We start from the raw sequence: 230,686 nt of genomic DNA, 5'->3' as shown, positions 1-230,686 counted from the left end.
GGAGACCTGGATAGCTACGGCTCCGAAGTGGAAGTGGCTTTGCGTGGCAAGGTAATCAATGAGGGCAACCTCACCGTTAATCCGTGCAGTGATGCCTACATAGGTGGAGTCATCGGGAGGGCCACCAATTATGGTAAAATCTTTATCAAAGAGAATGTCTGCGTCGAGAATAAAGGCGATTTGACCGTGCAGTGGAAGGCCGATGCCCAACCTGATCATAGCTACATCGGTGGTGTTGTCGGACTTTTCAAAACCAATGAAACTGATATAGAGCATCTCCATAATTGGGGAAACATCCGCTTGGACACACAGAATACATCTGCTACATTTAATATCGGAGGGGTATGTGGCGAACTGACACCTCACAACTACGAACGAATCTATCCGTTGGATCTGTACAATGCAGGCAACATCGAAATCAAGCATGACCTGCTGGCTGAATTTTCCGCCATCGGAGGAGTAATCGGCAGTTTCGGAGGTTCCTCTTTCCATCAGGTGGTGAATGAAGGCAAAATCATTGTGTCGGGAAAAGGATGCAAATACATCTCCGGATTGCTGGGTTCGGAAAGTTCGATACACGGGAACTGTTATCTGTATTCGTGCTGTGTAGATAAGGTCGGAGCTTATCCCGTCTGGAATATCTCTTATCATCCTGTCACCAAGCAGGTCCCCTGCAAGGAAAATCATCCAACAAATCAAAAATAACGGAACATGAAAGCATTACAGACCATACAAGCTGTCGGTCTTTCTTGCTTGCTGTCGATAGGAGCAGCAAGCTGTGGCAGTGAAGAAAGCAACCAGCCTTATACACCGCTTCAGGTGTATTTTGATCCGGTAAGAGTGGATATGAATGCGGAACATCTGATGCCTTATTTCGTAAACTATCCTACGGATTGGGCAAAGATGGGATTGCGCAACTATCCGAAGCTGGTCACCTACGAATACCACAATGCACAATGGGGTGTGACAAGCACCTCGCAATACGAGTTCTTGCCTAACGGCCGTTTGTCCGAACAGCGGCGCACTTCTTTCAATGTGGGTGCAACCGGATTTGATGTCATTTCGTATGAATATAACGGCAATTCCAATCTGACCCAAATCAAATCGGTAGATGACGGACGTTACAAACGCCGGAAAAAAGATGACGGCTTCACATACGACAGTGCAGGTCGGTTGATACGTCGCGACAAGAACGGGCGGGGACATTATGACACAACCACTTTTCTGTATGCCTATCACGGTAATGGGGTATTGCAATCCATCCTGCCCGAAAAAAAGAATGGCACGGTCAATGAATCGGGCGTGACGCTTCATGAGATGCAGTTTGACTCGCTCGCTCACTTGAAGTCTTTTGAAACACCGAAGACCACGAACATGTTCTTGAAAGACATCGACAGTTACAAGACAGGACAATCGGTGACAACCTATGTCTATACAGGCCATCTGTGCACACAAGCCGTAGAGAAGATTCCCGTTGAATTTGACGGGGGGAACGAAACACTGACTTGTACCAGCAGCTTTGCGTATAACTCACACGGAGACTTGGCTACTTGGACGTATAGCGGAGGTGTATATAAAAGTAAAGGCAACAACTGGCGGGTGGATGACATGACGTTTACCGTCTCCTACGATTATGTATATGATGAAAAAGGAAACTGGACACAAGCTACCGTTACATTCCCGGCTAACATCGATGAGATACCTGCATTGCGTACCTACTATAAGGCTTTCAGAGACGGATTTACATCGAATCGGGATCGTTCTTCTGCTGTCAAAGCGGGTGAGGCTCCCAGCCTGACAGTTGTCCGCAGCATTGATTACTGGGACGATGAAACGATTGCTTCCATGAAAGCTGCAAAAGAAAACGGTCAACCTGCCCTAATGGGTAGTTTACGCTACAAAGGAACGGATATTTATGGGTTGTCCGGTAAAGTCAAGTCGGTAAACGGCAATGAGGAATCACTCAAATTTGACCAGGCGGGCAATCTGATTGCCATGCAGAACAAGTTCGGAGACGAAGCGGCCTATCAATATGCCACAGCTACTTCCTATAAAGTGGAGGGATGGGGAGATTATGTGGTGAACATCGAATCAAAAGATGGTATGCGGACGGATATTTGTCCAGATGCTGATACCAACACGGAACTTGACCAGACCTATATGTTTGATAAGCGCAATCGTATCATCAGTCATCAGTTTACTTCGCACATGGCATACGTCACTTGGAAATACAGCTATGAAGGTGACAGCAAATACCCGGCCACGATGATACAGGAGCACCCGGAAGAAGGTAACACCACTTATCGCTATACCTATACCAAGTTCGACAAGCACAAGAATTGGATAGAGCGGAAGGTAAGCTACACCACCGAATACGATAAGTATGATGACAATGGGAACTATGTCGGCGATGAATATACTGCTCCAGAAGAATATACAGAGAAACGAACCATCGAGTATTGGTAAATTTGTAAAATATCTATTGATTTACTTTCTGACCCTTTCTCATTTGAAATTTGCTGATAAATAAACCAAGCCTTATTAGACAAGAGAATCTATTGCTACAATAATTGCTATGGATTCTCTTGTTTTTTTGTACTCATCTGTAAAGTGTACTCGAAGGATTTTTTCTGAAGAATACACTTAATTCTTGCATTTAAAAAGTACTGTAGTACAGAGCAAATCTGCCTTACTGTATAGCATATACTATATTTAGTATAATAGTAAATACTATAATACTAATATACTAAAATGATATATTGTAGTAAATTAGTATATACTAAATTTAGTAATTACTAAAAATAGTATTATCTTTGTATTGAATTTAAAGGCAATATGTTATGACAAAAATAATTGCGGTTCTAAACCATAAAGGCGGGGTCGGAAAGACGACCACCACCATCAATCTGGCTGCGGCCTTGCAGCAAAAGAAAAAGCGCGTGCTGGCTATCGACATGGATGGTCAGGCAAATCTCACGGAATCCTTCGGCCTCTCCATTGAGGAGGAACAGACCGTGTACGGGGCGATGAAAGGCAAATACCCCTTGCCGTTAGTTGAAACGGCAGGAGGTGTTACCGTCGTACCGTCTTGTCTCGATCTCTCGGCTGCCGAGGCCGAACTCATCAACGAGCCGGGACGGGAACTGATATTGAGCGGGCTGATAGCCAAATCGCTCGATCACCGGAAATTCGATTATATCCTTATCGACTGTCCGCCCTCGCTGGGATTGCTGACACTGAACGCCCTTACTGCGGCAGACTACCTGATTATCCCGGTACAGGCACAGTTCCTCGCTATGCGCGGCATGGCCAAGATCATGAACGTGATTACCACCGTCCAGGAACGCTTGAACCCGAAACTCGCCATTGGCGGTATCGTCATTACGCAGTTTGACAAACGTAAGACGCTGAACAAGAGCGTGGCCGAACTCGTCAAGGATTCATTCTGCGACAAGGTGTTCAAGACCGTTATACGGGACAATGTATCTTTGGCCGAAGCGCCTATAAAGGGCAAGAACATCTTCGAGTATAGCAAGAACAGCAACGGAGCTAAGGACTACATGGCTCTGGCACAAGAGGTACTGAAATTAAAATAACCCGATATGAGCAAGAGCGATTTACTGAAAGACAGCATGAAGGGCGGACTGGACGGGTTGCTGTCGCCCACGAAAAAATCTACCGGCGGGAAGCAGCCGGTAGCAGCCCCCACGGAAAAAGAAACGGCGGTCCATTGCAACTTTATCATCAACAAGAGCATCCATAACCGCATGAAATTCCTCGCCATCAAGAAGAACATGTCGCTGAAAGACATCGTGAACGAGGCGATGAAAGAGTACCTGGAAAAGAACGAACAGTAAAAAGATCATGGCTGCAGCGTCTCCCCACCAAGGAGACGGCAGCCATGCGTCCTTTTCTACCCGCCCGCTGTTTCCATAGGGCGCATTCCTCCTTTATAGTCTTACCGCCTATTCTTTTTTACCTGCCTGCAAGCGCAGGCATGCTGCCCGTTTTATTCCCTTTCTAACCCTAACAGGCATATTCCTTTTCTACCGATTCCTTTACCGCTTTCCCGGTCTCATTCTCTGCCGTCACCGTTGTGTTTTATCAGATGCAAAGGTCTGCTGTCGCGCTTGATACGGCGGCTTGAAGTGCATTTCCTGCAAATTCTTCCTTTCTGCGAAAGAGTAATTGGCAGGAAAAGCCGTCGTATGAAGCTGTACCGACAGCCGTGTACCGCATCCGTAAAACCTCAAGCGGTTCAGGCAGAGAAAGGAACCGAAAAGAGGGAAAGAAAAAAACAACTTAAAATTGACAGCGATATGGATAAAATCAAATTGGTAGTTTACAACGAGTACGCACTGGGTTATATCATGCCCGAACAACCCGACAAAGTTTGCACGTTGGCAGACAGGGTAACGCTTGGCGCACCGTCTCGGACAATGCTCGAACCCTATTTCATCGGGAAAAACGATACCGTCAGACTGGCAAGCAGGAAAGACTTCGACACGTTCCGGCTATCGTTCGAGGGGTACGACAATCCGCAGATGTACGAGTATGACACCGATAAAAACGGCATTAATTAATCAAACAATCAATTAATAACAATTTAAAATTTATGAATTATGGAAACAGCAAACATTCAATCTGTAGCAGAGAAAAACATCGTATCGGTAGCACTGGCAAACATTCAGCCGAGCAGTTATAACCCACGCAAGTACTTTGACGAGGTGAGCCTTGCCGAACTGGCCGAGAGCATTCGTCAGCAGGGAGTATTGCAACCTATCGGAGTGCGCCCCATTGATGAAAGCGGAAAGTTTGAGATTGTTTTCGGAGAACGCAGGTATCGTGCTTCCCTTTTGGCAGGATTGGAAGAAATTTCGGCTATCTTGCTGAACGTTTCGGACGAGACCGCCGCCGAAATGGCCGTAACGGAGAACCTGCAACGCAAGGACGTTACCCCCATAGAAGAAGCCAACGCTTACCAAAAACTTATAGAGAGTGGTCGCTATGATGTGCAGTCGTTGGCCGTGCAGTTCGGCAAGAACGAGAACTATATCCGTACCCGTTTGAAATTCGTCTCACTGATACCCGAAATAGCCGAACTTCTGGAAAAGGACGAAATCACAATCAGCGTGGCGAGCGAAATTTGCCGGTACGGTACGGATATTCAGAAAGAGGTGTACGACAAGCATTTGAAAGCCGATTCTTACAACAGTTGGCGAGGACTGAAAGCCGCCGAGGTAGCAAAGTTTATCGAACAGGATTTCACGACAGACCTTAGCCGTTACGCATTCGATAAGACCCTGTGCGCCTCATGCCCCCACAATACCAACAACATGATGTTGTTCTGCGAGGGTGGTTGCGGAAATTGCGCCAACCGGAGTTGTCTGGCCGAAATGAACGCCTCCTATCTCGTGGAGAAAGCCTTGCAGTTTGTGGAACAATACCCCTCCGTATCGTTGGGCTACCAAGATTTCAACAATAATGTGGTTGCAGTGGAACGCCTTACCGCTATGGGGTACGAGGTTGAGCATTTAAATACCTATGCCACGGCATACCCCGAAACGCCCGTAGCTCCCGAAAAGGAAGAATACGACACTATCGAGGAATACGAACAGGCATACAAGGAGTACGAGCAGGATTTCAGCAACTATATGGAAAAATGCAGGTCAATCCATGAACGAATCGACACGGGCGAACTTACGTTTTATATCTGCATCGGGCAGAAAGAAATTACACTGCGCTATAAGGCAAGTGCCACCGTCAATGCAAACGAAGCAACCGAAAAAACGCTCTCCCCGATGGAGAAACTGGAGAAGCAGGACGAGCGTAACAAGGAAATAGCCCGTGAGAAAACGGTAGAAGATACCAAGAAACAGATTTTGGATGTCGATATGTCCGAAAGCAAATTCACGCAGGACGAAGAAAAGATGATATATTTCTTCCTGCTGTCGTCTCTCCGCAAGGAACACTTCGAGATATTCGGTATCGAAGAGAAAGAAGTCTATCAACATCTTACGGACGAAGAAAAGATGGACATCATCGCCAACCTCACAGCCAAGCAGAAAGCCGTTATCCGTAGGGATTTCTTGATAGAGAGCTTCAAAGGCGCATACGGTAGTAACGCTGCCGCCACCCTCTTGCTCGATTTTGCCCGTAAGCACATGCCCGACACGCTCGCCGGAATTGAAAGTGAATACAATGAGGTGTATGAGAAACGCCATAAACGTATCGAGGAACGCAAAGCCGTGCTGTTGGTAAAGGAACAGCAGGAGAAGCAGACAGAAGCCGCCGAGACCGAAGAAACACAAGTCACGGCAGAAGCGCAACCCGAAGCACTGCCACAGCCTGAAGAAACGGCAGCTTGACCATAATTCAGAAGCAGGGCGGAGAAATCCGTTCTGCTGATTTGCATATTACCTACAAAAGGAGGTAACGATAACTGTGAGGACTGCATACGTGACATCGGTACGGCAATGCCCGAAGCCGGGCTGTGCCATGCAGTGCAGCCCGGCTGTCTTTTTTAGCACCTGCCACCGGCAGATCTCCCTTTTTACCCCTTCGTTTTCCTTTTGTATGGAAATCCCTTCGCCGACGGCTCTGCCCGTCGGGACATGCTTTTTCCGGTGCAAAGGTATTGCCTTGGAGGAACATTCAAGTACCGCTACGCTATTTGAACACAATTTTTCAGCAGCTTTCCCGATTTTCAATCGTCCATATTTCGCGGACGCTCAATACCGCAACTATAAAATTCTGTCCAAATTCCTTGCCTGTTTCTCCCTGAAAGGCAATCTTTGATGCACGTAAAAATCAAATCCCGACGGGAGAAGCCTGAAGGCTTCCGAAAGAAGGGAAAAAATAAAAACGATGTTTAATCAATTAATAGCGAAAAAAGTTTATGGAAATTCAATTTACAATCGTTCGTTCGGAAAACAAAGAGTATTTGTGTTACAAAGCAGGTGAAGCGTATGTAGATGCCAGTAACCCTATGATAGCCTTTGCCACAGGCGAAGATGAATTTGAAATCGTAGAGCCGGACAGTTCTTTCAGGCAGAAAGAATACGAGTTCAGAGGCGAACAGTATTACCTCGTACCAGAGTTTTACCGCAATGGTTGGTTAGCTCTCACCTTGGTAATGGTGGAAGATGAAGACGAATATATCGTGCTTTCCGTTAATTTGGAGGAAATGGACGCACTCGGTCTGCCGGACCGTACATTTATCGACGTCAATCATTACCCCGAAGCAATGGAGTTCTTGGTGAAAAACGGACTGGCAACCGATTCCGAGTATAAGCGCAGGAGCGGCTTCGTGGAATACCCTATGGCTATGTTGAACCTGCCGCTTCTTTATCAGCATAACCCGCAAATTTTTCAAAAAGCGAACATCGAGCCATTCGGAGAAGAATGTTTTTGAAAAAGGATTGTTCCACGAATAGAAAAGCATCGGGTTCCGAAATTTGAATGTACAAAATGGCGTACCGATAACACAGTCGGTGCGCTATCTCCTTTGTCTTTATCGCCCGTTTTCGTCCTTTTATAGTCAGCCTCCCAAATACCCCCCCCCACCACCCGTTTCCTCTTATAACTGCATTCTTTCCCTTTTATAGCGGCACGAGCCGCCTGTTTCTCCCGTCCGGCTTTCCCGTCCCTCACCGCACGGGTTTTATCCGATGCGAAAGTCGAACATCGCGCTTGATTCGCCGGCTTGAAGTGCACTTCTTGCAAATTCTTCCTTCCCAAGCGAAGCGTAATTGGCAAGAAGAGCCGTCGTATGAAGCTGTACCGATGACCGTGTACTGCATCAGTAAAACCCCGAAGCGGTTCCGAAGGAAAGGGATCGAAAAAAGGGAAATAAATAATCAATAACTTACAAGACAATGGGAAAATACGATTTTATCAAGACCGGGAATCTGCTTTACTGGCATGACCCGGACAACGGTTTGTCCGACGGGGCTTACCGAGTGATTTCTGCACCGGAAAACATGGAAGACGACAGCATTATTCTGATTTCATCCGGTACTTCGGAAGCGGAGGTTTTGCCTTCGGAATTATTGCCGATAAGCACGGGCAGAAGTCACAAAGAGGATTTTTTGCGCTGGAAAGCGGAACGTGAAGCCGAAGGCATGGAGTTTTACAATCGCCTTTCCGAAGTCATGGAAACGGAGGACGATTTGGCCGTAGGCGACATGGTAGCATTTACAAACGATTATGGAGTAGTATTCGGCCCCAAAGAGGTGTTGGCTTTCAGGAAGCCTTGGAACGGTGGCAGATGCGTGTATCTTGACAGCGACGCCTATTGGTTTCCCGACCGTCCCGACCAGTTGACCCTCCTAAGCAAGAAAGGGGCGGAATGACAATGACAAACCCACCTGCCACAAAAGCGGGTGGGTTCATTTTCCCTGCATGAAATCTCATGTTCTATTTTAATCGGCCCGTCCGGTTGTCGCTCACGCATTCCACTCGTGCGGTGATTTCCTTTTCTATCGTCTTTATCCATTCCTCTCCGACACCGGCCTCCCGGCCGTATTCCGGGTAACGCGAGACGATACCTATGGCCTTTTCTATGAACGGCTCTGCGGCCTTTATACCGTACCGGCGGGCTACTTCCATCAAATCCTCTGCTGCAATGCCCTCCGTTTTGTTGTTGACCGTCATGCTGTGGCGGTTTACATAATACGGCGCGTCCGGATCGACCGAGAACGTGTAGTCGTAGGCTGGAGCAACGTGCCAACCCCCGTCATTGCCCATCAGGAAGCTGAAATTCTTGTTATGGTCATCGACGTTCCCGCCCAGCACGTTCAGCACCATCGAGCGGAACAGTTGCCGGAGTTCCCCCGGCGGCACGCCGATACGGCAAGCTACCTCGAACAGTGCTTCGTAAGAATCCGCCGAGGGGTTCATGGCAGCCAATGTCTGGATATGCACCTTCTTGCCGTTCCGGCGGTCGAAACGCTCGGTCAGGAAGTGCGCTGTCTGCTCGCCTTCCAGCAGGCGGCTTGGCATCATCTGAAGCCCGGCATCCACGGCCATCAGGTAATAGCTGTATTCTATCCGTGTCGTCGGCATCTTCTGGTGTTCGTCGAACTTGACGATCATCGGCGTGTAGCCCGGATAAGGGGTCGCCACCTGTCCGGAGTAACATTGTCCCTCCTCGAAATTGACGTTGACCACCGCCTTGGGTCGTCGCCCTCCTGCGGACGTGCCCACCTTGAACAGGCTTTCGACCATCAGGTTGCCCGATACCGGGACGTTGAACCGTCCGGCTTCTTCGAAAGCCTGCCGGGCCAGTTGGTAGAGGTCGGCGATTTTGACCTTGAACGGTGTCTCCAGTTCCTCGGCAGTGGGCGGGACGAATTCCAATGCCCCCATGCCACGCCGTCCGATATAGGCAAGACGGTCGAGGGCGGACAAGTCCCTCATACGGATATGATGCACTTTGGCCCATTCGTTGAATACGGTGTTTCCCCAATGGTCGGGCAGTGAATCGGCTATGAACGACGGCAGGCCGCCGAAAAGCCGCTCTTCATCGGGATAGACCGGCAGGCCGCGCTGTGCGGCAACCCCTTTTACCGGCGCACGGAGCGGGGCGATGTCATAGCCGTCGCGGACATAATCGCTGTCGAAGTAGAAACAGGCTTTGCTGCGGTGTCCTTCCCGATTGGCGACAAGCGTGCCGACCTTTTTATCCCATAGGATTACATCGAGACTTTCTATCATTTCTTACCCCTCCTTACTCGTTTAGGTATCAGTTTCTCGATTTCCCGAAGCGCCATCGGCGGCATGGGAAGTTCCGGCAGAATCTCTGCGAGCCGCTCTTCCTGACCGAGCGCACGCAGCAGGGAGATGAAATTGGCCAAGGTCAGGTTACGGCTGACCCCTTGTTCAAAATGGCTGATTGTCGTCTGGCTCACGCCCGACTGTTCGGCCAGTTCCTTTTGGCTCATGCGGGCTGCCAGACGGTACTCCTTGACCCGCGACGCCAGAAGTGTCAGCATATCACTGTTTGTAGTATAGTTCGTTGCTTCCATAATATCAATATATCACTATTTATATACAAATATACGAACAATTATCCATATATAGATATATAATTTCTCTTTTTTAGCTTCCAGTCGTCCTTTTCTATTGCTTTCAGGTTTCCGTATTCTCTTCCGTCTGGCTTTCCTGTCCGTCACCGCATCGGTTTTTATCGGTGCAAATATGGGCTGTCGCGCCTGATTCCGTCGTTTTGAATTGCATTTCTTGCAAATTCTTCCTTCTGCGAAGCGTAATTGGCAAGAAAAAACGTCGGAAAGGGCTTTTTCGCCAGCCCCGGAAAGCACCATAAAACCCGAAGCGGCTCCGGTAACAAGGAAGCCGAGCAGAGGGAAAGAAAAACAAACGTTAAAAATTCAACAAATGAAGACATTAGAAGAATTATTGCAAGAACTGGGGTGTGAAGGTAACGCATTCGACAGCACCGGAGAATTTACAAAAGCGGGAGAAAAGGCGTATGACCGCTTGGAGCATTTGCTGTATGACATAGAAAGTCTTACAGGAAAAGAGGTGACACCCATAATTAGGGAACTTGACAGAATATGCAACGAGAACTATTAAAATTCAAGAATATGGACATTAAAGAAAGCAAAGAGTACCGCCTCGCCAAAGATTGGGAAATGGCGGTAAACAGTTTCAGTTTCAACCCCGAATGGTTCGCAGCGGCAATCCCCGACATGCACCCCACGCTTCAGCAAAGCCTCTACCGCCTGATTAAGGCGTGTATCAAGGTCATGGCGGACGACAACCGGCGTTATGACGAACGGAACCAAGCCTCGCACGAGGAAGCGAAGCGCATCATGGAATACCTCAATGAACACGGACGTAATATACCATTAAGATAAGGAGGATAATATGAGAACAAATGAAATTCAATTTGGCGGCAAGAGCTATGTATGCCGTATTGTGGAAGCCAACGATGGCGAAGAATTGCTGATTGCCCCGACCACCCTGCTGGATGCCCTGCAGCCCTGCAGTTTCGATGACGAAAACGAAGGTTTCGCCAGCAAAGAAGCTGAAAGTATCTACGACGAGGTTTTCTACTTCACCGACGAGAAAAGCATTCAGCTTCCCGAAAACGAACTGATTGCCGAACTCAAAGAGAGTAACCCCGACTGGTTCGAGTAAAAATCTTGGAACGATAATTTATAAACTTAGAGTTATGGAAAAAGAATATGTAATGCAGGTTGCACAGATCATTAAGGAACAGTTAGTAACATTAACCCCCATGACCGTCCTCATGTCGTGGAGTATCGAAGAATTTGCCGCCACCCTGTACAGGGAGTTGCCGGCACTCCGCATCAAGGTAAATGGACGACTGCACGCGGGATATGTCATCGTCGTGCTCAATGGCTCGGATTATTACGAGGTTTATCTTGTGAAGGGAATGGACGTGGAATGTGTGAACAGCGAGGTTTGTTTCGACGAACTGGGCGGTGTCATCGACCGGGCTATCGAAAGCGGTACGGACAAAGCCGAGTACGATAAATTCTGCGAACAGGAGCGACAGAATTTATATGTAACTGTTGTCACTGTCTGATTCCTCTTTTTGGGGGATGAAAGCCGTGCCTTGTCGGAAAACGAACAGGGTACGGCTTTTCTGTGCATGATACGATGGAAATGGATAAAAATCTGCCGTTCGTAAATGATTTCGGTCGTTCGTAAAACGGATTGTCTGTGGCTGCCTGTTCCCCTTATATTTGCGGTGCAGGTTCACAAAATAATAACGGGCGGAATCCGAAAAGCCCTTCAAAGAGTAGGAAATTAATCATATTTACATTATGACACATGAAATTAATATCAATGGAACGACAGATAAAAAGGCTGTGAGAATAGCATATGGCTATATTCAAAGAGACTATGGCTGTACTAATCTTAGTTTATCACCGAATCAATCAGGAGGATTAACGATGTCCGTCGATTCTAATTCGGCAAGAGAAGATATTGTAAATGCACTAAATGAACATTTGCCCAGCGGAGCTTATGCCGGTTGACAACAGTCCCTTATTTTCGTGATCTTCTATTTTATGTGACACAAAATTTGTCGTTCGTAAGCGATTTCGGTCGTTCGTAAAACAAACTTCACACTGGGATAGAGGTACTGTACTTTTATGATGTGAACCTGCAAACAGTTTTATATGAATTAAGTACATATCGATTTTTATTGATGTGTACTTAATTTGTATTTAAGAGAAATAGCTGTAAATACCCTGTATCTCCCACATTTTTTATACCTTTGCACTCTATTTTATACCGAAATTACATTTATGGAAATGATGATTGAGGATTTGAAACAACTACGCGAAAGCGAAGACCATATAGAATTTAAGGAAGCAAAGCGGAATTACCCGTTTGCAGGTGGAAAGCATGTTGATCCGAAAGAAAGGCGGCGGTGTGTGTTGGGGTATATTGTCGCTTTGGCGAATGAAAAAGGCGGGCGGCTGGTATTGGGTATGGCGGATAAAATGCCTCATACGGTTGTCGGCTCGGATTTTGCCCAAGACAAAGTGGGAGAACTCACGGATGAAATTTACGAAAGGTTGGGAATAAGGATAGAAGCGACCGAGCTTTACGAGGACGGTAAGCGTGTGCTTGTCCTCTCCGTACCCTCCCGGCCGATAGGCAGACTATTGAGGTTTGAGGGCGTACCTCTCATGCGTACCGGAGAAAGCCTGCGTGAAATGTCCGATGCCGAAATATTCAGGATATTGTCGGAACAGGAACCGGATTTCTCGGCCAAGATATGCGAGGGGCTTACCATAGGGGATCTGGATAAGGAAGCCATTGCGGAAATGAAGAGCCAGTATGCCCGTAAACAGGAAAATCCACTTTTCCGGACTTACCCCGACGAACAGGTGTTGTCGGATTTGGATTTGTTGAAAGACGGAAAGTTGAACTATGCGGCGCTTATCCTGCTCGGAAAGCCCGAAGCCATACGGAAATACCTGCCGCAGAACAACATTGTCGTGGAGTTCAGGATGTATCACTCGATGATACAATACACCGCACGCAAGGAATTTCAGCTGCCACTGTTTATAGCCATTGACAAGGTTTGGGATTACATTAACCAACCGGCAAGCAATCCGCTTCTGCATTACAATGACGGCCCATATATATTTGACATACCTTCATTCAACAAGGAGGCTATCAGGGAAGCAATCTTGAATGCCTGCTGCCACCGTTCGATGTTGATTCAGAGCGATGTGGTCATCAAGCAATATCCCGACAGCATAACCATTACCAATGCCGGTGGTTTCCCTTCAGGTGTGGATATAAATAACATCTTGACGGTAAACAGCGTTCCGCGTAGTAAACTGATGAGTGAGATATTGCAGAAGACAGGATTGGTGGAGCGTTCCGGCCAAGGGGTTGACAAGATGTTCTACAACTGTATCATGGAGGGAAAGGCACTGCCGGATTATTCGGGAACAGACCCCTATCAGGTAAGTCTCACGTTCAAGGCTCCCGTACTGGATAAGGATTTTGTCGTTTTCATCAGGAACGAGCAGAGCAAAAGGACACCTGCTGAACAACTGAATGTCTTTGAATTGCTGACTTTGTATAAAATCGCAATGAGGGATTACGAGGGACTTGAAGGGAATATCTTGAGAAAATTATCTGAAGAAGGTCTTGTAATAGACGAAAATGGAGCTTACCGCTTGTCGGAAGAGTACCGGAATGAAGCGGCTGAAAAACTGAAAGGATTGAATATGAACCATCTTAAGTCGGTATCGGATTGTTTCCGTAAAAATGGTTTTATCAACCGGGCTGCCCTCAAGGAAATATTCGCAGATATATTGTCCGAAAAACAGGTTCGGGCATTTATCTCCAAAATGGAAGATGCTGGTATTATACAAAAAGAGGGGGCTGGTAAATATACCCGTTATATAAAAACACCTGATTTCCCTTCTTTCGTGTAGGGCCGCAAGAAACCGATTTTGGGCCGCAAGATTATAACACATTGTTTATCAATGATTTTTTTAGGGACCGCAAGAAGCTGGTTTTGGACCACAGGATTTTCTACAATAGATAGGGAGCAAGAAACGCCTGCAATGGACACGAAATCATTGCAGGCGTTTTTTTTACTTTCCCTCATATCGGAATCCTATTTAGCCCCTCGTTTGTTCAGAACGTCCTTTATCATTTCTTTTACCTCCATTCCCACATTCACGAAATTCCGGTAAAGAATGCGTTCCCGTTCCTCCCTCGACTTGAACGTGTAGAACTTTGGTAACGGTACATACGCCGCTTCCTCCTTCTTGATTTCCTTCATGTCGAAATCCGTCTTGCAGAAGAACTTCGAGGTTTTGAACTCTTCCGCTTCCTGCACGTTCATCGAGCCGCCCATACCGGTTTTCGTCTTGATGAAATCTCGTGCTGTCTGTCCGCATATCCAGCCTGTCGGCATATCCGAGATTTTCGAAGCGGGCACGAGACTGTCCATATTCTCGTTCAGGTTGAAAGAGGTTTTGTCCCGGTCTATCGTAACGCCTTTCTTGATTTGCACCACCTTGCCGAAAATGTCGCCGGACAACCATTCCAGTGTCTCCTTGGCACGGGCTGAACCGCTCACCACATTGCCCACCGTCGTGATGATTTTTTGCATACCTACCTTTCCGTAATCCGCTTCAAGCTGCGGCAGCTCTTGGAAGCCGAGCGTCACGCTTACCTTGTTGCTTCGTGCCGTACCGATCAGGCGGTCTATCTTGTGGAAATACAGTGTCGGCAGCTCATCGACGATGATGCTCACGGGAATGTTCTTGCCCTGCCCAGTATTTACGCGGGTAACGAGACGGTTCAATATCAAGGCGTTCAAAGCGCCGATAATGCTTTCCATTTCCGGGTCATTCGCTATCAACAGGTAGCTCGGATGTTTCGGGTCGCTCACTTTCAGGTCGAAGTCGTCCCCGTCACGATGGAATATCCAGTAGCTCTCTTTGGTCGCCAAGCGCGAGGTATAGACACGTAACGTGCCTATCATACCCTCCAGCTGCTCCATTGCCTTGTTCTTGAAAGCCGTCTGGAACGGGCCGAGTAATGGTGCTACCTCGTTATCCGTTTCCAGTACCTCGAAGATGGTCTGGTAGCTCTCGTTTAGGAACGAAAGGATGTGCGGCATGTCCGAATACTTGCCTAACCAGTAGGCCGGATTCACGATCTCTCCGCCCTCTTTGTCCCGCACCACGCCTGTCGGTTTCCAGAACTTCGTTTCGGGGTCTTGCCGTTTCTCGGCGTACAACTTGTTCCCTTTGGCATCGTAAGGTTCGCGTTCATAGTTCACGAAAAAATAGATACAGGCAGCGAGGAAGTTCACAGCCGATGTCTGGAAGAATTGGTCGCTGCCGCCGCCTCCCTCTTTCTTGCCCTTTTGCAGGCTCTCCAACAGCGTCTCTGCCGTTTCGCTCGCCGCGGCGAGGTTGTTGATGTACTTCGCTTGGATAGGGTTTACTCGGCGACTGTATTCCACGTCCACGAAGTTAATCATGTTGAACTTGCACCCTTTAGGCACTTTGCCGAGCTTCTGATTCTTCTTGTAGTGGTAATAAAGTTTCGTGGCCAGCGTCGGGAACTTGTAGTCATAGACCACCATTGCGAATCCCTTGGCCGAATGTTGTCGGATAAACGGCTCGATAATGCTGAATGTCTTACCCGATCCCGGTGTTCCGACGACCCATGTTCCACGGAAACAGTTGGTTATATTGGTCCAGCCTTTGCGGAATTTGCCTTTGTAATAGTACCGCATGGGAATGTTCACGCTGTACGGGGTCTCTATCAGTTCCTCGCACTGCTCGAAGCTCTCGTTCTCGAAATTGAAACGGTCTTTCATCAGACCGTCCTTGGTGAACTTTGGTATGTTGTCCAGTGCAATGTGTACCAGTATCACACCCGCAAGGGAAGTCGCCATATAGAAAATGATGTTCAGCGGCAGGGTGTATAGTCGTATTTCCATCGGGTGGTTGAACAGCCATACCGACAGGGCGAGCAGCGACAGACCGCCTACAAGCGGGTACACGACCTGAGTGCGTGCATTGCACTCTAAATGCTTGTTATTCCGTGTTCCGAGACAGGTGATGCAGATAAGCAGTATCGTGGCTAACTTGCTGTACACGAGATTCCCGTCGTTGTATATCATCCATTGCTTAATACGTCCGTGAATATTGCAAAGGATGCCGTCCCAGTGGTCCAAGGTCGCCGGGTCGATGGCATATTCGAAGAACTCCATGAGGACGGAAACATACACCACCGCACGGAATATCTGGTAAAATCCCTGTAATTCCTTGCTCTCTTCCATTGCTATGTCAATTCTTTTTAATGCCCCAGAGGACATGGATATGAGGCCATTGTATACGGTTATCAGCAGTAAGCTGGCAGACATGGGAAACTGCATATAGAGGTTTAAGCCTTAAAGCGTCATATATTGCAGAAGCCCGTACTTCCGCTGTAAACTTCTCAAGGAAAATCCGGACAGCATCGTCAGAGCCACAAGTCATGAAATCAATGAAACCTTCAATCAATTCTTTATTGACATAGTAGAGCTGCCCTTGGAAAATATCATGGTAATGGCTGATACGACCGTTCCATTCCGTCCGGATTTCTTCCCTGCGGTTCTTTGCGGAAGGAAACCTCTCGTAGCAGTCTATTCCATCATCGAGGAATATGTAATTACCGGAAACGTCCTCTTGCTTAGGACATTTGCATCTCAACAGATACCCGAAAAATCCTTTGTCCGGATGTACTATATCCACATATTGTGGTGCATTGAAATCTTTAATTCCGTTCATAATCATAAATTCAGTTGTTGATGGTTATAATGGGACGCACTTTATGCGCCTGCGTCTTGGGCGTTTCCTGCATGGCTCCGCTGGCTGTCGAGTAGAGCCATGCTTTGACCGTCTGCTGTCCTTCCACCTCCGTCGATGTCCAGTACCAGCACTCGTTGGCCTCAGTCGGAAGCGGGTCTCCGCCGCATTTCTCGATGACCGGATTGATGATGCCACGTGCCGCGTACAGCAGACGCATCTGCGCCACTGAGGGCACATAGGCGCTCTGCCCGTATTTCCACAGGGCAAAAACGGATTCGGCCATCGGAGAAGTCGTTTCGTCCGTCCCGTGCAGTGCATTCGTGTTCGCATTCCCGTCGTATGCCGTGATGTCTGCCGACGTACCCTGCTCGACGCCGAGGCTGTCGGCGAAAGCCTTCGGTGCCATGTCCCACAGATAAACGGCATACCCGTTGCCTTCCGTTTCTCCGTCGGAATAGGTATGGAAGACGACGGCAATCGCCTGTTTCCCGGAATTTTCGTACTCGCTGTACGGCACGGCCTTGCCGTCCACACAGAGGACGTGCCCGGGACGTACTGCCGTGTCGGGTACTTCGATATGTGCGTCACAGGCGGCCAACACCCCGGACATAAAGACAGCCTGCAAAATCGGGCAAGCCTTTCTGATAATGTTCTGTTTCATATTTCCCTTATTTTATAGGTAGTTTAATACCAAGGGCGACCCCTGTACGCAGCACATCGGCCCCCTTTATCATCACGTCTCCCTTGACTTGCCAGTATAGCGTCCAGCCCGCCCGCAACACATAGTTGTGCTCGTAGCCGAAATGCAGCCCGACAAGGAACTTCCTCGTATCGCTTCCGCCCGAAGCCCCGATACGGAGGCTTCCGTAATGGTTGCGTCCCTTCGTGACGCAGGGTTTGTAAGCCACGCCGAAGCCGTAGGTACGGTAATTCTGCCAGAAAGATTTCGGGCATACATGCTTGCAGGATTCGCACTCTGCCCATTGCAGGTAGCCGTTGGCAAAGAACTCCCACGCATGGCGGTAGTTCATCTCGTGTTCGTAGGCCAGCGTCACGTCCAGCCCGTTCTTGTACAGCAGCCCCGCACTGAGCGAAAGGCGGCCGCTGCCCCGTTGTGCATTCGCACCGACGGCGAGGCACATGCAGGCAATCGTCAGGATAATCGTCTTTCTCATTGTCATTCCTCCTCCAGCAATGCCGTGCTGAACGAATCGGCCGACAGCACGTCCTCATAGTCGATATTCAGGCTGATGGCACGCCCGCTGATTTGTTTCTCCGTCATCTCGATGGTCAGTACCTTGTCGTTCGGGAACGTCATTTTCTTAACCACGACCACATTCCGGTAGCCGTGCCGGAACGTCTTGCCTGCCTCCAGCACCAGTTCCGGGACCAGTTCGATGACTTGCGCATTAGTCGCTTTGGTCAGTTTCTTGTCCGCCAGCTTCACCCGTATCTCGTCAATGTCGAAACGTATGTTCGTCCGGTTCTCTATCGAGAAGTCGATGAAGAAATACTCTCCCACGGCGTAGATGTTGTTCAACCGCATGGTCATGCGGTGTGCCTTGGTGGCGACGTTGCGGATCTTCGCGGGCGAGTTCCAGATACGCCGGGCGAAGCGTGTCATCTCCACGGTGGACATCGAGACCGCCGGGTTGTGGTAGGCGTTTCGTTCCTGCAACTGGATTTCCTTGTCTGTTACCGCCTCCCGCACCCGTGTGGTGTAGAGCAGTGCATACTGTGTGCGGTAGCGTTCCGTTACGATGGTCACTATGGCCAGCACCTCGCCGTCCTCGTGTCCGCCCTCTTTCGGTTTCAGGCGGACGATGTTATCTATCGGTTGGTCGCCGACAACCTTATCGGTGGAGATGTCCACGAAGCGTACCGGTTCCGAGGCCGTGATGACCGTTGTTACCTGTTCATTTACCGTAAGTTGTTCCATCTCCTCGTAGGTTCGTTGTGCCTGTACATTCGGCATTCCCAGTAGCCCTGCCGCCAGAAGAAATGCCGTTACGATTCCTTTTTTGTCCATGTCATTGATTTATTGATTTGTTTTTCTTCCCTTATCTCTTTTTCCTCTTGTGCCTTGTTCCTGCATTCCAGTTCCTCCTGAATCCGCCGCTCGGTAATCTCGCAGTACGCCTGTTCGATTTCAAATCCGATGTAGTGCCGTCCCGTGCGGATAGCGGCCACGGCGGTTGTGCCTGACCCGATACAGTTGTCCAGTACAACATCGCCTTCGTCGGTGTAGGTCCGTATCAGGTACTCCATCAACGCCACGGGCTTTTGTGTCGGGTGGTAGAACGCACCTTTCTTGTGTTCCTTCGGCATGAAGATGACCGAGGTCGGATATTTGTCATCGGCTATGCGTACCGGTGAGAGTTTCATCGTTCCGTAACAACGGTTGGTAAATCCCTCCGTTTTACGCCTCCCGTGATTTCTCCGTTCCGAAGGACACGGTGTCATCTGCGGATGATAGACCGGCTGTTTTTTATAGAATACCAGAATATCCTCGTGCTGCCGGAGCGGCATACGTTTGGCATTGAGATGTCCCGTCACCCGATCTTTCTGCCACACGAGGTTGTACCGCCATAGCCGGGGTTGCGACAGCATGAGCCATGCGGAGAAAAGCCCCTGCCCGAACAGGATAATGGGGCTGTCCGGCTTGGTAATCCGCCGGTATTGCTCCCACAAGGCTGTTAACGGTATCTGGCGGTCCCAGTTCGCCGACGGATTGCTGCGATTTAACACCCCGTAAGGTAGGTCGGCGATTATGGCGTCCACGCTACCATCCGCTATCTGTTTCATGCCCTCCATGCAGTCCATAAGGTAAATGCGATCCGTCTCTATCATATTGCGTCTGTTTTCGGTTCTACAATTTGCCGGGCGCTCATCCAGGTACAGCGTTCCGTCCGGGTTTTCCGGATTTCACACTCCCAGAGGGTATTCTTCTCCACATGTTTGAAATTGACCGCACCGTCTCTCGGCCCGTAAAAACCGGTATGCTTTTGGAAGGCGAATAAGGCAATCCTCCGCCCGTCTTCTGCCTGAAAGTTGCATATCAGGGCGAATCGTACCCCTTTGTGCCACCATTCGGTACTTACGAGCTTCCCGACGAATGTTTCGGGCTTATCGGGAGCGATGTAGTCCTCGTAATAGAAGCCGTCCGTTCCCTTATGAAGTTTTGATATATCTGATTCCATTGTCACTGCCCTTTTAGTTCCTGTTTTCCCGTCCGTTCACCAGATACACAAACGTCCCGTATTTCAGCTTCACCTTGTTTTTCTTGATAGCCTTGCTGATGGCATTACTCGTTTTCTGGTAGGCATTGTTCACCGCCTGCATACCCCATTGGGCGAGGCTGTTACCGTATCCGCTGGTATTCATGTTCATGCTGCCCGACATGGCACTGCTCGCCACGTCCTTGCTTGTCTCGCGGAACTGGCTGATGGGTACGTAAAGTCCTTCCAGCCCGTCCGTATCGTAGATTGACAAGCTGACCTTGACCAGTTCATCCTCCACCAATATGCTGTTGATGCTTCCTTTTACACGTCCGGAAGAGAAACCGCTCACTGTGGCATACAGGTAAGTACCACGCCTGACCACGCTCTCGTTGATTTCGATGTCGTCCAGCAGGCGCAGCCGCACACGCGAGCCGTCCACGGCCTTGATGTTCTCGTCGATGATCGCCTTGATGAGTTTCGGTTCCCGAGCGTCTTTCGCCAGTGTGTTGAAGTAGTCCGAAGTCGTCTTTACCTTCTTCACCACCTCGCTTGCCTTGTCCGTCTCCGCAGGAGCTTTGACCGAACGGCTTTCCTCGTCGATGGTTCCCTTGGCCTGCGTCATCGTGTCTGGCGGAGCCGCCGTTGCGGTGCTGTCCGTTTCGGACGGCATGACCTCCCGTTGTCCTCTCAACCTCGTTTCGGCGAGTGCTTTTTCCAGTTCTGCGAGAGCTTCCTGCTCCCGCCTCTTGGCATCGGCCGCTTCCGCTGCCAGATCTTTCTCCTTTTCCTGCCGGTCAAGCAGGGCGATGTCCTCTTCGGTGTACTGCGATTCATATTCCTCTTGGTTATTGTCCGGTTCGTCCCGCTCGATGTTGTCCACAGCGGAATAATCTTGTATCTTGCCCCATGATTTGGCCATGTTCTCATACTTGCTGCCGATACCGTCGCCGCCCTTGATTTGGGCGTCTGGCAATTCGGGATTCAGGAACTCGGTCGTCTGGAGTGTCTTGTCCTGTACCTCGGCCTTCTCGGTATGGAACAGGTCGAAAATGAAGTACGACGTGCCGAGAAGGGGGATATAGAGGATAGCCGGAAGCATATACTTCGGCTGCCTGAAATTGATTCTCTTGAAGATATTGTTCATTGTTTCCCTTTAATTGAGTTGCACATACTTGCTTATAGTTCTCTCAAACGGCATATTCATAAGCCTGCCGTTCTATTCCGGCCTTTCCGTACCGCTTTCCTTCGTATCGAATCTTCGTACATGCGGTACGGAAAGCATCTTATGCCGTTCCCGGAGCACGGAATCCTGCATTTCCGTGGCCGTTCGGCGGACTGGATGATGGCGGTACACCACCGTCAGGCGGTAAATATTCCATGTCAGCCCGCAGATGGCGAAGCCGAATACGATGACGAGAAACAGCGTCCGGTGGGCGTTGGCGAAACCCTGTACTTTGGCCACTGCCTTGTCGATACGTGTCGCTTTGGCGAAGCGTCGCCCGGCATCCACGTCGCGTTCGTAGCGCTCCTTGTATTTCGGGTCGTTCTTGTCCGGCATCTTCTCGCCGAACAGCATACGTCTGAATCCTTTGATATTCATAGGACTGGTAGAGTTAATAGTTGCTTTTTGTCTTTTGCTCGATGTCCTTGTTCAGCAGTGTGCGCCAGTTCACAATGAGCAGCCCGTGCGGGTTGTTCTCCGTCCGGGGTACACGCTTGAGCTGTCCCGCCGTAACCAGTTCGCGCATCAGGATATTGCTGCGCCGTTCGATACGCTGCCGCCCGTAGTAAGTGAACTCCATCTTCTCCTTGTTGAAGGTGATACTGTCGCAGAAAATCGAAAAGACGGCACTCGTTCCCAAGATGTTGGAATAGAAACCTTTCTCCTTGAGCGTATTGTACTGTGCCAAGCCCGTTTCGTCCACTAAGTACATCGCTTTCTCCATCGTGTAGCGGATGTACTTGTCGTCGGGAGCAAGGGTAAAGAAGTAGTGGTGGAACATTTCGACATGGCTCTTGGCTTCCACGTCGAGCGTTTCCTCCATTGTCGTGCGGCGTACCAGTATGGGCACGTTGCCGTCCAGCACATATACTTTCTTTTGAGCGTCCGTAACCATCGTGCGGGCCGTCCAGATACTCGACACGCTGATGATGACGCAGCCCACAAGAAAGGCGGTACAAATAATTCCGACCAGTTTGATTTTGTTCTCTAAATTCTTGATGACCATTTTGTTTGAATATTTATCGTTACTTTGTTATCTCATTACCGTACCCATTGCGCCTGTTGCCGTCATTTTGGCCTGCTGTGCCACGCCCTCGCCGAAGTTTCGGGTTGAGAACGCCGTGTCACCCTCCGGTATCATCCATGCCGCAAGGTCGGGGACGAGGTTCAGGCATTTTAGGGCCACGATGCTTGCCGCCATCAGATAGCCCGCCGAGAAGAAGGAGTTTTGCAGGTAAGCCGCCATCGTCTGCTCGCTTGCCGTTATCGCCGTTAGGTTCTCTACCTGTATGCAAAGTACGATGTCGAACAGCAGCAGCACGTAGAAGCCCACGAAGTAGAGCATCGCCCCATAGAAATGTACCGTCAGATACCTCGTGAGCCACTTCGCCCACGCACCTTCCCATTTGGGCAGGAGCGAGAACGCCCACTGGATAGGTCCGAAAATGGTGAGCATTCCCAAAAGAATTTGCTGGCAGTAAATCGTGGCCCACCAACCTATTCTGAATACCACAAGGGCTATCAGCATGATGATTTTGTCTATTCCCACGATGACCCCCGAAGTCAGCGACGTGAACCACAGCTTCGCTGCATCCTTCTCCATGTTAGTAACCTCGTCCACGCCAGTTTGTTCCATCGTCGCCTCAATGAGGTTTGGGTCCGACGTACCCGTATGGGCGACATCGGCCTGCGCCTGAAGGGCGGTGTACATCGTGTCGCGCACGTAAATCAATTCCTGCACTTCCTCGAACTTATCCGAGATTTGCGAGGCTTCGGCCTCATAGAGGTCGTGTGTGTACGAACCGATACAGTTCGGAATATAGGAGAGGAAGTCCAGAAAGCACCAGTTGCTCCCGCTGCCAGCCATGCCCGTATCTGCTGGAGGATACCACCAGCAGAGAATGAGCGACACGGCCAACGGCTTGAAAAGTTTCATCACGTCCAGCGGCTCGTGCTTGACCATCATCTTGTACGCCATACCTGCCGCCATGATGATGGCGAAGAGTGCGGCCAGCGCCATGCACATCTGCAATATCCACCAGAACGGTCCTTGTGACCCCGTAAAGGTCGCATCGGTCAGGAACTCGTTGGTCTGAAAAATCACGTCGTCGATCTCCTCTTCCAAGAGGTCGATACCGAAATCTGAAAGTATGTTTCCGTCTGCCATAGGTTATATGCTTTTAGTTCCCTCTGTTTACCGTCTCGTCTCCGTCTCCTGTATCCGTGCCACCGTCCGATTGTGACCCTCGCACTGTGAAACGCGATTCGTTCCACCGGCCCATTGCCTCTCGGACGATACCGCCTTTGTTCAGCCTCCGGTCGACAGTTGCGTTCAATAGCCCGTCCGTAACCGTAGCGTTCTGTCTTCGGGCAAGGAAACCGACCAGAATCTCGTTCTGTCGTACCACGTCCTCATAAATCCGCAGGTATTCCTTCTTCCGTTGCGCATTGGGCATATAGGCATCCTTGGTGGCGTTGATGGCGCACTGGTACACGTGGTAGTATTCCGTCCACCGTTCCTTGTCGTCCGTCGTGCCTCCGGCAAGGAGGATTCGGTCGATGTTACGCTGAAGCCGTTCCATTTGAGCGTTTATCTTATCGCCTTCGGCCAGCCACGCGAGGTCGATCTGCCGGTCGGCCACGTTCAGCGCCTCGATTTCGGCACGCTTGACCAGCGCTGAGTCGATGGCTTCCGCCTCGTCCGTCTGGTTGTACAGGTTCACACCCGCCAGCGTGCGGAACGACAGTTTGTTCTTACTCGCCGCCGACTTCTTGTATTTGTTGTGCAGCAGCGTGTAGTAGAGTTCGGGCGACAGAGCACCCGTGCCGGTTTCCATGACCGTAATCTGATTCTGTTTCGGCGAATCGTGGTTGTAAGTGACCGACTGCGCCTTGATGCCGCCAGTTGTGATTGTCACAACCGCCATGAGTAATAATGTTCGTTTCATTTTTCCCTTTCATCGTTCGTTAATAATCCAGCCGTCCCGCTTTGCGCCACCGTCCGAAAGCCCCGTCGATAATCTCCTTGACTTTGGGACGGTAAATCTTCTCTTTCCAATAGCCGATACGCACCTGTATGTACCGCCACGTCTCGATATATGCCCGGTTCAGATGTCGCTCGATGTCGTCCAGCGACGTGTTCACTGCCTCCAGCACCAGCAGTAGGTCGGAAGTAGAACAGGCCGCTGCTCCGGTGGCATACAATACAAGGTCGCTTACCGACTTGTAGAGCTGCTCCCCGTCATCGGCGATGTCCCGTATCGCTTTCTCGTTGATAGCCAGTATCACCACGTCGCCGGGGTCGATGCGTCCCCGTTTCACGATTCTCTCGTTGAAATCTTCCAGCAGTCTCTTGTAATCGCCGATACGGTCGCTGACCGCCGTATAAGTGCTTTTCACGTTCAGTACCGTCCGCAAGGACTGGTACATCACGTCGATGACGTCGAAGGCGCGGGTATAGCGGTCCAAGTCCACATTCAGTTCCTTGTACTCGCCGATCTCCTCGCGGCTGTATTCGTGCAGCAGCTTGTTGCTGTATTCCAGCGTACTGCGGGCCAGCAGCAGACTGCGCTGTTTTTTGTGGTCGTTGATGTAAGCTTCTACCGACACGATGTCGAAGGTCCATTGCGCCTTGGCGATGCCGGGCAGGAGAGCCAGCAGCACGACTGTCATCAGCAGGGCACGTTTCATGGCCGCACCTCCTTTCCGCTGTCTTTGCCGTTCCTGCCGTTTCCGTTCCGCAGGTTTCGCGCATTCTCCACCCAACGTTCGTGGCATTCCTCCACGAGCGTCAGCCTGCGTCCCTCGTCCATGTCCAGTTCGGGCAGCACGTCCTTCAGCACGTCGATGATACTCCGCTTATAGTGCATCATCTTTTCCAGCGACACGAGGTCTGCATATATTTTTGTAATCCGGGAATCCACTTCCCGTGCGATTTCGAGCCGGTCGCTCGACCACAGCAGATGGTACACCTCTCCGGTCGGAGTCTCTTCCAATGGCGGGGTACGGGCGTATTCCGTCGTGATTTTGCACGAAGGATGCTCCCGTGCAATCTCCGCAATACGGTCGTTCACCAGTTTCGTTTTCTCCGCGTCCGACAGGTTCGGGTCGAGCGTCAGCACGTCGGCCACATACGTGTCGGTATATTCCGTGGTCAGTTCCCAACTGATCTGCACGATGGCACGGTGTATCTTGATACCGAGGAAATATTTCGGTTTGCGGGCTATCGAGACCGTTGCCTTGAACGTGATGACCCCGTTGATATTCGGCATGGTCGCCTTACGGACATAGGTGTAGCCGTTCCACGCCCCGCCGTCCTGCCACGACAGGCTGTAAGCCGTCTTGCAGTCCTGCATGATGGCCGGTATGCGGTAATAGTCGTCCGTTGCCACATCGTTATCGCCCGCCGCCTCGGTTTTTGCGTCGGTATATTCCTGCTGTTTCTTCTGCCATTCGGACAGCTCGCTTTTCAGGCGGTCTATCTGTGTTTTGTTCGCATTGTACTGCTGTCGGTACACCGCCGCATCTTCCACGCTCGCCTCGGCGATTTTTTTCAGCAGGTCGGCATTCTCATTCTCCAACGCATTGATTTGCGACTGAAGGACGGCCACTTGCTTCTCCGCCTCCTGCAGCATGGCGTCCAACTCGGATAAGTCCAATTCGTTCTCCGTAACCGTGGTCTGCATGGCACACTCCTTTGAATGGGCGTTCAGGGATTTGCCGCACTTCCGGCATTTGTACTGTGTCGTGCCCTGACCGAGCGTAGCCCCGTCCGAGCAGGTTACACTGATGGTCACGCTCTCGCAGCCCTGTAACTTTGCGGCATCCGTTGCCTGATAATAGTTCCGTGCGTCGGAAGCTATATAATAGGTATAACCCTCCTCGTTGTCGTTGAACTCCGAGAGACGGGCATTGAGTTGCGCCTTGAACGTGTTTAGGTCCATCGAATAAGAATCGAACACCTCCTCGTAAATGATTTCCTCCCGGTTCCAGCTTTTCTTCACATGGATTTCGTAGGCATAGGCTTTCTTCGTCTGTTTGCCGCCCCGGCTGATGATGTAACCGTTCTGCCAGTAGTTAATATTATAGGTATAGCCGTCGTTTTGGTTGTTGAGTTGCTGTACCCGGCTTCTCGACCATCCGGCATACCGTTCCGAATTGGCGAGTGCCTGCTCCCGTTGTGATGCATTGGGATAGAAGCCGGGATCGGTCGTCTCGAAACGCGTCCACTCTCCACCGTTCAGTATGCTGTTATCGTCCGTCGGCGGGTAGTAATCGCACAGGGCGATACTCCCTTGCTCGCGTCGGCCGATATACCACCGTTGCGTGTAGTAGTTTCCCGCTGTCTCGTCCAGATAATCCGTTATCCACGAGGTCAGGTCGTAGTTGCTGAAATCGAACAGTCCCGCTACGTTATCCTCTCCACCCACCATGTCGATCAGCAGACCGCCGAGGTCATGTTCCGCCTGCTCGAAGAGCGCACCGTAATGATCGTACAGGTCGATAATCTTGCTGATCCTGCCGCCCATCAGCTCATGGAACGAACTGGTCTGCAGCAGGGCGTCACCGATATTTCCGATACCAGCCGAGGCGAGACCGACACCCATGTTGTAGAGGTTGTCGATGTCGTGTTGCAGGTTCTCCTTGGTAAAGTTACCCGGCACGCTGGCGAGATCGTCCAACATATGCTGCCAGTCGATGTCGCCCACTTCCGAGAGTTTCAGCAGAGGGGCGATGTTTCGGTTGATTTCCAGAAACACGATGTCCGAAAAGCCCAGAGTGCTGTTCGTCACTACACTCTCGAACTGCATACACAGACTTTTCGTCTCGTCGCAGATTTTCATCAGGTAGCTGCCCCAGTAGATAGCCGTTTGCGGCGAGCGCAGCATCAGTTTCGCCACCACCCATATCTTCGGCATGATTTTCTCAGAGACCATGCGGTAAATGCGGCGGTAGTAGTAATTCTCCGTACTGCTGTTCCAGATGCCGAGGTCGGAAAAGGCTTTATGTTCCAAGAACTTGGACGCAAAAATCCCTGCCGTGGCCACTTCCGCCGCATTGTAGTGCTTGAGAATGTCATCGACCTGCTCCCGGTAATAGCTTTCCGCCACGGCTTCCGTACCGAAAGCGGTAGCCATTGCCGCCACGGTACGCGCATCGTAGTTCACGCTGTAATACTGTGCGTGGACCTGCTGCACGACGACGAGCGACAGGAGTATGAGGATAAGTGACAGCCGTTTCATCATGGATTCTTTCCCAGTTAAAAACAGACGCCCGTCAGCGCGTCATGCCTCTTAGTGCACGTATCAGTCCGTCGGCCTCATATACGGCGGATTCTGCCACCAGACGGTGATGTATGAATACCTCCTTGGCGATCTCGTACCTGCGTTGTTCCCATTTCGCCTCTTCTTCCTCGTCCTGTACGGAATTTTCTATGCCGGCGTATTCGTCCAGTTCCTTACCGAGCATCCCCAACCGGAGATTGTATCTTTCCAGAACCTCCTCTATTTCCTCAATGCTTTTTCTACCCATGTCGCGTACCCTTACCAAGTCCTTTCCGGGCCATTGGCATAAATCCCGGATGGTCTTGATGTCGAACTCACGGAATATCCGCTGGATACGGGCTTCATATTTGCTCCCGAACTCAAGTGTCTTTACACTTTGGCTGATGTCTATCTTTTCCATTTTTGTAATTGATAATTTGATTGTTATTGTTTTACATGAAGATTCAATACCCGTCCGGCCTCGTTGACCTTTTGGGCGAACGGCAGGGACTTCCCGATACCGCTGGCGTTCCAGTCGCGGCAGTACGCCTCGATAGCTTCCTGATGACTGCACCGTAATTCCCGTTTATAGAGTTTAAGAGCTTCTTTCTCCGCCCGCTCCGTGGTGTAGGTCATGTAACATTCTCTTGGTTCTTCTACGCCGTACACGCCGCTGGTCGTTCCCCGGCGGATGAACACCTCGCGGAAGAAACTGCGCCCTTCCTTGTTTTCCAGCCGGTTGATGGTGAATATCTTCTTGCAGTCCACGTCGGTAAGGCCGAGAATAGCCTTGATTTCATCGAACCGCTCGCGGAACTTGCTCTGGTCGAGCAGCATCACCACGTCCGAGTTGTTGATGATGGCCTCCTTGACAATAGGGCTGCCGATAATGTCCTGTATTTCCTGCGTCACCACACCGACCGAAGCCCAGAATTTACGGGCCGTCTTGTACATAAACTTGATGTATTCGGCCATGAGCGGGCTGGCAATAGCTTTCCACGCTTCCTCGATGACCAGTACCTTACGGTTCTTCTTGATACGCATCTTTTGCAGAAACACGTCCATGATAATCAGTGTGACAAGAGGGAACAGGAGAGGATCATCTTTTATACTGTCGATTTCGAAGACGATAAACGTCTCATCGAACAGTGAACTGTCCATGTTCTCATTCAGCGTCTTTTCATGATTGCCGCCCCGGTAGAAGTCCTTCATCATGTAACGGTATGTCGAGATGTCGATGCCCGAAATGTGGTTCTCGGCACAGATGTCGGGGATGCGCTGCACGGAAAACTCATAAAACGAGTTGAACGACAGCTCTTCCACTTTTAGCTCCTTACGGCGGCGTTCCATCTCGTCGATCATGCGCTCGATACGCCCGGCCCGCTCTCCTTCGTCTTCGCCCTGCTTCTCGGCATGGTTACGGTCGTCGATGAGCAGCCCCTTACGCAAATCCTCCCGTTGCAGGGGCGTGAAGCCGTCGAACCCATTGAAATAGGTGTCGTAATACTCCGTGATAACCTGTTCTATCAGGCGATCCTCCGTCTTTGTGACCGTACCCTGCGAGCCTTTCCAGATGAGCAGTACGAGGTTTTTCAGGAAGCCCGTTTTCTCCACATTCATTTCCGCCCGGTTGATGCGGAATGGGTTCATGGTAATCGGTCTTTCCTCGGTATAGGAAATGTACTTGCCGCCCAGATACTCGCAAAGCCCCTCGTAGCTGTTACCCGTATCGACCATCACCACGTCCGTTCCCTGCTCGTACAACTGGCGCACGACAGAGTTCATGTGGAAGCTCTTGCCGCTGCCTGAAGGCCCTAAACAAAAGAAATTCGAGTTGTCTGTCAGTTTGTTTTTTCCTTCCTTTCCCGTGATGTCTATAGCCACCGGCACGCCTTGGCGGTCCGTGTAGTAAATTTTCAGAGGTGTTTCTTCGCTGTGCTGTATGTGCTCCTTATACATCAGGCACACCGCCGCGTCACCCAGCGTCAGGAAGCGGTCATAGTCCTCGTTCATGCCGTAGCAGTTACCCGGAAACGAGTTCACGAACAGTTCCAGCTGATTGTACGCCCTCTTGGAGATATGGATACCCATACGCCCGAAAGCGTTCTCCAAATGGTTCGTGCATTTTTGCAGGTCCGTACCAGTCGGTACGGCGACAATCAGGTTGAAATGGGTGTACACAAGCTGCTTGCTTTCCCGCGCGATGACCTCCTGTACCCGCTTGATGTCCTCCACGGCCATCTGGTTGCTCGGATTGGGAATACTGGCGTGCCGGTTCTTCTTTTTGTCCAGCAGGGCCAGTTCCCTTTTCTGATTGGGCAGGAAGACAATCTGGTTGTAGATGACAGCCTCCGCACTCGGAATGCTGTCGATGGCAGCCAGCAGGTCCACGGGCATATCCGTGTTATTGACCTCTATATTGGTATAAGGTCGTATCAGTGAAGGCAGTGCGGCGCAGTCCACATCGACAAGACTATATACCTTGCAGCGTTTGTCGCCCATCGAGACCGTCTCGTCGTCTGCTTTGAAGTTGGTCATCGACACGATCCGGTCCTTGAAGTTCATGGCAAAGTAGCGGTCCACGTATTCGCTTGCCTCGGCTTTGTTCAGGAACTTGGCCTGCACCCCGGCATCGTGCAACTGGTCATGCACTTTGCGGATTTTGACCAGAAAATCGCGCCACTTCTTGTTGTCGAACGAGAACAGTCGGCTCTTCTTCGCCTCCTGTGTGATGGTCAGGTAACACACGCTGTCCGTGTAGTTGCGCCCCTTGAAGTAGCGGAAGTAGGCCGACGAGAGGAACTCGTGTTTGTCGCCCGTCTCGTTCTCGAACTGTTTCCTGACGAAGATGTCCTGTTTGTGCAGGGCATATCCTTCGCCGAGCGTTTGTGCGAGGGCGGTGAAAAGGTGCGTGAACTCATAGTAGCTGTCGATGTTCGCGCAGTATTTTTGCACGGGGTTCTCTATTTTCAGGATAGCGGAATATTCGCCCGTCTTGGTATAGAGCACACCCACGCCGTTCGTCTCCTCCACGGAAAAATAGATGTCCTGAAAGATACGCTTGCGCTTGCCTCCGGTACCGAACGCATAGACCGACAGGGCCATGCCGGCACACAAGGCGATAAAAAGTAGAATGATGTACAAAGTCATCTCAAAATACGATAAAAAGGCCGGGCCGCCCGGATTTCAGGCGGCCGGCCCGCGTTCAACATTCAACAAGACCACACGTTGCCCGTGATGGTTTTTCTTTTCTTCTCACAGCTTCTTCGAGTGGGCATAGATATACACCCCGCGCCCGTCTTTCTTGGTATGCAGCCCTTTCCGCTGTTTGAGCATGATAAAGGCGATACCCGCCGAGACGACCGCAACCAGCACGACCAGTCCGACCACGAACCCTGCGAGACAGTAGGCGATTATAAAACCGACGATGGCTCCGCCGGCAACACCCGCCGCCCAGTAGATGTAGCGTCCCTGAATCCCCATGAACTCCAAAGGCCGTTGCAGACCCTTGAACAACGGGTAATCGGGATAACGTTCGTCCTTGCCTTTCATCGTGCGGGAGGTTTATGCGCCGAGACCGAAGAACATCGGAAGTGCTTGTGCGGCAGCGATTAGGAAAATGCAGGCTCCCACGACCATCATGATCTTCTTCTTTACGTCCTGCTCCTCGTTGTTCATGGCGATATATACCGAGATAGCGCCCACGATAGCCACCACGCCTGCGATGGCGTAACACAGTTTGACCATGATGGGGACATACTTGGCAATTTCCTCCGTCACGGTCGCCAGTGCAGTCGTACCGGCGGAATAATCGCCTGCGGAGTTCTGGGCCATGACGGCTGTTGTGCCGCACAGCAACATCAGCGTGAGCATCTGCATCTTTTTCGTAGAAAACATTCTTTTCATTTGTCTTTTAGTTTTTTGAAACATGATTATTTATTTTTTAGGGTAAGTATTGCAGTTCTTCCGAATCATCATCGCGGCAACACGCCGCCGGTTGCCGGTTTCTATATGCGATAGCCGAAAAAGGCAGGAAAGACGAGGAACGCACCGATCAGGAACAGACACGCGCCGACAAGCGTTATGATGGACTTGGTGATGCCGTCCTCGCCCGTGTTCATCTTTACGTAAATCTGGAATCCGGACACAATCACACAAATCCCGGCGATGGCACAGCATAGAGCTTGGACGTAAAACATCATCGTTACCACGTAGTCGTGCATCGTCGCCAGCGCATCCGCACCCCAACTGTAATTCACGCTGCCGCTTTTCGCCAGAGCTGAACAGGGGATGATGGAACAAAGCGCACATAGTATCTTTTTCGTTTTCGACATCTTACAGCTTATCTTTGACCGGTCTCCATTTCAGGCAGGGACGGTTGTCCAAGCGTCCTTTGGAAATCAACGCCTTATACATCTCTTCGTCGGTAAAGCCGTCGGACAGGTAGGGAGCGATCTCTTCCATCTGCGCCTCCGCCTTGGCCTTCAGCCTTTCAAGCCGCTCTTTCGCGGCTGCCTCCTTTTTCCCTGTATCGCCGTCTTGTACCGCAGGTGGGGCAGCTACGGCTTCCGTGTCGCATGTCTCATTTCCGATACTAAACCCGGTCTCGTTCTCCGAAACCTCGACACTCTCTTCCGTGGCATCCATCGGACCGAGGTCGAAAACTTCCTCGTCAGTCTTCTCCGTTCCCTTCTTTCCATACAGGTCACGGGTAATATTGACTGCGTAATAGACGATGTACAGCCCCGTCAGTACAAGGGCGAATATAAAGTATGAACTCATTTGTTTTTAAGTATGAAATTAAACTTTAATTGAACTTTGAAAGTACAAATGCAAAGAAATGTATTATATTCGATATAACGAAATCTCTTTATATCAAACAGTATTTTATTACATAGAAATAAGTACGAAACATATAAATTGAACTTTAATTTCATACTTTAAGGCGAATGTACCGGGAAAAACGGGCATAAAAAAAGCCCTCCCGGGAGGAGAGCTTTCAAGGGAGGGGTAACGATAATGCCTTACCGTTTCTTTCCACGCAGGTAATCGTTCAGGTCCTTGTACTCGTGATAACGGAGTGCTTCGTTGTGTACCCGCTTGCCGTACATGCCGGCGATGGTCTCTTCCGTTTTCTGTCCGGCGAGATCATTGTCGAGATAACAGTGTATTTCCTCGTACACCTGCAAGTGTTCCAAAGCCTTTTTCAGGTTGTTCACCGAGTTCATCACGAGGTAATCGCAAGGTGCGCCGATGCAGACCGTATCATCACCCGTCTGTTTCAGCGTCAGGTAAGAGAGAAAATCCATGAAGCCTTCGAACACGCAAACCCGGTTCTGTGCTTCACTATGAGAATGCCTGATGACAGAGATGTCCTTACACCGGATACAGCCCTTATAATAAGGATTGCGAATCTCGTACCCGCCCGCCACGTTACCGAAGGCAAGGGCGAAGTAGCGCCGTTGCCGCAATTCATAATGGACCTCCCGGCAGAACATGCGGCCGATGTCTCCGTCGATTCCACGGGAATGAAGGTACGAGAGCAGCGCATGGTGCTGCAACGGTACGATGAGCACGTCCTTCATGTCGGCTTCGACGGGTCGGGGCGTTGTCCCCGGAATCCGCACCCTTTGTATCGGGATAGCGTTCTCGTGCTTGCCTATATAGGCAAGCACTTCGCTCACGCTGTCCGTCCGGTAAAGGTGCTTGCCCAGTTCCACAAGGTCTCCGCCCGTCGCTGCGCCAAAGTCATACCATTCGTTGAGCCGGTCATTGACCTTGAACGACGGGGTACGCTCATTGCGTAGCGGCGACAAATACCAGTATTGTTTCGATGTTACACTCTGGGGGTGGTAGCCGAGGCTGGCAAGATAGTCCACGATACGCAGTTGTTTTGCTTCCGCTATGGTCATGTCATTTTCTTTTCACTTGTTTTCAAAAAACGGTTTACTTTGGTTTTTCTCCTATATATACCCGGACCAAAGTAAACTAAATTATTTTTCACCTTCCGCGTCCTCGCATTCTTCGTCGAAAAGCAAGGCTTCGGTCGGGGTCACATCGTAATAAAAGAGCTTGTCCCGTTTGACGATCAGCTTTAGGTTTTCCGTCAGGTACTGCAGCAGTTTTATCATGACGCTGCGTCCCCGTTTGAACCCGATAGCCTCATAGGAAGCCATGAGAGCCTGTAGTACGTTCTCGAAACCTTTGATGGGCCTGTCCCCGAAAGCGGCGGAAAGCGCCTCCCGGTGCTGCTCGATGGACAAATCCATGAAGCTGCTCCGGGCCTTCGGTCTCACGCTGCCATCAAACGAATAGTTATCCACCATGACCGGCAATCCTTCGTCATCAACGGAAAAAGCAAACGGTTTGAACTCCTTCTCGCGGATATGCAGCGCATGAACTTCACTGATAACGGGATTCTCCGCACTCTTGGTGATGACCAGCACCGTTTCCGCCTTATTGCTCATTTCCGTGCCGATATGCCCGCGCACATTGTTGTCGCCTTTATTCAGGTGCAGCACACAATGGATATGCAGGTCGTATTTCGACGACCACTCCATCATCTTGTTGATAACCTCCACCGATTCGCTGGTGCTGTTGATGTCGAGCATCAGGTCGCGGATGCCGTCAATGATGACCAGCCCGTACCCTTTGTTCTGTCGCAGAGCGTAGTCGATGACCTCAATACGCACGGCTGGCGTGTATTCCCGCAGGCAAATGAAATCGAGATTCTCGTTGTCGGTTGTGGTGGGCAGCCCCGCCAGGCGGAGAATACGTTCCAACACGTTATGGCAATGGAAACGGCTCTGTTCGGTGTCCACGTACAAGATCCTACGCTTGCCTTCGGGCAGATGCGCCCGGTAGTTCAAAACCTGCCGGCCCGCCAGTGACGCGGCGACAATAGCAGAGACATTAAACGTCTTTTTCGCCTTCGCCTTACCCGTCGAAGCGCTAAAATTGCCGAGCGTCGCTATGGTGGAGTTGTCGATCCATATAATCTGGGGCGGAGTCACGTAGGTGTCCGTGGCCTTTATCTGCGATGCCGTGAGAATATCCGACAGGCGATTCTCGTCCAGTTCCGCCCACGAGTTACGGTCAGTTCTTTTTTCGTTTTCCATAGCGCTTCTGGTTAAAGAACGGTTGGGTTGCGGATACTTCCGTCGCCATACGCATGGCATCGTCCACCGTAGGTTCGTAGTTTTGCAAGAGCCATGCGTCCAGCTCTTCCTTCGCGAAGTAAAGCATCTTGCCGCGAGGTTTGTAGTGCGGGATTTCCTTGTTCGATGTGAGTTTGTACAACATACTTTCGGACACGCCGATATACATGCACGCCTCTTGAAAAGTGAAGACTTTCTTGGTCGTGTAAATGGTATTTTCCAGCAAAGCCACACGCTCCAACAGACCTTCCACCGGTTCCAACTTCTTGAGAACCGCTTCTATGGCGGTCAGCCGTTCGCTTAACCGCTCCATGAATGTTGTTCTGTTTTGCATAAAATACATGTTAAAATTAGACAATGGAGAGTTACCTCCGTTATGCAGCGCGCTAACGGAGGTCAAAGTTATGTGATGTGAACCGGACAGCCGGAAATTCCGGCATGATACTATGCACGTATCACGGCAACTATCACTGTTTTATCTTTCACATACTTGGCTTTTTGGCACTTCGTGTCATATTTTCAGCCGACTGATGGCTTTTCGTATGCCGAGGTTTGCCGATGTAATGTTGTTCCTCGCCGCAGAGAGGGCAGACGAGAGGCTTGAAGCGGTAACATATCTTGTGCCGTCTTTGGACAACAGGAACCGCCCCTTGTCGAGAACCGACTGCCAGTGAGGCAGGATAAAGGTGTTTTCGAGCAACGCATCGAACAGAACCGCCACATGGCGGATATTGTTCACACGTATACAGAAATTCTCCTTGCAGGCAAAAAGCGCTTCCATGTCCTCGATGCGGAGAGTGGAAACGCAAAACAGATGATAAGCGTTGGCGCAAGCCACAATACCTGTCATCTGTTCACGGGAAAAATTGCAACCAAAGGAGAGAGGTGGAGCGTTTCTGGAATCTTCTGTACGTGAAGAGTCGAACCATACTCCGGCAATGTCGTACTTTTGTTTCAAGGCCATGCACTCCTCGAAAGAAAATGTTTCTGCGGTAAAGAGGCTTTTGACGAGACTTGTACAATCGAGCAACAGCCCTCTGATGATATGAATGTTCATTTCATGGCAATTCCTGCAAACCGCACTGTTGCAGTCGATGTACCGGTGGCTGTTTATAAAGTCATCCACGTAGCGGCCATATCGTTTGCCGTCTGCCATGACGTCTTGAAGATAAAGCTCCCTTGCTTCGGAGAGCAACTCGTAAAATTCTTCCGCTACATCCTGTTCCGTAGCGAAGTGGTGCAGATGTGGTCTCCCTTCAAAAAAAGAGAGGACCTGTTGTTTTGTCCTTTCATGTCGAATTGTTTTTTATGGGTTTATACTTATTATAATAGTGGCATTACTTCGACCATTTGAAATATCGGAGAAAAGCCGGAAATATTTACCTGTAAATTGAATTTGACATGTATGACTACATCAGTCGAATAGGCCGTTAACCAAATTGACTGCTTCGTCTTTTTTCTGGTTGATGATTTTGGCGTACACCTGTGTCATTCTCACGGAGGTATGGCCAAGCAGCTTCGATACGGTATAGAGATCCGCACCGAGCGTCAGCATCATGGTCGCGAATGTATGCCGGGCGGTGTGAAAAGTAAAACGCTTGGTGATTCCGGCCGCTTCGGCCCACGGTCTGAGATACTGATTGATATTTGAAGGCAGGTTGAACACAGGATCGTCCGCAGCCTTGTCCTCACGCTCCGGCATCCATTTCAACGCCTCGTTGGAGAGTGGCAGGTAAATCGGTTCTTTGGTCTTCTGCATAGCTACCGCCAGACGGTATTGGCCGTTATCGACAAAGACATTCTTCCATTTCAGGCCGACAATATCGCTGATACGCAGTCCGCAGAAGCAGGAGAACAGATAGGCATTTTTTACCCTCCCTTCCTGCATCGGAGTGGCAATCAATGCCCGTACCTCTTCGATGGTCATATAGGACCGCACGCTTTCCGGCATTTTGGGCTTCTCCGACTTTTCCATCTCGTTAAACGGATTTCTCAACAACCGTTTAGCCCGAACGGCAGCATTCAGGGCGCCATTGAATATCTGATAATAGGTGTTGCGTGTAGAAGCTGCTATCGGCTTTCCTTTAGGGCGGAAGGTTGTCAGCATGTAGTCGATATAGCCTTGGCAAAAAGCGAGGTCAACCCGATCCAATATAAATCTTTCCCCTGCATATTCTTTCAGGATATGGGTAACGGCTTTGATTTGACCGATACCCTTCTTGTCGCGTTTCTCTTGGTACTCCAGATAGGTTTGCATCCAGTCCAGCAGATAAATCTTATCCGTATGGTTCACGATACCGGCTTCACCACTGGTCAGTTCGATAATACGTTTCGACTTGATGGCATTTGCGGCAGCCATTGTTATTTCATTTTGCCGACGGGTATTGCTGTCCGTTCCCGGAATAAGATACAGCTTCAGGTACTCGTATGTCCGTTTGCCGTTGCGGTATATATCCAGATACAGACTTTTGCTGCCATCGGACAAATCCTTCATCCGAAGACGGATTGGTTCTTTTACTTTTTTAGGCTTCTTTATTCGTGGCATAATCGTATTCTTTCATTCGTTATTTTTCGTATGCAAATGTACGAATTAAAACTGAAATCAAGAAACAAACAAGGAACAAAAATGTACCCAAAAAGAACCGATTAACAGAAAATAATGAAAACAACTGAAAGAAAGAGCGTCTTTATAAAACACTGATATAAAGCTAATTTATCTATACTTGTTTGGATTTTCTTTTCATCTTTAATATACCTGTTTATTTATTGTCAATATCAACATGGCAAAATTAAAATCATTCATATTGTGTCTGCTTTTCCCTATCATGGTTTATGGAAAGGGAAGCATGAGGGATACCGTAAGGATTCAGGTTCATAAACAGACGTATGAACTTACCATGTCCGTGGATTCCGCTAAGAGCGGATGTGTCCCAAGGCCGGTTATCGTGTCCGTGAAACTTACCAAGGGAGGGAAGCCGGCAGGAGAAAGCGTCTTTCCGTTACCAGGCGACTGTCCTGATGAAGAAGAGATAAGCATTGAAGGCTCGGACAAGGGATTCACAATCAAATGTTCGTACTGCGAAGATTGCTCCCTTTATATTGGCTATGCCCAATTTGGATATTCAGAAAGGCTGGATGATTTTGTTTTGACAGGATATAAAGAAGAAATTATAGACAGGTGGTTTCCTGAATCGAAGAGTAAAATCGTGGAATACAAGTTCCGCCCTGAAAAGCCGTTTACTTTATGCGCTTTTTCAATCCAAGCTGTCAGGAAATTGATTCATCAGAACATAGCTCAGGAATACGAAATTACTCAAACCCGTACCGGTTTGTATCCGGTGTTCGCTTACTCTTCCAAGAAAGGCAAATTGTTGTGGGTAGAATGTCCGGTCGAGTTTATGATACATAACAGAGGTAAAAACAGGCTGTCAGTGCTTGATCATCCTTCCTATTACGGCTATGCCAATGAAGTTTATTATAAGCTTCTTGATAACAATCCTTCCAAGAGGTGGAATCGCGAACTCATTTATAGGAGTGAAGGCGACTCTATAGGAGATTATCTGGATTTTGCGGAATCCATTTTTCCAAACGAATCCAAACGCTTCATTATCATGCCACGGATTTTTGTTTATAAGAATCCGGATTTTCAGAAGCTGTTTGAGGATACGGTTGCGGTCATGGCACGTTCCCATAAGGAATCCCGTTGGCCTGTTGCCCCTTCTTCGCTATCCTCTGGTCAGCGGAAGTTTCTCAAGGAACTTATTTCCGGTGATTCCCTGAGAGTCCGGTTTTATTTAGATGCATTGGATCGTCATCATGCGGTAAATGTTCCTCTTGATACTGACAAGAGGCTTTCCTCTTTTTCTGATAAATGAAAAAACAGATATTTTATGCCCATCCGATTAAAACGACATAAAGGATTGGTAAAGACAATAGCCGTTATAGCTGCCCTTGTGCTGTCGGGGTGGCTATATCGTGAGCTTCATCCGACCATTATCTTCCATACTCCACAAGAGAGCAAGTATTTGGGAAAAATAGTTTGTACGGCAGATGGGGATTTGGAGGAACTGTATATCGAAAATCATACTGTCCGCTACAGGTTGCCCTACCTTTGGAGTTGGAAAGAGGAGGACGAGGTGGCTGTTTTCATAGATAACTACGGCGATGTCATCCGCAAAGAGGATTTGGACTTTTGGAAGTTGGATATTTATTTAGATGAAGATAATTGCTACAAGAGCCACAGCAAGACGGAATACTGTTGGGGCTTACGCCATATCTTACAATCAAAGACAGATAATTAGGATTGAATGACATGAAAATACTTATCTCTGTCATATTGAATATAATCTGCTGAGCGGCATGTTGCGTGTGCCTCAATTTATTCATTTTCGGGTATTTGACCAACCGGAATAGATAATTCGCAAAATTTTCCTGCCCTGCGGTCTGCCTTTCTGTTTTTTTTCCCGTATCTTTAGGCGGTGAGATTAGGATTGCCAACTCATTGGCTTAATAAAATAGGAACAGACATGAAAAGTATGAAGGTTATAATAATGGAAATGTTAGCCCTTGTTTTCGGGCTTTCAGGGTGCAGGAACACGGGTAAGCAGGCGCAGCAGGACTGGAGCGCTGTTCTTCCTGTGCCAAGTGCCGCACGCATCACGATGGACAAGCTCCCCGAAGTGTTGAGGAACGTGCAGGCAGGACGCACGGAGTTTGACTTCACGGGTATCTGTAGCAACGGTACGGACTGCATCTATTTCATGCAGGAAAACGGGAAGTTCTACATCGACTTTGAAGCCATGAGCAAGGAGCAGCTCCCTTATCTGGACTCGTTAAAACACTTTGCCGGGGAGCACGGCTATCCCGTTGTCGAAACGACCTATAACAATACCCCCGTTGATTACGACCATCTGGAATTTGCCCCCGTCCTCAGCCTGAAGGTCAATGCGGACATTGACAGCATCGTGAAAGTCGGGCGGCAGATTGAACAGGACATCTTCCGCAATGACAGCCGCACGGTTTATGAAATCGTGCCATAACCCGCCGTTGTCATAACCCGCCTACCGTTTTCCCTAAAAACACCCCCGTGACCGATACCGCGCCAAGCTCTTTCATCCTCCGGAACAGGTGCAGGAAGTTGGTCCCTGTCGTCAATACATCATCCAGCAGCACGATATGCTTCCCCCGGATGTACCGCCGCGTGAATTGCAGGTTCGAGAGTATCTCGCCGCCGCTCTTCTCCCGGCCTTTCAGTTGTTCCCGGTCTTCGGCTATCCATATCGCCTTATAGCCGTCTTCGATGCCGAGTTCCCTCGACAGGTAGTAGCAGGCTACCGGGAAACGCCTGCGCTGCCTCTCGCGCGTCGAGGCGGGGACGGGTATCAGCACCGTGTCTTTTCGCCCTTTCTCAAACCCGGCATGGAGCAGGGCAAACGCAAGGATCTGCGCCACCAGCTCCCCGCAATGCCCGCCTTCCTTGAAACGGAATATCAGGTTGCTCACCCGTTTCTGGTGTTCGTCCTTCTTCTCCATCCACGTGGGATGGTAGTCGTGCAGGTAATGGCACGTGCAGCCGTCAATCACGCATTGCCCCTTGAACGAGGTCTCGTAGGGGTAGAAGTCCTGCCGCTCGCTGCGCTCGAACGTATATTCCAGCAGTTCACGGTACACAGCGTTGCGCTCGCTTGAATGTCCCAGAGAGTACCACCCGGCGTGCCTTCCGGCCTCCATGATGCACATCCCGATTTCCAGCGTATCGCTGAACGGGTGATGCGACACGACATACCATCCATGCAGGCGGCACAGTTCCTGAAACTCCGGCAGGTCGGCGCATAGGAAATATAGGATACCCTCCTTGCGGATGACCAGCGTCAGTTCCGCTGCCGGCTTCTTCCGGCAGAACAGGCTCTCGCAGTACCCCACGCCGTGCCACACCGACTCCGCGCAGTCGCTGTCCTCAAACTGCACCTCCGCCTCTTCGAGCAATTCAAATTCTTCCACCATAGGCATAAATTTTAGGCCGGGCAACCTTCAGCAACCCGTGTTTTGACATTTGGATGCCCCTAATGTACAAAATTCCGGCAGTATTCACCTCCAATCCGCCCCCTTTTATGCTTTTTTTCCGATTTTCTCCGTTTCCATACCGTTGTCGTTCCTCCCGTAAGCCTTGACCATCGCATTTACTTCCCTTTATCCTACATTCCTCCGACCCGTCCATGTTCGTCCCCCCCCCGACACACCCATCATTCCATGTATGATTTTCTCTTTTCGCCTCCCGTATTTCGGATGCGTCCACCCATTTGCTGCCGGCGAACGGCGCCACAGGCTTCCACACCGAAGCCAAATGCTGCCACGCACGGCCCGGATGCACCATATCCCGCCGGAACCTGTTTACTTTGCGGCAGTATTCACAATTAAAGCAACAGATTTATGGAAACAGTAGTAGTTATCGAGAGAAAGACCTTCGAGGAAATCATGGCACGTTTTAACCGTCTCGTAAACCGGGTGGATGAAATCCGGCGCAAGTCGGAGGCAAAGCGTTTGGGCGAATGGCTGGACAGCTCGGAGGTGTGCCGCATCCTTCAGGTCAGTCCCCGTACCTTGCAGACCTTGCGCAGCAACGGCACGTTGGGCTATTCGCAAATCGTGCGCAAGGTGTATTACCGTGCGGAGGATGTGCAACGCATCATCCCCGTCGTCGAGGAGCGCCGCAGACGGGCGGCCCTGAAAGGGAAAAGCATCTGACCCCGCACCGAATGATTGTACCACTAAATCCATCGTAAGAGAATGAACGAACTGAATGAACTGATGACACGGGAAAGCGGGCCGGTGGTCCGTCTTCTCGAAAAGTTGGAGAGGACGCTGGCGGAGGTCGGGCGGCTGACGGAGAACTACCGCCCCGTGCTGGGCGGAGAACGCTATCTGACGGACAGGGAGGTGGCGCAACTGCTGAAGACCAGCCGGCGCACCTTGCAGGAACACCGGGATGCGGGACGCATGGCCTATATCCAGTTGGGAGGAAAAATCCTCTACCGCGAGTCGGACATTGAGCGGATGCTGCGTGAGGGCTACCGCGAGGCGTTCCATCACGGGGACTGACCGTCTTCCAATGACTGCTTTCGACCTGTTCCTTCGGATAGGAGGAGCGGAAGACAAGTGCGGCGCACAGGCAGGGACGATACTCCCGCCGTGCGCCGCGCTTGCTATATAGGGGTTGCCTTATCCTTTCATGCGTAACCCGTATGCCGGATGTTTGGCATGATGAGCAGTTGCATCCCTTTTCCTCCTTTGCCGTCGTCGCCGAATCTGCCGGTGACATATTCCCGCAGTCGCCGGGCCCCGTAGGTATCGAGGCGGAAAGCGAGGGCGAGAATCAGGGAGAGGCTGTACACCACCTGCCTGTTCCCGTCGGGCAGGCTTATGCGCCGTTCCGTTTCGTGGGGTGTTACGATGCCGCTTTTGTACACCGCCTTTACCGCCGCGCGGAGTGTGGGGGCAATCACCCCGAACAGTTCCACCAATTCCGGCTCGTCCATCCAGATGGAAGTGCCGGGAGCTTCCGGCACATGGAGCGTGCCGCGCTCATCCAATGTAATGATATGTCTTTCCATACATTTGTTGTTATTTTATTCAATTTCAATTCGTTTCCGCTTCTTTCCGGCTGTTGCGCCGTTCCATCAGTTGGTCCATATCCTTGGATATTTTCCCGTCCGTCACCTGCGCATAGACCTGTGTGCTGTTGATGTTGGCGTGTCCCATCATCTTTGCCGCGCTCTCTATCGAAATGCCTTCCGAGAGCAACAGGGTCCCGAAGGTATGACGTGCGCAGTGATGGGAGAGATTCTGCTCAATGCCCATCATGACGCCCAAGGCGTGTACCTCGAACCAGTGTATATCACGGATGGGCAGCGGGAACACCGGACGTGAATAGTCTTCCGTGTTGTAGAGCGACAATATCCGCTGCGCTACCGGATGCAGCGGGATGAACGCCTCCACATTCGTCTTCTCACGCTGCTTGCGGATATAGGGCCTTCCTTCCGCCGTCTTACCGATATGGCACGGATAGAGGTTGCGCAGGTCTGCGTAGGCCAGTCCCGTGAACGAGCTGAAGATGAACATGCGCCGGGCAAGCTCCACTTTTTCGTCCTCCATCGGCGTGTCCATGATGCGCCGCAGTTCGCCGCGGCTGATGTGCCGCATCTTGGGTGGGTCCTTCTTCTCGTAGGGCACATCCTCCAGCGGATTGCACCTCAGTACCCCTTCGTCCACCGCGATATAGATAAGGCGGTTCAGCCAGCACAGGCAATGGTTCACGTGCGTCGTCGCATAGCCCAGATCTTTTTTCAGGAAGAGCTTGAACGAGTGTCCGAACTCCTCCGTGATGTCGGCAAAGGCGATGTCCTCCATGCCTCTGGACTGGAGGAACTGTTGCAGGTTAAGCTGTGTGGTCTTCGACTGCCGGTAGGTGGAGGTGGAGTGTATTTCCTCCGAGCGTATTTTGAGACGTTCCCTTTCCGCCTCGCCGCCTTGGAGCAGGGTCTGCGGGATTCTCGCCACTCCCGTTACGGCGTTCTTCAGCAGTTCCGCGCTGACCGCTCCCTGCTCTTTGAGCAGGCGGTCGTAGGTCCGTTCCAGATTCTGGCGGAACTCCGCCAGCCGGTTGTTCTCACGTGCCGTGCGGATGCCTCCTTTCTTGCTGTCCCAATCCTCCGGGCGGCAGGTGATTCCCGTGGTGATAAGGATGTTCTTCCCGTCGATGGACACCCGGCAGAGGACGGCGCACGTGCCGTCCGGTTTGATTCTTTTCTTGTTGATGTAAGGCAATATCTTGAATGTGCTGCGCATAGAATTATTTTTTAGATGATACAAATGATAATGATGTTTTATGGAATGAGCGGCAAGGCCATTGAATGCCAATGCCTAAAATCCTGTTCGATGTATCCTTTGACGATGATAAATCCGTTCCTGTTCCGCTCATAGTGCCAGTTCCAGATCGCCGGTTGCTTCGATGAACCTGTCCATGTCCTCGAACAGCTTCTTCGGCGTGACACGGGCATAAATCTGTGTTGTCCGTATATTGCTATGTCCCAACATCTTACTAATAGTTTCAATGGGCACACCTTCTTCGAGCGTAACCAGCGAGGCGAACGAGTGCCGCCCCATGTGATACCAGAGGTCGGTCTCCAGTCCGGCGATGACACGCAGGATTTTCATGTTCGCCCGCAGCGTGCGGTAATGCTGCGGGGGCAGCAGCGTTTCCCGCGTGTCGTCCTTATACTTCTCTATCAGGGCGACGGCCTCCGGCAGCAGCTTTACGCGGGCTTTCAGTTCGTTCTTCTTGCGCCGGTATTTCAGCCACAGGCTGCCCTCGTCGTCCGTGAACAGGTTCTCCCGTGTCACCGACACGGTGTCCGCATAGGCTGTTCCCGTATAGCACGCGAACAGGAACAGGTCCCTCGTGATGACGACGGAACGTCTTTTCTCCGGTATCTCCACATCCCGCAGCTTCTCGAAGTCCTCCCGGCTCAACGCCTTCGGCGTGCTTTCTTTCTGCTTGGGCAGCTTGAAATGCACGAAGTGCCACACCTCCGACAAGCCCTCCTTGTAGGCTGTCCGGCAGAGCTTCTTCAGCAGGGCGAGGTAATGCCGTGTGGTCTGGTTGGAGTATCCCCGTTCCCCCTCCGTGTAAGCCTGGTATTCCCGGATGAACTGTTCGTTCAGAGCGCCAAAGGCGATGTCGTTCATCTTATACTTCTTCTTGACAAAATCGCCCAGTGTCAGCCGGGCGTAATGCCACGTGCTCATCGAGGTCGGGGACACGTCGATACCGATGCGGCTTTTCCGCTCCTCGATCATCCTGTCGAACAGGCGGAGCAGCGTCATTTGTGTCTCCATGCTGCCTTGCAGCAGTTCCTTCACCGCCTTGGCGTCGAAATCGCGTTTCCGTCCCTGCAACTCCTCGAATGCCGTGTTCACGGCGAGCAGCAGTTTCTCTATTTTCGCGTTTGTCTCCACCGCCTCGCGGCTCTTCCCGTCCAGACGGCTTTCCCGTGCGTTCCACAGCTTCGGGATGCAGGACAATTTCGTCCCGAACTGCGCCATTGTCCGGTTTACTGTAATTCTTCCCATGATGGGAGCTTTGCCCGACTTGTCGGGTTCGGTCTTCTTCAGGTAGAGCAAGACCTTGAATTTCTCAATTTTCATACGCCTACATTTTTTGTTTGCAAATTTACTATTGATGTAAGCGTTCATCGCTACGCAAAATGCTGTGTTTCACAGAAAAAGAAACCGTCGCCAAACTTTTTTCGACCCTCCGGTTAACACCGTCCCTTTTCGGTAACAACCTGTTAACGGTTTGGTAACTGAACCAATTCAGCATTTCTCCAAAATCCGTTTCTGCGACTTCTTCCAGATATTGAAAATCCGCTCATTATTAACCGCTTGCGTTTTTAACTCACCATTCTGTACCCACTTGCTTCGTCAATGATTTCCCATGTTGCCCGCCACACCTTCGCCACAATGTTGCTGACACTCGGTGCTGACCTTTATACCGTATGCAAGCTGCTCGGCCACTCGGATGTGAAGACCACCCAGATATACGCCAAAATCATCAACAAGAAAAAGGAAGATGCCATCAGCCTTATCGACATGGAGTTTGCCAATACCCGAACGGATATAATATAGAGTATGAGAAGATTGCCTGACGATTTCAATGTGAACATCCTGCTGCCGGGAGCAGTGTGGCTACTCATATCTGTCCTTGCCGGACGGGTAGCGGTCGCACGGCTTGAGACGGATGCTATTACCGTCGTCATGTTCGTGGTAATCTCGCTCGTTATCTTCATTGTTCCGATGGCTGTCTATATGGAGTATCGAAAGAAAATCGAGCAATTGTCGGAGCGCAAATCTAAAAAGGCTTCTTCACCGTCCGGTAGTGGTTCCTCTGGCAAGTCTCAATCGACCACAGAACCAGAGACAGCATGTCGGTTTTCCTTTCCACCGGATTTCCCGGATGCCTTGAAAGGAGACAGAACTATGATATTTATGGAAGCCTTGCGTCACGAAGGCTTTCTTGATGCAGAATACCGTCCGCATGATGGATGCAATGCCACACTGATGGCTTTCATCGCGGACAGCATAGCAGCAATCTGCAACATCAGCCGCCAGTGGAAAATTTTTGGCGACTATTGGCATCTGAACAATATGCGCCAGTTGTTGGATGTGAAGAACCGCAGGGGTTCCAAAGCCGACAAAGAGGATGTTATAATCTCCATTTTTAAGAAAGTGGCAGAAGCCGACGATAATATCCGCAATACCGATGCATATCGTAGTTGGGAGAGAAATATCAAAATTTAACCGCTTTATCGTTTCAGGCGACTCATCTCGCTTAACATCTGTTTTTTCTATTCCCTGTTTTCGTCTGTTTGCTGTTGTTTTACAGCCGTGCTTTTAAAAGTTTTCCACTTAGCTTTCCATCTGTTTTACAGTAGACTAACAGCCTTTGTCGTGTGATTTCCGATGGCTTACTTTGCACCGTCTTCCTTATCGGAACGACGGCTTTCACAGCCTAAGAAATCACATCAAAAACGACAGAAATATGGAACAGATGAACCAATTAATCTCGACGGCCGAGGCCGCGAAATTTCTCGGAATCAAAGTGAGTTATCTTCACAAGCTGATGATGCGACGCGTCATACCTTACTACAAGCCCAACGGCAAACTGTGCTTCTTTGACAAAGCCGAACTGGAGGCATGGATGAAGAATGTACGCGTGGCATCGCAGGCGGAACTCGACCAACAGGCACAGAAGTACATCATCAACCGTTCGAAGCGGTAAGTCATGGCGGGCATATACGACTACATTAACCAGTTTTGGACAGAAGCGGAGCGCAGCCCTTTCAACCCTACGGAGGTAGCACTTTATCATTACCTCCTGTATGAGGCAAACCGCCTACGCTGGAACATGCCGTTTGCCTGCCATACAGCCATCCTCTGCGTGCGGCTCTCGACCACCAAACAGAATATCAGCAAGGCACGGCAGCATCTCAAAGAACGTGGGCTGATAGATTGTCAGGTTGGTACAGGAATCCACACCCCTGCGCTATATTCCTTGACCATACAGCCGTCCCGGCAGTTGCCGCATCAGGTTACCCGACAGTTGACCCATGAGTTGACCGTACAGTTGCCCCATTCTAATATAAAAGATAAAGACGAAGATATTATCAACTCTCAACACGCGCGGGAAGATGGACATAAATCACTGGATGAGCTTGAGTCACTCCTGCTTGCCGATACGGTTTGGCAGGACAAGATTATCGAAGTGCTGGCGAAAAGAGAAAACTGGATTATTGACAGATACAGGCTACACGGGAATATCCGAGACTTCTTTGACGAGCAAAGAATCGGCGGAAACGCGCAGCGGAACGAGAGCGATTGCCGAAGCCATTTTTACCATTGGATTATCAAACATCTGAATACAACCCGATATGGAACAAAACGGAAATCCCCAACTTATAGAGACTCTGATGTCACGGCTGTGTCAGCCGAGGACTACGAAGGAGCGTTTTAGACTGCCTTTCGATGAAGAGACGGCTGCGAAACTGCTTAAATGTGCCATCGCAGGCGAAGTGAGCCGTTTCGGAGGCACATTTCTTTATCCTGACGCGGTAGACTCACAAGTCAGGAACCTTGCTGCGAGCCTTACCTCCGGCAGAAGGTGCGGGGTGATGCTGTGCGGCTTGTGCGGCAACGGCAAGACCACCGTGATGAGGGCGTTCCAGAACCTGCTCAATGTAATCAGGATACCGGACAACTACCACAGGACTGTGTATGGTATGCCGATCGTGAATGCCGTTCATATTGCCCATCTGTGTCGGAACAGCTATACCGAGTTCCTGCGGCTGTGTGATATGGAGATGCTCGGCATCGATGACATGGGCATAGAGCCTGTGGAGGTGCAGGAGTTCGGCAACATGCACAGGCCGCTGACTGACCTGCTTGCAAGAAGATACGAGAACCGTGGCTTCTCGTTCATAACCACCAACCTCGTACCGCAGCAGATACGCAAGTTGTACGGCGACAGGATTGCTGACAGGCTGAACGAGATGGTGGACAAGATTGTATTCGACAACCCTTCATTCAGAAAATAGAGGGAAGAATAAAAGCTGACAGAAACAGGATGCAAAAAACATTTTCCATTGTTCAATTATCCGGCACTCCACTGGCACCAGTCTGTTTTGGCTGTGGCAAGCGGACGGATGGATTGACATGGAGCGGTAGCGTTCAGTTGCGAGGTATGCCGAGGTATTACCGCCTACGGACAGTAATACCCCGACGCCCTCGCAACAGTCCGGCAGACTGTTGTCCTTGCCGCTCGCAGGCTCGCAGCTTCCCTCTTTTAGAAACCGTTTCACGACTTTTCAAAGACATCTGTTATATATGGAATACGAAGATACCTCCAGTCAGGAGCATGAGCAAAAGAAGCCCGTTATAAGGCGTGACAAGGTGGTTGTCACCAAGGTCACGGAACTGGAGCTTTCGCAAATCAAGAGCACCGCCGACCAATGTGGTATGACACGCAGCGACTTCATCCGGGCAAGGGTACTCGGCTACAAGCCACGGCAAAGGCTTTCCGACAGGGAACTTGACGGTTTACGGCAACTTGCGGCTTGCCGCACGGACATGGTGAACTTCGCCAATGCCCTGCACGGGTTGAACGATAACGAAAAGGTAAAGCTATTCCGCCATCAACCGACCATGCTTGAATGGTACGAGAAAGTGGCTCATGTCACGAACCATGTCGCCGACTTCCTGCAGTCCACGCAGACGGCGAACAGCTATCCGGCAGGGGCAACAAACCAAGAAGCTAAGGAGGACGGCGCATGATAGCCAACGCAAAGGCGGTAGCCCACGGCATAAGGGCGATGCTCTATGTATCGGGCGAATCGAGGAACAAGAAACATCCCGAAAAGATAACGCGCATCTGCGACAACTTCATGCCGCAGGGCATGGACGCTACGGGAATATGGACGGAAATGAAGTTCGCCACCATGAACCACGCAAACATCAAGAACAATGTCATCCGCATGGAGATAAGTCCGGCGATGGAGCATACCGAAGATTTCACCTTGGATGACTGGCGGCAACTGTGGTACGACTTCGCGGCGGCTTTCGACGAGCAGGAAATCCGGGACAAGGACGGCATGGTCGTTTCCCCACGCACCAACGTATCGGGCAGCAAGTCCTCCGTATGGCTGCACGAGGAATCCAAGAGCGGCATACCGCACCTACATGCCATCGTCTGCCGGGTGGACGAGGACGGGAACATCAACAACGACCACGCCATCCACCTCCGCGCACAACGGGCGGCAGAAAAGGTTGCAAGGCAAAGAGGCTGGACTACCGCCATGCGCATACACGAAGCCAACATCCCACAAGTCAGCGACGACTGCATGGAAGCCTTGCAAGAGCTTGACAAATGGTCATGGGACGGCTACCAAGAAAGGCTTGCCGCCAAAGGCTACGACTTGTATCTGCGCAAGGATAAGAAAGATGTCATTCGTGGTTATGTGCTTTGCAAGGGCAACACAAGGTTTAAGGCTTCCGAACTTGGTAAGGGGCGCAACCTGACCGCATCACGCATCAGGCAGACATGGGAGAAGCTGCATCCGGAACAGGACAAACAGAAAGCCAAACAAGCAAGCCCGACACCCAAACCGACCGCCACAGCAACACCGAAGCCATCCGTTCCTAATGAAGCCCGACAAAAGCCACAGCCATTGGTACTGCGAAACAACTCGGTTTACGAGGACTACACGGACTATAAGCCGAACCGCCAGCCCACGGAGTTTGAACATGACGGAAAAACCTACAAACGCTATCTGCCCGACAAGGTGCTTGACTTCTTCAACAACGAGTTCGACTACCAAGAACTTACCAACTGGCAGGACTTGCAGAACTTGGCGATGGCTTACTTCACCCTTATAGCGTCACCCTACGAGATGACATCCGGCGGCGGTGGAGGCGGCTCGCAGTCCGACCTCAAATGGGGACGCGACCCGGAGGAGGACGAGATAGAGTTTGCCCGCCGTTGTGCGCGTGAGGCTTCGCATAGGCTCGGCACACAGAAGAAATCAGGAATGAAACGCAAATGACAAACCCAATAAACAACAGAGGATATGAAACAACCCGATACCGCCGCCCTGCGTGAGCGGCTTGCCAATTATACACCCGAAGAGGAGTTGAAACAGGATATGCAGGAGCTTGACGGACTGCTTCAAGAAGTCAACTGTCAAATAGTTGGACTTCGCAATCTGCTGAATGAAATCCAAGCCTTGAAAGAAGAACTGCACGGCATACACGGTAGCCTAAAGCACACCGTCCAACGGGAACGGGCGGCTTTCAAGGCTCTGGAAGCAGCCAAGGAAAGTGCCGACAACATAGTGGACGGCATCAGCAATGCCATTGTCAAAGTGGAAAAGAATACCGTCATCCATGCTAAGGTTGATGACCGTGAACTGGCAAAGGTAAACCAATGTTCTGCCGACCACATCAAGGCAGAGAAAAAACTTTTGGAGGAACATAGTAAAAAGTTAGCCAAACACCTTCAAAAGAATGAAGGTATTTGGCTATCAAGTTTTTGGACGAAAATTATGATGTCCTTTTTTATATTTTACACTACTACTGGTGCGATAAAATCGCATTGATTTTAAATATCACCAAATAACGAGAGTTCTTTGACATTTTGGTTTGAAATGATTGATGAGTCTTGTTTTGTTATCAACGACCGCAGGTCTGTTCTTTCCAACGCGGATATTCTAATCAGGGTAGCCACCTCGGTGATTGAATATGGGCTGTTGCAGTCAACCTTTATTCTTGCCACTGTCAGATACGATATGATGGCAGCCCAAAGATGGATTTTGACAGCATTTTCCGAATATCCCCACAGAGTCTTTACGGTAATGTTCTGTTTAATCCACTTGAAGAATACCTCTATATCCCATCGATGGCGGTACAAGTTGGATATTTCTAAGGCACTGACTTCAAAATTGTTGGATATAAAGTCCACAATAGTGTCATTATCAGGGTCATAAACGCGGACAAATCTCATGTCTTCGGGATACAGCTTGCTTGAGTTATATCCTGTTACCCTTATACGGGAGTCTTCCAGTATGCCAGACTTGACATCGGCAATATCCATTTGCTCGACAGTATCGAATTTCATGTTCTCTTTTGGACGTGATACCCAAAATGACTGAGCCTGATGAAATCTAAAAAGTGCTTTAAAGTCAACATAAGCCTTATCCATCACGTAGAAAGCATAAGGCTCTGGTGTCAGTGCGTCAAGTTCGTTGCTGTCATGCCACTTGCCGTCCGTGATATGGATATTGGTAGGTATGTTGCCTCTCAAATCCAACAGGGTGTGCATCTTGATAGCTCCTTTGCTGTATTTCCCCAAAGCCCACGTTGCAAGCTTTATACTGGTCGATATGGTCGTGGAATCAAGTGCATATATCTCGTTATCAATGGTAATTTGAGACAGTTGGATATTTGAGTATATCGGTCTGAGCATGTCAATTAAATAAAGGCCCAACCCTTCAAAGATGCGGTAATCCCTGCTTTCGTTTGCACGAGACAATGAGGTATGGTTCACGGCCTTACGAAAGCCGAGATGATAAAGCATCTTGTTATGGGCTTCGAGGCATAGACAAATATCCCTCAGAGAATCACATCCCGTCAACTGTCCGAAAAGGAGATGAAGGAGGTGACTGTAACTGCTGAGATTTTTGGTATGCCAATCTCCTTGATATTGCTTTACGAGTTTATCAAACTGATATCGCGGTATATACTCGACAACTTGGGAAAATACAAACTTGCCCTGATTCATAATCCTGATATGTTGAAACTACAGGACTAATAAATCATTTTCAAATCAAAAAATCAATGAACGCTTATATTTGATTTAAAATTAATCGTTTAACTACAGTGATGTGGTTTTTATCGCACCACTAATAATTTTACACTATTCTACTTCTTATTTATGCTTACATAAAATAAAGTCCAAAGTATATATTGGATATTGTAAAATCCCTAAAAATAGGTATTGCCCGACAATTTCAAGCCTTGTACCTTTGCAGAAAAATTAAAAACAGACATTGTTCACTATAAATGCAAGTGCTGAAAGAAGACATACGAGGACGAATATTGACGGTTGCCAGACAGCAATTCGAGAAGAAAGGCTATTCCAAAACTTCCATGCGTGAAGTGGCGGAATTGGCTGGAGTTGGTGTCGGAAACATCTACAACTACTTCACGAACAAAGATGAATTATTCCATGAAGTGGTCCGTCCTGTTTTGTGCGCTTTGGAAGCCATGCTGCAAGAACACCACGGCATACGGGGCGAAGATATTATGATGATGCGGTCGGAAAAATACCTGAAATCCTGCATTGATGAATATGTTTCGCTTATAGACAAACACCGTTCGCTAATGGAAATACTGTTGTTCCGTGCGCAAGGTTCTTCATTGGAACGCTTCCGTGAGAATTATACCGACCGTTCCACGGAATTGGTTAAGGCGTGGTTCGCGTCCATGCAGCGGAAACATCCCGAAATCAATACGGCTGTGTCCGATTTTATCATTCATTTGCATACGGTATGGATGTTCACGATGTTCGAGGAGCTATTGATGCATTCCGTACCCCGGCAAGAGATGGAGGCTATTTTGCACGATTATATTCTGTTTGAAATCCAAGGTTGGAGAGCTATTATCAAGATATGAGATACAGACAACGTACATACGAACATTCAACCGCATCAGAACGGTTGGTAAGGAGGAAATCTTCACGGAGGTTTCCTCCTTTTTTTATGAACAATTCTGAATATCGTTCACTATTAAACACTCCAAAAATATGAGACAGAAATACGAGTTTAAGAGTATTGTAGCGGAAACATTGCTTATTCCGCTATACATGAGAGCCAAAGAAAGTCGCCGGAATAATCCCATTCTATATGACAAGGCTGCGGAATGGCTGGCGGACAGTTTGGAATACGATTATTCCCAGTTCGACGGGGCAAAGTTGAGCGAAGTGGGATGCGTGGTGCGTGGATGGTTTTTTGACTGCGCTGTGCGCCGATTTATTAAAGCACATTCGCATCCGGTCGTGGTCAATGTGGGATGTGGACTGGATACCCGTTTCCAGCGTATCGGAAGTCAGAAAGCAGTCTTTTATGATTTGGATTTGCCTGAGGTCATTGCTCTACGCCGGGAATTGATACCCGAACAGCCGGACAATGTCTATATTGAAGCGTCTTTGTTGGAGACCGACTGGATGGATGACCTGCGCCGGAAGCACCCAGAAGCAGAATTTATCTTCATCGTGGAGGGGGTACTGATGTACTTCTACGAGAAGCAAGTAAAATCCTTCCTGCATCACGTGGCAAACCGTTTCGGGGGAGGTGAATTGTGGTTTGACGTGTGCGGCACGATAATGAGCCGACATGGTGTGAAGCCCGATTCGCTCCGCAAACACGAGGCTCAAATCCGTTCCGGCATAAGCAACGGGTATGTGGTGGAACAATGGGAACCGTCTTTAAAGCTCATTGAACAGGCTAACTATATGAAGTTCTTCCGTTCACGCTGGGGATTCTTCTTCGGGCAGATATTGGGGCGCATCCCTTGGCTCTGCTACAAATTCAGTTCATTGCTCGGATATAAAATCACATCAAAATAGCGTAATAACAATGGAAAAATCAAAAAAGAAAAAAGGTTTGTCCCGTCTGTTCGAGATAGCGGGACAAAGGAAAGGTCTGCTTATATTAGCAGGTCTGCTGTCGGCTGGCAGCGCGGTGTGTATGCTTGTGCCTTATTGGGCAGTTTATGAAATTTTGAAAGAGTTGCTGTCGAATGGCTCCAATCTTTCCGCTTTGGACGGAACGGACATGATGCGTTGGGGATGGATTGCATTTGGAGGGCTTGTTGGCGGATTGATATTGCTCTATGCCGCCCTGATGTCCTCACATGTGGCTGCATTCCGTATCTTGTATGGGTTGCGTGTCCGTCTGTCTGAACATATCGGCAAACTGCCTTTGGGATATTTGAACAATACCTCTACGGGAGCCATCAAGAAAACAATGGACCAGAATATCGAGAAAATAGAGGGCTTCATCGCCCATACCATTCCGGATTTGGTCAATGTAATGGCAACGGTAGTGGTAATGCTGGTCATCTTTTTCTCGCTGGATGTGTGGCTGACAGTCGTGTGCATGGTCGTTGTGGTGCTTAGCTTATTCCTGCAATTTTCCAATTTCATGGGAAAAAGGGCAAGGGAGTTCATGGGTATCTACTACGATGCGCAGGAAAAGATGAGCGCGTCTGCCGTGCAGTATGTACGGGGAATGCCCGTAGTCAAGATTTTCGGGCAGAGCGTCCGTTCGTTCCGTCAGTTCAATGCCGAGATTCAGGCGTACAAGACATTCGCCTTGAAATGCTGTGACACCTACCAGAACGGGATGATTGCCTTTACCGTCTTGCTCAATTCGATGGTGACGTTTATTCTTCCTGTGGGCATCCTGCTGATGCAAGCCAGTCCGCAATCCTTGTCATTGGCGGTAGTATGGCTGTTCTTCATTATCATGGGGCCGGGTATGGCTTCTCCCGTTTATAAACTGACATTCTTGGGAGGCAACACGCGCGACATCGATGAAGGTGTAAACCGTATCGACCGCATACTTGAAAAGAAACCTGTGCCGGAGCCGGTACATCCGCAAGTGCCTGCCGCTTACGATGTGGAATTTCGCCATGTGTCATTCTCCTACGAGAACACAGAACAGGGAACACGGACGGAAGCCCTGCGTGATGTCAGCTTCATTGCACCACAAGGAAAGATAACCGCCCTTGTCGGTCCGTCAGGAAGCGGCAAATCAACGGTTGCCAACCTGATACCTCGGTTCTGGGATGTGGAGCAAGGGAAAATATGTATAGGCGGTGCAGATATACGCCAAATACCTACCGCAAAACTGATGGATATGGTTTCATTCGTCTTTCAAGACACTTTCCTTTTTTACGACACTCTTTATGAGAACATCGCCGTAGGCTCTCCTGATGCCACGAAAAAAAAGGTGATAGCCGCTGCGAAAGCTGCCCAATGCCACGATTTCATAGAGCGTTTGCCGCAAGGCTACGAAACAAGGATAGGCGATAAAGGTGTATTCCTGTCCGGCGGTGAAGCCCAACGGATATGTGTGGCTCGTGCCATATTGAAGAATGCTCCGATACTGGTGTTGGACGAAGCGACTGCTTTCGCTGACCCTGAAAACGAGCATAAAATGCAGATGGCTTTGCAGTCGCTGATAAAGGACAAGACGGTCATTGTGATTGCCCATCGCCTTTCTTCCATTATTTCTGCGCATCAGATTGTCATCATGAAAGAAGGAAGCATTGTGCAATGCGGAAGGCATGAACAATTATCCGTGACAGAGGGTGTATATAAAAACATGTGGGATGCCTATACGAGCGCATACCATTGGACGTTGAACAAAAACTAAAAGCAATATGAGAAAGAAGAATTTCTTAAACAAGGTCTTGCAAAACACAAGTTGTCCGCAAGGATTTTGGGGACGGATGATTTTGCGAGGAATGAATTGTTTTCATGCATCTTTAGCTAATCGTGGCATGAAGCAAGTGGAATGGCAGCCGGAATGGAATGTGCTTGATATAGGCTGCGGTGGCGGTGCGAATTTGAAACGTTTATTGAATTTATGTCCGAAAGGAAATATCTACGGCATAGACCTGTCAGAAGAAAGTGTTTCATTCGCCCAAAAGTACAACGAAAAAGACTTGAATAAAAGATGTTTCATACAACAAGGGAATGTTTGTTCATTACCTTATGAGGATGGATTCTTTAATGCAATCACGGCTTTTGAAACGGTCTATTTTTGGTCGCCTGTAAACATAGCGTTGTCTGAAGTGGCGCGTGTTCTCCGAGAAGGAGGTTGTTTCCTTATTAGTCTGGAAGCGAGCGACCCCGAACTTGGAAAAATGTGGACGGAACGGATAGACGGTATGGTTGTCTATACTCCGACAGAATTGGAAGAGCGGTTGCATGAAGCCGGATTTTCATCCATCAGAACAATCCGTAAAAAGGAAGAAATACATATTATAGCATATAAATAAAATAAGATATGAATGCAATAAAGAATATTACAATAGGTCACACGGAAAGACTTTACAAGCCGGTGGGTTACACCATGCTTGCCAACTTAGTCAATATCGTGCCGTTCTGTCTTTCCATAGAAGCGATACGTATCATTTTTAGTGCATTTGACGGGAGCGGACAACCGCTTGACACGACCCGCCTGTGGTGGATATTCGGCATTATGGCTGTTTATATGCTGGTCATGGCTTTGGCAGAACGGGCATCCTACCGAGCCAATTTTAGAGGAGCATACGAAATGAGTGCTTCCGGGCGTTTGTCGCTGGCGGAGCACTTGCGGAAACTATCGTTGGGCTTTTTGTCGAAACGTGATCCGGGTGATTTGTCGTCTATGCTTGTTACGGACTTCATGATGGCAGAAACCGGAATTTCGCACCACCTGCCCCAACTTATGGGTGCCATAGTCATGCCCGTACTGGCTTTTGCTTCGCTTGTATGGATAGATTGGAGGATGGCGGTCAGTATGTTTGCGGCCTTGCCGTTTGCCATGCTCGTCCTGTGGGCAAGCACAAAGGCACAGCGGAAGTTAAGCGGCAGGCAAATTCAAGCAAAAATAAATGCTGGAAATCGGTTGGAAGAATACTTACAGGGTATTCGGGTAATGAAAGCGTACAATCTGATAGGTGACCGCTTTGTCAGGTTACGCGATGCGTTTGCAGAACTTCGCCGTGCCTGCATCCGTCAGGAAGCCTTGTTAGGCCCGTTCGTCTTGTTGAGCATCACTTTGGTACGTGCTGGGCTGACAATGATGGTGCTATGTGGAACTTACCTTCTGTTGGGAGGGCAACTTTCAATCCTTGTATTCGTGCTATTCCTTGTAGTCGGTTCTCGTGTGTTCGACCCGCTGACTTCCGCACTGACAAACTTTACCGAGTTCCGCTATTTTTCCATTGCCGGTGGACGCATCCTTTCCTTGATGAACGAGCCGGAGATGAAAGGAGAACAGCAATCCCCGGCAGCGGGCGACATCCGGTTTGAACACGTATCGTTTGCCTATCAAGACAAGGAAGTGTTGCATGATATAAACATTACGCTCCCGAAAAACTCCTTGACGGCTCTTGTCGGACCTTCGGGAAGCGGGAAAAGTACGGTGATGAAGCTTTGCGCCCGTTTCTACGACCCACAGAAAGGATGTATCTTTTTCAATGGTGTTCCGATGAATGAGATAAATCCAGAAAGTCTGATGAGCCACATCTCTATGGTATTTCAGGATGTTTATCTGTTTCAGGACACCATACGCAATAATATCCGCTTTGGTAAAACTGACGCGACGGAAGAAGAAATTATAGCCGCAGCTAAAAAAGCCTGTTGCCATGACTTCATCATGCGGTTGCCCAAAGGATATGACACCTTGGTAGGCGAAGGGGGGTGTACCCTTTCGGGCGGAGAAAAGCAACGCGTATCCATAGCCCGTGCTATTCTAAAAGATGCGCCAATCATTCTGCTTGACGAAGCAACCGCCTCACTTGACCCCGAAAATGAAGTAGAAGTGCAAAAAGCAATCGATTCGTTAATCAAGGGACGTACCGTTATCGCCATTGCCCACAGGCTTAAAACCATCAAGGATGCCGACCAGATTATTGTCTTGGACAACGGACGGATAAAGGAAGAAGGCACACATGATGACCTTGTCCGAAATGAAGGGCTGTACGCTCATTTATGGAATATTCAAGAAAGCATTTCCGGCTGGAAACTGTAATTGTAAAATGGACTGAAAATGGAATTAATGTTTTAATACTTCCTTTTCAGTCCATCTTATATGTGAATGATTTACTCCTTTAATTGACATAATAAGAATTTTTCCAAACTTGTTTTATCTGCCAACTGAAGCATGTAAGTAGAAACAAACAGTTGGTTACTCATTCCGGCTATGGCAAACACTACCTGTTTATATGAAATAATAGATACATTGTTGACATATTGCGATAGATTTTCTAATTAACAAGATTCTGGTAAAAAATCGTATAGGTAATTAGTTGGAACCATATATTGCCAAGTTGTTACTATTCTGTTATTCAATTAGGTATTTGCCGTATTATATATCTGATAATAAAATATATTAAGTCACATACCTATCTTGAAGGGAAAAGAAAAAGTGGAAACTGGTCTACGACCATACCTTGCCTTTCCATTTTCCCTCATCTTGCTCCGACAGCATCTTGTGGAATGCCATTTTGTACCTATCCATTCCTTTGTTGCACCTTGAGTGGACAGCATTCGTCCGGTAATTTAACAGCGAATAGATTTGGTGCCATTTTGTTATCTACAACTCTCAAAAATGCATTTATATTATTGATAACTAATGATATATAATTACTAACTGATATAATAGCCTAATACCCCAACCGCCTTTCGGCGGCGGGATGCGTACCACTTGAAACAGCAAGCTGGGCGCATAACTTATCCGAGAAAAACTGAAAAGCATCCGGCAAATATGGAATGCCACTATATACTGAACCGTTACTTTATCTCATAAAAAATCATAGATAAAGTAGTAACTCGGTGTTATGTTGTATTGGTGAGTTTGTACTTTTACTCAAATATTTTATAAGATAAAGTACAAACTCACTCTTTGAAATTTGGCAGACACATATGGATTGAGTACCTTTGCGGAAACGGAAATATTATGCAGGACAAACTGGTTTCACGAGACAGGGAATGTGACGAACTGCAGCGGTGTCTGGAATCAGACCGCTCCGAATTTGTCATCATCAGCGGACGGAGGCGTATCGGTAAGACATATCTCATAGACAAGTTCTTCAACTATAAATATGATTTCACCTTTGTCGGCGAGCACAACACTCCGGCTTCGGTGCAGATACAGAATTTCATGAGGGCGATCAAGCGTCATTCGAAAAGAAGACAGCCGAAAGCCGGGACATGGTATGATGCCTTCAATGCGCTTGAAGATTATCTGGAGACATTGCCTTCAGACCGGAAAAAAGTCATATTCATTGATGAAATGCCTTGGATGGATACGCAGAGGTCGAATTTTGTCAATGCCCTGGAAACATTCTGGAACGGCTGGGGCAACAGGCGTACAGACATCATGCTCATCGCCACAGGATCGGCGACATCATGGATGGCGGACAAGATAGAAGCCAATCAGGGAGGATTGCACGCAAGAGTGACCTGCAACCTGCATCTTTCCCCGTTCAATCTGCATGAGACGGAAGAATATCTGAGGCAGCGCAACTGCAGATGGGACAGATACCAGATTCTGCAATGTTATATGATATTCGGCGGCGTTCCCTTTTACCTGAGCCTCCTGAATACCTCTGACAGTCTTGCACAGAACATTGACCGGCTCTTTTTTGCAGATGGTGCCCATCTCAAAGGGGAATTCGACGAACTGTACAATGCCCTGTTCAGCAATGCCGACACATATATATCAATAGTCAAGTTATTGTCGGAGAACAAGTCCGGACTGACAAGGGAGGACATAGCAAAAGCCACAGGTCTGGAAGGCTCTTTCTTAAGCAAGATACTGAAGAACCTTGAACGCTGCGATTTCGTAACCCGTCTGTCACATTTCGGGAGCAAGACCCGAGGAAGCATTTTCAGGCTTACGGACTTCTTTACATTGTTTTATTACAAGTTCATAGAATCCAACAATGCCAAGGATGAAAGGTGGTGGAGCAACAACATGGATTCCCGCAGCGTCTCTGCATGGATGGGACTCAGTTTCGAACTTGTGTGTCTGGCACATCACCGGCAGATAAAGGCGGCACTCGGAATAGCCGGTGTCGGAACGGCCATATCCTCATGGAGAAGCAAGGCAGATTCTGACAAAAACATGCCTGGCTTCCAGATTGATATGATTATCGAGCGAGCAGACCGTATCATCCATTTGTGCGAAATGAAGTTCAGCACTGACCGTTATGCCATCACTGATAATTACGAGATGAAACTCCGTGAACGGATGGGATTATTCCGTATGGCGACAAAGACCAGAAAGACATTGGTAATCACATTTGTCACCACATACGGAGTGGTGGACGGAAAACATAAAAGTATCGTCCACAGTGAAGTCACCATGGACGACCTTTTCAAATCATAGGAATATTATTGTTACGGAAGTCGGCCTATCATTGTCCTGATAGCATAAACGACAGATGTGGGACGGATTCTTGCCGCAGACAGGGCAGTTGACAGGCTCGAAGCGGTCACGAACCGTTTTCCATCCTTGGAAACCAGAAATCTACTTCTTTCAAGAATGGACTGCCAGTGTGCCTGTATGCACGACCTTCCGAGCAGAGTGTCGAAAAGCACGGCCACATGGCGGATGTTATTTACCTGAATACGGAAGCCCTCCTCGCAGGCAAAAAGAGTTTCCATATCCTCCATACGAACCGTAGGAACACAGAACAGATGGTAAGTATTGGCACAAGACACAATACCTGCCATCTGTTCCTTCGAAAAATTACACTCGAATGAAAGTGAAGCTGCGGTCGCCATTGGATCCGCATCATACGCAAATGCCGGACTATTTATTTCAGATGTGTCATACATCCTTTTCAGTTCCATGCAATCATCCAATGAGAATGATTCGGTAGCGAACTTTTCTCGCACACAATCCTGATAATCATGCAGAATACCTCGAACTATATGGATAATCATCTCATGGCAATTCCGGCAGACCACATTGTCACAGTCTATATACCGGTGACTGTTGATGAAGTCGTCCACGAAGCGGCGATAAAGTTTGCCGCTGTCAACGACATTCCGGAGATAGGCTTCTCTCGCTGAAGCGAGCAATGCAAAAAGTCCATTCCACACATCCTGCTCGGCAGTAATGCGCCGATGATGCAAATTTCTTCCAAAAAGAGAGAATACAGTTTTCTGATCTGTTCATATTCAATTTAAATTATAAGTATTTGAGTATAAATGAAATAACGTCGCTATAAATTATCTTGCTTCAACCGTTCTACAAAATGGTCAATCCGTTGCATCTCCTTCGGGATGTCGATGCCTTGCGGACAGTCGGGCGAACACTGGTTGCACCCGATACAGTGGCTGGCTTGGCGGAGCTTCGGCACGCTGCGGTCGTAACCGACAAGGAAAGCGCGGCGGGCACGGTGGTAGTCCTCCTGACCGCTGCGGGGCATATTCCCCTCGTTGATGCACTTGTTGTGATGCAGCAGGATGGCGGGTATGTCTATTCCGTAAGGGCAAGGCATACAATACTTGCAGTCGTTGCAAGGGATGGTCTGATACTGCATCATCAGGTCTGCCGTTTCTTGCAGGAAGGCAAACTCATCGTCCGACAGGGGATGCAGAGGCGAATAGGTGCGCAGGTTGTCTTGCAGATGCTCCATATAGGTCATACCGCTGAGGACAGTCAGCACACCGGGAAAACTTCCGGCAAAGCGGAACGCCCACGATGCCACGCTCTGCCCGGATTCGCGCTGTTTCAACTTGATGACGATGTGGTCGTGTACTTTGGAGAGCCGTCCGCCTAACAGCGGTTCCATAACGACGGCGGGGATGTTCCGCTTCGCCAGTTCGCCGTAGAGGTATTCGGCATTGACGTTGATGCCCGATGCGTGCCGCCAGTCAAGGTAGTTGAGCTGTATTTGCACAAAATCCCACGGTATGCCTGATTCCTGCAACATATAGTCGAACACCCGCACATCGCCGTGGAACGAAAAGCCCAGCTTGCGGATGCGCCCCGCCTCTTTCTCTTTGAGGATGAAGTCGGCAATGCCGCAATCGTACAGCCGCCCGCGCATTTCCTCCATTCCCGCGCCCGTGTCGAGGATGTGGAACAGGTAGTAATCGAAATAATCCGTCCGCAGGTGTTTGAACGAATCCTGATACATCTTCACACTGGCATCGTGCAACTCCTTGCCACGAAGCCCTGCCCCGTAGAGGCGGTGGTTGGACATCTTCGTGGCAATGTAATACGAGTCGCGCGGATGTCGGCTGAGGGCAATGCCCGTCGCTTCCTCCGACAGCCCCTGACAATAAGGCGGCGCGGTGTCGAAATAGTTCACGCCGTGCGCCAGCGCATAGTCCACCAGCCGGTTTACTTCTTCTTGGTCCACCACTTGCCCCTCGCCGTCGGGATTGGGCATCATCGGCCAGCGCATACAGCCGTAGCCGAGCAGCGACACACGGTCACCCGTCAGCGTCCGGTAGGTCATCTCTCCGCCGGGTTCGCCTGCATTGGTAGATGTTAATGAGCCTTGCCTATCACCACAAGCCGTCAGTCCTGCGGTCGCCATTCCAGCCGCTCCCGCTATCTTGAAGAAGTCGCGGCGGGAGATTGTCTTCTTATTTTCCATATTTGTTCGTATTATTTCCATTAGAGTTCTCTGTGCACCTCGTGCCCTTCCACATAAATTGCACTGAACGTGCGTGCCGGACAAAGATTCTCGCAAGCCCCGCAACCGACGCAACGCTCCACGTTGATGGCCGGAATCTTGGGCGAATCGGGATTAGCGGCATCCGAGGGTATCATCAGTATGGCTCCCGTCGGACAATGGCGGGCACAGTTGCCGCACTCCACGCCATCGGTCAGCGGCACACAATTCTCCTTGACCCATACGGCGTGTCCTATCTGCGTGGCGGATTTCTCCGCTGCGGTTATCGGGCGTATAGCTCCGGCAGGACAGACTTCGCTGCACTTCGTACATTCCGGTCGGCAGTAGCCACGCTCATAACCCATTTCTGGCTGCATCAGCTTCGTCAGGTCGGTGGACGGGCGAAGTACCCCGTTGGGGCATACCGACACGCAGAGCTGGCAGGCGGTGCAATGCCGGGCGAAGTCGCGTGCGCTCAATGCTCCCGGTGGCATTATCGGGGTCTTGCGGTCGGGGATTTTCTTGCTCTCGATAATCGCCAAGTCTCCGTCCACTTTCTTTTCCTGTGCCTTTAACGCGGCAGTTGTGGCAACCAAAGCCGTGGCGGTCAGAAACGAGCGGCGGGCATCGTTGATTTGCTCTGCTGAAATTTTAGATTCAACAGCTTTCGGTTGTGCGGCTTCCTTTGCCGGATGCTTGTAGCTGATGGCTCCCTTATGGCATTTTCCGATGCAATCCATACAAGCCACGCAACGGCTGTAATCAATCCGATGGTTGGCGATGTCGATACAAGCCGCCTTGCAATTCCGGGCACACAGTTTGCAGTTTACGCATTTGTCCTTGTCAATCACCGGCTTCAACCACGAGAAACGGGCAAGGAACCCCAGCACCGTACCTACCGGACAGATAGTATTGCAGTAAGTCCGTCCGTTCCGCCACGCCAACACTCCTATTATAATAAAGGAGAGCAAAGCGATAAAGAAGGTCGGCAGGCTTTTCAGCCACACCTCCGTTTCATAAAAAGCGTAACTGTCGGCTCGCTCCGCAAAATAAGCGAGCAGGTTGTTCCCCCAGCCGTATATCGGGGCGAACAGGTTGCCGGCTATCCGCCCGTATGAACTGTACGGCGCGAGCAATGCCACTAATGAGCCAATCCCGGCTATCATCGCAATGATGAAGACCGCCAGCACACTATACCGCAACCACGATTTGGCGGGAGAATAGCCGTAACGGTTCTTTTTCTGTTTCTTGCCCACCCAAGCGATGATGTCCTGCATCACGCCTAATGGACAAATGATTGAGCAGTACACCCGTCCGAAGGCAAGTGTCAGCAGCACGAGGAACACCACAACTCCCACATTCAACGCCAAGAGCGCAGGCAGGAACTGTATTTTGGCCGTCCAGCCCAACCAAGCGTGCAGCGTCCCCGTGAAGTCGAGGAACAACAGCGTGACGGCGGTGAAGAACAGGACGGCAAGCGTCAGTCTGATTTTGCGTAACATACTTCTCAACTGTTTTTATGGAATTTATATCGTAACCAAACCACCCCGTCCTCCATCTCTTTCACAGATAGCAGTTCAAGCGACTGCCCTTGCGAGGGATTTCCTTTGCCAATATAATGGAAGATGGATGTGGAGCCTGCTGAACCGTCGATGCCCGGATATATGACAAGGCTCAACTCGTCTATCAGTCCGGCTTGCAGGAACGCACCGTCTATGATGCCTCCGCCTTGCAGCGAGAGTGATTCCACGCCAAAGGTCTCCGCCAATGTATGCATCGCCGTGCGGAGGTCATCGCCTTTTGATCCGGCAAACAGATAGGAGATTCCTTTCTTCTGAAGATACTCCAAATAGAACGCAGGAGCCGTTTCAGGCAGGATGCAGACGATGCTGTCGCCCCTTACGGTAGCGGATTCATAGAGAATGTCCGCATCCGGGTCGGCTACCACAAAGAGACGGGTTGAAGTGCGCTCGGCAATAAACGGTGCAGGATGAGCTAACGGCGTGGTGTCCTGCGTATGAAATTTCTTTGGGAAATAGCCTTCACACAACGTGTTCTTGCCGAACATCCAAACGTCGGTATTTAGTTGGCGACCGATGGCGGCATAGATGCCCATCAGTTCGCCTTTGCTCTTCCCATTATATGGTTCCGTCCAGCGGTCAGTCAGCAGCCGACCATCCACGGAACCCATTACGTGACAAATAATTTGCGGGTACATATCGTTATCAATTTAGTTTATAATCCGGGGTCAATAGATAGTGCTCAGGTTGGCATCCGAATACCTGCCGATATAAAAGAGCCAACAGGCGTGGCTGATAGAAGCCGAACTCTCCGGCAACCTGTTCCAACGGACAGCCTTCCTTGTGGACACGCTTTTTGATGTACTCCATCATTCTGATGCGTATATATTCGGCAAGCGTTTTCCCGGTTTCTGCCCGTACAAAGTCGTTCAAGTACGCAGGTGAAAGGGAGGACAAAGCGGATTCTACCTTACTTATACCGCCTTCCACAGACTTTTGTCCGCATAATGAAAAATATTGGGAAAGCGTTTTGTCCAGCTTCTCCATATATTCCCCGTCAATGTCGGTGCGGCAGGCAAATTGCCGTTCATAGAAACGAACGCAGTAGTCCAACAGCAGTTCCAGCCCGGCAGATACAAGGCGTAGGCTGTGGCGGTCAATATCGCGCCGCAGTTCCTCGTGGAGATGTTCCAGACGGTCTTGCACGATGCGCTTCTCTTGCAAGGAAAGGTGCAAAGACTCGTTCTCCCGGTAATCGAAGAACGTATAGTCGGTTTTCTTGAACACAAGGCTTTTGGTGCTGAACAGCTCCGGGTGGAACAAAATACCGGATATGCTCCCGTCCACGGCATCCTCCCGGCAGACGCGCACGATTTCGCCCGGCTTCGTAAATACCAGCGTGCCATATTGGAAATCGGCGCACTTTCTGCCATAACGCGCTTCGCCGCATCGTGTCTGGACAAAGCGGATGGCGTAGAAGTTGCCCGTAAAGCATAATGTGCCGTCGTCCTCCAAGCGTGCCGGGTCGATGACGGCCACTTCCGGGTGCAACGTCGGCTGCTGCATCTGTTTGTTAAACTCGTCTATGGTAAATGTCCGTATATCGTTCATTACTATTTGTTTTATGTCTTGATACAAAAATACCGCTTCCGCTGTGGCGCGTCCATACACAGATTACGGATTGAAGCACCAATTTCGACGAAAGCGGCAAGAGAGCTTTACTAAAGGTCAGGCCTTTGGCTACCTCACCTCGGACTTGAGGGTATCTCATGTCCGACCTGAGCCTACCTCATGTCCGGGATGAGATAAGTTCATTCCAGATGTTTTCCAAAGAACTCCGTCAGCTTGCCCACAGCCTTGTCCACATACTCCGGCATCCAATATGTCTGGATGTGCCTTGCGCCGGGGATGAGATACAGTTCCTTGTTGTCCGTCCCCGTGGCTTTGCTGAAACATTGTTCGGTCATATAGAACGTGTCGGCAAGACTGCCCGCCATCATCAGGAGCGGCTGGTTGATGAGGTACATCCCTTCGCTGGCATCAAACGCCATCAAGTCCATCAGACTGCTTTTGGTATAGCGGAAGGTGGAGCCGGGATGCGCGTGTGTCTGGAGGTAATACTCATAGCCGTCGCGGTAGAGGTCAAAAGGGAGCTGCTTCGCCTGCTCCGGCGAGATGCCGCTCATATCGCCCACATATTCCGGTGCTTCGCCGTTTGCCTCCTTCTGACGGGCGGCACAGGCATCGGCGAGACGTTGCTGCACATCATTCATCTGCGAATCAAGGAAACCATTGCGCCGCACCAGTCCGGAGTTGAACATACTGAGCGTAGCGACCGCCTTGAAGCGTTTGTCCGTCTGCGCGGCTTTCAACGTATAGCCGCCACCGCCGCAGATGCCGAGGATGCCGATGCGGTTGGCATCCACTCCGGGATATTGCGTCAGGATGTCGGCGGCACGGTGTATGTCCTCGATGCGGTTGGCCGGCTTGTCCACGTTACGCGGCTCGCCCTCGCTTCCGCCCTGATAGGCTGCATCAAAGGCAAGGCAGATGTAGCCCTGCTCTGCCATCCGTTGGCTGTACAGACCTGCCACCTGCTCCTTACAGCCTCCGTTGGGATGCGCCACGACAAGAGCGGGATAGGTTTTCGCCGTATCATAACCGGCAGGGGTATAAACATTGGCAACCATCGTCAAACCGTTCAATTCGTAGGTGATGCGATGAATGTTCACCTTGCCCGGCTCGTTCTTCGTAATAGCCCCTTGATAAACAAGTCCGAAAGGATTGCTGTTGGGACTTAGGATAGTAGAAATGTCCACCGAAGCAAATGCTTGCTTAGTCTGTGCGACCGATGTGCCTGTCAGCATCAAAGCGGCGGCACCGCACAGCATTGTCTTGAATATATTTTTCATTATCATTACATTCTTAGAAGTTATTACATACACTCTTTCAACACCTCAAACAATTCATCCCGTGTGAACTGCTTGCAACATCCCGGCATCAGCAGGCAGGTGTCGGCAGCAGCACGAAGCACGCTCTCGTCTGTAATGCCCAACTCGCTCCAACGGGTAGGTAGGCCTATTTCCTTAATGAAGGCTTCGAGCGCATCGATGCCAAGGGCGGCGGTCTGTTCTACGATATCGCCTTTCACATTCCACACCCGTTCTGCCATACGCGCCAGCTTCTCCTTGCCTTCATTCAGCAAGTGACGGTAGAGCGAGGGATGGATGACTGCCAATGCCCGACCGTGGTTGCAGTCGGTGTAAGCACCCACGGCATGTTCCAGCATATGGCATTGGAAGTCGGTCTGCTTGCCCAACTTCAGCAGGCTGTTTTCGGCAAGGGCAGAGTCCCACATCAGTTCGCCACGGGCAAAGTCGTTGTCCGGGTCGGCTATCAGGGTACGGAGGTTCTTGATGACGTTGCGCATCACCGCCTCGTTGATTTCATCAGAGAGGTTGTCCGTCTGCGGCTTGCCCATATAGGTTTCCATACAGTGGCTCAATGTGTCGAATGCGCCGCTGATGACTTGTCCCATCGGAAGGGTTTTCGTCAAGTCGCTGTCCAAGACGGCGAAGTTGTGGTAAGCCCCAACCAGCGGCTGTTTCAGCTTCTTTTCGGTGTGGGTGATGACCGCCCCGTTGTTCTGCTGGCTCCGGGTCCAGATGCCGTGACGACAGCGCCCATCGGCACGAACTCCGTAGGATATTGATGCTTTGCGTACTGCATCTCCCAGATGTCCTCATTTAGTTTCGCTTGTGCAGACACTATCTTGCAGCAGTCGATGACCGACCCTCCGCCCACGGCAAGGATGAAGTCTATGCCCTGCTCGCGCACAATCCTTGCGCCTTCCTGTACTTTGGCGTATGTCGGATTGGGCATAATGCCTCCGAAGTCCGTCACATTCTTGCCGCATTCGTGCAGCCAATCCACCATCTTGTCATACAATCCCGTGCGTTTCAACGATCCGCCGCCGTATGCCAGTAGCACATTCCTGCCCACAAGTTTCATTTCTTCCTTGATTGCGTTCTCCGCACATCCTTTGCCAAAATGCTGGCGGACGGGATATTGATAGGTAAAACTGTTCATCTTTTCTATTTTTCTTTATTATGTCATTCATCATTTTTCGGGAAAAAGAACGGAAGCGCATTGTAGATGTATTCCATCGTCGGACGGTATTCGTGCCGTGCGCCTTCTTTTTCGTGGAAAGTCATATTGCCCGTATGGAACACTTCCGGCAGACGTGCCATCCCTTCAATTTGCAGCAAGGTCTCGCTGTATGCCGAATCACTTGTTCCGCTCGCCGCCCAAATATAGAAACCCGTTCCGGCGTATGCGGATTGCCGTACCTTGTCTGCCAGATAAGCCGCCGTTTCATCGGGGCGGTTCATTCCGGCAAACCTGCCCAACGACCAGCAGTCACCGCTAATGGGCATAAACCACTTGAACGCATCGAGTGTCTCGTCGAAGGCATACCAAGTCGTAACCGCACCCATTGAGAAACCGCCGATGGCACGATGTTCACGGGAAGCCTCGATGCCTTCCGCATCCGTGGTTTCAGCGTATGTACGGTATCGGCTTTCTACCACGGGAATCAGGTCGTTCACCAATTCCTGCGGCAAAGCACGGCAATACGGGTCGGCATCCGTATAATTGGCTGTGGGCTGGCCGTAGTTGTAGGTAGGTGTGACGACAATCATCGGGTCGATATCGCCGTGAGCAATCATCTGGTCAAGCAGTTTGCGGAGCATACCGTTTTCTGTCTCGAAATAGGTGGAAGCCGTGCCGTAATGCCCGTGTACGAGGTACATAATGTTGTACCGTTCCTGCCCGTCATAGCCGTAGGGCAGATAGACGTATGCCGTGTTCGTCCGTGCTGCGCCGCTGCCTTCCGCATAGTCGCGTGTGTTGTAGTCCACACGGACAATGCTGCCACGCTGTTCCGCTTCCTGTTCGTATCCGTCAGGGATGGGAGTCGTTTCACTGACAAGTTCCACTTCGGATGAAGGTGTACCGGAGTTGCCCGGAACGGACGAATTGCCCGTTTCCGGTAAGGTATCATCCGTACCACATCCGGCAAGAAACGCTACGAGAAAAAGCGGCAGTACCATATATAAACAGCACGTTTTCATTGTTCTGACATTCCTATCCGTCCGAGCCATTCACGTATGCCGTCTGCCGAACCTGCCACGCTGTTGCGCGAAATGCTGTAACCGTCCACCATCGTGGCGTTTGGCTCCATTCCGGCAATGTCGTCCACCGTGCCGCTCCATCCGCTTCCGCCGTGGGACGAGAAAGGGATGAGCGTCTTGCCCGTAAAGTCGTATTCATCAAAGAACGAATACATCGCCATCGGCATCTGATACCACCAGATGGGATAGCCCACGAAGATGACATCGTAATCATCGAAGTTCTCAATATCCGTGGCAAGAGCGGGGTGAATATCGTTCTGCCGCTCGTTATCGGCCTGTGATGCCAAATCATCAAAATTGCCCGGATAGGGTGTTGCTGTTTGTATCCGTACAATGTCAGCACCGGTGGTTTCGCTAATGACCGTTGCCATGTATTCCACGCTGCCGTACAAGTCGCCGTTTACAATCACACGGCTGGCGGAAGTGCTGGCATCCACACCGTCCGGCAAAGGCTCGGAGAAGTAGGCAACAAGTACATTGTGATTGGTTCCGGGCACTACTTCTTCGGTAGGGACATCTATGTCGTTATCTTCATTGTCACCACAAGAGGCGAATGCCAGCGTTGCGCAAAGCAAAGTGAAAGGAATAAAATACCGTATCATCTGCCAGTCCTTCTTCTATTTGATAACCTTAATCTCTTTCAGCCACTCCGTAATCCCGTCCGTGTTGCGGCTCACCGCTCCGAAACCTTTCAGATGCTTGGCGTCGGGCGTGAGTTCCACAATCTTGGCAAGGGTTTCGTCGCGATAGGTCGAGGCGTAGGTGCAGAACGGAATGACCGTCTTGCCCTTGAAGTCATAGCTCTCGGTAAAGGTGTTGATGATCATCGGGGCGGTCCACCACCATACGGGGCAGCCGATGAACACCGTGTCGTAACTGTCCCAATCTTCCACCTTGTTCTTGATAGCGGGGCGGGCGTTGTCTTCCTTTTCTTTCTTGGCTACCTCGGTGCAAGGGGTGTATTCCGTGGGGTAAGGCTTGACGGGTTCGATGCGGAAGAGCGTGCCGCCAGTCTGCTTGGCAATCTGTTCTGCTACATACTGTGTGTTGCCGCTCCAACTGAAATAAGCCACTAAGATTTTGTTGTTCTGTGCGTACAGGCTCATTCCGCCCATAACGAGCAGGGCGATGAGTGCGATAATCTTTGTTTTCATTCGTTCTTATTGTTTAGTATTATTATTCAATGATTCCAATCTCACGAAGCCAATTTTCCACATTCGATTCGTTGCTCAGGCTTCCGCTGGTCAATCCCAATCCGTCCAGATGCGCCTCGGCTCCTGAAGTCAGTTCTGCGATGCGTGCCAGTGTCTCGTCACGGTAGGTTGATGCATAGGTGCAGAACGGAACTACAGTCTTTCCTGCAAAATCATAACTCTCGGCGAAAGTGCAGATAATCATTGGTGTAGTGTGCCACCATACGGGACAACCGATAAAGATAGTGTCGTATGCCGCCCACGCTTCTTCATCGATGGTAGAACTTATGGCAGGACGGGCATCGCTGTCCCGTTCTTCCAATGCCACTTCGGTGCATTCGGTATAATCTTCGGGATAAGGCGTGACTGGCTCTATACGAAACAGGTCTGCTCCGGTATGAGCCACAATCTGTTGTGCCATCCGCTGTGTGGTTCCGCCCCAGCTGAAGTATGCCACAAGAATGTTGTTACTGTCGCCCGATGGTTCGTCGGGTGTATTCGGTTCATCCGGATTTTCTGTTCCTTCATTGTCATCTTGGTTTCCGGGCTGTTCTGTTCCCGGTTCTTCCGTCACGGGGTCATCGTCCCCGCAGGCGTTGAAAGTGAAGGCGGCAAGCGCCATCATCAGGTAAACAAAATACTTTTTCATCGTTCTTATAATTTATCGGTTATTACTCTCCTTATAACTATTGTATTCCTCGTCCGTTACCGGCTCCAGCCACGTCACGCCGCCTTTGTCCAGCTGTGTGCCGATGGCTATATGCGTAAATTCGCTGTCGGGAGCCGCTCCGTGCCAATGGATGACATCAGGGGCAATCTTCACCACATCGCCGGGCAGGAGCAGTTGGATGGGTTTGCCTTTCTCCTGATAATAACCTTTGCCGGAAGTGCAGAGCAAGAGCTGTCCTCCCTTGTGGCTATGCCAACTGTTGCGGCATCCGGGTGCGAAGGTCACGTTGGACACTGTGCAGCCGAAACCGTCCTGCGGAGTGACATAGCCTTGCAGCCAGGCCTTGCCCGTAAAATTCGGATTATCGGGCATCAGCGTACCGCGTGCGAACGGGTCGTCATCGTCCAGCCCATTCACTAAGGTTGTCATTTGCCTAAGCTGCCCCTCGGTAATGCCTTGACGCAGGCAGATGGCAGAATGTGACTTCAACATCGGTTCTACTCCCTCGCCCATTGCGGTAAGGATGGACACGGTGGCCAGTTCGCGCTCCTGCCACGTAAGCAAGTCACGCTCGAAGATGTCGCAGAACAAGTGTTCCTTCAGGTATTGCTCAATGATGGGGGCAAAGGCGGCATAACCAGTCTTGGGCGCATCGGCTGGTGTGCCACTCAACTTTTCAAGCAATTCCGCTCCACGGGTGTACTTCTCCCGTTTGTCGGTTATGGCTGATGCCTCGCGGCCTACGGTATCGGTAATGCCTTGTGCCTTGCGGCTGTCCAATACTTCCATAAAGGTTTGCAGGGCACGCAGGCTGCGGGGAAATCCGCAATAGGCGTAGGCGTGTACCAATACTTCCTTGATTTCATTTACTGTCATCCCATTGTCCAATCCACGGGAAAGGGATGTTTTCAGATTATTCAAGTCTCCCCGCGCCGTGGCCGAAGCGATGAGTACGATGTTCTGCTGGCGGATGTCCAGCGTGTCCGTTTGCTGTGCCTGTGCCGTCTGGCAGAGGGCAAGCAAAAGAAGTGTCAGGGATAAGATAGCTGTCTTCATAAATCATTCTGTTTTAATTATTATTCTGTGTGCAAAGTTACGCCGTAAGCCATCGCCCGTCCATACACAGATTACAGAAGGAAGCACCAATATCAACGAATGTATTTCGAGCATACCTCATACGGCGTATAAGGGTATCTCTAACGGCGTATGAGGTGGTCTCATACGCCGTATGTGCTCAAAAGAAAAAGCATCCCCGAAATTCTCATTCCGAAGATGCCCTACGTTTATATGTTATGAGACTAAGAAGAGTAGTTAGTCCAACCCTTTCTCTTTCAACCAAGCAGATAACAAGTCGGCAAGCTGTACGTTGTTCTTTTCCGCGAACAAGAAATGCGAGTTGCCTTTGATGCCTTGTTCGGGCAGATGCACCACCGTGGCATCGCCGCTGTGACGGTTGACGCAATCGGCAAACATCCGTGCCATTTGCAGGCGTACACGCCAACTGTCCATTGCCCAATTATCACTCGGCTCATCAGGAATGTAGTCACCGTAATAGATGATGATGGGGAAACGGGTCAGTTTCTCGAAGTCAGCCAAGGGAATGGATGTTGCCCCCAATGCCCCGAATGGACTGATGGTCTGCAAGGGTTCGGGTGTCTCGCCTTCGGGAAAGACGAAGCCGCTGCCCGGTTCGTAGGAAACAATGGCACGTACCTTGTCGTTCTTGATGGCGGTATGCCAGCCCGGTCCGCCGCCTTGTGAATGGGTGACGAGGATGCCGCCGCCAATCTTGTCCATCAGTGCTGCCACATCGGTAGCTATCAACTGTTCATCGTATGCCCCAGTATTGGGCGTGATTTGGCGGAAGAACTGCTCCAACGCTTCTGCCGACTGCGGGAACTGGCTGCCGTCATAATAATCCGGCCAAACGCCCATTCGGAAATTTTCAAACCAGAATTGGTCATCTGTCGTTGCCTTGATGGTTTCGTCCACCGTGCTGCGTCCGGCACGGCCCCGGCGCGGCTGGTCTATCAAGTAGGTGCTGAATCCCCGGCGCAGGAAAAGGGTGGAAAAACCTTCCCGTCCATCTGGCGTGGTTTCCCACGTCTTGGCGGATTGCCCGGCTCCGTGCAGAAATACAAACGGATTCTTGCGGGCTTTGACTGGTATTTGATAAGAAACATAGGCGTGGTCGCCGTGCAGGGTCTGGCCATCCGGTTTCAACGGCTGGTGCGTGTCGTAAGTGCCCGGTTGCGTTTTAATAGAACCGCCTATCAGGAAACTGCCTTGCTCACGAATAGCAAGGATGCTGTCGTTCATCATCCCCTCTTGAGCTTGGGTGGATTGCCCTCCACAACTTGCGCACAGGGCAAGCAGGGCGGACAGTATAAGATAATTCAATCGTTTCATAGGATTATGTTTTTATTTTGTTCCACCGAATACACGGTAAACCTAATACTGGTTTCGGATTTGCATTGAAATTATGTTTTTATTTTGTTCCACCGAATACGCCGGACATCGGCATCGCATCCAACGCTTGGTCTATCTGTTTCACTTCCTCTTCCGATAATGTAATGTCCGCAGCTCCAGCGTTCTCCTGCAACCGGTCGGGCTTGCGTGTGCCGGGAATGGGGACTATCCACGGCTTTTTGCAAAGCATCCACGCGAGGGAGATTTGTGCGGGCGTGGCATTTTTTTCACTTGCGATATAGCGGATGAGTTGCAGCAGTTCGCGGTTCTTATCGTAACTGTCCGGCTGGAACTGTGGCATTCCTGCCCGGTAGTCAGTCCCTGCGTCGAAGTGCGAAGCGGCGTTGTAGCGGTCGCTGAGCAGACCGTTGGCAAGCGGCGAGAAGGCTACCAAGCCGATGCCCAATTTCTCCAACATGGGGAACAAGGCTTCGTGCCAGCGTGCCATCATCGAGTAGCGGTCTTGCACGGCGGTGAGCGGACAGACTGCATTGGCACGGCGGATGTCTTCTTCCGACGCTTCCGACAAGCCCCAATAGAGTACCTTGCCCTCCTTTATCAAGTCCCTCACAGTTCCCGCCACGTCTTCTATTGGCACATTCGGGTCGGGGCGGTGCTGGTAATAGAGGTCGATATAGTTCGTCTGCAAGCGGCGGAGCGAACCTTCTACCGACCGGCGTATGCCCTCCGGTCGTGAGTCTGTTATCAGCGGATAAGGCACTTGCCCGCTTTCCATATCGAAGCGGAGGCCGAACTTTGTAGCGATGACCACCTTGTTGCGGCAGGCTTTCAGTGCATTGCCGAGCAGTTCCTCGTTGTCGTGCGGATTGTCCGGCGTGCCATATACTTCGGCGGTGTCGAAGAAGTCATAACCCATATCCACCGCCTTTGCCAGCAGTTCCGTCATTTCCCGATGGTCGGCGGGCGCACCGTAGGCGTGGCTCATTCCCATACAGCCCAAGCCGATGGCTGATACGCGGAGTCCTCTGTTTCCCAAGTTTCTGTAATTCATAATTTATCTGTTTTTCAATGTTTCGTATCACGTTTTTCTTTCCACCACAGTTGCCACGAGTTCACCACGTTCTGCCAGACGATGTAACAGCTTGGCGCCACGGAAATGACTGGCGTGAGGTAGGTGTAGGATACCCAGATGGCAAGTATCGTGTTCTTTTGGCCGAATCCCTGGCCACAACTGATATAATCGCCCAAGCGTCTGCCCACCAGCTTCCCGATACCGAATTGCCAGGCGCACGCGACCAATGCGGACAGGACCAGCAACCACATGACATGAGGGTCGAAATGGCTGTTCACCACCGAGCGGAGTGTAAGTCCGATGGCTATTATCAACGAAATGCCCCACAGATAAAACGCAAGGCTTCCGCACAGCCGCACGACCGCAGCGTGTACCTTCGGCAGAAATTCCCTCAATGCCCACGCTGCAAGGAACGGCGTAATGAGCAACGGAAACACACGCCGCAGGATAATCAGGAATTGATGTCCGAACGAGCCTGCGGACTGCATCTCCACCAATGGGAACACCGCCGGAATCATCACCGCCGCCACTAAGTTGCTGAGAATCGTGTAGGTGGTCAGTGTGGTCTCGTTGCCGCCAAGCCGTCCGGCAATCACCGCAGCAGCCGTCCCGGTGGGAACTATCAGGCAGACCAACGCCCCTTGCGCCACCACATTATAAGAGAAGTCCGGGAAAAAGTGAATGGGCAATGCCACTGCCAGACAGCAAACCAATTGCACCGTTATCATGATGATGTGCCATCTGCAGATTCTCATTTTGCGGGGATTAACCTTGCAGAAGGTGGTGAACAGCTGGATAAATACCATCAGCGGCAGGATATAATCATTAGCTCCCTTCGCCAGCACTTTCAGCGGACTGAGCCACGGGATGTAGTGGAACATCAGATAGACACCCACCCCTGCAAACATGCCGAGCGGAAGCGTCCACATCTTGAAGAAACGGATGATTTATTCTTTCATATCCAATCTGTTTTTGATTCATGCGCAAAGTTACGCCAAAGCCCCCTGTCCATACACAGATTACAGATTGTTCTCTCTTACCATCCGTCGAACGCCCTCTTCCGGCATAGTGAAGAACCGTTGCTCCTTGTTGAGCGAACGCATCTGCTGCATTTCCTCATCGGTGAGGGTGAAGTCGAATATCTGGATGTTCTCCTTGATATAGTCGGGATTGGTGGCTCCGGGGATTACAGAAAAACCTTCCTGAATGTGCCAGCGCAGGATGATTTGTGCCGGCGACTTGCCATGTGCTTCGGCTATCTTCCTGATGACGGGGTCTTTGAATAGTGCGCCATTGCTCATTGCGCCGCCCAAAGGGAACCAACATTCTACCTGTATGCCTTCCTTGGCGGCTTTCTTACGCATCTCCAGACGTTGGGCGTAGGGGTGGCATTCTATCTGGAGCACGGCAGGCTTGATGGTGGCGCTGTCCATAATGGTATTCCACACCTCGTCATTGGCATCGAAATTACTGATGCCGAGGGCGCGAACCTTGCCCATTTTTACAGCCTTCTCCATGTCTTTCCACGCTCCCACGAAGTCGCCGAAAGGCTGATGGACATAGAGAAGGTCTATATAATCCAGCTGGAGACGCTTCAACATATCGTCGATGGCTTTCAGGGTCTTGCCTTCGCCGTATTCGTTGGGCCAGAGCTTGCTGGTTATCCAGATTTCCTCGCGCGGGATGCCGCTTTCCTTCACTGCTTGTCCCACACCCTCCTCATCATTATAGGCATGTGCCGTGTCGATGTGTCGGTAACCGGCCTTCAGTGCCGTAAGACAAGACTGCCGACAGATTTCATTAGACCCTTGCAGGAAAGTGCCCAGCCCGAAGCGGGGCATCTCCACGCCGTTGTTCAATGTAACCAACGGCACGCCCGCCGTGGTGGTTTTCTCTTGTGCGTTCATTGCACATACGCCGCCGCAAACAAGCAAGGCGGACAGCAGGATTTTCTTGAATGTGTTCATACTTATTTGATTTTAGTTGTTTTATTGTCTGTTACTTTCTTTGATGCTCCACAACGATATGTGTTCGTTGCGGTAGCGGGCATTAGGGTTCACCTCGCCGCGTGCAAGCAACGGGTCGTCGGGCAAAGACCGGAACTGTATGGCTTTCTGCGGGCAGTTGTGGATGCAGGCGAAACAAAAGTCGCAATCGCCCTCGGTCTTTACTCCCGTGGAAGTCAGTTCGTAGTTGCCGCGCGGACAGACTTCGGTGCATACGCCACAGCCGATGCAGGCATCCGTCACTTGGAAATACTTCTCGCTCCGCATCAGGAAGCCAACCTCCGGGTCGAGGCGCGAAAAGGCGACAAAGCCGTCGTGGGCGCGGCGGGCTTCTTCGGTGGCAGGCTTCACCCACCGCATACGTTGCCCCAAGTCTGCCTTTATCTTTTCCAACTGTTCGGGAATGTGCTTGTCCATCTTCATCTGTTCCGCCATATCGAAATTGGGCAGCCAATTGTCCACCATCACGAGGGTGTTGATGTAGTCGAACTTCGTACCTGCCTGCTGTGAGATGCCGTCCCACAGCTCAGCGGCGTTGAAGTCAAGCATTCCATAGGTGAGGACGGCAAACTTATAACCTGCCTTGATGCGTGCCTGCTTGATGAAGTTCCGCACCATATTGGGCGGCATGTGTCCGTAGATGGGATAGACGATACCTATCTCGTCCGCCTCAAAGTCGTGGCGGCCCTGCTTTACTATCTGCGGGATGCTGAGCAGTTCGGTCTCTTCGTCTGCCAGTTGCCGGGCGATGTAGAGGCTGTTACCCGTAGCGGTGAAATAGAGGATGATACGTTTCTTCTTTTCGTTATCGCAAGAAGTCAATGCCGTGGGCATACTCAATGCGGCTGCTCCAGCCACGAACAATCCCATCCGTTTTAGTGCGTCACGGCGGGAGATGCCTTTGGGGTTGTCTTTATCTGTTTTCATAATCAATGCGACATTATCTGGGTTAGGAAACTGTCGAACCATGTAGTCCATTCTCCCTGTACGCCGAAGCCGTGCGGCCAACCGTCCAGTACGTGTTCTTCTACTTGCACACCGGCTTCACGGGCAGCGTTAGCATTGGCGATGAACTGGCGGTAGAAAGGATCTTCCGTACCGTAGGTATAGAATGTCGGGGGAATATTCCCGGCACGCAGGTCGTCCACGTTGTTATTTGATACGCTCAACCGTCCATAGAACGAGTAAATCATACCGATGGCGCATACATCAGCCGACACATCATCGAGCGCATCGGGGACATAGCTGTCATCCAATGCCGTGCCGTTCACCTGTCCATCAAAGTGCAAGGCTTCATCGCCACAGAGGATGCCGCCTGCGGAAAATCCCACCGACGCGATACGGTCAGGGTCGATGCCATACTGCCCGGCGTGGCTGCGGACATAGCGGATGGCACGTGCCAAGTCCAAACTGCCTTCTTCCATCGTATAGGGACGGACACGGTAGTTCACCACAAAGCTTTGCCAGCCCAGTTCCGCCAGACGCTCCGCCACAGGTGCGCCTTCGTTTCCACTACGGAACATAAACGCTCCGCCGGGGCATACCATTACGGCTCCCTTTACTTCCGTCCCGTCCGGCACGGGATACCAAACCATATTGGGACGGAAATCGGGGTCATCCTGATAATTGCCGTTATTGACGGTATAGTCCGTTATGGTTGGCATATTGCCTTCCGGCCACAGGTAGATGTGCTCTGCATCCGGGTCTTCCTCGGCTGGCGTTTCGCCTATCGGACCGAGGGGCGCGTCATTTTCCGTGTTGCTGCAAGCTGCCACACAGTTGGCGGCAAGCAGCAAACAGATGAGTTGAAATATCCTTTTCATCTTTATTTGCTCTTTCCATAATCACAAAGCCATTTCACCGTCTGCGGGTCGTAGTGCGAGAAGAATAGGCTATGACCCAAGTCCAATTGGCGGATGCGCTGCATATCCTCATCGGTCAGCGTGAAGTCGAACACATCGAAGTTCTGCTCCATACGCTCCTTGCGGACGGACTTCGGGATGACAATCACGCCGCGCTGGATGAGATAGCGCAGGGCGGTCTGTGCCGCACTCTTGTTATACTTGGCACCGACGGCTATCAGCGTTTCGTTACCGAAGAAGTTGTTGCGTCCCTCGGCAAACGGTCCCCACGCCATAATGTGTGTGCCGTATTGCTCCATAATCTGTTGCGCCTCTATCTGCTGGTTGAACACGTGGGTTTCCACCTGATTGACCATAGGCGGTATCTCGCTGAATTCCGCCAAGTCGATGAAGCGGTCAGGATAGAAGTTCGACACGCCGATGGCACGGAGCTTGCCCGCCTTATACGCTTCCTCCATCGCCCGCCACGTACCGTAATAGTCGTTGAAAGGCTGGTAAATGAGCAACAGGTCGATGTAGTCGGTCTGCAATTTGCGGAGCGACTCGTCGATGCTTGCCTTTGCCCGCTCGTATCTGGCATTGGAAATCCACACCTTCGTCACGATGAACAATTCTTCGCGGGGTACGCTGCAATTACGGATAGCGTTGCCCACGTTCTGCTCGTTGCCATACGCCTGCGCCGTGTCAATCAGACGATAGCCCACGCTGATGGCATCCCTCACGCACCGCTCGCACTCCGACGGCGATACCTGATAAACTCCATAACCCAAAATCGGCATTTCCACGCCGTTTCTCAATTTTACTGTATCCATATTCTTTTGTCTATTAATTGTTTTCTGATGCAAAATTACATCGGCAAGGCTTCTCCGTCCATACACAGATTACAGATAGAAGCACCCATTTCACCGAAACGCCGAAAATAGCTCGGACAAGGCTTGCGAAAGATTTTTAGCACAATCCGAGGGCTTCCACAGGGCTAAAACTGTAGAATAAAGGCTGTCCGAGCCTCCGACAGTGCTTATTTTCTTCGAGAACTGCTGTCCGACCCCTCGGATGATGCTTATCCTGCAGGATTGGTGCTATCCGAGCCTCGGACGGTGCTTATCCTGACGGATTGTCGTTGTCGGAGATATTGGCTGCAAATGTTAATAGACCTTAGTCCGGAACTGAGGCCACCTAAGTACGGAACTGAGGGTATCTAAGTCCGTAACTGAGATAGGCTCACTTCCGAGGTCATCTTTCATCGGTTTTCTTCCCAAAACCGGACAGCCCCGTCTATCCAGCCCTCGGCACTCGTACCGATGCCCAGCCCGAAGCCGTGCCGGAGGTTCGGATAGAGGTGGAACTCCGCCGGGATGCCGATGGCTTGCAGAGCTTCGGTGCGGCGGCGCATCGTGTTCGGATTGGCGATGCCGTCATTCGAGCCTACCACGGCATAGGTAGGCGGGTCTTGCCGGGTATATTCGCTATGCCCCGTGTAGGCCATCACCACCGTGCGCGGACGGGGAAGCTGTGCCGCGCCGAAAGCCTCCGTGCCGTAGGAGCCAATGTATGCCGCCATACGCGCCCCCGCCGAACTGCCCCACACGGAATAGCCTGCTGTATCGACCTGCAACTCCGTGGCGTGGCGGAAGATGTATTCGATGCCCACCGCCAAGTCCTCGCAAGCCGTCTGTGCGCTGCCCGTCTGATACTGAATGACAAACGTATTATACCCCATCCGGCTCAACGCCAAGGCGTGGGGAAATCCCTCGTGGATGGAGCCAACATACGAGAAGCCGCCTCCGGGACAGACAACCGCAAACGGTGCGCCCGGCCTGCCACGAAAGAAGAACAGTCCGGCATCCTTGCGACCCAAGTCGTAATAAATCCTGCGTCCGGCTGCCACCGAATCTATCATCTGATTGATATAACCCACGCACCGCTCCGCGTCAATATAATTATGGTAGGGAAGCAAACGCTCCACTTCGGAGAGCGGCATATCTTCGTCATATCCCCATTCCAAAGGCAAGATGTATTGGCTGAATCCCTCGAAAGCCGGATGAGCCAAGACATCGGCGATAGTGCTACGGGTGGTCAGATGTCCCGTTGTTGCAGGAATAGAATCATTCCCTTCCTGTGAGGGTATGTATGATGAAGCCGTATTCTCATCGCAACTGTTGAAAGATAAAATTGCCATAAGCAGACAGATATTGATAATCATTTTCATTTTGAACTTTGTTTTTGTCAGGTGCAAAATTACAGCAGCGTATGTCTTTCGTCCATACACAGATTACGGATTGAAGCACCAATATCAACGAATGGCATTCACCGCAAGTAGCGTCCAATCAACAGGATAACACAAATCACAGAATCTTGCACCCATTTTACAGAAATGTCTTCCCTCCTTGCTGAATGAGTAAAGAAAAGATTAATTTTGTGGCATCATACTTTACAATACTTCGGTAAATTTTTACCGATAAATAAAAATAAAACAATAGAATCGGTGTTAGCCGGTTCAAAATTACATTAAAGAGATCATTGAAATACTGTCAAGAATGAATCGTTAAGGAGTAAGAAAAGGGATGAAAATATATGCTAAACAGCTGAAGACAAAGAGGAAAGGTATTGCATAATTCACTGATTTTTAGTAAATTAGAAGTACTTCACCACTTTTAATTATGACTAAAGAATCACTCCTTATGCAATACCAATCCGAGTGCAGAAACGCTCTCGAATCAGCTGTAAATATAAGCAAATCTTTTCAGAAAGTATTCATGGATGCAATGAAATTATTCATGGCTATACCTGACCGCATCAATTTCCTGCAAATGGGACGATATGGATGTTTCTCGGAACAGACATACCGCAACAATTTTGAGAATGATGACTTTGACTGGTTTTCTTTCAATGAAGCCATCATCAGAGAACACCTTAAAGGCTGTCGCAAGGCAATAGCCATTGATCCGTCTTTCATTCCAAAATCAGGCAGCAAAACGCCGTGGATTGGCTATTTCTGGTCCGGTTGTGCCGGCGAATACAAACGCGGACTGGAGATAACCGGTATTGGAGTTATAGACGTTGACAACCATGAATGTATGACTTTGGCCTCTGTACAGACACCTGACAACACAACGCTGGAAAGCCGCGGGAAGAATCTTGTAGACTGGTACAGTTCTTACCTTATCAGCATACAGGAACATCTGAAACGGATTTCCGACACTGTCGTATGTGATGCGTTCTTTTCAAAGGCAACTTTCATCAAACCATTATGCGAGAACGGATTCCACGTTATAAGCCGTTTCAGAAATGATGCAGCGTTGTTTTATCCCACCTTAGAAAATGGGACAGGAAAACGCGGACGTCCAAAATTGTATGACGGAAAGATTGACTTTGAATATCTGGACATTACAAGATGTACCGAATACAAAGTAAACAAGGGTAAACTTTACGGACTGAAAGCATACTCCAAAGCACTCAAACGCTTTGTGAGCCTGGCTGTATGGTATCCCATGGATGGAAGAACGGACAAATGGCAGCTGTATTTCTCTACAAACGAAATACAGAACGCACAGGATGTACTGGACTTTTACAGGACACGTTTCCAACTCGAATTCTGCTTTCGGGATGCCAAGCAACATGCAGGAATAACAAACTGTCAGTCTACAGACTTCAGGAAACTGGCATTCCACTTTAATGCATCACTTGCAGCGATAAACCTCGCCAAGGCTGCCTGTAAGAAGATGGGAATAAAATATTCCATATCATCATGCAAGTCAGTCATACACAATGCTTACATGCTTGAACGATTTATTTGCGTGTCTGGGATTGAACCAAACACGCAATTAATTGACAAACTTTTCAAAGAACTCATTTTATTTACTGCCAGAGCCGCTTAGGCTAGGCTAATTTTTAACGAACTATTGACTTTAATAAATGGAGGAAACAAGATATGGGCGACATCATAAATATCAACAGCATCCACGATTACAATGAGTTTTTAGGGATTGAAACGCTCAATCCGTTGGTCACGTTCATCGACTTCAAGGACGTCAAGGTTTTGAAGCATAAAAAGAAACTTTACGGCTTCTACGGCATCTACCTGAAAGAGAAGATACACAGAAAGCTGACTTACGGGCGCAGCCAATACGACTATCAGGAAGGCACGTTGGTATTCGTGGCTCCCGGACAAGTGGCAGGTATTGACGACGGCGGTGAAACGCCCAATCCCGAAGGCTATTGTCTGCTGTTCCATCCCGACCTGCTGCGAGGCACGAGCCTTGCAAAGAAAATGAAGGAATATACATTCTTCTCCTACGAAGTGAACGAAGCCTTGCATATGTCCGAGCGCGAGCGGCAGACCATCTTCAACTGCTTCACCGAGATAGAGGAAGAACTGCACCACCGCATCGACAAGCATAGCCGCAGCATCATCACCTCCAACATCGAAGTCCTGCTCAACCATTGCCTCCGTTTCTACGACCGCCAGTTTGCCACCCGTGAGGCTATCAACCGCGATGTCCTCACTCGCTTCGAAGAACTGATGACCGGCTACTTCGATTCAGACAAGCCCGAGCAAATCGGTCTGCCCTCCGTGGCGTGGTGTGCCGACCAGCTCCACTTCTCCGCCAACTATTTCGGCGACCTTGTGAAGAAGGAAACCGGCAAGTCCGCCATCGAATACATCCACCTTACCGTTATCAACCGCGTCAAGGATTTGCTGGCAAGCACGAACAAGACCGTGAGCGAAATTGCTTACGAAGTCGGCTTCCAGTATCCGCATCATTTGAGCCGGATGTTCAAGAAAGTGGCTGGGTGTACGCCGAATGAATATAGAAGCGCAATTTAAAACGGCGCATTTACTTATAATAGCATTCAAATCCCGGTATTAGCATTGTAAATTCCGGGAACTTTGCGGTATCAAATTACAATGAATATTGAATGTATAATTTGATAATCAGAAAGATATAGAATATTATTCGGTTCAAGCGTGGAACTGCAATGCCCACGTCTAAAGTTGAGGTCCTGAGAAAACCTGTGAATACAGACAGATAAGGTAATAGCAGCCCACGCTATATGCGTGAGAACCACTATGCTATCCTTGTATTCACTTATGAAATTTCTCAGGTTTCAACTTTACAAGATAAGCATAACGCTTCTTAAAATTCTAATATGTATTGTGCAGAGTCGCTACTCTTGCACGGCAAAAATATAAAAAAAGAACTGCACTCCAAAGGTTTAATAAAAACTTTTGAAGTACAGTTCTTTCTTTTTTTTGAATTCCCCCTTCTTACTTACGCCTTTACCCTCCTACTTCATCCTTTACCAAACCGTATAAAAGCTGTTCCGATTCTTGGGAAGAATCCTTCATCCCCTCGACACGGCGACAAACCATAAAGGCATGTTCTTCGCTGTGCTGCATGAAGCGACGAATGGCGGCCATAGCGGCACTGCGTACCTGATACCCACCCGACAGAAAGGCACAAACTGCCTGATCGAGAAACTCATTGGCCACGCGGTCGGTCATGTCGCCCTTCTTCAACAACAGACGGGCAATGGTCAGGAAACCGCAGACCTGTGCAAGTTCGCGCTCGTCGGCAATCCATTGGAAAGCCTTGGCCGGAGCATACGGCAAATGCTGGAAAAGATTCATCGATGTAAGTTCGGCAATCTCGTTGTTGGGCATGGTGTCCACCCAGATATCAGCAATCTCGGGATAGAACGTGTCAACGGGCTGCAGCAAACCAGCCAGAATCTTGCACTCACGAATGTCTTCTTTCCACAAGGCCTGCGCCAGCGCATGGTCTTTCTCGTAAGCAGCAGCTATGCTTTTGATACGCGGCAGTTCCACACCAAAATTCAGTTTATAGACAAGACCTTTCTCGCGCATACTTTGCGACACGGCACCGTTCATCGAAAGGCGGAGCTGGGTCTTGATATCTTTCAGTTGTTCGTGTAAGTCCATCATTCAAATGCGGTATATAAAATCATTTTAGGCACGGATGACACGGATTTTCACGGATTATCTTTATTTTCATCCCCGTGTTTTCCGTGTAATCCGTGCCTGAATTATCCAAACAAAGCAACCTCAGACCTTATTCGTTGACATAAGGCAGAGTAGCATAATCCTTGCTATAGCGAAGCATCTGCTCGGCATAACCTTCGTCGTAGGTCACCTTTACATCGGTGATATTGCCATTGGCATCGGTTACAGCCTCGTACTTCGGATTGACAAAACCTTTGTAAGGAGCCAGGTTCAGCTTCTTGTAGCGATCGAGCACCTCGGCATGAAGTTCAGGATCGACCTTCACGGCATAGTTCTCGACCAGCTGACGGGCTGCCTCGAAATCGCCGGTCGACTTGATACGCTGTATCTCGGCCAACAGATCGCCGAACAGGGTACGCACTTTAGCGTAATCGTTCACTACCACGTAGGTCTTGCCGTCTTTCTTCTTCAGTTCGACCACCTTGTCGGTAGCACCCTTCTCGTACACCCAACGGGCTATCAGGGCACGGTTGCGCATGTGGGCTTCCTCAATCTGATTACCCGGCTCAATACGAACCAACTGCGTCATCAAGCCATTCATCAGATAAGTATAAAACTGCGCTTTGTAAGCATCGGCATCGGGCAGCAGGCCAAGCTCGACCAGTTTAGGATCGGCCACGTAATACAAACCGAACAGGTCGGCACGGGCTTCTTCGATGGTAGAGCCATAAGCCTTCAGTGCATCAGGATCGACACCCGGAAGCAACTTGCCGGAACCATGTCCCAGACACTCGTGCAAGTCGGTATGAAGTTCATCGGTCAGATCGGCATACTTGTTGATGTTGTCCAGCTCGGCTTGGCTATAAACGAATTCTTCATTGAAACCATTGCCATGAGCTGCTTTGTTGTAAGCATCGGTAATGTTCCCAATAGTGACCGACTTCGAACCATGCTGGCTACGGATCCAGTTGGCATTGGGCAGGTTGATACCGATAGCCGTAGACGGGTACAAATCGCCCGCCAGGATGGCTGCGGTAATAACCTTAGCCGATACGCCCTTCACTTGCTCTTTCTTGAACTGCTTATCAACAGGCGAATGATCTTCGAACCACTGTGCATTGCTACTGATGATCTCGGTACGGCGAGTAGCCTCAAGGTCTTTAAAATTAACCAGCGATTCCCAGCTTGCCTTCATGCCCAGCGGATCGCCATAGCTTTCGGTAAAGCCGTTCACAAAGTCGATACGTGAATTCAGGTCTTTCACCCAAAGGATGGCATAGTCATCGAATGTCTTCAAGTCGCCCGTCTCGTAATATTCTACCAGCTTGGCAATAACGGCCTTCTGTTCGGGCGTCTCGGCTACAGTTTCGGCTTTCTTCAGCCAATAGACAATCTTTTCAAGAGCTTGTCCGTAAAGACCGCCGACCTTCCATACTTTCTCCTGAATTTTTCCGTTTTCCTTCACCAGACGGCTGTTCAGTCCGTAAGAAACCGGAGTTTCATCTTTCGGATCCTTCAGAGCGTTATAAAAATCTTCAGCCTCTTTCTGCGTCACTCCTTCGTAATAGTTGCAGGCAGAAGTGAGCACCAGGTCTTCGCCATCGGCCTGATTGACACGCTTGGGCATCACAGCCGGATCGAAAATCACCGGAAATATCTCATCGCAGAACTGATCCAATGTCTGCCCTTCGGCCAAAGGAAGTTCGGAAGCATCTACACTGGCCAAAGCCTGCTTGAAAAATTCGGGAGTAAAGCCCGGCACAAACTTCTCGCATCCGTAATGATGGTGAATGCCGTTGGAGAACCATACCCGTTTCAGATACACTTCCATTGCCTTGAAATCGGCAGAATTCTTATCGCCTTTATAGCCGGTATAAACAGCTTCGAGTGCACGGCGAATACGAAGATTGTATTTACCATTCTGGTCGAACAGAATATCGCGACCCTGCAAAGCCGCTTCAGTCAGGTAGTAAACCAGTTCTTTCTGTTTCAGGGACAGGTCTTCAAACCCTGGCACCCGATAACGTAAAATCTGTAAATCAGCAAATTGTTCCACTGTATAATCAAATTTGTCTGCCTCGGCAGTTGTTGTTTTGGGATTTCCGCCACATGCAGCCAATAAAGCTACCCCAGCGGCCATCGATAATAATTGTTTCTTCATCATATTCAAAATAAGGACAAGATTCGCATTAAAATAAACTACTCAAAAAAAACAGTAGCTAATGATATCTGTATTTTTAAACGAGAAAAGGAAGTATTCCAAAACCCAGTTTCAGAATATTTCCTTTTTACGAGCTTTCCCACTTTCGCAAACTCAATTAACCATTCCCATGTTGTGTCATGAAATTAAATTTGCGAAACTCGGCCAAGCTTTATGCAAGCTTTTCACTTTTTATTTTTCTCGGCATGACGTTTACGGTAACCGTTTGGAGTCTCGCCCATATTCTTGTAGAACGCAGCATAGAACGACTGACGATTGGCGAAGCCTACCATCGTGCTGATTTCTTCTACATTTTTGTCGGCATAACGTTTATCGGTCAACAAATGCAATGCATCCTTGATTCTATATTCATTCAACAAACAAGAATAATTCATTCCAAAACGAGAATTAACCACAGCAGACAAATAACGTGTATTTGTTTGTAACTCCTTTGCCAAATCTTTGGCTGAATAATCGGGATCTCTGTACTTCTTCTGCACAACAATAATGTTCAATATTTTGTCGTACAACTCATCTGCCAATTCCGGACGGATCAAAGAACGGTAGGCAGCATTCTTTTCTTTCTTCTCGCGCAGGTTGTAAGGACGCTTCTTTGAAGTTTCTTCCTGCACTTTGTTTTCTAAATCACTCATTTTACTTAACTGGTTAGGGGTTTATTCATTTCAAGAAAATCTCAACAATTTCCTTTTAGACTTTACAAAAGTCTGACATTTTTTTTTTATATGCAACTTTTTCCGTACATATTTTTAGTGCATAAACATGCAAAATATGGATATAAAGCGTCTAAAGCAGGTCTAATAAGATTTTTTAACGTATAATTGCTTTCTACACTTGACAAATTAATAATAAACAAGCATTCAAAGAATTGCAGACATTCCTGATAAATAATGTAATTTTGCCCCCTGAAACCAAACATCATTTTATGCTACATACCCTCAAGACATATTTCGGTTACGACAGTTTCCGACCCCAGCAAGAAGAAATTATCCGTCACCTGCTACAGAAAAAAGATGCGCTGGTACTAATGCCTACCGGAGGGGGCAAATCCATTTGCTACCAGATACCTGCACTTCTTTGCGAAGGTACAGCCATCGTAATTTCTCCACTTATTTCCTTGATGAAAGATCAGGTAGAGAGTCTGTGTACCAACGGAATAGCTGCCGCTGCGCTGAACAGCAACAATGATGAAACCGAGAACATGCAGATCCGCCGTTCCTGCATGGAAGGCAAACTGAAACTGCTGTATATCTCGCCAGAAAAACTGTTGGCCGAAGCCAACTACCTGTTGCGCGACATACACATCTCGTTTTTTGCCATCGATGAAGCACATTGCATCTCGCAATGGGGACACGACTTCCGCCCCGAATATACCCAACTGGGTATTCTGCGGGAGATGTTTCCACGGATACCTATCATTGCCCTGACCGCCACCGCCGACAAACTGACCCGGCAGGACATCGTTAAACAGATGCGGCTACGAAAGCCGCGCATTTTTATATCATCATTCGACCGTCCCAACCTAAGTCTGACTGTGAAACGAGGGTATCAGCAAAAAGAGAAAAGCAAAGCGATTCTAGACTTTATAGAAAGACACCGGGGAGAAAGCGGAATCATCTACTGCATGAGCCGGAACAAAACGGAAACAGTGGCACAAATGCTACGGAAAAACGGAATACGGGCAGCCATCTATCATGCCGGGCTGGAGACAGAAAGACGAAATCAGGCACAGGAAGATTTCATCAACGACCGCGTACAGGTGGTATGCGCCACAGTCGCCTTTGGCATGGGTATCGACAAAAGCAACGTACGCTGGGTGATACACTATAACCTGCCCAAAAGCATTGAAAGCTTTTATCAGGAGATTGGACGTGCCGGACTGCCCAGTGACACCCTGCTATTCTACTCTATGGCCGACCTCATTCTGCTGACCAAGTTTGCTACCGAAAGCGGGCAGCGTGATATTAATCTGGAAAAGCTGCACCGCATGCAACAGTATGCCGAAGCCGACATCTGCCGGCGGCGTATTCTGCTGAACTACTTCGGCGAACAGCGAACGCACGATTGTGGTAATTGCGATGTATGCAAAAACCCGCCCGAGCGCTTCGACGGTACCATCATTGTACAAAAGGCTTTAAGCGCCATCGCACGTACCAACCAGCAGGTAGGCACACAAATGCTGATAGACATTCTGCGAGGCAACCTGAACGCAGAGCTGAAAGAGAAAGAATACCATCAGTTGAAAACATACGGAGCAGGACGAGACATTCCTGCCCGCGACTGGCAAGACTATCTGCTGCAAATGCTACAACTGGGATACTTCGAGATAGCCTATAACGAAAACAATCATTTAAAGATTACTCCTGCCGGCAGCGACGTACTCTTCGGCAGGGAAAAAGCAAGTCTGGTAGTCATCAGACGCGAAGAAACAAAAGATAAGAAACAAAACAAATACAGAAAGGTTGTCAGTACGCCCCAACTCCCCCTCGCCGGCATCGAAACCGGAGAAGAAGAACTGTTCGAAGCATTAAAAGCCTTACGCAAGCGTCTGGCCGACGAAGAAGTTCTGCCTGCCTACATTGTATTGTCCGACAAAGTATTGCACCTGTTGGTACAACAAAGGCCAACCACTATCGAAGCATTCGGAAACATCAGTGGCATAGGCGAATACAAGAAACGCAAATACGGACAGGCCTTCGTCGAGCTTATCAGACGATTTGTCTGAGGTGTAACGCTTTATTTGCTCTGGCGCATCAAGTCGCGGACTTCGCTTTGAGGAACTCCCAACGAAACTGCTTTTTCAAAATCTTGTTTAGCCTGAGCCTTCTTCTTCTGAAGCAGATAAATACGCCCACGCATCAGATAGGCTTCGGCCTGGCTGGGGTCGAGCTGAATAGCTTTCTCCAAATCAAGCATAGCCAGATCGCTTTTCAGCATATCCAGCTCCACACCGGCACGGGCCACATAGATAACAGCCAGTTCATGCAGTGTATAAGGTGTCGCCCCACCCTTATCGGCCAGCATTCCATCGAGCACCATCAAGGCTTCATCATACTTAGTGTCGCGCTGACAGAGTGTGGCCAATCCCAACCGACCACTGTAACTTTGCGGTTCCACCTTCAGTAAAGTATCGTAATCCTGACGGGCCAACTTATAGCTTCGCTGCTGCATGTAGATATATGCACGCATCAACAAAGCCTCACGATTGTGCGGATCAAACTCCAGAACCTGAGAATAATCGGCACGGGCTTTATCGTCTTGCCCCAGTTCCAAAGCAAGCGTAGCATGATTCATCAAAATAGGAATGGACATAGGTGCGATGTTCAATGCCATCCGATAAGACTCCAAAGCCAGTTCATACCGGTGTTGCCGGCGCTGAATAGTACCCAGATTGGAAAACAGCAAGGCATTATGCGGATTGGCAGGTTCGAGCTGCAATGCCTGACGGATGTATGACTCAGCCTGCTGAAGACTGTCCTGTTCGGTCGCTGCCACCGCACGCTCGCACAATTCGTTATAAGTCTGCGCCGCAGCCGGAAGAATAAAGAAAGCTGCCAGAAGAAAAGAAAACGTAATTTTTTTCATAAGTCAAAGAAGGAATAGTAGGGGAAAAAACAAATCAATACAGCCCTGATGACATATAGCGTTCGCCTGTATCGGGCAAAAGTACAACAATACATTTATCTTTCATCTCGGGCCGATTTGCCAAAACACTGGCGGCGTGAAGCGCAGCACCCGAAGAGATACCGGCAAGCAGTCCTTCGGTAGCAGCCAGCTCGCGGGATGCACGGAAAGCATCGTCATCGGCCACTGGAATAACCTCATCTATGACAGAAGCGTCGTAATTGCCCGGTATGAAATTAGCACCGATCCCTTGAAGGCGATGTGGGCCTGGCTTACCGCCTTCGAGTACAGGCGATGCAGCCGGTTCGACAGCTACTACACGAACCCGAGGATTATGTTTCTTCAACGCACGGGCTACTCCGCTGACTGTACCTCCCGTCCCGACTCCTGCCACGAAGACATCGACCTTTCCGTCCGTATCGGCCCACACTTCTTCGCCGGTCGTACATTCATGTACGGCAGCGTTCGACGGATTATCAAACTGTTGAAGAATAACGGCACCGGGCGTAGCATCGCGCAATGCCTCGGCTTTGGCAATGGAGCCCGCCATACCTTCGGCACCCGGTGTCAGCACAATTTCCGCTCCAAGTGCTTTCAGCAGGTTACGACGTTCCAGACTCATGGTTTCGGGCATGGTCAGCACCAGCCGATACCCTTTGATGGTAGCTACCATGGCAAGGCCAATACCGGTATTTCCGCTGGTAGGTTCAATCAGGGTTGCACCGGGTTTCAGCACACCCCGTTTCTCGGCATCTTCAATCATAGCCAATGCCGTACGTGCCTTGACACTGCCCGAAGGATTAAACATTTCAAGTTTTGCCACAAGCGGGCAAGACAAACCATGCAGACGGCTGTATGCTGACAATTCCATAAGCCGCGTATGTCCTACAAGGTCGATAAGGTTCTTTGCTATCTTCTGCATATCACAACTAATTATCTCATTTTATTTTAATATCAGTCTTCCTTTTCCAACCGCACAAAAGAGGTAAAACTGATAGTCTCCAATTGTTTAAAAGCCTCTTTTCGGTATTTGCACTCCAACGGACAGCAATCGCAACGCGAACGGTCAAAGATATTGCAAGGATCCAGATGGACAGTCAACTGAATGCGGTCAGCAAAACGCTCCTCAAGGGCAGCCTTCAGCCGGTCGCCCGATTTGTGTCCTTCTTCTATTGTATAGTACCAAGGTATGGTAAGGTCACAATCCATATACAGAAAACTTCCATACTTAATGACTTTGGTATTGTGAATATCTATCCATTCAGGACCACGCTTCTCGTTGAGAGTTTCGGCCAGCTGTTGCAACAATTCTTCATCGGCTTTATCAAGCAAGTTGGCAGTAGTCTTACGTAAAATAGATATGCCGGTAAAAATGATAATACATCCGAAAAGTAATGCCAGCGCACTATCTATCCACATGATGTGCGTGAAATGCAGCAGCAACAAACCAGCTACCAACCCAATAGTAGAATAGGTATCCGACTGCAAATGCTTGCCGCCTGCCACCAGTGCAACAGATGAATAACGCTTTCCTGTACGGATACTGTACCATCCCATCGCATAATTCAGCAAACCCGAAAGTGCTACAATGATAATACCAATATCGAGCCGCTGTACTTCTACCGGAAAGAACAGCCGTTTGATACCTTCGTAAATAATCATCAGCCCGGCCATACTGATCATGATGCCTTCTACCGAGGCCGAAAGTAACTCAACCTTTCCGTGACCAAAAGGATGACTCTTGTCTTTAGGACGAGCCGACCAATAGAGTGCATACAAGCTCATGGCACCCGCCGCAACATTAACAATACTTTCAAGAGCATCGGTCAGAATACCGACAGAATCTGTCAGCCAATAAGCAACGAACTTCCCTACAAGAATCAGAAAAGAGAGGAGCAGAATCTTCTGCTGCACTCTCTGTTTCAAAACTTCTTCTTTCATCGGACTTACATCAAGCCTTCTTCAAATAATCCACCAGCCAGGCACCTACTTCTTTTGTACCATACTTGGCACCACCTTCTACCTGAATTTCGGGGGTACGAACATTGGCATCGAGCGAAGCATCAACGGCACGACGGATAAGGGCGCCTTCTTCTTTCAAATCAAAATATTCGAAAAGCATAGCCACAGACAGTACCTGAGCCAGCGGATTGGCAATGTTCAATCCTTTGGCCTGTGGCCACGAACCATGGATGGGTTCGAATACCGGTGTGCTCTCTCCCGTTGAAGCGGAAGGCAACAAACCCATCGAACCACTGATCACAGAACCTTCATCGGTCAGGATGTCGCCAAAAGTATTCTCGGTCACCATCACATCGAAGAAACGTGGTTCCTGAATCATCTTCATGGCTGCATTGTCTACAAACATGTAGTCGGTCGTTACTTCGGGGTATTGCGGAGCCATCTCCTGAGCAATCTGACGCCAAAGGCGGGAAGAAGCCAGAACATTAGCCTTGTCGACCACAGTAAGATGCTTGCGACGCTTCATGGCATATTCGAAACCTACGCGAAGGATACGTTCAATCTCGGGACGAGTGTAATAGTTCGTATCCCATGCCTTGTCATTATCCTGATACTTCTCGCCGAAATACATACCGCCCGTCAGTTCACGGATGCAGAGGAAGTCAGCTCCTTCAACCAGCTCGGCACGCAGAGGCGACTTATGAAGCAAACATTTGAAAGTCTGTACGGGACGAATGTTGGCAAAGAGTCCCAGTTTCTTGCGCATGGCCAGCAGTCCTTGTTCTGGGCGCACTTTGGCCGTAGGATCATTATCGAACTTAGGATCGCCTACTGCCGAAAAAAGTACAGCATCGGCATTCTTACATATATTATAGGTATCTTCGGGGAAGGGATCGCCCACTTCGTCGATAGCATGTGCACCACAAATGGCATATTCATACGTCACCTTGTGACCAAACTTCTCGCAAACGGCGGTCATTACATCCACACCTACGGCGGATATTTCGGGGCCGATACCGTCACCGGCCAATACTGCTACTTTCAGTTCCATATTGTTTATTCGTTATTTTTCAGTAATTCTTTCACTTTATCTTTGTATTTTCTATTCTTACGGAGCCGACGGTCGCCTGCAATGAAACCGCACGTCAGCAAAGCTGACACCACAAGATTCACCAGCAAATTACCGTCTTTCCATTCCTTATCGGGACTGAGCCAACGTAAACCGACGTTGATACCCAGCACCAGAATGAATATCAGCACATAAAGTTGCCAAGGCTTCAATACAATCTTTCTCATCACTTCTTTCGATTTCTATTAGCTGCAAAACCTGTACAAAAGCCAAAGATACTAAAGTCCCGACAAGATAGAGTACTTCGCAACGCTAATTTTTGTTTTCGTATTCGTCTTCTATCATGTTCAGCATCTTCATCGTAGCCTTGATAGCAGCTTCCGTCTGATCGGCATCAAGACCGCGGGTACGGAAAACTTTGTCATCGAAGCTCCATGTGATGACTGTCTGCACGAAAGCGTCGGTACGTCCTCCGGGCGGAATGCTGACAGCATAATTGGTCAGCATGGGGAAACGCCGTCCCAACGTGCCTTTATATACTTTACGCAAGGCACGGACAAAAGCATCGTACTGACCGTCACCGCTACTGTTTTCCTCGTACTCCTGTCCGTTGATTTCCACCTTAATGGTAGCCATCGGTTTGAGACCATAAGCCAGATTGACGATGTAACTCTTCAGTTTGACACGCTCGGTACGGACATCGTGTTTCAGGACGTCGGAAACAATGTAGGGCAAGTCTTCTTGCGTGACAAGTTCTTTCTTATCGCCCAGTTCGATGATGCGTTCGGTAACCTTGCGCATGGATTCCTCGTCCAGTTGCAGTCCCAGATCTTCCAGATTCTTACGGATATTGGCCTTACCGGAATTCTTGCCTAAAGCATACTCACGACGACGGCCAAAGCGTTCGGGCAGAAGGTCATTATAGTAGAGATTACGTTTGTTATCACCATCGGCATGAACTCCCGCTACCTGCGTAAAGACGTTTTCGCCCACAATAGGTTTGTTGGCAGGAATAGCAATGCCGGAGTACGACTCTACCACGCGGCTAACCTCGTTCAGACGGCTTTCATCGATACCTGTCACGGCGTTGAAGTGGTCTTTCAGAATGGCCTGTACACTGGCCAGCGGTGCATTTCCTGCCCGTTCGCCCAAACCATTGATTGTTGTGTGCAAACCGCGACAACCACTTAACACTGCTGCCAGAACATTGGAAACGGCCAAATCGTAATCGTTATGAGCATGAAAGTCAAAGTGTGCCTGCGGATAACGCTTCTTCATCTTGCGCATGTATTCAATCACTTGCAACGGATTGAGGATACCCAACGTATCGGGCAACATGAAACGGCGAATACCCGTACCAGTCAATGCATCCATCAGCTGAAAAACATAATCGGGCGAATCTTTCATTCCATTACTCCAATCCTCCAGATAGACATTCACCTCCATATCAAGCGACTCTGCGTAATCGACTACAGCATGAATATCGGCAATATGTTCTTCGGGTGTCTTTTTCAACTGGTAGGTGCAATGTTTCATCGAGCCTTTGCACAACAGGTTGATAACACGACAACCAGTAGCATGTATCCAGTCCACAGAAGCATGCCCGTCCACAAAACCAAGCACTTCGACACGCTGCAACAAGCCCCGACGTGCTGCCCAGTCGCATATCATGCGTACGGCATTGGCCTCGCCGTCGGACACACGGGCTGAAGCTATCTCCACGCGGTCTACCTTCAGTTCCTCCAACAGCAGACGAGCAATCATCAGCTTTTCATGAGGCACGAAAGATACACCGCTGGTCTGTTCGCCATCGCGCAGTGTGGTGTCCATTATTTCTATTTTTGGATGATTCATTATTTGTCAGTTATTATAGCATACAGATGACACAACGCATAAACAACCTGTGGTCATCTCGTAAAATCAGTGTCATCCGCGTACTTTCGATTCGTACTCTTCTATCTTCCCTTTGTTCTCTACAAGGAAATCGATGTCATCCAGTCCGTTCATCAGACAATGCTTCTTGTAAGCATTGATTTCGAAAGTTTCGCTACGGCCTGTCACCTTGTTGGTTACGGTCTGGGCTGGCAGATTTACTTCGACTTCAGCCTTCGGATTGGCAGCAATACTGTCGAAAAGTTCCTGCAAGAAGCTTTCACTTACTACTACAGGCAATACGAAGTTGTTCAGTTCGTTATTCTTATGAATATCGGCAAAGAAACTGGAAATGACTACACGGAAACCATATCCGGCAATGGCCCAGGCAGCATGTTCGCGACTAGAACCGGAACCGAAATTCTTTCCGGCCACAAGAATACAACCACTGTAAGTAGGATTATTCAGCACGAAATCCTTATTCAAAGTTCCGTCGGCATTGTAACGCCAGTCACGGAAAAGGTTGTCGCCAAAGAACTTTTCCTCGCGGGTAGTGGCTTTAAGAAAACGGGCAGGAATAATCTGGTCTGTATCTACGTTCTCCAATGGAAGAGGTACGCAGGTAGAAGTTATGATGTTGAATTTCTGTTTCATCTTGATGAATGAAGAATTAAGAATGAATAATTAAGAATTTTCAGGAATGAAGAACCAAGAACAAAGAACAAACATCCGCTATATGCTGCACACAGAGGAAATTCTTCATTCTTAATTCTTCATTCTTCATTTATAAAAGTTCTCGCGGATCGGTTATCACACCCGTCACAGCAGCAGCGGCAGCAGTCAGCGGACTGGCCAGCAACGTGCGTGAACCGGGTCCCTGACGTCCTTCAAAGTTACGATTCGAAGTAGATACTGCATACTTACCTGCGGGCACTTTATCATCGTTCATTGCCAGACAAGCCGAACAACCGGGCTGACGGATCTCGAAACCGGCCTCGGCAAGTACTTTGTCCAAACCTTCTTCGCGTATCTGTGCATCGACCATCCACGAACCGGGCACCAGCCACGCTACTACGTGCGAAGCCTTTTTCCGTCCCTTTACGATGGAGGCAAAAGCACGGAAGTCCTCGATGCGGCCATTGGTACATGCTCCTAAGAATACATAATCAATCTGTTTGCCCAGCAACTGTTCGCCCGGCTGGAAACCCATATAGTCGAGCGACTTTCTGAACGATGCCTGAGCAGCCTCGCCCATACCTTCTGTAGTAGGAATGTGCTGTGTAATGCCCATTCCCATACCGGGATTGGTTCCGTAAGTAATCATAGGTTCAATGTCGGCTGCATCGAAACGTACTTCTTTGTCGAATACGGCATTGTCGTCACTCTTCAATGTTTTCCAATAAGCTACAGCCTTATCCCATGCTTCGCCTTTCGGTGCATATTCTCTACCTTTTATATAGGCAAATGTCACTTCATCGGGGGCTACCATACCACCACGTGCACCCATCTCGATCGAAAGGTTGCACAGCGTCAGTCGGCCTTCCATTGTCAGACTGCGTACGGCCTCACCGGCATATTCTACAAAATAGCCCGTAGCTCCGCTGGTCGTCATCTTCGACATCATGTAGAGGGCCAGATCTTTGGCTGTCACACCCTTGCCCAATTGTCCGTCTACAGTAATGCGCATTGTCTTCGGACGAGTCTGAAGAATGCACTGTGAAGCCATAACCATCTCGACTTCACTGGTACCGATACCAAAAGCTACCGCACCCATTGCTCCGTGAGTCGAAGTATGCGAGTCGCCACATACAATCGTCATGCCCGGTAAGGTCAGACCACGTTCGGGACCTACTACGTGAATAATACCATTCTTAGGATTCATCATGCCAAAATGTGTCAGTCCGAATTCTTCGGCATTACGGGCCAAAGTATCGACTTGTGTACGCGAAACAGGATCTTCGATAGGCTTGTCCTGGTCGTGTGTCGGAGTATTATGATCGGGCATACAGAATATCTTCTCAGGGCGGAAACAGCGGAGTCCGCGTGCACGCAGCCCTTCGAAAGCCTGCGGACTGGTCACTTCGTGGCAATAAAGGCGGTCAATATAGAGTTGTGTAGGGCCGTCCTCCACTTTCTGTACCACGTGGGCGTCCCAGATTTTATCAAACAGTGTATTCATTTTCTAAAACAGTTATTTATACAAATCAATTGCTTAAGAGAAAGTTATATAATATATAAGGTATAGATCAATCCAACTTGAATTTATTGATACAGTCGATGTAGGCCTCGACAGATGCTGCAATGATATCGGTATTGGCACCGAAACCGTAATAAACACGGTTATCATATTCTACCTGCATGTGAACCTTACCCATATCATCGCTGCCCTTACTGATGGCCTGAATTGTGAATTCCTTCAATGTCATCTGGCGGTCTATAATCTTCTTCAACGCCTTAATGGCAGCATCTACCGGACCGTTTCCACTGGCCGCAGCTTCAAACTTCTCGCCCGAAATGTTCAGGCCAAGGCTGGCTACCGAACGTACACCGACACCACTGGTCACTTGCAGATACTCCAGTTTGATACGGTGATTGTGCGAACGGTCAGCACCGGCAAGTACCAGAATATCATCATCGTTGATGTCCTTTTTCTTATCGGCCAGCTTCAGGAAGTCCTCATAAACCTTATCCAACTTTTCCTGATCGAGTTTTACTCCCAGTACTTCCAGACGGTTCTTTAATGCAGCACGTCCGCTACGGGCTGTCAGGACAATAGAGTTATCATCAATGCCGACGTCGTGCGGATCGATGATTTCATAAGTCTGTACATTCTTCAGCACGCCGTCCTGATGAATACCCGAAGAATGCGCAAAAGCATTCCTACCTACAATAGCCTTGTTAGGCTGCACGGGCATGTTCATCAGGCTGGAAACCATACGGCTTGTCGGATATATTTTTTGAGTATTGATGTTCGTCTCAATATCTATGTCTTTATGGCACTTGATAATCATGGCTACTTCTTCGAGCGACGTGTTTCCGGCACGTTCGCCAATACCGTTGATAGTAACCTCCACCTGACGGGCACCGTTCAGCACGCCAGCCATGGTATTAGCAGTAGCCATTCCGAGGTCGTTATGACAATGAGTCGATATAATAGCATTGTGAATACCGTCCACATGCTCCATCAGGTACTTTATCTTTGCCCCATACTCCGATGGCAGGCAATATCCTGTTGTATCAGGAATATTCACTACCGTAGCTCCAGCTTTGATAACCGCTTCAATAACACGAGCCAGATATTCATTTTCCGTACGACCGGCATCCTCTGCATAAAATTCCACATCGTCTACAAAACGGCGCGCATATTTCACTGCTGCTACTGCCCGCTCGATTATCTCTTCACGATTGGAATTGAATTTGTATTTGATATGCGAATCTGAAGTTCCGATACCAGTATGGATACGTTTGCGCTTGGCATATTTCAAAGCTTCGGCAGCTACATCAATATCTTTCTGTACAGCACGTGTCAATGCGCAAATAGTAGGCCATGTCACAGCTTTTGAAATCTCAATCACCGAATTAAAGTCTCCCGGACTTGAAATAGGGAAACCGGCCTCAATCACGTCAACTCCCAACAATTCCAGTTGCTTTGCTACCTGAATCTTTTCCACCGTGTTCAACTGGCATCCCGGAACCTGCTCACCATCGCGGAGCGTCGTGTCGAAAATAAATAATCTGTCACTCATCTTGTTTATTGTATTTATAAGTTATGTACATAAAAAAAGCCTTTCACACAAGGAAGTGAGAAAGGCTTTATATATCTTCAACTTACATATATTCACGCACGACACTCACTTCCGCTACATCTTCCTAGCAGAATAATAATACCACACAGCAGAATATATGTAAAGTTCTGAATCATTTTCTTCTATCTTTTAAACGTTGCAAAGGTATAGAATATTTCGTAGCAAGCAAACAAATTTGTTACTTTTTCAATTAAAAAACGACATTTTATAACCTGTTGGCAATAAATTCTAGTAATATAATACAAAAAGGCACATCTATATAAAAGATGCGCCTTCTTATATTATATACTATACCTACAATTATTTGTTGGCACAGTTACTATCACAATTCTTTTTAGGGCATTCTGCTTTCTCACAGTTGCCCGAACATTTATTATCGCAAGTTCCACTGCATACACTATCACCTGCACAACAAGCCTCATTAGCAGTTTTACAGCAAGCGGAGTCGCATACTTGTTCTGTTGTATCAGAAACTGTTGCAGCATTTTTCTTATTTCCACAAGATATAATGGTTAACGAAAACACCAATACAGCAGCCAAAAATAATTTAGTCTTCATAAATCGAATCTTTTTTTAATTAATAATATGCTTATATACTCCGCAAATACAATAAAAAAGCACAGTGCAACAAAAAGCATCTATCATAACCCTAAGTTTAAACAGCTTTCTCATCAAGATTCGACAAACTTATCATATCTTGGCGTACATCTATATGGATTTTATGCACTTTCCTACTGTCCTTCTAAAACTCCCCAGTTATCCTCAGCGAGTGCACCAGTTATTGCACTCACAGTGCAGTAGTCAGTGCACTCGCAGTGCAACAGTTGGTGCACTAACAGTGCAGCAGGCAGTGCACTGGAACGGCACAGTTAGCGTATTTGGAAAGCACAATTCAAAAGAAAGACATGCGGTATATATTGTTTTCAGGCGCGGCCTTCCCCGTGTCTTTCCGTGGCATCCGTACCTGAAAGAAAAGGAGAGTTCCTGCGTGCATGCGGAGGGAAAACAAAAAAGCCCCTCCGGAACTCTCCGAAGGGGCTTCTACTAAAACGGCGACTACCTACTCTCCCACTGTTACGCAGTACCATCGGCGTGACCGGGCTTAACTTCTCTGTTCGGAATGGGAAGAGGTGGAACCCCGATGCTATAGTCACCTTAATAAGGTCGACATGATGTCTGAAAGTAAAACTTTCAATTCTGAACGTATATAACGACTATGCTGTTACTATTCAAGACCTAAAAGTGAACGGGCAATTAGTAATGCTCGGCTTTGGTGTCGCCACCTTTACACCTGCATCCTATCAACGTCATCGTCTTTGACGACCCTAAGAAATCTAATCTTGTGGCTGGCTTCGTACTTAGATGCTTTCAGCACTTATCCAATCCCGACTTAGATACCCGGCAATGCACCTGGCGGCACAACCGGTAAACCAGAGGTCAGTCCAACACGGTCCTCTCGTACTAGTGTCAGAGCCACGCAAATTTCATACGCCCACGATAGATAGAGACCGAACTGTCTCACGACGTTCTGAACCCAGCTCGCGTGCCACTTTAATGGGCGAACAGCCCAACCCTTGGGACCTTCTCCAGCCCCAGGATGTGACGAGCCGACATCGAGGTGCCAAACCCCTCCGTCGATATGAGCTCTTGGGAGGGATCAGCCTGTTATCCCCGGAGTACCTTTTATCCTTTGAGCGATGTCCTTTCCATACAGAAACACCGGATCACTATGCTCTAGTTTCCTACCTGATCGACTTGTATGTCTCCCAGTCAAGCGCCCTTATGCCATTACACTCTGCGGACGGTTACCAATCGTCCTGAGGGCACCTTTAGAAGCCTCCGTTACGCTTTTGGAGGCGACCACCCCAGTCAAACTACCCACCAAACAGTGTCCTCCATCCAGGAGTTAGAACTCAAACAACCAAAGGGCCGTATTTCAACAGCGGCTCCACGATGACTGGCGTCACCGCTTCGATGCCTCCGGCCTATCCTACACATCAGTTGCCCAAATTCAATGTTAAGCTATAGTAAAGGTTCACGGGGTCTTTTCGTCCCATCGCGGGTAATCGGCATCTTCACCGATACTACAATTTCACTGAGCTCACGGTTGAGACAGCGTCCGGATCATTACACCATTCGTGCAGGTCGGAACTTACCCGACAAGGAATTTCGCTACCTTAGGACCGTTATAGTTACGGCCGCCGTTTACTGGGGCTTCAATTCAACGCTTCTCTTGCGATGACGTCTCCTCTTAACCTTCCAGCACCGGGCAGGTGTCAGGCTGTATACTTCATCTTTCAATTTTGCACAGCCCTGTGTTTTTGTTAAACAGTTGCCTGGACCTATTCTCTGCGCCTCAACTTGCATTGAGGACCCTTTATCCCGAAGTTACAGGGTCAGTTTGCCTAGTTCCTTAACCGTGATTCACTCAAGCGCCTTAGTATATTCAACCCGACTACGTGTGTCCGTTTGCGGTACGGGTACCATACAAGTTATGTTTAGCGGATTTTCTCGGCAGTATGTTTACCCACACTATTGACTTGTCCCGAAGGACGCGTCATACTTTCAGGTTCGATTCTTTCCGTGGATTTGCCTGCGGAAATCAACATCTACTCCCTTAAACCGGCTATTCCGTCAGCCGGCGGTGGTGTCACTCCTGCGTCCCCGCGTCACCCTGCATGGTAGTAACGGAATATTAACCGTTTCTGCCATCGGCGTCGCCGTTCGGCTGAGCCTTAGGACCCGACTTACCCTGATCCGATTAGCGTTGATCAGGAAACCTTAGTCTTTCGGCGGGCAGGTTTCTCGCCTGCCTTATCGTTACTTATACCTACATTTGCTTTTCCACACGCTCCAGAATACCTCACGGTACGCCTTCAACGCTGAGTGGAATGCTCCCCTACCGATGTATAAACATCCCAGAGCTTCGGTAGAATACTTATGCCCGATTATTATCCACGCCAAACTCCTCGACTAGTGAGCTGTTACGCACTCTTTAAATGAATGGCTGCTTCCAAGCCAACATCCTAGCTGTCTTAGCAATCTGACTTCGTTAGTTCAACTCAGTATTCATTTCGGGACCTTAGCTGCTGGTCCGGATTGTTCTCCTTTAGGACATGGACCTTAGCACCCATGCCCTCACTCCCGACATAGAACTGGCACGCATTCGGAGTTTGTCAAGACTTGATAGGCGGTGAAGCCCTCGCATCTTATCAGTCGCTCTACCTCATGCCAGTATAAGTCGAGGCTGCACCTAAATGCATTTCGGGGAGTACGAGCTATCTCCAAGTTTGATTAGCCTTTCACCCCCACCCTCAGTTCATCCAGAAGCTTTTCAACGCTTATTGGTGCGGTCCTCCAGCTGGTGTTACCCAGCCTTCAACCTGACCAAGGGTAGATCACTTGGTTTCGCGTCTGTTCCTTCCGACTATCCGCCCTGTTCAGACTCGCTTTCGCTTCGGCTGCAGGCCTCAAGGCCCTTAACCTTGCCGGAAATAACAACTCGTAGGTTCATTATGCAAAAGGCACGCCGTCACACCGAAAGGTGCTCCGACCGCTTGTAGGCGCACGGTTTCAGGAACTATTTCACTCTTCTGTTCGAAGTGCTTTTCACCTTTCCCTCACGGTACTGGTTCGCTATCGGTCTCTCGGGAGTATTTAGCCTTACCGGATGGTCCCGGCTGATTCACGCAGAATTCCTCGTGCTCCGCGCTACTCAGGATACCACTATGCTTCGTCTGACTTCATGTACGGGACTGTCACCGTCTGCGGTGCTACTTTCCAGAAGCTTCCATTCGTCAGATTTCTTGCAACGACGTGGTCCTACAACCCCTGTCATGCCGTAACATGGCAGGTTTGGGCTATTCCCCGTTCGCTCGCCACTACTTGGGGAATCATTATTTATTTTCTTTTCCTGCAGGTACTAAGATGTTTCAGTTCCCTGCGTTGGCCTCCACCATAAGGATGGATGGTATTCCTTCAGAATACCGGGTTGTCCCATTCGGAAATCCGCGGATCAAAGGTCATTTGCACCTACCCGCGGCTTATCGCAGCTTATCACGTCCTTCATCGCCTCCGAGAGCCAAGGCATCCGCCATGCGCCCTTGCTTACTTTTTTGTCTTATCGACACAGCAGTCGATATATACTTTCAGCTTTCAACTTTTACTTTCATTTTGTACATCATGTCATAGATCGTCGTGAATGAAGAATGAAGAATTATGAATGAAGAATCAAAATTCAGGCATCCCATCACATAAGTGGAGAATAACGGATTCGAACCGTTGACCCCCTGCTTGCAAAGCAGGTGCTCTAGCCAGCTGAGCTAATCCCCCAGAATCTTCAGGTAGTCCCAGGCAGAGTTGAACTGCCGACCTCTACATTATCAGTGTAGCGCTCTAACCAACTGAGCTATAGGACTGTCAGTCTAACCCTCGCCTTTCGGCTCGGCTTCTACTTTTCTCGCAATATCGTAAAACAATCACGCAGGTACAAGAGACCGGTAAGAGAACCATCCGAACTTCATCATTTCGGACGTCACTCCAGAAAGGAGGTGTTCCAGCCGCACCTTCCGGTACGGCTACCTTGTTACGACTTAGCCCCAATCACCGGTTTTACCCTAGGGCGCTCCTTGCGGTTACGCACTTCAGGTACCCCCGGCTTTCATGGCTTGACGGGCGGTGTGTACAAGGCCCGGGAACGTATTCACCGCGCCGTGGCTGATGCGCGATTACTAGCGAATCCAGCTTCGTGGAGTCGGGTTGCAGACTCCAGTCCGAACTGAGAGGGGTTTTGGAGATTGGCATCCTGTCGCCAAGTAGCGGCCTGCTGTACCCCCCATTGTAACACGTGTGTAGCCCCGGACGTAAGGGCCGTGCTGATTTGACGTCATCCCCTCCTTCCTCACATCTTACGACGGCAGTCTATCCAGAGTCCCCAGCATGACCTGATGGTAACTGGATATAAGGGTTGCGCTCGTTATGGCACTTAAGCCGACACCTCACGGCACGAGCTGACGACAACCATGCAGCACCTCCACAGCGGCGATTGCTCGCTTATCCGTTTCCGGATAATTCCGCTGCAGTTCAAGCCCGGGTAAGGTTCCTCGCGTATCATCGAATTAAACCACATGTTCCTCCGCTTGTGCGGGCCCCCGTCAATTCCTTTGAGTTTCACCGTTGCCGGCGTACTCCCCAGGTGGGACACTTAACGCTTTCGCTAAGCCGCTGACCGTATATCGCCAACAGCGAGTGTCCATCGTTTACTGTGTGGACTACCAGGGTATCTAATCCTGTTTGATACCCACACTTTCGAGCATCAGCGTCAGTTACAGTCCAGCAAGCTGCCTTCGCAATCGGAGTTCTTCGTGATATCTAAGCATTTCACCGCTACACCACGAATTCCGCCTGCCTCTACTGTACTCAAGGCTTCCAGTATCAACTGCAATTTTACGGTTGAGCCGCAAACTTTCACAACTGACTTAAAAGCCCGCCTACGCTCCCTTTAAACCCAATAAATCCGGATAACGCTCGGATCCTCCGTATTACCGCGGCTGCTGGCACGGAGTTAGCCGATCCTTATTCATACGGTACATACAAACATCCACACGTGGATGACTTTATTCCCGTATAAAAGAAGTTTACAACCCATAGGGCAGTCTTCCTTCACGCTACTTGGCTGGTTCAGGCTCTCGCCCATTGACCAATATTCCTCACTGCTGCCTCCCGTAGGAGTTTGGACCGTGTCTCAGTTCCAATGTGGGGGACCTTCCTCTCAGAACCCCTATCCATCGTCGACTTGGTGGGCCGTTACCCCGCCAACCATCTAATGGAACGCATCCCCATCGCTGACCGGAATCCTTTAAAAGGATATCCATGCGGAAATCCTTTGCCATCGGGTATTAATCTTTCTTTCGAAAGGCTATCCCCGAGTCAGCGGAAGGTTGGATACGTGTTACTCACCCGTGCGCCGGTCGCCATCAATTGAAGCAAGCTTCAATCATGCTGCCCCTCGACTTGCATGTGTTAGGCCTGTAGCTAGCGTTCATCCTGAGCCAGGATCAAACTCTTCATTGTAAGAATATCTTTTGCGACAGTTACCTGTCGGCATTTGCTCTGTTCAGGACGACCGATTGATTTACCGAAGTTCTCAATTTTTCTCTTTCTTTATATATATAAGGAAAGAGCATTGACGGTTCTTCTTTACCCGGAGAAATCAGACTTTGCAATCTTCATTTCTCCGCTCTTGTACTACGTATTGTTTATGTAATCTCTTCATAGATCGCTTCTTCTTGACGAAGGCTTTTCTTTCGGAAAGCGGATGCAAAGATAAGAACTTTATTTCATATCTTCCAAATTTTCTCGAAGTTTTTTTTCATTTTTCCTTTTCAGGGGTTCTTTGTGAAGCGCTGCTTGACAAAGATTACCGCCTGGCTTACTTTCCTTACAGAATGTAAGCAGAAAAAGATCTAAAACTGCGAATCGTTTGTTCCGCGTATCTCAGAATGTCATTTCGTCGCTGCTCTCGTTCTCGAAAGCGGGTGCAAAAGTAGTGGGTTTTTAATTATGCTCCAAATATATCTAGCACTTTTTTCAACTTTTTGATGAAGTTTTTGCTAAATAGCTGATTTAGAGATATGTTGTAGAACATGTTTTTATAGAAGGTATCGTAGGGAAAGAGAAAGGGGACACATTATATATTCACATGTGCGCGCGAAAGGAGAAAAAAGGCAGAAAAGGGATAAAAAGGGAAAAAGGGGGAAAGATAGGGACTAAATGGGCAAAAGGGAAGGACAAGGAAGGGAAAAGAAAACCTCAAAGCGGAGGAAAGGAGAGCTATCCATCGAAAGAAATAAAGACTTTACTCAAAAAGCATCAGTTAAAAACCGGAAACTCATTGTGACAAAACGAAAAAAGCGGCGACAGATATAGCAAATATCAATCCTATTATTTATCTTTGTTAGCTTAAAAAAGTTAGCAGTTTAAACGACTCAAAACAATGAAAGATTTTCTGAAATTTACATTAGCAACCATTACTGGTATTATTGTTTCAAGCGTGATACTGTTTTTTCTCAGTATTCTCGTGCTGTTCAGCATGGCTTCTACCACCGAATCGGAAACCATCGTAAAGAAGAACTCCATCATGATGCTCGATCTACAAGGGACACTATATGAGCGAAACCCGGAAGACCCTCTCAGTCTTCTGTTCAGTGATGACTATATCGTATATGGCCTGGACGACATTCTTTCGTCCATCAAGAAAGCCAAGGAAAACGAAAATATTAAAGGTATCTATATACAAGCCAACTACCTGACCTGCGGCTATTCTTCGCTGGAAGAAATAAGAGATGCCTTGCAAGACTTCAAAGAATCGGGCAAATTCATCGTTGCCTACGCCGATACCTATACACAAGGACTTTATTATCTGTCGAGCGTAGCAGACAAAGTACTGCTCAATCCTAAAGGTATGATTGAGTGGAAAGGCCTTGCCGCCTCCCCCATCTTCTATAAAGATCTGCTGGACAAAATCGGTGTCGAGATGCAGATATTTAAGGTAGGTACCTACAAATCGGCTGTCGAACCATTCATCGCTACTGAAATGAGTCCGGCCAACCGCGAGCAAATCACCGTCTACCTGAACTCTATCTGGGAACAGATAACCAAAGATGTAGCAGCTTCGCGCAACATCAGCGTTGACGAACTCAATACCGCCGCCGACCGCATGATGCTCTTCCAACCAGCCGAAGAATCTGTCAAATGCGGACTGGCCGACACCCTGATATACAAGAACGACGTACGCAACTACCTGAAACGCATGGCTGGTATTGACGAAGACGATGATCTGCCCGTTCTGGGACTCGAAGCCATGACCAACGTCAAGAAAAATGTGCCGAAAGACAAAAGCGGTAACATTGTTGCCGTTTACTATGCAAGTGGTGAAATTATAGATTACGAAACCACTTCACCTCTGGCATCGGGAACCGAACCGATGATCGTAGCAAGCGAGGTTATCAAAGACCTTCGGAAACTGAAAGACGACAAGAACGTAAAGGCCGTCGTATTACGCGTCAACTCGCCCGGAGGAAGTGCCTACGGTTCTGAACAAATCTGGTATGCCGTAAGCGAACTGAAAAAAGAGAAACCCGTCATCGTATCGATGGGCGACTATGCCGCATCCGGCGGTTACTACATCTCGTGCAATGCCGACACCATCGTAGCCGAGCCTACTACACTGACCGGTTCGATAGGCATCTTCGGCATGTTCCCTAATGTAAAAGGACTAACCGACAAAATCGGACTGAAATTTGATGTCGTAAAAACAAATCAGTATGCCGACTTCGGAGCATTGGGCCGCCCCATGAACGACGGAGAGAAAAGTCTGATGCAAATGTATGTGAATCAAGGATATGATCTCTTCCTGACACGTTGTTCCGACGGACGCGACATTAACAAAGAGGACTTGGACAAAATAGCCCAAGGCCGTGTTTGGACTGGTAGTACAGCCAAAGAACTGGGACTGGTTGACGAACTGGGCGGACTGGACAAAGCCCTCGAAATAGCCATCAATAAAGCCGGCATCGAAAGCGGCTACACCGTCATGTCTTATCCCGCCCCAAAAGGATTTTTCGAAAGCCTGATGGAAACCCGTCCGGACAATTACGTCAAAGCCCGTATGCTGAGCGGGAAAATTGGTGAATACTATAAGCCTTTCAGCGTATTGGAAAACTTCGACAAGTGCGAACGTATCCAGGCACGTATTCCATTCGAGCTGAACATTCAATAATTCAACAGAGGCAACAAGAAAGCATGGAAGAAAGAACTACCCAAATAGATTACAAACTGCTTCCCCTATCATGGTTGTACAGAATGGGGACAGACATACGCAACAAACTCTTTGACTGGGGATGGCTCCAGTCAAAGAGTTTCGACTTGCCTGTAATCTGTATTGGGAATCTTTCGGTAGGAGGAACCGGAAAAACGCCGCATACCGAATACCTTATCAAGCTGTTGCAAAACGAAGGCTTTCACCCCGCTACGCTGAGCCGCGGCTACAAACGGCGCACAAAAGGCTATCTGCTTGCCTCGCCGAAAAGTACTGCCCAGCAGATAGGTGATGAGCCATGTCAGATGAAACAAAAGTTTCCCGACATACAGGTAGCAGTAGACGAAAACCGTTGCCACGGCATCGAACAGTTACTCAAACTGCAGTCACCGCCTGTCGATGTAATCCTTCTGGATGATGCTTTCCAACACCGCCATGTCAAAGCCGGACTTAACATTCTGTTGACAGACTATCACCGTCTGTTCTGCGATGACACGCTGTTACCCGCAGGACGTCTTCGCGAATCAGCCGACGGGAAAAGCCGGGCACAAATCGTTATCGTAACCAAATGTCCGGAAGACATCAAACCGATCGATTTCAACCTCATAGCCAAACGGTTGCATCTGTACCCTTACCAGCAGTTATATTTCTCTACTTTCCGCTACGGCATGCCTATGCCTCTTTTTCCGGAAGTAGCCAAAAGCCGCCAAACCCTTTCATCACTGACGGGAGCCGAACAAGTACTATTGGTAACAGGTATAGCCTCGCCTACCCCATTGCTGAACGAAGTGAAATCATACACACAGCATGTGCATCTGATGGCCTTTTCCGACCATCACGACTTCCGCTCGAAAGATTTGCAGGAAATCGTGGAAAAGTTCTATCAGTTAAAAGAATGGGAAAGGCTGATCATTACAACCGAGAAAGATGCCGTCCGACTGAAACATCATCCCAACTTGCCGGAAGAAATCAAACCCTACATTTATGTAGTACCGATAGAAATAGAGATTTTACAAAATCAACAACATAATTTTAATCAAAACATAATAGACTATGTTAGAGCGCATTCAAGAAACAGCAGCCTACCTGAAAGGTAAAATGCACACCCATCCGGAGACAGCAATCATCCTTGGCACAGGCCTTGGCAGTCTTGCAGAAGAAATCACCGAAAAATACGAAATAAAGTATGAGGAGATCCCCAATTTCCCCGTATCGACCGTAGAAGGCCATAGCGGCAAACTGATTTTCGGTAAACTGGGCAATAAAGACATTATGGCCATGCAAGGACGCTTCCACTACTACGAAGGATACTCTATGAAAGAAGTTACCTTCCCCGTACGGGTCATGCGCGAACTGGGCATCAAGACACTGTTTGTCTCCAATGCCAGCGGAGGAACCAATCCGGCATTCGAAATCGGCGACCTGATGATTATCACCGACCACATCAACTACTTCCCCGAACATCCGCTGCGTGGCAAAAACATTCCCTACGGCCCGCGTTTCCCGGACATGAGCGAAGCCTACGATAAAGAGTTAATTCGCAAGGCCGATGCCATCGCTGCCGAAAAAGGCATCAAGGTGCAGCACGGTGTCTACCTGGGAACCCAAGGCCCCACTTTCGAGACTCCGTCAGAATATAAATTGTTCCATATTCTGGGAGCCGATGCTGTCGGCATGTCTACCGTACCCGAAGTCATCGTTGCCAATCATTGCGGCATCAAAGTATTCGGCGTATCCGTCATCACCGACCTGGGCGTAGAAGGCAAAATCGTAGAAGTTTCGCACGAAGAGGTGCAGAAAGCAGCCGATGCCGCACAACCTCTTATGACTGAAATCATGCGCGAGCTTATCAACCGTGCCTGATGACATAAAAACAACCATTACATTGTATTAATAATGAGAACAGAAATAGCTACCCTCGGCGAGTTCGGACTGATAGACCACCTCACCGAAGGAATCGAACCTCAAAATGAATCTACACGGTACGGCATCGGCGACGATGCCGCCGTGCTGTCTTACCCGGCCGAGAAAGAAGTGTTGGTCACTACCGACTTGCTGCTCGAAGGCGTTCACTTCGACCTGACCTATGTTCCGCTGAAGCACTTAGGCTACAAAGCTGCCGTAGTCAACTTCTCCGATATCTACGCCATGAATGGTACGCCCAAGCAAATCACCGTATCACTGGGTCTGTCCAAACGCTTCAGTGTAGAAGACATAGAAGCACTCTATGCCGGCATCCGTCTGGCCTGCGAAGCCTACCATGTTGATATTGTTGGCGGCGATACCTGCTCTTCCTATACAGGACTCACCATCAGTATCACATGTATCGGCGAAGGGGAAAAAGGCAAGACCGTTTATCGGAACGGAGCCAAGGAAACCGACCTGATATGCGTCAGCGGTGACTTAGGTGCTGCCTACATGGGCCTCCAGCTGCTGGAACGCGAAAAGATTGCCCTCAAAGGTACCGACAAAGATGTACAACCCGACTTTGCCGGCAAGGAATACCTGCTGGAACGCCAGCTCAAACCCGAAGCACGCCGGGACATTATCGAACGGCTGGCCGCTGCCGGCGTACAGCCCACAGCCATGATGGACATCTCCGACGGACTTTCGTCCGAACTGATGCACATCTGTAGCCAAAGCAAAGTCGGCTGCCGGGTCTACGAGGAACACATCCCCATCGACTATCAGACAGCTGTCATGGCCGAAGAGTTCAACATGAACCTGACCACCTGCGCACTGAACGGCGGAGAGGACTACGAACTGCTGTTTACCGTCCCCATAGCCGACCACGAAAAGGTGTCCGAAATGGAAGGTGTCAAACTGATAGGCCACATCACCAAACCCGAATTGGGTTGTGCCCTCATCACCCGCGACGGGCAGGAATTTGAGTTGAAAGCCCAAGGTTGGAATCCGTTAAAAGACGGGGGCAACACTACGCCTTCGTCCGAAACCGACGTCTAAACAAAAGGTTTTCCTCCGAAAGTAACATTTATTTGACGTATAATAGACACTGATAATAAGGCACATACCTTTTTATCAGTGTTTTTTCTTTATTTTTCTCTTGCATAGTCCAAAACTTTCACTACCTTTGCAACCGCAAACCTCAAGAGAGATGGTGTCATAGCTCAGTTGGTAGAGCAAAGGACTGAAAATCCTTGTGTCCCCGGTTCGATTCCTGGTGACACCACCAAAGCAAATCGCTGACAGATACAAACAATCTGTTAGCGATTTTTCTTTTATCTAAATTCTACCTTCACCCTGAATATTTTTCCAACCTTACTCTGCACATCCTCAACATGACGTTTCACCTCAACCTACTCAAAATAAACCAGTTACAGTGCAAGAAGACGATAAAACCGTCAGAAAAACAATATTATTGTCAGGGATTTGCCGGATGAAGTTTCACCATAAACTACTGAAGGTGAACAGATTGTGGTGAAAGATGAATACGCGGACTAAGCCGACAGGACGGATGAACGCGGATTTTTAAAGATTCTCTAAAATAAAATGAAACTTTATCTTTCACCATATTCTACTGATTTTCAGTATAGAAAATTCCCGGTGAAAGCGTGAAGGCAATTTTCCCTTTTCTTCTTTTTATCCGTGTAAGTCCGTCTCTTCCGCTTAGTCCGCGTATCCATCTTTCACCCACTAAAGTCCCACATGGCGCCCATAATAACCTACTTTAGCAGCGTAACATTGATGGTTAGTCGGCGTAACAAGCAATGCTGCCGGGTATAACAAACAATATCGGCGAGATTTGAAAGCAATGCCGACGGGTTTTGCCTGCAAAGTCCACGAGTTTTGCAAACAATTGCCTCGGGTTTCACAAGTAATTGCCCCGAGTTTTGCTTGCAACTCCCACGAGTATTGCTTGCATGGCTCGCGAGCCGTGCAAGTGTCGCTCACGAGCCACACAAGTGTTTCTCACGAGCCGTGCAAGCATCGCTCGCGAGTATTCCACACAGCAACTGCCGCCGGATTTTTTCCCAGTTAGGAAAAAAATATTGCCCAGTTAGGAAAAAATTATTGCCTAACTGGGAAAAAAATGGAGAAGAATTACCCGATGAGCCGGTTGCGATTCCAGAAGCAGGAAGTGATGTCTATCAATTCGTCGGCCGTACCTATCCTGTACAGGCGCTGATTGGTGGTAGGTTGGCGCAACCCTCCCAGATGCCGGATGTAGGGACCTATCTTGATATAGTCGAAACGGCTTCTGCAAATAGCCGGTGAAAGGATGGTGCGTCCGCTGTACCAGGCCACCTTCAGCTGCGGATAGCGTTGGCGCAGATAGCCCGCCAATCCGTTGACAGCAGCCGGATCGGAATCGCCTCCCATGAAACAGACACAGGTAATGTCCGAAGCATATTTCGCAAGAAACTCATCTAATGCCACAGGAGTCAGAGGTTTGCCGACATCGCCCCACAAGTACGAACTGTGACAACCCGGACAACGGCAAGGACAGTTGGACAGATTGATGGACAGCGTCACTTCATCGGGAATTTCCTGAAACACGATGCCGGCATTGACATACTTAAGCATAACTTATTTATTAACAACAAACTAAAAACTTTCAATCTAACTCGTTGCCGGCCACCGCATAGTAGCGCTGGGCGGCTTCGTGCTGACGGGCCTCGGAGAAATTGCTGACACGCTTCAGATAGCCGATGATGCGCGTCATGTAGTCTACGTTTCTGGAGTGGCAATGGGGACACTCGCGCAGGTAGCGCTTGTCGATGTAGCCACACTCGTTGCAGATTGTATTGGGGATGTTGAAGGTAAAGTAGTTGCATCCTTCTTCCGCCGCCACTTTCAGCAACTTCCGGTATTGTGCCTGCGAAAGGTACTCTTCGAGGTTCATATGCAGAGCCGAACCGCCCGTCAGGTGTTCGATGTAGGGAGCGCCGTGCAACCTGAACTTGTCGATGATGTTCAGCGAATCGTCCTCGACCACGTAAAAATAGCTATTATAGCAGCTGCGGGGTACGAAATAGCCGTCTTCCAAGTCCCACTTGGCGTGCTTCACACCCACATTTTCGGCCGGAATCATCTCGCAGTTGAACAGGACATTCTTCGTCTGATACTCCTTGTTCTTCTTTTCGACCAGTCCGAGAATGGTCTGCACAAAACGCAGGTAATCGGGATTGTCGCTGATCTTGATTCCCATAAACTCGGCAGCCTCAACCAGACCGTTGACACCAATCGTCAGGTATTGCCGCCCCATATTGATGTAGCCGGCATCGAACAGGGGCAACATGCCATGTTCGTGCAACGCTTTCAGATTCTCGTTATAAGCCAGCTGCGCCCGGTGGCACAGGTCGATGACATCGGTCAGAAACGTTTTGTAGTCGAGCTGATGATTGACGGCATACTGCACACAGCGGTTGATATTCACCGTCAGCACACTCTTCGAACCGGTCGATACGCCACCCGCTCCCAAGGTATAGCTGAAACCGTTGTCCTGTATCTCGTTGCGCAAGCGGCAGCAGCTGGACAGTGAGTCGGCACTGCTGCTCATATAAGTAAAAAAGGAATGCCCCTCGGCATACATTTCGGCTGTAAAATCGCCCCACTCCTGGTCTAGCACATCGCCGTCCTTGCTCAGCAGAGCCACCGTCTCGACCGGAAAAGTCAGCACCGTCTTGGTACGTTCCCGGTTGAACCACTTCATAAACCGCTTTTGCAGCCAGTTCAGCCCCTCCCAGTCGGGCTTGCTTCCGTCGGGGAAAAAGAAGTCGCCGAACAGGCTTTCGAAATAGTAACGGTCGTAGTACGAAATGTTCCAGAAGACAGCCTGATAGTTGCGCGCCCCGGTAGGCTGATTGATGGAATAGACAATCTGTTCGAAGCAATCGGTAATGATTTTATCGACCGTACGCTGCTTCAGCGAAAGGTCCACCACCTTTTCCGGCTCCTTGTAATACTCACGGCCGTACTCCAGCCCGATGAAATAGTTGAGATACATCAGAAACTCGGGCGTGGCACAAGCTCCGCTCAACATGCTCGAAACCATGAACACCATGTTGACGAAGCCCCCGCAGAACGACTTCAGGTTGGTGGGTGCCGTCGAGTTGCCGCCTATCGACTTCGTACCGCCTGTCAGCCAGGGGTACATCGTGATGGAAGCACAATAATTGGCCAGACTCGTCTCGTCATTCTTATATATAAAGTGGTGAGTCAGCAGGTCAAGGTACTGGTCCGCCAGTTCCTTGCCATACATTTTCTTCATCCGGTCGGTCAGCAACCGGCGGTTCAGGCGGATGAAGTTCGACTTGGGCAGTTCGCCGATCAGCGTAGCGATGTTTTTATGCTCCACATTGGCGTTGGCATCGTACTTCGAACCGGTAGCGGCATTGGTTGCCTCGCAATAGTCGGACAAGAACTTCAGTTCGTCCATCACTTCGCGGTCCTCCGCATGGCGCTGCCGGTAAAGCATGAACGACTTTGCCACCCGATAATGCCCCTCGCGCATCAGGGCTTCCTCTACCAGGTTCTGAATCTCTTCCACCTTGATGCCGTCGTACAGGTCGAGCCGGCTGATGATTTTCGAAACATTACTCAGGCTGACAGGCTCGTTCACCGAACGGAATGCCTTGATAATGGCATTCATTATCTTGTCGAGCGAGAAGCGGTCGGCCGATCCGTCCCGCTTCACAATTGTAAAGTCACTGGTTTCCATCACTGTTTTCATTGTTTTTCCTGTTTTGTCCGGCCAATAAACCACTGTTCGCACACAATATGGCTTCCCGAAGGCTACAGCCGGCATTTTGCGGACACACCTCTTCCTCAGGTATGCCTTTCCCACAAAAAGTTTAATTACTGAATATTTTCGCACCGCTTTTCTATCCCACGAGTAAAAACGGCCTTTGATGAAAATGGCAGGTCTTCTGACTGACTCCCGCTCCGACACCTTCCCAGTTCAGTTGACCAGTGGCAAGAGTAATTGTCGGAACGTTGAATGGAGCTTCACAGCAGCGGGACTGTTCGGGACTTTCACCCGATTCCCTTTTAATTCACGAAGATGAATATCCGCATGAAACCAATTCGCGGCAAATATAGCAGAAAAAACAAAAAGGCAGAGAAAGAAACCGGAAGTTTTTTTCAGCCGAAAGATGGGAAACAAGGCGAAAGATACCGCCAAATGGGTAATTATTCCCCAACATTGTAGCACAAATTCTACAATATCCCCACTTCCAGTCAGCCAACCGTCTGCCCGATTTTTGCAGCAATATTGCTAACAAACGTAAGTACAGGCTAACATTTCTGAAAGCGATACCCGAACTGCATATCCGGCACTGGAACACGCGGTATGGAAATAAAAAGAAAACATTTCTGCCCAGATAAGAGCCTAAAATGCCTGTTTTCAAACAATTCCCCTATCTTGTAAGAAACAACCCAAAAGGATTTTTATCATACAAACATACAACCGCATCGTCCAACAGAGCATAAACAGACATTAACAGACAAAATACAGTATGCCACAAATCGCTGTTTCTGTTGGCACTCCCTTTGCACTACAGTTTATGAGTGAGAAAATAAAACCTGAATATTCACCTAAACTTAAACGATTATGAAAAAGGTATTAGTAACAGTAGCGATGATTCTCGGAGTAAGCACTTTTGCAACGTTTGCACAAGAAGTAACCCCACCTGTAACAGAAAACGCAACGGAAGCTACCGCTCCGCAAGATGAGTTTGTAAAAATGGATCCTTCAGCACTGCCGCAATCCCTTGTCGAGAAACTGGCAGCAACAAACGAAGGCGCAAGTGTGAAAGAAGCCTATGTGAAAGAAACAGAAGGCAAGAAAATCTACAAGTTAGTTCTCGTCACGACAGACGAACAAGAGTTGACAGTCATTTTGGACGAAAATGGTGAGCCTGTCAAAGAATAAACTCTTCAGAATGTAAATACCCCTATTGGCAGTCCCGGTTCGCGATGAATCGGGATTGCTATTTCGAACGTTTGTAATCTGCGATAAAGCCTTCCATCATCCACTTGGCCAAAGCCTGACGGTTGGAACTAAGAACAAAACGACGCTGGTCGAAAGCATTCTGAATATTGCCCAGTTCGACAAACACGGCTGTCGGCGAAGCATTGAGCAGCACATACAGACGACGCGAGCTGACAGTACCTTCGAAACCACGGTTAGGCTGATGCCGGTCGTATTTCGATTCGAAAGTATTCTTCATCCCCGTAGCCAGCCGCTTACCCAGCGTGCTCTGCGGAGCATAATAAAAGAACACATCAGTCTGTGCACTCTTGCTACGGCTGTCTACATGCAGAAAAATTGCCCGGCAATATTTATACTTTTTACGATCCTTGCGATAGTATTCGTTGATTTTCGCACAACGTTGTTGCAGCCTTGCTACCTGGTTCAAAGGAATCGGATCGCCCATACAGGTCTCACGTTTGCTGTTCGACAGATAACGGTCGTTGCGGATACCGTCCTTGGCGTCTTGTATGATGATACGCACCTCGGCTCCTTCCTGCATCAGGTTGCGTGCCAGTCGCAGCGCTACATCGTATGCATACTCGTCCTCGTGCAGCTCGGTTTTCCCAATCCGACCTATCGCACCCGGATCAGGACCTCCGTGTCCACTCACTACATAGAAGCAGGCTCCTTGCAGACGGTTGCCTGTCACCTTTACATCCGCCAGTCTCTTCCCGAAAAGCGGCTCGTGAATCACACTTTTCCTGTTACCCGATTTCCGGTGCCTGCTATCTTCTCCTCCTCTGCTACCTTTTGCATGCAAAGGCGGCAACTGATATTTCACGCCCAGACGCAGCTCTTCCTTACCACGCAAGGCCTTTTTATTAAGTTCAAGAAATTCTTTATAATAACTTCTTCCCGGTCGGCCGTTGCGCTCAAGAAATGTCGAAATACCTTCACCAGCTTTCGGAGTGTCGCACTGCTCCTGCGCCGAAACCGCAAAAGAAAATACAACCAAAAGAAAGGATACGAACAGAATACGAATCATAAATCTACAATCAATATTTTGGAACGGTTGTGCACCAATAAATTATCATTTAACCTTCATTGCGGACAAAATTACATTATTTTCCTTACTTTTGCGAGCAGTTACATGTTAATTGATAAGAAACTAAAAAAAATAGATAGCATTATGGCAAAACAATTCAAGCCCGAGACCCTCTGCGTACAAGCCGGATGGTCTCCTAAAAAAGGAGAGCCGCGGGTGCTCCCTATCTACCAGAGTACAACCTTCAAATACGAAACCAGCGAGCAGATGGCGCGTTTGTTCGACCTCGAAGAAAGCGGATATTTTTATACCCGTCTGCAAAACCCCACCAACGATGCCGTTGCCGCCAAGATTGCTGCCCTTGAAGGAGGTGTAGCCGCCATGCTGACGTCCAGCGGACAGGCTGCCAACTATTATGCCATCTTCAACATCTGCGAAGCGGGCGATCACTTTGTCTGCTCGTCGGCCATCTATGGCGGTACATTCAACCTGTTTGGTGTCACCATGAAGAAGCAGGGTATTGACGTTACTTTTGTCAATCCTGACGCCAGCGAAGAAGAAATCTCCGCCGCTTTCCGTCCCAATACGAAAGCCCTGTTTGGCGAAACCATCTCGAACCCAGCTCTTGAGGTGCTCGACATAGAAAAGTTTGCCCGTATTGCACACAAACATGGTGTGCCCCTGATAGTGGACAACACCTTCCCTACTCCCATCAACTGCCGTCCGTTCGAATGGGGAGCCGACATCGTGGTTCACTCTACCACCAAGTACATGGACGGACATGCCACCAGCGTAGGCGGCTGTATCGTAGACAGTGGAAACTTTGACTGGGATGCCCATGCCGACAAGTTCCCCGGACTGTGTACACCCGATGAATCGTATCACGGACTGACGTATACAAAAGCCTTCGGCAAGATGGCCTACATCACCAAGGCTACCGCACAGCTGATGCGCGACCTGGGTAGCATCCAGTCGCCCGAAAATGCGTTCCTGCTGAACCTCGGCCTCGAAACCCTGCACCTGCGTATGCCCCAACACTGCAAAAACGCACAGGCCGTTGCCGAATACCTGCAAAAGAATGAAAAAGTGGCATGGGTGAACTATTGCGGCCTGCCCGACAACAAATACTACGAACTGGCACAGAAATACATGCCCAACGGTTCGTGCGGTGTTATCTCCTTCGGTCTGAAGGGTGGACGCGATGTAGCCATCCGGTTCATGGACAACCTGAAGTTGGCTGCTATCGTTACTCACGTAGCCGATGCACGTACCTGCGTGCTGCATCCTGCCAGCCATACACACCGCCAACTCACTGATGAGCAACTGATCGAAGCTGGCGTACGTCCTGACCTGATCCGTTTCTCGGTCGGAATAGAAAATGTGGACGATATTATCGCCGATATCGAACAGGCACTGAATGCCTGACATAACCCTCTTCCATCGGCATCGCATTTCAAAGCCATGCTGATGGAATAAATACAAATACAATTATACAATATTCATTATTCATCAACATCAATCAGACTATGGTAAAGATTACAAAAGAAGCTGCTTTGCTCTATCACTCGCAAGGCAAACCTGGAAAAATAGAAGTAGTCCCCACAAAGCCCTACAGTACACAGACCGACCTTTCGCTGGCCTATTCGCCCGGCGTAGCCGAACCCTGTCTGGAAATAGAGAAAAACCCGGAAGATGCTTATAAATATACAGCTAAAGGCAATCTGGTAGCTGTTATATCCAACGGTACAGCTGTGCTGGGACTGGGCGACATAGGCGCCTTGAGCGGTAAACCCGTTATGGAAGGAAAAGGACTGCTCTTCAAGATATATGCCGGTATCGATGTGTTCGACATCGAAGTAAACGAAAAAGATCCCGACAAGTTTGTAGAAGCTGTAAAAGCCATCGCACCGACTTTCGGCGGTATCAATCTGGAGGATATCAAAGCTCCCGAATGCTTCGAAATAGAACGCCGGCTGAAAGAAGAGCTGGACATCCCCGTCATGCACGACGACCAGCACGGTACAGCCATTATCTCCAGTGCCGGACTGCTGAACGCTCTGGAAGTGGCCGGGAAGAAGATTGAAGACGTGAAAATAGTAGTAAACGGTGCAGGTGCTTCGGCAACTTCGTGTACCAAACTGTACGAAGCACTCGGCGCACGTCGCGAAAACATCCTGATGCTGGACAGCAAAGGTGTCATCACCAGCGACCGCGAGAATCTGACCGAACAAAAACGTTACTTTGCCACCGACCGCCGCGACGTACACACCCTGGCCGAAGCCATCAAGGGAGCGGATGTATTCCTCGGACTTTCCAAAGGCAATGTGCTGACACAGGACATGGTACGCAGCATGGCCGACCACCCCATTGTGTTCGCTTTGGCCAATCCCACTCCGGAAATATCTTACGAGGATGCCATGGCTGCACGTCCCGACGTACTGATGTCAACCGGACGCAGTGACTATCCTAATCAGATAAATAACGTTATCGGTTTCCCTTACATCTTCCGCGGTGCACTCGATACACACGCCCGTGCCATCAACGAAGAAATGAAACTGGCTGCCGTACACGCCATAGCCGACCTGGCCAAACAGCCAGTACCCGACGTCGTAAACGAGGCTTACCATGTGAACAACTTTACTTTCGGTCCCGACTACTTCATCCCGAAACCGGTAGACCCGCGCCTCATCACCGAAGTATCGTGTGCCGTAGCACGCGCTGCCATGGAAAGCGGAGTAGCCCGCAAAAACATCGAAGACTGGGATGCCTACAAACTGCAACTGCGCGAACTGATGGGACAGGAAAGCAAACTGACCCGCCAGCTCTACGATACAGCCCGACGCAACCCGCAACGCGTAGTGTTTGCCGAAGGCATTCACCCCAACATGCTGAAGGCTGCCGTCGAAGCCAAGGCCGAAGGCATCTGCCATCCTATTATATTAGGTAACGACGAGGCTATCAAAAAACTCGCCAAGCAACTCGACCTCAGTCTGGAAGGTATCGAGATTGTCAACCTGCGCCATCCCGACGAAGCACCGCGCCGTGAACGTTATGCACGCATCCTGGCCGAAAAACGCGCACGCGAAGGTGTCACCTACGAGGAAGCCAACGACAAGATGTTCGAACGCAACTACTTCGGTATGATGATGGTAGAGACAGGCGAAGCCGACGCTTTCATCACCGGACTGTACACCAAATACAGCAATACCATCAAGGTGGCTAAAGAAGTCATCGGCATACAGCCCTGTTACTCCCACTTCGGCACCATGCACATACTGAACTCCAAGAAAGGTACTTACTTCCTGGCCGACACACTGATCAACCGCCATCCAGATGCCGAAACCCTGATAGACATTGCCCGTCTGGCCGACCAGACCGTACGTTTCTTCAACCACACTCCGGTGATGGCCATGCTGAGTTACTCGAACTTCGGTGCCGATCAGGAAGGAAGTCCGGTAAGCGTGCACCAGGCCGTAGACTACATGCAACAGCATTATCCCGACCTGGCTATCGACGGTGAAATGCAAGTTAATTTTGCCATGAACCGTACGCTGCGCGATGCCAAGTACCCGTTCACCCGACTGAAAGGCAAGGATGTCAACACACTTATCTTCCCCAACCTGAGCTCGGCCAATGCAGGCTATAAACTGCTGCAGGCCATGAATACGGAAATGGAACTGATAGGCCCGATACAAATGGGACTGAACAAGCCGATTCACTTCACCGACTTCGAAAGTTCCGTCCGCGACATCGTCAACATCACGGCAGTAGCCGTTATCGACGCCATCGTGGATAAAAAGAAAGCCTGCCAATGAGACGTCCGTTATCAAAAACACAAATAGTATGCATTGTGCTGCTTTGGGCAGCACTTTGCTACCTTGTTCTGGTATATGCCGAACGAATTGACGGTCCTGTAATCGTAACGCTTGCACTTTCGGCAGCGTTCGTATTCCTGCCTGTCTTTCAGTCTATCAAAAAGAATAAATAATATCTTTTTATTCCATTATGCGGGATAAAACAACAAAAATGTTGGTTTATCCCGCATTTTCTTTATAAAATGTTTGCAGGTTCCAATTTTATGTTTACTTTTGCAACCGCAATCAGCAATAAAGAAGAAGTTAGTAAGCAATATATTGTTTTAGGTAACATATAGTAAAAACCAATAAAAGAAAAATAGATTATGAATGCAGCTAAGGTATTAGAAGATCTGAAAAGACGTTTTCCCAACGAACCGGAGTATCATCAGGCAGTAGAAGAGGTACTGTCGACCATCGAAGAAGAATACAACAAACATCCCGAGTTCGACAAAGCTAATCTGATCGAACGTCTTTGCATCCCCGACCGCGTATATCAGTTCCGCGTAACGTGGGTTGACGACAAAGGCAACGTACAGACAAACATGGGTTATCGCGTACAGCACAACAACGCCATTGGCCCGTACAAAGGTGGTATCCGTTTCCATGCATCAGTCAATTTGGGTATTCTGAAATTCCTTGCTTTCGAACAGACATTCAAAAACTCACTGACTACACTGCCGATGGGTGGCGGTAAAGGTGGTTCCGACTTCTCACCGCGTGGCAAGTCAAATGCTGAGGTAATGCGTTTCTGCCAGGCATTCATGTTGGAACTGTGGCGCCACATTGGTCCCGATGTAGACGTACCGGCTGGTGATATCGGTGTAGGCGGCCGCGAAGTAGGCTTCATGTTCGGCATGTACAAGAAGCTGACACGTGAATTCAGCGGCGTGCTGACAGGTAAAGGCCGCGAATTCGGTGGCTCACTGATCCGTCCCGAAGCTACCGGTTACGGTAACGTATACTTCCTGATGGAAATGCTGAAGACCAAAGGCTGGGATCTGAAAGGCAAGTCTGTCCTCATCTCAGGTTCTGGAAACGTTGCCCAATATACAGCTGAAAAAGTACTGCAACTGGGTGGTAAAGTATTGACCATGTCCGATTCTGACGGTTATGTTTACGACCCCGAAGGTATCGACCGCGAGAAACTGGATTACATCATGGAACTGAAGAACCTCTACCGTGGACGTATCCGCGAGTATGCCGAACAATATCCGGGTGTGAAGTATGTAGAAGGCGCACGTCCTTGGGGCGAAAAAGCCGACATCGCACTTCCTTCGGCCACTCAGAACGAAATTGACGGCGACGATGCACGCAAGCTGATTGCCAACGGTGTGATTGCCGTATCCGAAGGTGCCAACATGCCTTCTACTCCGGAAGCTATCCGCGTATTCCAGGAAGCCAAGATTCTGTACGCTCCGGGTAAGGCTGCCAATGCAGGTGGTGTATCGGTATCGGGTCTGGAAATGACACAGAACTCCGAACGTCTGTCATGGAGCGCCGAAGAGGTAGACGCCAAACTGCACTACATCATGGAGAACATCCACGAGAACTGCGTGAAGTATGGTACCGAACCCGACGGCTACGTGAACTACGTGAAGGGTGCCAACGTGGCAGGCTTCATGAAGGTGGCTAATGCCATGATGGCTCAAGGCATTGTATAAGAAACAAACGCAGCCATAGATACTCAATACAACTAAAGAATCTCTTCTGTCGTGCATACACGGCAGGAGAGATTTTCTTTTATACACCTTTCATCTACTTTACATCTTATTATCAGAGAAATCGGCTAATTTTGCGCCGCATTATTCAAACAATGGACAAAAGAAACTAAAAATAACAATCCTCATGAATACAAAAGAAGTTCCGGTACTGCTGCTCACCGGTTATCTGGGCAGTGGAAAGACCACACTGGTCAACCAGATTCTGGCCAACAAACGCGGCATCAAGTTTGCCGTCATCGTCAACGACATCGGCGAAGTAAATATCGACGCCGACCTCATCCAGAAAGGCGGCGTTGTAGGCAAGAAGGACGACAGCCTGGTAGCCCTGCAAAACGGCTGCATCTGCTGTACGCTGAAGATGGACCTGGTAGAACAGATAGGCGACATACTGAAGATGCAGCGCTTCGACTACATCGTCATCGAAGCAAGCGGCATCTGCGAGCCCGAGCCTATTGCCCAGACCATCTGCTCCATACCGACGATGGGCGGCATGTATACCCGATACGGCATCTGCCGGCTGGACAGCATCGTTACCGTGGTTGACGCCCTGCGCATGCAGAGCGAGTTTGCCTGCGGCGACAACCTGACGCGCAAGCACATCGACGAGGAGGATATCGAAAACCTTATCATCCAGCAAATCGAATTCTGCAACATCATCCTGCTGAACAAGGCTTCGGAAGTGAAACCCGAAGAACTGGGACGCATCAAGCAAATCATCAAGACCCTGCAGCCGGCTGCCGAAATCATCGAATGCGACTACGGACGCATCGACCTTGACCACATCCTCAACACCCGTATGTTCAACTTCGAACGCGTAGCTACTTCTGCCGGATGGATACGCGAGATAGAACGTCAGGCCACTCCCGAAGAAGAACGGGAAGCCCACAGCTACGGCCACCACGACCACGAGGAGCACGAGCACCATCATGATGAAGAACATGAACATCACCACGACGAGCATGAACATCACCATGACGAAGCCGACGAGCACGGACACCATCACCACCACCATCACGACCACGAAGGCGGTGAGGTGGAAGAATATGGCATCCAGACGTTTGTGTACTACCGCCGACCGGCATTCAACATCCACAAGCTCGACCAGTTCATCGCTACCCGCTGGCCCCGCAACGTCATCCGTACCAAGGGCGTGTGCTACTTCAGCCACAACCGCGACATGTCGTACCTCTTCGAACAGGCCGGCGTGCAGAAGAAGCTGACCGAAGCCGGACTGTGGTATGCCACTGCTCCCGAAGAAGACCTCATCGAACTGATGAAACAGGAACCGGGACTGATGCGCGACTGGGACGAGAAGTATGGCGACCGGATGCAGAAGTTAGTCTTCATCGGCCAGCACATAGACAAGGAACAGCTGACACGCGACTTAGACGCCTGTTTAGAGTAACTAACATTTTGACACTTTGTATTTCACCTGCGGCGAGAATGCGATATTTCCGGCCGCAGGTGTTTTTGTTTCCATTTTGCGAAGCGTTTTTCCGCATCCGTCTCTTCTACAACACGATAGCGAAATATTGACATTCAGAATAGAAGAAAAACAATCCGCCTGACGGGGAAAAGCCATGATTCCGGCTCCGAAATACCATGTTGACGAACGCAACAAGCAATGTTGGCGAGCCAAACAAGCATTCCACAGAAGCGGAACAAGCAATCTGCGAGAGCCGAACAAGCATTCCGGAAGCAGCAGACATGCATTTTCACCTCCAAAAGACACTATTTTCGACTATTATCTGCATATATATGCAGTTTAAAGGCAGTTTTCGTCCGGTTCAACTTCTATTTCGGAAGTTTCAGAAAAAGGCCGTGTCAGCCAATACGACTAAATTTTATCATTTTGAAAGGAGAACAAGTGAAGAAGGCGTTCTTCTGTCACTCCAGCTACTCAGCTTGAGAAACCGTACAATTATCCTCTTTGCACAACGCCTCGTACACCCGCGGATGGAGGAAATAACGGATGTCGCGTCCCTCAGCAATGGCTTGCCGGATAAAGGTGGAGCTGATTTCGAAAACGGGAGCCGATGTCATCCTCACCGTCGGAGGAAGTGTCTGTGGGTCGACCGGATAGCCCGGACGCGGATATATGATGAGCGGAGTAGTGGCCAGAATACGTTCCGACTCGCGCCAGCGCGGGAACAGTAGCCAGTTGTCCGACCCGATAATCAGATGAAAGACGTGCTGAGGATAAGCACGCCGAAGCTCGTCGAGCGTATGCACCGTGTACGAAGGCCGCGGCAAACGAAACTCGAAGTCGGACGCCCGAAACTTAGGATAGCCCTCGACGGCAAGCTGAACCAGCTTCAGACGCAACGAGTCGTCCATCAGTTCGTCGGCCTCTTTCAGCGGATTGCGGGGGCTGACCATAAACCATACCTGGTCCAGTCCCTCGTATTCGCAAAGGTAGTTGGCCAAAGCCAAATGTCCGATATGAACGGGATTGAAGGAGCCGCTGAAAATGCCGATGTTCATCTGTTTCACTGAGATTGAAGATTTAAACAAGGATGTCCGTCACGATGCCCTATTTCTTCCTGCCGCCACGCAAAGTGCGCCATGCCATAAAGACATTGTAGCCTGTGACAAGCGCCACGAGCAACATGCATACCGTCAGTTCGTAATCCGAATAACAGTAGTAGCCCACCGCCAGACCAATCGATGCAAGGCAGAGCACAATGTTGATAACCAATAACACCTTGTTCTGTTTCGGATGCTCCGATAAGGGCGCCGGCCGGTTGCCTGAACCTCCGATATACGGCTTCATGACTGCAGGAATTGAGTGATTACTTCCAAGGCTTCGGCTTTAGCCTTCTCCAAGTCGTCGTTCACAATCACCTTGTCGAACTTCGGAGCAAACGAAAGCTCGTACTGGGCCTTTGCCACGCGGTCTTCGATTACTTCGGGCGTATCGGTGCCCCGTCCTACAAGGCGGCTACGAAGTTCTTCCACCGAAGGCGGCTGGATGAATACCGACAAGGCACGGTCGCCATAGAACTTCTTGATGTTGCATCCGCCCACAACGTCGACGTCGAACACCACGTTCTGTCCGTCGGCCAGTTGCTTTTCGACCTGTGCTTTCAGCGTGCCGTAGAAGCGGTCGTGATAAACCTCCTCGTACTCCAGAAACTCATCGTCTGCAATACGACGGCGAAACTCTTCCGGCGTCAGGAAAAAGTATTCTACACCGTCGCGTTCGGTTCCGCGCGGCGGACGGCTGGTAGCCGATATGGAAAAAGCCAGATTCAGGTTCTGTGTCAGCAGATAATTGATGATGGTTGACTTGCCCGAGCCCGAGGGGGCTGAAAAGATAATCAGTTTAGCCACAACGATTCTATTAAGAATTAAAATATTTAAGTAGTTAAATTAAGAGAGGAAGAATTCTTCCTTTCCATCACATCACGTTCAGGACCTGTTCCTTGATCTGCTCCAGTTCGTCCTTCATCTGAACGACAATCTTCTGCATCTCGGCATGGTTGGACTTGCTGCCCAGCGTATTGATTTCGCGCCCCATTTCCTGAGCGATGAATCCTAACTTCTTGCCTTGTCCGCTGCCGTTTTCCAGCGTGCTGATGAAGTATTTCAGGTGATTGGCCAGACGTTGTTTCTCTTCGTTGATGTCGAGCTTTTCGATGTAGTAGATGAGTTCCTGCTCCAGACGGTTTTTGTCGTAATCCACGCTCAGTGTTTTTTCCAAAGCTTCCGTAATGCGATCCTTGATTTTTCCGACCCGTTCCTTCTCGTAAGGCTCAACGGTTTCAAGCAGATGGGTGATGTTTGCTATTTTCTCACGGAATTTCTTTTCGAGGGCGGCACCTTCCTGCTTGCGGAAGTCCACCAGATGCCCGATAGCATCGCGTACGGCGGCAGCTACCACGCTCCACTCCTCGTCGGTCACCTCGACCGTCTCGTTCTTGGTCATCACGTCCGGCATGCGAAGCAAAGCTGCAAACCAGTCTTCGGGCTCGGGAATACCCGTCGCAGCCGATATTTCCTTTATCCGATTGTAGTAAGCCGTCACCAGTTCCTGATTGATGGGAGTAGCCAGTTGTTCGGCATCTTTCTTCTCAATCCATAAGCTGAAATCCACCTTTCCGCGCTCCAGCGTCTTGGCTATTTCGTTACGGATTTCCATCTCTTTCTCTCGGTAAAGCGGGGCAATGCGTGTAGACAAATCCATTGCCTTGCTGTTAAGCGATTTTATCTCAACGTTCACTTTTTTATCGGGCAGTTCGACTGTTGCCTTGCCATAACCCGTCATTGACTGTATCATAATGCTTCTTAAGTTTTGCGCAAAATTACACGATTATTTTAAATACTGAAAATAATCATGTATTTTTGTCTGCTGATTAAAAGATTAGAAACTATGTCATGTATCTTACATATTGAGACGTCTACTTTCGCCTGCTCGGTGGCAGTCAGCGAAGACGGACAAAACGTATTTACAAAAGAAGACCTGAACGGCCCATCTCACGCCGTTTCATTGGGAGTATTTGTCGAAGAAGCCCTGTCGTTTGCCGACAGCCATGCCATGCCGCTCGATGCGGTAGCCGTCAGCTGCGGCCCAGGCTCGTACACCGGCCTGCGTATCGGTGTGTCCATGGCCAAAGGCGTGTGCTACGGACGCGACCTGAAACTCATCGGCCTGCCTACGCTGAAGGTGCTTAGTGCCCCCGTGCTGCTCTATCACGACGAGCTGCCCGACGACGCCCTGCTGTGCCCCATGATCGACGCCCGCCGCATGGAAGTTTATGCCGCCATTTACGACCGCGCCCTCAGACCCGTGCGCGACATTGCCGCCGACATTGTGGACGAAAACTCGTACACGGAATTTCTGAACGAACATCCCGTATACTTCTTCGGCGACGGAGCCGCCAAGTGCAAGGAGAAGATTACTCATCCCAACGCGCACTTCCTTGACGACATCCGTCCGCTGGCCAGCATGATGTTTCCGCTAGCCGAAAAAGCTATAGCCGAACAGGACTTCAAGGACGTAGCCTACTTCGAACCCTTCTACCTGAAAGAGTTCGTGGCCAGCATGCCCAAAAAGTTGCTGTAAGCCGACGCCGTGAAAGAAAAAGACATTACCCAACGTCAATTATCCATTAACAAAATGCAATATAACACTCAACAGAAACGGATGCCTCTTCCCGAATACGGACGCAGCATCCAGAACATGGTAGACCACGCTCTGACCATCGAGAACCGTGCCGAGCGCCAACGCTGTGCCAACACCATCATCAACATTATGGGAGGTATGTTCCCGCACTTGCGCGACGTGCCCGACTTCAAGCACAAGCTTTGGGATCACCTGGCCATCATGTCCGACTTCAAGCTCGACATCGATTATCCTTTCGAAGTCATCCGCAAGGACAAGCTAGACAACAAACCCGAGCCCGTTCCCTACCCCAACACCAAGATACGCTACCGCCACTACGGACGCACGCTGGAAATACTGATCCAGAAAGCTTGCGAATTTCCCGAAGGCGACGAGAAGCGCAATCTGGTAGCCCTGATCTGCAACCACATGAAGAAGGACTACATGACGTGGAACAAGGACACGGTAGACGACCGCAAGATAGCCGAAGATCTTTTAGAACTGTCGAACGGAAAACTGCAAATGACCGACGACATCGTACGCCTGATGGCCGAACGCATCGAGCAGAACTACCGTCCCAACAAGGCTAATAATAACAACAACCGGAACAACAATAACAACCGGAACAATAATAAACGGAAATACTAAAATACCCTGCAACACCATGGCATCATTTGTAATAGAAGGAGGTCACAGACTTTCGGGCGACATCTATCCCCAGGGAGCCAAAAACGAGGTACTGGAGATTATCTGCGCCACTCTGCTCACACCCGAGGAAATCATCGTGCACAACGTCCCCGATATTCTGGACGTCAACAATCTGATTCAACTGATGCGCGACATGGGCGTCACCGTGTCCAAGCAAGGAATAGATACTTACAGCTTCAAAGCCGAGAACGTCGACTTGGACTATCTGGAAAGTGATGCCTTTCTGAAGAAATGCTCCAGTCTGCGTGGCTCTGTCATGCTGGTAGGTCCCATGGTGGCACGATTCGGCAGAGCGTTGATTTCCAAACCCGGAGGCGACAAGATAGGACGCCGCCGACTGGACACACACTTCATCGGCATACAGAACCTGGGCGCCGACTTCACCTATAACGACAAGCGCGAAATCTTCGAGATTACCGCCCGCGAGTTGAAAGGCACCTACATGCTGCTCGACGAAGCGTCCGTCACCGGTACCGCCAACATCGTCATGGCTGCCGTGCTGGCCAAAGGCAAAACAACCATTTACAACGCAGCATGCGAGCCTTACGTACAACAGCTGTGCCGCATGCTGAACCGTATGGGGGCCAGGATAGAAGGCATTGCCTCGAACCTGCTCACCATCGAAGGCGTAGAAGAGCTGCACGGAACGGAACACACCGTACTGCCCGACATGATCGAAGTGGGTAGCTTCATCGGAATGGCTGCCATGACAGGAAGCGAACTGACCATCAAAAACGTGTCGCACCAGAATCTGGGCATTATTCCCTACAGCTTCCGCCGACTGGGCATCCAGATGGAGCAACGGGGCGACGACATCTACATTCCTGCTCAGGACAGTTACGAAATAGAATCATTCATCGACGGCTCCATCATGACCATTGCCGATGCCACGTGGCCGGGACTTACTCCTGACCTTCTCAGTGTGATGCTTGTAGTAGCCACACAGGCCAAAGGCAGTGTACTCATCCACCAGAAGATGTTCGAAAGCCGTTTGTTCTTTGTGGACAAACTGATAGACATGGGAGCGCAAATCATCCTTTGCGACCCGCATCGCGCCGTTGTCATCGGTCACAACCACAACTTTAAGCTGCGCGGAGGCAATCTGACTTCACCCGACATCCGGGCAGGTATCGCCCTGCTGATAGCAGCCATGAGTGCCGATGGCATCAGCCGCATCCACAACATCGAACAGATAGACCGCGGCTACCAGAACATCGAAGGACGACTCAATGCACTGGGAGCACGGATAACGAGAATATAAACAATATGATCAAACGAGAAGAAGTATATAAAATAGGTATATTCAACAAGCCCCACGGCATCCACGGCGAATTGCAGTTCACCTTCAGTGACGACATCTTCGACCGTGTGGAAGCAGAATACATCATCTGCCTGTTGGACGGCATCCTCGTACCCTTCTTCATCGAAGAGTACCGCTTCCGTTCGGACACCACAGCCCTGATGAAACTCGAAGGAATCGATACCGCCGAACGGGCACGCATGTTCACCAACGTTGAGGTCTACTTCCCCATAAAACATGCCGAGCAGGTTGCGCCGGACGAACTGACGTGGAACTACTTCGTAGGGTTCCGTATGGAAGAAATACACCACGGACACTTGGGTGAAGTAACCGATGTGGACGACTCTACCCTCAACACCCTCTTCATCGTAGACCGCCAGGGAGAGGAACTGCTCATTCCTGCACAGGAAGACTTTATCGTCGACATCGACCAGCAGCATAAAGTCATTACGGTAGACTTGCCACAAGGCCTGCTGAACCTTGATGAAGCAGAAGAGGAATAAAACGAGAAAAGCCTGGTTTACAAAAAAACAATACTGAATAAACAGGATCGAATCATGATAAAGAAAAACAGGAAACGAAGAAAAGCCTTTTGGAAGGACATCAAATTCAAGTACAAACTGACCGTCATCAACGAGAATACGCTGGAAGAGGTCTTCGGTTTGCACGTGTCCAAACTGAACGGCATCTCCGTACTGCTTTCCGTACTTACTGTCCTGTTTCTGATTGCGGCCCTCATCATAGCAGCCACACCTCTGCGCAACTATTTGCCCGGTTATATGAACAGTGAGGTCCGTGCACAGGTCGTAGAAAACGCCTTGCGGGTAGACTCCCTACAGTTATTGGTCAACCAGCAGAACCTCTACATCATGAACATCCAGGACATCTTTCTGGGAAAAATCAAAGCCGACACCGTACGTTCCATGGACTCACTGGCCATTCTCCGCGAGGACTCGCTGATGGAACGCACCCAACGCGAAACCGACTTCCGCAAACAGTATGAAGAGGCCGAAAAGTACAACCTGACCAACATCACCGCTCACACCGAAGCCGATGGACTGATCTTCTACCGCCCCACCCGTGGTATGATTTCGGCCAAGTTCGATGCCGAACAACAACACTTCGGCACCGACATTGCCGCCAATCCCGGTGAAAGCGTTTTGGCTACCCTCGACGGCACGGTCATTCTGAGCACTTATACCACCGAAACAGGGTACATGATAGCCATACAACACAGCCAGGAGTTCGTTTCAATATATAAGCATTGTGGTTCGCTGCTCAAGAAAAGCGGCGATAAGGTGAAAGGCGGCGAAGCCATTGCACTGGTAGGAAATACCGGGCAATTGACTACTGGCCCGCATCTGCACTTCGAGCTGTGGCACAGGGGCAGGGCCGCCGATCCGGAATTATTCATTGTATTCTAAACCGAACAACTGAAATATACATTATATATAAGTATAGAGAAATACTCAAAAAACGAATCTGAAAATGATAAAGAAACAGATTGCCATATTAGGTTCTACCGGCTCCATCGGGACGCAAGCCCTGCAAGTCATCGAAGAGCACCCCGACAAATACGAGGCCTACATACTGACGGCCAACAACCGTGTCGAGGAACTCATCGCACAGGCGCGCAAGTTTATGCCCGAAGCCGTAGTCATAGCCAACGAGTCGAAATATCCGCGACTGAAAGAAGCACTGGCCGACCTGCCTATCAAGGTATATGCCGGCGAAGAGGCTCTTTGCCAGATTGTTGCCGAGAAACCCGTTGACATGGTACTGACTGCGATGGTGGGCTATGCCGGACTGAAACCTACCATCAACGCCATCCGTGCCCGTAAAACCATCGCTTTGGCCAACAAGGAGACACTCGTCGTAGCAGGTGAACTGATCAACGACCTGGCACGCATGAACCGCACATCCATTCTTCCTGTCGACTCGGAACACTCTGCCGTGTTCCAGTGTCTGGCTGGTGAAAACGGAAACGCTATCGAGAAAGTCATTCTTACCGCGTCGGGAGGTCCCTTCCGCACGTTTACTCACGAGCAACTGAAAACAGTGACTAAAGAACAGGCTCTGCATCATCCCAATTGGGAGATGGGTGCCAAGATTACCATTGATTCCGCTTCGATGATGAACAAAGGATTTGAAGTGATAGAAGCCAAATGGTTGTTCGGCGTACGCCCGGATCAGATAGAAGTAGTTGTACATCCGCAATCGGTCATTCACAGCATGGTACAGTTTGAAGACGGTGCCGTAAAAGCACAGCTCGGTATGCCCGACATGCGCCTGCCTATTCAGTACGCATTCTCCTATCCCGACCGTCTGCACGCCTCGTTCCCACGTCTGGACTTCACCAAATGTACGGAACTGACTTTCGAGCAACCCGATACCACCCGTTTCCGTAACTTGGCTTTGGCTTACGAAGCCCTGCACCGGAGTGGAAACATGCCCTGCATTGTCAATGCAGCTAACGAAGTGTGCGTAGCCGCTTTCCTACACGACCGCATCTCCTTCCTCGGCATGAGCGATGTGATTGAAAAGACCATGGAACGTGTATCTTTCATCAGCAAACCTACCTACGAAGACTATGTAGCCACCGATGCCGAAGCGCGCCGTGTAGCCGAAAGCGTCATCAATGGATAATTGAAAATTAATAATTAATAGTTGAATTTTAATAGTTGGATAAATAATGGAAACATTCTTGATTCGTGCCCTGCAACTGATTATGAGCCTTTCATTGCTCGTCGTCATACACGAAATGGGGCACTTCCTCTTTGCCCGCCTCTTCAAGACGCGAGTGGAAAAGTTCTGCCTCTTCTTCGACCCCTGGTTCACGCTGTTTAAGTTCAAACCTAAGAACAGCGAAACAGAATACGGTATCGGCTGGCTGCCTTTGGGTGGTTATGTCAAGATAGCCGGTATGATAGACGAGTCAATGGATACCGAACAGATGAAGCAACCCATGCAGCCATGGGAGTTTCGCGCCAAACCGGCATGGCAACGACTGCTCATCATGGTGGGAGGTGTGTTGTTCAACTTCTTGCTGGCCCTGTTCATCTACTCCATGATACTCTTTGCCTGGGGTGACTCTTACATTCCCGTACAGAAAGCCCCGCTCGGTATGGACTTCAACGAAACGATGCATCAGGCAGGCTTCCGCGACGGTGACGTATTAATCTCAGCCGACGGCGTACCCTTCGAGCGTATGGGTAGCGATCTGCTGACCGCTATTGTTGATGCTCGCCAGGTGACTGTATTGCGTGACGGCAAAGAAGCATCCGTCTACATCCCCGAAAACCTGATGGACCGACTACTGGCCGACAGTACACGCTTTGCCGACTTCCGCTATCCGTTTGTTATCGACAGTGTCGTAGCCGGGCGTCCTGCCGCACTGGCCGGACTTCAACCGGGCGACAGCATCACCCAACTGGACGGACGAAACATTGCCTATTTCGACTTTAAGGAAGAAATGATGAATCGCCAAAAGGACGGACAAGCCTCACACGATATCCGTCTGACCTATGTACGTAACGGCGTTACTGATACCCTCAGCCTGACAACCGATTCACTTTACGAAATCGGAATTACGGCTGAAATGCGTACCGCACGCCTGTTGCCAGTGGTACAGAAAGAATACTCGTTCTTCTCTTCATTCCCCGCCGGAGTAGCTTTAGGTATCAACACACTGAAAGGCTACGTAGGCCAAATGAAGTATCTCTTCTCTAAGGAAGGAGCCAAACAACTGGGTGGCTTTGGAACCATCGGCAGTATCTTCCCCGCTACATGGGATTGGCATCAGTTCTGGTACATGACAGCCTTCCTCAGTATCATTCTGGCCTTTATGAACATTCTGCCTATCCCAGCCTTAGATGGTGGACACGTTCTGTTCCTGCTCTATGAGATTATTGCACGCCGTAAACCGAGCGACAAGTTCATGGAACACGCACAGATGGTGGGTATGTTCTTGCTCTTTGCCCTGCTTCTTTGGGCTAACTTCAACGACGTACTGAGATTCTTATTCTAAAAGAATCTCGTATAAAATAAAAAGAATTGCACGTATGCATGACTGAGTCATGTATACGCGCAATCCTCCCTCTTAGGTTCACCATACTTTGAAAATACATCTATTCAAACGTGGCCTTATATCTGAACAAAAAAAGTCAATAGCTATGATACACACCATTTCCTTACCTAAACAACTCTTTCTTTTTCTACTATTGATTCTTTTGGCAAACATCCGTTACAACCTGCATGCCAACGATCTACAATTCATCCCGTTGAATTCCTCATCTTTACCGACCAACGAAGTGCGGAATTTATATCAGGACAATGATGGTTACATCTGGATTTCAACCTATAACGGCTTACTGCGCTTTGATGGCTACTCTAATATAGTCTATCGCCCTAATGGTATCGACCCCACACACAATATAAACGGCTTTGTAAACATTGTATCCGAAGACAACAACCACAAGCTATGGATAGGTACAAACAACGGCTTGTACGTACTTGACAAACAAAAGGGGAATATTAAAAAGATCATCTCTCCCCTCCTCCAAGTAAGCCATATTGAGGCCTTGGAATGTACCAGCAAAGGAGAAATATGGGTAGGAGCCAATAAAGGTATTTTCAGGAAAAGGGCAGGAAGTAATACTTTTGAATTATGTGATTCACAGATTCAAGAAACAAATAGTCCGTATTTTGATGTCAAATCCATCATTGAGGACTCCAACGGAAACATATGGATAGGAACGTGGGCTCAAGGGTTACTTCGTTACGATCCGAAAAGCGACCGATTCTATACCTACAGAAACATCAACCCGTCACAATCAGCACATACCTTATTCGAAGACAACAAAGGTAATATATGGATAGGGACATGGCGACATGGCCTGATCAAAATGGAAAATCCATACGACATGGATAACTATAGTCTTAAACACTTCAAACATGAAGAAAACCGGGAAGAAAGTCTGTGCGATAATATCATATATACAATCACACAAGACCGTAATACCGGAAAATTATGGATTGGCGCACGTAGCGGACTCAGTATTCTTGAATCGGAAAACGGAAACGGTACATTCAGCAACTATCTGCCCAACAAAGGAAAAAATCCATTACCTTTCAATGAAGTCAATGCCTTACTGTACAGCCGGGACGGACTCATGTGGATTGGTATGCTTGGAGGAGGTGTCTATACTGTAAACACCAGAAAAAAGCTGTTCAACTATGACCCGATAGCTCCATTATTGCAACGTTTCCCCACCAGTTCGGTACGCAGTGCTTTTCCAGCAAGCGAACAATCCATTTATATGGGAATTATGGGATATGGACTCATTGAATACAACGTTGCCGAACAGAAAGTAATACATTACAAACAACATTCCGCATTCAGTCATCTTCCCTATATATCAACCGTCAACGATATAATCCGCCTGTCCGACGGCACCTTCTGCTTTGCAACGTGGGATGACGGAATATGGTTATACAACGGTAAAGAGACAAAAGTAGTCAATACGCAAACACAACCTGCTCTGACCGATGTATGCATCTATTCGTTATTGGAAGACAAACGAGGCAACCTCTGGATTGGAACACGAACCGGACTATGCATGCTCGACCCGAAAGGAAAAATGTGGACCATAGACATGCTAATCCCCAACGAAAAACAGGCGTGGGCACAAGTTCCCGTTTTCAAAATAGTAGAAGACAAAAACAGCAATATATGGATAGCAACTCCCAACAATGGCATTTGGCGTCTGACATACGATGGAAATAAATACAGTGGGAAAATTTACGCCGCCTCGCATAACAACTCTCAATCAGTAGGTGCCATGACTATGTGTGTCGACAGCCATAACCAAATATGGGCAGGCACTAATGGAAACGGGCTTGATTTGTATGACGAGAAAACTGACCGTTTCCTGTCCGTGTTCAATGAACAATTCGAACCGGGCGATGTCGTGTTTTCAATGATTGAAGACAATTCAGAAGGACTGTGGCTGACCACCAATACCAAAATGTATCACATTAATATTAACCATATTGATGCTGCACATATTCATACCCATACCATGGAGGAAGGATTACAAGACCATATATTCAACCGTAATGCCTGTTTCAAGAAAGAAGACGGCACCTTATACTTCGGAGGTGCACGAGGACTGAACAGCTTCCGTCCGGATCAGATCAGCTACGACAACACTTCCTATCCAGTTGTTATTACCGACCTGCAAATACACAATACCTCCATCCGGCATTTACCTCAGGCAGAAGTAGAAAAAATACTCAACGCCCCATTGGATTATGCCACGCATATCGTACTACCTTACGATAAAAACAATTTCAGTCTCGACTTTTCAATACTGAGTTATATCAATCCACAACTAAACAAATACAAATATCAACTGGAAGGATACGACCCTAAATGGATTTCGACCAATGCCCGCCGTCATTTTGCCTACTACAACAATTTACCGGCCGGCGACTATATATTCAAAGTAAAAGGAGCTAATCCCAATGGGAACTGGTCGAATCAGGAACGCAGTATCCATATCACTATTCTGCCTCCACCCTGGTTGTCCTGGTGGGCTTATTGTCTGTACATTCTGCTGGCCATAGGCATATTTGTATACCTTTATATTACAATACGGAAACGTATGCTGATGAGACGTGCCATCGAAATGGGGAAATTGCAACGACAAAAACTCGAAGAAGTGAACCATGCCAAACTGCAATTCTTTACCAATATTACCCACGAACTGCTTACTCCTCTTTCGGTCATACAGGCTTCGGTAGAAGAACTGAATTTACAATATCCACGTATGAAAAGCCAGCTAAGAGGTATATCTGACAATTCCATGCGCCTCATCAGGCTTATACAACAAATTCTGGAGTTCCGGAAAGTAGAAAATGCCAAGCAACAACTGCGTGTATCCGAAGGCAACATCACCCTGTTCATCAAACGTTCAGTCATAGCTTTCACTCCGCTCGTACGGAAAAAGAAGCTATACATCGCATTAGAAAACTTCGACACTCCCTGTACGGGTTATTTCGATTCGGACAAGCTTGACAAGATTCTCTATAACCTGTTGTCAAATGCGGCTAAATACACTCTCGAAGGAGGGACAATCACTCTAAGACAAAGTATTGATCCTAACAACCAGCGTTATACATTCAGTATAAACAACCCGGGAACACCTATTCCCGCAGAGAAAATAAATCACCTTTTCGAACGTTTTTACGAAGGAGAGTACCGTAAATTCCATACTATAGGTACCGGAATTGGATTATCGCTTACCAAAGACTTGGTCAAACTGCATCACGGTGATATCCGCGTAACCAGTACCTTGGAAGAAGGTACCACATTCACCGTAGAAATTCCTTTCGGCCGTAATGTCTTCAGCAATGAAGAAGTAGACGATTCACCAAACAACTATCTGGATGCCGAAACCGAAAATCTTGATCACGAAGAAGCAGACACTCTGGCTGATAGAGAGGATAACATTCCCTCATCGCCCAACCATAATATACATGTACTATTGGCCGAAGACAATGAAGAACTGCGGAAAAGTATGGCAAGGATATTGTCGGCACATTTCCTTATATCAGAAGCAAAAGATGGCCGGGAAGCATGGCAAATGATCGGACAAGAAAAAATAGACTTAGTAGTAACCGACATCATGATGCCCGAAATCAACGGTATAGAGCTGTGCAAACAAATAAAATCGACATTCGAAACAGCCCATATTCCCGTCATCCTGATTACTGCACGCATCAGCGATACCAACCGTGTAGAAGGATACGAAGCCGGTGCCGACGGCTACATCTGCAAGCCGTTAAAGATATCGGTACTTACCGCCAAAATAAACAACTTACTTAAAAAACAAGAATTAGGAAAAAACAACGATGCACGCAAAAAACTGGTATTCGAAGCCAAAGAAGTCGACTATACACCACAAGATGAAGAATTCCTGAAAAAAGCACTGGATATTGTAAACAGTCATCTGGACGACCAGCAGTTCGATACCACAGCTTTCACCAACGAGATGGGTATGGCACGTACTACCTTCAACGAAAAAATGAAGCAACTGGCCGGAGTAACCCCTGCCGTATTCATATCAAACGTACGTATGCAGGCAGCTTTCCGACTGATACAGGAAAACAAAAAAATGAGAATATCGGAACTTGCCTATAGCGTAGGCTTCAACGACCCGAAATATTTCAGTCTCTGCTTCCGCAAAAAATTCGGCATATCACCCAAAGACATGAAAAGCGAAGGAGAAAAAACGAACGAAGAATAAGCAGTCTTGCATTCCAATACAATAACGCCCTTGCAGCAGCCCAGTCTGAGGAATGCATCCGACTACAAATTAACTCCCAAAAGGTAGAATAACTACCGGAAAAGGTCGAAAAAACACCAATCAACCTTTTCCGGTAGTTATTCTACCTTTCATTTTGCTCATTAATATACTTTTGCAACGAACAATTCATTTTAATCTTAAAAAACAATATTATGAACAGTAAAATTCTAACCGAAAGCAAAGCCTTAGGATTATTACTATTAGCGCTTTGCTTCTTCATCTCCCCGATGAATCTGTTTGCAAGTACCCAACAATCCGGAAACTATCGCGTAACCGGTATCGTAAAAGACGCCACTGGTGAAAGTATCATAGGTGCCAGCGTTTTGGAAAAAGGTACTAACAATGGTATCATTACCGACATCGACGGTAACTTCTCACTTTCAGTTACTCCCAATTCTACATTGGTTATTTCTTTTATAGGATACGCAACTCAAGAATTCGCTATTAACAAAGACAACATGCAACTGAACGTCATCCTGAAAGAAGACTCCAAAATGATTGATGAAGTGGTTGTCGTAGGTTACGGCGTACAGAAGAAAGAAAACCTGACCGGTTCGGTTGCCGCTGTCAACTTCAACGATGTAGCCAACATGCCGGTAGCCAATACAGCCAACATGCTGCAAGGCCGCTTGCCGGGCGTGATGCTGACCGGTAATGGTGCGCAGGCCGGTAAAGACAATCCGGAAATCCGCGTACGTGGTGTCGGAACTTTAGGAGATGCCAGCAAGAACAATCCCATGGTATTGATTGATGGTGTAGAAAGCTCTATCAGTCAAATCTCCGAACTGGCTGCCGAAGACATCGAAAGCGTATCCGTACTGAAAGATGCTGCCTCAGGAGCCATCTACGGTGTGCGTGCCGCCAATGGTGTGATCCTTATTACTACCAAACGCGGTGAAGAACAGAAACCGACAGTCAGCTATTCAGGAAGCATTGCCCTTCAACAGGCTACCGTGCTGCCCGACTACGTTAACTCTTACGAATGGGCCCAGATGTACAACGAATGCAACCCCGGTAAAGCCTATACTCCCGAAATGCTTGAAGCATTGCGTACCGGTTCCGACCCTGACCACTTTGCCAATACCGACTGGGCAGGAGAGATGTTCCGTACCGCTCCCATGCACCAACACCACGTGTCTGTTTCCGGCGGAAGCAAAAACGTACATTACATGTTCTCTACCCAATACTTCAAACAAGAAGGTATTCTGAAAAATACAGCTAACCAACGATTCAATTTCCGTTCGAACATCGATGCACAACTGGGCATTGTAAAGATTGGTTTGAACCTTTCGGGCAGCCGCCAAAGCATCGACGAGCCGACCACTTCGGTTACAGGCGAAGGTTTGATGAGATATCTGACCTGGTTTACACGTCCTACTGTTCCCGTACAATACTCCAACGGTCACTATGGTTATGTAGACGGCAACTCGGCCATCGGTCAGTCTGTATTCAAGAACCCCATCTATGCTTTGAACAATGGTTACAAGGACAACAAGAACTATCGTTTCGACGGCAAATTCTTCGGCGAAATCGACCTGTATAAAGGTTTGAAGTTCCGCTCCAGCCTCGCCTACAAATTCTATATGAACGATGTTACCACCTTCAACCCCAGAAGCCTGGCTATCTACAACGCTGAAGGTGAGGAACTGGCTCCTGCCGGTACCCAAAACACATTGACTGATTACCACTATCTGGAAACCAGCTATATCAACGAAAACATTCTAACCTATAACAATACTTTCGGCAAGCACGAAATCGGTGTATTGCTGGGACACTCCATTCAGGGCACACGCTGGGACAAGAACGAAGCCAGCAAACAGGGATTTCCTACCGACAACATCTACGAAATGGACGGCGGTACACAAAACGACAAGGTAACCGGTTCTGCTGAAGAGACTGCTCTGCAATCTTTCTTCGGACGCATCAACTACAACTACGACGGACGTTACCTGTTTGAAATGAACATCCGCCGCGACGGTTCTTCACGCATGCCGAAGAGTAACCGTTATGCTACCTTCCCCTCATTCTCGGGTGCATGGCTTATCTCGAACGAAAGCTTCATGCAAAACATCAACTGGCTGAGTTCACTGAAGCTGCGTGCCAGCTGGGGTAAATTGGGTAACCAAGAAATCGGTAACTATGCTTATACATCTACCCTCTCGGCACAAGGAAGCTACTACTTCGGCGATACGAAATATGTAGGTATGAAGACTTCCAAAATAGCTAACGAAAACATCAAGTGGGAAACCACTACCATCACCGACTTCGGTCTCGATGCATCCTTCTGGCAAAACCGTATCAACATCGTATTCGACTGGTACGACAAGACCACTTCCGACATCTTGCTGCAGTTGCCTATGCCGGGTATCTTCCTGGGTTCTTTGGGCGCTCCTTATCAGAATGCCGGTAAAGTTCGCAACCGTGGTTGGGAATTCGCAGCCAACTATTTCGACCAGAAAGGTGACTGGAGCTGGCAAGCCGGCTTCTCACTGGCAGGTGTAAAGAACGTAATCCTGAATATGAACGGCCTGGAAAGCATCAGCGGCAGCACCATCAATCGCGAAGGCGAAGCCATCGGTTCTTACTATGCATGGAAAGCCATCGGCATCTACCGTACCGAAGCTGACCTGAACCGCACCAACTCGAAAGGTGAAGTCATCAAGCAGAATGGACAGGCTCCGCAATTGGGTGACCTTATGTATGAAGACTTCAACGATGACGGCGATATCACCGATGCCGACCGTCAGATCATCGGTAATCCGTTCCCGAAACTGCAGTATTCTTTCAACTTAGGTTTCACTTACAAGAATCTGGATGTAACAACCTTCTGGCAAGGTGTAGCCGGCCTGAACCGCTTCAACTGGGACGAAACGACTATCTCGAACGGTGGTAACAAGACATCACGCTGGCTCGACCGCTGGTCGCCCGAGAACCCCAACGGCAGCATGCCACGCATGGGCGGAACCATCAACAACACGATGTCTTCTTTCTGGCTGACCAAAGGTGACTACCTGCGCCTGAAGAACATTGAAATTGGTTATACCTTCAAAAAAGAAGCATGGATGAACAAAATCGGCGTACAAAGCCTGCGTCTCTACCTGGCCGGTACCAACCTGCTGACCTTCACTTCATTGGACGACTACGATCCTGAAAAGCAAAGCGGAGATACACGCAATGACGTTCACCCCAACACCAAGACTTACTCATTCGGTATTAATGTTAAATTCTAAAACTATTTGAACACCATGAAACTAATTAATAAATACATAAGTTTGGCACTCCTTTCCGGTGCCATGATGAGCTCCTGTTCAGACAGCTTCCTGCAAAAGGACTCACTGACCGAATCATCCTCTTCTACCTTCTGGCAGACATCCAACGATGCCATGATGGCTCTGGCCGCCTGCTACGATGCCCTCCAGAGCAACCAGCTCTACAACTCCGACCAGTATACCTTCGGTCCGTTGTATATGGAATGCATCAGCGACAACGGCGGACACTTCAACTGGAGCGGCTGGATCGAAGGCTACGACGTAGCCATGGGTATCCAAAACCCCAGTTCATGGGTATTCAGCGACTATTGGAAGGCTAACTACGAAGTCATCAGCCGTTGCAACAATCTGATTGCCAACATCGATCGGGTAGACATGAGCGAAACGGAGAAGACACGCTACAAAGCAGAAGCCATCGTGCTCCGTGCTCTTATCTATACTAACCTGACCATGACTTATCAGGACGTGCCTTACCTGACCGAACCCCTGACCCTCGAAAGCCCCAGCAAGGAAAAAAGCAAACGGGCCGACATCGTAAACAATGTTATCACCGACCTGAAAGCCTGTGTAAACAGCCTGCCTGAAAAAGCTGACTTGGGACGTCTGACACGCGGCGCCGGATACGCTATCCTCGGTCGTCTGGCCCTCTACAACGAGAAGTGGGACGAAGCCATCAGCGCCTATCGCGAAGTGATGAAGCTGGGCTACAGCCTGCATCCGAAATACAGCGAACTGTTCACTCAAGCCGGACAGACTTCACCCGAAATTATCTTCTCCGTACGTTACGAAGGACCGGGTATGAGCGAAGGAGCTTCGTTCAACGCCCACTGGAATACACCTGGTGAATTTATCAACGGCACCATCGACCTGGCCGACGACTATTACCTGACTGACGGTAAGAAGACAGCCGATACGAACTATGGCGAAATGAAAGACGGAAAACTGGACGTAAGCAAGCCCAATGCCGCACACTGGGAGAACCGCGACCCACGTCTCTATGCCACCCTCTTCGTGCCCGGCATGAAGTGGAACGGTAAAGGTGGCGAAGGCGCATGGTACGGAGGTGCAGCCGCTTCCCTCTCTACAGTATACGTTATGAAATATTTCGACCCGTCGGACACCAGCAACTCATGGGACAACGGTCAGGACTTCTACGTAGTACGCTATGCCGAAGTACTGCTTTCGCTGGCCGAAGCACTGGTACAGAAAGGTGGATATGACGATGCCGAAGTACGTGGCCTCATCGACGAAGTACGCCAACGCGGCGACGTAAACATGCCGAAGGTAGAAGACGTTGAAGGTACCGGACTGAGCAAGGAAGCATTGCTGGAAGTCATCAAGCACGAACGCCGTGTCGAACTGGCTTTCGAAGGTCTGCGCCTGTTCGACGTATACCGCTGGAAGATGCTTGACAAGGCCGTTGCCAACATCGAAAAAGAACGCACCACACTGGGCCTGGCGTATGAAACACGCCAATACAATGGCGAACGCGACTACGTATGGCCCATTCCTACTGCCGAACTCGATTCCAATGAACTGCTCGAACAACACGAGCTTTGGAAATAACCTTTTCAGTTAGCAATAGGTAAATGGAGGATGGCCAGGCTAAAGCATATAATGACAAGGCCTGAGCCATCCTTTTCTTCTTAAACCTCAAATCCGCAACCGCCCTCATAAGATGACACAGAGGTCAAAAAGGTAGCGACACTGTGGCAAAAGAGGGTGCAACGCAGCAAAAATCGCCACAAAGACGCATTAAATCCCCTTACCCCACCATGCGACTTGAGGCAATACGCAAAATCACGACCATAAGTTGTCGGTGTCATCCAAAGTCATTCTGGAACACATCAGCATAAGCGTTGTTGCATGAATAGATATTCAGCACATACTGCCTTGATGTCCTGACCCATTTGGCTGGCACAGAGATGAACTTGAAGACAAACGCCTTGATGCGGCTTGTTGCTTTGAGTCCGAACCTCTTCACGTCAAGCCTCGCCATGATGAATTTATAGAAGTTGCGTATGAGTGCCGTAAGCAGAAGAAACACCGTGTTTTCTCCCATGAAGGATTTTGGAAGCCTGTTCCAGCCGAATCCGTTATTCATGTCATCGAAGATGCGTTCCTTCCCTCCACGGAGGTTATAGAATTCGACAATCTCTTTCTCGGAAGACTCGTAGTCATTTGTAAGGATGCAGCGGTAGGTGTATTCTCCTTCCCACAGGTCGAGTTCGCCGTCTATCCGCTTCTGTCTTTGAATCACAAGACGGTATGCCTTCCCTTTCCATTTCTCGATGAGAATGGAGGCCAGCTCAAACTCAATGCCGCCCAATTCCACTTTCTTCCAACCTCTGAGGGCAAAGATGTCATTGTAGAGCGAACTGCATCGGTTGGCACGGATATAGAAGGTCTTGCAGTGTTTAGCAATCTCTTCCACTATCTCTTCAGAACACGAGCCGCAATCAGCTCTGAAACGGTTGATCATAAGCTTGTTCTTTTCAAACCTTTCAAAGAACCTCTTCAGCGTGTCCTTCTGGTGGAAACGGACATTTGTGTTGCCGTCGCTGTTCTCAATGCCGACAATCAAGTCGCCAATAACCGCCACGCCAGGACGGTATCCGAGAAACTTCTTGTATGTGGGTTTCGCATCAAACTTCTCAGCCTCTATGAACTGGTGGTCGAAGTCAACGTCATACCCCTCGCCATCTTTCAGCTGCCCTGTGGACAATAGGCAATTGAGGAGCAGTGTATTCAGCATGTCTGCCGTGTTTAAGTCGTAGGTCTTGCCAGTGTCGGATGTGTAGGAAATGTTATCCTGGGTCAGTTCCTTTATGGCTCTGAGAATCGTGTCGGCACTGCATGTGCGAAGTGTCGGATGAAGCGAGAGGTGATACATCAGATGAGTGGTGACATCCTCTATGCATGAGCCGCCACAGAAATAAACGCTCATAAGCGAACGGATGATTTCGCTGTATTGATAACCATACAGCCTACATCTCATACCGAGGGTTGAGTCGATTACAGATGAGAGATTGGAGTCAAATTGCTCCATTATTGAAAAAATTCCTCCAAAAGGAGAGAGTTTCTCAGATTTTATTGCTACCTTTGCCATGTCTGTCGGGTTTGATACATATTTTGATTTGCAACACTAAGATAGGTGAAAAATCTGACATGGCAAAATCCTGAGCAACTTTTTGTTGCTCAGGTACTTATAAAATAAGTTAAACTAAAATGCTGCGGAATTTAGGTTAAACAAAAACCAAGCATATGAAAAAAACAAGGATTCGCTTCGAACAGCATAAATTAACCCTGATAACCGGTCTGCTGATACTGGCATCCTGCATCAGCGGAGGGGTACAGCTGAGTTCGTGCACCGCCGACAGCCATACCGCCTACTACATCGACCCCGTAGCCGGAAACGATGCCAACTCCGGCCGATCGGCCGACAAGGCTTGGCAAAGCCTGAAAAAAGTCAAGGAAATCACCCTTGCTCCCGGCGAACAAGTGTTGCTGAAACGGGGAGCCACCTTCAACGGGCAGCTCGAAATCAACGGAAAAGGTACCCCCGCACAGCCCGTCATCGTAGGAGCCTACGGAGACGAAACACTGCCCAAACCCTGCATTGTAGGCGACGAAACCTCGCTCTATGCCGTACGCATCTTAAATTCGGAATACCTTACCATGCGCGACCTCGAAATCGTAAACACAGGCAAGCAACCCCTGCCCCTGCGTACGGGTCTGAAGATAGAATGCCGTGACTACGGCGTGGCGCACAACATCTGCATCGACGGACTCACCATCCGCGACGTCAACGGGTCGCCCGTCAAGGAACTGGGCGGAGGCAGCGGCATCTACATCGTCAACGAAGGCGAACAGATACGTTCGTGTTTCGACAGCCTCGTCATCCAGAACTGCCACATCATGCGCTGTACGCGTAACGCCATGATCTGGAAAGGCTATTACGACCGCCGCAACTGGTTCCCCAGCAAGCATACCGTAGTGCGCTACAACCTTATCGAAGAAGTGCCCGGCGACGGTATCGTTCCCATCGGTTGCGACAGCACCCTCATCGAGTACAACGTGATGCGCAACTGCCCCGACGTACTGCCCATGACCGAAGCCGCCGCAGGTTTCTGGCCCTGGAGCTGCGACAATACCACGATTCAGTTCAACCACGTCAGCGATCACAAGGCTCCCTGGGACGCACAGGCCTATGACTGCGATTATAACTGTACGAACACCGTCATCCAGTACAACTACAGCCACGACAACTACGGCGGTCTGGTACTGGTATGCGACTCGGGCAACGAACGCGACTACAGCCTGGGCAACCAGCGCAGCATCGTGCGCTACAACATCAGCATCGGCGACGGCATCCGGCCCAAGCCCACCCGTCAGGGTATGTTCTCACCCAGCATCCACATTGCCGGACAGGTAGAGGATACGCGCATCGAGCGCAACATCATCCACGCCAACGTCAAGCCGGGCAAGGACATCGACCGCAGCATGATCGTGTCCGACAGCTGGGATGGCTATGCTGCCCGCACCACCTTCAGCCAGAACATCTTCTACACTGCCGAGCCCTCGCGCTTCGACCTGACCAAGTCCACAGACAACACGTTCAGCGGCAACTGGTACCTGGGCAACTACAACGCCCTGCCCGACGACCCCGAAGCGAAAACCGCCTGTCAGCAGTACGAAGAACAGATACTCTCTGCCGGAAGCGACGGCCGCCACGGCTTAGAGAAGCTGATGAAGCAACGCGACGTATGCGGCACTTCCTTCCTCTTCATCGACAAGGACCGCATCGAGACCTTCTTCGAACAACTGCAATAAATACGTATACCACTAGTCAGGGGCTGCATCCACTTCGGGTGCAGCCCTTATTTCGTTATTCAGTACCGACTACTTGCATTTCCCAAGGAAAAGTTATATCTTAGCTGCTGGGATGTACATCCCGCGTGCCGGGACACACATCCCAAGCCGCGAAATGTACATCCCGGCACGCGAGATGAAAGCAGCGTCAGCAGAAAGACCTATTTACCCCACGGCATACCGGCAAAGCATTCCATGAGTAAGGTCGACCAACTGCCTACCCTGCATAAGTTTAATCCATCACAAGAAAGGACGAAACACCATGCCCGAATATCAGATGCAGGAACTGACCCTGCCCAACGAAGAAGGAAAGAAAGTGACCTACCCGCGCATCAAGCTGTGGGGACAAGTGGACTTGGAGTACCTGGCCCGACACATCAACTACGCCAGTAGCTTCACCCCCGGCGACATCATCGGGCTGGTGCGTGCGCTGACCGAATCCATCGCCTACGAAATGGCGCAAGGACGCTCCGTCAAGATAGACGGACTGGGCATCTTCACCCCCTCGCTCGGGCTGCGCCCGCAGGCCGAAGAGCAACGCGACCTGCGCGAAAGCGAAGGAAAGGAGTACCGCATCAGCGCCGCAAGCATCTACCTGCGCGACATCAACTTCCGCGCCGACAAGGAACTCATCCAGCAAACCGGACAAAAATGCCACCTGAGCAAGTCGGAATGGAAAGCACGCCGCTCCTCGCAGCGCTATACTGCCGAACAACGTCTGCAACTGGCTCAGGACTACTTGAAAGAGAACCCCATGCTGCGGGTAAAGGACTATTGCGCCCTGACCGGCCTGTTGCGCAATGCCGCCGCCAGCGAGCTGAAGCGATGGAGCGAAACGCCCGGCAGCGGCATCGGCCACATGGGCACAGGCAGCCACAAAGTCTACGTCCGGAAAGAAAACGGATAACCGATCATTAACCATTCACCATTAATCATTCATCACTGCATGAAAAAGACAACTGCTACCCTGGCCGCCGTCCTGCTATGCGGAGCGACGGCCCTTCAGGCCCAGTCGTGGAAGCCCCTCGAACAGAAGGCTCTACAGGATGAAGCCTACGCCCGACACGATTGCGTCAACCTGCTGGACAGCACCAGCGTCACAGTACAACCCACCGGACAAGGCTCGTTCGCCGTGTGCCGCGCCGTCAAGGTGCAGACACCTGCCGGTGCCCTGCGCCAACGCGTACTGAAGTACGACTACGACCCGCTGACAGCCGCCGCCCGCTTCCGTCGGGTCACCATCCATCATGCCGACGGCACGAAGACCGAAGTGGACGTGACGAAAACCCAGGACTATGCCGCACCCGCCCGTGCCATCTACTGGGGTGCCCGCCAGATTATGATCGAACTGGGACAACTGAAACCCGGCGACGTCATCGACTACGAGATTGACAAGAAAGGATTCACCTACGCCCTGCTGGCCGATACGCCGCAAGAGGGCGACGACTCACGTTTCATCCCGCCCATGCGGGGCCAGTTCTACGACATCGTGCCCTTCTGGAGCAGCGACCCGACCGTACGTAAGGTCTACCGCGTCAGCCTGCCCGCCGACAAGGACATGCAGTTCCAGTTCTACCAGGGCAGCTGTGCCTCGTCACTGCGCTACGAGGACGGACGCAAAGTCTACACCTTTGCCTCGGACGGTCTAATGCCTTTCCAGCGCGAGCCGAACATGGTGGACTTCTACGACGCTGCCCCCAAACTGATGATGTCCACCACTGCCGACTGGCGTGACAAGTCGCGCTGGTTCTACGGCGTCAACGAAGACTACGGCAGCTTCACCGCCATCCCCAAAGCCCAGCGAAAGGTGGACGAACTGATACGCGGCAAAAAGACCGACCTGGAGAAAATAGCCGTACTGACCCACTGGGTGGCCGACAACATCCGCTACGCCGGCATCACGATGGGCAAGGGCGAAGGCTTCACCCTGCACAACCTGAAAATGAACTATACCGACCGCTGCGGTGTGTGCAAGGACATTGCCGGTACGCTTATCGCCTTCCTGCGCATGGCGGGCTTCGAAGCCTATCCGGCCATGACGATGGCAGGCAGCCGCGTAGAGACCATCCCTGCCGACCACTTCAACCACTGCGTAGCCGTGGTGCGCCTGCAGGACGGCACACTGATGCCCCTCGACCCCACATGGGTACCCTTCTGCCGTGAGCTGTGGAGCAGTGCCGAGCAACAACAGAACTACCTGCCGGGCACACCCGAAGGCACCGACCTCTGCCTGACACCCGTCTCTGCCCCCGAGAATCACTACGTACGCATCAACGCCGACAACCGCCTTTCTGCCGACGGCACCCTGCGAGGCAGCTTCACCATCGAAGCCGAAGGACAGAGCGACAGCAACATACGCCGCATCTTCACCACCGGCTTCCAAAGCGAATGGCAGAACACCATGGAACGCCAACTGCTCAACGTTTCGCCCAAGGCACGTCTCCTCAGTGTGGACTACGGACGCAATCCGAAAGACTATCAGAAGGCCCCCATCCGCATCACCTTCCGCTACGAAATACCCGACTATGCCATGAAAACGGACGAGGACGGAATGGTCTTCAAACTGTTTGTGATGAACAACCTCTACACGCAAGTGATGTCCTATCTGCGCATCGACACCAATCTGGAGACACGCCAATATGGCTTCAAGGACGGCTGTTCGCGCCTGGTAGAACTGAACGAAACACTGCGCCTGCCCGACCGCTACCTGCTGAAAGGAAAACAGTCGACAGAAACGACCGAAAATACAGTAGGAGCAGCCGCCAGTTTCGAGGGCAACATCAAAGGAGAGGGCAACCTCGTAACGGTAAAGACCACCCTCAAGCTGAACAAACGTGTGTACGAAGCATCCGACTGGTTCTCTTTCCGCAAAGCTGTCAACATGGCCAAGAGTTACAACCGCTACTTCGTTGCCAAAAAGAGATAATAACAATGTCCACCAATAAATCCAAGTGAATCAAATGAAAACAATCCATCTATATATAGGTGTACTTGCTCTGCTCCTGTCCGTGACCCTCACTGCACAGGCAGCCTCCGAAGCCCGCTTCGGCAAACTGTCGAAGACCTACACCTTGCACGCCGACGGCAGTCAAGAACTCCGCGTGCAGAAAGAACTGACCCTCTACACCCACGCCGCCATGAACAGCCTTTACGGCGAAACGTTCATCGTCTACGATCCGCAATACCAGCAGCTCGAAATACACGATTCGTACACGCGGCAGAAGGATGGTACCGTCATCCGTACCCCCGACAACGCCTTTGTCGAAGTGTTGCCCTCCGCAGCCGCCAATGCTCCGGCCTACAATCGGCTGAAAGAAATGGTAGTAGTACATACTGGCCTGGAGCTAGGTGCCACCATTTATTTAGATTACTCTATCAAGAGCCGTGCCGGCTATCTGCCCGAACTGGATATCTGTTGCCCGGTGAAGGAACTGTCGCCCATCGACGAGTTCACCTGCCGCATCGAAGTTCCCGAAAGCAAGATGCTGCACTATGAATTGCTGAATGCCTCCGCCCGTCCGGCAGAAGCAAACAAAGATGGCATGAAATCCGTCACCTGGAAACTGAAGAACGTAGAGCCGCGCCCCTACTCTTACCCTTCACTGCGAGGCAGTCTGGGCATGGTGCAGCAGGTAACTTCCGGCATGATGCCTGTTATCATGGCTTCTACATGGGCAAGCTATGCCGACGCACTGAAGTCACTTGCCCAACAGTTCACCCCCGGCGACCGCACAGTCATTGAAGCCCAACTGAACGAACTGAAGCAGGCAGCACAGCAAGACAGCACCGACCTGCGCACAGCCATCGCCACCTACATGAACAGACTGTACACCTCCAGCCAGTGCAAAGTGTCGCTGCAAGAAGCAGGATACCGCCTGCGTCCGGCATCGGAAGTCATCCGTAGTGCCTACGGTACACTGGCCGAACTGGTCAACCTGGATGTCGCCCTGCAACAGGCAGCCGGAATAAAAGCCGAAGCAGCCATCTGCGCCCTCCACCCGTCAGAAGCAGATAACCGGGGACTTGCTTCCATTGTTTCCCTCATAGCCCAATCCGAAAATGCTCCCCAAAAAGGAGCGGCCGTACAAGGAACAGGCGAATCCCGACTACAAGACTACATGACGGTGACTACCCTGCAGGCACAGCCCCTGAAACTGGCGGTAAACACAGCTCAAGACACTCAGAAAGACGTATTGGAAATCAATGCCGACAACTCGCAGACACTGCCCGACGGATGGCAGGTTGTCACCCTGAAACCGGTATCGGCTGCCTTACCTTTATATACATACGCTACCAATACCCGCATCCGCGAAAACATCCTGCTTCCACAAACCGTGGAAGTAACCTGCGAAACATTGGTCAAGCTGCCCGAAGGTACCACCTGGAGTCAGAAAGCCGACAAGACGCTGACTCGCTCATGTGGCAAGGTATCGTTCAGCTATAAGCAAGGAGCAGAGGGAGTAACCGTGACACGAAGCCTCAGCATCACACAACAATTACTCACTCCTCAGACCTACTGCGACTTCTATGCCCTGATGGCCGAATGGCGCGACAGCAACAACCACACACTGCTGCTGAAACCTGGTAAGTAAGACGAAAATACAAAACGAGGGCGCATCCAAAACGGACGCGCCCTCGCTGTTCTCCTATATAATACAGGTAAGATTATACCAGATGTGAAATCCACTCTTCACGCTCACCCGGCAGCAAGTCGATGACAGGAATCTCGATCATCGTGTAGCAGCCCGGTTGCTGACGCATAGCTGCACGTGCCACGCAAACCAATACCTGAGCAGTCAAAGCCGGATTGTTGATACGCATGTTGAACTCGAACAACTGGTTCTGCGTCTTGCCCGAAACACCCTTACGAGTCAGGTTCACACCGTGTCCCATGTCGAGCAGTGCGTCTACGCTGGGCACGAGTTTCACGTGTGTTTCGTCGTTCACGAAGTAAGGATCAGCCTTAATGGCAGCGGCCACCTTGTCGAAATCGTAACCTTCGTTCAGTTCGATGTATACCATACGGCGATGGATGCCTGTACCGGTAGGAATCGTCATGGACAATGCAGCCTTCACACCTTCAATGGCCTTTACGGCTACTGTGTGTCCCATACTCATACCCGGTCCGAAGTTGGTATACGTAATACCTTTCGGTGCAATGGCTTCGAGCAACGTACGTACTACAGAATCACTTCCCGGATCCCATCCTGCCGAGATGATGGAAACAGTATTGTGAGCCTTAGCCTCAGCGTCGAGCGTACGGCGCAGGTCGGCAATGCCTGTATGGATGTCAAAGCTGTCTACTGTATGGATGCCCAGTGCCAGAATCTCTTTGGCATATTTCTCCACACTGCGGGTCGGCGTACAAAGAATGGCCACGTCCACTCCTTCCAGTTCTTTAATATCTTTCACGACAGGATAATCGTTCAATTCAGCCGGACGGTTCTCGGCACCTGCACGGCGTACAACACCGGCAATTTCGAAATCAGGCGCAGCCTGCAAAGCCTGGAGCACATAGTGCCCGATATTGCCATAACCAACGATGGCAGCTCTTACTTTTTTCATACTTTTATCCAATTTAGTTATCAGTTTTCTTTTTAGTGGGTGCAAAAATACGCATTATTCATCAAATAGCGTACAAAACGGTGCAATCTTCCATTTTCTTTTTTTCTTTATTAAGACTATTTTATAGCCAATGGATATTTCGTACATTTGCACCGGACATATAACAAACCAGACATGGCATTTGTTCCGACCCCGAAGACGAAAGAGCTTCCAAACCAACAACTCAAGAACTCATAAACTCATAAACATATGATAGAATACCTCCGAGGCGAACTTGCCGAACTTAGTCCGGCAACCGCTGTCATCGACTGCAACGGCGTAGGCTACATAGCCAGCATTTCGCTCAACACCTACTCGGCCATACAGGGCAAGAAGACATGCAAGCTCTACATCTACGAAGCCATCCGCGAAGATACCTACCAGTTATACGGCTTTGCCGACAAGCAGGAACGCGAACTCTTCCTGCTGCTGATCACCGTATCGGGCATCGGAGGCAATACGGCACGAATGATTCTCTCGGCCTTGTCGCCCACCGAACTTATCAACATCATCAGCAACGAAAATGCCAATCTGCTGAAAACAGTGAAAGGTATCGGACTGAAAACTGCCCAACGCATCATCGTAGACCTGAAAGACAAGATAAAGACTGGAGCCGTCGCAGCCGCCATGGGTGTAGAACCGGGACTTCCGCTGGCAGGCATGGCCAACAGCGAACTGCAAGAAGAAGCCGTAGCAGCCCTCACCATGCTGGGATTTGCACAGGCTGCCTCGCAAAAAGTGGTTCTGGCCATTCTGAAAGAAACGCCCGATGCTCCGGTAGAACAGGTTATCAAACTGGCACTTAAACGACTCTGACATGATGAAGACAAAGAAAATATATATGAATGACTGGCTGACAGCCAACGCCCGGAACCAGACACAGCCGGCCGACAAATGGTATGTAGACTTTGCCAACCGTCTGCTTCCCCTGATCGACAGCTCTCCTCTGTATGCCGGTCATACGTTTTACGACCTGACCAAAACAGCCATCCGGGTAAGTCTGTACTTCTACGATACCATTGCCCAGTCTGGCGGCTGGAAAGTTTTCTGTGACAAATACCGACAGCTCTACCACCAGACGTTACCTTTCTACGAGTGTACCGATTACATTGACGACGAAATCAACCTGCCCGATGTATGCCTGTTGTTATGGGACAGCCTTTCGCAACCGGCTCTCCTCCCGGACGAAGACCATCCGGAATTGCAAGCTTTCGCCGATCTTCACGCTCCTTTTCATTTCCAGAATCCTTATGACAAGGAACTGTTGGCACTGGCCGGAAAACTGTATGATGAAATGGACAGCCTGTTCGAAGAAGCGCCTATTGGCGAAATACCTTCACCCGACTCGTGGATGATGAACAGCCAAGTACTGGAAACTCCTTCGCTTCCTTTACCCGAAATTACTCCCGACAGCCGACTGACCAAGGACGTGGAACGCTGCCTGAAGTACAGCAACGGCTATCCCCTGCTTTATTTCGCCACCTACCGCGAACTGCACACCTTCCTGACTCAAGAACTGAAGTGGGAAGACCATCCCGACGGTCTGCTGACCGACTTGAAAGACGAAAAGAACTTTGTGATCTATGCCAACGGCAAAGGCATGCTGATGGCTCCTGGTGTGGCAGCCTGCTTCTGCGATGCCCGTAATGCAGCCTACCATGCTTCGACGGCTGCTGCCGAAGCATACAAACTGTTCTGCCTGCCCGGCCATTGTCCGTTCGACCTGTTGAAGTATGGTATGCAGCACGGACTTCTGCCTGATGCCCAACTTCCCTTCCCGCAAGGAAAAGAAGTACTGCAGAACAACTGGGATTTCATAACACGATACTTTTTAGACGAATATTATGAGGGGGAATAAGAATACACATACTCGTCCGCGGCGGACCAGCAGCAAAAAAAAGCCGACAGGAAAAAGAATAGGCAAGTCGAAACCATCGAAAGCCAACAACCAGCTGAACAGAAGGGTAAAATAGGATCTGCCTGCAAGTAGCAGAAAAATAGAATACCACACACGAAACAATATAAAAGAAGTGCAAACATACTGTCATTTCCTCGACTCTGAACGGAATGGCAGCATATTTGCACTTCTTTTTTATGTGCCCTTATTTTCTAAGGATACAAGAGGGTATATCAAATTAAGGAAGCGTTTTCCTTTAGACACCCTCCTTCTCACGAAAGATTTCTTTCTTAAAGCTCGATAATTTCTTCGTTGCACACGGTCAGTTTCTCCACTCCTTCGGTAGTTACCAGCCATGAGTTCTCTATACCTAACGGACCGACACCCGGCAACACAATCTTCGGTTCCAAAGCAAATACCATGCCCGGCTCCAGCTCCTGCTTCATGCGGGGAGCGATAACAGGTGCTTCGTTTATTTCCAAACCGATGCCATGACCGATGAATTTAGCCTTCTGTCCTACTCCCATGAAATAATCGGCAAATCCGGCTTCCTCCACCATCTTGACAGCCGTATTGTACAAATCTTCGCACGCTACGCCCGGCTTCGCCATGTTGGCAATGGCTTCTTGCACTTCCAGACACGTCTGGTGTGCCGCATACGCCTTTTCCGGCAATTTACCGATGGAGAATACACGACTCATATCACCCATATAGCCGTAGAAGTTACCACCCATATCCACCATCAGACTCTGTCCTGCCTGCAACAGTGAGCCGTTTGCACCTCCCGGCAACGAAGGATCGAGTCCCTCACCACCCAAGGCAAAATCGTAGGGAGAAGGAGCAGCAGCATTGTCACCTGCCAGCAGACTGCCCATAAATATTTCCATACTCTGCCCAAACACACGGAAAATACCCAGACAGCCTTCCAGACGCATCAGCCGTTCTATCTCGATGGAAAGCTGACGGTCGGTCATGCCCGGACGATAAACAGACGGTATCTGTTCGTAAGCTTTGGCATGCGCAACTCCCGAACGACGGAAAATCTCAATCTCCATCACCGTCTTGATGCTGCGTGCCTGACGAATCAGCGACGAACCGCACGGCACAACTTCCGCTTCGGGGAAACAGGCTGCCAGCCGATTGTACTCAGTAAACGACAATTCATCGCCTTCCAACATCAGTTTTTTGGGCAAAGGCAAGCCACACTCCAGTATCAGTTCCGGCAATTGTTCGGGCTTGCGTACAGGAAGTACATGTTCTCCGGTAATGTTATTGGGGCGCTTGACAAACAGGCGAGCAGGCGATTCCAGCGGCAAATACAGGTAACCGCTAACTACAGTTCCGTAGGTATATATCAGATTGACATTGCAAGCAATAAGGGCGGCATCAATTCCACGTTGAGCCATCAGTACACGTATCTTATCACGTCTTTGTTTTAATTCCGGTTGTAACATCTTTTATAATTATGATTGGTTAGCATTCTTCGTTTTCGCACACAAAGATACAATTCTCCCGTCATAATTCCATCAATCCGGAAAATGATTATATACGCCTATATAAAAAAAGTACTGCCCCATACCTTCACAGGCCGCAGGCAGCACAAACCACAAATACAAATACAACTAAACAAAGTTTCTTTATACTATTCCCTGACCCATCATGGCGTGAGCCACCTTCATGAATCCGGCGATATTTGCGCCTTTCACATAGTTGATGTAACCGTCAGGTTCTGTCCCATATTTAACACATTGTTCATGTATGCCGTGCATGATAGTGTGCAGTTTCTCATCCACTTCTGCAGCACTCCAGCTCAGGTGCATGGCGTTCTGCGACATTTCCAGTCCGCTGGTAGCCACACCACCGGCATTTACAGCCTTACCCGGTGCATACATAATCTTGTTTTCGATAAAGAGGTCGATGGCTTCGGGCGTACATCCCATGTTGGATATTTCGCCTACGCAAGTCACGTTATTATCTATCAGGTGACGGGCATCTTCGCCATTCAGCTCGTTCTGTGTAGCGCAAGGCAGTGCGATGTCTACCTTCACTTCCCACGGACGTTTGCCAGCTACGAATTTTGCACCCGGGAACTGCTCGGCATACGGTTCAACGATATCATTGCCCGAAGCACGAAGTTCCAGCATATAGTCAATCTTTTCGCCACTGATGCCATCCGGATCGTAAATGTAACCGTCGGGACCGGAAATGGTAACCACCTTGGCACCCAGTTGCGTAGCTTTTGTAGCAGCACCCCAAGCCACGTTACCGAATCCGGAGATAGCTACTGTCTTACCTTTAATATCAATACCTTTCGTCTGCAACATCTGGTTCACGAAGTACAAACCACCGAAACCTGTAGCCTCAGGACGGATCAGCGAACCGCCGAATTCCAATCCCTTACCAGTAAACGTACCGGTAAACTCACGGGTCAGCTTCTTGTACATACCGAACATATAGCCTACTTCGCGGCCACCTACGCCGATATCACCGGCAGGAACATCCATATCGGGTCCCAGATGACGCCACAATTCCAGCATAAATGCCTGGCAGAAACGCATAATTTCGGCATCGCTCTTACCACGCGGTGAGAAGTCGGAACCTCCCTTACCGCCCCCCATAGGCAGCGTAGTCAGCGCGTTCTTGAAAGTCTGCTCAAATCCTAAGAATTTCAGGATGGAAAGGTTGACGGAAGCATGGAAACGGATACCGCCTTTGTACGGACCAATGGCATTATTGAACTGTACACGGTAACCCAGATTCGTCTGAACTTCACCCTTATCGTCCACCCACGTAACACGGAACGTAAAAATCCGGTCAGGTTCAACCAATCGTTCTATAATCTTTGCTTTTTCGAACTCTGGATGCTGGTTATATATATCTTCTATAGAAAGAAGTACTTCCTTTACGGCTTGAAGATATTCAGACTCGCCGGGGTGCTTAGCCTCCAAAGAGGACATGATACGTTCGATGTTCATAATATTACTTTTTAAAAGGTTATTGCCTCTGTTATTTATTCAAGGTCATTCGAGCAATTTGTCAGCGAACAACACTGCAAATATAGGGAAACTTTTCGTATTTCCTAAATTTTAAAGCGATATTTTGATTAATAAATGATAAAATGACAAAAAACTACGTATTTTATTGTAAGTTTCCAATTTTAGGGTACCCCTTTTTAGACGGGCGCCAGCAGGCACCCGTCTAAAAAAGAGTCCACAAATTTAACGATTATTATTTGCATATTGTCATGGGAAGAAGGTTTTCGTAATCCGTTCTTCCCTTTTTTAATTCTTTGAGCAGCCTGCAGAAGTAATCCCTGAAGGAGACTCCTGCCTGTTTGCAGGTTTCTATAAAGGTATTATAGATTGCGGAGTTCTGTGTTCCCTTCACACTTCCGAAGAACAGGCTGTTCTTTCGTTGGACAGTGATTGGTCTTATCGCTCTTTCAGCCGCCATATTGTCTATTGAGTATTCTCCATCGTTTCTGTAGGCGAAGATCTGATTCCAGAAGTTCTTCAGATACTTAAGGGCCTTGCCCATAAGTTCACTTCGGCTCTCATCCGGATTTGCAAGCAGATCATAAAGTTCCGTCCTTATCTTATCAATGATTTCCGTCGTTTCCTTACTGTTTCTTCTGTGGTAAATCTCGTCTGCGGTAAGTTTTTCCCGGCGGTAAGTATCTTCCATGCCGTATAACTTTCCTATCAGCTCAAGGAAGATTCTTGCCTGCAGGCTTCCCTGGTCGAAGGCATACTTGAACTTAGCCCTTGCATGAGCCAGACAACAGAGATGCTCTATATCCATAAGTTCGTTGTCAAGATACATATATACGTTGTAACCGTCACTCTGCAGTGATTTGATTTTTGCATCACCAAGGAACTTCTTCAACACATTTCTGCTCCTTCCTCCATGTTTCTGCAAACCTTCACCGTCCGTTGTATCCTCATAAAAGAAGATGACTATACGTGCTTTTCTGTTTACCAGACACCACATATAGGTCTTGCGTTTCTTATTGTAAGCGTGGTAGCGAAGCCATGTCTCGTCCACATTAACGTTCGCACCGTCCTGAAGGGCAATCTTCTTGAGGGCAGGTATCAGCTTATTGAGTTGCATTGCACCTTTGTCGGCCCAGTTCAGCAGGTTCTGGACAGAAGTGTTCCAGTCCATATCCGACAGACGGTTTTTAGCTTCCCTGTATGCTGGCGTTGACATCTGGAAGCGGTTGAACATAAGATACGAGAGCATGTTTGCCGTAATGCTTGTACCCGGTACAATCCCCTTGTAGATGTCAGCCCGGGCGTCATCTTTCATGGGAAGGAACATGCTTTCAATCCTGCCGTCGGCATGCTTTACCTTAAGCACTTCAAAGTGATGTTCCTCAATATGGCTCACGATATTTCTTATTTTACGATAGCTTGATGATATCACTACAGACCCCTCAGGAAGCATTGTATAATCGGACTTGTGTATTATCGGGGTGCCTACACAGTTCTTGTTGTATCTCATTCCTTTTCTATACGGTCTTTCCTTGGAATGAGGAGTGGCCGGAGTATCCTGCGTGTCGCATGATGCGGAAGGCTCTGACTGTGGAACTTCACCAGCCGGAGCAGTAGGAGTACCGTCAAAGTCATCCTTGTCGTCATGCTTTCCTTTTACGACCTTTTTACNGGTCAATGCCTTTAAGGCTTTTGGATGAAGCGTAAGTCTGGTTATTCATAAGTGAAAGACGCTCGACAAGGGCGTTATGCTTTTTCTCAAGCTTTTTGTATTCCTTGTCGCGGAGCTTGCATTCAATGGCAGCCTTCTCAGCCTTGCTGTTTGCCTTAAGCAGGGCATCTGTAAGGGAATCAATCTTACGGTTGGCGTCCTTCAGGTCTTTTCCTATTTCATCAAGTCGTGCTATCATTTCATCAAGCTGCTTGCTCTTGTTCTGATTCTCTTCAAACAGGAACAGGGCGAACCTCTTTATCTGCTCATTATCCATACCTTCAAGGGGTGTATGCTCCTTTTCAGGCCTGTTCATCATCTCTTCAAGATGCTTCTGTCTGAGTATGTGTTCTATAAGTTCCTCTGTTTCCATGTTCTCTAAATTTTATGTAAAGATACTCATTTTCAGTGAGATACGCAAATATTCAGAGAACTTTTATCGCTGATATTCAGAGTTTTATCATTAAATCTTTATGCTCGTTATTACCGGAGTTTCAAGTATTGTGACCAGGTCTTTCCAGTCTATCTTATACACTGTCACATCGTCCTTACGCTCTATTTTCATGAACTTATAACCCTTAATGAAGGACTTCTCATGAAGGTAGTAGGCATTCCGCTCATAGTGTATCATACGAACCTTACGCTGGTCTTTCGACATAAACATGTAAACGTCTCCGCTCAGCGGATCTCGGTGATACCTGCCGCGGATTATCTCGCATATACGCTGGGCCTTGCATCTCATATCGTGAAGCTCAGGAAGGTAGTAGAAGTTGTGAAGACCGTTGATGCTCAGCATAAGCCCTCCAGTTTCTCTACCAGTGTTTTCAGCCCCTGATAGTCTAAGCCTTTCTTCTGTATGCACAAACCCTCACGGGTTCTAATCGTTACCATGATGCTCCCTTTATGGGGAGATGTACGTTTAGACTTGCCTTTAGTAACATCCTGTTCTTCATTGCCTGCCTGGATCAACTCTTCAGGAATACCTTCCACTTCTACAGGTACAACTTTCTTCTGTGTCTTCTTGAACCAGTCATAGAATGCCGTGTAAGGAATGTTGTTGCTAATACAGAATGAGTTGATGGAAACTCCTTTGGGTTCGCCCTCGGTCTTGTAGAGGAACCACAGTCTTTCAAAATCTTTTTCGCTAAACATAATCTTTCGAGTTTTAAGTTTAGCACGAAGCTAAAGGAAAGGGACATACTAGTCAATACGCCAATTTTGGAAGCTTACTATTTTATTCCTTAAAACCCATTCCCAGGTTGTACATGATGAAGCTATATATGTCTGCCTGCTCCTCCAGCACCTTGCTCATGGGCTTTCCTGCTCCGTGTCCGGCCTTGCTGTCGATGCGGATAAGGGTCGGATTCGTTCCATCATTGCAAGCCTGCAGCGTTGCTGCAAACTTGAACGAGTGTGCCGGCACTACGCGGTCGTCGTGATCGGCCGTCGTAACCATAGTGGCAGGATATTTTGTACCCGGTTTCAGGTTGTGCAAGGGCGAATACCCCTTCAGGTACTCGAACATTTCTTTGCTGTCTTCGCTCGTACCGTAATCGCTTGCCCAGTTCCAGCCAATGGTGAACTTATGATAGCGAAGCATATCCATCACGCCCACTTCGGGAATGGCTACACGGAACAGATCGGGACGCTGCGTCATGCAGGCACCTACCAGCAGACCTCCGTTCGAGCCTCCCACGATGGCTATCTTGTCCTTATTGGTATAGTTGGCAGCTATCAGATACTCGGCCGCCGCAATAAAGTCGTCGAAAACATTCTGCTTCTGCATCTTTGTGCCGGCCACATGCCAGGCTTCGCCATATTCGCCGCCTCCGCGCAGGTTGACCTGCGCATAGATTCCTCCGTTCTCCAGGAAAGGAATGCGCATAGCCGAGAAGCCAGGATTCAGACTGATGTTGAAACCTCCGTAACCGTACAGGTATACCGGATTCGTACCGTTCTTTTTCAGGTCTTTCTTATATGTAAGGAACATGGGAATCTTCGTACCGTCCTTGCTGGGATAGAACACCTGTTCGGTAACGAAAGCATCGGCATCGAAATCGACCTTCGGCGCACGGAACAGTTCGTATGTATTCTTATCCATATCATATTTATAGGTAGCACCCGGAATGGTGAACGAAGTAAAGCTGAAGAAACATTCCTTGTCGTCCTTGTCGCCACTGAAGCCCACGGTTCCCAACGACGGCAGCTTGATTTCCTGCAACTGCTTGCCGTCGAGTCCGTACACATAAGCGTGGTTGGAAGCGTCTTTGTCGTAAGTCAGGAACAGCTTTCCGCCAATCACCTGTGCGCCCGACAGCACTGCTTCCGACTCGGGCACCAGTTCTGTCCAGTCTTTCAGTTCGCTCCTGGCAAGGTCGGCCACCATTATGCGGTTTTTCGGAGCTCCGTGGTTGGTGAACAGATATATTTTCCCGCCAATCACTTCCAGCGGACTATACTGATAGTCCATATCTGTAGCCATCGCCACAAAGGGAGCGTCATTCCGGCGCAGATCCTTCACGTACAAGGCATTTCCACGTCCTTCTCCGCTTTCGTACAAGAAGAGCATCGTCTCATCCTCGCTCACACTGCAAGTATAGAAGCGTTTGGGATAGGCCGGATTCTGGTACACCAGCTTGTCCTGCGACTGGGGAGTACCCAGTTTGTGATAGTATATCTTATGATTGGCATTCATGTTGGAGAACTCCTTTCCTTTCTCGGGAGCATCGTAAGCACTGTAATAGAATCCGTCGCTCTGCCATTCGGCTCCGGTAAACTTGGCCCATTCGATGTGATCGTCCAGCAGCTGTCCGCTTTCTGCATCCATCACATAAATCTCGGTCCAGTCCGAACCGCTACGCGAAATGGTATAGGCCGCATACTTTCCATTGTGTGAGAAGAAGATGCCGGTCAGTGCCACCGTACCGTCGTCCGACAGACGGTTAGGATCGAGGAACACACGTGGTTCGCCATCCAGCTTGTCCTGCACATACAATACGCTCTGATTTTGCAGACCGTCATTCTTGAAGAAATAATACTTTCCGTGTTTTTTGAACGGCGTACCTATCTTTTCGTAGTCGGACACCGCAGTCAGGCGTTTCAACAATGCCTCACGAAACGGAATCTGCAACAAGTAACCGTTTGTAACCTTATTCTGAGCTTCGACCCACGCAGCCGTTGCCGCACTGGTATCATTCTCCAGCCAACGATACGGATCGGGGACTTCCGTGCCGAAATACACATCTACCGTATCTACTTTCGCCGTTTCGGGATACACCAATTTGGATTGTTTCACACCACAAGATACTGCTGTCATACTCATAGCCAATGCTAAAATCTGGACTTGTTTCATAAAATATTTCCGTTCGTTCAGTGTTATTGGCGCAATATACGAATAAAAAATGAATATTTAAAAAACTATGGTTCGAAATATCGCGAATATTCTCCCCCGTTTTTCCCCAGTTAGGAAATATTTTTTTCCCAGTTAGGCAGATATTTTTTCCTAACTGGGAAAAAAACGGCACCCTTAAGTATAAAAGAATAGGCAGGAAAGCACAGGAAAACACAAAAAAACAGGAAACGAAGTCATCCGTCTTTCACCCTTCACAGCAATTCATTGATTATCAGCGAGATGCGGTGAAACTTCACACAGAAAACTTTGTTTACAACAGAAAAAGCGGTGAAATCACGATGTTTCACCAGTCTCCCAAACAAGTCTTGTAAACCACTTGCACGGCTCACGAACGACACTTGTATGGCTCGCGAGCAACACTTGCACGGCTCACGAGTAACACTTGTACGACTCACGAGCTACACTTGCATAATAGCCCTCACAACTATGGACTTTAGCAACGTAAAGAGGGACTTGGGAGGCGTAAAGAGGGACTTTCGGAGAATAAGGTTTGAGATAAAATGATAGGGGAATTTTTATTGAATAAGAATGTAAAAACGGCCTTGAAACAAAAAAATAGATTACTTTTGTCTTAGCATAAATCCAATAATAAATTAAGTATGAAAAATATGAATCTGGCTGTAGTCAGAATTATTCTGCTGTTTATCTGTTTTTGCACATATACGAGCTATTCACAAGCGATAAATATATCTCATTACGTTGAATTTGCCCACACATACGGCGTCATCCGCTACTTTTCTCCCAACCCATACACTAAAGACTGGTCAGAAAGCGATTGGATGAAAGTGTGTGCGTTACTTGCACATAGGATAGAGACGCAACCACTTGAGACGGTATTCCAACCGCTTGCTCCCACTTTATACTTCTCAACCGCACCCATTTTATCAAAGAAAGACACCACAAAATCGACTACTTCTGCCCAATTCTATTATTACAGTGGATCAGGGGAATTGAAGGTACCTTTTCTCGCTAAATTGCTGATGCCCGGGCTTGCCAATTATATTCCTTATTACAAAAGACTCTCTACCGTTCTCAACCTCCAAGACTCTGTAACCGCGCCAGTGCCCAACCGATATTATAACTACGCAGTAGGCAATGAAAAATATCTAAATATCCAGCATGCACTACCCAAAGAAATGTTTGATAGCAAGACTACGCATCGGCTGCTTACCGAGGCTAAAAATTATTGGAAACATCATCAAAGTAACGACAAGATGTTATCCTCAAATCGCCGATTTATTTTCGGACTACTGTCAGACAAAGCAGTTAGAATAGCTGATTTAGCTGTCCGTTGGAATATAGTCCGCCACTTCTACCCTTATTACGAAGAGGACAATCTTGATTGGGATCATCAATTAAAAATCTATCTGCAAAAAGCCATTCAAATAGGAGAAATAGATTCTTTTGAATCACTTCTTGAATGGTACGATACAATTAACCGTTTTCTCAATCCAATAAAAGACGGACATCTTTTCGTACGCAGAGACATGAATATTTCTAATATCAAAGCAACCTATCTACCCGAATACTTTGCAGACGTTGAAACAAGGTGTGTAAATGACACGTTACTCATACGTACAGAAATCGGTGGCAAACAAACTTGGCGTATGCTCCACACTATTAACGGTAAGCCCGCTTCCATACGTTTACAAAGTTGCAAGGAAATGACAAATGCTGCAACAGAAGCACATCGAAACAAAATAGCTGTTGACAAACTATTTTCATCCTCCGTATACGATACTCCGTTTGTTATCGAAAGTAGTGGCCTTGCGGAACAAATGCATAAAGATACACTTTATACTCGATACCCTGATTTACCTGTATCCAAACATGAAAACCAGCCTATCCGGAAATACGACAATGGGTTCCTGTACATTGACGCCACTTCACACAAGCTGAACGAGAAACGCTTTTTATCAGCACTAACTCCTGATATAAAAAAACTTTGTTTCGATTTACGAGGACTACCTTCGTACCGATTCGAAGATATTTTAGCACATTTAATCTCTTCCAACGTGAAAGCTCCAGCAACGGAAGTTCCGATTAACAGTTTCCCCTTCCAACAAAAATTATCGTGGCGTGTCAATACAGAAACTCTTCAAGCCAAATTACCTCATGTTAATTTGCCGGCAGTCTTTTTGTGTGATGCAGGAACCGTCAGTTGGGGCGAAACCATTCTGATGATAGTCCGTCACTACGGATTAGGCACAATTATTGGACAAACAACAGCAGGAACCACAGGCGATATGACACAATTCGATCTACCTCTGTTCCCGTTCGCTATGACCGGTATGCGTATGCACTGCATGGATGGAGAACAACACCACGCCCAAGGCATTGTGCCCGACAAAATTATTCCCATCTATGCCAATGACTATATAACTAATTATGACAGAACTTTAAATGCAGTTTTCAATATATTAAAATAAGTTCAAAAAAACACCTACAAACAACTTCCATACCTCTACATGCATAACCATCAAAACCATACCCTGAAAGCCGGCACACGTGCTTTGCTGATGATGACTTTTTCGTCGGTAGGAGGCGTAAGCTGAAGAACCATCCGCCCGCCAAACCACAGACTGACGCCTACGACGGCTTTGTGGGCAATGATATACTGACGGTTGGCCCGGAAGAACTGACGGGGATTCAGCAACTCGGCCAATTCATCGAGCGTCTGTCGGAAAATAAAAGTCTCGGAAGACTGGAGAACCGCCTTAACCACTCCATCGCTGATGTAGAAATAAGAGATCTGGTCTACACTGACCGGCACGAAACGGTCGCCTTTCACAGGAACCAGAAAGTGAGTTTTATATCCTTCTTCCCGCTTCAGGGCGTGCATGACAGCCTGAAAATCGGTCTTCGTACTCTCCGCTTTCGCACCTCCGAGCAGCTTCAGCTTGTCGATGGCCATTTGCAGGTCGGCACTGCTGATGGGTTTCAGCAAATAAGCAATGCTATTCACGCGAAAAGCCTGCAAAGCATATTCATCGTAAGCGGTGGTAAAGATGATGGGACAGGTGATGTCAACCTGCTCGAAGATGCCGAAAGCCGACCCGTCTGCCAGGTGGATATCCATAAATACCAGTTCGGGCATGGAGTGGCTGGCAAACCACTCCAGTGTATCGGTCACACTATCCGTCTCGCCTACAATATCGAAATCGGTATCCACCTCTTGCATGGCTGCTTTCAGGTTGCGAAGGGCAGCCTTTTCGTCTTCTATAATCAGTGTCCTCATATCAGTGGCAAGGTTACTTTAAAGTCGTTGTTGCTTTCTTCGATGGTAATGTCTTTCCCGAAAAGCAGCCGATAACGTTTGGACAGATTGGCCAGTCCGATGCATGTACTGCTACTGCTTGACAGTTTGGGCTGTATACGATTCGTGACATACAGTTCATTACCATTCGCCCGGATGCTGATCGTTAACGGATTCCGCCGGCTGATTTCATTATGCTTCACCGCATTTTCCACCAGCATCTGTACTGCCATTGGCGGTACCTCCCGCTGCAACAGCTCCTGCGGGATATCTATATCGAAGTGCAGATTGTCCTCGTAGCGCATCTGCAAAAGATATATGTACGAACGTACAAAAACCATCTCTTCATTCAGAGTGACAGTATGCGACAGATTGTCGTGCAACGTATAGCGCATGACCCTCGACAGTTCCTGAAGATAATTCTGAGCCTTGTCCGGCGATTCCCGTATCAGCGAATACAACGTATTGAGCGAGTTGAAAAGCATATGCGGATTCAGCTGGCTTTTCAAAGATTCGTATTGGTTGACAAGATTTTCCGTACGCAACTGCTCGTTTTCGAGCAGCATCTTGCGGCTACGCCGGTTCTGATAATCCAGATAGCAAGTGCCCGTCACAATGCAGGCTATCAGGATGTCCCTCAACGGATGCAGGTAATGATGGAGCATGGCAGTGATGGCCGGTATGCCGAAGTGCTGGTGAGCATAAACAAAGCCTTTTCCCAACAGGTTGCATACAACCAGTGTGACCACAAAACTCACCACTACTCTTTTCCAACTCAATGCTGTAGCCAAGCTGCCGGACATCATGATTCTGACATTGATGAAAAACAACAACAGTATGGAGAAATAAGTAAACAGTATTTCGTAACAGACATTGAGCCAATGAATATCCGGGAACAGATGGCTGCCCGATACAGGATCGGACAACGCTATCAGTTCGGGCAAGTGCATGAGGAACGCCACGATAACGGAAATGGCATTCAACATCAGCAGAAACTTCTTATGGATGCGCAATAACTTCATGCGGCAAAGTTAGTGTTTTTTATCCATAATTCTGGCCGCCACATACATTCCCGGCCGGAAATCGGAATTAGTCTGCGTGATACGCGCATAGACTTTAATGGAACGGTTGACGTTGTCCACCATCTGATCTACCGAAACAAGTTCGGCTGTGAACGTTGTATCCTGCATGCCATTGACCTTGAACGAAAAGCGACTGCCGGGCAACAGTTTGTCCAGGTCTTTTTCGTAAGCCGTAAGCTGCAACATGGGGTTGCTCTTGTCAATCACATCACAGACTGGTTCGCCGGCAGCAAAATACTTGCCTGCATTGACATTCATGTTGGTTACGTAGCCGTTGCGCGGAGCACGTACTTCCAGATAGGTGCGAATACCGTCGCGAGTCACTGCTACAGTATCTGTACCCAGCAAGGCCAGTTGGGCGGCAGCAGCCTCCATACGGCTTTTCATGGACAGATAGTCGGCCTTGCTTTGCTGCATACGTTTCAACGAAGCCGATTCGCCGGAAACAAGTTTCTGCTGACGCTCGTATTCCTTCTTCAGATATTCGGTCTGGGCAGCAGCATCGAGATAGGATTGCTGAAGCTCGATAAAGTCCGGATTGGCCAAAGTCAGCAGGATTTCTCCCTTCCGTACATATTCACCCGGCAGGACACGGATGTCGTGTACCGAACCGCCCATGCTCAGCGTAACAGTCACATGACTCTGCGGAGGCATGACAATAACACCGTTGAACGACGGCGGATTGGCCACGTTGGTAGCACCGCTTATGCCGTCTACTTCGGGAGTCTGTGTGGTGTCCGAACCGGCTTGCTCTGCCATCTCTGTAGCGTTTGCCGATTCAGTCTGCTGGGCAGAGGGATTTGAACACGATGCTGCCAGCAAAGCAAGCATCAGGTAAATCATTCGTTGTTTCATCAGGTTCATCTTATTCATTTTTTCTAATGTTCGTTTTTAGTGATAAATTCTTGGACTCAGGAACCACTGTCTTATTCAGTGTAAAGTTCCAATTCTAATAAGGTAACGTTGTAGGCATAGACCGTTTCAATATACCCGCGCTTGATTTCGCGGACAGTATTCAGGCTTTGAATGAATTCGCTGATATCGGTTTCATTCTCCTGAAACTTTTGGGTTGCACTTTGCTGTAAAGCTTCAGCTTCCTTGATAGCTGCCTGCTGATAATAAGTCAGACGTTCGCGCTGACGGGCAAGCTGGCTTTGCAGTTCGCTTACTTTATTGGACAGTTGCTGCCGATTGGCCTCTGCCTCCCAGCCGGCTGCCTGCATAGCGATGCGCGCCTGTCTGGCACGGCTCCGCTGAGGGAAAAAGAGAATGGGGAAAGAAGCCCCTACCATCCACGAATTAAGTCCGGTAAGCGGAGCTATCTTCTGACGGACATAACCAATGGAAAACTCAGGAAAGAAACGGCTTCGTTCAATTTTCAACAAGTCTTTTTTCTCTTGCAGCTGAGCATTGAAATAATCCAGATGACGGGTTGACAGGATACGACCCTCTGTCGGCATCTGCATAACCGACAGGGTCGTATCGGCAGGGACCAAAGGCCGATCGCTATAACAAGTCCATACAAACCGGCGTTCGGCCAGTGTCAGGTCTCCGGCTGTTTCCATCCATCGTGTATTCAGGTCGGCTGCCAGTGCTGTTATCATGTTACGTTCGGCCAGATCAATGTCTCCCTGAAGGTAACGCTGTTCACCACTGTTCCGCAACTGTTCAGCCAGTTCTTTCTGTCCATTGTACAAAGCGTTAAGGTTGAAAGCATACTGGTAGTACGCCCATGCCCGCTTTACTTCTGCAGTGATTTCTTTCTTCACCATGTCCCGATAGCTTTTTCCTTTGTTTATCTGCGTGTTGGACAATGCATTCTTGTAGAAAGGAGTCAGCAGAGAGCCAAGTGACTGCTCAATAGCCAGTTCGTTATCGTGGCGGTCGGTACCATTCAACTGTCCCCACGAATAACTGAAAGAAGTATTGCCACCATCCCAGGCTTCGCCTTTCGAAGCACGGGCACGTTCAATCTCCGACTCGGCCATCTTCAGACGCGGATGATTGCGCAAGGCTATTTCAACAGCCTGCTCCAAGGTCACCGGCTGCTGCGCTTGTACGGCAGGCACACTGATGACCAGCATGGCGATGCCAAGCATCATCCGACGAAAAGCAAGACGATTCTTCCTGCGTATGCGTCTGGCAGCGATACTGCCCACCAGGCGGTAGAATACAGGAATAATGATCAGCGTCAGTATGGTAGACACAATCAGTCCGCCTATCACAACTGTAGCCAGCGGACGCTGTACTTCGGCACCGGCCGAAGTAGCGATAGCCATCGGCACAAAGCCCAACGAAGCTACCAATCCGGTCAGGAAGACTGGGCGCAGCAAATGCGGACACCCTAAAGATATGATACGATCGGTACACATATGATATTTAGTTTGTTTGCGTATATCGTTGAAATGATTGATCATCAGAATTCCGTTCAATACGGCCACACCAAAAAGGGCAATGAAACCGACACCAGCCGAGATACTGAAAGGTAAGCCGCGCAGCCACAGAGCTACGATACCTCCAATCAGTGAAAGCGGAACGGTGGAGAATACGACCAGCGAATAGATGACGCTGCGGAACGCAAAGAACAGCAACAGCAGGATGAGCAGCAAAGCAATAGGGATAACCACCGTCAGAGTGCTGATAGCGTTCTGCAGATTTTCAAACTGACCGCCGTATTCGAAATAATAACCGGGCTTAAGTTTCACGTTCTTTTCGAGCGCGTCGCTGATTTGGCTGACTACTTGCTGAATGTCGGCATTGCGCACATTCACACCAATGACAACCCGGCGTTTGGTAGCGTCACGATTAATCTGGAGAGGTCCGTTCACCAGTTCGATACTGGCTACTTCACTAACCGGCAACTGAATGTTATCCTTAGTACGGACAAACAGTTTGTCGATGTTCAAATCACTCACCTTTTCCTTGTCCAGACGAACAACGAGGTCGAACCTGCGCTCGTTCTCGAATACCACTCCTGCCGTCTCGCCTGCATAAGCAGTACGGATAACAGTATTCAGTTCTTCGATGTCGATACCATAACGGGCTATTTTTGCGCGGTCGTAGTGGACAAGCAACTGTGGAAGTCCCATGGCCTGTTCCACCAATACGTCGGCTGCTCCGGGAACCTGTTCCACGTAGCGGGCTGCTTCCTGAGCCTTTGCATACAATTCGGCCATGTCTTCTCCATAAAGTTTGATGGCAATATCGGCCTTGGCACCTGTCATCAGCTCGTTAAAACGAAGCTGGATAGGCTGACTGAAGTTAAATTCGGCTCCGTCAATAGAGTCCAGACACTGTTTCATCTTCTCTACCATCTCTGCACGGCTCGACGCGAAAGTCCATTCGGCAAAAGGTTTCATAACAATCATCACATCGGCATCTTCCACCGCCATCGGGTCGGTCGGAACTTCAGCTGTACCGATCTTGGCTACAACATGCTTGATTTCGGGAAAGCGTTCTTTGAGACGTTTTTCTGCTTCGAGCGAAACTTCAATGCTACGGCTCAGCGAACTACCGGCAGGCAGCGTCATCTGCATGGCAAAGTCGCCTTCATCAAGGGTCGGGATAAATTCTGCTCCCAACTTTGTGAAAAGCAGCAACGAGAGCAACAGGGCTACAAAAGAAGCAGCAATAGTACCCCACACATGAGCCAGACTGAAACGAAGCACACGCTGATAGATTTTATTCAGCCAGTCGAAGAAACGGTCGGCCAGTGTAGGCTTCACCGTCATGGTACGTTTCAGGAAGAGGGATGCCATCATCGGAACATAAGTTATAGAAAGAAGAAGAGCACCGATAATGCAGAACACCAGTGTCTTGGCCATCGGCGTGAAGTATTTGCCTTCGATACCGGTCAAAGTCAAGATAGGGAAGAACACGATCAGAATGATAAGTACGGCAAACGTAGCACTTCTCACCACACGGCCTGCTCCTTTTTCTACTTCCTGATCCATCTCCTGAGAAGTCAGCGTACGTCCTTTCAGTTCCCGCCCGTAAAGATGGGCCAGGATTCCTTCCAGAATAACAATGGAACCGTCTACCACGATACCGAAGTCTATCGCACCAAGGCTCATCAGATTGGCCGAGACATTAAATATACGCATCAGAATAAAAGCGAAAAGCATCGCTAGTGGAATGACCGACGCCACAATCAGGCCGGCACGCATATTGCCTAAGAAGATAATCAGTACCAGAAACACAATGATGGCACCTTCCACCAGGTTGCGTATTACGGTAGAGATATTACGTTTCACCAGCTCCGAACGGTTCAGATAAGGTTCCACACTCACTCCTTCGGGCAGCATCTTCTGGACTTTCTCCACCCGCTTCTCCAGTTCCTTGGTCACGACATTGGCATTGGCACCTTTCAGCATCATGGCAATACCGCCCACACACTCTCCTTCGCCATCTTTCGTCATGGCTCCAAAGCGTTTGGGAGCGCCGAACTGTACTTTACCAATGTCTCCGATGTGTACTGGTATACCGCCACGATTGGTCACAACAATCTGCTCCACATCATGCAAATCGTTGATCATACCTTCCGAACGGATATAATAGGCACGGTTTACCTTTTCTATATAACTGCCACCCGTATTCTGGTTGTTGCGGCTCAAGGCTTCGAATACCTCGCCGATAGTAATGTTGAGCGAATATAAGGCATCAGGATCTACCGCTACTTCATATTGCTTCAGATAACCACCGAAACTATTGATTTCTACAATACCGGGAATACCCGACAATTGTCTTTTCACAATCCAGTCCTGAATGGTGCGCAACTCCATGGCATCATAACGGTTTTCATACCCCGGAGCTACCTTAAGCACATACTGATATATTTCGCCTAAACCCGTCGTGATAGGCATCAGCTCGGGAGTTCCTAGTTCCGACGGAATTTCACCCGCCACCATCTGAATTTGTTCGTTAACCAGCTGCCTGGCGTCCAGCGTAGGAACATCTTCCTTGAAAACAACCGTTACAACCGATAGCCCGAAGCGGGATACCGACCGTATTTCCTCTACGTTCATGACGTTGCTCATGGCTATTTCGATAGGGAAAGTGATAAGCTGTTCCACTTCCTGCGGAGCCAGTGTAGGCGACACAGTAACAATCTGCACCTGATTGTTGGTAATATCGGGCACGGCATCAATGGGCAGCGTCAGCATGGAATATATGCCAGCCGCCAGCAAAAGCAGCGTGGTCAGCGCCACAAACAGCTTCTTTCTGATTGAAAAATGTACGATTTTTGTAAACATAAAATAAGCGACACTAAATTTATAATGATTACAAAGTTAGTGCTTATACAATCTACATTCTCCACCTCACCGTTGAAACGCCCAAAATGCAGGTTGAAATACACAATACGGGAAATGACCTTACCACAACATTCGTTCACAGTTCCCATCCCCAAACGTTTCGGAAGTGTTCAATGTCCGGAACATCGCCAGTAAACTCCATTTTTTATTACCGCCTCCTTGCATATCCCAAGAAAAAGCACGAATTTTGACGGACTAATCTATTAAATTGCAAAAACAGACATGCTCAGCAAGTTCAAACTAAACCAGCTGTACTTCAAGGACACACAGTTTGCCAACCTGATGACCAGACGTATCTTCAACGTTCTGCTGATAGCCAATCCTTACGACGCTTTCATGTTGGAAGATGACGGGCGCATCGACGAAAAGATATTCAATGAATACACCTCACTCTCGTTGCGCTATCCGCCGCGCTTCACACAGGTCAGTACGTGCGAAGAAGCCCTGAAGCAACTGTCATCCATAACCTACGACCTCATTATCAGCATGCCGGGAACAGGCGACAACGAAGGTTTCGACGTGGCACGTAATATCAAAGGGCAATATCCCAACATCCCGATGGTGATACTGACCCCCTTCAGTCACGGCATCACCAAACGCATAGCCAACGAAGACCTCAGCCCGTTCGAATACATTTTCTGCTGGCTGGGAAATACCGACTTGCTGGTATCCATCATCAAGCTGATAGAAGACAAAATGAACCTGGAGCATGACGTCAACGAGGTAGGCGTCCAGACCATTCTGCTGGTAGAAGACGGCATCCGCTTCTATTCGTCCATACTGCCTAATCTCTATAAATTCGTGCTGAAGCAGAGTCAGGAATTCTCGACCGAAGCCCTGAATGCCCACCAACGTACCCTGCGCATGCGTGGACGACCCAAAATAGTGCTGGCACGTACTTACGAAGAAGCTATTCACATTTACGAAAAATACAAAAACAACATATTGGGTGTCATTACCGATGTCCGTTTCCCTCGCGTAGAGCGTGGCGAAAAAGACGGGCTGGCCGGTATCAAGCTTTGCGCCGCCATCCGCAAGGAAGATCCGTTTGTGCCACTCATCATCCAATCGTCCGAATCGGAGAACGTTTCGTATGCAGCCAAATACGGTGCAGCTTTCATCGACAAGAACTCCAAAAAGATGGATGTGGACCTGCGCCGCATCGTATCGGAGAACTTCGGTTTTGGCGACTTCATCTTCCGCAATCCCGACACACACGAAGAAATTGCCCGCGTAAAGAACCTGAAAGAACTGCAAAACATCATCTTTGCCGTACCTGCTGAATCGTTTCTTTACCACATCAGCCGCAACCACATCAGCCGTTGGCTCTATTCGCGTGCCATGTTCCCCATTGCCGAGTTCCTGAAACCCATCACCTGGAACAGTTTGCAGGACGTGGACGCTCACCGCAAAATCATCTTCGAGGCCATTGTAAAATACCGCAAGATGAAAAACCAGGGTGTGGTAGCCATCTTCAAGCGCGACCGCTTCGACCGCTACTCCAACTTTGCCCGCATCGGCGACGGCTCGTTAGGAGGCAAAGGTCGTGGATTGGCTTTCATCGACAACCTGGTGAAACGGCATCCCGAATTTGAAGAGTTTGACAATGCACGAGTAGCCATTCCCAAGACTGTCGTTCTGTGTACCGACGTCTTCGACGAATTTATGGAGACCAATAATCTGTATCAGGTAGCCCTGTCGGATACAGACGATGCCACCATACTGCGCTACTTCCTGAAAGCCAAACTGCCCGACCGACTGGTAGAGGACTTCTTCACCTTCTTCGACGTGGTGAAGTCGCCCATTGCCATCCGCTCGTCCTCGTTGCTCGAAGACTCACACTACCAGCCCTTTGCCGGCATCTACAATACGTACATGATTCCCTACCTGGACGATAAGTACGAAATGCTGCGTATGCTCAGCGATGCCATCAAGGGCGTATATGCGTCGGTCTACTTCCGCGACTCCAAGGCCTACATGCAGGCCACAAGCAACGTCATCGACCAGGAAAAAATGGCTGTCATCCTGCAAGAAGTTGTGGGTAACCAATATGCCGAACGATACTATCCTTCGATGTCGGGTGTAGCCCGCTCGCTGAACTACTACCCCATCGGCGACGAGAAGGCTGAAGAAGGCATCGTAAACCTGGCTCTCGGATTAGGCAAGTACATCGTGGACGGAGGATTAACCCTACGCTTCTCGCCCTATCACCCCAACCAGGTGCTGCAGACCAGTGAAATGGAGATTGCCCTGCGCGAGACACAGACTCGGTTCTATGCCCTCGACCTGAGCAACGCCGGACACAACTTCTCCATTGACGACGGCTTCAACCTGCTGAAACTGCACGTCAAGGAGGCCGAGAAAGACGGTGCACTGAACTACATCGCTTCAACCTACGATCCGTATGACCAGATCATACGCGACGGGCTGTATCCGGGTGGACGAAAAGTCATCACCTTTGCCAACATCCTGCAACACGACGTTTTCCCACTGGCACGCATCCTGCAACTGGCTTTGAAATACGGCCAGGAAGAAATGCGCCGTCCCGTCGAAATAGAGTTTGCCGCCACCATGAGCCGCGAAAAGGATAAGACAGGTACCTTCTACCTGCTACAGATACGCCCCATTGTAGACAGCAAGGAGATGCTCGACGAAGACTTGGCCGCCATCCCTGACGACCAACTATTGTTACGCTCGAACAACTCGCTGGGACATGGCATCATGAACGAACTGTACGATGTGGTCTACGTCAAAACAGATCACTACAGCGCCTCGCACAATCCTGAAATAGCACGCGAGATAGAAAAGCTGAACCAACAATTCCTGAACGAACAGAAGAACTACATCCTTATCGGACCGGGACGCTGGGGAAGCAGCGATTCCTGGCTCGGCATCCCCGTGAAGTGGCCGCACATCAGCGCAGCCCGCATCATTGTGGAAGCCGGACTGACCAATTACCGTGTAGATCCCAGTCAGGGTACGCACTTCTTCCAGAACCTGACCTCGTTCGGTGTGGGCTACTTCACCATCAACGCCTTTATGAACGACGGCGTCTATAATCAGGACTTTCTGAACGCACAGCCTGCCGTATACGAAACGCAATACCTGAGGCACGTACGTTTCAGTCAGCCGGTTATTGCTAAAATGGATGGAAAGAGGAAACAGGGAGTCGTATTGTTGCCGTCCGATTAAAAATACAACCGCCGTCCGTCTTTTCACCGAAGCCTGTGCAGGGTAATCATCACCACCTCGGCCGGAGCGAACAGACGGATGGCGTGCTGGGAAGTACCGATGCCGTTGGTCACAATCATCGGAATGTGAGCGGAATTGTATTTCAGCCCAGTCAGGAAACGTTGGCCATAGCGCGAAGGAACCACCGGTGCATAACCGAAGAGGGTGACTTGTCCGCCATGCGTATGTCCGGCCAATATCAAGTCGGCATGGGTTACAGGCACATCCTCAGCATAGTCAGGCGTATGGGTTAGCAATATCACAAAGTCGTCGGGCGACAGAGCAAGTGTAGGCGATTGCCCGTTCTGCTTCAGGTCGAACGGATTGCGCACACCGGCTACCAGTATGCGATCCTTATCCCGCTTCAACGTATCGACCTTATGCTCTAATAAACGGATGCCGCGACGTTTCATCTCGTTCACCACTTCGCTGTAACAGGCTTCGTAATCGTTGTTTCCTAATACGGCATAAGTCCCCAACGGAGTTTTGACCTGCGCCAGGGCAGCCATCAGCGGAGCCACATATTGGCAACCTTCGTGATAGTCGCCGCCCATCAGCAAGACATCAGCATGCAGGAACGAAAGTAACCGTACCAGATCAGCCAACCCCTCCTCTTTCAGCAGACTCTTGTAGTGCAGATCGGAAATGAAGGCAATCCGGCAACTGTCGAAAGCCTCTGGAACATCGCGATGAGTGAAATCGTACATCCGAACACGCTTCACCCCTTTGTACGACGACGAGACATCAAGCGTGGTAAACGTAATCTGTGTGCCCCGTTTCACGATCTCCTTCTTCCTGATCTTCAGCTTAGCCAACGAACGCGACGAACGGGCAGAACGCCCCGACATGCGGCGAATGTCCCGCAAATCGGACTGATCGAACGTAAGCACTCCCACAAGCGAGACCGGTAATCCTACCGTATCGGCTCGTAAAACGCTGTCAGCAACCACTTCGAGTGACGGTAAGGATGACACTAAATTCCGCTTCGACTTACACGACGACAGAAGCATCAACAGCAAAAGAATGGATATATAAAAGAACTTCTTATTCATAACTGGGTGCAAAAATAGGCTTTTTTGCTATCTTTGCCCGTGGAGATTCACATTTATTAGATTAGAAAGGTAGTGAAAATAAAGAGGCAGAAACAAACACACTACATAAATATAATGCGAATACTATCCGGCAACTTCCGGCAACCAATCATAAACAGTATAAAAGAAAGCCCATGCCTCTGTTTCCACCCATTATTTGGTTTTAAAATCATAAAGTTTCATTTGCAAATCTATACGGAACACATCTTGCATTGTTCGTTCCATGCCCACCACACGAATTCTAGGATCTGTTTCCCCGCTGTCCAATGAAATCTGAGTACCATTGTCTATTTCGGTAAAAGAGCAAAAGAGACTGATAGAATGAATTATATTAGATCCCACAGAAGTTTCAACATTCCACGACTGAACAGGAAAACAGAAACTTGCTTGAATGTGTCCGTTTCCATCAGATATCGCAGGGCTATAAGCCTCAGGAGTCTTAAAATTATACATGGGTTGCTTACCGGTAGTCAGTTCCTCATACAAATTTGTTGATGCCTTTCCATCATTATTGACGTCCAAAGCCTTATCTGTATAGAATGAAGCTATGTAATAGTTATTATCTGCGAATGGGCTAAATTTCGCTATCTTAAGAAATCCAATTCCACTAATAATTTTCCCTGGCATTGCAAAGGCAAAAGAAGCTTCCAATACGTCTAAAGCCGTAAAACGACCATTCAATCTTAAATAACAAGGAGGAAGCGTATCCTGACCTTCTACCCAATACCATTCATCCAAAATCGGGTTCTCGACAACCACAATTCCATTATCGAAAGTATAATGGCCTTTAGCACAAAGATGCGGACTATAAGTCGGAAGAGCAGACAGACTACGATAGCTAACGCTATCTGCACTTTCGAACGTAAGTGCAAAATCACCGTCGAATGCATAGGTTTTCCCAATAGGCGCACTTGTCATAACAAACGGGGTTTCATCCGTTATTACATCATTACTGACGCAAGAGAAAAAAGACAATAAAGCAAATAAAATAAACAGGTAACGAAGATTTCTTATCATGCCATTTCCATAAAATAATCAGATTATCAACCACATAACACATATTATCAACTTCTGCAAGTTTTGGTAAAGTCGAAACTTGCAGAAGTTAAAGATTATCGTCTACTTTCACAAAAAAGGAATATCAGAAACGATAACCCACCGACAACTGAAGGCCGTAATCACGCAAACTGCACATTTTATGAATACGTTTCAGCGCTTCGAAATAATCCAAAGACACGGTATAATGTTTTCCTATCACCGCTTTCAGACCAGCTACTCCCCCGTATGTCCATTTGCGCAAAGGAGATATTCCATCAGTTATTATTCGAGGATCCTCAAAAACGACGTAAGAAAAGCCATCCATCGGTTTCCATTGTGTATATATCATGGATTTTCCCTCTGCCTCCTGTTTCCCCGGATAAGCAATTGAAGAACTTCCGGCATTGAAGTTCCACATGGCATACAAGCCAATAGAAGGAATAAGGTTCAGGTTCTCTCTGATACGAAAGTTGTAGCCTACTTTTACAGGAAGCACCAAGTGATTCAGTTTGATTTCAGTATCGGGAAAAGGGAATCCTCCAAAAGTAGATCCCAACTTCATATTACTTTTTGTATTCATAAAGGTCAATCCCGAAAGCAACATCCAATGTCGCTTAAACTCATAATCGACCGTTACTCCTACTTGTCCTCCCGGTTTCATACCGCCTACCTTCTCCGACATCAATTTATGAAGCCCTTTAAAATGTGTCAGATTCATTCCGGCCTCTACGCCCCAATGAAATTCTTGAGCGAATATCAGACAAGGGAAAAACGCAACAAATAATACTGTAATAAACCTTCTCATAAACTTTATCCATTAAAAATAAATTATCTACCTAATTATAATCTATAGGGACCCGGGTAACAAGTTTGTCATTACATGAGGCAAAATTGAAACGTGTACTTTTTCTTTTAGCATACTGTGCTGCTTCGCTCATTGGTGTTACAAAAAATACCATCAAAAGAGCCATAACTAATTTTGTTTTCATTTTAGTGCTTTTTATTGATTAACGACTGCAAAGTTAATGTCCAACAATAAAAAACAGGCAAAAAATGAATCACACTACAAATACATAAGTAACTGTTTTACAAGCAAATAAAATTTTAGAATATCACATTTCATCTATAATCTCTATTCATCCGTTCCTTAATGCGATATTTCCGCTGGGCAATAATATGTGTATCTGTATTCCCAAAGCAAAGAGCAATAGTTTGATTGGAAAGCTCCGCTTTCTCCAAACACAAATATAAAAGATCCTCTTCTGTCAATAACGAATAATGAATCTTCATGTCGGAAATAAAATCTGCAAAAAGCTCCCAAACCACTTCTTTAAGTTTCTTCTGATCGCTATTACCTAATACAAGTAGTTCTTTCTTACAGTTCACTTCTTGTGTTGAAAGTCTTAATATTTTTTTGTAAATAGCACTCTGTTTAAAAAGCCAAATACGCAGGTTTTCTTTTTCAAATGTAAGCTTTTCAATAATTGCTTCCCGTTCTTTAATTTCCAGTTTATATCTTTCATTTTCTTGCGAAAAATCAACCTGCTTTTTCTGAAGAAGAGAAATGATACGCTGGCTTTCAGCAATTGAATGCTCCAGATTTTTATACCTTTCACGAGCTTGCCGCAAATTTTGTTCGATTACTATTTTCAGTTTATTCTGCTTATTGATACGATATTGAAAAAATAAAACAAGAATCAATCCACCAAATATAAAAGCTGCAACTATGTTTTTCAAAACAGACTCGTTTTTTTGTTGTGCCCTACTAAGTTTTTCCTTAATATCATACTGATGTACTAATTGTTCAATTTTAGTTGATTGATTAGTTCTGTAAACAGAATCAACTATCTCAATAAATTGGAATAACAAATCCGTGCATTCTAAATAGTTTTCCTGTTCTTCTTTTATACAACCTAAATTCAATAATATGCTAGCTTTCTCTTTCAAACTCAAACGACTACTATCCTCCAAACTCTTATTCATATAATAGGCAGCAGAATCCAAATTATCTTTCAAATAAAAGATATGTCCTATATTATTATAATGCACAGATGGTTTTTCCTTTTGGGAATGCCACAACAAAGATTGCTTGGCATAATATAAGGCAGAATCATACTGTTCTTGAGCACTATATACAGCACTCAATTTACCAGTAAAAAGATCTACCATAGCAGAATCTTTTTGCATCACACCATACTCCAAAGCCTTTCGCTGACAAAATATGGCTGAATCATTTTCTCCTATAATAGAATAATAATGACCAAGATTATACAACGCTATCGCCTTATCTTTATCCGTATAACAACAGCGATACAGTTCATCGAAAGTGTTTTTTGCTTTTTCGTACAAACGTGCATTGTAGTACTCATTACCTAAAGAACTTAGCAAATGTCTCTTCGTCTCTATCTCTTCAGGATAATTCCGAATAATATCAAGGCCTTCCAACAGAAAGCCAATAGCACGTTCGCTTTGTTCCATCTCTATTTCCAAACGGCCTTTATAAAGCAAAGTGATGGCACGTTCCTTCTGGTCGCTGTCATAATAGTCCAAAGCAAGATCCAACAGTGAGTCGCAAGGAAGCAGGGACTTTTCGCACTTATCTGTGGCACGAGCCAGCAATAGCGCATAATACGCACTTTCCGATGCAGACAAATTACATGTATCAGCCAACGTCTCCAACAGATAAAGGGCACTATCGGGACGTTCGGCCAGCAATGAATCGGCTTGTCGGAAAATTGTTTCCAAGTGTTTGTCAGGGCTACATGCCCAAAAAGAAAGCAACAGCAAATATAAAATCAGATTTGGTCTTTTCATCGTTATTCATGTATGTTTGTTCGGCACTTCAAAAGTACAGCATTTTCCATCCAGATTTTAGCCTTCTACCATCAATTAACAGGAGTTTTGGCTTTTTACTCCTTTTTTTCGTTAACTTTGCAAATATACTTCTATTATTAGAAAGCCATGAAAGAGATTAAGCAAAATTCACTACGGGCATGGGTGCTTGCCGCCCGCCCCAAGACCTTGACCGCTGCCCTCATCCCCGTGCTGCTGGGTAGCGCACTTGCTTTCAGCGACGGGTGTTTTCAGGAAATACCGGCCCTGCTGTGTGCCTTTTTTGCCTGCTTCATGCAAATTGCCGCCAACTTCATCAACGACCTGTTCGATTTCCGCAAAGGCAGCGACCGCGAAGACCGACTCGGTCCCGAACGCGCCTGTGCCCAAGGCTGGATTACGCCGTCGGCCATGAAGACCGGAATCGGCCTGACACTGCTGATTGCCTCGCTGACCGGCTTGAGCCTGCTGTTCTACCTCTGGGGAAAACTGCCACATGGTGGCTGGGAACTGATTCTGGTGGGTGTACTGTGCATACTGTTCGCATTCCTATACACCACCTACCTTTCTTATCGGGGCTGGGGCGACCTGCTGGTGCTGATCTTTTTCGGTTTTGTTCCCGTAGGAGGTACTTACTACGTACAAAGCGGCACACTGAATGCCGATGTGGTAGTGCTCTCCATCGTCTGCGGACTGGTGGTTGATACCCTGCTCATACTGAACAACTACCGCGACCGCGAACAAGATGCACGTAGCGGAAAGCGCACACTGGTAGTCCGCTTCGGCGAAAAGTTCGGCAGCCAGTTGTATCTGGGTTGCGGCATCCTGGCCGTATTGCTCTGTCTGTGGTTCCTCTACACCGGTCACCTGACATTACTCGAATTTATCTGGGCTCCCTGCGTTTACTTCTACCTGCATGCACTGACGTGGCGGAAGATGGTTGCCATACACAGCGGCAAAAAGCTGAACAGCATACTGGGAGAAACTTCGCGCAACATGTTGTTTATGGGGTTGCTGCTGAGTGTAGCGCTCTGTCAATGACAGATGCAACTTTCATAACCTCCTGAACCGCATCAAAGTATACTAAATCTCAAACTTAAACGTATTGTATAAACTGTATAAAACCTAAAATGAACAAACTGAACGGATTTCTTTACGGAATCATCTCGTCGGCATCATTCGGTCTGATCCCACTTTTCGCCATTCCGGCCATGCAACACGGCATGGACTTTATGAACGTGATAACTTACAGATTCCTTTTCGCCACCATCGCTTTAGCCATCCTTCTCAAAGTGAGGAAAGTATCTTTCGCCATTGAAAAGTCCGACTTACCTACCCTGCTGCTACTTTCGGTCTTCTACATCGTTTCGTCAGTCTTTCTACTTTGGGGCTACAAGTTCATGCCGTCGGGAATAGCTACCACCATCCACTTCATGTATCCTGTCATCACAACCCTGGTTATGATGCTTCTCTTCCACGAAAAAAACTCGCTGAGCCGCACTCTGGCCATCCTTATGGCAATAGCCGGAGTATATGCTTTATCGTATACCGACTCGCAAGGCGAAACCAATCTTGTCGGAATCATCATCGTATTATTGTCGGCCGTAGGCTATGCACTTTATCTGGTGACCGTCGGACAACGGAAAAACAAAGAACTGAAAGGCCTGCGACTTACCTTCTACGTATTCTTTTTCAGCACGCTGATGCTTATAACCGGAATGCTTACCACAGGCAGCCTGCATTCGATACCCGACATCCCGACCTTCGGCAATCTACTGCTTCTGGCCATTATTCCTACCATCGTATCCAACCTGACACTCATCGAAGCCATCAAATACATTGGAGCAACACAAACTTCGGTGCTGGGAGCTATGGAACCTGTAACGGCTGTCATTGTTGGCATCACAGTATTTGGAGAGGCTTTCACACTTCCCATTGCCATTGGAATCGTACTTATTATTGCAGCTGTCACCATCATCATCCTAAAAAGATGACAACAACCGAAACGGAGGTGTATCGTACCCGTTTCTTCCACACTTGCACCGCTCAAAACAAACACTTGCACGGCTCATGAGCCACACTTGTACGGCTCGCGAGCCGTGCAAGTGTGGAAGAAAGGTACTTTTTGGCAGGAACAACGCTTGCACGGTTGGCACATACGGATGCACAGGAAAGCCCGCAACCGAAAAGCATCTAAATAAAAAATGGAAAACAGAGAACCGCATCGGCCGTCCTCCGTTTTCCATTATTTGTCTATATGCACATCTCCTTACGCTATATGCTCAGCGCTTACCGTACATCCGTTCGTAGTAATTCTGATAGTCGCCGCTGGTTACTTCTTCAACCCAAGCCTGATTGTTCAGATACCATTCGATGGTCTTCACAATACCGACTTCGAACTTCGTTTCAGGATACCAGCCCAAAGCGTTGGTAATCTTGGTGGGGTCGATGGCGTAACGCTGGTCGTGCCCCAGACGGTCCTTGACAAAAGTAATCAAGTCTTCGTTGATCCAGCTGATATCAATCTGACCGTCGGCGCCTTTCACCTGTTTCTTCAATACCTGGCGGTATTCGGGCTTCTCGGTCATCAGGCGATGAATGGTGGCGATGGTCAGCTTCACAATTTCCAGATTGGTCTTCTCGTTATGACCGCCTACGTTGTAAACTTCGCCTTCTGCACCTTCGCGCACCACAAGGTCGATGGCCTTGCAATGGTCTTCCACGTAGAGCCAGTCGCGTACGTTGCTTCCGTCGCCATAAACAGGCAGCTTCTTGCCTTCAAGGATATTCTTGATAATCAGCGGAATCAGTTTCTCGGGGAAGTGATACGGACCGTAGTTATTGGAGCAGCGAGTGATAGTCACCGGCATCTTATAAGTATCGTGATAAGCCATTACCACCATATCGGCACTGGTCTTGCTGGCACTGTACGGGCTGTGCGGACAGAGCGGGGTAGTCTCGGTGAAATAACCTTCGGCACCCAACGAACCATATACCTCGTCAGTCGATACCTGATGATAGCGCACGCCTTTGCGCCAAGTAGGATAGCCAAACTCGTCCTTGCCAGTCACCCAAGCACGGCGGGCAGCATCCAACAGGTTCTGCGTACCCAGAATGTTGGTTTGCAGGAACAACTGCGGATTTTCGATACTACGGTCCACGTGGCTCTCGGCAGCGAAGTTCACTACATAGTCGAATTTGTATTCGGCAAACAGACGGTCGGCCAACTGGCGGTCGCAAATGTCGCCTTTCACAAAGAAGCAGCGTTCGTTGTCGATGTCAGCTGCAATGGTACCCAAGTTTCCGGCATAAGTCAACGCATCCAGAATGACCACTTTGATGTCGTTGTGCTTAGCCAGAATATATTTAATGTAATTTGCTCCGATAAACCCGGCAGCACCGGTTACAAGATATGTCTTCATTTGATGAATGAAAAATTAATAATGAATATTAAGTATTTAGTTCCTTAGCTTTTGAGTCTGTAAGTCCACAAGTTACTGTTTTACCTTACTCCATAGACCTACGCACTTACCAACTCCCCCTCTCGTTGGGAGAGGGGCCAGGGGTGAGGCATTATTTATGCGACTCTGCCAGTTCCATCAGGTATTTGCCGTACTCCGTTTTGCCCAGCTGCTCGCCCAGATGATAAAGCTGGTCTACATCAATCCAGCCCTTACGCCATGCAATCTCCTCGATGCAGCTTACGCGGAAGCCCTGACGGTTCTGAATGGTAGCTACGAAGTTGCTTGCTTCGAGCAGGCTGTCGCAATTGCCGGTATCGAGCCAGGCAAAACCGCGTCCGAAGAGTTCCACACGCAACGTACCTTCTTCAAGGTAGAGGCGGTTCAAATCGGTAATCTCGTATTCGCCACGGGCCGAAGGCTTCAGGCTCGCCGCTTTTTCGGTAACGGTAGCGTCGTAAAAGTAAAGACCGGGAACGGCATAGTTGCTTTTGGGCACTGCCGGCTTTTCTTCGAGAGAAATCGCCTTGCCGTCGGCATCGAACTCGACAACCCCATACGCACGCGGATCTTTCACATAATAACCAAAGATGCAGGCACCCTTCTCAATGGAAGCAGCACGCTTCAGCATGGCCGAAAAGCCCTGACCATAGAACATGTTATCGCCCAGAATCAGACAACCCGGTTCGCCGTTCAGAAAATCGGCTCCCAGCACAAAAGCCTGTGCCAGTCCGTTGGGCTGCTCCTGTATCTTATAAGAAAAGGACATTCCCAGTTCCTCGCCTGTACCCAGCAAGTCGCGGAACATCGGCAAATCGCGCGGAGTAGAAATAATCAGTACCTCACGAATACCGGCTAACATCAATGTAGAGAGAGGATAGTAGATCATAGGTTTGTCATAAACAGGCATAATCTGCTTGGAAATGGCCTTTGACAACGGATAAAGACGAGTGGCACTGCCACCGGCAAGAATAATTCCTTTCATATTTCAGTTCTTAGGTTTTATAAATATCAACGGGAGAATAAAATAAGAAGGAGGACAAAGCCCCACGGCTCTTGGTGCTATTCAAGACGCAAAGGTAACGAAATTTAGTTGGAGGACAAAATTAAAAGATTAAAAAATTCGACCATCTAATAATGGATTACGGCAGAAGAAAGATAGAATAAATCATGCTTTTTTTGTTAAAATCCACTTCAATCCTCAAAAGTGTGTTATAAAAAACAAGTTTTCCTACAGAAGATTTGCAGATTCCAGAAAAGGCCGTACCTTTGCAATGTGTTTTTCATAGTATTAGATTTAAGGTTAACAAAGGTTGGAGTACAGCGGTACTCCTTTTTTTATGCCCATACCCGAAGGCAGACACACTGTACATACCGCCATCCCTCTACTTCCGGTCTGCCAGTTCGATGACTTCCAAATCCCTGAATGTACCACTGTCTATCACAAAACGCACCAACGTACGCACTTTGTGAAACCCGCTGATGCCTGCCGCTCCCGGATTGATGTGGAGCAGATCGAGCGTCTTGTCATACTTCACTTTCAGAATATGCGAATGCCCGCTGACGAACAGTTTGGGTGGATGCACCAGTATGCTGCCCCGTATGGAAGGATCGTACTTGCCGGGGTAACCGCCGATGTGCTTCATCAGCACTTCCGCTCCCTCGACCGTAAAGCGCAATGTCTGCGGATAAAGCCGACGGATGTCCTGCCCGTCAATGTTTCCATACACAGCCCGGAAGGGACGGAAAGCAGCCAATTTCTGTGCTACTTCCAACGAACCGATGTCGCCGGCATGCCAGATTTCGTCACACGGCTCAAAGTACTGCAGATACCGCTCATCCCAATAAGCATGGGTATCCGATAATAAACCTATTTTCACCATAGTTTCTTTGTTTATTAGACAAAGGTAGCTATTTTTGTATAAAACTTAAAGCTCATGGAAAACAGATATTTCAAGCGCGACATCAGTTGGCTGTCATTCAACTATCGCGTACTGCTCGAAGCCGACGACGACAGTCTGCCTCTCTACGAACGCATCAATTTCATTTCCATCTATTCGTCCAACCTGGAAGAGTTCTACAAAATACGTGTGGCCGACCACAAAGCCATTGCCTCCGGAGTCACCCTAAGCGACGAAGAGAGCAAACAGTCGGCAGCCGAATTAGTAGAAGAAATCAACCGGGAAGTCAACCGCCAATTAGAAGAACGTATCCGCATCTATGAAAAAAAGATTCTGCCCGCACTGAAGAAAAACCACATCATATTCTACCAAAGCCGCAACGTAGAGCCTTTCCACCAAGACTTCGTACGCCGCTTCTTCCGCGAAGAGATATTCCCCTACCTGGCTCCGGTGCCCGTAAGCAAAGACAAAGTCATCTCCTTCCTGCGCGACAACCGCCTGTATCTGGCCGTCCGCCTGTTTCCCAAGCACGCCCCTGCCCAACCCGAATATTTCGTCATGAAGCTGCCTTACAGTAAGGTGCCGCGCTTCATCGAACTGCCACGCCAGGGCAACGACTATTACCTGATGTTCATCGAAGACATCATCAAGGCGAACATCGACACCATCTTCCCCGGCTACAACGTGGATAGCAGCTACTGCATCAAGATATCACGCGATGCCGACATCCTGATAGACGATACGGCCAATACGTCGGAAATCATCGAACAGGTGAAGACCAAGATAAAAAAACGCAAGATAGGTGCCGTATGCCGTTTCGTCTACGACCGTGCCATGCCGCAGGATTTTCTGGACTTTCTGGTAGACGCCTACCGCATCGACCGGAACGAGCTGGTGCCGGGCGACAAGCATCTGAATATGGAAGACCTGAACCACCTGCCCAACCCCAACAGGAAACTGCTTCCCATCCGAAAGCCTCAGCCCATGAAGCTGACCTGTCTGGACGAGCGTGAATCCATCTTCCACTATATTGAGAAGAAAGACCTGCTGCTGCACTACCCCTATCATGCTTTCGACCACTTCATCCACTTTCTGTACGAAGCCGTACACGAACCGACCGTACGCGAAATCATGGTGACGCAATACCGCGTAGCAGAAAACTCCAACGTCATCAACACCCTGATAGCCGCGGCACAGAACGGAAAGAAAGTCACCGTCTTCGTTGAACTGAAAGCCCGTTTCGACGAAGAGAACAACCTGGCTACGGCCGAAATGATGCAGAATGCCGGCATCAACATCATCTACAGCATACCCAAGCTGAAGGTACATGCCAAAGTGGCCCTTGTGTTGAGACGCGACCGCCAGGGGCACAAAATGACAAGCTATGCCTACATCAGCACAGGCAACTTCAACGAAAAGACCGCTACCCTATATGCCGACAGCGGCCTGTTCACCTGCAATCCACGGCTGGTCAACGACCTGCATAACCTGTTCCGCACCTTGCAAAGAAAAAAACAGAACCCTAAATTCAACCTGCTGCTTGTGGCACAGTTCAACCTCATCCCCGAGCTGAACCGACTCATCGACCACGAAATAGAACTGGCCAAGCGCGGAAAAGGAGGCCGCATCATCCTGAAGATGAACGCCCTGCAGGACCCTACTATGATAGAACGCCTGTACGAGGCCTCGCAAGCCGGCGTCGAAATAGACCTCATTGTGCGCGGCATCTGCTGCCTCATCCCCGGACAGGAATACAGCCGCAACATACGCATCACCCGTATCGTCGACACCTTCCTGGAACATGCCCGCATCTGGTACTTCGGCAACGGCGGAAAACCCAAGCTGTTCCTGGGGTCGCCCGACTGGATGCGCCGCAACCTGTACCGGCGCATCGAAGCCGTCACTCCGGTTCTGGATCCCGACCTGAAACAGGAACTGGCAGACATGCTATCCATACAACTGTCGGACAAACGAAAGGCCTGTTTCGTCGACGACAAACTGCGCAACTGCTGGAAGTCGCCCCACCCGCAAAAAGAGAAAATACGTTCGCAATACACCTTTTACGAGTACCTGAAAAGCAAATTGTAACACGGTTGTAATATGTATGACATTTCCATGCAACAAAAATGCTGTTCCTTTGCAGCCAAATAAAATACAATAGTTCATGGAAACAATTTATCTGTGTATCGTCATCTTCCTGTTCGTCCTTGCGGTATTCGACCTTATCGTGGGAGTCAGCAATGATGCAGTCAATTTTCTTCAGTCGGCCGTAGGAGCCAAAGCAGCTTCGTTCAAGACAGTCCTGTTCATTGCTGCTATCGGAGTCTTTATCGGCGCCTCACTCAGTAACGGCATGATGGACATTGCCCGGCACGGTATCTACCAGCCGGAACATTTCTATTTCGCCGAAATCATGTGTATCCTGCTGGCGGTCATGCTGACCGATGTCGTACTGCTGGATGTATTCAACAGCATGGGTCTTCCCACTTCCACCACTGTATCGATGGTATTCGAGCTGTTGGGAGGTACATTTGCACTGGCCCTTATCAAAGTCTACAGCGATGATTCGCTCGGTTTGGGAGACCTCATCAACACAGACAAGGCCCTGTCCGTCATCATGGCCATCTTCGTATCTGTGGCCATCGCGTTCTTCTTCGGTATGCTGGTACAGTGGCTGGCACGTATCATTTTCTCCTTCAACTACAAAAAGCACATGAAGTACAGCATTGCGCTGTTCGGCGGTGTAGCTGCCACTTCCATCATCTACTTCATGCTGATAAAGGGTCTGAAGGACAGTTCGTTCATGACATCCGACTACAAACACTGGATACAGGAGAACACCGGAATGCTGATCGTAGCGTTCTTCGTATTCTTCACCATCCTGATGCAGATTCTGCACTTGTGTAAAGTCAATATATTCAAGGTAGTGGTGCTGCTGGGAACATTTGCACTGGCACTGGCTTTTGCCGGTAACGACCTGGTGAACTTCATCGGTGTGCCTCTGGCCGGTTATTCTTCCTTTATGGATTATACGGCCAACGGTGCAGGAGCCGGAGCCGATGGCTTCCTGATGACTTCTCTGCTCGGTCCGGCCAAAACACCCTGGTACTTCCTCTTTGCAGCCGGTGCCATCATGGTCTATGCACTTTACACCTCTAAGAAAGCACACAATGTAATCAAGACTTCTGTCGACCTGTCCCGTCAGGACGAAGGAGAAGAAAGTTTCGGTAGTACTCCGATAGCCCGTACACTGGTACGTTGCAGTCTGATACTGTCCAACGGAGTATCGAAAATTGTTCCCGAAAGCGCCAAACGCTGGATTGATACCCGCTTCCAGAAAGACGAAGCCATCATTGCCGACGGTGCTGCTTTCGACTTGGTACGTGCTGCCGTCAATCTGGTACTTGCCGGTCTGCTGATCGCCTTGGGTACTTCATTGAAGCTGCCTCTCTCTACTACCTACGTTACTTTCATGGTGGCTATGGGTACTTCGCTTGCCGACCGTGCCTGGGGACGTGATTCTGCCGTATTCCGTATCACCGGCGTACTGAGCGTCATTGGTGGCTGGTTCATCACGGCTGGTGCAGCCTTCACCATCTGTTTCTTTGTAGCCCTCCTGATTCACTTCGGCGGAACAATTGCCATCGTTGCACTGATTGCACTGGCCGTATTCATGCTGATCCGCAGCCAGGTAATGTACAAGAAGCGCAAAGCAAAAGAACAGGTTAACGAAACCCTGAAGCAGTTGCTCCAAAGCTCGGACAATGCCGAAATCATCGAACTGCTCCGCAAGCATACCCGTCAGGAACTGACCAAGGTACTGGAGTTTACCGAAGAGAACTACGAACGTACAGTCACTTCCTTCCTGCACGAGAATCTGCGTGGCTTACGTCGCTCCATGGGTTCGGTTAAATTCGAGAAACAGCTTATCAAGCAAATGAAACGTACCGGAACATTGGCCATCAGCCGTCTGGACAACAATACAATCCTCGAAAAAGGTCTGTACTACTATCAGGGCAACGACTTTGCCAGCGAGCTGGTATACAGTATCGGACGTCTGTGCGAGCCCTGTCTGGAACACGTCGACAACAACTTCAAGCCGCTGGATGCCATCCAGAAAGGCGAATTTGCCGACGTCAGCGAGGACATCACTTACCTGATACAGACTTGCCGCCACCGCGTAGAAGACAACAACTACGACGGCATGGAAACCGAAATCCGCAAAGCCAACGAGCTGAACGGCGAACTGGCACGCCTGAAGCGTGAGGAACTGCAACGCATCCAGGGACAAAGCAGCAGCATCAAGGTGAGCATGCTCTACCTGACCATGCTGCAGGAAGCCCAGAACGTGGTGACCTACACCATCAATCTGATAAAGGTCAGCCGCAAGTTCCAAAGCGAAGAAGAGGCATAACAAGCCTGCCTGCTACAACTCTGCATAATACAACCGCAGCATCCGGAGACTGCTACAGTCCGTCGAATGCTGCGGTTGTTTTTTTATCTATTCCCGTTCCGGATTTTATCCCTACACGTTTGTTCGCCCGCCTTATAGACTCTCATCTGTTCTCCAAGCGCGAGAACGATCTTCTCATGCCTGTGAGAATAGTTTTCTCATAACTATGAGAACAGTTTTCTCATGACTGTGAGAATGTCTTTCTCATGCCTATGAGAATAAACTTCACCAACCGGGTTATGGTCGCAAATGCCTCGGATAATTGCGGAACATCAGTGGACTTGGAAGTCACTATTGGTCCGATGCCTTTTTCAATCCCATCTTCTGGGCACGCTCCAGCATGAACTGTCGGGCCGCTTCGTACTCGTTGGGAATGACGCCGTCCAGTATGGCATCCTTGATGGCGCTCTTCAGCGCGCCCACCTGCTGGCAGGGAGGCAGGCCGAAAGTCTTCATAATTTCCTCTCCGCTGACCGGCGGCTGGAAGTTACGGATGCGGTCGCGCTCTTCCAGGTCTTTCAGCTTCTGGCGCACCAGTTGGAAGTTGTTCAGGAAGCGCTGTTTCTTGTCCATGTTCTTCGAGGTGATGTCGGCTTCGCAAAGCGTCATCAAGTCGTCGATGTCATCGCCCGCCTCGAACAGCAGACGACGGACGGCCGAATCGGTCACTTCTTCATCGGCTATCACGATGGGGCGCATGTGCAGTCCGACGAGCTTCTGCACATATTTCATCTTCTCGTTCATCGGCAGCTTCATCTTACGGAAGATGTTGGGTATCATCTTCTCGCCAATGAAGTTATGATTGTGGAAAGTCCAGCCCAAACGGGGCTCCCAGCGCTTGGTGGCAGGCTTGGCTATGTCGTGCAGCAAGGCCGCCCAGCGCAGCCAAAGGTTATCGGTCTTCTTGCTGATGTTGTCGAGCACTTCGAGGGTGTGATAGAAATTGTCCTTATGGGCGCGTCCGTTGCGCGTCTCCACTCCCTGCAGGGCAACTAATTCAGGGAAAATCAGTGCCAGAAGGCCGCAACGATCCAGGTCGACAAAACCTTTCGAAGGTACGGGCGACAGCATGATTTTGTTCAGCTCGTCGGCAATACGTTCTTTCGAAATGATGGAAATGCGCTCCTTGTTGCGGCAAAGCGAATCGAACGTCTCATCGTCGATGTAGAAGTTCAGCTGGGTAGCAAAGCGGATGCAGCGCATCATGCGCAAGGGGTCGTCGCTGAACGTCACGTCCGGGTCGAGCGGCGTGCGGATGGTACGTTCTTTCATATCGTCCATGCCACCAAAGGGGTCTACCAGTTCGCCGTAGCGAGCTTCGTTCAGGCAGACAGCCAGAGCGTTGATGGTGAAGTCGCGACGGTTCTGGTCGTCTTCCAGCGTACCATCTTCCACAACAGGCTTGCGGGAGTCGTGCGTGTAGGACTCCTTGCGGGCACCGACAAACTCCACTTCCGTACCGCGGAACTTCAACTGGGCCGTACCGAAGTTCTTGAAGACAGACACATGCGCACCCTTGCCCAACCGACGGCCCAACGCCTCGGCCATGGCAATGCCGCTGCCCACCACAACCACATCGATATCCTTGGAAGGACGTTGCAGAAAAATGTCGCGAACGTATCCGCCTACCACGTAGCATTCCAGCCCAAGCTCGTCTGCCGTCGCGGATATTTGCTTGAATATATTGTCACTGAAACGCTGTTTCAGTTCTTCAGCTGTCAACTCTATCATATTTTATCGTTTAAGGAAACGCAAAGATACGGATATTATTTCTATTTTTGCTTCAAAAATACACTTACCTAAGTAGACGAGTTTATCAGTTTATAAGTTTTTGAGTTTTTAAGTTGAAGTAAAACAATAACTTATAAACTTACAGACTCAAAAAAACAAAGAACGGAACACCCATGAAGAAAGAATTACTCCTGGCCTGCCTTTGCGGCCTGCTCGTAGCCTGCGAAAACATCGAAAAGAAAGCTGCCGTACAGCTGCAGGCAGCACGTACCGCCTACGAAAACGGCGACTACAACGAAGCCAAACTGCGGATAGACAGTATCAAGATACTCTACCCGAAAGCATTCGACACACGGCGCGAAGGCCAGAAGCTGATGCTTGAAGTGGAACTGAAGGAACAGGAAAAAACTCTTGCTTATCTGGACAGCACCCTCAACGGAAAACAAAAGGAACTGGATGCGCTGAAAGGGAAATTCGTACTTGAGAAAGACACTGCCTACCAGCAAGTCGGGCTCTACCTGCATCCGTCACAGGTGATTGAGAAGAACCTGCACCGCTCGTTCCTGCGTTTCCAGGTAGACGAAACGGGTAAAATGAGCATGACCTCCATCTACTGCGGAGCAAGCAACATCCACCACATCGCTGTGAAAGTAGTAGCCCCTGACGGCAGCTTTGCCGAAACCCCTGCCTCGAAAGACAGTTACGAAACGACCGACCTGGGCGAGAAGATTGAAAAAGCCGACTACAAACTGGGCGAAGACGGCAACGTCATCGGATTCATCTGCATGAATCGCGACAAGAACCTCAAGGTGAACTATCAGGGAGAGCGTTCCTACTCGACCACCATGACTGCTACCGACCGCCAGGCTGCTGCCGGCATCTACGAACTGGCCCAAGTGCTGGCTGCCATCACCGAAATCAAACAGAACATCGAGGAAGCCAACCGGAAGTTGGAGTTCGTCAAGCATAAGCTGGCGCAACCCCGCACGGAGGAGTAGACTTATCCGTCCTGTTCCGTCAGCATCTCCAGCAGTTCCTTGTCGGTCAGCTTGTAACCGGCATTGGCGCCTTCGAGCAATGAGTCGGCCAAGTCGCGCTTGGTGCGGTGAAGGCGCAGTATTTTCTCTTCGATGGTGTGCTGGGCTATCAGGTGATAAACGGTCACACGATTCTGTTGCCCGATGCGATAGGCACGGTCGGTGGCCTGTTGTTCGATGGCCGGATTCCACCACGGGTCCAGATGGATGACGTAATTGGCTCCCGTCAGATTCAGCCCCAGTCCGCCAGCCTTCAGACTGATGAGGAAGATGGGGCACTCGCCCTGCTGAAACTTCCGTACCAGCTCCTCACGCTGCTTCATGGTTACCGAACCGTCCAGATAGAAATAAGGTTCGCCCTGCTCGTCAAGGCGCTTCCGAACCAACTCCAGAAAAGACGTAAACTGGCTAAAGACCAATACCCGGTTGTTACCCTCCTTTATTTCAGCTATCAGGTCGAGCAGCATCTGTATCTTCGTCGTCTCGCCTTTCCAGCGGCTGTCTGTCAGGGCTATGGAACAGGCTGCCTGACGCAATCGGGTGATTTCGGCCAGTGTACTCATGCTTACGGCATTGCTTTCTTCGAGCATCGCCTTGGCACGACGGCGAATCACTTCGTACACCGCCATTTCTTCTTCCGACAGCTCGACCGGCAAGGTGATTTCCATCTTCTCGGGCAGTTCTTCCACTACCTCGGACTTGGTGCGTCGCAGCATGAAAGGCTGGACAATGCGCTTCAGCTGACGTTGTTTCTCCTTATCGCCTTCTTCAATGGGAACAATGAACTTCAGGCGGAACTGTTCGTAACTGCCCAACAGGCCGGGAGTGATGAAACGGAACAGATTCCACAACTCGCTGAGATGGTTCTGTATGGGAGTACCCGTCAGGATGAGGCGTGCCGATGCCTGCAGTTGCATAGCTACTCTCGACGTCTTCGTATCACGATTCTTTATGGTATGTGCCTCGTCCAGACACACCACATTCCACTGCTTGCTCACCAGCGGCTCTTCCGCATTGACCAGCAGACCGTAAGTCGACAACACCACATCGTATTCGCCCGCACCGTCGATAAGTGCCTTGCGGTCGTCTGCCCCGTTCAGTACATGTACGTTCAACGTAGGGGCAAAGCGTTGCAGTTCGTTCTTCCAGTTGGGAACCACCGAAGCCGGAGCCACCACCAGCGACGCTCCTTCGGCTGCTCTGTACAACAAGAAAGCAATGGTCTGTACCGTCTTTCCCAAACCCATGTCGTCGGCCAGGCAGGCACCGGCTCCCCAACCGGACAAACGCACCATCCAGCGGAATCCTTCGAGCTGATAACCGCGCAAGGTAGCCTGCAAGGTGTTGGGAACACCGGCTTCGATCTTCATGCTGCGCCTGATCGACGTACGCAAGTCGTCCAGCAAACGGTTACCTTGTACTTCCAGCTCGCCCGTCATGGCATCGTCCAGCAAAGGCGCGTTGAAGCGCGAAATGTGCATCTGCCCATGTTCCTTCACGGTAAGCGCCTCCAGCTTACGCAGCTGTTTCAGCAGACTTTCGTTCAGTTTCAGGTAATCGGTTTCGTTCAGACGGATAAAGTTTCCATGGCTCTGTCCCAGCAAGTCGAGCAACTGTGTCATGCTGAGCACGGTGTGGTCGTCAATCTGCACATCTCCTTCGATGTCGAACCAATCGCCCTTTGTCTCCAGACGTACGTGCATGTTCTCGGTCGAAACGGGAAGCTTCAGACGCAGCTTTTCGCCTTCGGGCCACTCGATGTAATAAGTGTCGGAAGACTGGCGCACAAAGTCGATAAGCGAAAGCAACTCTTCGGGCAACAGGCTGATGCTCTGCCTTTCGAGCGAACGGCCGAAGCTGTCTTCCATGAAGTTGTTCAGCACTTCGTAATTCCTGCGTTCCTTGCCGAGGTGGCGCTTCACCTGCACCCGCTTGCCGTCTGCCTCGTCGAACACCAATGCGTTTCCTTCGCCGGGCAGAAAAGCTCCCTTGCCCTTCGGCAAAGGCTTGACATAGGTCTTTACCTCGAACTGCCTGCCTTGCGGACGGACTTGCAAAGCTATCTCAGCACTCCCTTCTACCGTTTCCAGCGTAGAGCCGTTCTCCAGCAGCGACGAATGCACTTCTACCGTATCACTGATGCGGGGCAGGAAGTCCTTCAGTTGCGCCTCGGCTTCCAAAGGGAAATATCCTACCATGAGCAGACGACGGTAATAATCCCACTGCTTCGGCGTGATAGGAATCACGGTATAATAAGTATCAGACTTCTTCAGTACAATATGACTATCGGGCGTATCAAGCAGTGCCGACAGGGGGATGTTGGAGGTTATGTTAAACCGGTTCCCCACTTTCTCCACCGACAGATAAGGTTTCTCCTCGTCTACCTTCACTTGTTCGAAAGGGGCGTAATAGCCGGTATACAGACGGTCGCAGCCTACCATCATAGGCAACATCACACTCAAATACATCGAATCATAGTTGCCCTGCCGGTATTTATTCCAGATCTGCCTGTCAAATTCGTCCATCAACGCCGAACCTTCCTGAAAGTAACGTATATTCGAAATAGGTTTTCCGCTGCTCCACTTCCCCGACTTCAGACGGGTCTGTTCGCGCACTTCTATATAGTTATACTTGATGAGGTACATCAGTCGTGCATCCTTTTCTTCCTTCTGCACGCTGCCTGTCTGGCTTTCGTTCTTCAACAAGTCTTCTATCAGCAACTCCCATGCCTGCTTCCGGCGTATGGAAGTCAGGGCGGGCGACGTACCGTAAATTCGGGTAAGCCGGGCACGTTCCTCCTCAGTCAGATCAATGTAAGCAGACAGTTCGTGCTTTAGTACGGCCTGTTGCGGATGCAGTTCGTAGAAGCCTTTGTCCTGCAAGGGATCTGTCAATTCAAAGTAACGGTTAAACAGAAAACCCAAGTACGAATATAAGACAGACGGATGGAAGAGTGAATCAAAGAGTTGCTGTACCAGTCCCAAACTGGCTTTTCGTTCTTCGTTTCTGAAAGCACTGGCTACGATATAAGCCGGCAACAGGTTCAGCTGTTCTTTCACTCCTCTTTTGTTCCTGAACCGGTCCAGTTTCTTGATGCTTGCAGGCGAATCATCGTGCACGTAGGCCATTATGAGGAAATAGCAGGTCAGGGGATTCTCGAAAATGTTCTTTTCGTGGGCTATCTTGTTTCTTATCTTCAAAGCCTTGTCGAACAATGCCACTGCATCGGCATACCTTTCTCTATGCAGGGCATATACGGCATTCAGTATCCAGAAGAATACGTCGTCGGACGAATCCTGCAAGGGTTTGTACTCGCCGTGCGAATAGTAACGGTAAAGGGCCAGCATGGAACGCAACCGGGATCGCATCGCTGCCGGCAAGGATTTTGTTTCCAACCATTGCAGCAGGTGATTCTGGTCATCAAGATAGTCGTTATCCTGCATATAGACCAACAATTTCGAGAAAGCCTCTGCAAACAAGTCATCGTCCAGTTTCAGGAACAAAGGACTGATGCAGGGATCAAAAGCTACAGGAAACAGGTAAGAGTACATTGAAACCGAAATACGCAACGACGGCAAATCGGCTTCCCGATGTTCGAGTACCGCCATAAAAGCTTCTTCCAGTTCGAGAAACATCGCATTCTTGTTATAATCGTGGTCCACACACCGGCGATAATCGGCTTCCCACTCCGGATGGCGTGTCTTCAGAAAATAAAGAACCGGGAAATAGTATTTATACGAAACACTATACTCATACATTTTGGAAGCCCAGTTGTAGTTGAAGATTGACAACATTCCCTTCGAATTCAGCAAGTCCAGCACCTTTTTCATGCCATGCGGCATGGTCGGCAATGTTTTCCACAACGTTTCCAGGCTCTTGACTGAAACAAAGTCGGCACAATATGCGTAAAAGCACAATACTTTCTGGAGGGTTTCATCCAGTTCTTCTATTTTCGTACAGTTTATAACCAGATTCATGACACAGTTTTCGATTAAGGGAAGCAAAGATAAAAAGAATTACATACAAATGCACTATCTTTGCACCTCATTTAAAACGGACTTATGATTTCAATAGACGGACTGGCCGTAGAATTTGGCGGCACTACTTTATTTAGCGACATTTCTTTTGTGATTAACGAAAAGGACCGCATCGCCCTCATGGGAAAGAACGGAGCCGGAAAAAGCACCCTGCTGAAGATTCTCGCAGGCATCCGGCAGCCCACACGGGGAAAGGTATCGGTGCCCAAAGACTGCGTTGTGGCCTACCTGCCGCAGCACCTGATGACGGAAGACGGACGCACCGTGTTCGAGGAAACTGCCCAGGCCTTTGCCCACCTGCACGAGATGGAGGCCGAGATTGAACGCCTGAACAAGGAACTGGAGACGCGCACCGACTACGAGAGCGACAGCTACATGCAACTCATCGAACAAGTGTCGGCCCTGAGCGAGAAGTTCTACGCCATCGATGCCACCAACTACGAGGAAGACGTGGAAAAGACCTTGCTGGGACTTGGCTTCGAGCGGAGCGACTTCGGCCGCCCCACCAGCGACTTCAGCGGCGGATGGCGCATGCGTATCGAGCTGTCCAAACTGCTGTTGCAGAAGCCCGACGTCCTGCTGCTGGACGAGCCTACCAACCATCTGGACATCGAGTCCATACAGTGGCTCGAAGACTTCCTCATCAACAACGGTAAGGCGGTGGTAGTCATCAGCCACGACCGTAAGTTTGTAGACAACATCACCACCCGCACCATCGAAGTGACCATGGGACGCATCTACGACTACAAGGTGAACTATTCCAAATACCTGGAGCTGCGCAAGGAGCGCCGCGAACAGCAACAGAAAGCCTACGACGAACAGCAGAAGTTCATTGCCGAAACCAAAGAGTTCATCGAACGCTTCAAGGGAACTTACTCGAAAACCTTACAAGTGCAGAGCCGCGTGAAGATGCTGGAGAAACTGGAACTGCTCGAAGTGGACGAGGAAGATACCTCGGCCCTGCGACTGAAGTTCCCCCCGTCGCCCCGCTCGGGCAACTATCCCGTCATCATGGACGGCGTAGGCAAGACGTACGGCGATCACGTGGTGTTCCGCAATGCGACGCTCACCATCGAACGCGGCGACAAGGTGGCTTTCGTAGGCCGAAACGGCGAAGGAAAGTCTACACTGGTGAAGTGCATCATGGGCGAGATTGAACACGAAGGAACCCTGACGCTGGGCCACAACGTACAGATAGGCTACTTCGCACAGAACCAGGCTTCGCTGCTGGACGAAAACCTGACGGTGTTCCAGACCATCGACGACGTGGCCAAAGGCGAGATACGCAACAAGATACGCGACCTGCTGGGTGCTTTTATGTTCGGCAGCCCCGAAGCCTCGATGAAGAAGGTAAAGGTGCTCTCCGGCGGCGAGCGTACCCGACTGGCGATGATCAAACTGCTACTCGAACCGGTCAACCTGCTCATCCTGGACGAGCCTACCAACCATCTGGACCTGAAGACCAAAGACATCCTGAAGCAGGCACTGATGGACTTCGACGGCACACTGATTGTTGTCAGCCACGACCGTGACTTCCTCGACGGACTGGTAAGCAAGGTGTACGAGTTCGGCCACCAGCGCGTCCGCGAACACCTTTGTGGCGTCTACGAATTTCTGGAAAAGAAGAAAATGGAATCGCTCAGCGAACTGGAGAGAAATAAGGTTTCCTGAAAAATCTTTTTGCATACCAAGACAGCCGTTTCCCCGTCTTCGTGACAGGCAAACGGCTGTTTTGCTTACCGCCTCTTTATCTGTTTTCCGCAAAACAGAAGCCCGAACAGCATAAAACGCCCGCAAAAGTGCATAGATATGCACAAAAACACTCCCGAAAATGCTTGTTTTCCACTTCCGCAACGCTTGTGCGGAGTCGGAAGAATGCTTGTATGGCTCGCGAACATTGCTTGTGCGGTACACGAACAACGCTTGTGTGCCTCGGAAACATGGCTTTCTGGTGGAAGGAACACTGGTTCCAGCTCCGTTTTCCGTCGTTTCCATTCTATTTCAACTGTAAACATTTCGCTATCCGTCTATCTATAAGAAAGATACAGAAATCTGCCCGCAAAATTGCGCACATCCCGGGCAACGGGCAGAAATAACGGATTCTCACCGCTTCGGAAATACAAAATGACATTCTGTCAAACCGTTTTCCTCCGCATTTGCGAGACTTGATTTTTAGCGTTATCTTTGTCAACATATAACCTTAATATTCCTATTCATGGTACATCTCTTAAAAAACAGTCTGCTCCTGGTTCTCCTGAGCTGCCTGTGCCTGACCAGCGCACTGGCAAACGACACCGCCGGGCAACCGGAAAAGCCTTACTGGCAAGACATTCAAGTGATTTCGGTGAACAAGGAAGCTCCCCGCTCCTCGTTCATGACCTACGGCGACCGAGCTACGGCCCTCACCGCCCGTTACGAAAACAGTCCCTACTACCAGCTGCTGAACGGCACATGGAAGTTCTACTTTGTCGATTCCTACCGCCAGCTTCCTGCCGGCATCACCGACCCGTCGACCGACACTTCGAACTGGGCCGACATCACCGTGCCCGGCAACTGGGAAGTGCAAGGCTTCGGCACCGCCATCTATACCAACCACGGCTACGAGTTCAAACCACGTAACCCGCAACCGCCGCTGTTGCCCGAAGCAACTCCCGTAGGTGTCTACCGCCGCGACTTCACCATCCCCGACGGCTGGGACGGACGCGACGTCTATCTGCACATCGCCGGAGCCAAGTCGGGCGTGTATGTCTATGTCAATGGCCGCGAAGTGGGCTACAACGAAGACTCCAAGAATCCCGCCGAGTTCCTCATCAACCCCTACCTGCAATCCGGCAAAAACGTGCTGACGCTTAAAATCTACCGCTGGAGCACCGGCTCTTATTTGGAATGTCAGGACTTCTGGCGCATGAGCGGCATCGAACGCGACGTCTTCCTGTGGTCGCAGCCCCGCATCGCCGTGCAGGACTACCGCATCGTTTCTACCCTCGACGACACCTACCGCAACGGTCTCTTCCGCCTGGCCATTGACCTGAAGAACCACAGCGGACAGGCCAAATCCGTCAGCATCGGTTACGAACTGCTCGATGCCGCAGGCCGTACAGCCGCCGCATCCGAACAAACCCTGACGCTGAAACCCGACGGACCCACGACGGCCACCTTCCAGAAAGAACTGGAAAACGTCAGCACCTGGAGTGCCGAGCATCCCAACCTCTACAAGTTGCTGCTCACCGTCAAGGAAGACGGCCGGGTGACCGAAGTCATCCCGCAAAACGTAGGTTTCCGCCGCATCGAAATCAAACCCATCGACCAGATAGCCGGAAACGGACAACCTTACACCGTGCTCCTGTTCAACGGACAGCCTATCAAGCTGAAAGGTGTCAACATCCACGAGCACAATCCTGAGACAGGCCACTACGTGACCGAAGAACTGATGCGCAAGGACTTCGAGCTGATGAAACTGAACAACATCAACACCGTCCGCCTGTGCCACTATCCGCAGGATCGCCGCTTCTACGAACTGTGCGACGAGTACGGACTCTACGTTTACGACGAGGCCAACATCGAGTCGCACGGCATGTACTATAACCTGCGCAAAGGCGGCACCCTGGGCAACAACCCCGAATGGCTGAAACCCCACATGGAGCGCACTGCCAACATGTACGAACGCAATAAGAACCATCCTTCGGTCACCTTCTGGTCGCTGGGCAACGAAGCCGGAAACGGATATAACTTCTACCAGACCTACCTCTATCTGAAAGAAAAGGAAGAAATGAACCGCCCCGTCAACTACGAGCGCGCCCAATGGGAGTGGAACTCTGATATGTACGTACCTCAGTACCCCAGCGCCAAGTGGCTGGAAGAAGTAGGAAAAACGGGCAGCGACCGTCCCGTAGTGCCTTCGGAGTATTCGCACGCCATGGGTAACTCCAACGGTAACCTGTGGGACCAATGGAAGGCCATCTATAAATACCCCAATCTGCAAGGTGGATACATCTGGGACTGGGTTGACCAAGGCTTGCTCGTCAAGGACGAGAACGGTACACCCTATTACGCCTACGGTGGCGACTTTGGTAAAGACATGCCGAGCGACGGAAACTTCTTGTGCAACGGTATCGTAGGACCCGACCGTACACCTCATCCAGCCATGGCGGAAGTGAAATACGCCCACCAGAATGTAGGTTTCGAAGCTACGGACCTGGCCAAAGGCAAGATTAAAGTAACCAACCGCTTCTACTTCACCGGTCTGAAGGACTACGCCATCCGCTATGCCATCCGTGCCAACGGCAAGACGCTGCGCGACGGCCGCCTCACACTCGACCTCGCACCGCAGGCTTCGCAAGAGATTAGCGTACCCGTGGCAGGACTCAGGCCCCAGACAGGCACCGACTACCTGATAGACTTCGAAGTAACCACCACACGGGCCGAAGGCTGCATCCCCGCTGGACACGTCATTGCGCACGACCAGTTCGTCCTGCCGCAAGTGCCGACCGACAAGGACGCTTATCAGGCCGGTGGTCCCGCACTCAGCATCGACAACGAGGGCAACGAACTGAAGGTTACCTCCTCGAAAGTCAACTTCACGTTCAATAAGCAGTCGGGCATCCTTACGTCCTACCGCGTGAATGGTACCGAGTACTTCAGCGACGGATTCGGCATCCAGCCCAACTTCTGGCGTGCTCCCAACGACAACGACTACGGAAGCGGAAACCCAAAACGACTGGAGATATGGGAAGTATCGAGCCGCAACTTCCAGGTATCAAGCGCCACGGCCGAAATGTCGGGTCGCAATGCACTGGTGAACATTGTCTACAAGCTGCCTGCCGGAAACGAGTTCTTTATTACCTATAAGATATATCCCGACGGCGTGATGAATGTGTCTACCCGTTTTACTCCTGCCCACCTGGACGGTGTGAAGATAGACATCTCCGAAGCTACCGCCACGGCCACCTTCTCGCCCGGACGCGATGCCCAAAGCGTCAGCGCACGCGACAAGATGGTAGTGCCCCGCATCGGTGTCCGCTTCCGTCTGCCTGCCACGATGAACCAGCTGGCCTACCTTGGCCGCGGACCGCAGGAAAACTACTGGGACCGTAAGGCCGGCAGCCCGATAGGACTGTACAACAGCACGGCCGACGACGAATACTTCCCCTACGTACGCCCGCAGGAGAACGGTCACCACTGCGACACACGCTGGCTCTCGCTGAACGGACGCGGAAAGAGTCTGCTGATTGTAGCCGACAGCCTGATGGAGTTCAACGCCCTGCGCAACTCCGTTGAGGACTTCGACGCCGGAAAGGCCATCAACCGCCCCTACCAGTGGAACAATTTCACTCCGCAGGAGATAGCCAACCGTCCCGAGATAGGTGCTTACGACAAACCTCGTCAGACGCACATCAACGACATCACCCCGCGCGACTTCGTTGAGGTCTGCCTCGACCTGAAGCAACAGGGACTGGCCGGTTACGACAGCTGGTACTCGCGTCCCGAACCCGAATACACCCTGCCTGCCGACCGCGAATACACCTGGGGATTCACCCTGATACCCGGAGCAGGAGCCGGTCAGGCGGTGAAGAAGTTGAAATACACTTACTAATCGACTAATTTATTATCTTAGTTCTTGGCAAGTATACGATTTACTTTTATCTTTGCAACCATCAGAAGCAAAAAGGCATGGAGAAAGAGAAAAAGTACATTGTATACTTGCTTTTTTTAGTCAGCATCATCATGCTGGCTGTACCCGTCTTTCCCCATCATCACCATGCCAACGGCTTCATCTGTATGAAGAACGATGTAGAGCCTAGCTGCTGCCACATACCTCACCACCATCACCCGGCCGGACATCCCAACTGCTGCCACGACAAGGGCTGCATCGTCAGTCACTTCCTGCAGCGCACCCCGCGTACCGAGCGTCAGGCTCCCGTGCTGAAACCCGTCCTGCTGCCCGCCGCACTCAGCCCGTTCATCAGACAACTGGCCGCCTTCGACGAGCCTTGTCTATCTGACTCATACTCACCCTACATTGAATCGCTGCACGGCGTCTATATCGTCCGTGCCTCAGGATTAAGGGCTCCTCCCAGCCTTCTTGCGTAATTGTCACGGTGTGCCTTCGCGCATATTGCAACCCGGTTGCACATCCGTATCACTACCTTTGCAGCCGGAAAAAGCATAGCATTAGTATTTAGCAAGAACTTAATCCATTTATATCAATGAAGAAACTGATATTTTTGGGAGTCCTCGTCGCATTGTCGCTGGGCTCCTGCAACAGCCGGTCCGCCGATACGCACGACGGACACAACCACGAGACCGAGAACCACGACCATGAGGCCGAACTGCATGAAGAAGCAGACGAGCACGACGGTCATAATCACGAAGCCGAAGAAGCCCATAGCGCCGGCAGTGGCGAAATAGTCCTTCCGCCCGCCAAAGCCAAGGCCGCAGGCGTTGAAGTAAATACCGTCAAACCGGGTACCTTCCATCAGGTCATCAAGACGAGCGGACAGGTACTGGCCGCACAGGGCGATGAAAGCGTAGCCGTTGCCACAGTGGCCGGTGTCGTATCGTTCCGCAACAAAAATGTAGTCGAAGGCATGCAGGTGGGCAAGGGAAGCCCGCTGCTCACCCTCTCGTCGCAGAACATGGCCGAAGGCGACCCCGTACAGAAAGCCCGCATCGCCTACGAAGTCAGCAAGAAAGAGTACGAACGTATGAAAGCGCTGGTAGCCAGCAAGATTGTTTCCGAAAAGGAATTTGCCCAAGCCAAACAGGCATACGAGAATGCCCGCATCAGCTACGAAGCCGTAGCCCGCAACCACACCCCGCAGGGACAGACTGTCACCGCCCCCATCGGCGGCTACGTCAAGAGCCTGTTGGTGAAGGAGGGCGATTACGTCAGCGTAGGCCAGCCATTAGTCAGCATCACGCAGAACCGTCGTCTCTTCCTCCGCGCCGATGTGTCCGAGAAATACTACAACGCCCTGCCCTCCGTGGCCTCGGCCAACTTCTCCACTCCTTATAATAATAAGGTATATAGCCTGACAGACCTGAACGGCCGCCTGCTGTCCTACGGAAAGGCTTCGGGCGAGGGCAGCTATTACATCCCCGTTACCTTCGAGTTCGACAACAAAGGCGAAGTCGTTCCCGGCTCCTTTGTCGAAATCTATCTACTTACCACGCCGATGGAAGGTGTCATCAGCGTACCCCGCTCGGCCCTCACCGAAGAGCAAGGCAGCTACTTCGTTTACCTGCAACTGGATGAAGAATGCTACCAGAAGCAACTTGTTACCCTGGGTGCCGATGACGGCGAACGGGTACAGGTACTCACCGGCCTGCACGCTGGCGACCGTCTGGTGACCAAAGGTGCCTACCAAGTGAAACTGGCAGGGGCTACAAATGCGATACCGGCACACAGCCATGAACACTAATTAAACGAAAAATGAAGAATGGAAGCTGCGCTTCCTAATGAAGAATTTTCCATACACAAGAATTCTTCGTTCTTCATTCTTAATTCTTCATTTAACAAGTTATGCTCAACAAAATCATACACTTCTCCCTTCAGAACCGCATCCTGGTGCTCGTAGCATCGGTGCTGTTGCTGATTGGCGGTACTTACACCGCCTTGCATACGGAAGTAGATGTGTTCCCCGACCTGACGGCTCCCACCGTAGTGGTGATGACCGAAGCCAACGGCATGGCAGCCGAAGAAGTGGAACAACTCGTCACCTTCCCCATCGAAACCGCTGTCAACGGAGCCACACACGTACGTCGTGTCCGCTCCTCCTCTACTCACAGTTTCTCCGTCGTCTGGGTCGAGTTCGACTGGGATACGGACATCTACCTGGCTCGTCAGATTGTCAGCGAGAAACTCTCGCTCGTAGCCGAAGAACTGCCGGCCGGAGTGGGCAAGCCTACACTGGGTCCGCAGTCGTCCATCCTCGGTGAAATGTTGATTGTCGGACTGACAGCCGACTCCACCTCCTTGCTCGACCTCCGTACGCTGGCCGACTGGACTATCCGTCCGCGCCTGCTCTCTACGGGTGGCGTGGCACAGGTAGCCGTACTGGGTGGTGACATCAAGGAATACCAGATACAGCTCGACCCCGAACGGATGCGCCACTACGGCGTCACGCTGGGACAAATACTGGAAGCCACCCGCGGCATGAACCTCAACGCCAACGGCGGTGTCATCTACGAATACGGCAACGAGTACATCGTCCGCGGACTGACTGCCACGACGAATACGGAGTTGCTGGGAAAAACCGTGGTTAAAGCTACGAGTGATGAGCTACAAGCGACAAGTGGTAGTGGCAGCAACTCGTCACTTCCAATTTTATTGGAAGACGTGGCCGACGTACGCATCGGTGCACAGACGCCCAAGTTAGGTCTGGCTTCGGAACGCGGCAAACCCGCCGTACTGCTCACTGTAACAAAGCAGCCTGCTACCAGCACCCTGGAACTGACCGCCAAACTGGAAGCCTCACTGAAAGACTTGCAGAAGAATCTGCCCCCCGACGTGAAAGTTTCGACCGACATCTTCCGCCAGAGCCGCTTTATCGAGAGTTCGATTGGCAACGTGCAGAAGTCGCTCATCGAAGGTGGTATCTTCGTGGTCATCGTACTGTTCCTCTTCCTGGCCAACGTACGTACTACCATTATCTCACTGGTCACCCTGCCCCTGTCACTTGTCGTTTCCATACTGGTACTACACTACATGGGGCTGACCATCAACACCATGAGCTTGGGTGGTATGGCTATTGCCATCGGTTCGCTGGTCGATGACGCCATCGTCGATGTGGAGAATGTCTACCGCCGCTTGCACGAGAATCGCCTCCTGCCGCCCGAACGTCGCCTGCCCATCCTGCAGGTGGTATTCAACGCTTCGCGCGAGGTACGTATGCCTATCCTCAACTCCACGCTCATCATCGTGGTCAGCTTCGTGCCCCTGTTCTTCCTGAGCGGTATGGAAGGACGAATGCTGGTGCCGCTGGGCATCGCTTTCATCACAGCCCTGGCCGCCTCAACGGTAGTGGCATTGACACTGACACCTGTGCTCTGCTCGTACATGCTGCGTAATAAAGAAGACAAACATTCTGAAGAAATTCAAGAACTTCCTGAAGTCACCGCTAAAGACTCCTCAGAGTCACCTGCATCCCCATCCAGAAATACCAATGGGGCCAATTCGGGCGACTCTGCCGTGGCCCGCACGCTGAAGAAAGCCTACGGCGCACTGCTCGAAAAGGCTTTGCATCATAAACGCGCCGTACTGGGCTGTACCATTGCCCTCTTTGCCGTCGCCTTAGGACTGTTCTTCACGCTGGGTCGCTCGTTCCTGCCGCCGTTCAACGAAGGCTCGTTCACCATCAACGTCTCTTCACTGCCAGGCATCTCGCTCGAAGAAAGCGATGCTATCGGACGCCGTGCCGAAGAACTGCTGCTTACCATCCCAGAGATACAGACCGTAGCCCGCAAAACCGGACGCGCCGAACTGGATGAGCACGCCTTAGGCGTGAATACCTCGGAGATTGAAGCTCCTTTCGAACTGAAAGACCGGCCGCGCAGCGAAGTCGTGGCAGAAGTTCGCGAAAAGTTGGGAAGCATCGTCGGAGCCAACATCGAGATAGGCCAGCCCATCAGCCACCGTATCGACGCCATGCTGTCGGGTACGAAAGCCAACATCGCCATCAAGCTCTTCGGCGACGACCTGAACCGCATGTTCGCCTTGGGCAACGAGATTAAGGACAAGATACAAGACGTTGAGGGCGTGGCCGACCTGACAGTAGAGCAGCAAATCGAACGTCCGCAGCTCACCATCACGCCCCGCCGCGAGATGCTGGCACGCTATGGTATCACCCTGCCGCAGTTTGCCGAATACGTCAACGCCTGTCTGGCGGGTGAAGCCGTTTCGCAAGTCTATGAACAGGGTAAGTCGTTCAACCTGACCGTACGCATGCGTGATGACTTGCGCGACCATGCACAGAAGATAGGCAACCTGATGATTGATACGGGTGACGGATTGCAAGTGCCGCTCAACTACGTGGCCGACATCCGCTCGACCATGGGACCGAACACCATCAGCCGCGAGAACGTAAAGCGTAAGATAGTCATCTCGGCCAATGTTGCCGACCGCGATCTGCGCTCCGTAGTGAACGACATTCAAGAACGTATCGACACCCAAATTCAACTGCCCGAAGGCTACCACGTAGAATACGGCGGACAGTTTGAAAGCGAACAGGCAGCCAGCCGCACGCTAATGCTGACATCGTTCATGTCTATCGTTGTCATCTTCCTGTTGCTCTACCACGAGTTCCGCAGTACGAAGGAGAGTGCCATCATCCTCATCAACCTGCCACTGGCACTGATCGGTGGTGTGTTTGCTCTGTTGCTGACCACAGGCGAAGTGAGCATCCCAGCCATCATCGGTTTCATCTCGCTGTTCGGCATCGCTACCCGAAACGGCATGCTGCTCATCAGCCATTACAACCACTTGCAACGCGAAGAAGGCTATGGCATCTACGACAGCGTTCTGCGTGGTTCGCTCGACCGTCTGAACCCGATTCTGATGACAGCCCTCAGCAGTGCTCTGGCCCTTATTCCGCTGGCTTTGGGCGGCGACCTGCCCGGCAACGAAATACAAAGCCCGATGGCCAAAGTCATCCTGGGCGGTCTGCTGACCTCGACGTTCCTCAACGGATTCATCATCCCGATAGTTTATCTGCTAATACACACCAAGAAAGAATGAAGAAAATAGTAATCATTTGTGTATGCCTTGCCCTGGCGGCAGGGCTACACGCCCAAAACAGCATTGAAACCATCCTCACCCAGATAGAGCAGAACAACCGGCAGTTGCAAGCCAATGCCCAGAATGTGAATGCCCAGAAACTGGAAAACCGGACAGCCAATAACCTGGCCAATCCAACCCTGTCGTACGCTCATCTGTGGGATTCGGACGACAAGAACATCACCGTGGGCGAAATGGTCATTGCACAAAGTTTCGACTTCCCGTCGCTCTACATCACCCGCGCCCGCATGAACCGCTACAAGGCTCAGTCGCTCGACGCCCAAGCCCTTGCCCTGCGTCAGGACATTCTGCTGCAAGCACAGGAAGCCTGCCTCGACATCATCATGCTGACCCGTCAGCAGTCCCTCCTCGACGAACGTCTGAAGAACGCCGAAGAGCTGGCAGCTTTCTACAAGAAACGACTGGAAACCGGTGATGCCAGTTCGCTGGAAACCAATAAAATCAATCTGGAACTGCTGAATGTACGTACCGAAGCCCGCATGAACCGTACAGCCTTGGAAAACAAGCTGCGCGAACTGACCGCCCTCAACGGCAACCAGTCGCTCGTACCCGGCCGTCCTTTGGCCGAAGGAGCTGCTACGCCTCATGCACTCAACCTGGGGCTTACCGATTATCCCGATGTCCCCCTGCCTGCCGACTTCGGCCCCTTGTGCGACGAGCTGCTGGCTTCCGACCCTACCCTGCTTGCCCTGCAGAACGACGGTGAAGCTGCACGCCGCCAACTGTCTGTCAGCCGTCAAGGCTGGTTGCCCGACCTGGAACTGGGATATCGGCGCAATACCGAAAGCGGACATCCGCTCAACGGGGTGGTAGTAGGTTTCTCCTTTCCTATCTTCCAGAATCACGGAAAGGTAAAAATGGCACGCTCGCAACTGCAAAGCATCGATTACCAAAAGGAGAATGCTCGACTGAGTGCTTCCACCGCCTTATGGCAGCTCTACGAAGAAGCTTCCAACCTGCAAGCCTCCATACACGAGTATACCGAGACTTTCGGCCGTCAGCAAGACTTGCGCCTGTTGCGCCAGGCACTCGAAGGCGGACAAATCAGCATGATAGAGTATTTCGTAGAAGTATCCGTAGTCTACCAAAGCCAAACGAACCTGCTGCAACTGGAGAACCAGTACCAGAAAGTAATGGCCAGAATATACAAGAGCAAACTTTAAATAATGAAGAATGGAAAATGAAGAATGGAAAAAGAAAAAATTCTTCATTCATCATTCTTCATTTCCCAAGCTTTCCGGTTGCTCCGGTACATAACTGCTCCGGATGCGCCACTCCTGCGGATAAAGATTATTGGCACGATTGCCGATGTTCTTCACAAATCCAAGAGGGAAACCACGGTACGTAAGAAATACAAAACCGCGAGGGGCTGTGTCCGAAAGGACTACAGCCTCTTTGCGCAAATAGGCAATAGCAGTAGGATAATCCACCTCTTCGCAGGCAAAAGCATCTTGCCGAAGCAGGCTACTCATGGCCAGCGCATGGGCGGGAATACAGTCTTTCCCTTTCACTCCAGCCACTTCTACACCTGCCTGCATCACTTTGACATGCTGCTTCAAAGCTGTCAACAAAGGTAGCCATGCCGTAGGGAAAGCCGCCAGCGTCTGTCCTTCGGGCACTAAGGTGTAACCTTCCGCATCACGCAGCCAGCCTTGCACCATTGCCAACTGTTCCTTTCCGAAAGCCGATCCCGAAGAAGCCTTTCCGCCATTTCCTTTCTTCCCGCGCTGTTTGCCAGCCGACTGTCTATCCGCGTTCATCCGTCCCGTTTGCATCATCGATATGTCTTCGCTTTCTGTTTCTTCTGCCTCACCAGCCTTACGCAATACAGCCAGGAAGAATCCTTCTCCCTGCGTCTTATGTGGTAAGAAACGGTAGACAGGGAAATCTTCTCCAGCCAGCAAATTGCCAGTGATCCCCCATTCAGCTGGCACGTCGAGCGGCAGCACTTCGGCTCCCAACTCCCGACACAACCAACGCACATTTTCTTCGTTCTCTTTCGTATTATAGGTACATGTACTATATACCAACAGTCCACCCGGCTTCAGGCAAGGCCAGATGTCTGTCAGGATACGCCGCTGACGCTGCCAGCAGATTTCGACATTCTCCGCACTCCACTCGCTTATGGCAGTCTCGTCCTTACGGAACATGCCTTCGCCCGAACAGGGAACATCGGTCAGAATAAAGTCGAAAAGGTGTTCCAAAGGTGTGAAATCGGAAGGATCGCTATTTGTCACCATCACATCAGGATGCCCCCACTTGGTCAGATTCTCGGCCAGTATCTGGGCACGGTTGCGCATCACTTCGTTGGCTACCAGCAAACTGCCTTCGGGCAACAGGCTACGTACATGGGTAGACTTTCCGCCCGGAGCTGCACAAAGGTCAAGCGCAGCCAACGGTCTGCCCGGCAGGTAACGCTTCAACGCCTGTTCCACAAACATTGACGACGCTTCCTGCACGTAGTAACAACCGGCATGAAACAACGGATCGAAAGTAAATGCCGGACGCTGGTTCAAATAGAATCCGCATTCCGCCCAAGGCACTTTGTTCAATGAAGAATGAGAAATGACAGAAGAAGAATCTGTACACTTTTGGGCATTCACACGTATGCTGACCGGCTGTTCCGCCTCCAGCAGAGCCGCAGCCAGACTGTTATATTCTTCCTCGCCCAACAAAGCGCGGGTATATTCGGTAAATAAAGGAGGTAATTGCATGATAATCTTCTATCTTCTCAAATTTCTTATAATGCAGCAATTTCTTCCATGCTCAATCCTGTACTTTGAGCAATAAGTTCAATAGAAACACCGGCTTCCTTAAACTTGCGTGCCAATGCCTTCTTCTCTTCTGCACGGCCTTCTGCAAGTCCTTCCGCACGGCCTTCCGCAAGCCCTTCTGCACGCCCCTCCGCACGACCTTCTGCACGCCCCTCCGCACGGCCTTCTGCACGGCCTTCCAACTTGGCAGTATCCAGCACATCATTCTGTATCATCACGGCATTGATATGCTCGTCGTACACATGACGTTCCTTGGGCGACATATTGTAATACTTCAGTTTTTCCCTTGCCTCGGCCAATCCCGGTGCCGTGGTATCAGAACTGATTTCGCCACTTTTCAGATACGAGATCCATTCCTCCAGCGGTGTCTTTGCTACCTTATTGAACTCGTTCACCCTAATCAGGTAGTATTCGGGGAACACCTCGCGCGGCATCTTGCGAATGATTGCTCCTTCCTGCTTGGCCGAAATGCTCAATTCGTCGCCGGTATGCACCCCAACAAAGTTTGTCACTCCGTGATACAAGTAGTCACTGCCTTTACCGATGTCGAAATAGAGAATACTGATGGAATATACCTTTTTCACCTCTGCATACGAATTCCCCAAAGAGATGTGCTCCGTAATGGCTTTCGAAACACCATATAGCACTCTCTCCAGATAGTACAGTTCTCGCGTATTCTGTATCTCAACAATGATGATGTCCCCGTTCTCCTCTTTTGCCTTGATGTCCACACGATTGAACTTATCATCATAGTTCGTCTGGTTGGCTTCGCTTTCGAGTATTTCCAGAATGGTGATTTTCCGTTCCAGCAACACGGTGAGCAAGCCTTCGAGTACTACAAAATTGGCCTTATCTCGCAACATACGCTTCATGGCCCAATCGAATCGGATGTATTTATCTTGCATCATGAGGAAGAGGTTTTGAGTTTATAAGTCTTTGAGTTATTGAGTCTTTATTTTCTGGAGTATCTTACCAGATGCAGCAAATATACGAAAAGGTAGTTGCAGCGGCAAATGAAAACAGGGTTTTCTAAAAAAGTTCTTCGTTCCAAGTTTCCCAGTTAGGGAATTTCCATTCCCTAGTTAAGAAATTCTCGTTCCCTAGTTAGGGAATTGCGGTTTCTCAGTCAGGCAATAAAAAAGCTTCTTCCCAGATGCCGCATACGAGTAATGTATATCCGATTGAATTCTATACATTCCGCATCATGCGCCTCTGAAAAGAAGCTTCTTCATTCAACCCCTACATCAGTAACTGATCTTCACTCCCGCAAAGTAGGAACGCGGCAGGCCGGGACCGTAGATGTAACCCGAGTCGCGCAGTTTGCCTTGGTCGAAGTCTTTCTGATAGGCGTTGAAAAGATTCTGCACGCCGGCATTTACCTGAAGGGTGATGTTGTTGTAGAGCGTGAAGTCGTACGCAGCTTTCAGATTCATTTCCCAAAAGTCGGGGGTAGTTTCGGCACGGTCTTTCTCGATGTAGCCGGCACGGTGCTCTACCAGCATACTGCCCGTATACGTACCTGACAGGGCAATGCTCAACGGCTTCACCGGACTGTAAGTCAGCGTCATATATCCATAGGTATCGGGCGTGCGGAAAATACGTTTCTCCAGAGGAACAGTCTCATCGTCGCTCCACCGACGGGCTTCCTTGTACTCGGCTTTCTGTAAGGTAACGCCTGCCTGAAGCTGAAGCACACTGAGCCAAGCCAGTTTGCCTTCGAGCGTCATGCCGTAGACGCGGGCTCCCTTTTCGTTGTAACGCTCGTTCTTCAGAATACCGTTCTCGGTACCAATCTCGCGCAAAGCAAATACGTCGGACAAGTCGGTATAGAAACCTTCGAGTAACAAGTTACCCTGCCAGGCTCCCCAGCGGTGATACATATCGGCCGAAAGGCTGAAACTGCGCGACTTTTCTTCACGCAAGTCCTTGGCCAGTTGAATCATGGACACTCTGCCACCTACATTCTCCACATGCAAATCCTCGTCGAAAGCCTGCGGAGCACGGAAACCTACGGAGTAAGCGGCACGGAAGTTAATGTCCTTTGTCGGGTTGTAGCGCAGATTAACGCGCGGACTGAAAATGACATGGTCTATCAGGTTGTGCTTGTCCAGACGTCCTCCCACGAGGAAGCTCCAGCGGTCGTTTTTCCACTCGTTCTGCAAGAAAGCACCGGCGATGCGTACCGTCTGGTCGATGCGGCGGTTGTAGCCCCACATGTTGTCGTGCATGGCATCCTGATTATACTCTACCCCACCCGTCAGGTCGGCAGGCAGGAAGAGACAACGGTCGAAGTGGTAAACGTATTGTGAACCAACTACCCACGTCAGGTCGGTAGTAGCACCGTAAGCGTCGAGCGAATGGTCGCCACCGTAGTAACTGTCGCGGTCGATGTGCTGCACGGAGGCATAAACGTTCATGCGGTGCTTCTCGTTGGGCGAAAAATAATCGAACTTCACACTTCCGCTGTTGATGCTGTGCTGGGTCTGCTCGGTGATGTCGGTCTCGTGAGGCGGACGGTCGAGCAAATTGCCACCACGGCGGAATTCCTGCAGATGATGGTATTCAAAGGTCAGTTTGGAGTAAGTACTCGTCTTGAGATACGAACGGAAACCAACTGTTTGGTTACGCAACTGGGGCAGCTCGGTAAAGCCGTCGCCGTCGTAATCGAAGCCACTGCGCTGGCGGTTCTGTCCAAAGACGTAAATACCTGCCTTATGGTCATCGGTCACCAACGAAGCGTTCATGGTCGTATTATTGTCGAACACCGAAAGGCCGCCCACGCCCATAATGGTATGTCCCAGCTGGGCAGAGTTGCGCAACGGTTCTTTGGTAATGATGTTGATGGTTCCCGCAATGGCCGATGCGCCAAACAGTGCCGAACCTCCTCCACGCATCACCTCCACTCTCTCTATCATGTTGGCCGGTATCTGTTCCAGTCCGTACACTCCTGCCAAAGCACTGAACACGGGGCGCGAGTCTATCAGAATCTGCGTATAAGGACCGTCAAGGCCATTGATGCGTACTTGCTGGAAACCACAGTTCTGGCAGTTGTTCTCTACCCGCACACCCGGCTGAAAGTTCAGTCCCTGTGCCAGTGTGGTTGAATTGGTCTGTTCGAACAGCTTGAAGTCCATGACATTGACCAGCGTAGGAGCCAGACGACGGGTTGTTTCGCTGCGGTTAGCAGTCACCACTACCCCGTCCAATGCCACGAGGTCTTCTTCCAGTTCGAAGTTCTCTTCCAGCGTAACGCCTTTCTTCAGCACAACGTTACGTGTCAAAGTTTTATATCCCACGGCACTGACCTGCAGTACGAACTCGCCTTCGGGCAGATTCTTCAGGAAGTAATGTCCTGTTCCGTCGGTTAGCGTACCGATAGTGGTACCTTTCAGTGAAACAGATATATAAGAAAGGTGTTCTTTGGAGTGTTTCTCAAGTACATGCCCCACAATGTTGGCATCCGATTTGTTCAAGTCTTCGGCAAAGGTTGTGGCTGGCAACAGTGCATAAAGCACCGCCACCACAAGAAAAATATACGTTTTCATGTGTCTTCTTTCTATAAATTAATAAAATGAGGAAAAGGGTAGATGTTTCCAAATAATCCATGGTGAATCCATGACACATCTACCTGTCATACAAATATAAATCGCGTCAGTCAGAAGACACAAACGGGAGGGGCACGCAAACGAAGGCCGTTTTCCTGTCGTGACAGACAAAGCCGTACCACACGGGGCACCGCCAATACGTTCAGCAAAACCAAGAAACAGGAAACGGCAGTCAGCAACGACGGAAGCGAAGAAGCGGTATAATGGCCCAGAAAAAATATCGTCTCGGCCTGATCCGGCGTATGCTGATGATTGGCTTGGAAGGGATGCGAGTGCACAATAATAACCCCGTTCACCACATGCGAGTGGTTGAACAGTGTGATTCCTCCCCAATACATCAAGAACAACAGGGGAAGAAAGAACTTCATGATGCGACGCAACTTCTCCAAAGAAGATTTATATGATTAAATTTGAAGCCGCAAAGATAAGGCTATTTATGCTAGTAAACAAACTTCAGGAATAACTATATATAGGTATTCCCAAATATTCTCCAATTCCACCCTCGTTCTCCCATGAATCTCCTATTTTTGTACCTCTACATCCTAACCACGCAATACATGAAACAAATTCCTAAAAAAAATCGTTTCTTTGCAACCTTGCCGGGGGATGTTCCGTCTAAACAGACAAAGAACCAAAGAAACTAAAAACAAACGAATATGAAACGCATCCTTTTACTTCTGGGCCTGATGGCCGCCATTTGCTTAGGAATACAAGCTGAAAACCGCACCGTGACCGATAGCGTAAACGGAAAGAAACGTGTCATCGAACTGACGGACACCACGATAAACGGACAACGGATTACCGACACACTGAGTATCACCATCTATGAAGGTAGCAGCACCTACAGCGACGACGAACCTTACCAACACCATAACAGTAGCAGCGGCCTGCAATGGGTAGGCTTTAACTTCGGCGACGAAGCGCCCGAAACTATCATTGCCATGACTGCCATTATCTTCGTGTTCGGCCTGCCGGCACTGCTCATTTTCATCATCTTCTATTTCCGCTACAAGAATCGGAAAGCCAAATACCGCCTGGCCGAACAAGCACTGGCCAGCGGACAACAACTACCTCCCGATTTCTTCAAAGAGGTTGAAAACCGTGACTTGCGCAGCCGTGGCATCAAAAACATCTTCCTCGGCATCGGACTGTTCATCTTCCTGTGGGCTCTGACAGGCGAATTCGGTCTGGGCTGCATCGGTTTGCTTATCATGTTTACAGGTTTCGGACAGGTAGTCATCTACTATACCCAACCCGAACGTAACAACGGTGCCCCTTTCATCCGAATGGAACGCGAAGGGAAATATACCAAAAAAGAAAATGATTCTGACGCCCAAAACGAAACACAACGATGAACCAACTCAACGACTTATCGCTGATTGCGCAGGTCGTAGTGTTTCATAATAACAGGGCCTTCGACCAGTTGGTCAGAAAATACCAGTCGGCCGTCCGACGGTTTTTCCTGAACCAGACTTGCGGCGACAGCGAATTGAGCGACGACCTGGCGCAGGAAACCTTCATACGGGCCTACACCAATCTGGCTTCGTTCCGCAACCTGTCCAGCTTCTCTACCTGGCTCTACCGTATTGCTTACAACCAATATTATGACTATCTTCGCAGTCGGAAAGAGACAGACGACCTGGACACTATGCGGGTAGATGCCCAATGCAGCACCCGACAGCCAGACACTGGCCTGAAGGCAGACCTGCACCGCGCACTCGCTACACTGAAAGACATAGAACGTACCTGCATCACCCTGTTCTACCTGGAGGACCAGAGTATCGAAAAGATAGCAGGAATCACCGGATGCCCCACGGGAACCGTAAAAAGCCACCTTTCGAGGGCCAAGGAAAAGATGGCAACTTACTTAAAACAGAATGGTTATGACGGAAAATAATGATAAACTACTGGAAAACTTCTTCGCCGAAAACCGGCAGGAAGTAGCCGACAACGGATTCAGCAGACGAGTGATGCACCGCCTGCCCAACCGGAACAGCCGTCTGGCACGCCTGTGGACGGCTGGCGGATTTACGCTGGCTGCCGTACTGTTTGTCCTGATGGATGGTCTGCAATTGGTATGGGACACTTTGCGCGAAACATTCACCACAACCGTAGCCAACGGCATGGAACAGGCCGACCCACGTTCGATAGCGATAGCCTTGGGCGTCCTTTTGTTCCTGATGTACCGCAAAATAGCTTCGCTGGCTTGAATAAACGTTTTTTCGTAAAGGAAAAACATTTTTATCGATGATATGTTATATCTTTGCCCACTTAAAAAACTAAAATGGCAAAGAAAGTTTTAATACATATCACCGTCAGCCTGACTATGTTCCTGCTTCTGTTTGCAGGGTATGTGCATGCACAAAGCACCAGCGACAGCATCGTCATGAACCGGCTGAAACAAATGGGAGCCCCATTGACCTATAACAACAAAGTGGAATTGCTGATGAATGGTCACGACAAGTTCACCGACCTGTTCGAAGCCATTCGCGGCGCCCGACATCACATCCATCTGGAATATTTCAACTTCCGCAACGACTCCATCGCCAACGCCCTGTTCGACCTGTTGGCCCAGAAAGCGGCCGAAGGCGTGGAAGTGCGTGCCCTGTTCGATGCTTTTGGTAACTGGTCGAACAGCAGCCCGCTGAAGAAAAAACATTTGGAAGCCATTCGCAAACGAGGCATCGAAATCGTAAAATTCGACCCCATCACCTTTCCCTGGTTCAATCATGCCGCCCACCGCGACCATCGGAAAATCGTAGTGATCGATGGGAAGATTGGCTACACGGGAGGCATGAACATAGCCGACTATTACATCAAAGGTTTACCCAAGATAGGCGAATGGCACGACATACATGCACGCATCGACGGCGATGCAGTCCGCTACCTGCAGGGCATCTTCCTGACCATGTGGAACCGCGAAACCGGACAACACATCGGCGGACCGGAATACTTTCCGGACACGCCCCAGCTGCCGGACAGCATTGCCGAAGAAATCATGATTGTAGACCGTACGCCGCGTGAAACACCGCGCTCCATCAGCCGAGCGTACGCCACTTCCATACGTGCGGCCGACAGCCTGATCCGGATTGTAAATCCTTACTTCGTACCCACCAAATCCATTCGTGAAGCCCTCAAATACGCCCTGAAAAAAGGAACACAGGTCGAGATTATGGTGCCCAAAGTATCCGACGTGCCGTTTACGCCCGAAGCGGCCTTCTACATCCTGCACAAACTGATGAAGCGGGGAGCCAAAGTATATCTGTTCAACGGCGGTTTCCATCACTCCAAAGTTATGATGGTGGACGACAGCTTCTGTACCGTAGGTACGGCCAACCTGAACAGCCGCAGCCTGCGCTACGACTACGAAACCAATGCTTTTATCTTCGACCCCGAAACGACAGCTGAACTGACCGAGATGTTCGAACATGACAAAGGACGCAGCACACTGCTGACTCCCGAAGTGTGGAAAGAACGTTCGGCATGGAAAAAGTTCGTGGGATGGTTCGGCAACCTGTTTACGCCGTTCCTCTGACCTGTCTGTACGCTGTTTGTGGGACACTTGCACGGCTCGCGAACAACACAAGTGTCGAACAAATGGATTGCAAGTGTGGCTCACGAGCCGTGCAAGTATCCCACAAAGCCCCTCCTGAAAGCCCACTAAGTTTTTTAAAGTCGGCAGTACCGATTTATCACCAAAAGAATTAACTTTGCAACGGCCTTGTTTCTGAAGACGGAATAGGTTCGGTATAGAAATAGCAGAAATACAGCTATTTACAGGACCAATAAACGTCTGAAAGAAAGGGTTGGAATCTCTCTATCAGTAACTATATCCTTGCAATGAAACAATATTTAGACCTACTCAACCGCATACTGACCGAAGGCGTCGAGAAAAGCGATCGTACCGGAACAGGTACCATCAGCGTGTTCGGACATCAGATGCGTTTCAATCTGGAAGACGGTTTTCCCTGTCTGACAACCAAAAAACTGCACCTGAAATCCATCATTTACGAACTGCTCTGGTTCCTGCGGGGCGACACCAACGTGAAGTACCTGCAAGACCATGGTGTGCGCATCTGGAACGAATGGGCCGACGCTGACGGCGATCTGGGACACATCTACGGCTATCAATGGCGTTCTTGGCCCGACTATCAAGGTGGCTTCATCGACCAGATCAGCGAAGCGGTAGAGACCATCAAGCACAATCCTGACTCGCGCCGCATCATCGTAAGCGCCTGGAACGTAGGCGACCTCAACAACATGAACCTGCCTCCCTGTCACGCCTTCTTCCAATTCTACGTGGCCAACGGGCGGTTGAGCCTGCAACTGTATCAACGCAGTGCCGACACCTTTCTGGGGGTTCCGTTCAACATCGCCTCGTATGCCCTGCTACTACAGATGATGGCACAAGTGACCGGCCTGAAAGCAGGCGACTTTATCCACACACTGGGCGATGCACACATCTACCTGAACCATTTGGAGCAGGTAAAGCTGCAACTGACGCGCGAACCACGTCCACTGCCGCAGATGCGCATCAATCCGGATATAAAAAACATCTTCGACTTCCAGTACGAGGACTTCGAACTGGTGAACTACGACCCGCATCCGCACATTGCCGGAAAAGTATCTGTATAACCCTGAAACAAACCTAAGATATATGATCAGCATCATCGCCGCCGTCGACCGCCGCATGGCCATCGGCTACCAGAACAAACTGCTGTTCTGGCTGCCCAACGACCTGAAACGTTTCAAAGCACTGACCACCGGACACACCATCGTCATGGGACGTAAAACTTTTGAGTCGCTGCCCAAAGGCGCGTTGCCCAACCGGCGGAACATCGTCCTGTCGTCCAACGCCGCCACCGTATGTCCTGGTGCCGAAGTGTTCACCAGTTTGCAGGAGGCGCTGGAACATTGCAGCAGCGATGAAGACATCTACATCATTGGCGGCGAAAGCGTCTACCGTCAGGCTCTTCCGCTGGCCGACCGCCTGTGCCTGACCGAAATAGACGACGAGGCACCACAGGCCGATGCCTATTTCCCTACCGTCGATCCCGCCGTATGGAAAGAAAAAAGCAGGGAGTCTCATCCTGCCGATGAAAAACATCCCTGCCCTTATGCCTTTACCGACTACGTAAAGAAGTAGCCAATCCCTGTCAAGCCGCACAATCAAGCGTCCAGCTCGTCATCCTCGCCTTCCACCACAATCGGCATCTGGCGCTTGATGGCTTCGTGGAACGAAATCAGCGTTTCGGTCCGAGCCAACCCCAGCGGTTGCAACTTGTCGTGGATAATACTCAGCAAGTGGTGATTGTTGCGGGCATACAACTTGATGAACATGTCGTACTTACCTGTCGTAAAGTGACACTCCACAATTTCAGGAATGGCCTCCAATGCCTTTGTCACGGCATCGAACGAAGCAGGATCTTTCAGATAAATGCCGATATAGGCACAAGTCTCGTACCCGATTTTCTCCGGATCAATCACAAATTCCGAGCCTTTCAGTATGCCCAGATTAGTCAGCTTCTGAATGCGCTGATGGATGGCAGCACCCGACACGTTACAGGCACGGGCTACTTCCAGAAAAGGTATACGCGCATTGTCAGCAATCAGTTTCAAGATCTGTTCGTCTAAAGTATCCAATTGATGATGTCCCATTTTCGATTCAAATGATTAATAAGTAACTTACTTTATTCCCGTGTTCACACACGGCTTTTGTGCAAAGTTAGTCATTTTTTTCTCGTTTTCTATCCGATTTATAACTTTTATGACAAAGAAAGAAATAAAATTGCAGATGCAAAACAAAGCACGTATCTTTGTGGATATAAATAAATGCTAACGAATATGAGAAAAATTGGATTGTTCCTGATAGGTTTGTGCATGTCTGCGGCTGCATCTGCACAAAACTTCAACGACTATTTTGCCGACAAGACGCTTCGGCTGGACTATATCTTTACCGGAAACGCAACCCGACAGGAAATCTGCCTGGACGAACTCTGCTCCCTGCCCGGATGGGCCGGACGGAAACACCATCTGGACGAATTGCCCCTGGAAGGAAACGGACAAGTGGTCGTAAAAGACCAGCAAAGCGGAAAAGCCATCTACAAGACATCTTTCTCATCACTTTTTCAGGAATGGCTGGAGACTGACGAAGCACAGCAGACGGTAAAGGGATTCGAAAATACTTTCCTGATTCCCTACCCGCTCCGTCCGGTTGAAGTAGAAATTACGCTGTTCGACCTGCGCCGCAACGTACAGGCAAAGCTGAAGCACATCGTCAATCCCGACGACATCCTGATTCACCACAAAGGACAGTCGCACATCACTCCGCACAAATATCTACTGCAAAGCGGCAGCGCCGAACAGTGCATCGATGTAGCTATCCTGGCCGAAGGATATACACCCGACGAAATAGAAACCTTCTATCAGGACGCCGACATCGCCTGCGAAAGCCTGTTTGCCCACGAACCGTTCAAAAGTCTGAAGTCGCGTTTCAACATCGTAGCCGTTGCCAGCCCTTCGCAAGACAGCGGCGTAAGTATTCCCCGTTTGGGCGAATGGAAGCACACGGCATTCAGCTCACACTTCAGCACGTTCTATTCGGACAGATACCTGACTACCTCGCGCATAAAATCCATCCACGACGCACTGGCCGGCATCCCTTACGAACACATCATCATCCTGGCCAATACCGAAGAGTATGGTGGTGGAGGCATCTACAATTCGTACACACTGACTACAGCCCATCATCCGCAATTCCGTCCTGTAGTGGTACACGAATTCGGCCATAGCTTTGCCGGACTGGGCGACGAATACTTCTACGATGACGATGTCATGTCGGGCATGTATCCGCTGGATATCGAACCGTGGGAACAGAACATCACTACCCGCGTCGACTTTGCCTCCAAGTGGGAAGATATGCTGGCTCCGGGCACACCGGTTCCTACGCCAACAGAGCAAAGCGAGACTTATCCCGTAGGCGTATACGAAGGCGGAGGCTATTCTTCGAAAGGCGTTTACCGTCCGGCCGACGACTGCCGCATGCGTACCAACAGTTATCCAACTTTCTGCCGCGTATGTCAGCGTGCCATCCAACGGATGATTGATTTCTATACCAAATAATCACCTTATAACCCATATTTCTATGATTACATTCGAACGTATCACCGACTCACGCTCTCCGCATTATCAGTACATGGAGCAACTGCTGGTGGCGTCTTTCCCGACAGACGAATACCGCGCTTTAGAAGAAGAACGGGAATATACCGACTCAAAAGAGATCTTTTATAACAACATTATATTGAACGACGGCGCCCCCATCGGACTTATCACTTACTGGGATTTCGGACAGTTTTATTATGTGGAGCACTTTGCCATCGATCCTGCACAACGAAATGGTGGCTATGGCAAAACGGTACTAAACAAACTTTGCGAGGAACTGCACCGTCCCATCGTACTGGAAGTAGAAACACCTGTAGAAGAAATGGCCAAACGGCGCATCGGATTCTATCAGAGACAAGGATTCAGCTTATGGGAAAAGGAGTACCTGCAACCTCCTTACAAAGCGGGTGACATGTACCTGCCCATGCACCTTATGGCATACGGTAATCTGGAATGTGAAAAATCTTTTGATGAAATAAAGAATCTTATCTATCGGGAAGTATACAACGTGAAATAAGAATACTTACCCCCATTTTTCTCCCTAGTTAGGAAAAAATATTTTCCTAACTGGGGAATTTTATTTTCCTAACTGGGAAAAAATCCGGCCCCAGTTCCGAAGATTTTTCCAAGTATATTTCAAGGTGTTTTGAGTCGTTAATTATTTCCTTCCTAAGCCATAAGTCAACGAGTAGATGCAGCCGCTAACTATTCACTCGACAAGCCGTCAGTTAACCACTCAGCATACCGTAAGCAGTACTCTATCATCATGACGATACAGGAGGACAAACTGATCACTTGAAAACGAGAGGATATAGCAAAAAAGAGGCCGGATCAATAAGACCCGGCCTCTCTTTTTATAATTCACCGATTAACAATTACTGACGTGGTTGTGCAGAATAGTTAATCTTCAATGCATAAGCTTTACGAAGAGCTTCCTTGATATCGGTTACGATACCCATCTTGGTATCCTGATCGACCTTCAAAGAAACGGTCATCAAAGGCTGATCAGATTCTTTCATACTGGCACGTTCACCAATAATATAATCCTGAATCTCAGAAACCTCTGCATAACTATCATTCAACTGGATACGGCTCTCATTACCTAATTTCTTACGGAACTCGGCAGTAGGCTTTCCTACATAGATGAACGTAACCAATGATTTCTTCTCCAGTTTTTCCAATTCTGTACCTTGCGGAACCTTAAACTCAACCTTTAATGTTACTTCACGCATTGTTGTTACAATCATAAAGAAGAACAACAGTGAGAAGATAAGGTCAGGCAGAGAAGAAGTGTTCAACGCAGGCATTCCGCGTTTACCAGATTTATTAAATTTTCCCATTACTTCTTTTCTCCGTACTTTTTAGGTTCTGCCTCAGAAATCATCTGAGGATAAATTTTACGAATTGCTTCTTGCTGTACTTCATCCAGATCAGCATAATTCTTACCCCATTTTTCCTGAGCTACTTCGTCACGCAATTCATTGTATGCAGCAACCAGCTCATTCTGAACAGCGATATATGCCTTGTAAGAAGTACCACGGTCACAACGCAAAGATATTACATGCTTCTCTGTTACTTGAACAGTTCCGAAGAACGGTACTTCTACCGCATATTTTTCCGGAAGCTTTTCATCATTGTTCGGATTAGCAATGAATTCCTTAGCTCTATCACGCAGTTGATCTACGTTAATATAGTCTTCACCACACATCAACTGGTCTTGTAAGTTCAAGAAGACTTGCAATACATTACGCTCCTTCAACTTGATATCATCTTTCTGTTGGTTTTCCTCGGGTGGTGGCGGCAAACGTCTTGCCAATCCACGGTCAGTATCCATAGAAGTAGTAATCAAGAAGAAGATGAGCAACAAGAAAGCCATGTCCGCCGTTGAACTGGAGTTGATTTCAGGTGTGCTTCTTTTTCCTTTTGCCATCTTATTCTTCTCCTAAATTATTTAAGTTTCTTCGAAATTCCAAAACCTACAATTAACAGGATGAGTACACCCATCATAATATAAGTGGAATACAAGAACATATCAGTGATCTTCAACCAAAACGGTACGTTCTCTGTACCTTCATAACCCGGTATTACCAAGGGAACATCACTGCCTACCGAATAAGTCACAACCAACAGCAGAACAATCATGATAAGTCCCAACAAAGATCTAATTGCCGTTTTAGGAGAATCAACCAACTTAGATCCAAACTGGAAGATAGCACCTGCTATCGTAATGAATACAGTAACAGCGAGCAAAATATACATCCAGTAAATCAATGCATCTGTCTGTGCAGGTTCCGACATGGAAGTATCTGCGACTAACCGTTGGGATACAGGAGTTTCCCCTCCGAAGAAGAAGAGTCCCAGTATTACCACCGTAATGAGAAGCATTACCAATAATACAGAACCTGAAACTTTTTGAATTCTAATTTTCATATCGCAGATATATTATTATTTTTTGTACTTCAGGTCATATTTAATGAGCATATCCAAAAGCGTAATAGAAGAATCTTCCATTTCGCTGGTCAAAGCTTCAATCTTAGTCAGGATATAGTTGTAGAATACCTGCAGAATCAAAGCAACGATCAAACCGAAGATAGTAGTAATCAAGGCCACTTTCATACCACCTGCTACAACCGTCGGAGAGATATCACCTACTTGTTGGATCTTATCGAATGCCTGCACCATACCGATTACAGTACCCAAGAATCCCAATGACGGAGCCATCGCAATGAACAATGTGATCCAAGAGCAACCTTTTTCCAGGTAACCAGCTTGTACACCACCATAAGAAACAACAGACTTCTCAACAACATCAATACCTTGGTCAAGTCTCAGCAGACCTTGATAATAGATAGATGCGATAGGACCTCTTGTGTTACGAGCGATGTCTTTAGCAGCTTCTACATCACCTTTTTCCAAAGCAGCTTCGATAGCAGCCAAGAACTTCTTTGTGTTAATTTCAGCCAAGCTCAGATAAATGATACGTTCGATGCAGAATGCAAGACCGATAACCAATGCAATAGCAACGAAACTCATGAAGAATGCAGAACCTTCGATGAATTTTGTTTTCAATTCCTTGTGGATACCACCTTCAGTAGCTTCTACAGCTGCAGGAGCAGCGGCTTCAGCGGGAGCTGCTTCAACAGCCGGAGCAGCTTGTTCGGTTTGTTCAGCTGCAGGAGCATCTTGAGCCTGAGCAAGTTGAGTTGAGCCAAATGTTAAGACTCCCATCACAGCAACAATTGCAAATAACTTTTTCATTGTGTGTCTAAATTTTAAGATTAATTAATTAATTTATTTTATTATATTTATTTGTTTCACAATTAATCAAAATCTGCGGAGAGACGGGGATTCGAACCCCGGATACCCTTTAGGGGTATACACGCTTTCCAGGCGTGCCTCTTCAACCACTCGAGCATCTCTCCTAATCAATGCCCCTTATAAATCGGGTGCAAATTACAAAAAAAATGCGAATAATCTGCGTTTTCAGCTACAAATGTATTCTTTTTTTCGTTCTTCCGGTGCATTCTCCCCGTTTTATATTGAATAATATCTCAAAATTAATAAACTTTAAAATCTTCGGAACGTTATTTGAGCATTCCAAACACTTTTAAGGCATTTTCAGAAGTCACCAACGAAACCTCTTCCGGCGTCTTGCCGTACACTTGGGCAACTTTGGTAAGCGTATCTCTGACATAAGCACTCTCATTTCTTTTTCCCCTATTGGGAACCGGAGTAAGGTAAGGGGAATCCGTTTCCAGTACCACACGTTCCAAAGGAATCTGAGCTAACACACCAGGCAATGTCGATTTCTTAAAAGTAACCACTCCATTAATCCCTAAACAGAACCCTTGAAACTCAAGAAGGCGTTCCGCTTCTTCTTGCGTTCCCGTAAAACTATGAAAGATGCCAGTTAAAGGCGTAGCTTTGTAATCTGCTAATACCTTATATATATAATCAAAAGCTTCACGACAATGAATCACGATAGGCAGGCCGTATTCCAATGCCCATTCAACCTGTTGCCTGAACACAACCTCCTGTTCTTTTACGAAGGTCTTGTCCCAATAAAGATCCATACCGATCTCGCCAATTGCCACAAACGAATTAGGTTCTTTCAGATAACGGCATACAACTTCCAATTCCTGAAGATAATCATCCTTCACCGAAGTCGGATGAAGCCCCATCATCGGATAACACAAATCTTTATAAGCAGCGCAAACCTGCAACAGCGGCTCAACGGTGGTACTGTCTATATTGGGCATAAAGATATGAGTTACCCCTGCCTGCCGGGCACGTTCCATTACTTCAGGCAAATCTTCCGAAAATTCTTCCAGAAACAAATGCGAATGCGAATCTACCAACTTTATCATCTTACTTACTTTATCTGCTTTTCACCGGTACGGTAATAATAGACCAGCCCATAACTTCTGCACAGGTCCAGTCTCTTTTCATTTGGACTAACCGCCTCGAACTTACGTTCAACCTGATTCCAAATATCCAAAATCAGTTCATCTGCCTCGGCACGCATTGAAGAGAGTGCTTCGAGACTCCGAGCCGTAGCCTCCTGATACTCCTTCTGCCGTTCACCACTGTCCATAAAAATATCATAGTGTACCTTTACCTTAGCAATAGTCGGATTATAAATCGGCGTTCCTCCTTGAGACAGACGACGAGTTTCTCCGTCTATGATTTTTCGCCCCCATGACGCCAGTTGAGTTTCGGATGACAAATCGGGCACATTACAACTTTGTGGTTCCAAGCCATAATATTCTTTATGCGATGAACGGATTTCCGAACGTATTACCGCTAAATTCAACACCTGAATGAAATGTGAAACATACAAACGAGCCATTTTTACATTAGATTGGTGTTTCTGACCAGCCTTTGCCTGCCTCGCAAAGCATTCGGTATAGTAACGCTGTGCTGCTTCAAACTTCACAAGAAACCGCCTGGCCGCCGACAACGACTTCCAGGATATGGCCATCGCATCACCGTTGCACATATCCGCCTTCGTTATGACAGCTTTCAAAGCCCTGATTCTGGCCTGGTCAGTATTCGGTAGTCTTCGGTAAGGCATTACATCTGTTTAAACCTATCAGACTTCACGATGCATCAGTTCGTTCATCATCGTTTCCAGTTCCTGTTTGTTTTCCGCAGGAACATTCACCCGGTTCAGACTTTCCGACGCCCGCTTGCTGTACTCCACAATTCGATTTTCACACAAAGCCTTCACTCCGATCTCGTTGTACAAACGGGTTACAGCAGCAATTTTCTCCTGCGGATCGAAAGCCTCACGGGTAAACCAATCGTTCAATAAAGCTTCCTGGTCGGTATTGGCATGTTCAAAAGCCTTTATAACCAGATAGGTCTTCTTATTGCACAGGATATCACCTCCGATGTTCTTTCCAAATCGAAGCGGATCGCCATAAACATCCAGCAAATCATCCTTCAGTTGGAATGCCAGTCCTAGATTTACGCCAAAATCATATAAAGCGTCCGCATCTTCCTTCGAAGCACCTCCTAAAATAGCTCCGATTTTCAAACTGGCAGCCAGCAGAACCGATGTTTTCAAACGAATCATTTCAATATATTCACCTTCCTTCACATCCTTACGCTGTTCGAACTCCATATCCAACTGCTGTCCTTCACATATTTCCAAAGCGGTCAGACTGAACAAATCCATCACGTCCTTCAACTTTTCGGAAGCGCATTGCGCCATAAACTGATAGGCCAACACCAGCATGGCATCGCCCGAGAGAATGGCTACATTATCATTCCACACCTTATGCACGGTTACCTTACCCCGTCGCATGTCTGCGCGATCCATCAGATCGTCATGCAACAAAGTATAGTTATGATACACCTCAATACCCGTAGCAGGTTGCAAAATCGACTTAACATCTTCCCTGTACAGATTATAAGCCATCAGCATCAAGACGGGACGGATTCTTTTTCCACCAAGCGATAAAACATAAGAAACAGGATCATACAGTCCTTTGGGAGTACGGGTAAATTGCAATCCGGCAATATGCCCCCTTACAATATCAAGTAGCTCTGAAGCCGTAAACATAGTAAATAGATCTTTTTTATCTTGAAAGAAGAGAGAACAAAAAGAGGCTGCTTAAAGCAGCCTCTTCTTTTTTTATATAAACTTTATTACTGCAATCTAAACATTACAGGCACTGTGTATTTTACACGTACGGGTTTACCACGTTGCATACCCGGTTTCCACTTCGGCATAGTACCAATCACACGGAGTGCTTCTTTGTCCAGATAGGGGTCAACACCTCTCAATACTTTTGCGTCTACAATACTACCGTCCTTGTTAACCACGAACTGTACTGTAACACGACCCTGAGTACCATTTTCCTGTGCGATAGTCGGATACTTGATGTTCTTGCTCAAGTACTGCATCAAACCAGCCATACCACCATCAGGAAATTCCGGCATCTGTTCTACAACCTCGAAGATTGTTTGTTCTTCCGGTTCTTCCTCTTCTACAGCAACAGGCACGTACTTGATTTCTACAGCCTGGCCAGTTTCCTCAGAAGAAGCAATTGTAGTTTCTTCTACATCAGCATCGTCCTCCACAATCGTCAAGGTCTCAGCAATAGACGGAGCCTCGGGAGGAGGAGGCGCAACAACTTCCGGTTGTTCGGTGATAGGAATTTCAATTTCCTCTTCAAATACAACATCGGTTACAGCTTGGCTTGTATCGATCTTCACATCGCGTTTCGTCCATTCGAACGCAACGAACATAAAGGCAAGCACGATTACGTAACCGACAAGCAGCCATGTAGACTTTTTGTTCTCCAAGTCTGCCTTAGGTGTCTTTTTAATTTCCATAATCTATAATAATAATTTTAGTGTTTCTCATTTGGGGCAAATATAGCACTTTTCCTACGAATGTTCACGCTTGGCTGTGTTTTTTTACACAATAGACCTTGCATTTTTATTTTTTTAATCCTTAAAAGGGCTTTATCTGCTTTTGTGCTACAAAAGTAACGAGATATTTTAAAAATACCCGTATCTTTGGCAGGATTTTTAAACGAAATGTCGAAAAACATTCTGATTAAAGCCAAAATCGAAATACACCTTATTATATATACACTCTTATGAGAAAGATTACAATTGCCATCGACGGATTCTCTTCTTGCGGGAAAAGCACCATGGCCAAAGACCTGGCCCGTGAGATAGGTTACATTTATATCGATAGTGGAGCCATGTACCGTGCCGTGACTTTATACAGCATCGAAAACGGAATCTTCCACGGGGACGAAATCGACAAGGAAAAACTGAAAGCACAGCTTGGCGACATACATATCAGTTTCAGGCTGAACGCCGAGACCGGACGCCCCGATACCTATCTGAACGGAGTGAACGTAGAAAACAAAATCCGGACCATGGAAGTATCGGCCAAAGTAAGCCCGATCGCCACCCTTGATTTTGTTCGTGAAGCAATGGTAGCACAACAGCAGGCAATGGGAAAAGAAAAAGGAATTGTAATGGACGGACGCGACATCGGTACTACCGTATTTCCGGATGCCGAACTCAAAGTGTTTGTTACCGCTTCGCCCGAAATACGCGCTCAACGCCGCTACAATGAGTTGAAAGCCAAAGGAGAAGCTGCCAGTTTCGACGAGATACTGGAGAACGTAAAGCAAAGAGACTACATCGACCAGCACAGAGAGGTAAGCCCGCTGAAAAAGGCCGAAGACGCTTTATTGCTGGACAACAGCCACCTGTCACTGACACAGCAAAAAGAATGGCTGAAGGAACAGTTCGAACGGATTACCAAAGCTTGAACAGGCAGACAGGAGGACAAAGATATGGTGAAAGTAGAAATAGATGAAGGATCCGGATTCTGCTTCGGAGTAGTAACCGCCATCCGCAAAGCCGAAGAAGAACTGGCCAATGGAGGAACTCTTTATTGCCTGGGCGACATCGTACACAACAGCCGCGAAGTAGAACGGCTGGAAAACATGGGACTGACAACCATCAACCACGAGGAATTCAGACAACTGAAAAATGCCAAAGTACTGCTTCGTGCCCACGGTGAGCCACCCGAGACATACGAAATAGCCAGACGCAACAATATCGAAATCATTGATGCAACCTGCCCCGTAGTCCTCCAGCTGCAGAAAAGAATCAAGCAGGAATTCATGGCAGAGGAAAGCAGTGACAAACAAATCGTCATCTACGGCAAGAACGGACATGCCGAAGTGCTTGGACTTGTTGGGCAGACCAACGGAAAAGCCATCGTCATTGAAAAACTGGAAGAGGCTCAGCGACTGGATCTCACCAAAGACATCCGGCTTTATTCGCAAACGACCAAATCGCTCGATGAATTCCGACGTATTGTAGAATATATCAAGGTACACATCTCCCCCGGTGTTTCTTTCGAATACTACGATACAATCTGCCGCCAGGTAGCCAACCGCATCCCCAACATCCGGAAATTTGCCTCTTCGCACGATCTGATATTTTTCGTCAGCGGCAAGAAAAGTTCGAACGGGAAAATGCTCTTTGCCGAATGCCAGAAAGTCAACCCAAATTCACATCTGATAGACAACGCGGCTGAGATAGACAACAATCTGCTCACAGGCGCCTCCTCCATCGGTATATGTGGAGCGACTTCTACTCCCAAATGGCTGATGGAAGAAATATCGGATGCCATAAAAGAAAGACTAACAAGCCAGAAATAGTCCTTTTCAGGAATTAGAAATTAACGTAAATTATCAGTCACGCCCTTGGGTTTTTCGTATCTTTGTGGCGAATTATTAACTTAAAAAAAGATTGTTATGGGAACAATTAAGTGCATCGGAATCTTGACTTCCGGAGGAGATGCTCCGGGAATGAACGCAGCCATCCGTGCTGTGACACGTGCAGCCATCTACAACGGACTTCAAGTAAAAGGTATATATAGAGGTTACAAAGGACTGGTGACCGGCGAGATTAAGGAATTCAGAAGCCAGAATGTCAGCAACATCATCCAGTTGGGAGGAACCATCCTGAAAACGGCACGTTGTAAGGAATTCACTACTCCCGAAGGCCGTCAGCTGGCTTACGACAACATGAAGAAAGAAGGCATCGATGCACTCGTCATCATCGGCGGTGATGGTTCGCTGACCGGTGCACGTATCTTCGCTCAGGAATTCGACGTTCCGTGTATCGGACTGCCGGGTACCATCGATAACGACCTTTATGGTACAGATACTACCATCGGATATGACACCGCCCTGAACACTATTCTGGATGCTGTCGACAAAATCCGTGATACAGCGACCTCACACGAACGTCTGTTCTTCGTCGAAGTCATGGGACGTGATGCAGGCTTCCTGGCACTGAACGGCGCTATCGCTTCAGGAGCCGAAGCTGCCATTATCCCGGAATTCAGCACAGAAGTGGACCAATTGGAAGAATTCATCAAGAACGGTTTCCGCAAATCAAAGAACAGCAGTATCGTGCTGGTAGCCGAAAGCGAACTGACCGGAGGAGCTATGCACTATGCCGAACGTGTGAAAAACGAATATCCGCAATACGACGTACGCGTTACCATCCTCGGCCACTTGCAACGCGGTGGTAGTCCAACGGCACACGACCGTATCCTGGCCAGCCGCCTGGGTGCAGCAGCCATCGATGCCATCATGGAAGGCCAGCGGAACGTCATGATAGGTATCGAGCACGACGAAGTGGTTTATGTCCCCTTCACCAAAGCCATCAAGAACGACAAACCTATCCAAAAGGAATTGGTGAACGTTTTACGCGAACTTTCTATCTGATACACAAGATTACCAACCGGCATAGCCGGTCTATCATATAAAAGTACATGTGTGTCAAATGAAGGAGCCTCTTTCTTCATTTGGCACACACTTTTTTTGCCAGCTATCGACATCTTCTATGCCGCAGCTTACTTATTATAGCCACTTCTCTACAACAATTTCCGTACGGTTCCACAGTTCTCCCATTTGCCAGTGGTGCAAATATTTATCTGACAAATGCTTCGGGCGACAACTTACATTCAGTGTACCAGTCCGTTGTCCGGCTTCCTCGTCCAACAGCAGACTGATAGCTGTAGCCGCTCCCTTACGGGGCGTACGGATAAACGGACGAAACAGAATATCTGTCAGCGGATCGAACCACATGTGCATCGTAATAATATCTGTCGAAACAATACCCGGATCGGCAGCATTTACCACAATGCCACGCTCCTTAACCCTGCGTGCCAAGTCGATGGTAAACAGCGTCAGCGCCAATTTGGTATTACTATAGATAGGAATACGCCAGAAAGCTCCTTTCTTGCCCCGCAGAAAGAAGTCGGGAAAATCAAGTTTCCCGATGGCATACGTACACGACACCATATTCACCACCCGGCTCCCCTCACCCATCAGCGGCAACAGCTTGCGCGTCAGAAGATAAGGTCCCACGTAATTGACGCTGACCGTACGCTCCAGTCCGTCGTTTGTAATGTGCAGGCCGGTTTCCATCGTTCCGGCATTGTTCATCAACAGTGAGATTCTTTCTCCTTGCTCCAGCAGGCGGTTGGCAAACGCAGCTACCGACTCCAGCGAAGCCAGGTCGATGCCCCGCACTTCAAT

General features: G+C 49.3%; 193 protein-coding genes, 4 tRNA genes, 3 rRNA genes, 2 pseudogenes and 1 riboswitch (2 of these 203 cut by a window edge). Of the genes and pseudogenes, 87 read left to right on the top strand and 115 right to left on the bottom strand.

The genetic code is table 11. The features are described 5' to 3' along the window. From BQ5591_RS07170 to BQ5591_RS07135, 8 genes are all read left to right on the top strand, one after another. Positions 1 to 705, top strand: partial view of a hypothetical protein gene (locus tag BQ5591_RS07170; RefSeq protein WP_004294422.1) — the 3' portion only. Its footprint begins 600 nt before the window's first position; only the last 705 of its 1,305 coding nucleotides appear in the window; its start codon lies off the left edge, out of view; the stop codon is at positions 703 to 705. A gap of 6 nt (positions 706 to 711) precedes the next feature. After that, positions 712 to 2,466: a hypothetical protein gene (locus BQ5591_RS07165; RefSeq protein ID WP_004294423.1), complete on the top strand. Its 1,755-nt coding sequence runs from the start codon at positions 712 to 714 to the stop codon at positions 2,464 to 2,466. A 374-nt stretch (positions 2,467 to 2,840) separates the two neighbouring features. After that, the gene (locus BQ5591_RS07160; RefSeq protein ID WP_004294424.1) at positions 2,841 to 3,596 is read left to right on the top strand and encodes a ParA family protein; all 756 of its coding nucleotides are present in this window, start codon (positions 2,841 to 2,843) and stop codon (positions 3,594 to 3,596) included. 6 nt (positions 3,597 to 3,602) lie between these two features. Further along, positions 3,603 to 3,857 (top strand): hypothetical protein, encoded by a 255-nt coding sequence (locus tag BQ5591_RS07155; RefSeq protein WP_004294425.1) that lies wholly within the window; start codon positions 3,603 to 3,605, stop codon positions 3,855 to 3,857. 462 nt (positions 3,858 to 4,319) lie between these two features. Further along, a complete protein-coding gene (locus BQ5591_RS07150; RefSeq protein WP_007219653.1) occupies positions 4,320 to 4,583 on the top strand; it encodes a hypothetical protein in 264 nt (87 codons plus the stop codon). A 39-nt stretch (positions 4,584 to 4,622) separates the two neighbouring features. After that, on the top strand, positions 4,623 to 6,368 hold the full coding sequence (locus BQ5591_RS07145) for a ParB/RepB/Spo0J family partition protein (protein WP_004294427.1): 1,746 nt from the start codon (positions 4,623 to 4,625) through the stop codon (positions 6,366 to 6,368). Between the two features lie 530 nt (positions 6,369 to 6,898). After that, positions 6,899 to 7,414: a DUF4313 domain-containing protein gene (locus BQ5591_RS07140; protein ID WP_004294429.1), complete on the top strand. Its 516-nt coding sequence runs from the start codon at positions 6,899 to 6,901 to the stop codon at positions 7,412 to 7,414. Between the two features lie 463 nt (positions 7,415 to 7,877). Then, positions 7,878 to 8,354 (top strand): hypothetical protein, encoded by a 477-nt coding sequence (locus BQ5591_RS07135; protein ID WP_004294430.1) that lies wholly within the window; start codon positions 7,878 to 7,880, stop codon positions 8,352 to 8,354. 64 nt (positions 8,355 to 8,418) lie between these two features. On the opposite strand, the gene BQ5591_RS07130 is transcribed toward BQ5591_RS07135, so the two are convergent. Together BQ5591_RS07130 and BQ5591_RS07125 are read right to left on the bottom strand one after the other, a co-directional pair. Beyond that, positions 8,419 to 9,717: a type II toxin-antitoxin system HipA family toxin gene (locus tag BQ5591_RS07130; protein WP_004294431.1), complete on the bottom strand. Its 1,299-nt coding sequence runs from the start codon at positions 9,715 to 9,717 to the stop codon at positions 8,419 to 8,421. Then, the gene (locus BQ5591_RS07125) at positions 9,714 to 10,028 is read right to left on the bottom strand and encodes a helix-turn-helix domain-containing protein (protein WP_004294432.1); all 315 of its coding nucleotides are present in this window, start codon (positions 10,026 to 10,028) and stop codon (positions 9,714 to 9,716) included. Before BQ5591_RS07125 ends, BQ5591_RS07130 begins: the two co-directional genes overlap by 4 nt. Positions 10,029 to 10,398: 370 nt before the next feature. Here BQ5591_RS07125 and BQ5591_RS07120 point away from each other — a divergent pair, with 370 nt between their 5' ends. The 6 genes from BQ5591_RS07120 to BQ5591_RS07100 all read left to right on the top strand — a co-directional run bounded on the left by BQ5591_RS07120 (position 10,399) and on the right by BQ5591_RS07100 (position 13,955). Further along, a complete protein-coding gene (locus BQ5591_RS07120; RefSeq protein ID WP_004294434.1) occupies positions 10,399 to 10,596 on the top strand; it encodes a hypothetical protein in 198 nt (65 codons plus the stop codon). Between the two features lie 11 nt (positions 10,597 to 10,607). Further along, positions 10,608 to 10,880: a hypothetical protein gene (locus BQ5591_RS07115; RefSeq protein WP_007219650.1), complete on the top strand. Its 273-nt coding sequence runs from the start codon at positions 10,608 to 10,610 to the stop codon at positions 10,878 to 10,880. Between the two features lie 10 nt (positions 10,881 to 10,890). Beyond that, entirely contained in the window at positions 10,891 to 11,163 is a 273-nt protein-coding gene (locus tag BQ5591_RS07110) for a hypothetical protein (RefSeq protein ID WP_004294436.1), read from the top strand. 34 nt (positions 11,164 to 11,197) lie between these two features. Beyond that, positions 11,198 to 11,575, top strand: coding sequence for a hypothetical protein (locus tag BQ5591_RS07105; protein WP_004294437.1), 378 nt, complete (start codon positions 11,198 to 11,200; stop codon positions 11,573 to 11,575). A gap of 241 nt (positions 11,576 to 11,816) precedes the next feature. Next, on the top strand, positions 11,817 to 12,029 hold the full coding sequence (locus BQ5591_RS20690; protein WP_004294438.1) for a hypothetical protein: 213 nt from the start codon (positions 11,817 to 11,819) through the stop codon (positions 12,027 to 12,029). 273 nt (positions 12,030 to 12,302) lie between these two features. After that, a complete protein-coding gene (locus BQ5591_RS07100; RefSeq protein WP_004294439.1) occupies positions 12,303 to 13,955 on the top strand; it encodes an ATP-binding protein in 1,653 nt (550 codons plus the stop codon). A gap of 185 nt (positions 13,956 to 14,140) precedes the next feature. On the opposite strand, the gene BQ5591_RS07095 is transcribed toward BQ5591_RS07100, so the two are convergent. The 24 genes from BQ5591_RS07095 to BQ5591_RS06980 all read right to left on the bottom strand — a co-directional run bounded on the left by BQ5591_RS07095 (position 14,141) and on the right by BQ5591_RS06980 (position 35,857). Beyond that, on the bottom strand, positions 14,141 to 16,327 hold the full coding sequence (locus tag BQ5591_RS07095) for a type IV secretory system conjugative DNA transfer family protein (RefSeq protein WP_004294440.1): 2,187 nt from the start codon (positions 16,325 to 16,327) through the stop codon (positions 14,141 to 14,143). 7 nt (positions 16,328 to 16,334) lie between these two features. After that, positions 16,335 to 16,823, bottom strand: coding sequence for a hypothetical protein (locus BQ5591_RS07090; RefSeq protein WP_004294441.1), 489 nt, complete (start codon positions 16,821 to 16,823; stop codon positions 16,335 to 16,337). A 4-nt stretch (positions 16,824 to 16,827) separates the two neighbouring features. Then, positions 16,828 to 17,448, bottom strand: coding sequence for an Lcl C-terminal domain-containing protein (locus BQ5591_RS07085; protein WP_017140658.1), 621 nt, complete (start codon positions 17,446 to 17,448; stop codon positions 16,828 to 16,830). 58 nt (positions 17,449 to 17,506) lie between these two features. Next, positions 17,507 to 18,019, bottom strand: coding sequence for a hypothetical protein (locus BQ5591_RS07080; protein WP_004294443.1), 513 nt, complete (start codon positions 18,017 to 18,019; stop codon positions 17,507 to 17,509). Beyond that, a complete protein-coding gene (gene traN, locus BQ5591_RS07075) occupies positions 18,016 to 18,867 on the bottom strand; it encodes a conjugative transposon protein TraN (RefSeq protein WP_004294444.1) in 852 nt (283 codons plus the stop codon). Before traN ends, BQ5591_RS07080 begins: the two co-directional genes overlap by 4 nt. Continuing rightward, positions 18,846 to 19,688: a DNA-methyltransferase gene (locus BQ5591_RS07070; protein ID WP_004294445.1), complete on the bottom strand. Its 843-nt coding sequence runs from the start codon at positions 19,686 to 19,688 to the stop codon at positions 18,846 to 18,848. The genes traN and BQ5591_RS07070 overlap by 22 nt, the downstream gene beginning before the upstream one ends. Further along, positions 19,685 to 20,038 (bottom strand): hypothetical protein, encoded by a 354-nt coding sequence (locus tag BQ5591_RS07065; protein WP_004294446.1) that lies wholly within the window; start codon positions 20,036 to 20,038, stop codon positions 19,685 to 19,687. Before BQ5591_RS07065 ends, BQ5591_RS07070 begins: the two co-directional genes overlap by 4 nt. Positions 20,039 to 20,051: 13 nt before the next feature. Next, positions 20,052 to 21,203, bottom strand: coding sequence for a conjugative transposon protein TraM (gene traM / locus BQ5591_RS07060; protein ID WP_004294447.1), 1,152 nt, complete (start codon positions 21,201 to 21,203; stop codon positions 20,052 to 20,054). 72 nt (positions 21,204 to 21,275) lie between these two features. Continuing rightward, complete coding sequence (locus tag BQ5591_RS07055; protein ID WP_004294448.1) at positions 21,276 to 21,659, bottom strand: hypothetical protein; 384 nt, start codon at positions 21,657 to 21,659, stop codon at positions 21,276 to 21,278. Positions 21,660 to 21,672: 13 nt separating this feature from the next. Beyond that, positions 21,673 to 22,287: a conjugative transposon protein TraK gene (gene traK / locus BQ5591_RS07050; protein WP_004294450.1), complete on the bottom strand. Its 615-nt coding sequence runs from the start codon at positions 22,285 to 22,287 to the stop codon at positions 21,673 to 21,675. A 27-nt stretch (positions 22,288 to 22,314) separates the two neighbouring features. After that, entirely contained in the window at positions 22,315 to 23,448 is a 1,134-nt protein-coding gene (locus BQ5591_RS07045; protein ID WP_007219889.1) for a hypothetical protein, read from the bottom strand. A gap of 13 nt (positions 23,449 to 23,461) precedes the next feature. Then, complete coding sequence (locus tag BQ5591_RS07040; RefSeq protein WP_004294454.1) at positions 23,462 to 24,229, bottom strand: DUF5045 domain-containing protein; 768 nt, start codon at positions 24,227 to 24,229, stop codon at positions 23,462 to 23,464. A 19-nt stretch (positions 24,230 to 24,248) separates the two neighbouring features. Continuing rightward, positions 24,249 to 24,971, bottom strand: a complete 723-nt coding sequence (locus BQ5591_RS07035; protein ID WP_004294455.1) for a hypothetical protein — start codon at positions 24,969 to 24,971, stop codon at positions 24,249 to 24,251. Then, on the bottom strand, positions 24,968 to 27,523 hold the full coding sequence (locus tag BQ5591_RS07030) for a hypothetical protein (protein WP_029429258.1): 2,556 nt from the start codon (positions 27,521 to 27,523) through the stop codon (positions 24,968 to 24,970). Before BQ5591_RS07030 ends, BQ5591_RS07035 begins: the two co-directional genes overlap by 4 nt. A gap of 34 nt (positions 27,524 to 27,557) precedes the next feature. After that, on the bottom strand, positions 27,558 to 27,965 hold the full coding sequence (locus BQ5591_RS07025) for a DNA-directed RNA polymerase subunit alpha C-terminal domain-containing protein (protein ID WP_004294457.1): 408 nt from the start codon (positions 27,963 to 27,965) through the stop codon (positions 27,558 to 27,560). A gap of 23 nt (positions 27,966 to 27,988) precedes the next feature. Further along, positions 27,989 to 30,694 (bottom strand): TraG/VirB4 family ATPase, encoded by a 2,706-nt coding sequence (locus BQ5591_RS07020; RefSeq protein WP_017140657.1) that lies wholly within the window; start codon positions 30,692 to 30,694, stop codon positions 27,989 to 27,991. A gap of 105 nt (positions 30,695 to 30,799) precedes the next feature. Continuing rightward, on the bottom strand, positions 30,800 to 31,096 hold the full coding sequence (locus BQ5591_RS07015) for a DUF4133 domain-containing protein (protein ID WP_004294460.1): 297 nt from the start codon (positions 31,094 to 31,096) through the stop codon (positions 30,800 to 30,802). Positions 31,097 to 31,108: 12 nt separating this feature from the next. Next, entirely contained in the window at positions 31,109 to 31,474 is a 366-nt protein-coding gene (locus tag BQ5591_RS07010) for a DUF4134 domain-containing protein (RefSeq protein WP_004294461.1), read from the bottom strand. A gap of 77 nt (positions 31,475 to 31,551) precedes the next feature. Continuing rightward, entirely contained in the window at positions 31,552 to 31,878 is a 327-nt protein-coding gene (locus tag BQ5591_RS07005; protein WP_017140656.1) for a DUF4134 domain-containing protein, read from the bottom strand. A 1-nt stretch (position 31,879) separates the two neighbouring features. Beyond that, a complete protein-coding gene (locus BQ5591_RS07000; protein WP_004294463.1) occupies positions 31,880 to 32,326 on the bottom strand; it encodes a hypothetical protein in 447 nt (148 codons plus the stop codon). Positions 32,327 to 32,568: 242 nt separating this feature from the next. Next, on the bottom strand, positions 32,569 to 33,456 hold the full coding sequence (locus tag BQ5591_RS06995; protein ID WP_004294464.1) for a toprim domain-containing protein: 888 nt from the start codon (positions 33,454 to 33,456) through the stop codon (positions 32,569 to 32,571). 81 nt (positions 33,457 to 33,537) lie between these two features. After that, complete coding sequence (locus BQ5591_RS06990; RefSeq protein ID WP_004289317.1) at positions 33,538 to 34,662, bottom strand: AAA family ATPase; 1,125 nt, start codon at positions 34,660 to 34,662, stop codon at positions 33,538 to 33,540. Further along, complete coding sequence (locus tag BQ5591_RS06985; RefSeq protein ID WP_004294465.1) at positions 34,640 to 35,014, bottom strand: helix-turn-helix domain-containing protein; 375 nt, start codon at positions 35,012 to 35,014, stop codon at positions 34,640 to 34,642. The genes BQ5591_RS06990 and BQ5591_RS06985 overlap by 23 nt, the downstream gene beginning before the upstream one ends. Before the next feature lie 198 nt (positions 35,015 to 35,212). Next, entirely contained in the window at positions 35,213 to 35,857 is a 645-nt protein-coding gene (locus BQ5591_RS06980) for a hypothetical protein (RefSeq protein ID WP_004294466.1), read from the bottom strand. Here BQ5591_RS06980 and BQ5591_RS21515 point away from each other — a divergent pair. After that, positions 35,762 to 36,055: a hypothetical protein gene (locus tag BQ5591_RS21515; protein WP_162129475.1), complete on the top strand. Its 294-nt coding sequence runs from the start codon at positions 35,762 to 35,764 to the stop codon at positions 36,053 to 36,055. The two genes, BQ5591_RS06980 and BQ5591_RS21515, sit on opposite strands and share 96 nt — an antisense overlap. A 60-nt stretch (positions 36,056 to 36,115) precedes the next feature. Here the strand turns inward: BQ5591_RS21515 and BQ5591_RS06970 are convergent, their stop codons facing one another. Next, positions 36,116 to 37,246: a site-specific integrase gene (locus BQ5591_RS06970; protein WP_004289313.1), complete on the bottom strand. Its 1,131-nt coding sequence runs from the start codon at positions 37,244 to 37,246 to the stop codon at positions 36,116 to 36,118. A 235-nt stretch (positions 37,247 to 37,481) separates the two neighbouring features. On the opposite strand from BQ5591_RS06970, the gene BQ5591_RS06965 reads away from it, so the two are divergent. The 3 genes from BQ5591_RS06965 (at position 37,482) to BQ5591_RS06955 (ending at position 39,740) form a co-directional block, all read left to right on the top strand. Next, positions 37,482 to 38,576 carry an LIM domain-containing protein gene (locus BQ5591_RS06965; protein WP_159434439.1) on the top strand — a complete coding sequence of 365 codons (1,095 nt, stop codon included), beginning with the start codon at positions 37,482 to 37,484 and terminating at the stop codon, positions 38,574 to 38,576. A 15-nt stretch (positions 38,577 to 38,591) separates the two neighbouring features. Next, positions 38,592 to 39,002 carry a hypothetical protein gene (locus tag BQ5591_RS06960; protein ID WP_071148889.1) on the top strand — a complete coding sequence of 137 codons (411 nt, stop codon included), beginning with the start codon at positions 38,592 to 38,594 and terminating at the stop codon, positions 39,000 to 39,002. A gap of 225 nt (positions 39,003 to 39,227) precedes the next feature. Continuing rightward, entirely contained in the window at positions 39,228 to 39,740 is a 513-nt protein-coding gene (locus BQ5591_RS06955) for a hypothetical protein (protein ID WP_071148888.1), read from the top strand. 10 nt (positions 39,741 to 39,750) lie between these two features. Here BQ5591_RS06955 and BQ5591_RS06950 read toward each other — a convergent pair whose 3' ends face one another. Further along, positions 39,751 to 40,710, bottom strand: a complete 960-nt coding sequence (locus tag BQ5591_RS06950) for a ComF family protein (RefSeq protein ID WP_235817053.1) — start codon at positions 40,708 to 40,710, stop codon at positions 39,751 to 39,753. A gap of 420 nt (positions 40,711 to 41,130) precedes the next feature. Here BQ5591_RS06950 and BQ5591_RS06940 point away from each other — a divergent pair, with 420 nt between their 5' ends. Beyond that, entirely contained in the window at positions 41,131 to 41,445 is a 315-nt protein-coding gene (locus tag BQ5591_RS06940) for a helix-turn-helix domain-containing protein (RefSeq protein WP_071148886.1), read from the top strand. Between the two features lie 51 nt (positions 41,446 to 41,496). Further along, entirely contained in the window at positions 41,497 to 41,799 is a 303-nt protein-coding gene (locus BQ5591_RS06935) for a helix-turn-helix domain-containing protein (protein ID WP_071149374.1), read from the top strand. A gap of 128 nt (positions 41,800 to 41,927) precedes the next feature. Here BQ5591_RS06935 and BQ5591_RS06930 read toward each other — a convergent pair whose 3' ends face one another. From BQ5591_RS06930 to BQ5591_RS06920, 3 genes are all read right to left on the bottom strand, one after another. Next, positions 41,928 to 42,311 carry a virulence RhuM family protein gene (locus tag BQ5591_RS06930; RefSeq protein ID WP_071148885.1) on the bottom strand — a complete coding sequence of 128 codons (384 nt, stop codon included), beginning with the start codon at positions 42,309 to 42,311 and terminating at the stop codon, positions 41,928 to 41,930. Positions 42,312 to 42,336: 25 nt separating this feature from the next. Then, a complete protein-coding gene (locus BQ5591_RS06925; protein ID WP_071148884.1) occupies positions 42,337 to 43,545 on the bottom strand; it encodes a site-specific integrase in 1,209 nt (402 codons plus the stop codon). A gap of 129 nt (positions 43,546 to 43,674) precedes the next feature. Beyond that, positions 43,675 to 44,904, bottom strand: coding sequence for a site-specific integrase (locus BQ5591_RS06920; RefSeq protein WP_071148883.1), 1,230 nt, complete (start codon positions 44,902 to 44,904; stop codon positions 43,675 to 43,677). Positions 44,905 to 45,192: 288 nt separating this feature from the next. Between BQ5591_RS06920 and BQ5591_RS06915 the strand changes: the two are divergent. The 8 genes and pseudogenes from BQ5591_RS06915 to BQ5591_RS06880 all read left to right on the top strand — a co-directional run. Further along, positions 45,193 to 45,384, top strand: a pseudogene (locus BQ5591_RS06915) (tyrosine-type recombinase/integrase); the annotation flags it as partial. A 3-nt stretch (positions 45,385 to 45,387) separates the two neighbouring features. After that, positions 45,388 to 46,056 carry a hypothetical protein gene (locus BQ5591_RS06910; RefSeq protein ID WP_159434438.1) on the top strand — a complete coding sequence of 223 codons (669 nt, stop codon included), beginning with the start codon at positions 45,388 to 45,390 and terminating at the stop codon, positions 46,054 to 46,056. Positions 46,057 to 46,297: 241 nt separating this feature from the next. Beyond that, positions 46,298 to 46,537 (top strand): helix-turn-helix domain-containing protein, encoded by a 240-nt coding sequence (locus BQ5591_RS06905; RefSeq protein WP_071148880.1) that lies wholly within the window; start codon positions 46,298 to 46,300, stop codon positions 46,535 to 46,537. Positions 46,538 to 46,540: 3 nt separating this feature from the next. Then, entirely contained in the window at positions 46,541 to 47,269 is a 729-nt protein-coding gene (locus tag BQ5591_RS06900; protein WP_071148879.1) for a hypothetical protein, read from the top strand. Then, positions 47,226 to 47,849 carry a P-loop NTPase family protein gene (locus BQ5591_RS20685; RefSeq protein WP_068855402.1) on the top strand — a complete coding sequence of 208 codons (624 nt, stop codon included), beginning with the start codon at positions 47,226 to 47,228 and terminating at the stop codon, positions 47,847 to 47,849. Before BQ5591_RS06900 ends, BQ5591_RS20685 begins: the two co-directional genes overlap by 44 nt. A gap of 355 nt (positions 47,850 to 48,204) precedes the next feature. Next, positions 48,205 to 48,585 carry a plasmid mobilization protein gene (locus BQ5591_RS06890; protein WP_235817052.1) on the top strand — a complete coding sequence of 127 codons (381 nt, stop codon included), beginning with the start codon at positions 48,205 to 48,207 and terminating at the stop codon, positions 48,583 to 48,585. Beyond that, a complete protein-coding gene (locus tag BQ5591_RS06885) occupies positions 48,582 to 49,853 on the top strand; it encodes a relaxase (RefSeq protein WP_071148877.1) in 1,272 nt (423 codons plus the stop codon). Before BQ5591_RS06890 ends, BQ5591_RS06885 begins: the two co-directional genes overlap by 4 nt. Positions 49,854 to 49,877: 24 nt before the next feature. Beyond that, positions 49,878 to 50,405, top strand: a complete 528-nt coding sequence (locus tag BQ5591_RS06880; RefSeq protein WP_071148876.1) for a hypothetical protein — start codon at positions 49,878 to 49,880, stop codon at positions 50,403 to 50,405. Between the two features lie 2 nt (positions 50,406 to 50,407). Here BQ5591_RS06880 and BQ5591_RS06875 read toward each other — a convergent pair whose 3' ends face one another. Beyond that, a complete protein-coding gene (locus tag BQ5591_RS06875) occupies positions 50,408 to 51,586 on the bottom strand; it encodes an IS4 family transposase (RefSeq protein ID WP_071148875.1) in 1,179 nt (392 codons plus the stop codon). A gap of 281 nt (positions 51,587 to 51,867) precedes the next feature. Here BQ5591_RS06875 and BQ5591_RS06870 point away from each other — a divergent pair, with 281 nt between their 5' ends. From BQ5591_RS06870 to BQ5591_RS06845, 6 genes are all read left to right on the top strand, one after another. Beyond that, on the top strand, positions 51,868 to 52,479 hold the full coding sequence (locus BQ5591_RS06870) for a TetR/AcrR family transcriptional regulator (protein ID WP_071148874.1): 612 nt from the start codon (positions 51,868 to 51,870) through the stop codon (positions 52,477 to 52,479). 130 nt (positions 52,480 to 52,609) lie between these two features. Next, positions 52,610 to 53,431, top strand: a complete 822-nt coding sequence (locus tag BQ5591_RS06865; RefSeq protein WP_071148873.1) for a class I SAM-dependent methyltransferase — start codon at positions 52,610 to 52,612, stop codon at positions 53,429 to 53,431. Between the two features lie 10 nt (positions 53,432 to 53,441). Continuing rightward, positions 53,442 to 55,244: an ABC transporter ATP-binding protein gene (locus BQ5591_RS06860; RefSeq protein WP_071148872.1), complete on the top strand. Its 1,803-nt coding sequence runs from the start codon at positions 53,442 to 53,444 to the stop codon at positions 55,242 to 55,244. A gap of 7 nt (positions 55,245 to 55,251) precedes the next feature. Next, positions 55,252 to 55,872: a class I SAM-dependent methyltransferase gene (locus BQ5591_RS06855; RefSeq protein WP_071148871.1), complete on the top strand. Its 621-nt coding sequence runs from the start codon at positions 55,252 to 55,254 to the stop codon at positions 55,870 to 55,872. A gap of 8 nt (positions 55,873 to 55,880) precedes the next feature. Continuing rightward, the gene (locus tag BQ5591_RS06850) at positions 55,881 to 57,611 is read left to right on the top strand and encodes an ABC transporter ATP-binding protein (RefSeq protein ID WP_071148870.1); all 1,731 of its coding nucleotides are present in this window, start codon (positions 55,881 to 55,883) and stop codon (positions 57,609 to 57,611) included. A gap of 927 nt (positions 57,612 to 58,538) precedes the next feature. Then, complete coding sequence (locus tag BQ5591_RS06845; RefSeq protein ID WP_025277667.1) at positions 58,539 to 59,972, top strand: AAA family ATPase; 1,434 nt, start codon at positions 58,539 to 58,541, stop codon at positions 59,970 to 59,972. An 11-nt stretch (positions 59,973 to 59,983) separates the two neighbouring features. Here BQ5591_RS06845 and BQ5591_RS06840 read toward each other — a convergent pair whose 3' ends face one another. From BQ5591_RS06840 to BQ5591_RS06745, 21 genes are all read right to left on the bottom strand, one after another. Further along, positions 59,984 to 60,724: a hypothetical protein gene (locus BQ5591_RS06840; protein WP_071148869.1), complete on the bottom strand. Its 741-nt coding sequence runs from the start codon at positions 60,722 to 60,724 to the stop codon at positions 59,984 to 59,986. Positions 60,725 to 60,813: 89 nt separating this feature from the next. Further along, positions 60,814 to 62,199: an aldo/keto reductase gene (locus BQ5591_RS06835; RefSeq protein WP_083380897.1), complete on the bottom strand. Its 1,386-nt coding sequence runs from the start codon at positions 62,197 to 62,199 to the stop codon at positions 60,814 to 60,816. A 20-nt stretch (positions 62,200 to 62,219) separates the two neighbouring features. Next, on the bottom strand, positions 62,220 to 63,719 hold the full coding sequence (locus BQ5591_RS06830; RefSeq protein WP_071148867.1) for a 4Fe-4S binding protein: 1,500 nt from the start codon (positions 63,717 to 63,719) through the stop codon (positions 62,220 to 62,222). A gap of 5 nt (positions 63,720 to 63,724) precedes the next feature. Continuing rightward, positions 63,725 to 64,435 carry a dihydrofolate reductase family protein gene (locus BQ5591_RS06825; RefSeq protein ID WP_071148866.1) on the bottom strand — a complete coding sequence of 237 codons (711 nt, stop codon included), beginning with the start codon at positions 64,433 to 64,435 and terminating at the stop codon, positions 63,725 to 63,727. 7 nt (positions 64,436 to 64,442) lie between these two features. After that, positions 64,443 to 65,348 (bottom strand): AraC family transcriptional regulator, encoded by a 906-nt coding sequence (locus BQ5591_RS06820; protein ID WP_071148865.1) that lies wholly within the window; start codon positions 65,346 to 65,348, stop codon positions 64,443 to 64,445. Between the two features lie 200 nt (positions 65,349 to 65,548). Then, positions 65,549 to 66,649: an alpha/beta hydrolase gene (locus BQ5591_RS06815; protein WP_071148864.1), complete on the bottom strand. Its 1,101-nt coding sequence runs from the start codon at positions 66,647 to 66,649 to the stop codon at positions 65,549 to 65,551. Positions 66,650 to 66,672: 23 nt separating this feature from the next. After that, the gene (locus tag BQ5591_RS22280; protein WP_449374827.1) at positions 66,673 to 67,275 is read right to left on the bottom strand and encodes a dehydroquinate synthase/iron-containing alcohol dehydrogenase family protein; all 603 of its coding nucleotides are present in this window, start codon (positions 67,273 to 67,275) and stop codon (positions 66,673 to 66,675) included. A 68-nt stretch (positions 67,276 to 67,343) separates the two neighbouring features. Continuing rightward, positions 67,344 to 67,826, bottom strand: a complete 483-nt coding sequence (locus BQ5591_RS22275) for an iron-containing alcohol dehydrogenase (RefSeq protein ID WP_205410625.1) — start codon at positions 67,824 to 67,826, stop codon at positions 67,344 to 67,346. Positions 67,827 to 67,849: 23 nt separating this feature from the next. Further along, entirely contained in the window at positions 67,850 to 68,848 is a 999-nt protein-coding gene (locus tag BQ5591_RS06805) for an alpha/beta hydrolase (RefSeq protein ID WP_071148863.1), read from the bottom strand. Positions 68,849 to 68,865: 17 nt separating this feature from the next. After that, positions 68,866 to 69,531 (bottom strand): flavodoxin, encoded by a 666-nt coding sequence (locus BQ5591_RS06800; RefSeq protein ID WP_083380939.1) that lies wholly within the window; start codon positions 69,529 to 69,531, stop codon positions 68,866 to 68,868. A 15-nt stretch (positions 69,532 to 69,546) separates the two neighbouring features. Beyond that, positions 69,547 to 70,083 carry a flavodoxin gene (locus BQ5591_RS06795; RefSeq protein ID WP_071148862.1) on the bottom strand — a complete coding sequence of 179 codons (537 nt, stop codon included), beginning with the start codon at positions 70,081 to 70,083 and terminating at the stop codon, positions 69,547 to 69,549. Positions 70,084 to 70,105: 22 nt separating this feature from the next. After that, positions 70,106 to 70,771, bottom strand: a complete 666-nt coding sequence (locus BQ5591_RS06790) for a flavodoxin (RefSeq protein WP_071148861.1) — start codon at positions 70,769 to 70,771, stop codon at positions 70,106 to 70,108. Positions 70,772 to 70,783: 12 nt separating this feature from the next. Then, entirely contained in the window at positions 70,784 to 71,848 is a 1,065-nt protein-coding gene (locus BQ5591_RS06785; protein ID WP_071148860.1) for a carboxymuconolactone decarboxylase family protein, read from the bottom strand. Between the two features lie 255 nt (positions 71,849 to 72,103). Then, the gene (locus BQ5591_RS06780) at positions 72,104 to 73,201 is read right to left on the bottom strand and encodes an alpha/beta hydrolase (RefSeq protein ID WP_071148859.1); all 1,098 of its coding nucleotides are present in this window, start codon (positions 73,199 to 73,201) and stop codon (positions 72,104 to 72,106) included. 79 nt (positions 73,202 to 73,280) lie between these two features. After that, on the bottom strand, positions 73,281 to 74,273 hold the full coding sequence (locus BQ5591_RS06775; RefSeq protein ID WP_071148858.1) for an aldo/keto reductase: 993 nt from the start codon (positions 74,271 to 74,273) through the stop codon (positions 73,281 to 73,283). 14 nt (positions 74,274 to 74,287) lie between these two features. Continuing rightward, positions 74,288 to 75,223, bottom strand: coding sequence for a hypothetical protein (locus BQ5591_RS06770; protein ID WP_071148857.1), 936 nt, complete (start codon positions 75,221 to 75,223; stop codon positions 74,288 to 74,290). A gap of 90 nt (positions 75,224 to 75,313) precedes the next feature. Beyond that, positions 75,314 to 76,261 carry an aldo/keto reductase gene (locus tag BQ5591_RS06765; protein ID WP_083380895.1) on the bottom strand — a complete coding sequence of 316 codons (948 nt, stop codon included), beginning with the start codon at positions 76,259 to 76,261 and terminating at the stop codon, positions 75,314 to 75,316. Positions 76,262 to 76,282: 21 nt separating this feature from the next. Beyond that, the gene (locus BQ5591_RS06760; protein ID WP_083380894.1) at positions 76,283 to 77,227 is read right to left on the bottom strand and encodes an EFR1 family ferrodoxin; all 945 of its coding nucleotides are present in this window, start codon (positions 77,225 to 77,227) and stop codon (positions 76,283 to 76,285) included. 2 nt (positions 77,228 to 77,229) lie between these two features. Continuing rightward, entirely contained in the window at positions 77,230 to 78,123 is an 894-nt protein-coding gene (locus BQ5591_RS06755) for an alpha/beta hydrolase (RefSeq protein ID WP_071148856.1), read from the bottom strand. A gap of 2 nt (positions 78,124 to 78,125) precedes the next feature. Then, positions 78,126 to 78,974, bottom strand: coding sequence for an aldo/keto reductase (locus BQ5591_RS06750; RefSeq protein ID WP_071148855.1), 849 nt, complete (start codon positions 78,972 to 78,974; stop codon positions 78,126 to 78,128). A 428-nt stretch (positions 78,975 to 79,402) separates the two neighbouring features. Beyond that, positions 79,403 to 80,371 carry an alpha/beta hydrolase gene (locus tag BQ5591_RS06745; RefSeq protein WP_071149370.1) on the bottom strand — a complete coding sequence of 323 codons (969 nt, stop codon included), beginning with the start codon at positions 80,369 to 80,371 and terminating at the stop codon, positions 79,403 to 79,405. Between the two features lie 451 nt (positions 80,372 to 80,822). On the opposite strand from BQ5591_RS06745, the gene BQ5591_RS06740 reads away from it, so the two are divergent. Continuing rightward, positions 80,823 to 82,040 (top strand): transposase, encoded by a 1,218-nt coding sequence (locus tag BQ5591_RS06740; protein WP_071148854.1) that lies wholly within the window; start codon positions 80,823 to 80,825, stop codon positions 82,038 to 82,040. Positions 82,041 to 82,093: 53 nt separating this feature from the next. Beyond that, a complete protein-coding gene (locus BQ5591_RS06735) occupies positions 82,094 to 82,990 on the top strand; it encodes a helix-turn-helix domain-containing protein (RefSeq protein WP_071148853.1) in 897 nt (298 codons plus the stop codon). A gap of 453 nt (positions 82,991 to 83,443) precedes the next feature. Here the strand turns inward: BQ5591_RS06735 and BQ5591_RS06730 are convergent, their stop codons facing one another. The 3 genes from BQ5591_RS06730 to BQ5591_RS06720 all read right to left on the bottom strand — a co-directional run bounded on the left by BQ5591_RS06730 (position 83,444) and on the right by BQ5591_RS06720 (position 86,980). After that, positions 83,444 to 84,106 (bottom strand): DNA alkylation repair protein, encoded by a 663-nt coding sequence (locus BQ5591_RS06730; RefSeq protein WP_071149369.1) that lies wholly within the window; start codon positions 84,104 to 84,106, stop codon positions 83,444 to 83,446. A gap of 130 nt (positions 84,107 to 84,236) precedes the next feature. After that, positions 84,237 to 86,288, bottom strand: coding sequence for a dipeptidyl-peptidase 3 family protein (locus BQ5591_RS06725; RefSeq protein ID WP_071149368.1), 2,052 nt, complete (start codon positions 86,286 to 86,288; stop codon positions 84,237 to 84,239). 224 nt (positions 86,289 to 86,512) lie between these two features. Beyond that, positions 86,513 to 86,980 carry a helix-turn-helix domain-containing protein gene (locus BQ5591_RS06720; protein ID WP_071148852.1) on the bottom strand — a complete coding sequence of 156 codons (468 nt, stop codon included), beginning with the start codon at positions 86,978 to 86,980 and terminating at the stop codon, positions 86,513 to 86,515. A 290-nt stretch (positions 86,981 to 87,270) separates the two neighbouring features. On the opposite strand from BQ5591_RS06720, the gene recQ reads away from it, so the two are divergent. Beyond that, positions 87,271 to 89,070, top strand: coding sequence for a DNA helicase RecQ (recQ, locus tag BQ5591_RS06715; protein ID WP_071148851.1), 1,800 nt, complete (start codon positions 87,271 to 87,273; stop codon positions 89,068 to 89,070). An 11-nt stretch (positions 89,071 to 89,081) separates the two neighbouring features. On the opposite strand, the gene BQ5591_RS06710 is transcribed toward recQ, so the two are convergent. The 15 genes from BQ5591_RS06710 to BQ5591_RS06640 form a co-directional block, all read right to left on the bottom strand. Then, positions 89,082 to 89,930 carry a tetratricopeptide repeat protein gene (locus BQ5591_RS06710; protein ID WP_071148850.1) on the bottom strand — a complete coding sequence of 283 codons (849 nt, stop codon included), beginning with the start codon at positions 89,928 to 89,930 and terminating at the stop codon, positions 89,082 to 89,084. Between the two features lie 34 nt (positions 89,931 to 89,964). After that, positions 89,965 to 90,891, bottom strand: a complete 927-nt coding sequence (cysK, locus tag BQ5591_RS06705) for a cysteine synthase A (protein ID WP_022162175.1) — start codon at positions 90,889 to 90,891, stop codon at positions 89,965 to 89,967. Positions 90,892 to 90,923: 32 nt separating this feature from the next. Continuing rightward, positions 90,924 to 91,910, bottom strand: coding sequence for a cation diffusion facilitator family transporter (locus tag BQ5591_RS06700; RefSeq protein ID WP_022162176.1), 987 nt, complete (start codon positions 91,908 to 91,910; stop codon positions 90,924 to 90,926). Between the two features lie 10 nt (positions 91,911 to 91,920). Then, on the bottom strand, positions 91,921 to 92,982 hold the full coding sequence (leuB, locus tag BQ5591_RS06695) for a 3-isopropylmalate dehydrogenase (protein ID WP_022162177.1): 1,062 nt from the start codon (positions 92,980 to 92,982) through the stop codon (positions 91,921 to 91,923). Positions 92,983 to 92,987: 5 nt separating this feature from the next. Continuing rightward, positions 92,988 to 93,227, bottom strand: a complete 240-nt coding sequence (locus tag BQ5591_RS06690; RefSeq protein ID WP_071148849.1) for a hypothetical protein — start codon at positions 93,225 to 93,227, stop codon at positions 92,988 to 92,990. Positions 93,228 to 93,312: 85 nt separating this feature from the next. Continuing rightward, complete coding sequence (locus BQ5591_RS06685; protein ID WP_235817051.1) at positions 93,313 to 94,854, bottom strand: alpha-isopropylmalate synthase regulatory domain-containing protein; 1,542 nt, start codon at positions 94,852 to 94,854, stop codon at positions 93,313 to 93,315. 72 nt (positions 94,855 to 94,926) lie between these two features. Then, positions 94,927 to 95,526, bottom strand: a complete 600-nt coding sequence (gene leuD, locus BQ5591_RS06680; protein ID WP_022162180.1) for a 3-isopropylmalate dehydratase small subunit — start codon at positions 95,524 to 95,526, stop codon at positions 94,927 to 94,929. Between the two features lie 130 nt (positions 95,527 to 95,656). Further along, positions 95,657 to 97,051, bottom strand: a complete 1,395-nt coding sequence (gene leuC, locus BQ5591_RS06675; RefSeq protein WP_022162181.1) for a 3-isopropylmalate dehydratase large subunit — start codon at positions 97,049 to 97,051, stop codon at positions 95,657 to 95,659. 67 nt (positions 97,052 to 97,118) lie between these two features. Further along, complete coding sequence (locus tag BQ5591_RS06670) at positions 97,119 to 98,618, bottom strand: 2-isopropylmalate synthase (protein ID WP_071148848.1); 1,500 nt, start codon at positions 98,616 to 98,618, stop codon at positions 97,119 to 97,121. 360 nt (positions 98,619 to 98,978) lie between these two features. Beyond that, entirely contained in the window at positions 98,979 to 99,236 is a 258-nt protein-coding gene (locus BQ5591_RS06665) for a hypothetical protein (protein ID WP_071148847.1), read from the bottom strand. Between the two features lie 489 nt (positions 99,237 to 99,725). Continuing rightward, positions 99,726 to 99,836, bottom strand: a 5S ribosomal RNA gene (gene rrf / locus BQ5591_RS06660). Positions 99,837 to 99,912: 76 nt separating this feature from the next. Further along, positions 99,913 to 102,795, bottom strand: a 23S ribosomal RNA gene (locus BQ5591_RS06655). A 141-nt stretch (positions 102,796 to 102,936) separates the two neighbouring features. Then, a tRNA-Ala gene (locus BQ5591_RS06650) sits at positions 102,937 to 103,010 on the bottom strand. A gap of 12 nt (positions 103,011 to 103,022) precedes the next feature. Then, positions 103,023 to 103,096, bottom strand: a tRNA-Ile gene (locus BQ5591_RS06645). A 125-nt stretch (positions 103,097 to 103,221) separates the two neighbouring features. After that, a 16S ribosomal RNA gene (locus BQ5591_RS06640) occupies positions 103,222 to 104,750 on the bottom strand. The 16S, 23S and 5S rRNA genes sit together here with 2 tRNA genes alongside, the layout of an rRNA operon. Positions 104,751 to 105,672: 922 nt before the next feature. On the opposite strand from BQ5591_RS06640, the gene sppA reads away from it, so the two are divergent. From sppA to BQ5591_RS06610, 5 genes are all read left to right on the top strand, one after another. Next, a complete protein-coding gene (sppA, locus tag BQ5591_RS06630) occupies positions 105,673 to 107,457 on the top strand; it encodes a signal peptide peptidase SppA (RefSeq protein ID WP_071148845.1) in 1,785 nt (594 codons plus the stop codon). Positions 107,458 to 107,480: 23 nt separating this feature from the next. After that, positions 107,481 to 108,593, top strand: coding sequence for a tetraacyldisaccharide 4'-kinase (gene lpxK / locus BQ5591_RS06625; RefSeq protein WP_071148844.1), 1,113 nt, complete (start codon positions 107,481 to 107,483; stop codon positions 108,591 to 108,593). After that, positions 108,550 to 109,359: a purine-nucleoside phosphorylase gene (locus BQ5591_RS06620; RefSeq protein ID WP_071148843.1), complete on the top strand. Its 810-nt coding sequence runs from the start codon at positions 108,550 to 108,552 to the stop codon at positions 109,357 to 109,359. Before lpxK ends, BQ5591_RS06620 begins: the two co-directional genes overlap by 44 nt. 33 nt (positions 109,360 to 109,392) lie before the next feature. Continuing rightward, positions 109,393 to 110,460: a thiamine-phosphate kinase gene (gene thiL, locus BQ5591_RS06615; RefSeq protein ID WP_071148842.1), complete on the top strand. Its 1,068-nt coding sequence runs from the start codon at positions 109,393 to 109,395 to the stop codon at positions 110,458 to 110,460. 153 nt (positions 110,461 to 110,613) lie between these two features. Then, a tRNA-Phe gene (locus tag BQ5591_RS06610) sits at positions 110,614 to 110,689 on the top strand. Positions 110,690 to 111,558: 869 nt separating this feature from the next. Here BQ5591_RS06610 and nrdG read toward each other — a convergent pair. Both nrdG and nrdD read right to left on the bottom strand, forming a co-directional pair. Then, a complete protein-coding gene (nrdG, locus tag BQ5591_RS06605; RefSeq protein WP_071148841.1) occupies positions 111,559 to 112,041 on the bottom strand; it encodes an anaerobic ribonucleoside-triphosphate reductase activating protein in 483 nt (160 codons plus the stop codon). Between the two features lie 31 nt (positions 112,042 to 112,072). Beyond that, positions 112,073 to 114,178, bottom strand: coding sequence for an anaerobic ribonucleoside-triphosphate reductase (gene nrdD / locus BQ5591_RS06600; RefSeq protein WP_071149367.1), 2,106 nt, complete (start codon positions 114,176 to 114,178; stop codon positions 112,073 to 112,075). 181 nt (positions 114,179 to 114,359) lie between these two features. Continuing rightward, a riboswitch (cobalamin riboswitch) is annotated at positions 114,360 to 114,558 on the bottom strand. Between the two features lie 511 nt (positions 114,559 to 115,069). Here nrdD and BQ5591_RS06595 point away from each other — a divergent pair. Next, the gene (locus BQ5591_RS06595) at positions 115,070 to 115,390 is read left to right on the top strand and encodes a hypothetical protein (RefSeq protein ID WP_022164044.1); all 321 of its coding nucleotides are present in this window, start codon (positions 115,070 to 115,072) and stop codon (positions 115,388 to 115,390) included. A 58-nt stretch (positions 115,391 to 115,448) separates the two neighbouring features. Here BQ5591_RS06595 and BQ5591_RS06590 read toward each other — a convergent pair whose 3' ends face one another. Next, complete coding sequence (locus BQ5591_RS06590; protein WP_071148840.1) at positions 115,449 to 116,477, bottom strand: N-acetylmuramoyl-L-alanine amidase family protein; 1,029 nt, start codon at positions 116,475 to 116,477, stop codon at positions 115,449 to 115,451. A gap of 144 nt (positions 116,478 to 116,621) precedes the next feature. Here BQ5591_RS06590 and BQ5591_RS06585 point away from each other — a divergent pair, with 144 nt between their 5' ends. The 4 genes from BQ5591_RS06585 (at position 116,622) to BQ5591_RS06570 (ending at position 123,460) form a co-directional block, all read left to right on the top strand. After that, positions 116,622 to 117,902, top strand: coding sequence for an O-acetylhomoserine aminocarboxypropyltransferase/cysteine synthase family protein (locus BQ5591_RS06585; RefSeq protein ID WP_022164042.1), 1,281 nt, complete (start codon positions 116,622 to 116,624; stop codon positions 117,900 to 117,902). Positions 117,903 to 118,003: 101 nt separating this feature from the next. After that, positions 118,004 to 120,292 carry an NADP-dependent malic enzyme gene (locus BQ5591_RS06580; RefSeq protein ID WP_071148839.1) on the top strand — a complete coding sequence of 763 codons (2,289 nt, stop codon included), beginning with the start codon at positions 118,004 to 118,006 and terminating at the stop codon, positions 120,290 to 120,292. Between the two features lie 365 nt (positions 120,293 to 120,657). Further along, positions 120,658 to 121,995 (top strand): NADP-specific glutamate dehydrogenase, encoded by a 1,338-nt coding sequence (locus BQ5591_RS06575; protein WP_071148838.1) that lies wholly within the window; start codon positions 120,658 to 120,660, stop codon positions 121,993 to 121,995. A gap of 184 nt (positions 121,996 to 122,179) precedes the next feature. Beyond that, positions 122,180 to 123,460 (top strand): GTP-binding protein, encoded by a 1,281-nt coding sequence (locus BQ5591_RS06570; protein WP_071148837.1) that lies wholly within the window; start codon positions 122,180 to 122,182, stop codon positions 123,458 to 123,460. A gap of 491 nt (positions 123,461 to 123,951) precedes the next feature. Here the strand turns inward: BQ5591_RS06570 and nadD are convergent, their stop codons facing one another. The 4 genes from nadD to BQ5591_RS06545 all read right to left on the bottom strand — a co-directional run bounded on the left by nadD (position 123,952) and on the right by BQ5591_RS06545 (position 126,334). Beyond that, positions 123,952 to 124,539, bottom strand: coding sequence for a nicotinate (nicotinamide) nucleotide adenylyltransferase (gene nadD, locus BQ5591_RS06560; RefSeq protein WP_071148835.1), 588 nt, complete (start codon positions 124,537 to 124,539; stop codon positions 123,952 to 123,954). Between the two features lie 49 nt (positions 124,540 to 124,588). Beyond that, entirely contained in the window at positions 124,589 to 124,828 is a 240-nt protein-coding gene (locus BQ5591_RS06555) for a hypothetical protein (protein ID WP_071148834.1), read from the bottom strand. Next, a complete protein-coding gene (gene gmk, locus BQ5591_RS06550; protein ID WP_071148833.1) occupies positions 124,825 to 125,388 on the bottom strand; it encodes a guanylate kinase in 564 nt (187 codons plus the stop codon). The genes BQ5591_RS06555 and gmk overlap by 4 nt, the downstream gene beginning before the upstream one ends. Positions 125,389 to 125,455: 67 nt before the next feature. Next, entirely contained in the window at positions 125,456 to 126,334 is an 879-nt protein-coding gene (locus tag BQ5591_RS06545; RefSeq protein WP_071148832.1) for a YicC/YloC family endoribonuclease, read from the bottom strand. A gap of 93 nt (positions 126,335 to 126,427) precedes the next feature. Between BQ5591_RS06545 and tsaB the strand changes: the two genes are divergently transcribed. The 10 genes from tsaB to BQ5591_RS06495 all read left to right on the top strand — a co-directional run bounded on the left by tsaB (position 126,428) and on the right by BQ5591_RS06495 (position 142,371). Next, positions 126,428 to 127,120 (top strand): tRNA (adenosine(37)-N6)-threonylcarbamoyltransferase complex dimerization subunit type 1 TsaB, encoded by a 693-nt coding sequence (gene tsaB / locus BQ5591_RS06540; protein WP_071149366.1) that lies wholly within the window; start codon positions 126,428 to 126,430, stop codon positions 127,118 to 127,120. A 54-nt stretch (positions 127,121 to 127,174) separates the two neighbouring features. Then, positions 127,175 to 127,807 (top strand): DUF4290 domain-containing protein, encoded by a 633-nt coding sequence (locus tag BQ5591_RS06535; protein ID WP_022164031.1) that lies wholly within the window; start codon positions 127,175 to 127,177, stop codon positions 127,805 to 127,807. Positions 127,808 to 127,823: 16 nt separating this feature from the next. After that, positions 127,824 to 129,128, top strand: coding sequence for a UDP-N-acetylglucosamine 1-carboxyvinyltransferase (gene murA, locus BQ5591_RS06530; protein WP_071148831.1), 1,305 nt, complete (start codon positions 127,824 to 127,826; stop codon positions 129,126 to 129,128). Positions 129,129 to 129,133: 5 nt separating this feature from the next. Further along, positions 129,134 to 129,670 (top strand): ribosome maturation factor RimM, encoded by a 537-nt coding sequence (rimM, locus tag BQ5591_RS06525; RefSeq protein WP_022164029.1) that lies wholly within the window; start codon positions 129,134 to 129,136, stop codon positions 129,668 to 129,670. Positions 129,671 to 129,724: 54 nt separating this feature from the next. Next, positions 129,725 to 130,591 carry a M23 family metallopeptidase gene (locus BQ5591_RS06520; protein WP_022164028.1) on the top strand — a complete coding sequence of 289 codons (867 nt, stop codon included), beginning with the start codon at positions 129,725 to 129,727 and terminating at the stop codon, positions 130,589 to 130,591. 64 nt (positions 130,592 to 130,655) lie between these two features. After that, positions 130,656 to 131,813 carry a 1-deoxy-D-xylulose-5-phosphate reductoisomerase gene (locus tag BQ5591_RS06515; protein WP_205410624.1) on the top strand — a complete coding sequence of 386 codons (1,158 nt, stop codon included), beginning with the start codon at positions 130,656 to 130,658 and terminating at the stop codon, positions 131,811 to 131,813. Positions 131,814 to 131,859: 46 nt separating this feature from the next. After that, positions 131,860 to 133,194, top strand: a complete 1,335-nt coding sequence (rseP, locus tag BQ5591_RS06510; protein ID WP_022164026.1) for an RIP metalloprotease RseP — start codon at positions 131,860 to 131,862, stop codon at positions 133,192 to 133,194. Between the two features lie 145 nt (positions 133,195 to 133,339). Continuing rightward, on the top strand, positions 133,340 to 137,476 hold the full coding sequence (locus BQ5591_RS06505) for a hybrid sensor histidine kinase/response regulator transcription factor (RefSeq protein ID WP_071148830.1): 4,137 nt from the start codon (positions 133,340 to 133,342) through the stop codon (positions 137,474 to 137,476). 212 nt (positions 137,477 to 137,688) lie between these two features. Further along, entirely contained in the window at positions 137,689 to 140,766 is a 3,078-nt protein-coding gene (locus tag BQ5591_RS06500; protein WP_071148829.1) for a SusC/RagA family TonB-linked outer membrane protein, read from the top strand. A 15-nt stretch (positions 140,767 to 140,781) separates the two neighbouring features. Continuing rightward, entirely contained in the window at positions 140,782 to 142,371 is a 1,590-nt protein-coding gene (locus BQ5591_RS06495; RefSeq protein ID WP_071148828.1) for a RagB/SusD family nutrient uptake outer membrane protein, read from the top strand. Positions 142,372 to 142,627: 256 nt separating this feature from the next. Here BQ5591_RS06495 and BQ5591_RS06490 read toward each other — a convergent pair whose 3' ends face one another. Next, entirely contained in the window at positions 142,628 to 143,914 is a 1,287-nt protein-coding gene (locus BQ5591_RS06490) for an IS1380 family transposase (RefSeq protein ID WP_071147970.1), read from the bottom strand. Between the two features lie 155 nt (positions 143,915 to 144,069). Between BQ5591_RS06490 and BQ5591_RS06485 the strand changes: the two genes are divergently transcribed. The 4 genes from BQ5591_RS06485 (at position 144,070) to BQ5591_RS06470 (ending at position 150,269) form a co-directional block, all read left to right on the top strand. After that, complete coding sequence (locus BQ5591_RS06485) at positions 144,070 to 145,638, top strand: right-handed parallel beta-helix repeat-containing protein (RefSeq protein ID WP_083380893.1); 1,569 nt, start codon at positions 144,070 to 144,072, stop codon at positions 145,636 to 145,638. 301 nt (positions 145,639 to 145,939) lie between these two features. Then, positions 145,940 to 146,584, top strand: coding sequence for an HU family DNA-binding protein (locus BQ5591_RS06480; protein WP_071148827.1), 645 nt, complete (start codon positions 145,940 to 145,942; stop codon positions 146,582 to 146,584). A gap of 39 nt (positions 146,585 to 146,623) precedes the next feature. Beyond that, on the top strand, positions 146,624 to 148,603 hold the full coding sequence (locus BQ5591_RS06475) for a DUF3857 domain-containing protein (protein WP_071148826.1): 1,980 nt from the start codon (positions 146,624 to 146,626) through the stop codon (positions 148,601 to 148,603). 34 nt (positions 148,604 to 148,637) lie between these two features. Continuing rightward, entirely contained in the window at positions 148,638 to 150,269 is a 1,632-nt protein-coding gene (locus BQ5591_RS06470) for a DUF3857 domain-containing protein (RefSeq protein WP_071148825.1), read from the top strand. 73 nt (positions 150,270 to 150,342) lie between these two features. On the opposite strand, the gene BQ5591_RS06465 is transcribed toward BQ5591_RS06470, so the two are convergent. After that, positions 150,343 to 151,242 (bottom strand): diaminopimelate dehydrogenase, encoded by a 900-nt coding sequence (locus BQ5591_RS06465; RefSeq protein WP_022163365.1) that lies wholly within the window; start codon positions 151,240 to 151,242, stop codon positions 150,343 to 150,345. A gap of 249 nt (positions 151,243 to 151,491) precedes the next feature. On the opposite strand from BQ5591_RS06465, the gene ruvA reads away from it, so the two are divergent. Then, the gene (gene ruvA / locus BQ5591_RS06460; RefSeq protein WP_022163366.1) at positions 151,492 to 152,097 is read left to right on the top strand and encodes a Holliday junction branch migration protein RuvA; all 606 of its coding nucleotides are present in this window, start codon (positions 151,492 to 151,494) and stop codon (positions 152,095 to 152,097) included. 4 nt (positions 152,098 to 152,101) lie between these two features. Then, complete coding sequence (locus BQ5591_RS06455; RefSeq protein WP_071149363.1) at positions 152,102 to 153,139, top strand: DUF3843 family protein; 1,038 nt, start codon at positions 152,102 to 152,104, stop codon at positions 153,137 to 153,139. A gap of 329 nt (positions 153,140 to 153,468) precedes the next feature. Here BQ5591_RS06455 and BQ5591_RS06450 read toward each other — a convergent pair whose 3' ends face one another. The 6 genes and pseudogenes from BQ5591_RS06450 to BQ5591_RS06425 all read right to left on the bottom strand — a co-directional run bounded on the left by BQ5591_RS06450 (position 153,469) and on the right by BQ5591_RS06425 (position 161,204). Continuing rightward, positions 153,469 to 154,632: a M24 family metallopeptidase gene (locus tag BQ5591_RS06450; RefSeq protein ID WP_071148824.1), complete on the bottom strand. Its 1,164-nt coding sequence runs from the start codon at positions 154,630 to 154,632 to the stop codon at positions 153,469 to 153,471. A 183-nt stretch (positions 154,633 to 154,815) separates the two neighbouring features. After that, entirely contained in the window at positions 154,816 to 156,153 is a 1,338-nt protein-coding gene (gdhA, locus tag BQ5591_RS06445) for an NADP-specific glutamate dehydrogenase (RefSeq protein WP_071148823.1), read from the bottom strand. A 253-nt stretch (positions 156,154 to 156,406) separates the two neighbouring features. Then, positions 156,407 to 158,255: pseudogene (gene tnpC / locus BQ5591_RS06440) on the bottom strand (IS66 family transposase). Positions 158,256 to 158,345: 90 nt separating this feature from the next. Continuing rightward, positions 158,346 to 158,678, bottom strand: a complete 333-nt coding sequence (tnpB, locus tag BQ5591_RS06435; protein WP_071148245.1) for an IS66 family insertion sequence element accessory protein TnpB — start codon at positions 158,676 to 158,678, stop codon at positions 158,346 to 158,348. Next, positions 158,672 to 159,034, bottom strand: a complete 363-nt coding sequence (locus tag BQ5591_RS06430) for a hypothetical protein (RefSeq protein WP_071148244.1) — start codon at positions 159,032 to 159,034, stop codon at positions 158,672 to 158,674. The genes tnpB and BQ5591_RS06430 overlap by 7 nt, the downstream gene beginning before the upstream one ends. An 82-nt stretch (positions 159,035 to 159,116) precedes the next feature. Further along, positions 159,117 to 161,204 (bottom strand): prolyl oligopeptidase family serine peptidase, encoded by a 2,088-nt coding sequence (locus tag BQ5591_RS06425; protein ID WP_113740851.1) that lies wholly within the window; start codon positions 161,202 to 161,204, stop codon positions 159,117 to 159,119. 689 nt (positions 161,205 to 161,893) lie between these two features. On the opposite strand from BQ5591_RS06425, the gene BQ5591_RS06420 reads away from it, so the two are divergent. Then, positions 161,894 to 163,723 (top strand): S41 family peptidase, encoded by a 1,830-nt coding sequence (locus BQ5591_RS06420; RefSeq protein WP_083380892.1) that lies wholly within the window; start codon positions 161,894 to 161,896, stop codon positions 163,721 to 163,723. Between the two features lie 50 nt (positions 163,724 to 163,773). On the opposite strand, the gene BQ5591_RS06415 is transcribed toward BQ5591_RS06420, so the two are convergent. The 4 genes from BQ5591_RS06415 to BQ5591_RS06400 are packed head-to-tail and all read right to left on the bottom strand — an operon-like array spanning position 163,774 to position 170,884. Then, on the bottom strand, positions 163,774 to 164,532 hold the full coding sequence (locus BQ5591_RS06415) for a LytR/AlgR family response regulator transcription factor (protein ID WP_071148820.1): 759 nt from the start codon (positions 164,530 to 164,532) through the stop codon (positions 163,774 to 163,776). Continuing rightward, the gene (locus tag BQ5591_RS06410) at positions 164,529 to 165,572 is read right to left on the bottom strand and encodes a sensor histidine kinase (protein WP_071148819.1); all 1,044 of its coding nucleotides are present in this window, start codon (positions 165,570 to 165,572) and stop codon (positions 164,529 to 164,531) included. The genes BQ5591_RS06415 and BQ5591_RS06410 overlap by 4 nt, the downstream gene beginning before the upstream one ends. 9 nt (positions 165,573 to 165,581) lie before the next feature. Then, complete coding sequence (locus BQ5591_RS06405) at positions 165,582 to 166,505, bottom strand: efflux RND transporter periplasmic adaptor subunit (RefSeq protein WP_235817049.1); 924 nt, start codon at positions 166,503 to 166,505, stop codon at positions 165,582 to 165,584. A gap of 53 nt (positions 166,506 to 166,558) precedes the next feature. Beyond that, positions 166,559 to 170,884, bottom strand: a complete 4,326-nt coding sequence (locus BQ5591_RS06400; protein ID WP_071148818.1) for a CusA/CzcA family heavy metal efflux RND transporter — start codon at positions 170,882 to 170,884, stop codon at positions 166,559 to 166,561. A gap of 282 nt (positions 170,885 to 171,166) precedes the next feature. On the opposite strand from BQ5591_RS06400, the gene BQ5591_RS06395 reads away from it, so the two are divergent. Continuing rightward, positions 171,167 to 174,136 (top strand): PEP/pyruvate-binding domain-containing protein, encoded by a 2,970-nt coding sequence (locus tag BQ5591_RS06395; RefSeq protein WP_071148817.1) that lies wholly within the window; start codon positions 171,167 to 171,169, stop codon positions 174,134 to 174,136. A gap of 23 nt (positions 174,137 to 174,159) precedes the next feature. On the opposite strand, the gene BQ5591_RS06390 is transcribed toward BQ5591_RS06395, so the two are convergent. The 5 genes from BQ5591_RS06390 to BQ5591_RS06375 all read right to left on the bottom strand — a co-directional run bounded on the left by BQ5591_RS06390 (position 174,160) and on the right by BQ5591_RS06375 (position 179,118). After that, positions 174,160 to 175,227 (bottom strand): metallophosphoesterase, encoded by a 1,068-nt coding sequence (locus BQ5591_RS06390; RefSeq protein WP_071148816.1) that lies wholly within the window; start codon positions 175,225 to 175,227, stop codon positions 174,160 to 174,162. A 192-nt stretch (positions 175,228 to 175,419) separates the two neighbouring features. Then, a complete protein-coding gene (locus BQ5591_RS06385) occupies positions 175,420 to 176,283 on the bottom strand; it encodes a hypothetical protein (protein WP_159434437.1) in 864 nt (287 codons plus the stop codon). Between the two features lie 124 nt (positions 176,284 to 176,407). Beyond that, positions 176,408 to 177,109: a porin family protein gene (locus BQ5591_RS06380; RefSeq protein ID WP_071148814.1), complete on the bottom strand. Its 702-nt coding sequence runs from the start codon at positions 177,107 to 177,109 to the stop codon at positions 176,408 to 176,410. A gap of 31 nt (positions 177,110 to 177,140) precedes the next feature. Continuing rightward, positions 177,141 to 177,293, bottom strand: coding sequence for a hypothetical protein (locus BQ5591_RS21345; protein ID WP_159434436.1), 153 nt, complete (start codon positions 177,291 to 177,293; stop codon positions 177,141 to 177,143). A 130-nt stretch (positions 177,294 to 177,423) separates the two neighbouring features. Further along, the gene (locus BQ5591_RS06375) at positions 177,424 to 179,118 is read right to left on the bottom strand and encodes a tetratricopeptide repeat protein (protein WP_071148813.1); all 1,695 of its coding nucleotides are present in this window, start codon (positions 179,116 to 179,118) and stop codon (positions 177,424 to 177,426) included. Between the two features lie 147 nt (positions 179,119 to 179,265). On the opposite strand from BQ5591_RS06375, the gene menA reads away from it, so the two are divergent. Continuing rightward, positions 179,266 to 180,177 (top strand): 1,4-dihydroxy-2-naphthoate octaprenyltransferase, encoded by a 912-nt coding sequence (gene menA, locus BQ5591_RS06370; RefSeq protein ID WP_071148812.1) that lies wholly within the window; start codon positions 179,266 to 179,268, stop codon positions 180,175 to 180,177. An 89-nt stretch (positions 180,178 to 180,266) separates the two neighbouring features. Continuing rightward, a complete protein-coding gene (locus BQ5591_RS06365) occupies positions 180,267 to 181,130 on the top strand; it encodes a DMT family transporter (RefSeq protein ID WP_071148811.1) in 864 nt (287 codons plus the stop codon). Positions 181,131 to 181,418: 288 nt separating this feature from the next. Here BQ5591_RS06365 and rfbB read toward each other — a convergent pair whose 3' ends face one another. The 3 genes from rfbB to BQ5591_RS06350 all read right to left on the bottom strand — a co-directional run bounded on the left by rfbB (position 181,419) and on the right by BQ5591_RS06350 (position 184,480). Continuing rightward, entirely contained in the window at positions 181,419 to 182,558 is a 1,140-nt protein-coding gene (gene rfbB / locus BQ5591_RS06360; RefSeq protein ID WP_071148810.1) for a dTDP-glucose 4,6-dehydratase, read from the bottom strand. Between the two features lie 151 nt (positions 182,559 to 182,709). Beyond that, a complete protein-coding gene (gene rfbA, locus BQ5591_RS06355) occupies positions 182,710 to 183,582 on the bottom strand; it encodes a glucose-1-phosphate thymidylyltransferase RfbA (protein ID WP_022163381.1) in 873 nt (290 codons plus the stop codon). A gap of 400 nt (positions 183,583 to 183,982) precedes the next feature. Then, a complete protein-coding gene (locus BQ5591_RS06350; protein ID WP_071148809.1) occupies positions 183,983 to 184,480 on the bottom strand; it encodes a metallophosphoesterase family protein in 498 nt (165 codons plus the stop codon). Positions 184,481 to 184,534: 54 nt separating this feature from the next. Between BQ5591_RS06350 and BQ5591_RS06345 the strand changes: the two genes are divergently transcribed. Together BQ5591_RS06345 and BQ5591_RS06340 are read left to right on the top strand one after the other, a co-directional pair. Then, positions 184,535 to 186,586: an RNA degradosome polyphosphate kinase gene (locus tag BQ5591_RS06345; RefSeq protein ID WP_071148808.1), complete on the top strand. Its 2,052-nt coding sequence runs from the start codon at positions 184,535 to 184,537 to the stop codon at positions 186,584 to 186,586. A 76-nt stretch (positions 186,587 to 186,662) separates the two neighbouring features. Further along, positions 186,663 to 188,912, top strand: coding sequence for an inorganic phosphate transporter (locus BQ5591_RS06340; RefSeq protein WP_071148807.1), 2,250 nt, complete (start codon positions 186,663 to 186,665; stop codon positions 188,910 to 188,912). 330 nt (positions 188,913 to 189,242) lie between these two features. Here BQ5591_RS06340 and BQ5591_RS06335 read toward each other — a convergent pair whose 3' ends face one another. Then, positions 189,243 to 190,682: a CCA tRNA nucleotidyltransferase gene (locus tag BQ5591_RS06335; protein WP_071148806.1), complete on the bottom strand. Its 1,440-nt coding sequence runs from the start codon at positions 190,680 to 190,682 to the stop codon at positions 189,243 to 189,245. Between the two features lie 173 nt (positions 190,683 to 190,855). Between BQ5591_RS06335 and BQ5591_RS06330 the strand changes: the two genes are divergently transcribed. Continuing rightward, positions 190,856 to 191,680 carry a hypothetical protein gene (locus BQ5591_RS06330; protein ID WP_071148805.1) on the top strand — a complete coding sequence of 275 codons (825 nt, stop codon included), beginning with the start codon at positions 190,856 to 190,858 and terminating at the stop codon, positions 191,678 to 191,680. 2 nt (positions 191,681 to 191,682) lie between these two features. On the opposite strand, the gene BQ5591_RS06325 is transcribed toward BQ5591_RS06330, so the two are convergent. Then, positions 191,683 to 195,696, bottom strand: a complete 4,014-nt coding sequence (locus BQ5591_RS06325; RefSeq protein ID WP_071148804.1) for a DEAD/DEAH box helicase — start codon at positions 195,694 to 195,696, stop codon at positions 191,683 to 191,685. A gap of 84 nt (positions 195,697 to 195,780) precedes the next feature. Here BQ5591_RS06325 and BQ5591_RS06320 point away from each other — a divergent pair, with 84 nt between their 5' ends. From BQ5591_RS06320 to BQ5591_RS06290, 6 genes are all read left to right on the top strand, one after another. Beyond that, entirely contained in the window at positions 195,781 to 197,427 is a 1,647-nt protein-coding gene (locus BQ5591_RS06320) for an ABC-F family ATP-binding cassette domain-containing protein (RefSeq protein ID WP_071148803.1), read from the top strand. Positions 197,428 to 197,971: 544 nt separating this feature from the next. Next, entirely contained in the window at positions 197,972 to 201,349 is a 3,378-nt protein-coding gene (locus BQ5591_RS06310; protein WP_071148801.1) for a glycoside hydrolase family 2 TIM barrel-domain containing protein, read from the top strand. 77 nt (positions 201,350 to 201,426) lie between these two features. Next, positions 201,427 to 201,846 (top strand): DUF6769 family protein, encoded by a 420-nt coding sequence (locus BQ5591_RS06305; RefSeq protein ID WP_071148800.1) that lies wholly within the window; start codon positions 201,427 to 201,429, stop codon positions 201,844 to 201,846. A gap of 116 nt (positions 201,847 to 201,962) precedes the next feature. Beyond that, positions 201,963 to 203,177 (top strand): efflux RND transporter periplasmic adaptor subunit, encoded by a 1,215-nt coding sequence (locus BQ5591_RS06300; RefSeq protein WP_071148799.1) that lies wholly within the window; start codon positions 201,963 to 201,965, stop codon positions 203,175 to 203,177. A gap of 101 nt (positions 203,178 to 203,278) precedes the next feature. Next, a complete protein-coding gene (locus tag BQ5591_RS06295; protein WP_071148798.1) occupies positions 203,279 to 206,491 on the top strand; it encodes an efflux RND transporter permease subunit in 3,213 nt (1,070 codons plus the stop codon). Then, positions 206,488 to 207,714 carry a TolC family protein gene (locus BQ5591_RS06290; protein WP_071148797.1) on the top strand — a complete coding sequence of 409 codons (1,227 nt, stop codon included), beginning with the start codon at positions 206,488 to 206,490 and terminating at the stop codon, positions 207,712 to 207,714. The genes BQ5591_RS06295 and BQ5591_RS06290 overlap by 4 nt, the downstream gene beginning before the upstream one ends. Positions 207,715 to 207,765: 51 nt before the next feature. Here the strand turns inward: BQ5591_RS06290 and BQ5591_RS06285 are convergent, their stop codons facing one another. The 4 genes from BQ5591_RS06285 to BQ5591_RS06270 all read right to left on the bottom strand — a co-directional run bounded on the left by BQ5591_RS06285 (position 207,766) and on the right by BQ5591_RS06270 (position 213,298). Next, a complete protein-coding gene (locus BQ5591_RS06285; RefSeq protein WP_071148796.1) occupies positions 207,766 to 209,265 on the bottom strand; it encodes a methyltransferase RsmF C-terminal domain-like protein in 1,500 nt (499 codons plus the stop codon). 26 nt (positions 209,266 to 209,291) lie between these two features. Then, on the bottom strand, positions 209,292 to 210,230 hold the full coding sequence (locus tag BQ5591_RS06280; protein ID WP_071149361.1) for an Rpn family recombination-promoting nuclease/putative transposase: 939 nt from the start codon (positions 210,228 to 210,230) through the stop codon (positions 209,292 to 209,294). Positions 210,231 to 210,569: 339 nt separating this feature from the next. Then, complete coding sequence (locus BQ5591_RS06275; protein ID WP_071148795.1) at positions 210,570 to 212,870, bottom strand: TonB-dependent receptor; 2,301 nt, start codon at positions 212,868 to 212,870, stop codon at positions 210,570 to 210,572. A 110-nt stretch (positions 212,871 to 212,980) separates the two neighbouring features. Beyond that, positions 212,981 to 213,298 (bottom strand): hypothetical protein, encoded by a 318-nt coding sequence (locus BQ5591_RS06270; RefSeq protein WP_235817079.1) that lies wholly within the window; start codon positions 213,296 to 213,298, stop codon positions 212,981 to 212,983. 288 nt (positions 213,299 to 213,586) lie between these two features. On the opposite strand from BQ5591_RS06270, the gene BQ5591_RS06265 reads away from it, so the two are divergent. From BQ5591_RS06265 to BQ5591_RS06240, 6 genes are all read left to right on the top strand, one after another. Then, complete coding sequence (locus BQ5591_RS06265) at positions 213,587 to 214,285, top strand: DUF6249 domain-containing protein (RefSeq protein ID WP_071148793.1); 699 nt, start codon at positions 213,587 to 213,589, stop codon at positions 214,283 to 214,285. Further along, the gene (locus tag BQ5591_RS06260; RefSeq protein ID WP_071148792.1) at positions 214,282 to 214,827 is read left to right on the top strand and encodes an RNA polymerase sigma factor; all 546 of its coding nucleotides are present in this window, start codon (positions 214,282 to 214,284) and stop codon (positions 214,825 to 214,827) included. Before BQ5591_RS06265 ends, BQ5591_RS06260 begins: the two co-directional genes overlap by 4 nt. Next, positions 214,814 to 215,140 carry a DUF5056 domain-containing protein gene (locus tag BQ5591_RS06255; protein WP_071148791.1) on the top strand — a complete coding sequence of 109 codons (327 nt, stop codon included), beginning with the start codon at positions 214,814 to 214,816 and terminating at the stop codon, positions 215,138 to 215,140. Before BQ5591_RS06260 ends, BQ5591_RS06255 begins: the two co-directional genes overlap by 14 nt. Positions 215,141 to 215,316: 176 nt before the next feature. Then, positions 215,317 to 216,465, top strand: coding sequence for a cardiolipin synthase (gene cls, locus BQ5591_RS06250; RefSeq protein ID WP_071149360.1), 1,149 nt, complete (start codon positions 215,317 to 215,319; stop codon positions 216,463 to 216,465). A 305-nt stretch (positions 216,466 to 216,770) separates the two neighbouring features. Then, positions 216,771 to 217,565: a thymidylate synthase gene (locus BQ5591_RS06245; RefSeq protein WP_071148790.1), complete on the top strand. Its 795-nt coding sequence runs from the start codon at positions 216,771 to 216,773 to the stop codon at positions 217,563 to 217,565. A gap of 22 nt (positions 217,566 to 217,587) precedes the next feature. Next, positions 217,588 to 218,076, top strand: a complete 489-nt coding sequence (locus BQ5591_RS06240) for a dihydrofolate reductase (RefSeq protein ID WP_071148789.1) — start codon at positions 217,588 to 217,590, stop codon at positions 218,074 to 218,076. A 23-nt stretch (positions 218,077 to 218,099) separates the two neighbouring features. On the opposite strand, the gene BQ5591_RS06235 is transcribed toward BQ5591_RS06240, so the two are convergent. Beyond that, positions 218,100 to 218,588: an Lrp/AsnC family transcriptional regulator gene (locus BQ5591_RS06235; protein ID WP_071148788.1), complete on the bottom strand. Its 489-nt coding sequence runs from the start codon at positions 218,586 to 218,588 to the stop codon at positions 218,100 to 218,102. 186 nt (positions 218,589 to 218,774) lie between these two features. On the opposite strand from BQ5591_RS06235, the gene BQ5591_RS06230 reads away from it, so the two are divergent. Together BQ5591_RS06230 and BQ5591_RS06225 are read left to right on the top strand one after the other, a co-directional pair. Then, on the top strand, positions 218,775 to 220,052 hold the full coding sequence (locus BQ5591_RS06230) for an IgA Peptidase M64 (protein WP_071149359.1): 1,278 nt from the start codon (positions 218,775 to 218,777) through the stop codon (positions 220,050 to 220,052). 22 nt (positions 220,053 to 220,074) lie between these two features. Then, positions 220,075 to 220,608, top strand: a complete 534-nt coding sequence (locus BQ5591_RS06225) for a GNAT family N-acetyltransferase (protein ID WP_071148787.1) — start codon at positions 220,075 to 220,077, stop codon at positions 220,606 to 220,608. Between the two features lie 358 nt (positions 220,609 to 220,966). Here the strand turns inward: BQ5591_RS06225 and BQ5591_RS06220 are convergent, their stop codons facing one another. The 9 genes from BQ5591_RS06220 to BQ5591_RS06180 all read right to left on the bottom strand — a co-directional run bounded on the left by BQ5591_RS06220 (position 220,967) and on the right by BQ5591_RS06180 (position 226,934). Continuing rightward, entirely contained in the window at positions 220,967 to 221,431 is a 465-nt protein-coding gene (locus BQ5591_RS06220) for an ExbD/TolR family protein (protein ID WP_071148786.1), read from the bottom strand. Further along, complete coding sequence (locus tag BQ5591_RS06215) at positions 221,431 to 222,021, bottom strand: ExbD/TolR family protein (RefSeq protein ID WP_022164427.1); 591 nt, start codon at positions 222,019 to 222,021, stop codon at positions 221,431 to 221,433. Before BQ5591_RS06215 ends, BQ5591_RS06220 begins: the two co-directional genes overlap by 1 nt. Before the next feature lie 17 nt (positions 222,022 to 222,038). Next, positions 222,039 to 222,521, bottom strand: a complete 483-nt coding sequence (locus BQ5591_RS06210; protein ID WP_022164428.1) for a hypothetical protein — start codon at positions 222,519 to 222,521, stop codon at positions 222,039 to 222,041. A gap of 15 nt (positions 222,522 to 222,536) precedes the next feature. Continuing rightward, complete coding sequence (locus BQ5591_RS06205; protein ID WP_022164429.1) at positions 222,537 to 223,349, bottom strand: MotA/TolQ/ExbB proton channel family protein; 813 nt, start codon at positions 223,347 to 223,349, stop codon at positions 222,537 to 222,539. 76 nt (positions 223,350 to 223,425) lie between these two features. Next, a tRNA-Ser gene (locus BQ5591_RS06200) sits at positions 223,426 to 223,513 on the bottom strand. Positions 223,514 to 223,675: 162 nt separating this feature from the next. Further along, entirely contained in the window at positions 223,676 to 224,455 is a 780-nt protein-coding gene (locus BQ5591_RS06195; RefSeq protein WP_071149358.1) for a TatD family hydrolase, read from the bottom strand. Between the two features lie 8 nt (positions 224,456 to 224,463). Next, complete coding sequence (locus BQ5591_RS06190) at positions 224,464 to 225,165, bottom strand: hypothetical protein (RefSeq protein WP_071148785.1); 702 nt, start codon at positions 225,163 to 225,165, stop codon at positions 224,464 to 224,466. Positions 225,166 to 225,183: 18 nt separating this feature from the next. Next, a complete protein-coding gene (locus BQ5591_RS06185; protein WP_071148784.1) occupies positions 225,184 to 226,158 on the bottom strand; it encodes a polyprenyl synthetase family protein in 975 nt (324 codons plus the stop codon). A gap of 86 nt (positions 226,159 to 226,244) precedes the next feature. Continuing rightward, entirely contained in the window at positions 226,245 to 226,934 is a 690-nt protein-coding gene (locus BQ5591_RS06180) for an energy transducer TonB (RefSeq protein ID WP_071148783.1), read from the bottom strand. Between the two features lie 269 nt (positions 226,935 to 227,203). Between BQ5591_RS06180 and cmk the strand changes: the two genes are divergently transcribed. From cmk to pfkA, 3 genes are all read left to right on the top strand, one after another. Continuing rightward, the gene (gene cmk, locus BQ5591_RS06170) at positions 227,204 to 227,893 is read left to right on the top strand and encodes a (d)CMP kinase (RefSeq protein ID WP_071148782.1); all 690 of its coding nucleotides are present in this window, start codon (positions 227,204 to 227,206) and stop codon (positions 227,891 to 227,893) included. 24 nt (positions 227,894 to 227,917) lie between these two features. Beyond that, positions 227,918 to 228,793 carry a 4-hydroxy-3-methylbut-2-enyl diphosphate reductase gene (locus BQ5591_RS06165; protein WP_071148781.1) on the top strand — a complete coding sequence of 292 codons (876 nt, stop codon included), beginning with the start codon at positions 227,918 to 227,920 and terminating at the stop codon, positions 228,791 to 228,793. Between the two features lie 96 nt (positions 228,794 to 228,889). Continuing rightward, positions 228,890 to 229,870: a 6-phosphofructokinase gene (pfkA, locus tag BQ5591_RS06160; protein WP_022164438.1), complete on the top strand. Its 981-nt coding sequence runs from the start codon at positions 228,890 to 228,892 to the stop codon at positions 229,868 to 229,870. Positions 229,871 to 230,005: 135 nt separating this feature from the next. Here the strand turns inward: pfkA and BQ5591_RS06155 are convergent, their stop codons facing one another. Beyond that, a protein-coding gene (locus tag BQ5591_RS06155) for an SDR family oxidoreductase (RefSeq protein WP_071148780.1) crosses the window boundary here: on the bottom strand, positions 230,006 to 230,686 show its 3' portion. Its footprint extends 168 nt past the window's final position; the window shows 681 of its 849 coding nt (coding positions 169-849); its start codon lies beyond the right edge, outside the window; the stop codon is at positions 230,006 to 230,008.

This window comes from Bacteroides ndongoniae (genome assembly GCF_900108345.1).
GTDB lineage: Bacteria > Bacteroidota > Bacteroidia > Bacteroidales > Bacteroidaceae > Bacteroides > Bacteroides ndongoniae.
Note: the sequence above shows the minus strand (reverse complement) of the source record. Positions and strands in the feature narration are given on the sequence as shown.

What these genes read in the sequence shown, in the direction of transcription:
- BQ5591_RS07165 (WP_004294423.1), top strand. Translation starts at nt 712, where the DNA reads ATGAAAGCATTACAGACCATACAAGCTGTCGGTCTTTCTTGCTTGCTG.
- BQ5591_RS07160 (WP_004294424.1), top strand. Translation starts at nt 2,841, where the DNA reads ATGACAAAAATAATTGCGGTTCTAAACCATAAAGGCGGGGTCGGAAAG.
- BQ5591_RS07155 (WP_004294425.1), top strand. Translation starts at nt 3,603, where the DNA reads ATGAGCAAGAGCGATTTACTGAAAGACAGCATGAAGGGCGGACTGGAC.
- BQ5591_RS07150 (WP_007219653.1), top strand. Translation starts at nt 4,320, where the DNA reads ATGGATAAAATCAAATTGGTAGTTTACAACGAGTACGCACTGGGTTAT.
- BQ5591_RS07145 (WP_004294427.1), top strand. Translation starts at nt 4,623, where the DNA reads ATGGAAACAGCAAACATTCAATCTGTAGCAGAGAAAAACATCGTATCG.
- BQ5591_RS07140 (WP_004294429.1), top strand. Translation starts at nt 6,899, where the DNA reads ATGGAAATTCAATTTACAATCGTTCGTTCGGAAAACAAAGAGTATTTG.
- BQ5591_RS07135 (WP_004294430.1), top strand. Translation starts at nt 7,878, where the DNA reads ATGGGAAAATACGATTTTATCAAGACCGGGAATCTGCTTTACTGGCAT.
- BQ5591_RS07130 (WP_004294431.1), bottom strand. Translation starts at nt 9,717, where the DNA reads ATGATAGAAAGTCTCGATGTAATCCTATGGGATAAAAAGGTCGGCACG.
- BQ5591_RS07125 (WP_004294432.1), bottom strand. Translation starts at nt 10,028, where the DNA reads ATGGAAGCAACGAACTATACTACAAACAGTGATATGCTGACACTTCTG.
- BQ5591_RS07120 (WP_004294434.1), top strand. Translation starts at nt 10,399, where the DNA reads ATGAAGACATTAGAAGAATTATTGCAAGAACTGGGGTGTGAAGGTAAC.
- BQ5591_RS07115 (WP_007219650.1), top strand. Translation starts at nt 10,608, where the DNA reads ATGGACATTAAAGAAAGCAAAGAGTACCGCCTCGCCAAAGATTGGGAA.
- BQ5591_RS07110 (WP_004294436.1), top strand. Translation starts at nt 10,891, where the DNA reads ATGAGAACAAATGAAATTCAATTTGGCGGCAAGAGCTATGTATGCCGT.
- BQ5591_RS07105 (WP_004294437.1), top strand. Translation starts at nt 11,198, where the DNA reads ATGGAAAAAGAATATGTAATGCAGGTTGCACAGATCATTAAGGAACAG.
- BQ5591_RS20690 (WP_004294438.1), top strand. Translation starts at nt 11,817, where the DNA reads ATGACACATGAAATTAATATCAATGGAACGACAGATAAAAAGGCTGTG.
- BQ5591_RS07100 (WP_004294439.1), top strand. Translation starts at nt 12,303, where the DNA reads ATGGAAATGATGATTGAGGATTTGAAACAACTACGCGAAAGCGAAGAC.
- BQ5591_RS07095 (WP_004294440.1), bottom strand. Translation starts at nt 16,327, where the DNA reads ATGGAAGAGAGCAAGGAATTACAGGGATTTTACCAGATATTCCGTGCG.
- BQ5591_RS07090 (WP_004294441.1), bottom strand. Translation starts at nt 16,823, where the DNA reads ATGATTATGAACGGAATTAAAGATTTCAATGCACCACAATATGTGGAT.
- BQ5591_RS07085 (WP_017140658.1), bottom strand. Translation starts at nt 17,448, where the DNA reads ATGTCCGGGGTGTTGGCCGCCTGTGACGCACATATCGAAGTACCCGAC.
- BQ5591_RS07080 (WP_004294443.1), bottom strand. Translation starts at nt 18,019, where the DNA reads ATGACAATGAGAAAGACGATTATCCTGACGATTGCCTGCATGTGCCTC.
- traN (WP_004294444.1), bottom strand. Translation starts at nt 18,867, where the DNA reads ATGGACAAAAAAGGAATCGTAACGGCATTTCTTCTGGCGGCAGGGCTA.
- BQ5591_RS07070 (WP_004294445.1), bottom strand. Translation starts at nt 19,688, where the DNA reads ATGATAGAGACGGATCGCATTTACCTTATGGACTGCATGGAGGGCATG.
- BQ5591_RS07065 (WP_004294446.1), bottom strand. Translation starts at nt 20,038, where the DNA reads ATGGAATCAGATATATCAAAACTTCATAAGGGAACGGACGGCTTCTAT.
- traM (WP_004294447.1), bottom strand. Translation starts at nt 21,203, where the DNA reads ATGAACAATATCTTCAAGAGAATCAATTTCAGGCAGCCGAAGTATATG.
- BQ5591_RS07055 (WP_004294448.1), bottom strand. Translation starts at nt 21,659, where the DNA reads ATGAATATCAAAGGATTCAGACGTATGCTGTTCGGCGAGAAGATGCCG.
- traK (WP_004294450.1), bottom strand. Translation starts at nt 22,287, where the DNA reads ATGGTCATCAAGAATTTAGAGAACAAAATCAAACTGGTCGGAATTATT.
- BQ5591_RS07045 (WP_007219889.1), bottom strand. Translation starts at nt 23,448, where the DNA reads ATGGCAGACGGAAACATACTTTCAGATTTCGGTATCGACCTCTTGGAA.
- BQ5591_RS07040 (WP_004294454.1), bottom strand. Translation starts at nt 24,229, where the DNA reads ATGAAACGAACATTATTACTCATGGCGGTTGTGACAATCACAACTGGC.
- BQ5591_RS07035 (WP_004294455.1), bottom strand. Translation starts at nt 24,971, where the DNA reads ATGAAACGTGCCCTGCTGATGACAGTCGTGCTGCTGGCTCTCCTGCCC.
- BQ5591_RS07030 (WP_029429258.1), bottom strand. Translation starts at nt 27,523, where the DNA reads ATGAAACGGCTGTCACTTATCCTCATACTCCTGTCGCTCGTCGTCGTG.
- BQ5591_RS07025 (WP_004294457.1), bottom strand. Translation starts at nt 27,965, where the DNA reads ATGGAAAAGATAGACATCAGCCAAAGTGTAAAGACACTTGAGTTCGGG.
- BQ5591_RS07020 (WP_017140657.1), bottom strand. Translation starts at nt 30,694, where the DNA reads ATGACTTTGTACATCATTCTACTTTTTATCGCCTTGTGTGCCGGCATG.
- BQ5591_RS07015 (WP_004294460.1), bottom strand. Translation starts at nt 31,096, where the DNA reads ATGAAAGGCAAGGACGAACGTTATCCCGATTACCCGTTGTTCAAGGGT.
- BQ5591_RS07010 (WP_004294461.1), bottom strand. Translation starts at nt 31,474, where the DNA reads ATGTTTCAAAAAACTAAAAGACAAATGAAAAGAATGTTTTCTACGAAA.
- BQ5591_RS07005 (WP_017140656.1), bottom strand. Translation starts at nt 31,878, where the DNA reads ATGTCGAAAACGAAAAAGATACTATGTGCGCTTTGTTCCATCATCCCC.
- BQ5591_RS07000 (WP_004294463.1), bottom strand. Translation starts at nt 32,326, where the DNA reads ATGAGTTCATACTTTATATTCGCCCTTGTACTGACGGGGCTGTACATC.
- BQ5591_RS06995 (WP_004294464.1), bottom strand. Translation starts at nt 33,456, where the DNA reads ATGACCATAGCGGAAGCAAAACAACTGCGTATCGTGGACTATCTTGCC.
- BQ5591_RS06990 (WP_004289317.1), bottom strand. Translation starts at nt 34,662, where the DNA reads ATGGAAAACGAAAAAAGAACTGACCGTAACTCGTGGGCGGAACTGGAC.
- BQ5591_RS06985 (WP_004294465.1), bottom strand. Translation starts at nt 35,014, where the DNA reads ATGGAGCGGTTAAGCGAACGGCTGACCGCCATAGAAGCGGTTCTCAAG.
- BQ5591_RS21515 (WP_162129475.1), top strand. Translation starts at nt 35,762, where the DNA reads ATGGCAATTCCTGCAAACCGCACTGTTGCAGTCGATGTACCGGTGGCT.
- BQ5591_RS06980 (WP_004294466.1), bottom strand. Translation starts at nt 35,857, where the DNA reads ATGGCAGACGGCAAACGATATGGCCGCTACGTGGATGACTTTATAAAC.
- BQ5591_RS06970 (WP_004289313.1), bottom strand. Translation starts at nt 37,246, where the DNA reads ATGCCACGAATAAAGAAGCCTAAAAAAGTAAAAGAACCAATCCGTCTT.
- BQ5591_RS06965 (WP_159434439.1), top strand. Translation starts at nt 37,482, where the DNA reads ATGGCAAAATTAAAATCATTCATATTGTGTCTGCTTTTCCCTATCATG.
- BQ5591_RS06960 (WP_071148889.1), top strand. Translation starts at nt 38,592, where the DNA reads ATGCCCATCCGATTAAAACGACATAAAGGATTGGTAAAGACAATAGCC.
- BQ5591_RS06955 (WP_071148888.1), top strand. Translation starts at nt 39,228, where the DNA reads ATGAAAAGTATGAAGGTTATAATAATGGAAATGTTAGCCCTTGTTTTC.
- BQ5591_RS06950 (WP_235817053.1), bottom strand. Translation starts at nt 40,710, where the DNA reads ATGCCTATGGTGGAAGAATTTGAATTGCTCGAAGAGGCGGAGGTGCAG.
- BQ5591_RS06940 (WP_071148886.1), top strand. Translation starts at nt 41,131, where the DNA reads ATGGAAACAGTAGTAGTTATCGAGAGAAAGACCTTCGAGGAAATCATG.
- BQ5591_RS06930 (WP_071148885.1), bottom strand. Translation starts at nt 42,311, where the DNA reads ATGGAAAGACATATCATTACATTGGATGAGCGCGGCACGCTCCATGTG.
- BQ5591_RS06925 (WP_071148884.1), bottom strand. Translation starts at nt 43,545, where the DNA reads ATGCGCAGCACATTCAAGATATTGCCTTACATCAACAAGAAAAGAATC.
- BQ5591_RS06920 (WP_071148883.1), bottom strand. Translation starts at nt 44,904, where the DNA reads ATGAAAATTGAGAAATTCAAGGTCTTGCTCTACCTGAAGAAGACCGAA.
- BQ5591_RS06910 (WP_159434438.1), top strand. Translation starts at nt 45,388, where the DNA reads ATGAGAAGATTGCCTGACGATTTCAATGTGAACATCCTGCTGCCGGGA.
- BQ5591_RS06905 (WP_071148880.1), top strand. Translation starts at nt 46,298, where the DNA reads ATGGAACAGATGAACCAATTAATCTCGACGGCCGAGGCCGCGAAATTT.
- BQ5591_RS06900 (WP_071148879.1), top strand. Translation starts at nt 46,541, where the DNA reads ATGGCGGGCATATACGACTACATTAACCAGTTTTGGACAGAAGCGGAG.
- BQ5591_RS20685 (WP_068855402.1), top strand. Translation starts at nt 47,226, where the DNA reads ATGTCACGGCTGTGTCAGCCGAGGACTACGAAGGAGCGTTTTAGACTG.
- BQ5591_RS06885 (WP_071148877.1), top strand. Translation starts at nt 48,582, where the DNA reads ATGATAGCCAACGCAAAGGCGGTAGCCCACGGCATAAGGGCGATGCTC.
- BQ5591_RS06880 (WP_071148876.1), top strand. Translation starts at nt 49,878, where the DNA reads ATGAAACAACCCGATACCGCCGCCCTGCGTGAGCGGCTTGCCAATTAT.
- BQ5591_RS06875 (WP_071148875.1), bottom strand. Translation starts at nt 51,586, where the DNA reads ATGAATCAGGGCAAGTTTGTATTTTCCCAAGTTGTCGAGTATATACCG.
- BQ5591_RS06870 (WP_071148874.1), top strand. Translation starts at nt 51,868, where the DNA reads ATGCAAGTGCTGAAAGAAGACATACGAGGACGAATATTGACGGTTGCC.
- BQ5591_RS06865 (WP_071148873.1), top strand. Translation starts at nt 52,610, where the DNA reads ATGAGACAGAAATACGAGTTTAAGAGTATTGTAGCGGAAACATTGCTT.
- BQ5591_RS06860 (WP_071148872.1), top strand. Translation starts at nt 53,442, where the DNA reads ATGGAAAAATCAAAAAAGAAAAAAGGTTTGTCCCGTCTGTTCGAGATA.
- BQ5591_RS06855 (WP_071148871.1), top strand. Translation starts at nt 55,252, where the DNA reads ATGAGAAAGAAGAATTTCTTAAACAAGGTCTTGCAAAACACAAGTTGT.
- BQ5591_RS06850 (WP_071148870.1), top strand. Translation starts at nt 55,881, where the DNA reads ATGAATGCAATAAAGAATATTACAATAGGTCACACGGAAAGACTTTAC.
- BQ5591_RS06845 (WP_025277667.1), top strand. Translation starts at nt 58,539, where the DNA reads ATGCAGGACAAACTGGTTTCACGAGACAGGGAATGTGACGAACTGCAG.
- BQ5591_RS06835 (WP_083380897.1), bottom strand. Translation starts at nt 62,199, where the DNA reads ATGGAAAATAAGAAGACAATCTCCCGCCGCGACTTCTTCAAGATAGCG.
- BQ5591_RS06830 (WP_071148867.1), bottom strand. Translation starts at nt 63,719, where the DNA reads ATGTTACGCAAAATCAGACTGACGCTTGCCGTCCTGTTCTTCACCGCC.
- BQ5591_RS06825 (WP_071148866.1), bottom strand. Translation starts at nt 64,435, where the DNA reads ATGTACCCGCAAATTATTTGTCACGTAATGGGTTCCGTGGATGGTCGG.
- BQ5591_RS06820 (WP_071148865.1), bottom strand. Translation starts at nt 65,348, where the DNA reads ATGAACGATATACGGACATTTACCATAGACGAGTTTAACAAACAGATG.
- BQ5591_RS06815 (WP_071148864.1), bottom strand. Translation starts at nt 66,649, where the DNA reads ATGAAAAATATATTCAAGACAATGCTGTGCGGTGCCGCCGCTTTGATG.
- BQ5591_RS22280 (WP_449374827.1), bottom strand. Translation starts at nt 67,275, where the DNA reads ATGGGACAAGTCATCAGCGGCGCATTCGACACATTGAGCCACTGTATG.
- BQ5591_RS22275 (WP_205410625.1), bottom strand. Translation starts at nt 67,826, where the DNA reads ATGAACAGTTTTACCTATCAATATCCCGTCCGCCAGCATTTTGGCAAA.
- BQ5591_RS06805 (WP_071148863.1), bottom strand. Translation starts at nt 68,848, where the DNA reads ATGGTACTGCCGCTTTTTCTCGTAGCGTTTCTTGCCGGATGTGGTACG.
- BQ5591_RS06800 (WP_083380939.1), bottom strand. Translation starts at nt 69,531, where the DNA reads ATGATACGGTATTTTATTCCTTTCACTTTGCTTTGCGCAACGCTGGCA.
- BQ5591_RS06795 (WP_071148862.1), bottom strand. Translation starts at nt 70,083, where the DNA reads ATGAAAACAAAGATTATCGCACTCATCGCCCTGCTCGTTATGGGCGGA.
- BQ5591_RS06790 (WP_071148861.1), bottom strand. Translation starts at nt 70,771, where the DNA reads ATGAAAAAGTATTTTGTTTACCTGATGATGGCGCTTGCCGCCTTCACT.
- BQ5591_RS06785 (WP_071148860.1), bottom strand. Translation starts at nt 71,848, where the DNA reads ATGAAGACAGCTATCTTATCCCTGACACTTCTTTTGCTTGCCCTCTGC.
- BQ5591_RS06780 (WP_071148859.1), bottom strand. Translation starts at nt 73,201, where the DNA reads ATGAAACGATTGAATTATCTTATACTGTCCGCCCTGCTTGCCCTGTGC.
- BQ5591_RS06775 (WP_071148858.1), bottom strand. Translation starts at nt 74,273, where the DNA reads ATGAATTACAGAAACTTGGGAAACAGAGGACTCCGCGTATCAGCCATC.
- BQ5591_RS06770 (WP_071148857.1), bottom strand. Translation starts at nt 75,223, where the DNA reads ATGTGGACGCTTCCGCTCGGCATGTTTGCAGGGGTGGGTGTCTATCTG.
- BQ5591_RS06765 (WP_083380895.1), bottom strand. Translation starts at nt 76,261, where the DNA reads ATGAACACATTCAAGAAAATCCTGCTGTCCGCCTTGCTTGTTTGCGGC.
- BQ5591_RS06760 (WP_083380894.1), bottom strand. Translation starts at nt 77,227, where the DNA reads ATGAAAACAGATAAAGACAACCCCAAAGGCATCTCCCGCCGTGACGCA.
- BQ5591_RS06755 (WP_071148856.1), bottom strand. Translation starts at nt 78,123, where the DNA reads ATGAAAAGGATATTTCAACTCATCTGTTTGCTGCTTGCCGCCAACTGT.
- BQ5591_RS06750 (WP_071148855.1), bottom strand. Translation starts at nt 78,974, where the DNA reads ATGGATACAGTAAAATTGAGAAACGGCGTGGAAATGCCGATTTTGGGT.
- BQ5591_RS06745 (WP_071149370.1), bottom strand. Translation starts at nt 80,371, where the DNA reads ATGAAAATGATTATCAATATCTGTCTGCTTATGGCAATTTTATCTTTC.
- BQ5591_RS06740 (WP_071148854.1), top strand. Translation starts at nt 80,823, where the DNA reads ATGACTAAAGAATCACTCCTTATGCAATACCAATCCGAGTGCAGAAAC.
- BQ5591_RS06735 (WP_071148853.1), top strand. Translation starts at nt 82,094, where the DNA reads ATGGGCGACATCATAAATATCAACAGCATCCACGATTACAATGAGTTT.
- BQ5591_RS06730 (WP_071149369.1), bottom strand. Translation starts at nt 84,106, where the DNA reads ATGGACTTACACGAACAACTGAAAGATATCAAGACCCAGCTCCGCCTT.
- BQ5591_RS06725 (WP_071149368.1), bottom strand. Translation starts at nt 86,288, where the DNA reads ATGAAGAAACAATTATTATCGATGGCCGCTGGGGTAGCTTTATTGGCT.
- BQ5591_RS06720 (WP_071148852.1), bottom strand. Translation starts at nt 86,980, where the DNA reads ATGAGTGATTTAGAAAACAAAGTGCAGGAAGAAACTTCAAAGAAGCGT.
- recQ (WP_071148851.1), top strand. Translation starts at nt 87,271, where the DNA reads ATGCTACATACCCTCAAGACATATTTCGGTTACGACAGTTTCCGACCC.
- BQ5591_RS06710 (WP_071148850.1), bottom strand. Translation starts at nt 89,930, where the DNA reads ATGAAAAAAATTACGTTTTCTTTTCTTCTGGCAGCTTTCTTTATTCTT.
- cysK (WP_022162175.1), bottom strand. Translation starts at nt 90,891, where the DNA reads ATGCAGAAGATAGCAAAGAACCTTATCGACCTTGTAGGACATACGCGG.
- BQ5591_RS06700 (WP_022162176.1), bottom strand. Translation starts at nt 91,910, where the DNA reads ATGAAAGAAGAAGTTTTGAAACAGAGAGTGCAGCAGAAGATTCTGCTC.
- leuB (WP_022162177.1), bottom strand. Translation starts at nt 92,982, where the DNA reads ATGGAACTGAAAGTAGCAGTATTGGCCGGTGACGGTATCGGCCCCGAA.
- BQ5591_RS06690 (WP_071148849.1), bottom strand. Translation starts at nt 93,227, where the DNA reads ATGAGAAAGATTGTATTGAAGCCTTGGCAACTTTATGTGCTGATATTC.
- BQ5591_RS06685 (WP_235817051.1), bottom strand. Translation starts at nt 94,854, where the DNA reads ATGAATCATCCAAAAATAGAAATAATGGACACCACACTGCGCGATGGC.
- leuD (WP_022162180.1), bottom strand. Translation starts at nt 95,526, where the DNA reads ATGAAACAGAAATTCAACATCATAACTTCTACCTGCGTACCTCTTCCA.
- leuC (WP_022162181.1), bottom strand. Translation starts at nt 97,051, where the DNA reads ATGAATACACTGTTTGATAAAATCTGGGACGCCCACGTGGTACAGAAA.
- BQ5591_RS06670 (WP_071148848.1), bottom strand. Translation starts at nt 98,618, where the DNA reads ATGAGTGACAGATTATTTATTTTCGACACGACGCTCCGCGATGGTGAG.
- BQ5591_RS06665 (WP_071148847.1), bottom strand. Translation starts at nt 99,236, where the DNA reads ATGAAGACTAAATTATTTTTGGCTGCTGTATTGGTGTTTTCGTTAACC.
- sppA (WP_071148845.1), top strand. Translation starts at nt 105,673, where the DNA reads ATGAAAGATTTTCTGAAATTTACATTAGCAACCATTACTGGTATTATT.
- lpxK (WP_071148844.1), top strand. Translation starts at nt 107,481, where the DNA reads ATGGAAGAAAGAACTACCCAAATAGATTACAAACTGCTTCCCCTATCA.
- BQ5591_RS06620 (WP_071148843.1), top strand. Translation starts at nt 108,550, where the DNA reads ATGTTAGAGCGCATTCAAGAAACAGCAGCCTACCTGAAAGGTAAAATG.
- thiL (WP_071148842.1), top strand. Translation starts at nt 109,393, where the DNA reads ATGAGAACAGAAATAGCTACCCTCGGCGAGTTCGGACTGATAGACCAC.
- nrdG (WP_071148841.1), bottom strand. Translation starts at nt 112,041, where the DNA reads ATGCTTAAGTATGTCAATGCCGGCATCGTGTTTCAGGAAATTCCCGAT.
- nrdD (WP_071149367.1), bottom strand. Translation starts at nt 114,178, where the DNA reads ATGGAAACCAGTGACTTTACAATTGTGAAGCGGGACGGATCGGCCGAC.
- BQ5591_RS06595 (WP_022164044.1), top strand. Translation starts at nt 115,070, where the DNA reads ATGAAAAAGGTATTAGTAACAGTAGCGATGATTCTCGGAGTAAGCACT.
- BQ5591_RS06590 (WP_071148840.1), bottom strand. Translation starts at nt 116,477, where the DNA reads ATGATTCGTATTCTGTTCGTATCCTTTCTTTTGGTTGTATTTTCTTTT.
- BQ5591_RS06585 (WP_022164042.1), top strand. Translation starts at nt 116,622, where the DNA reads ATGGCAAAACAATTCAAGCCCGAGACCCTCTGCGTACAAGCCGGATGG.
- BQ5591_RS06580 (WP_071148839.1), top strand. Translation starts at nt 118,004, where the DNA reads ATGGTAAAGATTACAAAAGAAGCTGCTTTGCTCTATCACTCGCAAGGC.
- BQ5591_RS06575 (WP_071148838.1), top strand. Translation starts at nt 120,658, where the DNA reads ATGAATGCAGCTAAGGTATTAGAAGATCTGAAAAGACGTTTTCCCAAC.
- BQ5591_RS06570 (WP_071148837.1), top strand. Translation starts at nt 122,180, where the DNA reads ATGAATACAAAAGAAGTTCCGGTACTGCTGCTCACCGGTTATCTGGGC.
- nadD (WP_071148835.1), bottom strand. Translation starts at nt 124,539, where the DNA reads ATGAACATCGGCATTTTCAGCGGCTCCTTCAATCCCGTTCATATCGGA.
- BQ5591_RS06555 (WP_071148834.1), bottom strand. Translation starts at nt 124,828, where the DNA reads ATGAAGCCGTATATCGGAGGTTCAGGCAACCGGCCGGCGCCCTTATCG.
- BQ5591_RS06545 (WP_071148832.1), bottom strand. Translation starts at nt 126,334, where the DNA reads ATGATACAGTCAATGACGGGTTATGGCAAGGCAACAGTCGAACTGCCC.
- tsaB (WP_071149366.1), top strand. Translation starts at nt 126,428, where the DNA reads ATGTCATGTATCTTACATATTGAGACGTCTACTTTCGCCTGCTCGGTG.
- BQ5591_RS06535 (WP_022164031.1), top strand. Translation starts at nt 127,175, where the DNA reads ATGCAATATAACACTCAACAGAAACGGATGCCTCTTCCCGAATACGGA.
- murA (WP_071148831.1), top strand. Translation starts at nt 127,824, where the DNA reads ATGGCATCATTTGTAATAGAAGGAGGTCACAGACTTTCGGGCGACATC.
- rimM (WP_022164029.1), top strand. Translation starts at nt 129,134, where the DNA reads ATGATCAAACGAGAAGAAGTATATAAAATAGGTATATTCAACAAGCCC.
- BQ5591_RS06520 (WP_022164028.1), top strand. Translation starts at nt 129,725, where the DNA reads ATGATAAAGAAAAACAGGAAACGAAGAAAAGCCTTTTGGAAGGACATC.
- BQ5591_RS06515 (WP_205410624.1), top strand. Translation starts at nt 130,656, where the DNA reads ATGATAAAGAAACAGATTGCCATATTAGGTTCTACCGGCTCCATCGGG.
- rseP (WP_022164026.1), top strand. Translation starts at nt 131,860, where the DNA reads ATGGAAACATTCTTGATTCGTGCCCTGCAACTGATTATGAGCCTTTCA.
- BQ5591_RS06505 (WP_071148830.1), top strand. Translation starts at nt 133,340, where the DNA reads ATGATACACACCATTTCCTTACCTAAACAACTCTTTCTTTTTCTACTA.
- BQ5591_RS06500 (WP_071148829.1), top strand. Translation starts at nt 137,689, where the DNA reads ATGAACAGTAAAATTCTAACCGAAAGCAAAGCCTTAGGATTATTACTA.
- BQ5591_RS06495 (WP_071148828.1), top strand. Translation starts at nt 140,782, where the DNA reads ATGAAACTAATTAATAAATACATAAGTTTGGCACTCCTTTCCGGTGCC.
- BQ5591_RS06490 (WP_071147970.1), bottom strand. Translation starts at nt 143,914, where the DNA reads ATGGCAAAGGTAGCAATAAAATCTGAGAAACTCTCTCCTTTTGGAGGA.
- BQ5591_RS06485 (WP_083380893.1), top strand. Translation starts at nt 144,070, where the DNA reads ATGAAAAAAACAAGGATTCGCTTCGAACAGCATAAATTAACCCTGATA.
- BQ5591_RS06480 (WP_071148827.1), top strand. Translation starts at nt 145,940, where the DNA reads ATGCCCGAATATCAGATGCAGGAACTGACCCTGCCCAACGAAGAAGGA.
- BQ5591_RS06475 (WP_071148826.1), top strand. Translation starts at nt 146,624, where the DNA reads ATGAAAAAGACAACTGCTACCCTGGCCGCCGTCCTGCTATGCGGAGCG.
- BQ5591_RS06470 (WP_071148825.1), top strand. Translation starts at nt 148,638, where the DNA reads ATGAAAACAATCCATCTATATATAGGTGTACTTGCTCTGCTCCTGTCC.
- BQ5591_RS06465 (WP_022163365.1), bottom strand. Translation starts at nt 151,242, where the DNA reads ATGAAAAAAGTAAGAGCTGCCATCGTTGGTTATGGCAATATCGGGCAC.
- ruvA (WP_022163366.1), top strand. Translation starts at nt 151,492, where the DNA reads ATGATAGAATACCTCCGAGGCGAACTTGCCGAACTTAGTCCGGCAACC.
- BQ5591_RS06455 (WP_071149363.1), top strand. Translation starts at nt 152,102, where the DNA reads ATGAAGACAAAGAAAATATATATGAATGACTGGCTGACAGCCAACGCC.
- BQ5591_RS06450 (WP_071148824.1), bottom strand. Translation starts at nt 154,632, where the DNA reads ATGTTACAACCGGAATTAAAACAAAGACGTGATAAGATACGTGTACTG.
- gdhA (WP_071148823.1), bottom strand. Translation starts at nt 156,153, where the DNA reads ATGAACATCGAACGTATCATGTCCTCTTTGGAGGCTAAGCACCCCGGC.
- tnpB (WP_071148245.1), bottom strand. Translation starts at nt 158,678, where the DNA reads ATGCTGAGCATCAACGGTCTTCACAACTTCTACTACCTTCCTGAGCTT.
- BQ5591_RS06430 (WP_071148244.1), bottom strand. Translation starts at nt 159,034, where the DNA reads ATGTTTAGCGAAAAAGATTTTGAAAGACTGTGGTTCCTCTACAAGACC.
- BQ5591_RS06425 (WP_113740851.1), bottom strand. Translation starts at nt 161,204, where the DNA reads ATGAGTATGACAGCAGTATCTTGTGGTGTGAAACAATCCAAATTGGTG.
- BQ5591_RS06420 (WP_083380892.1), top strand. Translation starts at nt 161,894, where the DNA reads ATGAAAAATATGAATCTGGCTGTAGTCAGAATTATTCTGCTGTTTATC.
- BQ5591_RS06415 (WP_071148820.1), bottom strand. Translation starts at nt 164,532, where the DNA reads ATGAGGACACTGATTATAGAAGACGAAAAGGCTGCCCTTCGCAACCTG.
- BQ5591_RS06410 (WP_071148819.1), bottom strand. Translation starts at nt 165,572, where the DNA reads ATGAAGTTATTGCGCATCCATAAGAAGTTTCTGCTGATGTTGAATGCC.
- BQ5591_RS06405 (WP_235817049.1), bottom strand. Translation starts at nt 166,505, where the DNA reads ATGAATAAGATGAACCTGATGAAACAACGAATGATTTACCTGATGCTT.
- BQ5591_RS06400 (WP_071148818.1), bottom strand. Translation starts at nt 170,884, where the DNA reads ATGTTTACAAAAATCGTACATTTTTCAATCAGAAAGAAGCTGTTTGTG.
- BQ5591_RS06395 (WP_071148817.1), top strand. Translation starts at nt 171,167, where the DNA reads ATGCTCAGCAAGTTCAAACTAAACCAGCTGTACTTCAAGGACACACAG.
- BQ5591_RS06390 (WP_071148816.1), bottom strand. Translation starts at nt 175,227, where the DNA reads ATGAATAAGAAGTTCTTTTATATATCCATTCTTTTGCTGTTGATGCTT.
- BQ5591_RS06385 (WP_159434437.1), bottom strand. Translation starts at nt 176,283, where the DNA reads ATGATAAGAAATCTTCGTTACCTGTTTATTTTATTTGCTTTATTGTCT.
- BQ5591_RS06380 (WP_071148814.1), bottom strand. Translation starts at nt 177,109, where the DNA reads ATGAGAAGGTTTATTACAGTATTATTTGTTGCGTTTTTCCCTTGTCTG.
- BQ5591_RS21345 (WP_159434436.1), bottom strand. Translation starts at nt 177,293, where the DNA reads ATGAAAACAAAATTAGTTATGGCTCTTTTGATGGTATTTTTTGTAACA.
- BQ5591_RS06375 (WP_071148813.1), bottom strand. Translation starts at nt 179,118, where the DNA reads ATGAAAAGACCAAATCTGATTTTATATTTGCTGTTGCTTTCTTTTTGG.
- menA (WP_071148812.1), top strand. Translation starts at nt 179,266, where the DNA reads ATGAAAGAGATTAAGCAAAATTCACTACGGGCATGGGTGCTTGCCGCC.
- BQ5591_RS06365 (WP_071148811.1), top strand. Translation starts at nt 180,267, where the DNA reads ATGAACAAACTGAACGGATTTCTTTACGGAATCATCTCGTCGGCATCA.
- rfbB (WP_071148810.1), bottom strand. Translation starts at nt 182,558, where the DNA reads ATGAAGACATATCTTGTAACCGGTGCTGCCGGGTTTATCGGAGCAAAT.
- rfbA (WP_022163381.1), bottom strand. Translation starts at nt 183,582, where the DNA reads ATGAAAGGAATTATTCTTGCCGGTGGCAGTGCCACTCGTCTTTATCCG.
- BQ5591_RS06350 (WP_071148809.1), bottom strand. Translation starts at nt 184,480, where the DNA reads ATGGTGAAAATAGGTTTATTATCGGATACCCATGCTTATTGGGATGAG.
- BQ5591_RS06345 (WP_071148808.1), top strand. Translation starts at nt 184,535, where the DNA reads ATGGAAAACAGATATTTCAAGCGCGACATCAGTTGGCTGTCATTCAAC.
- BQ5591_RS06340 (WP_071148807.1), top strand. Translation starts at nt 186,663, where the DNA reads ATGGAAACAATTTATCTGTGTATCGTCATCTTCCTGTTCGTCCTTGCG.
- BQ5591_RS06335 (WP_071148806.1), bottom strand. Translation starts at nt 190,682, where the DNA reads ATGATAGAGTTGACAGCTGAAGAACTGAAACAGCGTTTCAGTGACAAT.
- BQ5591_RS06330 (WP_071148805.1), top strand. Translation starts at nt 190,856, where the DNA reads ATGAAGAAAGAATTACTCCTGGCCTGCCTTTGCGGCCTGCTCGTAGCC.
- BQ5591_RS06325 (WP_071148804.1), bottom strand. Translation starts at nt 195,696, where the DNA reads ATGAATCTGGTTATAAACTGTACGAAAATAGAAGAACTGGATGAAACC.
- BQ5591_RS06320 (WP_071148803.1), top strand. Translation starts at nt 195,781, where the DNA reads ATGATTTCAATAGACGGACTGGCCGTAGAATTTGGCGGCACTACTTTA.
- BQ5591_RS06310 (WP_071148801.1), top strand. Translation starts at nt 197,972, where the DNA reads ATGGTACATCTCTTAAAAAACAGTCTGCTCCTGGTTCTCCTGAGCTGC.
- BQ5591_RS06305 (WP_071148800.1), top strand. Translation starts at nt 201,427, where the DNA reads ATGGAGAAAGAGAAAAAGTACATTGTATACTTGCTTTTTTTAGTCAGC.
- BQ5591_RS06300 (WP_071148799.1), top strand. Translation starts at nt 201,963, where the DNA reads ATGAAGAAACTGATATTTTTGGGAGTCCTCGTCGCATTGTCGCTGGGC.
- BQ5591_RS06295 (WP_071148798.1), top strand. Translation starts at nt 203,279, where the DNA reads ATGCTCAACAAAATCATACACTTCTCCCTTCAGAACCGCATCCTGGTG.
- BQ5591_RS06290 (WP_071148797.1), top strand. Translation starts at nt 206,488, where the DNA reads ATGAAGAAAATAGTAATCATTTGTGTATGCCTTGCCCTGGCGGCAGGG.
- BQ5591_RS06285 (WP_071148796.1), bottom strand. Translation starts at nt 209,265, where the DNA reads ATGCAATTACCTCCTTTATTTACCGAATATACCCGCGCTTTGTTGGGC.
- BQ5591_RS06280 (WP_071149361.1), bottom strand. Translation starts at nt 210,230, where the DNA reads ATGCAAGATAAATACATCCGATTCGATTGGGCCATGAAGCGTATGTTG.
- BQ5591_RS06275 (WP_071148795.1), bottom strand. Translation starts at nt 212,870, where the DNA reads ATGAAAACGTATATTTTTCTTGTGGTGGCGGTGCTTTATGCACTGTTG.
- BQ5591_RS06270 (WP_235817079.1), bottom strand. Translation starts at nt 213,298, where the DNA reads ATGAAGTTCTTTCTTCCCCTGTTGTTCTTGATGTATTGGGGAGGAATC.
- BQ5591_RS06265 (WP_071148793.1), top strand. Translation starts at nt 213,587, where the DNA reads ATGAAACGCATCCTTTTACTTCTGGGCCTGATGGCCGCCATTTGCTTA.
- BQ5591_RS06260 (WP_071148792.1), top strand. Translation starts at nt 214,282, where the DNA reads ATGAACCAACTCAACGACTTATCGCTGATTGCGCAGGTCGTAGTGTTT.
- BQ5591_RS06255 (WP_071148791.1), top strand. Translation starts at nt 214,814, where the DNA reads ATGACGGAAAATAATGATAAACTACTGGAAAACTTCTTCGCCGAAAAC.
- cls (WP_071149360.1), top strand. Translation starts at nt 215,317, where the DNA reads ATGAACCGGCTGAAACAAATGGGAGCCCCATTGACCTATAACAACAAA.
- BQ5591_RS06245 (WP_071148790.1), top strand. Translation starts at nt 216,771, where the DNA reads ATGAAACAATATTTAGACCTACTCAACCGCATACTGACCGAAGGCGTC.
- BQ5591_RS06240 (WP_071148789.1), top strand. Translation starts at nt 217,588, where the DNA reads ATGATCAGCATCATCGCCGCCGTCGACCGCCGCATGGCCATCGGCTAC.
- BQ5591_RS06235 (WP_071148788.1), bottom strand. Translation starts at nt 218,588, where the DNA reads ATGGGACATCATCAATTGGATACTTTAGACGAACAGATCTTGAAACTG.
- BQ5591_RS06230 (WP_071149359.1), top strand. Translation starts at nt 218,775, where the DNA reads ATGAGAAAAATTGGATTGTTCCTGATAGGTTTGTGCATGTCTGCGGCT.
- BQ5591_RS06225 (WP_071148787.1), top strand. Translation starts at nt 220,075, where the DNA reads ATGATTACATTCGAACGTATCACCGACTCACGCTCTCCGCATTATCAG.
- BQ5591_RS06220 (WP_071148786.1), bottom strand. Translation starts at nt 221,431, where the DNA reads ATGGGAAAATTTAATAAATCTGGTAAACGCGGAATGCCTGCGTTGAAC.
- BQ5591_RS06215 (WP_022164427.1), bottom strand. Translation starts at nt 222,021, where the DNA reads ATGGCAAAAGGAAAAAGAAGCACACCTGAAATCAACTCCAGTTCAACG.
- BQ5591_RS06210 (WP_022164428.1), bottom strand. Translation starts at nt 222,521, where the DNA reads ATGAAAATTAGAATTCAAAAAGTTTCAGGTTCTGTATTATTGGTAATG.
- BQ5591_RS06205 (WP_022164429.1), bottom strand. Translation starts at nt 223,349, where the DNA reads ATGAAAAAGTTATTTGCAATTGTTGCTGTGATGGGAGTCTTAACATTT.
- BQ5591_RS06190 (WP_071148785.1), bottom strand. Translation starts at nt 225,165, where the DNA reads ATGCCTTACCGAAGACTACCGAATACTGACCAGGCCAGAATCAGGGCT.
- BQ5591_RS06185 (WP_071148784.1), bottom strand. Translation starts at nt 226,158, where the DNA reads ATGTTTACGGCTTCAGAGCTACTTGATATTGTAAGGGGGCATATTGCC.
- BQ5591_RS06180 (WP_071148783.1), bottom strand. Translation starts at nt 226,934, where the DNA reads ATGGAAATTAAAAAGACACCTAAGGCAGACTTGGAGAACAAAAAGTCT.
- cmk (WP_071148782.1), top strand. Translation starts at nt 227,204, where the DNA reads ATGAGAAAGATTACAATTGCCATCGACGGATTCTCTTCTTGCGGGAAA.
- BQ5591_RS06165 (WP_071148781.1), top strand. Translation starts at nt 227,918, where the DNA reads ATGGTGAAAGTAGAAATAGATGAAGGATCCGGATTCTGCTTCGGAGTA.
- pfkA (WP_022164438.1), top strand. Translation starts at nt 228,890, where the DNA reads ATGGGAACAATTAAGTGCATCGGAATCTTGACTTCCGGAGGAGATGCT.